Consider the following 228573-nt stretch of genomic DNA (forward strand, 5'->3'; position numbering starts at 1 on the left):
CCGGGCGAGGTCGAAGCCGCCCTGAAGGCGGTGCCGGGCGTGACCGACGCCGTGGTGCACGTGGACGGGACGGGCGCGGACGAGAAGCGGCTCGTGGCGTACTACACGGCGGCCGGCCCGGAGGGGCCCGAGGCGAAGGGGCCCGACCCGGACGGGCCCGAGGCGGAGCGGGTGCGCGTGGCGCTCCTGGAGCGGCTTCCGCGCCACTTGGTCCCGGCGTCCGTCGTCCGAGTCCCGGGCCTCCCGCTCACCGCCAGCGGCAAGACGGACCGCGCGGCGGTGCACCGGCTGTACGCACCCCCGGCGTCCCAGCCGCCCACCGCCCCGGCCACGCCCACCGGCCCCACCGCGTCCGCCGCCCCCACCGCCGCCCAGCCCTCGGACCGACTGGCCGCGATCTGGGCCGAGGTCCTGCGGACCGCGAGTCCCGACCCCGACCGGTCGTTCTTCTCACTCGGCGGCGACTCCCTGCTGGCCGTACGGCTCGCCGTCCGCCTCCGTACCGAACTGGGACTGGACGTCCGTCCCGCCGACGTCGTCGCGGCCCCCACCCTGGGCGCCCTGGCGGCGCTCGCCGGCTCACGCGGCCGGGCGGTCCCGGTCATCGGCCGCGAGACGCTCGCCGCGGACATCGTGCCCGCGCGGAAGGTGGTGCGCGTCGCCGGCGAGCCGCGCCACATCCTGCTGACGGGCGCCACCGGATTCCTGGGCGCGTTCCTGCTGCACGAGCTGCTGGAGCGGACCGGTGCTGTGGTGCACTGCCTCGTCCGCGTCGAGGAGACGGCCGCCGCGGGGAAACGGCTCCGCGCCGCGCTGGAGCGCTACCGGTTGTGGGACGACTCACGCGCGCACCGCGTCCGGGCAGTGCCCGGGGACCTGTCCCTCCCCCGGCTGGGGCTCGGGCAGGACCGGTTCGACGAGCTGGCGCGGACGGTCGACGTGGTGTTCCACTCCGGCGCCGAGGTGAACCTGGCGTACGGCTACGAGCGCCTGAAGGCGGCCAACGTCGACGGGACCGCGGAAGTGCTGCGCCTGGCTGCCGCCCACCGCACGGTCCCGCTGCACCACGTCTCCACCGTCGGGGTCTTCCCGCCGGCCGGTCCGCCGGCGGGACGGGTGCTGCCCGGTCACCCGCTGGGGGACGTCACGCTGCTGCGCAACGGCTACGCCGAGTCGAAGTGGGTGGCCGAGACGCTCGTCGCCCAGGCCCGGGAGCGCGGCCTGCCCGTCACGGTGTACCGCCCCACACGGATCGCCGGCGCGAGCGGGACGGGGGTGTGCCAGACGTCCGACTTCCTGTGGCTGCTGGTGAAGGGCTGCGTCGAGGCGGGCATCGCGCCGGGCGACTACGTCTCCGACTTCGATCTGGTGCCGGTGGACCACGTCAGCGGGGCGATCGCCGTCCTGGCCGCCGATCCGTCGGCCGCCGGGGAGACGTTCCACGTCTCGAGTGAGCGGCTGCGCACGTTCACCGGCATCGTGGACCGGCTGAGGTCCCTGGGGTACCGGCTGGACGACGTACCGCTGGAGCACTGGCACCGCCACCTGGAACGGCACCCGGAGAACCCGGCGTACCCGCTCCTCGGTCTCCTCCCGCCCACAGGCACGGGGACGCCGCGCCGAGCGGACTCCCCGGTGTTCGTCTCGTCCTCCACCCGCCGGGCGCTGCACGGCTCCGGCGTGGTGTCCCCGGAGGTCGACGACCGACTCTTCGACCGCTATGTCCGCTTTTTCGTGCGGGAAGGGTTCCTGCCGTCGCCGACCGCTGGAAAGGAGCTCGACCCCTGTCGAGAAGACGTCGATCACGAGATATCTTGATGTCGAGCAATGTTGCAGACGTGGAGCGGAGCACCCGGTGACTGACTCGACCATCATCTATACACACACTGACGAGGCCCCGGCCCTGGCCACGTACTCGTTCCTGCCCGTGGTCCAGGCGTACGCCTCGACGGCCGGGGTCAGCGTGGAGACCCGGGACATCTCGCTGGCGGGCCGGATCATCGCCGGCTTCCCCGAGTACCTCCAGGAGGGGCAGCGCATCGAGGACGCGCTCGCCGAGCTGGGCGAGCTGGCCAAGACGCCCGAGGCCAACATCATCAAGCTGCCGAACATCTCGGCGTCGATCCCGCAGCTCAAGGCCGCGGTCGCCGAGCTCCAGCAGCAGGGCTACGCGCTGCCGGACTACCCGGACGACCCGAAGACCGACGAGGAGCGGGACATCCGCGCCCGCTACGACAAGGTCAAGGGCAGCGCCGTCAACCCGGTGCTGCGCGAGGGCAACTCCGACCGCCGCGCCCCCGCGTCGGTCAAGAACTACGCCAAGACCCACCCGCACCGGATGGGCGCGTGGACCTCCGAGTCCAAGACCAACGTCGCCACCATGGGCCAGAACGACTTCCGCTCCACCGAGAAGTCCGTGGCGATCTCCGAGGCCGGCTCGCTCCGTATCGAGCTGGCGGGTGACGACGGCACCACCACGGTGCTGCGCGAGTCCGTTCCCGTCCTGGCGGGCGAGGTCGTCGACGCGTCCGTCATGCGCGTCGCCGCGCTGCGTGAGTTCCTCACCGCGCAGGTCGCCCGCGCCAAGGCGGAGGGCGTGCTGTTCTCCGTGCACCTCAAGGCCACGATGATGAAGGTCTCGGACCCGATCATCTTCGGTCACGTCGTACGCGCCTTCTTCCCGAAGACGTTCGCGAAGTACGGCGAGACGCTCGCCGCGGCCGGCCTTACCCCGAACGACGGTCTGGGCGGCATCTACAAGGGTCTGGAGTCCCTGCCCGAGGGCGCCGAGATCAAGGCGTCCTTCGACGCCGAGCTGGCCGAGGGCCCTGAGCTCGCCATGGTCGACTCCGACAAGGGCATCACCAACCTGCACGTCCCCTCCGACGTCATCGTCGACGCCTCCATGCCCGCCATGATCCGCACCTCGGGCCACATGTGGGGCCCGGACGGCCAGGAGCACGACACGCTCGCCGTCCTGCCGGACAGCAGCTACTCCGGCGTCTACCAGGTCGTCATCGACGACTGCCGGGCGAACGGCGCGTACGACCCGGCGACCATGGGCTCGGTGCCCAACGTCGGCCTGATGGCGCAGAAGGCCGAGGAGTACGGCAGCCACGACAAGACCTTCGAGATCCCCACCACGGGCACCGTCCGTCTCGTCGACGCGGCCGGCAACGTCGTTCTGGAGCAGGCCGTTTCGGCCGGCGACATCTTCCGCGCCTGCCAGACCAAGGACGCGCCGATCAAGGACTGGGTGAAGCTGGCCGTCACCCGCGCCCGCGCGACCGGCGACCCGGCGGTGTTCTGGCTGGACGAGACCCGCGCCCACGACGCGGTGCTCATCGAGAAGGTCAGGCAGTACCTCCCGGAGCACGACACCGAGGGCCTGGACATCCGCATCATGTCCCCGGTCGAGGCGACGAAGCTGTCCGTCGAGCGGATCCGCCGCGGCGAGAACACGATCTCGGTCACCGGCAACGTACTGCGTGACTACCTGACCGACCTGTTCCCGATCCTGGAGCTGGGCACCAGCGCCAAGATGCTCTCGGTCGTCCCGCTGATGAACGGCGGCGGCCTGTTCGAGACGGGTGCCGGCGGCTCCGCGCCCAAGCACGTCCAGCAGCTCGTCAAGGAGAACTACCTGCGCTGGGACAGCCTGGGCGAGTTCCTCGCCCTCGCGGTCAGCTTCGAGCACCTCGCGCAGACCACGGGCAACGCCCGCGCCCAGGTCCTGGCCGACACGCTGGACCGCGCGACCGCGACGTTCCTCAACGAGGACAAGTCGCCGAGCCGTCGCCTGGGTGGCATCGACAACCGCGGCAGCCACTTCTACCTGGCGATGTACTGGGCGCAGGAGCTGGCCAAGCAGACCGACGACGCCGACCTCGCGAAGGCGTTCGCGCCGATCGCGCAGACGCTCACCGACAACGAGCAGAAGATCGTCGACGAGCTGATCGCGGTACAGGGCAAGCCGGCCGACATCGGCGGCTACTACCACCCCGACCCGGCCAAGGCCTCTGCGGTCATGCGCCCGTCGGCCACCCTCAACCAGGCTCTCGCGACCCTGGGCTGACGCCTCGTCGGCACTCCCGCACCAAGCGACCGCCCCGGCCGGACACCACCGGCCGGGGCGGTCGTTTCGGCTGACCTAGCGGCCGGGCGGCTGGTAGTTCACGTCCCGCGCCTTGCGCAGGGCATCCATCGTCTCGTCCACGGTCAGGAGAACCGTCGTCTCGAACGACGCCAGCGCGCCGCCCCCGGTGATCGCCAGCGCGACCGCGGCCATGGACGTGTTGTCGGGGGCTTCCCAGAGGGTGTAGCCGTCATGCCGGCCGAAGGCGTACCAGAAGCCGTGGAGCTTGCCGCCGACCGACTCGATGTACGCCTGAGCCGCCCTGCGGCGGTCTTCCGGATTGTGGATCAGCCTGGCCCAGGTTTCCGGCGTGTAGCTGAATCGCGTCAGATAGAGCGGCATTGTCTCTTCCTCACGTGCCCCGCTTCCGCGCGCGGGCGTGCCGTAGAAGCAGAATCCGCACTCTAACCGGAGGAAATCCTTCCGGAGCGGGACCGCACCGCGCCCGCGTGTCACCGGAAATGAGCGAGGGGCCGTTTCAGATTTCTCTGAAACGGCCCCTCATCTGCGACTCTCACGAGTCGGGACGACAGGATTTGAACCTGCGACCCCTTGACCCCCAGTCAAGTGCGCTACCAAGCTGCGCCACGTCCCGATGCGCGTGTCCCGCGGTTTTCGCCGTGGTGAGCGCGCAAGAGAAGATTACCTCACTCCGGGGGCGGGTTCGTGTCGCGGGTCAGGAGGGCGTGGTCGGCGAGGGCGCGGGTGGCCAGGGTGTCGGCGCCGCAGGTGGTGGCCAGGGCGGCGGCGTGGGTGAGCTGGGCCGGGGAGCGGAGGGCCAAGGCGTACTCGTGGCGGGCCAGCGCGTGTTCGTAGGCCGACGGGGAGGCCTCCAGGTGGTGGACCGCCTGGGACAGGAGCTGGACGGCTTCGTCCGGGCGGGCGAACAGGGCCGCGCAGCGGAGGGCTTCGCCGATGGCGGTGTCGGTGCCGAAGCGTTCGGCCTGGACGCGGGCGCGGGTGGCGAGGCGGGCGGCGCGGGTGGGGTCCTCGGTGGCCAGGGCGCGGGCGAGGTCGCAGGCCCAGGGCGCCCAGAGGCCGTTGTGGCGGTCGCGGGCCTCGAAGGCGCGGCCGGCGGCTTCCAGTTCGGCGACGGCTTCCTGCGTACGGCCCTCGGCGAGGAGCAGGCGGCCGTGGACACAGGGGCCGTCCGGCATGAGCATGGCGCTCGGCCAGGGCGGGCCGAAGCGGTAGCGGGTGGCGACGCCGCGTGCCTCGGTGACCCGGCCGCGGGCGAGCAGGGTGTCGATGAGCAGGCAGGCGGCGTCCCACTGCACGGGCAGTCCGCTGCCGACGCGGTCGGCGAGGCGGAGGCCCTCGCGGAGGAAGCTCTCGGCCTCGACGAGCGCGCCGCGGCGGCGGTGGGCGAGGCCGACGAGGGTGTGCGCGAAGGCGAGGTGGGCGCCGCTCCAGCCGGAGATCTCGAAGGCGCGTACCGCCTCCTCGAAGAGGGCCAGGGCACGGTCGGGCCGGTCCGTGAAGGCGTAGGTGACGCCGACCATGGCGGGGGTCTCGAAACCCCACTCGGTGTCGGTCCAGCTCAGGCCGCGCGCCGGGCGGCCGTCGACGAGGGCGCGGTCGCACAGGTCCAGGACCAGTTCGGCGTCCTCACCGCGCAGCATGGCGTCGAAGGCCCGCAGGGACAGCAGGGCGCGCTCGGCGTTGTCGGCGCCGGGGAGGTGGTCGGCGAGGCCGGCGAGGCGGCGGGAGCGGCCGGGTCCGTCGTCCTCGGTGGCCCGGAACGCCTCGTACATGAAGTGGGCCGCCTGGAGCCGGGTGCGGGCGGCGCCGGCGGGGGTGCGGGCGGCCTCGGCGGCGACGGAGTGGGCGGCCTCGCGGAGCTGGTCGTTGTGGGCGAGGGCCTGGGCGAGGCGGCAGGTGGCGTCGGTGCGGAGGTCTCCGTCGAGGCCGGGCAGGGCGAGGGCGGAGCGCAGGTGGCGCACGGTGGCCGGGGGTGAGGTGAGGAGGGCGGCGCAGCCGAGCTCGTAGAGGACCTGGGCGTAGGCGTGCGGCGGCGGGGGTTCCTGGAGGGCGCGTTCCAGGCAGCGGCGGGCGGCGTCGGGGGCTCCGACGGCGAGGTGTTCGCGGGCGGCCCGGCGCAGTTGGTCGACGACTTCCTCGTCGTCGTCCGGGTGGATCTCCAGCAGGTGGCGGGCGGCGGCCGCGGCGCCGAGGCCGGCGCGGGCGACGGCCCAGGCGGCGCGGCCGTGCATGGCGGTGCGGGTGGCGGGCGGGATGGAGCGGTATATGGCGGTGGCGATGAGCGGGTGGGCGAACTCCAGGGGGTCGGAGCCGGTGACGATCCGGGCCTCCCGGAGCCGTTCGGTGCAGCCGACCGCCTCGGCGGGGGTCATCCCGGCCAGGGTGGCGGCGAGGCCCCGTGAGATGTCGGTGCCGAGCACGGCGGCGGCCCAGGCGAGCCGGGTGGGTCCGGTGCCGAGCCGTTCCAGCCGGGCGACGAGTCCGCTGCCGCGCGCGGAGGAGCCGAGGTCGCGCAGGTGGGGGACCGACCGCTCGACGGGGTCGAGCATCCGGTCCTGGACCTTGGCGAGGAGTTCCACCGTTTCGTAGGGATTGCCGCCGGTCACCGCCCACACCTCGCGGCAGAACGGGTCGTCCGCCCGGTCGCCGAGGGTGGCCCGGGCCAGTTCGGCGGTCGCGCCGGGGCTGAAGGGGTGCAGGGTGACGCGCAGCCGGGCGGCGGCCCCGAGCCGGTCGAGCAGGGCGGCCACGGGTCCGGGCGGCGGGTCGCCGCGGTGGGCGAGGACGACGAGCAGGGGCAGGCTCGGCAGGCTCACGGCCAGCGAGGCGAGCCAGGTCAGGGATTCGGTGTCCGCCCAGTGCGCGTCGTCGACGAGCAGGACGAGGGGCCGGGCGCGGTGGCGCTCGGCGAGCCGGGCGACGACCCAGTCGAGGCCGTCCCGTACGCCCTGGGGGTCGGCGGCCGGCCCGCTGGGGGCCGCGATGCCGAGGGCGGGGGCGGCGACGTCGTACCAGTCGCCGAACAGCGGCCCGACCCGGTCGTCGCCGATCACGGCGAGGGCCGGCCGCAGTAACTGACGCACGACGTGGAACGGCACGGAGGTGACGGTCTCGCCGCCTTGCGCACCGTGGACGGTGCACCGGTCCCGGGCGAGCCGGCGGACCTCGGCGAGCAGCGCCGTCTTGCCGATGCCGGCCTCGCCCCGGTAGATCAGCAGGCCGCCCGAGGCGGCGGGGCCGCACAGTGCCTCCACGGCGCGAGCGGCGGCGGCGAGCTCGGGCTCGCGCTCCAACAGCGGTACGGAAAGCCGGTGTTCCGGCCGGGACGGCAGCATCGCCTTCCCTCCCCCACGAGTACCCGACGAGTCCCCACACATCGTGGCAAGCCGAGCGTAGCCCCGTGCCCCGGGTGGCGGACATGGTTGGGACAGTGCCCGCCGGACGGGTGACAATTGGGGCGTGAACAGGACGCGACGGGACCGGGACGAAGAGGGGCGGGCACGCAACGCGCGCCCGAGGGACGGCCTGGGCCGCCCCCTGCCGTACGGCGAGGCGGGGGTGGAGCGGCAGCCCGAGGGGGTGGAGCGCACGCCGGCCGAGACCGTGCGGGAGGCGCAGCGGCTGCTGGACGCGGGGATGCCGTTCCACGCCCACGAGGTGTTCGAGGACGCCTGGAAGTCCGGTCCGGAGGAGGAACGGGAACTGTGGCGGGGGCTGGCGCAGCTCGCGGTGGGGCTCACCCATGCCGCCCGGGGCAACACGGCGGGCGGGGCGCGGCTGCTGCTGCGGGGCGCGGACCGGATCGGGGCGTTCACCGACCGTCCGTACGGGATCGACGTGGGCGGTCTGGTGGCGTGGGCGCGGGAGCTGGCGGGGCGGCTGGAGGGGGTCGTCGATCCGGTGGCGGAGGCGCCGAGGCTGCGGGGGTGATCACCGGACGCCCGGACCGGGTTCCCAGGTGAGGTGGAGTTCCTGGGGCGAGCGGTGGATCAGGGTGGGCCGCATCACGACGTCGTGGCCCTCGGCGAGGCGCAGCCCCGGCAGGCGGCGGGCGAACAGCTCGACGGTGAGCCTGAGTTGTGCGCGGGCGAGCTGGGAGCCGGGGCAGCCGTGCGCGCCGTGGCCGAAGGCGACGTGGCGGATGTGGGGGCGGGAGAGGGACCGGGTGATGTCGAAGGTGTCGGCGCGCTCGTAGCGGGTCTCGTCGCGGTTGGCCGAGCCGTACGCCACGAACACCGTGGCCCCGGCGGGCAGTCGCGTACCGGCCAGGGTGACGGGGCGGGTGGTGGTGCGGCGGAAGCCCTGCACGGCGGTGTCGTAGCGGGCCGCCTCCTCCACGGCGGCGGGGATCAGCTCGGGCTTGGCGCACAGCAGGCGCCACTGGTCGGGGTGGCCGAGGAGGTGGAGCAGGGTGGTTCCGATGAGCGCGGTGGTGGTCAGGTGGCCGGCGATGAGGAAGTTCTGGAGGGTGGCGACCAGTTCGTGCCGCTGGTCGAGGGTGAGTTCACCGGTGCCGGGGGCGAGGGCGGCGACGAGGGAGGAGCACAGGTCGTCGCGCGGGTGGGCGCGCCGGTCACGTATGTAGGTGTCGAGGAGGTGCTGGAGGGCGACGACGTCCTCGGCGGCCTCGACCTGTTCGGCCTCGGTCATGGGCCGGAACAGCAGTTGTTCGGCGCGGTGGCCGCCGTGGACGGCGGCCGGGACGTCGGCGGGGTCCAGGCCCAGCAGGCGCCCGACGACCGCGCCGGGGAGCCTGCCCGCGTACGAGGCCATCAGCTCGGTCCGGCCGTCGGCGGCGAAGCCGTCGACCAGTTCGTCGGCGACCTCGGCCGCGTACGGCAGGAGCGCGGCCACCCGGGCGGCGGACAGGCCGCTGTTCAGGGGTGCGCGGTGGCGCCGGTGGGCGGCGCCGTCGGTCGTGACGACGGTCGGCCGGTTGCCGAGGCCCCGGCCGAGGACGGCGAGCGCGGCGGGCGCGGGCATCACGTCGGGGCGCAGGGACTGGGCGGACGAGAACTCCTCCGGCCGCAGCAGCACTTCACGCACGTCCGCGTCGCGGGCCACCAGCCAGGCGTCCAGCTCGGGTACGTAGGTGAGCCCTTCGGCGCGCCGCGCGCGTGAATACACGGGATACGGATCGCGCTGGAGCGCGTCCAACGCCGCGCTGGGCCCGGCTGGGGCGGACGGGGCGGGGGGCGGGGCGGCGGAACCGGCGGGCGTCGCCTGGCCCGTGGGGCCATTGGCGCCGCTAGGGGCGATGGGGCCGCTGGAGGCGATGGAGGGCGCCGGGCCCGCGGGCATGGCGGGGCCGGCGGGCGCAGCAGTACCGGCCGGGGCGGTGGAAGACGCCGGGCCCGCGGGGTCGGCCGGGGCGGTGGGGTCGGTGGGGGCGGTGGGGTCCATGCGGCGGCGCCTCCTGGCGGAAGGGTGCGGGCACGGTGCGGTCCGGCCATGGTGCACGAGCGGCCGTGCGCCGGGAAGACGGCGGCCGCCGCGTCAGGCGTCGGCCGGGGCGAGGCCCAGCGCCGGGAGGATCACCGCGTCGACGTACGCGGGCAGGGCGTCGTCCCCGCCGAAGCGGTCCTCGAAGAGCCGCTCGATGCGCAGGACGCCCAGGAACCCGGGGGCGACGAAGGCGATGGCCGGGTTGTCGGCGGCGATCTCGCCGCGTTCGACACCGCGCCGCAGCATCGCGTCGAGAGCGGCGACCTCGGGGTTGATGACCGTTTCGCGCAGTGCCCGGCGCAGGTCGGGGTGCTGGAGGTAGGCCTGCCCGACGGCCTCCATCAGTTCGGTGTCCCGGCCCCGGCGCCCGGCGGCGGCGACCGCGGCCGCACGCAGGTCACCGGCCAGGGAGCCGGTGTCGATGCCGGTGAACAGGCTGCACCGGCTCTTGTCGAGCGCGGCCGTGACCAACTGGGACTTGGTCTTCCACTGGCGGTAGAGCGTGGCCTTGCCGCACTTGGTGCGGGCGGCGACGCCCTCCATGGTCACGGCGTCGTAGCCGCCCTCCCGCAGCAGGTCGAGCACCGCCCCGTACAGCTCCTGCTCGCGCTCCGGCGTGATCTTGCTGCGGCGCGCGGCGGCCGTGGCGGCCTGCGTGGACATCGGTTCCTCCACGGGTGCGGGCGGGGCGTCGTGCACGTACGGGAGCCGTGCACGTACGAGAGTAAGGGCCGCTCAATCGAGACGCAAACGTATCGAGACGTTTGCGTCTCGATAAAAACGGATCTACGCTTCCTCCGTTTTTGTTTCTGATGTGAACCTTCAGAGGGGCCGAGCATGGCTGCCGGGATACCGCCGGATACGACCACCGCCCCGCGGCCGCCCCTGGTACGCGAGGTGCTGCTGGTGACGGTGCTGTTCCTCGTCTACAAACTCGGCCGGCTCGTCGCCAACGGGCACGAGGGCCTCGCCTTCGGCAACGCGGACCGGGTGTGGCACCTGGAGCGGGCCGTCCACCTGCCGGGCGAGGGCGGGGTGCAGGACCTGCTGCTGGACAGCGGGACCGCCCTCGTCCATGCCGCCAACGCCTACTACGCGTGGGTCCACTTCCCCGCCACGGTCGCCTTCCTGGCCTGGCTGTACTGGCGCCGCCCCGCCCACTACCTGTGGGCGCGCCGCGTCCTGGCACTGCTGACCGCCGCCGCGCTCGCGCTGCACCTGCTCGCGCCGCTCGCCCCGCCGCGCATGCTGGCCGAGGCGGGGCTCGTCGACACCGCGCGGCTCTACGGGCCCTCCGTGTACGGCGCCACTCCCGCCACGGACACCATGGCGAACCAGTTCGCGGCGATGCCGTCGCTGCACTTCGGGTGGGCGCTGGTGGTGGCCCTCGGGCTGATCGCCGCCACGCGCGGGCGGTGGCGCGGGCTGTGGCTGCTCCACCCGTTGGTCACCCTGCTGGTGATCGTCGGGACGGCGAACCACTACTGGGTGGACGCGCTGGTGGCCACGGTGCTTCTGGGCGCCTGTCTGGCCCTCGTACGGGTGGCCCCGGTGCGCGCGGCGGCGCTGCGATGAGGACCACGCTGCTCGCCGTGCTGCTCTCCCTCGCGTCGGCCGCCGGGTACGCGCTGGCGGCGGTCGTCCAGTCGCGGCTGGCGGCGGTGCCCGGGCGTGCCCGAGCGCTGCTGTCCCGGCCGCTGTGGTGGTGGGCGGTCGGGCTGAACGGGGCCGGCGCGCTCACCCACGTCGCGGCGCTCCACTACGGGCCGCTCACCCTGGTGCAGCCGCTGGGCGCCCTGACGCTGGTCGCCGCGCTGCCCGTCGGGGCGTACTACGAGCGGCGACGCGTGACACGGGCGGAGTGGCGCGGCGCGCTGTGGACGCTGGGCGGGCTGGTCGGCCTGGTCGCGGTGGTGGGCCCGGCGGCGCCGGGCGAGGCGCTGTCGCTGCCGGAGGCGCTGGCGGTGGTGGCGGTGACGGCGGCGGGGATCGCGGCGCTGGTACGCCGAGGGGGCGGGGGTCTGGGTCTGGCGACGGCGTCGGGGATCTCATCGGGTGTGGCGTCCGCCCTCACCCAGACGGTCACCGCCTCACTCGCGCGGGAGCTGCCCGGCGGGCCGATGACCTGGTGGCAGACGGCGCTCCTGGCGGTGCTGGTGTCGGTGTTCGCCATGGGCGGGCTGCTGCTGTCGCAGGCGGCGTTCCGGGGCGGGCTTGCGGCGCCGCTCGCCGTGGTGAACCTCGCGAACCCGGCGGCGGCCGCCGCCATCGGCGTCGCCCTGCTCGGCGAGACGTTCCGGGCGGGCCCGGTCGGCTGGCTGGCCGCGGCGGCCGCCGGTGCGGTGGCGGCGCGCGGGGTGGTCCTCCTGACGGCCGGTCACCCGGCGCCCGTGCCCGCGCCCCGGGCACCGGAGCCGGATGCCCACCCGGTCACGCCTTGAGCAGCTCAAAGGGTCACCACCCTTGAGCACCTCAGCAGTCACCCCTTGAGCAGCTCCACGAGCACGGCCGCGTGGCTGCGCTCCGGGTCCTTGGAGGCGGTGAGGAGCGTGAGCGGCCCCTTGCGGGCGAGGTCGCGCAGCCGGTCGAGGGCCTCGGCGGCCTCCGGCTCGGCGAGCTCTGCCTCGTACCGCTGCCGGAACTCCTCGTAGGCGTCGCCCTCCGCCGCGTGGTACCAGCGCCTCAGCACGGTGGACGGGGTGAGGGACTTGGGCCACTCGTCGACGTGCGCGTCCGCCTTGGACAGGCCGCGCGGCCAGAGCCGGTCGACGAGGACCCGCACCCCGTCGCCGGGTTCGGCCGGATCGTAGATGCGGCGGATCTTCGGTCTCCTCGGGCGGGAAGCGGCTCGCGTCATGCTTCCCAGGCTAGGGTCAGGCCCTGGATCGCGGGCGCCGGCCGGGCCGCCCGGGCGAGGTCGCGGCGTGCCTTCATGAAGGGGCGGGGCCGGTCCACGGCGAGGGCGGCCGTGGGGGCGCCGTCGCGCTCGTACAGGGCCAGGAAGCCGCCTCCGTCCGTGGAGCCCTCGGCGATGCGGACGGTGTCGCCGCCCCTCCGCCGCCCCGCGAACTGGATGCGCGCGCCGTACTGGTCCGACCAGAAGTACGGCAGCGGGCGCACGGTGGCGGCGGTCCGCCCGGCGAGCAGGTTGCGTACCGCGACGGCGGGCTGCTCGGTGGCGCTGGTCCAGTGCTCGGCGCGTACGCCACCGACGCGGGCGACGTCGCCGACGGCCACGACCTGCGGCAGCGAGGTGACGCAGCCGTCGTCGCAGAGCACGCCGTCGCCGAGGGCGAGGGTGGAGCCCGCGAGCCAGGCGGTGTTGGGTACGGCTCCGATGCCGACGACGACCACGTCGGCGGGGAGCACTCGCCCGTCGGCCAGCTCGACGGCACGAACGCGCCGGTCACCGCGGAGCCCCGCCACGGAGGCGCCGGTGATGAGCTGGGTGCCCCCGCGCGCGTGCAGGGCGGCGCACACGGCGGCCATCTCGGGGCCGAGTTGGGGCACCAGCGGGAGCGGGGCGGCCTCGACGACGGTGACGTCGTGGCCCAGGGTGGCGCACGAGGAGGCCGTCTCGGCGCCGATGAAGCCGCCGCCGATGACCACGACCCGGCGCGGTCCGCCGGCCAGGTCCGCCCGCAGGGCGCGAGCGTCGTCGAGCGTGCGGAGCGTGTGGACGCCGGCCGTGCCCGTGGACCCGGGCAGTCGGCGGGCGGACGCCCCGGTGGCGATGACGACGCCGTCCGTGGAGACGGTGCGCCCGCCGTCCAGGAGCAGGGTGCGGCCGCGCGGGTCGAGGCCCCGGGCGCGGGTGCCGAGCAGCCACTCGGCGGCCAGGCCGGCCTCCTCCTCGGCGTCGGCGAGGGCGAGCCGCTCCTCACCGGCCTGGTCGCCGGCCTGGTCGCCGGCGTCTCCGGCGTATCCGGTGAGGAACTCCTTGGACAGGGGCGGCCGGTCGTAGGGGCGGTGCGGTTCCTCGCCGACGATCACCAGGCGGCCGTCGAACCCCTGGGCGCGCAGCTCGCGGGCCGCGTACAGGCCGGCCAGCGACGCGCCGACCACGGTCACGGTCTTCATGCCGCGGTGTCCTCCTGTACGGCCGGACGGACGTGGATGACGCCGTCGGTGACGATCACCTGGTGGGTGCGGACGGGGCGGCGGGCGGGCAGGCAGGTCGGCTGCCCGGTACGGAGATCGAATGAGGCGGCGTGGAGCGGGCATTCGACCAGACAGCCTTCCAGCCACCCCTCGGAGAGGGAGGCGTCCTGGTGGCTGCAGGTGTCGTCGATGGCGTACAGCTCACCGTCGGCGTTGAACACCGCGATGGGCGGCGTGGTGTCGACACGGACGGATTCGCCCGCGGGGAGGTCTTCGAGGCGGCAGACGGGAATCACGGGCCCCCCTCTTGGTCCAGGATTCTAGGACTCTTGGGTAACATGACGTTTCACATAACGTTTCGCATGGCGCATGAGGGCGCGCTATGCGCAACAGAATCCGGTCGGGGTGCCTGCCGCGTCAAGGGCTTCCCGAAGATGCGGCCCGAACCGGCCGCAAGGTGGTGAGAGTTGAACCATGACCCGCAATCAGACAGCGGCTGACCAGACCGACGACACGCGGGAGCGAGCGGCCAAGGGCGCGGCGGGTGCCATCCAGTCGGTGGACCGCGCGGTGAGCGTGCTGGAAATCCTCGCCCGGCACGGCGAGGCGGGCGTCACCGACATCGCCGACGAGCTCGACGTGCACAAGTCGACGGCCTTCCGGCTGCTCGGCGTGCTGGAGAACCGGGGCCTGGTCAGCCAGGCGCAGGACCGCGGCAAGTACTTCCTGGGTGCGGGCGTCCTGCGCCTGGCGGGGGCGGCGGCGGTGCGGCTGGACATCTCCCAGGAGGGCGCCCCGGTCTGCCGGGAGCTCGCCGACGAGCTGGGCGAGACGGTCAACATCGCGGTGCTGGACGACGACGCCGCCGTCAACATCATGCAGGCGCGCGGCCCGTCGTCCGTCACGGCGCAGAACTGGCTGGGCAGACGCACGCCGCTGCACTCCACCTCCAGCGGCAAGGTGCTGCTCGCCCATCTGCCGGTCACGTTGCGGGAGGGGCTGCTGGCGCGGGCGCTGCCGAGGTTCACGGAGCACACGGTGACCAGCGCCGGGATGCTGCGCGTCGAGCTGGAGTCGGTGGTCGCGCAGGGGTTCGCGCTGGCGGCGGAGGAGCTGGAGCTGGGGCTGAACGCGGTGGCGGCTCCGGTGCGGGCGCACGACGGCAAGGTCATCGGCGCGCTGAGCGTGTCGGGGCCGGCGTACCGGCTGGAGCGGGAGCGGCTGCCGGAGCTGGCGCGGCGCACGGTCACGGCGGCCGACGAGCTGTCGCGGCGGATGGGGTACGGCATCTGACGCACCGCCATCCGCGTGGACCACAGGAGCGGGGCCGGGGAAACCCGGCCCCGCTCCTTCGTGTGTCCGGCGCGTTTCGGCGGTGGCGTAAGGATTTCCCGGGCGTTGACACGCACCTCTTGACGGCAACTTGTCGGCGTTCCCAGTATGTTCCCCGTCGCGCAACCCATAGCGCAGTGCGCAACAGCAGAGGAGTCTGTCGTGCCACATGAGGTCCGTGCCGTCGTCGCCGTGAAGAAGGGCGCACCCGTCGAGGTGCAGACGATCGTGGTGCCCGATCCGGGCCCCGGCGAGGTGCTCGTCTCCGTCCAGGCCTGCGGGGTCTGCCATACGGATCTGCACTACCGGGAGGGCGCCATCAACGACGACTTCCCGTTCCTCCTCGGCCACGAGGCGGCCGGCACGATCGAGGCCGTGGGCGACGGCGTGACCACACTCGCCCCCGGCGACTACGTCGTCATCGCCTGGCGCGCCCCCTGCGGGGACTGCAGGTCCTGCCGCCGCGGCCGGCCCTGGTACTGCTTCGACTCCCGCAACGCCGCCCAGCCGATGACCCTGCTGGACGGCACGCCCCTCTCCCCCGCCCTCGGCATCGGCGCGTTCGCCGAGAAGACCCTGGTGGCCGCCGGGCAGGCGGTGAAGATCGACCCGGCGGCCCGCCCCGAGGCCGCGGGCCTCATCGGCTGCGGGGTGATGGCCGGGTACGGCGCCGCCGTGAACACCGGCAACGTCGGCAACGGAGACACGGTCGCCGTCATCGGCTGCGGCGGCGTCGGCAACGCCGCCATCGCGGGCGCCTGTCTGAACGGCGCCCGCAAGGTCATCGCCGTCGACATCGACGACCAGAAGCTGAACCTGGCCGAGAAGTTCGGGGCCACGCACACGGTCAACTCCCGGGGCACGGATCCCGTCGAAGCCGTGCGCGCGCTCACCGACGGGTTCGGGGTGGACATCGCCATCGACGCGGTCGGCCGCCCGGAAACGTACAAGCAGGCCTTCTACATGCGCGACCACGCCGGTGTGCTCGTCCAAGTGGGTGTCCCCGATCCCGAGATGACGATCGACCTCCCGCTGATCGACCTGTTCTCGCGCGGCGGCGCCCTGAAGTCCTCCTGGTACGGCGACTGCCTGCCGAGCCGCGACTTCCCGGTCCTCATCGACCAGTACCTCTACGGCCTGCTCGACCTCAACTCCTTCGTGACCGAGACGATCTCCCTGGAGCAGGTCGAGAGCGCGTTCGCGAAGATGCACCGGGGTGAGGTCCTGCGCTCGGTGGTCGTCCTGTGACCTGTCACGGGGACGTGCGCGCCGAACGGGTCGTCACCTCCGGCACGTTCAGCCTCGACGGCGAGACCTTCGACGTCGACAACAACGTGTGGCTCGTCGGGGACGACGACGAGGTGCTGGTCGTGGACGCCGCCCACGACGCGGCCGCGGTCCTGGCGGCCGTCGCGGGCCGCCGGGTCACCGCCGTCGTGTGCACCCACGGCCACGACGACCACATCCGCGCCGCGCCCGCCCTCGCCGAGGCCACCGGGGCGCCCGTCCTCCTCCACCCCGCGGACCGGGAACTGTGGGACACCGTCCACCCCGGCCGGGCCCCGGACGGCGACCTGCGGGACGGGCAGCGGCTGCTGGTGGCCGGGGTCCGGGCGCGGGTACTGCACACACCCGGCCACACCTGGGGGAGCTGCGTGCTCCACGTCCCTTTCCTGGACGCCGTGTTCACCGGCGACACGCTCTTCCACGGCGGCCCCGGCGCGACCGGCCGTTCCTTCTCCGACCGCCCGACGATCCTCGCGTCCATCCGCGAACGGCTGCTCACCCTGCCGGGCGGCACCGTCGTCCACACCGGCCACGGCGACGACACGACGATCGCCGCCGAACGCCCGCACGTCCCGGCCGCCGTCTGACACCCCCAACCAAGGAGGGGCATGTCCAGCACGTCCCACGCCAACCCCCGAGTCGTCGTCATCGGCGCCGGCATCGTCGGCTGCTCCCTCGCCGACGAGCTGACCGCCCGCGGCTGGACCGACGTCACCGTCCTCGAACAGGGCCCGCTCCCCGCGCCCGGCGGCTCCACCTCCCACGCGCCCGGGCTGGTCTTCCGGACCAACCCGTCCAAGACGCTCACCGAGTTCGCCGCGTACACCGTGGAGAAGTTCAGCGCCCTGGAGGCCGATGGCCTGTCCTGCTTCAACCCCGTCGGCGGGCTGGAGCTCGCCACCACCGAGGAACGCCTCGCCGAACTGCGCCGCCGGGCCGGGTACGCCGCCGCCTGGGGCGTACCGGGCGAGGTGGTCCCGCCGTCCCGCTGCAAGGAGCTGTGGCCGCTGCTCGACGAGACCAAGGTCCTCGGCGGCTTCCACACCCCCGGCGACGGGCTCGCCCGGGCCGTCCCGGCCTGCCGCGCCCAGATGGCCCGCGCCGAAGCACGCGGCGCCCGCTTCCTGGAGCGGCACACCGTCACCGGCATCGAGCGGGAGGGCGGCCGGGTCACCGGGGTCGTCACCGACCGGGGCGTCTTCCCGGCCGACCACGTCGTCTCGGCCGCCGGTTTCTGGGGCCCGGTCGTCGGCCGCATGGCCGGGGTGGACGTCCCGCTGCTCCCCCTCGCCCACCAGTACGCCAGGACCGGCCCGCTGCCGGAACTGGCCGGCGCGTCCGCCGAGGCGTCCCGGCCCATCCTCCGCTTCCAGGACCGCGACCTGTACTTCCGAGAGCACACCGACCGGATCGGCATCGGCAGCTACGCGCACCGGCCCCTGCCCGTCGACCCGTTCACCGTCCCGGCGTACGACGAGGCGCCCGACACGCCCAGCAGGATGCCGTCCTCGTACCCGTTCACCCCCGAGGACTTCGCCCCGAGCTGGAAGGACTGCGCCTGGCTGCTGCCCGCGCTCGCGAAGGCCGAGGTCCAGGAAGGCTTCAACGGGGTCTTCTCCTTCACGCCCGACGGGATGCCGGTCCTCGGCGAGTCCCGCACCCTGCGCGGCTTCTGGCTCGCCGAGGCGGTCTGGGTCACGCACTCGGCGGGCGTCGCCAAGGCGGTCGCCGAGTGGATGGTCGACGGGCGGCCGGCGACCGACGTGCACGAATGCGACCTCACGCGTTTCGAGGACGCGCAGCGCTCACCGGCGTACATCCGTGAACGCGGTTCACAGCAGTTCATCGAGGTGTACGACGTCATCCACCCGCTCCAGCCCATGGATCAGCCACGCCCGCTGCGGGTCAGCCCCTTCTACGAGCGGCAGAAGGAACTCGGCGCGTACTTCCTGGAGGGCGGCGGCTGGGAGCGGCCGCACTGGTACGAGGCGAACGCCCCACTCACCGAGAACATGCGGCTCCCGGAGCGGGACGCCTGGTCGGCCCGCCACTGGTCGCCGATCGCCGCCGCCGAGGCCAGGGCGACCCGGGAGAGGGTCGCGCTGTACGACATGACGCCGCTGCGCCGGCTGGAGGTCACCGGGACCGGCGCCCTCGCCTTCCTCCAGCGCATGACCACCAACAACCTGGCCAAGAAGCCGGGCGCGGTGACCTACACCCTGCTCCTGGACGAGACGGGCGGCATCCGCTCGGACCTCACCGTGGCCCGGCTCGCGGAGGACCGGTTCCAGGTCGGCGCCAACAGCCGGGCCGACGAGGACTGGCTGCTGCGGCACGCCCCCGACGACGTACACATCCGCGACATCACCTCCGGGACCTGCTGCATCGGCGTGTGGGGGCCGCTCGCCCGCGACCTCGTACAGCCGCTGACCCGCGACGACTTCTCGCACAAGGGCTTCGGCTACTTCCGCGCCAAGCAGACCTACCTCGGGCACGTGCCCGTGACGGCCATGCGGCTGAGTTACGTCGGCGAGCTCGGCTGGGAGCTGTACACCAGCGCCGACCTGGGGCTGCGGCTGTGGGACACCCTGTGGGAGGCGGGCCGGGAGCACGGCGTCATCGCCGCCGGGCGGTCCGCCTTCAACAGCCTGCGCCTGGAGAAGGGCTACCGGGCCTGGGGCCACGACATGACCGACGAGCACACCCCGTACGAGGCCGGTGTCGGTTTCGCCGTGCGCATGGACAAGGGCGACTTCGTCGGCCGCCAGGCTCTGGAAGGGGCGGGCGAGCCGGAGCACAGGCTCACCGCGCTGCTCCTCGACGACCCGTCCGACGTCGTGCTGGGCAAGGAACCGGTCCACGTGGCCGGCTCACCGGCCGGATACGTGACGAGCGCCGCGTACGGCTACACGCTGGGCCGCTGCGTCGCGTACGCCTGGCTGCCGCCGCTGGCCACGGGCACGGCCGTGCACGTGGAGTACTTCGGGCGGAAGGTGGCGGCGACGGTCGCCGACGAGCCGCTGTTCGACCCGGAGATGAGCCGTATCCGCCGCTGAGGAGGCCGAAGAAGCATGTCACCCACCTATGACGTGATCGTGGTCGGCCTGGGCGGTATGGGCAGTGCCGCCGCCCACCACCTGTCCGCGCGCGGCGCCCGCGTACTGGGGCTGGAGAGGTTCGGCCCGGTGCACAACCGGGGCTCCAGCCACGGCGGTTCGCGGATCACCCGCCAGTCGTACTTCGAGGACCCCGCGTACGTACCGCTGCTGCTGCGCGCGTACGAGCTGTACGAGCGGCTGGAGCGGGACACCGGACGCGACATCGCCACCCTGTGCGGCGGGCTGATGCTGGGCCGCCCCGAGTCCCGTACCGTCGCCGGTTCCCGGCTGTCGGCCGAGCGGTGGGGCCTGCCGCACGAGATGCTCGACGCCAAGGAGGTACGGCGCCGCTTCCCGACCCTGACGCCGGCCGACGACGAGGTGGCGCTGTACGAGGCGCGGGCCGGGCTGCTCCGGCCCGAGAACACCGTCGCCGCCCACCTCCAGCTCGCCACGCAAGCAGGGGCGGACCTGCACTTCGAGGAGCCGCTGCTGCGCTGGGAGCCGTACCGCGACGGCGTGCGCGTCCACACCGCCGAGAACACCTACACGGCCGGCCAGTTGGTGATCTGCCCCGGCGCGTGGGCGCCCGCGCTGCTCACCGACCTCGGGGTGCCGTTCACCATCGAACGGCAGGTCATGTACTGGTTCCAGCCGGAGGGCGGCACCACGCCGTTCCTTCCCGAGAACCACCCCATCTACATCTGGGAGGACGCGGACGACGTCCAGATCTACGGGTTCCCCGCCATCGACGGGCCGGAGCTGGGCGCGAAGGTGGCGTTCTTCCGCAAGGGCACCGTCTGCACCCCGGAGACCATCGAGCGGACCGTGCACGACCACGAGGTCGCGGCGATGGCGGAGCAGGCCGCCCGGCTGCTCCCGGCCCTGCCCGGCCGGTTCCTGAAGGCCGCGACCTGCATGTACTCCAACACGCCCGACGAGCACTTCGTGATCGCCCGCCACCCCCGGCACCCCGAGTCCGTGACGGTCGCCTGCGGGTTCTCCGGGCACGGGTTCAAGTTCGTGCCGGTCGTCGGCGAGATCGTGGCCGACCTGGCGCTGACCGGCACCACCGCGCACCCGATCGAGCTGTTCGACCCCAGCCGCCTCACCGCCGCGCCCGCCTAGGAGGCCGCAGTGACGACAACACCCCTGTCCCCGAGCCTCATCGCCACCCTCCCCGGCCACTACTACACCGACCCGGACGTCTTCCGGCAGGAGCAGGAGCGGCTCTTCGAAGCCATGTGGTTCTGCGCGGTGCGCGGCGCGGACCTCGAGCGGCCCGGGGCCTTCCGCACGGTCCAGGTCGGCCGGGAGAGCGTCATCGTGACCCGCAACCGGGCCGGTGAGCTGCGCGCGTTCCTCAACGTCTGCCGCCACCGGGGCGCCCGCCTCTGCCTGGAGGAGTCGGGTGAGGTGCGCCGCAACCTCCAGTGCCCGTACCACGCCTGGACCTACGACCTGGACGGCCAACTGGTCGCGGCGCCGAACCTGACGAAGATGCCGGACGTCGACCGCACCGCGTACGGCCTGGTCACGGTGCACCTGCGCGAGTGGCTCGGCTACGCGTGGGTGTGCCTGGCCGACGAGCCGCCGTCGTTCGAGGAGACGGTGATGGGCGCGGCGGTGGAGCGGCTCGGCGACGCGGCCTCCATCGAGCGCTACCGCACCGAGGAGCTGGCGCTCGGCCGGCGCATCACCTACGACGTGAAGGCGAACTGGAAGCTGATCGTCGAGAACTTCATGGAGTGCTACCACTGCGCCACCATCCACCCCGAACTGACCGATGTGCTCCCCGAGTTCGCCGAGGGCTACGCGGCGCAGTACTACGTCGGTCACGGCGCCGAGTTCGGTGACGGCGTCAAGGGCTTCACGGTCGACGGCAGCGAGGGCTTCGCGAAGCTGCCCGAGGTCACGCCCGACCAGGACCGCCGCTATTACGCGATCACGGTGAAGCCGACGGTCTTCATCAACCTGGTCCCCGACCATGTGATCCTGCACCGGATGTTCCCGCTCGCCGAGGACCGCACGGTCGTCGAGTGCGACTGGCTGTACGCGCCCGAGGTCGTCGCGTCCGGAGCGGACGTGTCCAAGTCGGTGGAGCTGTTCCACCGGGTCAACGTCCAGGACTTCGACGCGTGCGAGCGCACCCAGCCGGCGATGGCCTCCCGCGCCTACCGCTCCGGCGGCGTCCTGGTCCCGACCGAGCACCACATCGGGATCTTCCACTCCTGGCTGACCGAGCACCTGGGGGGCTCCGGTGCCTGACCTCTTCATCGGCGGGGCGTGGACGAGACCCCGTGACGAGCGCACCCGCGAGATCCGCTGCCCGGCCGACTCCACGCTCGTCGGGGAGGTGGACGAGGCGGGCGGCAAGGACACGGCGGACGCCATCGCCGCCGCGCGGCGCGCCTTCGACGAGGGCCCCTGGCCGCGTACGGCGGACGCCGAGCGGGGGGACCTGCTGCTGCGGGTCGCGGACCTCCTCGTACGGGACCGGGAGGCGGTGGCGCGCGCGGAGTCGCTGGACACCGGCAAGCGGCTGGTGGAGAGCCGGTACGACGTGGACGACGTGGTGGCGTGCTTCCGGTACTTCGGGCGGCTGGCCGCGACGGAGACCGGGCGGGTGATCGACACGGGGCCGGCGTCGGCGGACAGCCGGGTGGTGTACGAGCCGGTCGGGGTGTGCGGGCTGATCACGCCGTGGAACTATCCGCTGCTCCAGACGGCGTGGAAGGTCGCCCCGGCGCTCGCGGCCGGCAACACGTTCGTTCTGAAGCCGAGCGAGCTGACCCCGCACACCGCGATCCGGCTGATGCGGCTGCTGGCGGAGGCCGGGCTGCCGGACGGCGCCGCGAACCTGGTCCTGGGGGCAGGGCCGGAGGCGGGCGCTCCGCTCGCCGACCACCCGGACGTGGACCTGCTGTCGTTCACGGGCGGGCTCGCCACCGGGCGGCGGCTGATGGCCGCTGCGGCCGGGACGGTGAAGAAGGTCGCGCTGGAGCTGGGCGGCAAGAACCCGAACATCGTGTTCGCGGACGCCGACTTCGAAGCGGCGGTGGACATGGCACTGACGGCGGTGTTCCTGCACTCGGGCCAGGTGTGCTCGGCGGGGGCGCGGCTGCTGGTGGAGGACTCGCTCCACGACCGGTTCGTGGACGAGGTGGTACGCCGGGCCCGTCGCATCCGGCTGGGCGGGCCGTTCGACGAGCGGGCGCAGGCGGGGCCGCTGATCTCGGCCGCGCACCGCGCGAAGGTCGAGGCGTACGTGGCGGCCGGGCTGGCGGAGGGGGCGGTGCTGCGCTGCGGCGGGGCGCGGCCCGAAGGCCCGGCGTACGAGGCGGGGTTCTACTACCTGCCGACGGTGCTGGACGAGTGCCGTGCCGGGATGTCGGTGGTCCGGGAGGAGTCGTTCGGGCCGGTCCTGACGGTGGAACGTTTCCGTGACGGCGACGAGGACGAGGCCGTACGGCTCGCCAACGACACGGTCTACGGGCTGGCGGGCGCGGTGTGGACGGGCGACGAGGGGCGGGCGGCCCGGATGGCGTCCCGGCTGCGCCTGGGCACCGTGTGGATCAACGACTACCACCCCTATCTGCCGCAGGCGGAGTGGGGCGGGTTCAAGCAGTCCGGTACGGGGCGCGAGCTCGGTCCGGCGGGCCTTGCCGAGTACCGCGAGGCGAAGCACATCTGGCGCAACACGGCCCCCGCCCCCCAGGGTTGGTTCGCCTGACTCGACGACCTCTCCCCCACCAGGAGTTGCTCATGACGTCTGCACCACCAGGACACGCGAACAGCGACGACAACGCCGAGCTGGCCGAGTTCGGCTACCGCCCGGAGCTCAAGCGCACGCTCGGGAACTTCCACACCTTCGCCGCCGGCATCTCGTACATCTCCATCCTCACCGGCACCTTCCAGCTCTTCTACTTCGGTTACGCCAGCGGCGGCCCCGCCTACTGGTGGTCCTGGCCCATGGTGTTCGCCGGCCAGTTCATGGTCGCGCTGTGCTTCGCGGAGCTGGCGGCGCGCTATCCGGTCGCGGGGAGCATCTACAACTGGTCGAAGCGGCTGGGCAATCCGCACGTCGGGTGGCTGGCGGGCTGGATGATGCTCATCGCCTCGATCGTGTCGATCGCGGCCGTCGCCCTCGCCTACCAGCTCACGCTCCCCCAGATATCGTCCTCCTTCCAGTTCGTCGGGGACGGCACCGGCAAGTACGACGTGGCGACCAACGCGGTGGTGCTGGCGGCCGGCCTGATCCTGTTCACCACCCTCGTCAACGCCTTCGGCGTGAAGCTGATGGCCCGGATCAACACCGCCGGCGTCTTCATCGAACTGATCGCCACCGTCGTGCTGATCGCGCTGCTCGCGGTGAACGTCGTACGCGGCCCGCAGGTCGTCACGGACACGGCGGGCACCGGCTCGGGCCAGTCCTTCGGCTACCTGGGCGCGTTCCTGATCGCGTCGCTGGCCTCGGCGTACGTCATGTACGGCTTCGACACGGCGGCATCGCTCGGCGAGGAGTCCCTGGACCCCTCACGCAACGCACCGCGCGCCATCATCCGGGCGATCGTCGCCTCCTTCGTCCTGGGCGGGCTGATCCTGCTGCTGGCGCTGATGAGCGTGTCGAGCCTCCGGGGCGAACGGCTCTCGACGGAGGGGCTCCAGTACGTCGTGCTCGACGTCCTCGGGCCGACGGCCGGCAAGGCGATGCTGTGGTGCGTGCTCATCGCCGTGACGGTGTGCGCGCTGGCCGTCCACACCGCGGCGATCCGGCTGGCGTTCGCGATGGCCCGGGACAACAACCTCCCGGCGTCGTCGCGGCTGGCGAAGGTGAGCCCCCGCTTCAGTACTCCGGTCCTGCCGACCGTGATCATCGGGGTGCTGGCGCTGGCGATCCTGGTGGTCAACATCCGCCAGCCGCAGATCTTCACCGTGGTCACCAGCATCGGCATCATCATGATCTACCTGGCGTACCTGCTGGTCACCGTGCCGATGCTGGTGGCGCGGCTGCGCGGCGGGTGGCAGCCGGCCGAGGGGAAGTTCTCGCTGGGCCGCTGGGGCCTGCCCGTGAACGTGCTCGCCGTGCTGTGGGGCGCGGTGATGACCGTGAACCTCATCTGGCCGCGCGCCGCCGTCTACAACGCCGCCCCGCCGTACCACTGGTACCTGCGCTGGGGCGCCGTCCTGTTCGTGGGGGCGATCGCGGTGGGCGGCTTCGCCTACTACTGGTTCGTGCAGCGGCACCGTACGGGTGTGCTGGCCGAACACGCCGCGGCGTCGCCGGAGTCCGCGCCCCTGAAGGAGGCCACGCTCTCATGACCGAGGTGTTCGATTACGTCGTCGTGGGCGGCGGGACGGCCGGGAACGTCGTCGCCGCGCGGCTGAGCGAGGACCCGTCCGTCACGGTGTGCGTCCTGGAGGCGGGACCCAGCGATGTCGGGGACGACAACATCCTGCGGCTGGAGCGCTGGATGGGCCTGCTGGAGTCGGGCTACGACTGGGACTACCCGGTCGAGCCGCAGGCCCACGGCAACAGCTTCATGCGGCACGCCCGCGCCAAGGTGCTCGGCGGCTGCTCGTCGCACAACTCGTGCATCGCCTTCTGGGCACCGGCGGAGGACCTGGACGACTGGGCGGCGGCGGGCTGTACGGGCTGGAGCGCGGCCGATCTGTTCCCGCTGTACCGGCGGCTGGAGAACAACGACGCGCCGGGCGACCACCACGGCCGCACCGGCCCGGTGCAACTGCGCACCCTCAAGGGCGGCGACCCGTGCGGGGCGGCGCTGCTGGAGGCGTGCGCCCAGGCGGGCATCCCCACCACGCCGTTCAACACGGGCACGACGGTGATCCGGGGCGCGGGCTGGTTCCAGATCAACGCGGACGAGAACAACGTCCGCCAGTCGTCGTCCGTGGCGTACCTCCACCCGGTCATGGGCAAGCGGCCGAACCTGGAGATACGCACCGGCGTGCGGGCCAAGCGGCTGGTCTTCGACGGCCGCCGCTGCACGGGGGCCGAGTACCTGGACCCGGACCTGATCCACACCCGCGTCGTACGCGCCCGGCGCGAGGTGGTCGTGTCGTGCGGCTCCATCGACACGCCGAAGCTGCTGATGCTGTCGGGCATCGGTCCGGCGGAACACCTGCGCGAGGTGGGCGTGGACGTGCTCGTCGACTCCCGGGGGGTCGGCGAGAACCTCCAGGACCACCCCGAGGGCGTCATCATGTGGGAGGCGAAGCAGCCGATGCCCACCACGTCGAGCCAGTGGTGGGAGGCGGGGATCTTCTACGACACCGAACCCGGCCTGGACCGGCCGGACCTGATGTTCCACTACGGATCGGTGCCGTTCGACATGAACACCGCCCGGCACGGCTACCCGACGTCCGAGAACGCCTTCTGCCTCACGCCCAACGTCACCCGGGCCAGATCGCGCGGCACCGTGCGGCTGCGCACCCGTGACTACCGGGACAAGCCGATGGTCGACCCCCGGTACTTCACCCACGAGCACGACGTACGGGTGATGACGTACGGCCTGCGACTGGCGCGCCGGATCGCCGCCCAGCCCGCGCTCGCCGGGTGGGCCGGTGCCGAACTGGCCCCCGGCCCCGGCGTCCGGAGCGACGACGAGCTGCTGGACTACATCCGCAAGACGCACAACACCGTCTACCACCCGGCCTGCACGGTGCGCATGGGCGCCGACGACGACCCGCTGGCGCCGCTCGACGCGCGGCTGCGGGTCAAGGGCGTCGAGGGGCTGCGGGTCGCGGACGGTTCGGTCATGCCGGACCTGGTCACCGTCAACCCGTGCATCACGACGATGATGATCGGCGAGAAGTGCGCCGACCTGCTGGCGGAGGATCGCTGAGGGGGCGCTGAGACGCGCCGAGCGGCCCGTGCGCGGGGTCGGTGCGCCGAGGGGCCCGGGCCGGTGACCGGCCCGGGCCCCGGCACGCCGTGTGCCGGTCAGACCCGCTGCGTGCGGGTCAGACCCGCTGCCACAGGCCCGGGGCGCCCGGGGGCCGCCAGCCGGGCTGGGCCTGGTGCGCCTGGAGGCACCGGTAGGAGACCCCGTCGTACGTGACCTGGTCACCGACGCGGTAGACCTTGCCGGCGGCCCAGGTGCCGCCCGCCTTCCCGGAGTCGCCCGGGTCGGCGGCGTTGGTCTTCAGCGTCAGCCCGTACTCCTGGAGCACCGGGTTGAGCGGCTGGTGGAAGGTGGTGCCGCCGTCCTTGCAGTTGCCCGAACCGCCGGAGGTGACGCCCTGGGCCTGCGTCCCGGAGATGTACGGGCCGCCCGAGTCGCCCGGCTCGGCGCAGACCGTGGTGCGGGTCAGGCCCTTCACGGTGCCCTGGAGGTACGACACGCTCGTGTTGTGCTGCTCGATCGTGCCGCAGTGCCAGCCGGTGGTGGAGCCGGACCGGCAGATCGACGCGCCCACGAGGGCCTCGGTGGAGCCGGCGACCTCGACGTTCTGGTCGCCCTGCCCCTTGATGTACGCCGTCGCCGTCCAGTCGCCGTTGGCGGCCACCCAGGCCATGTCCTTGCCGGGGAAGGTGGAGGCCTTGAAGCTGCCCTGGGCCACCTTGTTGTGGCCGTTGGTCGTGGCGCCGGTCTGGCCGCAGTGCCCGGCCGTGGCGAAGCCCTGCTGGGTTCCGGAGGTGACGGCGAAGCCGACGGAGCAGCGGGCGTTGCCGATGTAGTAGGCGTCGCCGCCCCGGATGTCGTGCGCCAGCGGGCGCGGCCGCTCGGTCGTCGCCTTGACCTGGACGAGGGCGCGGTCGACGCCGGTGGCGGTGAGGAACACGTCGGCGGCGGACGCCTTGGCGGCCTCCAGCGTCACGGTGTTGTTGCGCAGGTCGACGTACCAGACGGGTGCGTCGGTGGTCTTCGTCCGGACGGAGCCCTGGTCCAGTTTGGCCTTGGCGCCCTCCAGCCGCTTGAGGTTGTGGCGGACCACCTTCGCCTCGGCGCCGCCCGCCTTGATGGCGGCCTTGTCGGCGGCGTCGGTGGTGGCGACGGTGAGCGTGGCGGAGACCGGTCCGCTCACCCACGCCCCGGCGAACCGGTCGCCGAGTGCGTTCTGGAGGCGGCCGGCCCGGGCCCCCGCCTCGGCCTCGTTCTTCAGCCGGGTCTCGGCCTGCTCGCGGGTCAGGCCCAGGTCGCGCTGCATGGCGTCGAGCAGCGCGGGCGACGGCTTGTCGGCGCCGGGGGTGCCGGCCGCCGACGGGATGGACGGCGGCGCGGGCGCCTCGGCGGCGACCACGCCGGGCGAGCCGGCCAGCACGAGCGCACCGACGGCGGTGAGGGTGGCGCACGCGGCGGTGGCGTGTCTGTGGAGCATCGGGTGTCACCTCTGTTCGGGGTCTGTTCGGGGGAAAGACGTGCCGAACCGTAGGTGTTTCCAACAGCGCGTCCGACAATGTCGGTTTGTCGGTTCTTCGGCTTTATGGGAGACATGGGCGCCCGCCATGCGGCGTAATGGCACGCGTGGGGTGGGACTCGACCCGGCGCCCCGGCCGTCAGCCGGCCGGGCCCACCCCGCTGCCCCGGCCGTCAGCCGGCCGCCACCCCGGCTGTCCCCTCCGCCCCCGCCGCCCCTGCGGTCCCCGCTGCCCCCGCCGCCACTTCGGCCACCAGGCGGCCGGCGACCGGCACCGGGACGGCGTGCCGGGCGGCGGCGCGCAGCAGGGCTCCGCCGATCGCGTCCAGTTCCAGCGGGCGTCCCGCCTCCGCGTCGCGCTGCATGGAGGACTTGGTGCCGTACGGCCAGGCGTCGTACCGCGCCAGGACCGCCGCCGGGTCGGCCGGCGCCCCGCAGGCGTGGCTCACCGCCGCCGCCTCCGCGACGAGCGCGACCAGTTCGTCACGGCGCCCGGTGCGCAGGTCGCCGATGGGGACCCCGTACCGCGTCGTGAGCAGGGCGAAAGGCGCGAGGAGGGCGAGCTTCGCCCAGAGCGTCGCCGCCTCCTCCTCGGCGACCCGGACGCGCACCCCCGCCGCCTCCAGCACACCGGCGAGGCCGTCGAGCCGCTCGGGGGGTCCGGCCAGGTCCACCTCGGTGAACGGGGTGCCGTGCTCGATGACACCCGGCGCCACCCGGGTCGACTCGGCCCGGATCACCCCGGGGACGACCCGGTGCTCGCCGTACCGCTCGCGCAGCGCGTCCGGGTGTTCGATGCCGTTGAGCAGCGGCACGACCAGGGCGGCGTCGCCGAGCACGCCGGACGGTACGCGCTCCAGCGCCGCGCCGAGCGCTGTGTGCTTGACGGCGACCAGGCACAGGTCGACCGGCTCGCGCAGTTCCGTGTCCGCCTCCACCGTGGCTGTGAAGTCGCCGAACTGCCCGCTGCGTACGCGGATGCCGTCCTGGCGCAGGGCGCGGGCCGTCTCCTGCCCCGCCACGCAGATGACCCGGTGCCCGGCGCGTGACAGCAGGGCGGCCAGCAGGCCACCGATCCCTCCGGGGCCGAGTACGGCGACGGTCCAGGGCTTGGGCATGCTGTGGCGTTCCTTCCGCGACGAGTGGTGGGTCGGCACCCGTCCATGCCCTTCGCCAGGGCCCGTTGGGGTGCGAAGGGGTGGACGGGTTGCCGCCCGAGGGCCCTGCAGTGATCTTCCGGCGCGCCAACCACCAAGTCAATCCTAGGATTTGCTCATCGGCTCCAAGGGGTACCTTGGGTCGGTGACTCTTGACGACCTCCGTGTCTTCGTCGCCGTCTGCCGCGCGGGCAGCCTCAGCGCGGTCGCCCGCGACCTCGGCTGTACGCAGTCGGCGGTGAGCCAGCATGTGAAGCGCCTGGAACGGGAGATGGGCGTCGCCCTCCTGGAACGCCATACGCGCGGTGTCGTCCCCACCCAGGCGGGCCGGGTGCTCCGGGCGGCCGCCGCCCACGGCATAGCCGGCCTCGACCTGGCCGTGCGGAGCATCCAGGAATCCGTACGCGGGGATGTCGGCTCGGTACGGGTGACCACGGGCGCCACGACCTTGCGGCACTTCATGTCCGAGGCCGTGGTCGCCTTCCACCGGCGCTACCCCCGGGCAAGCCTGGAGTTCCAGACGGAGAGCTCCAGTCGCAGATGCTTCGACGCGCTCGCCGCCGACGACCTCGACCTGGCCTGGGTCACCATCGGCGACCGCGTGCGCGGCATCGAGCAGCGCCCGGTCGTCGACCTGCCCTGGGTCCTGGCCGTCCGGGCCGACGACCCGCTCGCGGCGCGCCCCCGGATCGAGGTGGCCGACCTCGCGGAGATCCGGCACATCCGCCTTCCGGCGAGGTCCACGTCGCGGGCGCACCTGGACGCGGCCTTCGCCGAACTGGGCGTACCCCACAGGTCCGACACGAGCGTCGCCGACTGGGACACCGCGATCCTCCTGGCCGAGCTGGGCCTCGGCCACGCCGTCGTGCCCGCACTTCCCGGCCGCTTCACCGACGGCGGGGACGCGCTCCGGTTCGTCCCCATCCCCGCGCTGCCGCCCCTGTCGGTGGGGTGGGCCGTCCGGAGCTGGGACGCCCTCACCCCACTCGCCCGCGCCTTCGCCGACACCGTCCGCCGGACGTGCGAGCGCACCGGCGCGGAGGGCCAGGGGCCCTGATGCCTACCGGGCAGCCCGCTGCTCGTACCCCACCAGCCGCACGCACACGGCCAGTCCCTCGATCGCCTGCTCCAGCTCCCCGAGCCCCGGGTAGCTGGGCGCGATCCGGATGACCGCGTCACGCGGGTCGTCACCGTACGGGTGCGTGGCACCGGCCGGGGTCAGCACGATGCCCGCCTCGGCGGCACGGCGCACGACCTCCTTGGCGCAGCCGTCCGGCACCTGGAGGGTCACGAAGTAGCCGCCCTTGGGCGAGGTCCAGGTCGCGAGCCCGGTCCCGCCGAGCTCGGCCTCCAGGATTCGCGCCACCGCCTCGAACTTGGGCCGCAGCAGGGCGCGCTGGCGCTCCATGTGGGCCGCCACCCCGTCGGCGTCCCGCAGGAACAGGACGTGCCGGAGCTGGTTGACCTTGTCGGGGCCGATCGACCGCTTGGCGTTGTTGGCGAGCAGCCACCGCACGTTGGCGGGGGACGAGCCGAAGAAGGCGACGCCGGCGCCCGCCGCGGTGATCTTCGACGTGGAGCCGAACACGAACGCCCGGTCCGGGTTCCCGGCCTCCGCGCAAGCGGCGAGCAGATCGGCGATCTCGACGGGCTCATCGGTGAGGTGGTGTGCGGCGTAGGCGTTGTCCCAGAAGATCCGGAAGTCGGGCGCGGCGGTGCTCATCGCGGCGAGCCGCGCCACGGTCGCGTCGCTGTAGCAGACGCCGTCCGGGTTGCTGTACTTCGGTACGCACCAGATGCCCTTGACCGCCGGGTCGTCGGCCACCAGCCGCTCCACGGCGTCCATGTCGGGACCCTCGGCGGTCATCGGCACCGGGATCATCTCGATCCCGAACCGCTCACAGAGCGCGAAGTGCCGGTCGTAGCCGGGCACCGGGCACAGGAAGGCGATCCGCTCCTGGTCCACCCAGCGCCCGTCGGCTCCGGGCAGCACGCTCAGCAGGGCGTGCACCAGGCAGTCGTGCATCAGCTCCAGGCTGGAGTTCCCGGCGGCGAGCAACTGCGCGGCGGGCACCTGAAGCACCCCGGCGAAGATCTCGCGCAGCTCGGGCAGCCCCTGGAGCCCGCCGTAGTTGCGCACGTCCGTGCCGTCCGCCGAGGTGTACCGCCCGCCGGGCAGGCTCAGCAGCTCCTCGGAGAGGTCGAGCTGCTCCGGCGCGGGCTTGCCACGGGTGAGGTCGAGCGAGAGCCCGCGTCCCACGAGGTCCTGGTAGTCCTGACGGGCGCGTTCGAGGAGCCCGCTCAGGGCGTCGGGGCTCAGCTCGGTGGTCATGGTGTGTCCTCTCACAGGTACCACTCAGGTACCTACCGGATCGGTGGCGTCGCGCGTGCCGAGGATACAAACCCGCCACAGCCGGTCGCGAAGCGCCGCTTAACGGATATACCGCTGGGGCTACTTCTGAGTACCCACACGGTCATGTAGCGTCCGGAACCGCTTGATCCGTTTCACGCTCCGGCCCCCGCCACGAGGACTCATGATCGCCACACTCGACATCCCGGTCACCGCGCTCCGTGGGCAGCCCTATCGAATAGCGGACGAAAGAGCGCTGGTCCCTTGAGATTCCGGATCAATCGTTCAAACCGTGCGTCCGCGCATCCCTCTCCGGGGGACCCGGCGCCCACCCCGGCCGTGCACACCGCCGCACCCGAGGCGGTCGAGGCGCCCTTGTCGCCCCACGAGATCGGCCTCATCCGCGCCTCCGTCTCGGTGGTCGCACCGCTTGCCGCGGACATGACGGTCTACTTCTACGCGATCCTCTTCGCCCGCCACCCCGAGGTCCGTCAGCTCTTCCCGCCGGGGATGGACGCCCAGCGCGGCCGCCTGCTGCGCGCCCTGCTGCACATCGTGGACCTGGTCGACGAGCCGGAGAAGCTGGTGCGCTTCTGCGGGCACCTCGGCCGCGATCACCGCAAGTTCGGCACCCTCGCCGCGCACTTCCCGGCCGTGGGCGAGTGCCTCCTCGCCTCCCTGGCCCGCTACGCCGGCCCCGCCTGGACCGCGGACATCGCCGCCGCCTGGACGAAGGCGTACGGCGTGGTCGCCGACGTCATGATCAGTGCCGCCGAGGAGGACGAGGCGGTACGGCCCGCCGTGTGGCCCGCCACGGTGGTGCACCGCGTCGCGCGCGGGCACGGCATCGCCGAGATCACCGTACGTCCCCACACGCCCTACGCGTATGCCGCCGGTCAGTACGTCAGTGTCGAGACCCCCTGGTGGCCCCGGCAGTGGCGGTACTACTCCCCCGCCAACGCGCCCCGTGAGGACGGCACCCTCACCTTCCATGTGCGCGCGGTGCCCGGCGGCTCGGTCAGCACCGCGCTGGTGCACCGGGCCGCGGTGGGCGATGTGCTCAGGCTGGGCCCCCCGATGGGGGACATGGTGCTGGACGCCGCCGTCTTCGGAGACCTGCTGTGCGTGGCCGGCGGCACCGGCCTCGCTCCGATCAGGGCGCTCGTCGAGGAGGTGGCCCGTCGCGGCGGACGCCATCAGGTGAACCTCTTCATCGGGGCCCGCACCGGCGCCGAGTTGTACGGGGTCGACGACATGCTGCGGATGGCCCAGCGGCACCACTGGCTGACCATCAGGGGCGCGGTCTCCCACGAGTACACCCCCGGAATCCGGGGATCGCTGCCGGAGGTCCTGGCCGAGTACGGCCCGTGGTACCAGCACGATGTCTATCTCAGCGGTCCGGCCCCCATGGTCGTCTCCGCCCGACAGACTCTCACCGACAACGGCACGTCCCCCGAACGCATCCATCACGACCCGTTCGACACTCCCGTCCTGTCCATGCCCTGAGCCCCGCGCTTGGCCGTCCCACCAGGAGAACGCCCCGTGACCTTGCCTCCGCTGCCTTTCGGATCAGCGGGTGAGCGCCTGCTCCAGCACCACCTGGGCAGCACCGAGCGCGCCGCCCGGTTCTACGACCAGCAGGTGCGCAGCCGCCTCACACCCGAGATGCGGGACTTCATCGGCCGCCAGGCCATGGTCTTCCTGGCCACCGCCGACTCCCGCGGCGAGTGTGACGCCAGCTTCCGCGCCGGGCCGCCCGGATTCGTCCAGGTGCTGGACGACAGCACGCTCGCCTACCCCGAATTCCGCGGGAACGGCGTACTCGCCAGCGCCGGCAACATGACGGAGAACCCCCACCTCGGCATGCTGTTCGTGGACTTCACCCACCACCACGTGGGACTCCACGTCAACGGCGTGGCCCGGCTCTACGGCGACACCGAGCTGCGCTCGCTCCACCCTGCCCTGCCCACCGACATCGCACCCGGACGCAGTCCCGAGATGTGGGTCCATCTGAGCGTGGAAGAGGCCTACATCCACTGCTCCAAGTACATACCCCACCTGGAACCGGCCCCCCGCCCCACCGGCCACGACGCCACCCGCCCCAAGGACGCGCAGTACTTCACCGGCTCCGATCCGGCCCGGGCCAAACCCATGGGCAACGGAAGCACCCTGCAACGGTCCAGCTGACCCGACCGGGCCCGGCCGGCCGGTCCACCAGCACGGGCCCGCCGACGGCCGGACGGGCCCCCACAGCCGGGCCGGCGCCCCAGAAATGATCAAGGGGCCGTTTCAGATTCCTCTGAAACGGCCCCTGACCTGTGACTCTCGCGAGTCGGGACGACAGGATTTGAACCTGCGACCCCTTGACCCCCAGTCAAGTGCGCTACCAAGCTGCGCCACGTCCCGGTGCCCGTCTGACCTGGGGTTTCCCCCGGCCCGGCGTGCACGAGAACAATACCGCACTCCTGCCGGTGATCACGAACCGCTTTGCGCGCACCCGGCGCGCTTGACCTCAAGTGCGGTTCAAGTTGCACGGTGAGTGGCATGACGAACACGGCCCAGACATCCGTACCGCACGACGCCCGGGAAGACACCCGACGAGACATTCGCGAGCTGAACCGGCTCATGGCCCTGATGACCGGCGACGAGAAGCACGGACCCGCCGCCACCTCCACGCTCGACGCGCTGTGGGTGCTGTACGACCGGGTGCTGCGCGTGTCGCCCGGGAGCGCCGACGCGCCGGGGCGGGACAGGTTCCTGCTGTCGAAGGGGCACGGGCCGATGGCGTACTACGCCGTGCTCGCCGCCAAGGGGTTCTTCGCCGAGGAGCTCCTGCCGGGATTCGGGGCGTACGACTCGCCGCTCGGCCACCACCCGGACCGGGTGCTGGTGCCGGGCGCGGAGATCGGCAGCGGGTCGCTGGGGCACGGGCTGCCGCTGGCGGTGGGCACCGTGCTCGGGCTGCGGGCGCAGGGGCTCACCGACCCCCGGGTGTGGGTGCTGATCGGGGACGCCGAGCTGGACGAGGGCAGCAACCACGAGGCCATCGCGTACGCGGGACCGGCCCGCCTGGAGCAGTTGCACACGCTGGTGATCGACAACGCGTCGGCGACGTTCGGCCGGCCCGGCGGGATCACCGCCCGGTTCGAGGCGGCCGGCTGGTCGGCCGAGACCGTCGACGGGCGGGACCACGAGGCGCTGTACGCCGCCTTCACCCGCCCGCACCCGGGGCGGCCGCGTGCCGTGGTGGCCCGGGTCGAGCCCAAGAACGCGTAGAGACAGAGGGGGAGAACACTCATGGACACGATGCGTGACCGTTTCATCTCGACCACCAGCCGCCTGCTGGACGAGGACCCGCGCCTGGCGCTGGTGCTCGCCGAGATCAGCCGCGACGGCTTCCGGCAGGCGGAGGAGAGGCATCCGGACCGGGTGATCAACGTCGGGATCAGGGAGCAGTTGCTGATCGGGGTGGGTGGCGGGCTCGCGCTCACGGGGATGCGGCCGGTGATGCACACCTTCGCGAGCTTCCTGGTCGAGCGGCCGTTCGAGCAGGTCAAGCTGGACTTCGGCCACCAGGGCGTGGGTGGGGTGCTGGTGAGTGCCGGCGCGTCGTACGACTGGCCCGCCGGCGGCTTCACCCACATGTCGCCGGGGGACGTGGCCCTGATGGACACGCTCGACGGCTGGACGGTCCACGTGCCGGGGCACCCGGACGAGGCGGAGGCGCTGCTGCGGCACGCCGTCGCGGGGGACGACCGGGTGTACGTACGGCTGTCGCTCCAGTCGAACGGGGAGGCGCGGGCCGTCACCGGTGACGGCTTCCTCACGGTCCGCGAGGGGCGCGGGGGCGTGGTGGTGGCGGTCGGGCCGATGCTCGACAACGTGCTGGCCGCGACGGAGGGCCTCGACGTGACGGTGCTGTACGCCACGACGGTGCGCCCCTTCGACGACCAGGCGGTGCGGCGCGCGGTGGCCGGCGGCGCGGCGGACGTCGTGATCGTGGAGCCGTACCTCGCCGGTACGTCCACCGCCGCCGCCAACGACGCCCTCCCGGACCTTCCGCACCGCGTGCTTGGCCTGGGCGTCGCCAAGCGGGAACTGCGCCGCTACGGCCACATGGAGGAGCACCTGGCCGCCCATGGCCTCGACCCGCGGGGCCTGCGGGAGCGGATCACGCCGTTCCTGAACCCCCGGTAGGCGGCGCGCCGACGTCCGGGTGCGCCTCGCGCAGCCTGCGCGGGGCGGCCTGGCGCCAGGAGTCGACGAGGATGGCGTACAGCTCGTCCTCGTCGTCCAGCGCCGTCAGCCGGACCCGGAGCCAGGCGTAGTTGTCGTCGTGGCCCTCCCGTATGAAGAACTTCCCCGGCTCCGCCGCGATGAGCTCCTCCCGGTCCTCCTTGGGGCACTTGACGCCCATCGTCCGGTCGTCGTCGTCCAACGAGGCGAAGATCTTCCCGCCGGCCCCGCCCGCGCGGAACGTGGGCATGCCCCAGGAGAGCTTCTCCACGGCTCCCGGCAGGGAGAGGGCGATCCTGCGTACGTCGTCGGCTGTGGCCATGTGACGACCGTACGGCGCGCCACTGACAACGCCACTGGCAAGCCACTGAACCGCCCGGTCCGTGGGCCGCCCGGTGGGGGCGGCCCACGGGGGCGTCACCAGCCCGTCACGCCCGCCGGCTGCTTCACCGTGACGTTGATCCGGTTGAAGAAGTTCGTCGTGGCGACCCACAGGATGATCGAGGCGAGCTGCTTCTCGTCGAAGTGGTCGGCCGCCTCGTCCCAGACCACGTCCGGCACCGGGTCCGACCGGTCGGCGAGCCGGGTGGCCGCCTCGGCGAGGGCGAGCGCGGCGCGCTCGGCGTCGCTGAAGTACGGCGCCTCGCGCCAGGCGGCCACCGCGTGCAGCTTCTCGTCGCTGACGCCCGACTTCTTCGCCTGGCGGGCGCCGAAGTCCACGCAGAAGCCGCAGCCGTTGATCTGGCTCGCCCTGAGGTGCACCAGCTCGAGGATGGTCTCCGGCACACCGCCCGTCTTCGCCGCCTTGATCAGGTCCTGGATGGCGGGCATCGTCTCGGGGAGGACGGTGGCGGGGTTGGTCATCCGAGCCTGCATGGGTGTTCTCCTTCGCTCCGTATCTCGTCGGTCACCCATGCGACGGAACGGGGGTGCGCGGATGTGACACGCGATAGGGGCCGGGTCACCGATGTGACGCGCTTCACTTCCCGGCCTGCCCCCGCTCGAAGTACGCCACCAGCTCGCCGTCCAGCCCCGGCACCCGGCGCGGCGTGCCGCCGTCCCGGAGCGACGCGGTGGCCCCGCACCCCACGGCGACGGCCATCCGGGCGGCGACCGGCGAGGTGTCCGTCGGCCCGCCTTCCCGTACGAAGCGGACGAACTCGTCGATCAGCAGCGGATCCGCGCCGCCGTGCCCCCCGCCCCGGCCCGCCCGGCCCTCCTCCACCCCCGGGATCTCGTACGTCTCGTCGGCGTCCGGCCGATGGCCCGAGCGCCGGGTGTTCCACACCTTCACGCACGCGCCCGGCCCGTCACCGAAGTTCTCCAGCCGGCCCTCGTCACCGATGACGGTGTAGTTGCGCCAGTAGTCGGGCGTGAAGTGGCACTGCTGGTAGGCGGCGAGTACGCCGTTGTCGAGCCGCATGTTCAGCAGGGACACGTCCTCGACGTCGATGACGGGGTTGAGGGCGCGCTGGGTGTGCGGCGGCCAGTGGCCGTCCTTGGTGTACCAGTCGTCGGCCTTCGGCTCGCCGACGGCGCGGCGGTGCGGGTTGTCGCCGTACACGATCAGATCGCCCAGCGCCTGTACGTCACGCGTCCAGCCGCCCGCGAGCCAGTGCAGGACGTCGATGTCGTGGGCGGCCTTCTGGAGCAGCAGGCCGGTGGTGCGGCGGCGTTCGGCGTGCCAGTCCTTGAAGTACCAGTCGCCGCCGTAGCCGACGAAGTGCCTGATCCACACGGTCTTGACGCGGCCGACCGCGCCGCGTGCGACCAGGTCCCGCATGGTGCGTACGACCGGCATGTGGCGCATGTTGTGGCCGACGTAGAGCCGGGTCCCGGTCTCGTACGCGGTACGCAGGACGCGGTCGCAGCGCTCGACGGTGATGTCGAGCGGCTTCTCCACGAACACCGGCTTCCCGGCGCGCAGGAGGCGGCAGGCGAGGTCGGCATGGGTGTCGTCGGGGGTCAGGACGAGCACGGCGTCGATGTCGGGGGCGTCGATCACCTCCTGGTGGCCGGTGTGGAGGCGTACGCCGGGGAGGGCGGCGGCCGCCGCCGCCCGGGCCTTCGGGTCGGGGTCGGCGACGGCGGTGACACGACAGCCGGCGCCGGGCCGGTGCGCGGTGCGGGCCAGGCTGCCGCGCAGCCCGTAACCGAGGACACCGAGACGGAGGTCGGTTGTCGTCGTCATGTGCGGGACCTCGTTCCTGGTGGGGACGGTCCCCTGTCCCTCCCCAGGGCGGCGCCCGGTGACGCGCCGTCGGCAGCCCTTGTGGCGGGGCGGGCCAGTCGGCGGCGGGAGAGACCGCTGCCCCTGTGCGGCGCGCGCCTGGGCGGCCGGGGCGCCGAGCACGGCAGTGAGCTGCGCCAGGGACGCCGGGCAGGACGGGGGCCCGGTGCCGGACGAACGCCGGGCAGGAGAGGCGCCCGTGCCGCACGGGCGCCGGGCGAGAGGGGCGTCACGCGGGCGTGCGGCGCGGCCCCGCACGCCGTGCGGCGCCCGTGCGGGTGGCGCGGGCCGGAGTGTGCGCCGTGGGCACCACGATGCGCGGCTCGCTCCGGCCGGTGCTCCGACGCGCCGCACCGCCGGGGCGCCACCGCCGGGCTCCGGCGCGCCAGGGGCCTACAGGACAGCGCAGTTCCCGCTCACGTACGGAACTGTTTCGGTCGACATTCACGCTGAATCGATCCGGCAGACGTGTACCCGTGGGGCACCTGTGCATCCATGGGGTGAAGGCCCGTCCCCCGGCGCCATATGCCCACGAAACCTTTGCCCTTGGCATGTGGCAGAAAGAAGCGCTGGGGGAATGCCCTTCGGATAGGACCGGACAGGCCACTACCACGTGACACATACTTCTAATCAAACGTCAATGCCCCCTGATTCGGCCAGAGTTGGCGACCGCATTGAACCGTTCCGGAATGATCAACACCATGAGGTGGTCGGCCTGTTCGGGACGGGACCACTGCCGATGCACCATCTGCTCGAACAACCGCGCGAGCAGGCGTTTCGCAGAGGAGGGCTCGCATGGACGGGTACTTCGCCAGTCGACTGCATCACCAGCTACGGGGGCACGTTCGGCACTTCGCGGAGAGCGAGGTCCGGCCGCTGATACCGGCCATGGAGGCGGCCCGGTCGGTCCACCACGACCTGTCCCGGCGCATCGCCCGCCAGGGCTGGCTGGGCGCGACCATCAGCAGGGACTACGGCGGGATGGGCGTGGGCCATCTCGGAAAGACGATCATCATCGAGGAGCTGTCCCGGGTCAGCGGCGCCATGGGCGCCATGGTGCAGGCCTCACAGCTCGGCGCCGCCAAGATCGTCCACTTCGGCACCGACGAGCAGAAGAAGACCTGGCTGCCGGCCATCGCGGCGGGCGAGTGCCTGCCGACCATCGCGGTCACCGAACCCGAGTCGGGCGGCCATGTACTGGGCATGAGCGCCACCGCGGTGCGTGACGGGGACGACTACCTCCTGAACGGCCGAAAGGTGTACGTCGGCAACAGCCACGTCGGTGACCTGCACGGGGTCGTCGTACGGACGGGCCCCGGCTCCAAGGGGCTGACGGCCTTCCTCGTGGAGGCCGACCGGCCGGGTTTCCGGGTGGGTGACCAGAAACCCACCATGGGCCTGCACGGTTTCAGCTTCGGCGAGCTGTTCTTCGACAACTGCCGCGTCCCGGCGGCCAACCGGCTCGGCGACGAGGGCGACGGCCTGGCGGTCGCGTACTCCTCCAGCGTGCTCTACGGCCGGGCCAACCTCACCGCCGTCTCCCTCGGCCTGCACCGGGCCATCCTGGAGGAGACCACCAGGTTCTGCGAGGAGCGCCACCGGTACGGCAAGCCCCTGCACGAACTGCCCTCGGTGAAGCTCAAGCTGGGCCAGATCCAGTCGCGGCTGATGACCGCCCGGCTCGCGGCGTACCACGCGGTGCACCTGCTCGACGCGGGGCTGCCCTGCGACGCGGAGCTGATGAACGCCAAGCTGGTCAACGTCGAGTCGGCCCTGGACTCGGCGCGCAACGCCATGGAGATCCACGCGGCGGCCGGGCTCTTCACCGACCGGCCCATCGAGCGCTACCTGCGCGACGCGCACCACATCTTCGCCCCGGCCGGCACGTCCGACATCCAACTGCTGCGGCTCGCCGAGGTCGCCCTGGGCACGGCTAAGGGGCAGTGGTCCGAGCGGCTCGCCGACGTCGTCCGGATGGAACCCGCCCTGTAGTCCGGCACGGCCGGCGTGACGTCCCCGGGGAAGCGTGCACGACGCGCCCCGGCACCCCTCGCCCCCCTCGGGAACGTCACGCCCCGGCCCCCTCCCCCTCGGGACGTCACGCCCCTCGGGACGTCACAGGCGGCTGTCCTCCCGGCGGTGGATCTGCTCCACCAGCTCGGCGGCGAGCGACTTGATGGTCTCCAGCCCCGGCCGCCCCCACGGCCGGGGCTCGGTGTCGACCACGCAGATCGTGCCGAGGGCCGTGCCCGTACGGTCGATCAGGGGCGCGCCCAGGTAGGAGCGGATGCCGATCTCGTCGACCACCGGGTTCCCGGCGAACCGCGGATAGTCGCAGACGTCCTCCAGGACCAGCGCCTTGCGCCGTACGACCACGTGCGGGCAGTAGCCGTGGTCGCGGGCCATGTACCGGCTGACGCCGCCGCCGGCGGCCGCCGTGGCGCTGAGCTGCTCCGTCCTGTGCGTGCCGTTCGGCGTGTGCAGGCCCGCGAAGAACTGCTGGTTCTCGTCGATGAAGTTGACCATCGAGTAGGGCGCGCCGGTCACCTTCGCGAGCTTCTCCGCGAACGCGTCGAAGTCGGGGTCCGGCCGGTCCCCGATGCCGAGCTGGCGCAGCCGCTGGACGCGCAGCGGGGCCTCCCGGTCGACGGGGGTGAGCAGCAGGTGGCCGGTGGGGTCATACGTCATGTCGGTGCTCCGTAGCTCGGCGCCGGTGCCGGGGCCGGGTTGGTGTCCAGCAGGTGCTGGACGAGGGTGACCAGGGTCTGGATCCCGGAGCTGGCGATCCGGGCGTCGCACATGACGACCGGCACCTCCGGCTTGAGGTCGATCGCCGCCCGTACCTCCTCCGGTTCGTAGCGGTAGGAGCCGTCGAACTCGTTCACCGCGACCAGGAACCGGATGCCGCGCCGCTCGAAGAAGTCCACCGCCGAGAAGGACGCCTGGAGGCGCCGGGTGTCGGCGAGGACGACCGCTCCGAGGGCGCCCTCGGACAGCTCGTCCCACATGAACCAGAAGCGTTCCTGGCCGGGCGTGCCGAAGAGGTAGAGCACGTGCCGGTCGTCGATGCTGATGCGGCCGAAGTCCATGGCGACCGTGGTGGTCGTCTTGCGCTCCACGCCCTCCAGGCTGTCGGTCGCGGCGCTCACGGTGGTGAGCAGTTCCTCGGTACTCAGCGGTTCGATCTCACTGACCGCCCCCACGAACGTCGTCTTGCCCACCCCGAAGCCGCCCGCGACGAGGATCTTCAGGGCGGTGGGGAAGACGTCGTGGTGGTCGTCGCGGTCCTCTGGTCGCTCCTCAGAGCCGTCGTCGTAGGCCATCGAGCACTGCCTCCAGCAAGGAACGGTCGGTGGGGGTGTCGTGGAAGCGGGGCGCCCGCGCGGTCAGCGCCCCACAGTCCACGAGGTCCGAGAGCAGCACTTTGGTGACCACGGCGGGCAGCCGTAAGTGCGCGGCGATCTCGGCCACCGAGGTCGGCCCGTGGCACAGCCGGAGGGCCGTGGTGTGCTCGGGGCCGAGGTGCGCCTGGGGCGCGGTCCCGGTGGCCATCACCAGGGAGAGCAGGTCCAGCGCCGCCGTCGGCCGGGTGCGGCCGCCGCTCACCGTGTACGGGCGGATGAGCCGGCCGGCCGCGTCGTCGACCCAGGGGCCGTCCTGTCGCCGGGGCACGGTCAGCGTCCCGTGCCGCCCGGCGCCGCCGCCGCTTGTCTGGCCGGCGTGACCAGGTAGGGCCGCACGCTCTTCACCAGCATCGTCATCTCGTATCCGAGGACCGCCGCGTCCGTCTCCCGGCCGGCGAGCACCGCAAGGCAGGTGCCGGTTCCGGCGGTCGAGACGAACAGCAGGGTGGAGTCGAGTTCGACGACCACCTGGCGGACCTCGCCGTCGTCGCCGAAGCGCGTACCGGCGCTGCGGCCGAGGGAGTACAGACCGGAGGCCAGGGCCGCCATGTGGTCGGCGCTGTCGGCGTCGAGGCCGTGCACCGATTTCACCAGGCCGTCCGAGGAGAGCAGAACCGCGCTGCGGGTGTACGGCACCCGCTGGACCAGGCCGCTGAGCAGCCAGTCGAGATCCGAGGAATGGCCGGTCGGCACATCGCTCGCCATGGTGCATCTACTCCTTGTGCGCTTCGTCGTGTCGTTGCGGTTCCGGGTGTTCGGGGTGTCCCGCGTGTTCGAGGTGTCCCGGTCGTTCGGAGTTTCCCGGTCGTTCGGGGTGGTGCGCGTCCCGGGTGGCCGGGGGCATGGACTCGGCCAGGCCGATGCCGCGCCGGAAGGCCGCCATGAGGCCCGGGTCGTGCAGGGCGTCGTCGTCGGTCTTGCGCGGGGTGGGCTCGTCCCGGAGCTGCGGGACGAGGTGCTCCTGGGCGCGGCGCTTGGGCAGTTGGGGGCGGCCCGGGGTGCCGGGCGTCCCCGCCCCCGCCGCGGGGTTCGGCCGGTCCGGCCGTTCGCCGCGTACGGGAAGGGGCGCGTTGCCGCTCTGCTGGTGCGGGAGCATGGGCGGGGCGGTGGCCGCGTGGACGGGCTTGCGGTGCACGGGCTCGGGGGCCGTGACCTCGCCGGGGATGCGCGGCGGGGGGCCGGAGGCCAGGTGTCCGGCCTCCAGGGCGGGCTCGTGGCCCGGCTGGTGGGTGGGCTCGTGGCCGGGTTCGTGGCCCGTCTGGAGCCTGGCCTGGCGTTCGGCCGGCGAGAGCCCGTCGGGGTCGGCGCCGAGCAGGCCCTGGGGCAGCACCAGTACGGCCTGGACGCCGCCGTAGATGTTGGACTGGAGGCGTACGGCGATGCCGTGCCTGCGGGCGAGCGCCGAGACGACGAACAGCCCGATCCGGCCGTCCTGGAGCAGGTGGGCCACATTCACCTGGTCCGGGTCGGTGAGCAGGGCGTTCATCTTGTTCTGCTCGGTGACGGACATGCCCAGGCCCCGGTCCTCGACCTCGACGGCGAGCCCGGCCGTGACGTACTGCGCCCGCAGCAGCACCGGGGTGTGCGGCGCGGAGAACAGCGTGGCGTTCTCGACGAGTTCGGCGAGGAGGTGGATGACGTCGGCGACCGCGTGGCCGCGCAGGGTGCCGTCGATCGGCGGTACGAGCTTGACCCGCGGGTAGTGCTCGACCTCCGCGATGGAGGAACGCAGCACCTCCGTCATGCTGACCGGGTTGGACCACTGGCGGCGCGAGATGGCCCCGCCCAGTACGGCGAGGTTCTCGGCGTGCCGGCGGATGCGGGTGGCCAGGTGGTCGATGTGGAACAGGCCCTTGAGCAGCTCGGGGTCCTCGACCTCGTTCTCCAGCTCGTCGAGGAGCTGGATCTCGCGGTGGACGAGGGACTGGAGGCGCCGGGCGAGGTTGACGAAGACCTCGACCTTCTGCTCGTTGCCGACGCTGCTGGACAGCCGGGACGCCTGCACGACGGTCGTCACCGCCACCTCGTGGGCACGGCTCAGCTCCTCGGTCAGGAGCTCGAACTCGTCGCCGCCCACGGAAGGAAGCGGCGAGCCCTGACGGGCGGGCGGGCGCTCCCCGCGGCGGAGCTGCTCGACCAGGGCGCGCAGCTCGTTCTGGCCGCGCGCGCTGCGCCGCCGCAGGGCGTCGCACCGGTCCAGCACGGCCGTGGCCACGCGGTTGGCGCCCAGCACGGCCGCGGCGACGGCGGCGACGGCGAGCGCCGCGGAGGCGGCGAGCGCGGCCCACAGAGCGGGCGACGGGTGGGCACCGGTGGATCGGATCGTGAACAGTACGGCGGCCGCCCCGCCGAGTGCGACCACGACGGCGGGCAGTACGGCGGCGCGCAGGAGTTGGGGTCGTATGCGGACTTCAGGAGAGGGGGACGAGGAGCGCGACCTCCCGGTGTACGACAGGGAACGGGCGCCTGGCCGGCCGTGCCGCCCGCCTTCACGGCGGTCCGGCCGCGCGGCGGGTGCGCGAAGTTGAGACATCAGCGTCCTTGGTACGTGGGGCCCCAGGAACAGGATTCGGCGTACTAAACGGATGTTCGGCTTCGGTGCCAGAGCGGGCACGCCATGCGTCGCATGAGCCCGCCGTTGATCACCGGCCACACACGGTAGTCGTCAAACCGGCATGTGCGATGCGCAGTTGACAAACTTGCCCGCCAAGCGTCCCGCTCTGGTATGAGGCCTCGTACGGCCGCCCGAAATTCCCGCCTGGCCGACACGCCGTGCCCCGCACCCCGGCACAGTGCGCCGCGCCGGGGGTCACCATCGCGCTCCTCGCGGGCGCCGGGGCGGCCGCCCCGGCCTTCCTCACGTCTCCGGCGGCGCCGCCGGTCCCCTCGTCGCCGGGCCTCGGCGCTGTCCTGGACGCGGCCCTTGACAGCCGGCTTTCGTTACGAGTCGGGTTCGCGCCGCGCCACGTCCCGTGGGGCGGGGCGCGCCACGGCTTTCACGGACGTCACGGGCGGTAGACGCAGGCGGCCAGGGGCGCGTACGTCTGCCAGCCCAGCGTCTCGTAGAGGGCGCGGCCCTCGTCCGTCGCGCCCAGGACGCCGAGCGTCGCTCCGTCGGCCACGGCGAGGTCGACGAGGGAACGCATCACGAAGCCGCCCAGGCCCCGGCGGCGGTGGGCTTCATGGGTCACCACACGGTCGATGACCGTGGCGTCGCCGAGGAGGGCCATTTGCCCTTGGGCGGCATGGCCGCCCGACGCATCGCGCACCAGCATGTACGTGACACCGTCGCGCGTCTCCACGGAGGCGGCGTAACCCGATGGCGCCACAGGGTCCGTGGCGCGCAGGTCCACCGCCATCAGGTGGCCGGACTCCGCCCGGTCCGCCACCCAGCCGCGCGGGAGCCACTCCCCGGCCACCTGCGGATCCGTCGGGACCTTGAGCCAGGTGTGCGGCACGGTCACCGAGGAGGCGGCCCGGCGGACCGCCGACTCATGTGCGTACGGCAGGACATGACGGGCGACCTGGTTCGGGGCGCCCACCTCGAGGCAGAGGCCCCAGGGTTTCTCTACGGGCCGGGGAGTGCGCCGTGACACTGCCCAGCCGGATGCCCAGATCCTGACGAGCTCCGGGACCGTTAACTCACCCATGTAATAGCTGCTAGTCATTAGCGCACATTACAACACGGGTGCACTCGGGCCGGAGTCGGGCGACGTGTGTTCGAAGGGTCTGTCGACGTGACGCCGTTCGGGGGAAGGCGGTTGAACTGGGCATGAAGAAGCGCAGCATGCTCGCCGTCGCGTCCCTCGTCGTCGGAACGGCGATCGCCGCCCTCAGCCCCGCGCCACCGGCCGCCGAGGCGGCCACCCCTGACGGGCCGTCGAACAGCGCGGACGTCATGGGCTCCGTCGAGGCCCCGGAGGACGGGGACGATACGGCCGCGGCGCACGCGTAGGGCACGACGCGGTCGGACGACGGCGGCGTGGGGGGCGGTCCCGTCGCCGGCGCCGACGGGTCCCCTCGCCGGCCGGGGATTGTCAGTGGCGACTGGCAGCATTGCGGTCATGAGTCACAACATCGCGTACTCCACCGCCGACAAGGCCGACGTCCTGGCCTACCTGGGCAGCAAGGGCGACCTGACGGCGGAGCAGCGGCGTCGCCTCGACGGCATGCGTAAGGACGCCCAGGCCCAGCAGGACGACCTCGACCGCCAGGGCGTCGACTGGGGCCTGTCCATCCCCGAGGCGCTCGACCACCTCATAGCCGGGCGCACGGACTCGGAGGCGCCCTGTTCGGGCAACGCGTACCACGCCGCGCTTCAGCACATCATCGACCACAACGCCTCCGACCCGGCCCACCTGGGCACCTACTCCAAGCCCAGCACGTTCTTCAGCCTGGTCGACGAGGAGATGAGCCGCCTCGACGTGCCTGCCGACCTCCTGCCCCACGGCTATCTCTACGGCGGGCTCCCCGACGACTTCCCCTATGTCCCGTACTCGATGGACGGCTACCCGGCCATCGGCCACCTTCCGCTGGCCAGGACGAAGGCCGCCGCGGACGCGTACCGCGCCGTCCTGGATCGCATGGACCAGGGCTTCCGGTACGACATCCAGGAGCTCATCGACAAGCTCGACCAGGAACACGAGGCATGGGAGTACGCCACGAAGAACATCGACTGGTACACCCAGGACACACTCTTCTTCAAGCTGACCTGAAGATTTCGCGTCGGGATGGGTCCTCTGGGGGCCCGAGATGTGGTGTCCGCGCTCGTCGGCGCCTTCCGTGCGGGATCATGTGCTCCGTGTCGGCTTCGGTACTCCGGGCGGCCACGACCGGGCGGAGCCGGCTTCCTTGAGTGGGAGGACTGTTGAACGCCAGAGGGATGGGCCGGGCGGAGACCGGGACGACCACGGGTGCCACGGATGCGCTGTCGCGCCGCCGTTTCCTCGCGGGCGCCGGAACGGCGGCGGGAGCCGTGCTGGTGTCGCCGGCGGCGGCCGCGGCCGTGGCGGCTCGGGACCAGGTCGTCTCCCTGCGGTACACCGCCGCCACCAACGGGGCGGCCGACATCGCGCCTTCCGGCGACCGGCTGATCGCCGAAGTGCAGCACGTCCTCTGGTCGTTGCCCCGCACGGGCGGCACCGCCGTCGCGCTCACCCCAGCCGAGCTGGAACCCAACCGCCCCGTGTACTCCCCCGACGGCTCCCTGATCGCCTTCTGCGCGTACCAGGACGGGGCCTTCCACGTGTGGACCATGCGGCCCGACGGCTCGGACGTGCGCCGGCGCACCGACGGACCGTGGGACGACCGGGGCCCCGCCTGGTCCCCCGACGGGACGCGGATCGCCTTCGCCTCCGAACGCGGCGGCGACCCCGTCACCGGCGCCCCGTACCGCATCCGGGTACTGGACCTGCGCACCGGCGCGCTCACCGCCGTCAGCGGTCTGCCGGGGCAGGACGGTCCGCTTCAGGACGGCCGCTGGGAGGACTTCGACCCGTCCTGGTCGCCGGACGGCGAGCGGATCGTGTTCGTACGGGCAGCTTTGACGACCACCACCTCGGGGACGTCCCTGGAGGCCCGGACCGTGGTGTCCGTACCGGCGGACGGCAGCGGGCCGGTGAGTGCGGTGCACGCCGAGACCGCCGCCGCCCAGGTGATGACCCCCGCCCTGTCGCCGGACGGGCGGCGGCTGGCGTACCTGCGCGTCACCCCGGCGCCCCACGGCGCGTGCACGCTGGTCGTGGACGGCGAGCCGGTGGCCGTCGCCGGGGATATCGCGCCCGTGCCACCTCGGTGGACCGCCGGGGGTGAGCTTCTGCTCACGGTGGACGGCCGGTTCACCCTCGTACGTCCCGAGGCGCCCGGTGCCCTGGAGCCGATCCCCTTCGAGGGGACCCTGCCGGTCCGCCGGCCGCGCTACCGGCCCAAGAGGCACGACTTCGACGGCGGCCGGACGCGCCCGGTCCGGGGCATCCACCTGCCGGCGCTGGCGCCCGACGGACGCCGGATCGCCTTCGCCGCGCTGAACTCCCTCTGGCTGGCCGACACGACGGGCGGCCGTCCGCCGCGCCGGCTCGTGCGGGCGGAGGCGACGCGCTACCTCCTCGGGCCGGCATGGGCGCCCGACGGAGAGTCGCTGGTGTACGCGGACGACAGCGACGGCCTGCTCGGGGTGTACCGCCACGACCTCGCCACGGGTACGCGCACGGCGCTGGCGACCGGCGGGCGGGTCCATCCGGCCCTCTCCCCCGACGGCGGCCGGCTCGCGTGCCTCGACCTGACCGGCCGCCTCGTCGTGAAGGACCTGTCCACGGGCACCGAGCGAGTCCTGGCGGCCCCGCTGGGCGGCGGCGGTCTGCCCGGCCGGCCCAGTTGGTCCCCGGACGGCCGTTTCCTCGCACTGTGCGACCGCAACCGGCTGAACCAGCGGTTCCGCGAGGGCTACAACCTCGTCCGGGTCGTGGACGCCGCGAGCGGCGCGGCCCGGCTGCACGCCGTCGCGCCGCACACCTCGATCTCCGACCGGTACGGCTCCGGGCCCGTGTGGTCGCCCGACGGCCGCTGGATGGCGCTGATCGCGGAGTCCGCCCTGTGCCTGCTGCCGGTGACGGCGGACGGCCGCCCGGCGGGCCCCCTGCGTACGCTCTCCACCGAGCCGGCCGATCACCCCTCCTGGTCCGGCGACTCCCGCACGCTGCTGTACCTGTCCGGCACCCGGCTGCGGTTGACCGGCATCGACGGGCGCGGATCGCGCACCGTGCGCGTACCGCTGGACTACCGGCGGCCCGAGCCGGCCGGCACCGTCGTGCACGCGGGCCGGTTCTGGGACGGCGCGGGTGGCGACGCGTCGGTGCGGGAGGACGTCGACGTCGTCGTACGCGGCGGACGCGTCGCGGCGGTGGAACCGCACCGGCCGGGTCGCGCGAGGCCGGCGGCGCGGCGGGTGGATGCCTCGGACCGGACGGTGCTTCCCGGGCTGTGGGACGCGCACACCCACCCCTGGCAGTACACGTACGGCGGCCGGCAGACCGCCTGCCAACTGGCGTACGGCATCACGACCGCCGTGTCGCTCGGCGGGTTCGCCCACGAGCAGGCCCGCATCCGGGAGGCGGTCGACGCCGGGCAGTTGGCGGGCCCACGGCTGCTCACCTGCGGCGAACTGCTGGACGGCTCCCGGGTGGCGTACAGCATGGGCAGGGCACACCTCACGCGCGAGGGGCTGCGCCGGTCGCTGGAACGGGGCGCCGCGCTCGACTGGGACGTGGTCAAGACGTACGTCAGGGCCCCGGGCTGGGTGATGGAGGAGGCGGCACGGTTCGCCCATGAACGGCTCGGGGTGCGCGTGGGCAGCCACTTCTGCTCGCCCGGAATGCAGACGGGCCAGGACCTGACCACCCACCTGCAAGCCACCCAGCGCGGCGAGGCCGGCCACGCGGTGTCGGCCGCCGGCCGGGCGTACCAGGACGTGCGGGAGCTCTACACCGCCCCCGGCGGCGGTTTCACCCTGATCGCCACACCGTTCACGGCGTCGTGGCTGATGGGCTCCGATCCCGCTCTCGTACGGGACGAACGGGTCACGTCGATCATGCCGCCGTGGGACTCCGCGCTCGTGCGGCAGACGTCCGCCCAGCCGCCGAGCGACGCGCGACTGGAGACGCTGCGTACGGAGATCGAGGTGTACCGGCGCGTACTGGCGTCCGGCGGCCTGGTCGCGCTGGGCACGGACGCCCCGATCGTCCCGGTCGGCCTGTCCCTGCACCTGAACCTCCGGGCACTCCACCTGGGCGGCCTCTCCCCCGCCGAGGCCCTTGGAACGGCGACCCTGCTCCCCGCGCGGGCGTTCGCCCTGGACCGCGACCTGGGCACGCTGGAGGTGGGCAAGGTCGCGGACCTCACGGTGGTGGACGGCGATCCCTTCACGGACTTCAGCTCGCTGATCCGCACGGTCTCGGTGCTCAAGGCCGGGGTGCCCCACGAGACGGCCGCCCTCGTCCGGGCGTTCCAGCCGCCGGCCGACCGACGAGGCGCGCGGGACTGGCTGGACGTCGGCCGCGCCATGCGCCAGGACGGCTGCTGCTCGCCCGCGGAGGAAGGTGCCGCACAGTGACGCACGAACACCGCAGCCCGGGCTGAGGCGCCCGCGTCGGGTTCTTCCTCGAAGCCGTGCGTCGGCCCGCTCCATCGCCGGTCAAAAAAATTTCGGCCGACGATGTCGAGAACCTGTGCCTGGCTCCGTCCCCGCCATGAACGCGACCACAATGGGCCGCATCAGCACCGAGGAGATACACGATGGCCAAGTACTTGCTGCTCAAGCACTACCGCGGCGCTCCGGCTCCGGTCAACGACGTGCCCATGGACCAGTGGACGCCGGAGGAGATCTCGGCGCACATGCAGTACATGAACGACTTCGCGGCCCGGCTGGAGAAGACCGGCGAGTTCGTCGACGGTCAGGCGCTCGCCCCCGAGGGGGCGTGGGTGCGCTACGACGGTGAGGGGCGCCCGCCGGTCACCGACGGGCCGTTCGCCGAGACCAAGGACCTCATCGCCGGCTGGATGGTGATCGACGTCGACAGCTACGAGCGCGCCGTCGAGCTGGCCGGGGAGCTGTCGGCCGCCCCCGGGGCGGGCGGGAAGCCGATCCACGAGTGGCTGGAGCTGCGCCCGTTCTATGGCGTGTCGCCCACCATCACGGAGTGACCTCCTCGATGGACGAGGCCCTGCTCAGGAGCCTCACGCCAAGCGTGCTCGCCATCCTCGTCCGCCGCGGAGCCGACTTCGCGGCGGCCGAGGACGCCGTGCAGGACGCGCTGGTCGAGGCGGTCCGCGTCTGGCCCGCAGACCTGCCGCGGGACCCGAAGGGCTGGCTGGTCACCGTGGCCTGGCGCAAGTTCCTCGACCAGACCCGGGCGGACGCCGCCCGCCGCCGACGTGAGGACCTCGTCGACGAGCAGCCGGCGCCCGGGCCCGCGCCCGCGGTGGACGACACGCTCCAGCTCTACTTCCTGTGCGCCCACCCGTCGCTGACGCCGTCGTCGGCGATCGCGCTCACCCTGCGGGCGGTCGGCGGGCTCACCACCCGGCAGATCGCCCAGGCCTACCTGGTACCCGAGGCGACCATGGCGCAGCGCATCAGCCGTGCCAAGCGCACCGTCTCCGGCGTGCAGTTCGACCGGCCCGGCGACGTCGCCACCGTGCTGCGCGTCCTCTACCTGGTCTTCAACGAGGGCTACTCCGGCGACGTCGACCTCGCCGCCGAGGCCATCCGGCTCACCCGGCAGCTCGCGGCCCAGGTCGACCACCCCGAGGTGGCGGGGCTGCTCGCCCTCATGCTGCTCCACCACGCCCGGCGCGCCGCCCGGACCGCGCCCGACGGCAGCCTGGTGCCGCTCGCCGAGCAGGACCGCAGTCGGTGGGACACCGAGCTGATCGCCGAGGGCGTCGAGATCCTCCAGGCGGCACTCGCCCGCGACCGGCTGGGCGAGTTCCAGGCCCAGGCCGCCATCGCGGCACTCCACGCCGACGCGCCCACCGCCGGGGAGACCGACTGGGTGCAGATCGTCGAGTGGTACGACGAGCTCGTGCGCCTGACCGACAGCCCGGTCGTCCGGCTCAACCGCGCGGTGGCGGTCGGTGAGGCCGACGGACCGCGTGCCGGGCTGGCCGCGCTCGCGGCGCTGGACGCCTTGCTGCCCCGCCACGCCGCGGTGGCGGCGTATCTCCACGAGCGCGACGGCGACCTGGCGACGGCGGCACGGCTGTACGCCGAGGCGGCCCGAAAGGCACCCAACCTCGCGGAGCGCGACCACCTGACGCGCCAGGCCGCCCGGCTCAACGCCCTACGACGTCCCTGACGGGTCGCGCCCCGGAATTCCCCGCCGAGCGGGCATCGCCCGCTACGGTTCGGCGTCGCCCCACTCCTGGACGACCACCTCGTCGCCGACCGAGAGTTTGCCCGGCCGTATGACGGAGAACTTCGTACCGAACACCACGCCCCCGTGGGCCGATCGGCGGTAGGTGGCGAGGGTGCGCAGCGGCTCGGGGCCCTGCCGGGAGCCGGCTTCCTGCTGGACGAGGGTGACGGCGCAGCGGATCGCGAGTTTGGTGTAGCCCAGCTCGGTTTCGCCGATGGTGAGGCGGCGGGCGCGGTCCTCGGTGTGGGGTTCGGCGGCCCAGTCACCGCCGTGGCCGGGGCGGTTGTCGATGACGATGTTGGGGCGGAAGCGGTTCATGGGCAGGGGTGGGGCGCCGCGCTCGGCCATGCGCCGGTTGAGGAGGGTGAGGGAGGAGCGGGCCAGCAGGTGCACCGCGCTGCTGTCGGCGTAGGCGGAGGGGCCGGGGGTCAGGCCGTCGGCGATCCGGTCGTGTTCCGGGGGGACGCGGACCAGGCGGCTGGGGGTGCCGAGGACCTCCGAGATCCAGGTGGCGGCGTCGTCGCCCTGGTCGATGCCCTGGAAGGCGGCGCCGAACAGGTCGACGTCACGGCGCGGTGCGGACGTGGTCACGTCGAGGTGCACGGTGCCGTGGCGGGCTGTCGGGTCGGCCGAGTCGAGCGTGAGCCGGGTGCCGTCGGCGCTGACGGTGGGTCGGATGAGGGCGAGACGCGGGTGACGGCGCTGGGTGCGGTAGATCCCGTCCTCGCTGATGACCATGAAGGTGCGGTCGTGGGCGAGGCCCGCCGGGGTGAGGAGCGCATCGCTCATCGACGTGCCCGCGCACCCCTTGACGGGGTAGCAGATCAGATCCACGACGTCGGCCATGTGCCGCCTCCTTTGATCGACGACCAGGCTAGAACATCAGTCCGAGGTGAGCTGTTCGAGCCGGCGGGCCACGCTGCTGTGGTGGAGGTGGAGGAGGTCGGCGGCCCGGCGGAAGGAGCCGGTGGCGCAGTAGGCGTCCAGGGTCTCCAGGTCTTCCGGGCGATCGGGAGGGCAGTGCGGGCTTCCCGCCATGACCGGTCGGGGCTTTCGGCGGCGCCGATGCCCGCTGGACTCCTCGGGGACGGCGAGGTGCGGCGCGGGCTCAGGCACACGCACTGGCACTGGCACTGGTACTGGCTCAGGCTGGTCTCGAGCGACGGACGGACTCAAGACCAGCCTGCCGTGGCCAATGCGGCTACTACTTCCTGAATCCGTGGTCCAGGAGCTTGGCCGCGTCCGCGTTGCGGTTGGCCTCCGAAGAGGAGGCCAGGACCGTGCCGATCACCGTCTTGCCGTTTCGGGTGGCGGCGAAGACCAGGCAGTACTTGGCCTCAGGGCCGGAGCCGGTCTTGACCCCGACGGCTCCCCGATATGTGCCGAGCAGCTTGTTCGTGTTGCTCCATTTCATATCGCGGTAGCCGCCCTTCTTCGTCGTCACCCTCTGCTTGGTCGACTTCGTCTTCACGATGGCGCGGAATGTCGGGTTCTTCATCGCCTGGTTCGCAAGCCTGGTCAGATCACGCGGTGTTGAGTAGTTCTTGCCATTGCCGATGCCGTCGAAGGAGTCGAAGTGGGTGTTCTTCAGCCCCAGGTTGGTGGCCGCGGCGTTCATCTTCCCGACGAACGACTTGACGCGGGCCTGCCGGGTGGAGCCGGTGCCGTAGGTGTCGGCCAGGGCGTACGCGGCGTCGCACCCGGAGGGCAGCATCAGCCCGTACAGGAGCTGACGGACGGTCACTTTGTCACCCACGATGAGCCGTGCCGACGAGGCGGTCTTGGCCACGATGTAGTCGCTGTACGCCATCTGGACGGTGACCTTCGCATCCAGGTCGAGGTTCTTCTGCGCGAGGACCACATGGGCGGTCATGATCTTGGCCGTCGATCCGGTGGGAAGGCGGCGGTCGGCCGCCTTCCCGTACAGGGCGGTACCGGTGCCGGCGTTCATCACGAAGCCACCCTTGGCAGTGATCGACGGTCCCCGTACCGGGGCCGCGGCCGCCTGAGCCGGGGCGAGGGCCGCCCCGGCCGCCAGCGTGGCGCAGGTGATGACGTGTACCGCCCCCAAGCGGCTGAAGGTCCTGCTGTTCACAGTCAAAGCTCCCGTACATGCAGCCGCGGCGGCGCTGCTCGAATGAACCGCTACCGGCAAGACACACCGGCCGGCCCCAGGGATGCACACCGCCCGCCGGAAGCCCTCGAAAGAGTGACGACGGTTGGGCCCGGCAGAGCCGGGAGAAATCGTTTGGCGCGGTGACCGGCGAAGGCGGAGACTCGTCGCATGGCTGACATGGGGGCGTTCCGGGAAGCGGTCATCGCGTGGGCCGCCGGCGGTCCCGGTGACCGCGCGCGCGAGCTGGCCGCGCGACTGCCCGTCCGGGCGGCGGTCCTGCTGGAAGGGCCGAGCGACGTCGCGGCGGTCGACGCGCTGGCCGCGAGCCGCGGCCGGGACCTGGCGGCCGAAGGCGTCTGCGTCCTGTCGATCGGCGGTGCGATGAGCGTCGGGCGTTTCGCCGAGCTCCTCGGGCCGCCCGGCCTGGGCCTCCACCTCACGGGACTGTGCGACGAGAGGGAGCGCCGTTACTACGCCCGCGCCCTGGAGCGGGCCGGTGCCGCGCAGCAGGGGTTCTTCGTCTGCGCGGCGGATCTGGAGGACGAGCTCATCCGCGCGCTGGGCGTGACACGGGTGGAGGAGCTCATCCGGGCGGAGGGCGACGTGCGCCCTCTGCGGACGTTCCTGCGTCAGCCCGCACAGCAGGGCCGCACCTCACAGCAGCAGTTGCGGCGCTTCTTCGGCACGAAGAAGGGGCGCAAGATCCACTACGGCCGCGTCCTCGTCGAGGCCCTCGCCCCCGACCGCGTACCCGCACCACTCGACAGCCTGCTGACCAGCCTCCGACCGGCGGACGACGTCAGCCTCGGGTGACGCACTCCAGGACAGCCCGGCCGACGTCAGCGGCCACGTCAGCGGCCGACGTCAGCGGTCGCCCGCGAAGTCGAGATCGCCGCTCCGGGGCTCCACCGGGGTCCGCGGCGGCTCGGGGCGGCGCCACGGGCGCGTGATGGGGTGGGAAACCGCACGCCACCAGGGGTCCGTGGGGAGCTTGCCGGTGGGCTCGAAGGGCTCGCCGGGCCGTGGGCAGGCCACCGCCTGGCCGGCCTCTTCCGCCACGTCCCTGGTCCACTCCCCCGGCTCCGCCCACGCGTGCGGGGCGAGGTTGAAGGTGCCCCAGTGGATCGGCAGGAGCACGCCGTGCGGCTTGCCTCCCTGGAGGTCGAGGTGGGCCCGTACGCCCTCGTCCGGGGTCATGTGGATGTCCGGCCAGTACTCGCTGTACGCACCGATCTGGATCATCGTGGCGTCGAACGGGCCGTGTTCGGCGCCGATGTCCCGGAAGCCCTCGAAGTAGCCGGTGTCGCCGCTGTGGTAGACGCGGTGCTCGGGCCCGGCGACGGACCAGGACGCCCACAGGGTGTGCTGCTGGTTGCGCAGGCCGCGCCCGCAGAAGTGACGGGCCGGGGTGGCGGTCAGGCGGAGGCCGCCGACCTCTGTCGACTCGTTCCAGTCCAGTTCGCGCACCCGGGAGGCGGGCACGCCCCAGTGCTCCAGATGGGCACCGATGCCGAGGGGTACGGCGAAGAGCGTGTCCGTGGTGGCGAGGGCGCGGATGGAGGGGAGGTCGAGGTGGTCGTAGTGGTCGTGGGAGATGACGACGACGTCGACCGGTCCGAGCGCGGCGAGCGGCACCGGGGCGGGGTGCAGCCGCTTGGGTCCGGCGAAGGAGAAGGGCGAGCAGCGCTCCCCCCACACCGGGTCGAACAGGACCCGGTGGCCGTCGATCTCGGCGAGCACGCTGGAGTGGCCCATCCAGGTCAGCCGCAGCCCGGTGGCGGGAGGCGGGGCCAGGTCGGCGACGGTGGTGGCGTGCACGGGTATCGGTCCGGACGGGGCCCGGCGCGCCCGTGAGTCCTTCTCGAAGTAGATCTTCGCGAACTCCACGGTGGAGCCGGAGGGTCTGTGCCTGGTTCCCACCGGGTTGCGGAACACTCCGTCCACGAAGTTCGGCGAGCGGCGGATCCGCTCCATCCGCTCTCCGGTGGGGTCCGCGCCGAAGGCGGCGGGGCGCAGGGAACGCATTCGGGAAAGCAGCGGGTGCGGGGAGCCGGCGCCGGTCACGGAACCTCCAGGAGTGAGGGTCCCCCCATTATGGGCGGACGGTACGACAGCGCGGGATCACGCCCGGCTGGAGCGCGATGTCACACCGGGGACCCCGGCGTCCGTCATGACGGTGGAAGGCACGTTCACCACCTCAGGAGGCACACCATGGCCCGCGTCTCGCTCACCCCACCGCGCACGCTCCTCTTCCGCGCCGTCGAGTGGTACGCGAAGCGTACGTACGGGAAGGTCCTCGAACCGGTCCTCGCCATGGGGCACAACGGGCGCGTCCTGCGCGCGACCCTGCGGTTCGAGCTGGCCGTCGCGAGGTGGAACAAGCTCGACCCGCACCTCAAGGCGCTGGCCGAGCTCGCCTCGGCCGCCTCCATCGGGTGCAGTTGGTGCATGGACTTCGGGTACTGGGAGAGCACCCGGCGCGGCGTGGACGCACGCAAGCTGCGCGACCTGCCGGTGTGGCGCGACAGCGACGCGTACACCGCGCTGGAGCGCGATGTCCTGGAGTACGCCGAGGCGATGACCGCCAACCCGCCGACCGTCGGCGACGACCTCGCGGAGCGGCTGCGCAAGGCGCTCGGCGAGCCGGCGTTCGTGGAGCTGACCGCGATGGTGGCGCTGGAGAACATGCGCTCCCGCCTGAACTCCGCGCTGGGGCTGACCAGCCAGGGCTTCAAGGACCACTGCGAGCTCCAGCGCCGGTGACGGACACGCCCTAGTGTGGCGGCGTGGGCAGAGTGCGGTTGAGCGTGGCCGAGCGGCGGGAGGAGCTGCTGCGGGCCGCCGTCGAGCAGATCGAGGCGCGGGGTCCGGCCGCGGTGCGGATCGCCGATGTGGCGTCCGCGCTGGGGGTGAGCAACGCACTGGTGCTGTACCACTTCTCGACCAAGGAGAAGCTCGTGGCGGCCGCGTTCGCGTACGCCGCCGAGGGCGATCTCGCGCATCTGCGCCGGCTGCTGGGCCGCCGGACGACGGCGGCCCGCCGGCTGCGGGCGGCCGTGCACTGGTACGCGCCGACGGGCCGGGCCAAGGGGTGGCGCCTGTGGATCGAGGGCTGGGCGGCGGGCCTGCGCCAGCCCGCGCTGCGGGAGGTCGCCCAGGACCTCGACCGGCAGTGGAAGGCGGCGATCGCCGAGGTGATCGCCGAGGGCGCGGCGGCGGGCGAGTTCCGCTGCGAGGATCCCGCGGCGGCCGCCTGGCGGCTGACCGCGTTCCTGGACGGCCTCGCCGTGCAGATGACCGCGTACGCGGCGACGTACTCCCGCGCCGTCATGCTCGCCTGGGCGGACGAGGCCCTCGCCCGCGAACTCGGCCACCCGGACGGCATTCCCGGCGCTCCGGGCCCACGCGGTACGCCGGGTGGGCGCGGCCGGGTCGCCGAGGGCCACATGCCGCCCGGCGCTCGCGGGACGCCCGGCGTGCCCGGCGCCCCTGAGGCGACCGCCCTCCCCCAGAACCCCAGGGCCTCCAGCACCGTCAAGCCCCCGGGCACTCCGGCCACACCCGGGATCCCGTGCACCCCCGGCACACCCGGCACCCCCGACGCCTGATCGCCCGGCCCTCCCCCGACACCTCACCGCCCGGCCCCGCGACGCCTCATCGCCCGCCCTCGGGCGCGGTCCCGCCTGAAGGGCAGGCACGGGGGAGCACCCGCCGGGTGCGGCGGCCTACAGCGGTAGCAGGTCCGGGCGCTTGGCCGTGACGTGGTCGCCGGAGGACTCGCCGCGCAGGCGGCGGCCGATCCAGGGGACCAGGTACTCGCGGGCCCAGTGGATGTCGTCGCGGCGCAATTCGAGGGGCCCGCGCGGCGGCAGCGGCGGCCAGGGCTGGTCCGGGTCGGCGGGGACCTCCACGCCCAGGACCTGGCCGGCCCGGAGCGCCACGCGCGTGTGGCCCTCGGGCGACAGGTGCAGCCGGTCGTCGTCCCAAGCGCGCCTGTCCTGCACGGTCTTGAGGGACCACAGGTCCAGCACCGGGCAGCCGTACCGGTCCGCGACGGCGCGCACGTGCCCGTTGTACGTGGCGATCTTGCCGCGCAGGTGGCGCAGCACCGGCACGCCCCGGGTGTCGAACCCGGTGGTCACCAGGACCGTGCCGACTGCGGACGTCAGGTCGGCGACGGCCCGTTCGAAGCGCTCGGCGACGTCGTCCGGGTCGCTGCCCGGCCGGATGATGTCGTTGCCGCCGGCGCAGAAGGTCACCAGGTCCGGGGCCAGTTCCTTGGCCCGCGGGACCTGCTCCTCCACGATCTGGTCCAGGAGGCGCCCCCGTACGGCGAGGTTGGCGTACCGGAAGTCCTCGGGCTCCGGGAGCCGGTCGGCGAGCAGCACCGCGAGGCGGTCCGCCCAGCCGACGAACGTTCCGTCGGGCCCAGGGTCTCCGACGCCCTCGGTGAAGCTGTCACCGATCGCCGCGTACGACCCGAATACGTCACTGTCTCTGAATGTCGAATCGTCTGCCACGGGAGCACATCTTTCACCGGGAGATGTGACCTACGCGACCGTAAGGAGGGGTTGACGGGGGGTGATGTTTGCCACCGGTCAAGATTCACCCAAGCACGGAATACACACGCAATACGTCCGGGGATACGGCTCCGCCCGGCACCGGGAGGCGGTGCCGGGCGGAGCGCCGTTCGGAAGCGGAGGCGTCAGATGGCGACGCCGTGCTGGCGGAGGTACGCCAGCGGGTCGATGTCCGAGCCGTAGCTGGGGCTGGTCCGGACCTCCATGTGGAGGTGCGGGCCGGAGGAGTTGCCGGTGGAGCCGACCAGCCCGATCTCCTGGCCCCCGCTCACGGTCTGGCCGGAGGAGACGGAGAGGGAGGACATGTGGGCGTACTGCGAGTAGTTGCCGTCCGCGTGCTGGATGACGACCTCGTTGCCGTACGCGCCGCTCCAGCCGGCCGAGACGACGGTGCCGGCGCCGATGGCCTTGACGCTGGTGCCGGAGGGGGCCGCGAAGTCGACACCGGTGTGGTAACCGGAGGACCACATGGAGCCGGAGGCGCGGTACGGCGTGGAGACACCGGCGGAGACCGGGGCGGTGAAGCCCGAGACGGCCGGGGCCTCGGCCTTGGCGGCGGAGCGCGAGGCGCGGCTCTCGGTGCGGGTGTCGTCGGCCTTCGGCTTCGCCGGGGCGGCCTTCTTCGCCGGGGCGGCCGTCGACTTGGCGCCGAGCGTGAGCTTCATGCCCGGGAGGATCAGCGACGGGTCCTCGCCGATGACCTGGCGGTTGTCCTGGTACAGCTTCTGCCAGCCGCCCTTGACGTTCTTGTTGCGGGCGATCTTGGAGAGGTAGTCGCCGGCGACCACGGTGTACGTGCGCGGCGCGGCCTTCTTCGCCGGGGCGGCGGCCTCGGGGGCGGCCTGGGCGGCGGCGACGGCCTGCTGCGGGGCGGTGGCCGGGGCGGCGGCGTGCGCGCCGGTGGCGCCGAACAGCGGCAGGGCGATGGCGGCGCCACCCGTACCGGCGGCGACGAAACCACGCGTAATGGAGCTGGACTTGGGACGGCGGTGCTTACCCTTCGCGGGCATGGCGAATTCCTCTCCGGCGCCTGCGAGGTGAGCTGTCGGGTTCGGACTGGAGTTGTCCGGCCGCGCCATGGACGCGACTTCACCCCGAGCCGGTCCCGGAATTCCGGGGTCGGCGTACTACCTGGGTCCCCCGCTCCTGCCACGCGTGGGTGGGTGCGAATTCCGACCGGCGGCAGGATTCGGCGGTCCGGCCGGATTGCCGTGACCGTAAGCGAGCCGGGTCGGCGTGAACAAGCCGCCGCATTCTTATCGGCATTCTCCGCGGTGTGGCCGCCACGGAATTCCGGTCACCCTCCGTGGATTGCGGATCATGAATTCCCGTTGTGGGCACGGAGTTTATGAACGGCATCCCGCCACGGACGGTCACGGTTATGACGCTGCTCACGTGGGCGCGCCCATCCCCCTTGCTACCAGGGCACGTTATATCCAATGACCCAATACGGACAGAAGTGCCATTCCTTGGCGAGTGCGACGAGAGCCACCAATCCACCCGCCGGGCGAGCACCGTCCGGACGCGACACCCGAACGCAACCATAAAGGGGCAAAATGCCGTAATAAGGCATCCCGCTATGCCGGGTACCGAGCGTGACAAGGGGCAACGGATGTGCGACGTGCACGGACATTGATCGTCCGACGCACCGATGTCGTATCGTCGGACCGCGACATCGTCGGCGGCCGACGCCGACCGCAGACACGTCAGGAGCCCCCGTGACGCAGCCGCTGCCGCAGGTCCCGTCGATCGAGCCCGAGCTGACCGGGGTGCGCAACTTCCGCGACGTCGGCGGGCTCCCGACCGTGGACGGCCGGCGGGTGCGGCACGGCAGGCTCTACCGCAGCGGGCACCTCGCGCACGCGACGGGCGAGGACGCCGCCTTCCTCGCGGGCCTCGGCCTGCACACGATCTTCGACTTCCGCAACGCCGCCGACCAGAAGCTGGAAGGCCCGGACGTCGAGCTGCCCGGCGTGCGGAATGTGAACATCCCCCTGTCCGACCCGGCCGACGGCGCCGAGTTCTGGACCATGGTCCGTGACGGCGACCTCGACCAGCTCCGGTCGATACTGGCGGACGGCAAGGCGGCGGCCCGGATGACGGCCTCGTACCGCGTGATCATCAAGGAGCGCACCGCCGAGCACAGCCGTGTCCTGCACGCGCTCGCCGAGGACAGCGTCCCGGCCCTGATGCACTGCGCGGCCGGCAAGGACCGGGCGGGGCTGTCCATCGCGGTGTCCCTCCTGGCCGTCGGCGTCGAGCGGGAGGCCATCGAGGAGGACTACCTCAAGTCCAACGACCCGAGCCGCCGGTACAAGGTGCGCCGCAGCGACAACTCCCCGGCCGGCATGTCGCCCGAGGTGCTGGAGCTGCTCAGCCCGCTCTTCGAAGCCCGCCTCGAGTACCTGTCGGCGGCCTTCTCGACGATCGAGGAGACCTGGGGCTCGACCGAGCGCTACCTGACCGAGGGGCTGAAGCTCTCCCCGGAGACGCGCGAGCGGCTGCGCGAGCGCCTCCTCGACCAGGACTGAGCCCTCATTCCGCCCCCAGGGCGAACAGCAGGTAGAGGAACGCGGCGAAGAGGTGGCCCGCCACCAGGTAGGCGAAGAGCCGGACGACGAGTCCTACGGGGAACGTCCGTTCCTGAGACATGGCGGATCTCTCCGATCGAAGGTCAGCGGCGGTGGGCGTCCACGCCGAGGCACAGGTCGGCAGCGGCGCTCTGCATGAGGGTGTGGACGAACAGCAGCTCCGCCCCGCCGCGCGTGGCGGCGCCGATCCGGTGCGGGGTGAGCGAGTCGAAGTGCGCGCTGTCCCCGGGGTCGAGGACGTGCACGTCCTCCCCGAGGGCGAGCCGCACCCGGCCGCCGAGGACGTACAGCCACTCCTCCCCCGGGTGTACGCGCACGAGGTCGCCCTGGGTGGCGTACGGGACCTGGACGCGCAGCGCCTGCATGGCGCGCCCGGGGCCGCCGGCCTGGTGGTAGACCCAGCCGTCCGCCCCGGCGGGCTCGGCCCGGCCGCCCCGGACGATCGGGTCGCGCTCCGGCGGCACCTCGCCCAGCAGCTCGGAAACGGTCGTACCGTAGACGCGGGCGAGACCGAGCAGCATGGGCAGCGACGGCTGGCGGCGGCCGGTCTCCAGCCGTGACAGGTGGGCCGGCGAGAGCCCGGCGCGCTGCGCGGCGGCCTCCAGGGTCAGTCCCCGGCGCCGCCGCAGCGCCCGGAGCTGGGGCGCGACGTCCGGCAGCGCGCCGGGTGCCGCTGCGCCCGACGGCGCCTCGGAGGAAGTGCTCATGCCTCCATTGCGCCAGGGCCTTCCCTGTCAGGCAAATTTCTTGCCTCAGAGGCAAAACCCCGGGGGCTCAGCGGTTGGCGATCGCCTGCTTCACCAGCGTCCGGCCGAAGTCCCAGATCAGACCGCCACCGCTGTGCGCCTCGTCCATGACGGCGGTGAACGCCGCCACGAACCGGTCCACCTCCCGCTCCCCGATGATCAGCGGCGGGATCAGCTTGATCACCTCCAGCCGGTCGCCCGAGACCTGGGTGAGGATGCGGTGCCGTTGCAGCAGCGGGACCACGACCATCTGGGCGAACAGACCCTTGCGGGCCGCCTGGAGCATCGTCCAGCGGCTGCGCAGCCCGAGCGAGGACGGGCGGCCGAATTCGAGCCCGATCATCAGGCCCCGGCCGCGCACCTCGTGGAGCATCTCGTAGCGGTCGACGAGCGCGGTGAGCCGTGACTTCAGCAGCTCACCGGTCCGCCGGGCGTTCGCCACGATCTCCTCGTCGTCCAGGACGGACAGGACGGCGAGCCCCGCCGCCATGGCCTGGGCATTCGACCCGAAGCTGGCCGAGTGGACGAGCACCCGGTCCAGTGACGAGTAGACCTTCTTGAAGATCCAGTCGGTGCCGAGGGTGGCCCCGACCGGCACGTAGCCGCCGGAGAGCGCCTTGGCGACGCACACCAGGTCCGGCTCGACGCCGTCCTCGTGCTGGTAGCCGTAGAAGGTGCCGGTGCGGCCGAGGCCGGTCTGGACCTCGTCGGCGATCAGCAGCGCCTTGTGCCGGTGGAGCAGGTCCTGTGCGGCGCGCAGGAAACCGGGCGGGGTCTCGTGGACGCCCTTGCCCTGGATGGGTTCGACGATGAAGGCGGCCACGTCGCCCCGCTTCAGCTCCCGCTCCAGCGCGCTCAGGTCGCCGAGCTCGATGGCGGTGTCGGGCAGCAGCGGTTCGAAGCCGTCGCGGAAGCAGCTCTCCCCGTTGACCGAGAGGGAGCCGGCGGTCAGCCCGTGGAAGGCGTGCGCGCAGTACAGGACGCGGGGCCTGCCGGTGGCGTACCGGGCGAACTTCAGCGCGGTCTCCACCGCCTCCGTACCGCTGTTGGAGAAGAACACACGGTCCAGGTGCGGCGAGTACGTGAGCAGCTTCTCGGCGAGCAGACCGGGCAGGACGGGGCAGTCGAAGCGGGTGAGGTCGGCCAGCTCCGCGTCGAGGACGTCGTGGAGGGCCTTGCGGACGACGGGATGGTGCCGGCCCAGGCCCATGACGCCGAAGCCGGCGAGCATGTCGAGGTAGTCGTTGCCGTCGGCGTCCCAGAAGTAGGCGCCCTCGGCACGCTCGTAGACCTTGTCGAAGCCGATCGTGTGGAGCATGCGCGGCAACGTGGGGTTGAGGTGGCGGGCGTGCAGGTCGTAGCCCTCGCCGCGGCGGTCGGCGAGCAGCGCCGCCAGATCGAACTTCTTGCTCATGCTTCGTTCTCCTTGCCTGCCGACGTGCGTGCCAGCGCTGCGCTGATGCGTCCCGCGATCTCCACCGGGGTGAGACCGATGTCGGCCAGCACCTCACCGCGCTTGGCGTGTGCCAGGAACTGTTCCGGGACGCCGAAGGTCCGCAGCGGTACGTCGACCCCGGCGTCCCGCAGCGCCTGTCCGACCGCCCAGCCGACGCCGCCGCTGCGGCTGTTGTCCTCGACGACGGCGACCAGCCGGTGGCTGTCCGCCAGCGGGGCGAGCTGCTCGTCGACGGGCTTGACCCAGCGCGGGTCGACGACCGTGCAGCGGACGCCGCGCTCCGCGAGCAGCCCGGCCGCGCCGAGGCAGACGGGCGCCATGACGCCGACGGCCACGAGCAGCACGTCCGGGCCCGCGTCGTCCGGACCGGCGACCGGGCCCGTGACCGGACCGGTGTCCGGCCGGTGCAGGACGTCCATGCCGCCGATCCGGCCGACGGCGGGCACGGCGGCCCCCACCGGCTCCTTCGGGAAGCGCAGCACGGTCGGCGCGTCGTCCACGTCGACCGCCTCGCGGAGCTGGGCGCGCAGTTCGCCGGCGTCGCGCGGGGCGGCGATCCGGAGCCCGGGCACGGCCTGGAGCACCGACAGGTCCCACACCCCGTTGTGCGAGGGGCCGTCCACGCCGGTCACGCCCGCCCGGTCCAGGACGAAGGTGACGCCGCACCGGTGCAGGGCCACGTCCATCAGGAGCTGGTCGAAGGCCCGGTTGAGGAAGGTGGCGTAGACGGCGACGACCGGGTGCAGCCCGCCGGTCGCGAGCCCGGCCGCGCAGACGGCGGCGTGCTGCTCGGCGATGCCGACGTCCCACACCCGGTCGGGGAACCGTTCGGCGAACTTCGTCAGCCCGACCGGGTGCAGCATCGCGGCCGTGAGGGCGACGACGTCCGGCCGCTCGGCGCCGATCTCGGCGATGGCGTCGCCGAACACGGACGTCCAGGACGGCCCGGCGGCGGGCGCGAGCGGCTCGCAGGTGAGCGGGTCCATGGCGCCGACGGCGTGGAACCGGTCGGCCTCGTCCTCCAGGGCGGGCCCGTAGCCGTGGCCCTTCTGGGTCAGGCAGTGGACGAGGACGGGGCCGTGGAAGCGCTTGGCGCGGCGCAGTGCCGTTTCCACGGCCGCGACGTCGTGCCCGTCGATGGGGCCGACGTACTTCAGGCCGAGGTCCTCGAACATGCCCTGGGGCGCGATGAAGTCCTTGAAGCCCTTCTTGGCGCCGTGCAGCGACCCGTACAGCGGCGGTCCGATGACGGGGGTGTGACGGAGGACGTCCTTGCCCCAGGCGAGGAACCGTTCATAGCCGTCGGTGGTACGGAGGGTGGAGAGGTGCCCGGCGAGGCCGCCGATCGTCGGGGCGTAGGAGCGCTCGTTGTCGTTGACGACGACGATCAGCGGCCGGTCCTTGGCAGCGGCGATGTTGTTGAGCGCCTCCCACGCCATGCCGCCGGTGAGCGCCCCGTCGCCGATGACGGCGACGACGTGGTCGGTGCGGCCGCGCAGGTCGCGCGCCTTGGCCAGGCCGTCGGCCCAGCCCAGCACGGTGGAGGCGTGGGAGTTCTCGATGACGTCGTGCTCGGACTCCTCGCGGGAGGGGTAGCCGGACAGGCCGCCCTTGCCGCGCAGCTTGGAGAAGTCCTGCCGGCCGGTGAGCAGTTTGTGTACGTAGCTCTGGTGGCCGGTGTCCCAGAGAACGCGGTCGACGGGCGAGTCGAAGACCCGGTGCAGGGCGATGGTGAGCTCCACGACGCCCAGGTTGGGGCCGAGGTGGCCGCCGGTCCGTGCCACGGCGTGGATGAGGAACTCCCGGATTTCCTCCGCCAGTTCGTCGAGCTGTGCGCTGTCAAGCGCCTTGAGGTCGCGCGGCCCTCGAATGGTCTCGAGAATCGTCACGCTCGGGCCCCTCTCTGCTGCGGTCGGCTCGGCTCAGGTCGGCTTCTCGGCTCAGGTCGGCTCGGCTTTGCTCAGGTCGGCTTCTCGGGCGTGCTCTGCCGTCCGCCGGCGGTCACCGAGCCGGCCCGGATGCGCCGGGATGGCGCCGGGAGGCCCGGCGCACGGCGAGCGGCCGGGGCGGCAGGCCGGGCGGCCCGGCGCCCGGCGGCTGCGGCATCACCTCACCCCCGGCTTCCGGAGACGGTCTCGCGGGCGGCGCGCAGGGACTCCTTCAGCGAGCCCATGGTGGCCAGGACGGCGGTCGGTTCGTAGCCGCAGTGCGCCATGCAGTTGGCGCAGCGCTCGTCCTTGCCGCGGCCGTACTTGTCCCAGTCGGTCTCCTCGACGAGCTCGCGGTACGACGAGACGTAGCCGTCGGCCATCAGGTAGCAGGGCCGCTGCCAGCCGAAGAGCGAGTAGTTGGGGATCGCCCAGGCGGTGCACGGGAAGTCGGCCTTGCCCTCCAGGAAGTCCAGGAAGAGCGGCGAGTGGTTCAGCCGCCAGCGCCGCCGGTTGCCGCCCGCGAAGGCCTTGCGGAACAGCTCGCGGGTCTGTTCGACGCCCAGGAAGTGTTCCTGGTCGGGTGCCTTCTCGTAGGCGTACGCGGGCGAGATCATCATCTCGTCGACCTTCAGGTCGTCGTTGAGGAAGTTGAGGACCTCGATGACGGTCTGCGGGGTGTCGGTGTTGAAGAAGGTGGAGTTGGTGGTGACCCGGAAGCCACGCCGCTTGGCCTCCTTGATGGCCGCCACCGCCTCGTCGAACACGCCCTCCTTGGCCACCGACTCGTCATGCCGTTCGCGCAGGCCGTCGATGTGCACGGCGAAGGCGAAGTACGGCGACGGCGTGAAGTCCTGGATCTTCTTGCGCAGCAGCAGGGCGTTGGTGCAGAGGAAGACGTACTTCCGCTTGGCCACGAGCTGACGCACGATCTCGTCGATCTGCGGGTGCATCAGCGGCTCGCCGCCCGCGATGGACACCATCGGCGCGCCGGACTCCAGGACCGCCCCGACCGCCTGCGCGACCGGCATGCGCTGCTTCAGGACTCCCGCCGGGTGCTGGATCTTCCCGCAGCCCTCGCATTTGAGGTTGCACGCGTAGAGCGGCTCCAGTTCGACGATGAGCGGGAACTTCTTCCGCTTGCGCAGCTTCTGTTCGAAGAGATAGGTCCCTACCCGGATGGTCTGACGAAGCGGCATGGCCATCTGGCTCACCTCCTGGGGAGCAGCAAAGAACGGTGCCATTCAAAGAAAGCGGGCAGTACGGAACGGAGAACACGGAAGGCCGATATTCCCCCGCGCACCGTGCCGATCCGGACGAGCTCGTGCTCCGGAGCGTCCACGACCACTCGTACGGCCGCAACCGGGCGCGACTTCAGGCCCGTGCTCAGCGCGCTGCGCAGGGTGGCGGCGGACTCCATGTCGACCGCGATCGCCCCCGTGCCCCGGAGCTGGGCCCGCTCCTGGCCCCGTACGACGTGGTCGGAGCCGGTCAGCGGGCCGGTGTGGACGGTGCGTCCGGGCACCGCCCGCGCCAGCGCCTCGACCAGCAGCTCCGTGCCCGTGCACGGGGTCGAGCCGCCCGGGCCCCGGGTCTCGTCGGCGACCACCAGGTCGCCCGGGTGCATGCCCGGCTCCAGCCCGGCGCAGAACCCGGACGCGACGACCGCCGCGCCGCGCAGCTCCCCGCCCTCCAGCGCCCGGGTGACGGCACGCTGGGCGTTCGCCGGGCCCATGCCCGTACGCAGCACGGTCACCGGGCCGGGCGACGAGGCACCGTGCCGCCTGCGGCCGCTGCGCAGCGCGAGCTGCTCGATGCCGAGCGCGCAGGCGATCAGCATCGGCGCGGCGACCGGCACCGGCGACGGCACGGGCAGCGGCACGGGCGCCGGGGGGTAAGCGGAACCGGAAGGCTCCGGTTCTGCCGCCATCAGGCCCCCTTGCCGAGCCGGCCGACCACCGGTTCGCCGTTGACGTACCGGCCGAGCGCGGTCAGCGGGAAGACCTGCCGGTACAGGTGGTAGTTGATGGAGAAGTCCCAGGGGAAGCCGGTGCCGGTGAAGTACGGCTCGTCCCAGGAGCCGTCCTCCCGCTGGGTCCCGGCCAGCCACATCACGCCCCGCTCCACGGCCTTGGACTCCCGCTCCCCGGCCGCCAGCAGGGCCATCAGCGCCCACGCCGTCTGCGAGGCGGTGGAGGCGCCGTGGCCGATCCACTCCTGCTCCCGGTAGGAGCGCAGGTCCTCGCCCCAGCCCCCGTCGTCGTTCTGGACGGACTCCAGCCAGGCGACGGCGCGCCGGATCGCGGGGTGCGAGGTGGGCAGCCCGGCCGCGGTGAGGGCGGGCACCACCGATCCGGTGCCGTACACGTAGTTGACGCCCCAGCGCCCGAACCAGGCGCCGCTCGCCTCCTGTTCGGCCAGCAGCCAGGCGATTCCCCGGCGGGTGCGGGGGTGGTGGGCCTTGCCCTCGTGCGCCAGCATCTCCACCACGTGCGCGGTGACGTCGGCCGACGGCGGGTCGATGACCTCGCCGAAGTCGCAGAACGGCAGCCGGTTGGGGAAGGGGCTGGTGTTGTCGGCGTCGAAAGCGGCCCACGCCCCGTCGCGCGACTGCATTCCGGCCGTCCAGTTGGCGCCGCGCCGGACGGCCGCCTCGACCTGCTCCGGGTGCGGGTGCTTGACGCGGCGCAGCGCGAGGATGACCTCGGCGGTGTCGTCGATGTCGGGGTAGGTGTCGTTGTGGAACTCGAACGCCCAGCCGCCGGGGGTGAGTCCGGGCCGGCGGACGGCCCAGTCGCCGGGGCGGACGATCTCCTCGCCCAGCATCCAGTCGGCGGCCTTGACGAGCGCCGGGTGGTCGGGGCGCAGCCCGGCGTCGGCGAGCGCGATGGTGGCCAGGCAGGTGTCCCAGACGGGTGACTGGCAGGCCTCGATCATGCGGGCGCCGTCGTCGCGCCACACGGCGAACCGGTCGAGCGACTCCAGGCCGGCGCGCATCACCGGGTGCTCCAGGTCGTAGCCGAGCAGGTGGAGCGCGATGAGGGAGTAGACGGCGGGTGGCTGGATGCCGCCCCAGCAGCCGTCGTTCTCCTGCCGCTCGATGATCCAGCGGGCGGCGCTGTTCATGGCCGCCTTGCGCAGCGGGCGCGGGGCGACGCTGTGGTACATGCGCAGCGCCTTGTCCAGCCGCTGGAAGGCGCCCTCCCAACTCCCCACGGGTGCCAGGGGCTTGGGCGGGTTGGGGACGCGGGGGTCGGTGTGCAGCTCGTCGAGGGCGAAGGGCGCGGGGCGGACGGGCCGCTTGGCGGAGACGACGGTGAGGGGCACGATCGTCTGGCGGGCCCAGCAGCCGAAGTCGTAGATGTTGAGCGGGAACCACTTCGGCAGGAAGATCAGCTCGGGCGGCAGCTCGGGCAGGTCCTCCCACCTCCACCAGCCGAACAGCGCCAGCCAGATGCGGGTGAAGACGCGGGCGGCGGCGATGCCGCCCTGGTCGCGGATCCAGGCGGCGGCGCGGGCCATGTGCGGCTCGTCGGGCCGGTCGCCGGCCAGGCGGAGTGCGACGTACGCCTCGACGGTGGCGGACAGCTCGCCGGGGCCGCCGTAGAAGGTGGCCCAGGTGCCGTCCTCGCGTTGTTCGCCGCGGATGTGGAGGGCGGCGGCGCGGGTGGTCGCCTCGTCCTGGACGCCGAGGAACTGCCGTAGCAGGAGGTCCTCGGCGTCCATGGTGACGTTGGTCTCCAGGTCGCCCTTCCACCAGCCCTCGTCGTCCTGCCGGGCGAGGAGGTGGTCGATGGAGCGTTGGGCGGCCCGCCCGGCGACTTCCCGTACGTCGCTCGGGGCGGTCGTGGCCGTGGTGGTGGTCGTTCCGGTGGCCGAGGGGGCGCGGGGCTCCAGGGCCCCGGTGCTTCCGTCGGTCGTCGCTGTCATGGCTTCCCCTTCGTGCAGTTGGCGTTCTGCGGCTGCGGGTGGGCCGTCGGCCGGTGCGCGGTGCTGCACCGGCCGGCGACTAGCGATTCATATGGTGCGGGGCATGCTCCCGGTGGCGGTCATCGCTTGCGTACGACGACGAAGTCCGCGAGGGCGGTGAGCTGGGCGCGGACCTGTTCGGGCATGTCGACGCGGTGCAGCGCCTCGATGGCGACGGCGTGCTGCCGGCGGGCCTCCTCGGAGGTCCAGGCGCGGCCGCCCGCCTCCTCGATGAGGGCCGCGCGCATGGCGAACTCCTCCTCGGAGAAGCTGTCGAGGTCGGGGTTCTTGGCGTCGGCCGCGAGCAGTTCGCCGAGGCGCTCGGAGGCCGGTCCGCCGGCGGCGAGGGCGGCGACGACCGGGAGGGACTTCTTGCGCTGGCGCAGGTCGCTCCAGGTCTGCTTGCCCGTGGCCTCCGGGTCGCCCCAGATGCCGAGCAGGTCGTCGACGGCCTGGAAGGCGAGGCCGAGGTGGTAGCCGTACGCCTCCAGGGTGTCGGCGGTGCGGTCGTCGGCGCCGCCGAGGACGGCGCCGATGGAGCAGGCGCAGGCGAGCAGGGCGCCGGTCTTGTTGCCCTCCATCACCAGGCACTCCTCGACGGTGACCCGCTCGCGGTGCTCGTAGGAGATGTCCTGGGCCTGGCCGTCGATGAGCTTGCGGGTGGCGGTGGTGAGCCGGCGGGTGGCGCGGCCGGCCTCGACGGTGCCGAGCTCCAGCAGCAGCTCGTTGGCGAGGGCGAACAGCGCGTCGCCGACGAGGATGGCCTGCGCCGGGCCGTGGACCTTCCACACGGTGTCGCGGTGGCGGCGCTGCTCGTCGCCGTCCATCAGGTCGTCGTGGAGCAGGGAGAAGTTGTGCACGAGCTCCACGGCGACCGCGCCGGGGATGCCGACCTCGGGCGCCACGCCCGCCGCCTCGGCGGACAGCAGGGCGAGGGCGGGGCGTACGGCCTTGCCGCTGTCGCCGTCGGCGGGCAGCCCGTGGGCGTCGATCCAGCCGAAGTGGTAGGCGGCGACGGTGTCCATGGGCGGCGCGAGCCGCTTCACCGCCTCGCGCAGGACGGGGGTGGACATGGTCCGGCCCCGCTCCAGCAGTGCGGTGACGTCCGCGGTGTCGACGGCCGGGTTCACCGGGGGCACAGTCGGCACGGTCTCTCCTCTGGTTCCAGTACTCAGGCTCATGCCGCCTCCTCGAGCGGATGTACATGGGGGCGGCCGAGGGCCGTGAGGGCGGCGCCCGCGGCGGTGAAGCCGCTGCGTACGGCGCCCTCCATGGTCGCGGGCCAGCCGGTGGCGGTCCACGCGCCGGCCAGGTGGAGGCCGGGCGCGTTGGTGCGGGCGCCGGGCCGCAGCCGTCCGACGCCGGGGGCGGGGGCGAACGTCGCTGTCCGCTCCCGGGTGACGAAGAAGTCCCGTACCTTGGCGCCGCGCGCCGCGGGCAGCAGCCTCTCCAGTTCGGGCAGGTAGCGCTCGCGGAGTACGGAGACGGGCTCGTCGATCTCGTCCTCGGCGGCCGACTGGGACAGGGCCAGGTACTGGCCGTCGGTGTATCCGGAGGCGTCGGTGCGGTCGAAGACCCACTGGACCGGGGAGCCGAGCGCGGCGAAGAACGGGCGGCGCAGCACCTTGCGGTCGTACAGGACGTGGACGTTGAGGATGGGCGCGGTGCCGATGTCCAGCAGCCTGCCCGGGTCGTCCAGGGCTCCGTGCGGCAGCAGGTCGTGCGCCTCGCGCTGCGGTACGGCGAGGACGACGGTGTCGGCCTCCAGCCGTTCGCCGGGCACGTCGACGGACCAGCGGCCGTGCGCGCTGGGGAGGACGGCGGTGACCTTGGCGCGCAGTTCGGTGCGTACGCCGGCGGCGTCGAGCGCCTTGCGGGCGAGCGTGTCGTGCAGGTCGCCGAGGGGGACGTGCGCCCAGCCGATGTCGGCGGCACCGGGGTCGGTCAGGAGGGCGGTCTTGAAGACCATCGCGGCCAGGCCCATGGAGGAGTGCGGGGCGGTGGCGTTGAGGGTGGCGACGCCGATCAGGTCCCACAGGGCTTCGACGGTGCGGGAGGACTGGCCCTGGCGGGCGAGCCAGGTGGCGAAGTCGATGCCGTCGAGGGCGGGGTCGGCCGGGTCGAGCTTCCTCAGGGCGAGGGCGACGCGGCCGACGCTCGCCCGTTCGGTGAGCGAGAGGTGGGGGTAGCCGGCGAGGCTGGCGGCGAGGTGGAGCGGTACGGGCAGGTTGGTGCGGCGCAGCCGGCCGAGGCGGGGGCCGCGCGGGTGGGAGACGTCGAGGACGGGTACGTCGAGGCGGCGCTGGAGGGGCGCGAGGCGGGCGCCGCCGACGCGGTCGAGGAACCAGCGGTAGGCGGTGCAGCAGCGGAGGTAGACGTGCTGGCCGTTGTCGACGGCGAGGTCGCCGCGCTTGAAGGAGAAGGCGAGACCGCCGAGGCGGGGGCGGCCTTCGAGGAGCGTGACCCGCAGTCCGGACTCGGCCAGGCGCAGGGCGGCGGTGATGCCGGCGAGGCCGCCGCCGACGACCACGGCGTGCCTGGGCGTGGCGTGGCCCGGTGTCAGCTCGTCGCTCATGCGGTCTCCCGTCGGGTCGTCGCGGTCAGGGACGCGAGGCGGTGGCGGAGGGTTGCCGAGCGCCGATTGTGCCGGTTCGCCGGCCCGGTCGCGGGCATCGTGGCCATCTAGGCGCGCCTCCTGAGGTGCCGGCGGGAGACGGTGCGGGCGTCCAGGCCGGACAGGCCGCGCACGGCGACGTACGCCTTCTCGCGGCCGGGCAGGGTGACGCGGCCGCGCAGGACGGCCTCGGGGTCGCGCTCGATGCGGTCGAGGAGCCGGCGGTAGATGCCGGCCATGGCGGCGACGCAGGCGCCGCTGCGCCGGTCGAGCATGGGCAGCAGGCGGTAGCCCTCGGCGAACAGGGCGCGGGCGCGCCGGACTTCGTAGTGGACGAGGCCGGTGAAGTCGGCGCCGGGGGGCGGGGTGGCGGTGCGGAAGCCGTCGGAGCAGCCGAACTTGGCGAGGTCGTCGGCGGGGAGGTAGGTGCGTCCGGTACCGGCGTCCTCGCGAACGTCGCGGAGGATGTTGGTGAGTTGGAGGGCGAGGCCGAGCGTATCGGCGTACTCGGGGGCGCGGTCCGCGCCGCGTGCGCCGGGGGTCGTGCCGAAGATGGCGAGCGAGAGCCTGCCGATGGCTCCGGCGACGCAGCGGCAGTACACCTTGAGGTCGTCCCAGGTCTCGTACGTCTCGCCGCGCACGTCCATCAGGACGCCGTCGATGAGCTCGTCGAGGCCGCCGAGCGGGAGCGGGAAGCGTTGGGCGGTGTCGGCGAGCGCGACGGCCACCGGGTCGGTGTCGTCCTCGGCGACGGCGCCCTCGCGGATGCGGCCGAGCAGTTCGCGGGTGGCTTCGAGCCGGTCGGCCTTGGCCTCGGGGGCGAGGGTGCCGTCGCCGATGTCGTCGACCCGGCGGGAGAACGCGTACAGCGCCGACATGGCCTGCCGCTTCCCGGCCGGCAGGAGCCGGATGCCGTAGGCGAAGTTGCGGGCCTGCTGTCCGGTGACGGCCTCGCAGTAGCGGTAGGCGGCCGCGACCGGCGCGGGCATCTCGGTGTGTCCCTCCACGGCGGCGCTCACCCCTCTCCACGCGCTCTGCGCAGCACGGTGCCCACTTCGCGCAGCAGGCCGGCCCGGCCGGCCCTGGGCGGCCCGGGAAGTACGTCGTGTCCGGCGGCCGTGATCGCGTCGAGCGCGGCGTGCCCGCCGCCCACGAACCCGGCGAGGAGGAGCCGGAGCCTGCCCCGGACGCTGCCCACGAGGGGGGTGCCGTCGTTGAGGAGCCGGCGGGCGCGTTCGGCCTCGTGGGCGATCAGGGCGCGCACCGAGGCGCCCGCGGTGGGGCGGGCCAGGTCGGCCTCGGTGACGTGGAACCGCTTCATGTCCTCGGCCGGGAGGTAGATCCGGTCGTGGGCGAGGTCCTCGGCGACGTCCTGGAGGTGCTCGACGATCTGGAGGGCGGTGCAGATGGCGTCCGAGTGGCGTACGCGTTCGGGGCTGGTGGTGCCCGTGATGTCCAGGACGAGGCGGCCCACGGGGTTGGCGGAGAGCTCGCAGTAGGCGGCGAGCCCGTCGTACGTCTCGTAGCGCCGTACGACCTGGTCCTGGCGGTTGGCCTCGATCAGGCCGAGGAACGGCTCGGGGGTGAGCGCGTGGCGCCGCACGGTGGGCTTGAGGGCGCGCAGCAGCGGGTGGGACGGGGTGCCGTCGAAAACGCGCCGCAGGTCCGCCTCGAAGGCGTCGAGGAGGGCGAGCCGGTCCGTCTCGCCCTCGGCGCCCAGGTGGCGGGCGTCGGCGCCGCCGGGGGCCAGGTCGCCGTCGCCGATGTCGTCGACGAGCCGGGCGTAGCCGTAGACGGCCATCAGGTCGTCGCGCCAGGCGCGGGGCAGGAAGAACGGGGCCACGGGGAAGTTCTCGCGCGCGGCCTTGTCCAGTGTGGCGCGCGTGGCGGCGTCGGGGCGCACCTGTCGGGCACCTGTCACTTCGGACTGCCCGGCGCGGGGACGGCGGGACCCTTGCGGACGCGGGGCTGGGGATTCACCGTCATTGCCGTCACGTCTCCCGTTCTACACTGCCGACCCAATACATCCTATTTCGGACACGCCGCCGGTCCGGTGGAGTGGGGCACCGCCCCGGCACGGCGGGAGGGCCGGGGAATATCGCCCCACTTGCCGCGAATAAGACCGGTACAGCTTACGTTGTACAACGTCCGCGACCGCGTCGGGGTGTTACACGCACGGGAACAGACGTGCCCTTGACGTCAACCACCCCAAGGGGCATGGGACTTGACCGAAACATGGCATCCCGGTCGGTTGGTACGACAGGCGCACACCCACCGCGAGGGCCCCCGCCGCGCTCCGGCAGGGGCCCTTCCCGGCCTCGTCCGGCCCGGCCGGACTACCTGCCGGTCTCCTTCTCGTACGCCCTGAGGACCTCGGCCGTGGGGCCGTCCATCAGCAGCTCGCCCTTCTCCAGCCACAGGACGCGGTCACAGGTGTCCCTGATCGACTTGTTGCTGTGGCTGACCAGGAAGACCGTGCCGGCCTCCTTGCGCAGCTCCCGGATGCGCTCCTCGGAGCGGATCTGGAACTTCCGGTCACCCGTGGCCAGCGCCTCGTCGATCATCAGGACGTCGTGGTTCTTGGCGGCGGCGATGGCGAACCGGAGCCGGGCGCCCATGCCCGAGGAGTACGTCCGCATCGGCAGGGTGATGAAGTCGCCCTTCTCGTTGATGCCGGAGAAGTCGACGATGTCCTGGTAGCGCTCCTTGATCTCCTCGCGCGACATGCCCATCGCCAGGCCGCCGAGGATCACGTTGCGCTCACCGGTCAGGTCGCCCATCAGGGCCGCGTTCACGCCCAGCAGCGACGGCTGGCCGTCGGTGTAGACCCTGCCGCGCTCGCAGGGCAGCAGGCCCGCGATGGCCCGCAGCAGGGTCGACTTGCCGGAGCCGTTGGTGCCGATGAGGCCGATGGCCTCGCCCCGGTACGCGGTGAAGGACACCCCGCGCACGGCGTGCACCTTGCGCACGCCACGGGACTCTCCCTTGTCGCGGCGGATTATCCGGCTGAGCGCGGCGGTGGCGCTGCCCTTGCCCCCGCCGCCGCCGTTGACCCGGTACACGATGTGCACGTCGTCGGCGATGACGGTGGGGATCCGCGCGCCGTCGGCGGCGGTCGCGGTCACGTCGTCGGTGTGGTCAGCCACGGCCGTACCGCTCCTCTGCCTTCCAGAAGTACACGAACCCGGCGACTCCGACCAGCACCGCCCACAGCAGGGCCGCGAACCAGACGTGCGAGGGCAGGTTCTCGGAGCCGTACCCGTCGATCAGCGCGAACCGGATGAGATCCATGTAGATCGCCGCCGGGTTGTACATCAGGACCTCGGCGATCCAGGCCGGCTTGTCCTGGAGCATGATCGGGATCGAGAACATCACGCCCGAGCCGTACATCCAGGTGCGCATGACGAACGGCATGAGCTGCGCCAGGTCGGGGGTCTTGCTGCCGAGCCTGGCCATGATCAGCGACAGGCCGACGTTGAAGAGGAACTGCAGCGCCAGCGCCGGGACGATCAGCAGCCAGCTCATCGACGGGTAGCTGCCGAACGCCGCCGCGATCACGAACAGCACGATCATGGAGAACATGAGCTGCTGGAGCTGCTGGAGCGCGAACGAGATGGGCAGGGAGGCGCGCGGGAAGTGCAGCGCCCGCACCAGGCCCAGGTTGCCCGAGATCGCCCGCACACCGGACATCACGGACGTCTGCGTGAACATGAAGACGAAGACGCCCGTCACCAGGAACGGGATGTAGACCTCTTTCTCCATGCCCCGCCCGGCGTTCAGGATCAGGCCGAAGATGAGGAAGTAGACCGCCGCGTTCAGCAGCGGTGTCGCCACCTGCCAGAGCTGGCCGAGCTTGGCCTGGCTGTACTGGGCCGTGAGCTTCGCCTGGGAGAAGGCCAGGATGAAGTGACGGCGCCCCCAGAGCTGCCGGACGTACTCGGCCAGGCCGGGCCGGGCACCGCTGACCGACAGGCCGTACTTGGCGGCCAGCTCCGCCGGGGACAGGCCCTCGTCCGGCGATGGCGGGGCGGTCACGGCGATCGCTCCGTCATGGGTTGTCTCACTCACAGGTTGAAACTTTCGTGTTCACGATGCGCGGCAGATGGGGGCGGGCGGGTCAGGTGGCGGCCAGGCCCCGGGGTGCCCCGGACTTGTCGGTGACGAGCTTGTCAGATGACGGGCGGGCGGCCCAGTCTGGTGAGGCGCCACACCGTACGCCACTTCATGGGGCGGCGCGGCCCGCACGGAGTGGTCCAGCCCTCCTTGAACCCGCCGAACCAGGCCTTGAGCGCCGGCGGCGAGGGGCGCCGGGCCAGCGTGAGCAGCAGCCAGACGCCGAGGTAGAGCGGCACCAGGGGCGCGGGCAGGTTGCGGCGGGCCAGCCAGACGCGGTTGCGGGCGATCATGCGGTGGTAGACGGCGTGCCGGGACGGCGCGGTCGTCGGGTGGTGCAGGACCATGTCCGCGCGGTAGTCGATCATCCAGCCGGCGTCCAGCGCCCGCCAGGCGAGGTCGGTCTCCTCGTGCGCGTAGAAGAACTCGTCCGGCAGCCCGCCCACCTCGGCCAGCACCTTCGTGCGGACGGCGTTGGCGCCGCCCAGGAAGGTCGTCACCCGTGACGAACGCATCGGGTCGGAGGCGCGCAGCCGCGGGACGTGCCGGCGCTGGGTGACGCCGGTGTCCGGGTCGGCGATCCGGAAGCTGATGATGCCCAGCTCCGGGTCGTCGGCGAACGCCCGGCGCACCAGCTCGGCGGTGTCGGTGTTCGGCAGCAGCCCGTCGTCGTCCAGGAAGAGCAGGGCGTCCACGTCGGTGCCGCCGGGGCCGAAGGCCTCGATGCCGACGTTGCGGCCGCCGGGGATGCCCAGGTTCTCCGGGAGGTCGATGGTGCGCACGCCCTCGGGGACCCCGGTCACGGGCGCGCCGTTGCCGACCACGACGACCTCGACCGGGTCGCCGTCCTGCTTGCGGACGGACTCGATCAGGGCACGGAGGTCGTCGGGGCGGTTGCCCATGGTGATGATGACGGCGCCCAGCTTCATCGGCGTACTCACAGGCACCTCACTTCAGCCTGCTGGAGGCGAGGATCGACACCAGGTGCAGCACCGTCTGGAGCAGCGCGATACCGGCCAGGACGGCGACGCCGAGGCGGGAGAAGTACAGGTCTCCCCGGACCGTGTCCAGCACCGCCAGGACCACGATGAGCAGCGACGCCTCGATGCCGAGGACGAGCCGGTGGAACTTCAGCGCGGCGGCGGCCTTGCGGGCCAGCGCCATACCGGACGAGCGCGGCTCGGCGGCCGACTCCTTGACCGGTGGCAGGCCGCCCTGGTGCCGGGCGACGCCGACCAGGTCCGTCTCGGCCTTGATCAGGATGGCGCCGAGTGCGGCGAGGGTACCGAGGAAGGCCCACAGCCAGTCGATCCGCCCGCTGCCCCACAGGTCGGCGGCGCGCAGGCCGAAACCGACCAGCACGGCCGCGTCGCACAGATAGGCGCCCACGCGGTCCAGGTAGACCCCGCCCAGCGAGAACTGCTTCTTCCAGCGGGCCACCTCGCCGTCGACGCAGTCGAGCAGCAGGTAGAGCTGGACCATGAGCGCGCCGAGGAGCGCCCCGGGGATGCCCGGGATCAGCAGCGCCGGGGCGGCGAGGACGCCCGCGAGGGTCATCACGTACGTGAGCTGGTTCGGGGTGACCTTGGTGGCGACCAGGAGGCGCGTGATGCGCAGGGAGATCTCGCGCATGTAGAGGCGGCCGCCCCAGTGCTCACCGCTTCGACGGTCCTTCACTCCAGCCGGATGGACGACCGGACGGAGTTCAGCTACGGATGGTCTTGGCATAGTCGGCGTACGCGTCCCTGATCTGGTCGGTGGACAGGTCGAGGTGCTCAAGGATGGTGAAGCGTCCGGGGCGGGTCTGCGGTGCGTACTCCACGGCCGCGACGAACTCGTCCGCGGAGAACCCGATTTCTTCGGGCAGCACCGGAAGGCCATGCCGGCGCAGCACATCGGCGAAGAGCCCCGACTGCTCGTGGGCGCCGCGCAGGTGCATCGCGAAGGCGGCGCCGAGTCCGACCTGCTCGCCGTGGAGCGCGGAGCGCGCCGGGTGGAGCAGGTCGAAGGCGTGGGAGATCTCGTGGCAGGCGCCCGACGAGGGGCGGGAGTCACCGCTGATCGACATGGCGATGCCGCCGAGCACCAGGGCCTCGGCGAGCACGATGAGGAACTCGTCGTCGGCGATGCCACCGGGGTGGCGGAGCACGGACTCGCCCGCCGTTCGGGCCATGGCGGCCGCCAGGCCGTCGACGGGCTCGCCGGTGGTGCGGTGGGACAGCTCCCAGTCCGCGATCGCCGAGATGTTCGAGATCGCCTCGCCGATGCCGGAGCGGACGAACCGCGACGGCGCCTCACGGATCACGTCGAGGTCGATGACCATGGCGATCGGCGAGGGGACTCCGTAGGAGCCACGCCCGTTGTCGTTGTCGAGCGTCGAGATCGGCGAGCAGATGCCGTCGTGCGAGAGGTTCGTCGCCACGGAGACCATGGGCACGCCGACCCGCGCGGCGGCGTACTTGGCCACGTCGATGATCTTTCCGCCGCCGAGGCCGACGACCGCGTCGTACCGCTTGCCCTTTATGGCGTCGGCGAGGCGGACGGCGGAGTCGATGCTGCCGTCCGCCACGGCGTACCAGTCGGCGTCCGGCAGCAGCGGCGCGAGCTTCTCGCGCAGCGCCTGGCCCGAGCCGTTGCTGATCGCCATGGCGAGCTTGCCGGAGGCGGAGATCCGCTGGTCGACCAGGAGGCCGGCCAGGTCGTCCATCGCCCCGCAACTGATGTCGACGACGACGGGTGAGGGGATGAGCCGGGTCAGTACAGGCACGCGATCTCACGGCCCTTCGCGAGGTCGTCGTGGTTGTCGATCTCGACCCACTTGACGTCGCCGATGGGCGCCACGTCGATCTGGAAGCCGCGGTTGACCAGCTCCTGGTAGCCGTCCTCGTAGTAGAGGTCGGGGTCGCGCTCGAAGGTGGCCTTCAACGCGTCGGCGAGGTCGGCGGCGGCCTCGGGCTCGATGAGGGTGACGCCGATGTACTCGCCGGTGGCGGTGGCCGGGTCCATCAGCTTGGTGATCCGCTGCACGCCCTTGCCGTCGGCGGTGATGACCTTCATCTCCTCGTCGGCGAGGTTCTTCACCGTGTCGAGGGCGAGGATGATCTTCTGGCCGTTCCCGCGGGCGGCGAGGAGGGTGTGCTCGACGGAGACCGGGTGGACGGTGTCGCCGTTGGCGAGGATGACGCCCTCCTTCAGGACGTCACGGGCGCACCACAGGGAGTAGGCGTTGTTCCACTCCTCGGCCTTGTCGTTGTCGACGAGGGTGAGCTTCAGGCCGTACGTGGCCTCCAGCTCGGCCTTGCGCGCGTACACGGCCTCCTTGCGGTAGCCGACGACGATGGCGGCCTCGGTGAGACCGACGGCGGCGAAGTTGGCGAGGGTGAGGTCGAGGACCGTCTTCTCACCGTCCACGGGCACGAGGGCCTTCGGGAGCGTGTCGGTGTAGGGGCGCAGACGCCGTCCGGCACCGGCTGCCAGTACGAGGCCGATCATGCGGGTTCTCCTTCGTCATGTACTGCGGGTGCTCCGGAGGACACCCAGAAGCGGATGGACTCCACGAGCACGACCAGCGCGACGGCCACCGCGAGGGCGGTGAGCGCGAGGGTGAAGTGGTCGCCTGCCGTCAGGGTCGCGGCGAGGACCACCACGACGAGCGTGCGGACCTCGTGCCCGCCGATCGTCCGCACCAGCCACGCGGGCGGCGCGCCGGTGCCGCCGCGGATGCGGTACACCGTGTCGTAGTGATGGTAGGCGACGGCCGCTACCAGGCCGAATGCGGCGGGAAGCGCTCCCGGGGCCTCGGAACGGGCGGCCAGGACGAGGACCGTGCCGTACTCGGCGGCCCGGAAGACGGGCGGGACGAGCCAGTCGAGGGCGCCCTTGAGGGGCTGCGAGACGGCGAGGCCCGCGAGCAGGGCGTAGACGACGGCCGCGCCCACGACGCCCTCGGGGCTGCCCGAGGCGAGGGCGCTGCCCAGCACCACGGCGGCGAGCAGGGCCGCGACGACGGGCGTGTTCGGGTAGAGCCGGCCGGCGCGGCCGCGCCACTTCGCCGCCAGTTCGGCGATCGGCCCGGAGTCGGCGAGGTCGGCCAGCGCCTGGGCGGCACGGTCCGTGCGCGCGGCCTTGCGGGTCAAGGAGCGCAGGAGGCGGCCGGCGGTGGTGTAGCAGGCGGCGAAGGCGCAGCCGATGAGCAGGGCCCAGAAGACGATACGGGGGGTGGCGACCGCCGTCAGCACGGCGATCATGGCCCATCGTTCACCGATGGGCAGGACTATCATCCGGCGCACCCAGACCGTCCAGCCCCGGGCGTCGAGCTTGTCGGAGAGCGCGGCGGTGGGGCTCGTGTTGGCGGTGGCGTCGTGGTTGGCCTCGTTGAACGAGAAGTCCACGACGTGGCGGCAGGTCTGGAGGACCATCGCGCCGAGGGCCAGCACCCATACGTCGTCGCCGCCGCGCGCGGCACCGAGCGCGAGGCCGGCGTAGTAGGCGTACTCCTTGGCCCGGTCGAACGTCGCGTCCAGCCAGGCGCCCATCGTCGAGTACTGGAGCGAGTAGCGGGCGAGCTGCCCGTCGGTGCAGTCCAGGACGAAGGAGAAGAGGAGCAGCAGCCCGGCCGCGACGAACCCGCCGCGCGTGCCGGTCGCCGCGCACCCGGCCGCGACGAGCGCGGTGAGGAGGGAGGCGGTGGTGACCTGGTTGGGGGTGAGGCCCCGGCGGGCGCACCAGCGGGCGATGTAGCGCGAGTACGGGCTGATGAAGAAGGTGGTGAAGAATCCGTCGCGCGCCTTCACGGCGGAGCGGAGGCGTACGGCTTCGTCGTCGACGGCCTCGACGGCGTCCCGTGTCTCCTTGCGGCTCTGCGGATCGACGGGCACGGCCGCGACCAGCGACCCCAGCTCGGGCCGGTGCACCTGGACTCCGTCGGCCGCCAGCGCGTCGGCGAGGCGGTCGGGGAGGGTACGCGCCTCCTCGGCGGCCGGGCGGGCGGGCGCCGTGGTGGAGGCCGCGGGGGGCGCGGCGGAGTCAGGCGCGGCCGCCGCGGGGGCGGTCCCGGCGCCCGCCGGGGCGGCTGCGGGGGTCGCGCCGGTCGCGGAGGCTGCGGGCGGCGTCAGGGACGTGAGCGCGCGGGTCAGGGCCGCGCGGGCCTCGGGCTGGGCCGTGAGCGCGCCGGGGACCGTGGCGGCCGGGAAGCGGGGGTCCGTCAGGGCGAGGCGCAGTGCGTGGACGTGGCCCACGAAGCGGGGGTCGACGACCGCGACGCGCTCGGCGGCCGGGGCGGCGGCGAGCAGCGCGGCGGTCTCCCGCTCGTCGGCGGCGACCCGGACGTCGAAGCCCAGCGACCGCAGATCGCCCTCGAGCGGCGATCCGGGTACCGGAGGACCGGTGAGGATGGCGGTCGACAGACGAACTCACTCCTTGGAGCTGAACGGGGCTGGTGCACGGCGGCTCGGCCCGGTCGGGGGCGGCGGCACGTCGGCAGAGGCTATCGGATGAACGGAAGCCGAAGTTCACTGAGGTTTCCCGGCATCCGACGGCCGTCCGCCAGGACGCGATCATCATCGTCGATGGGCACCCGGCCCCACAAACCGCGGGTGGCCGACGCATAGGGTGGCCGTCATGACGTGGTTGATCACAGGCGGTACGGGATACATCGGCGCCCATGTGGCCAGGGCCATGGCGGAGGCGGGCGAGCGGGTCGTCGTCCTCGACGACGTCTCGACGGGCGTCCCCGAGCGGCTGCCCGCGGACATCCCGCTGGCGCGCGGCTCGCTGGGCGACCGGGAGCTGGTGGACCGGACGCTGGCCGGGCACGGGGTGACCGGTGTGGTGCATCTCGCGGCGAAGAAGCAGGTCGGGGAGTCGGTCGAGCAGCCGCTGCGCTACTACCGGGAGAACGTGCACGGGCTGACCGTGCTGCTGGACGCCGTGGTCGCCGCCGGGGTGGACCGTTTCCTGTTCTCCTCCTCGGCCGCCGTCTACGGCGTACCGGACGTGGAGCTGATCGACGAGGACACCCCGGCGGTGCCGATCAATCCGTACGGGGAGACCAAGCTGGCCGGCGAGTGGCTGGTCCGGGCGACCGGCCGTGCCCACGGCATGGCGACGGCCTGCCTCCGTTACTTCAACGTGGCCGGGGCCGTGCGGCCCGAGCTGGCGGACACCGGCGTGTTCAACATCATCCCGATGTTCTTCGACCGGATCACACGCGGTGAGGCCCCGCGCATCTTCGGTGACGACTACCCGACGCCGGACGGCACCTGCATCCGCGACTACATCCATGTCGCGGACATCGCCGACGCCCACCTCGCGGTCGCCCGCCGCCTCGACGGCCGGAAGGGCGACCTGACCCTGAACATCGGCCGTGGCGAGGGCGTGTCCGTGCGGGAGCTGGCCGACCTCGTGGCCGAGGTCACCGGCAGCGGCCACGAGCCGGTGGTCGAGGCGCGGCGGCCGGGCGACGCGGCGAAGGCGGTGGCGTCGGTGGACCGGATCACCGGGGAACTGGGCTGGACGGCCTCCCTCGGGGTGCGCGACATGGTCGAGTCGGCGTGGGAGGGCTGGTGCCTCCGCCACCCCGAGGCGCGGGCCAAGGCCCGTAGGCGCTGATCGCCGCACCGCCCTGACCAGCGGACATAACCGCAGGTCAGAGCATATGACAACGGTGTTCAGTGCCGGGTTGCAGATACCCCCCACCCGTAGTTCACTGGCCGGTGTCGTCGATCAGCGGGAGGCGTTTCATGGGGGCTGGGCACGATCACGGGCACGGGCACGCACACGGCGGCCCGCCGCCGACGGGGACCGCGGCCGCCGCGTACAAGGGGCGGCTGCGGATCGCGCTGGCGATCACGCTCGCGGTCATGGTGGCCGAGATCGTCGGCGGTGTCCTCGCCGACTCCCTCGCGCTGATCGCGGACGCCGCGCACATGGCCACCGACGCCGTCGGGCTCGCCATGGCGCTGCTGGCCATCCACTTCGCCGGCCGCCCGGCCGACCAGCGGCGTACGTTCGGGTTCGCGCGGGCCGAGATCCTGGCCGCGCTGGCGAACTGTCTGCTCCTGCTGGGTGTGGGCGGCTACCTGCTGTTCGAGGCGGTGCAGCGGTTCATCACGCCGGCCGAGACGAAGGGCGGGGTGGCGATCGCGTTCGCGCTGTTCGGCCTGCTCGCCAACATGGTCTCGCTGTCCATCCTCGTGCGGGGCCAGCGGGAGAGCCTGAACGTGCGCGGCGCGTACCTGGAGGTCCTCGCGGACGCGCTGGGTTCGGTGACGGTGCTGGTCTCGGCCGGGATCATCCTGGCGACCGGCTGGCAGGCGGCGGACCCGATCGCGTCCCTGGTGATCGGCCTGATGATCGTCCCGCGCACGCTGAAGCTGCTGCGCGAGACGCTCGACGTGCTGCTGGAGGCGGCCCCCAAGGGCGTGGACATGGCGGAGGTACGGGCGCACATACTGGCCCTGCCGGGTGTGCAGGACGTCCACGATCTGCACGCCTGGACCATCACGTCCGGCATGCCGGTGCTGTCGGCGCATGTGGTGGTGCATCAGGAAGCCCTCGATTCGGTGGGGCACGAGAAGCTGCTGCACGAGCTCCAGGGGTGCCTGGGCGACCACTTCGACGTCGAGCACTGCACGTTCCAACTGGAGCCGAGCGGTCACGCCGCGCACGAGGCGAAGCTCTGCCACTGATACCGTGGCCCTTCCGTGCCTGTGAGAGGAGCTGAGGTTGATGACTGTCGTGGTGAGCACCCACTCGACCCTGAACCTCAGCCTCCGGGTTCTCGGCTGACCTGATTTCACCGTCGGCCGGGGCCCGCTCACACAAAGGGTTTCCCACGTTGTCCGACAATGCTCCGCACGACGCCTTCTTCGCCCTGCACCACGGTCTGCCTCGGCAGGGCCCCGGTTCCGACGACACCACCCGTCACCTGCTGTCCCTCGCCGGTCCGCTTCCCGAGCGGCCCCGCGTGCTCGACCTGGGCTGCGGCCCCGGCCGGTCCGCGCTGCTGCTGGCCGCGGAGGCCGGTGCGCGCGGCGCGGAGGTGACGGCGGTCGACCTGCACGAGCCGTTCCTGGCCGAGCTGCGGCAGGCCGCCGACGCCCGCGGGCTCGCCGGTTCCGTCCGTACCGTCACGGCCGACATGGCCGAGTTGCCGTACCCCGACGGGTCGTTCGACCTCGTCTGGGCGGAGAGCTCGGCGTACTCGATCGGTTTCGACCGCGCGCTGAACTCCTGGCGCCGGCTCCTCTCCCCCGGCGGGACGCTGGTGGTCACCGAGTGCGAGTGGACGACCGACGAGCCGGGCCCGGAGGCACGGGCCTTCTGGGACCACCACTACGCGCTGCGCACCACCCACGCGAACACGGCGGCGGCCGTCGCGGCCGGCTACCACGTGATCGGGACGTACCACCAGCCGGAGAGCGACTGGGACGCCTACTACGGGCCGCTCGCCGCGCGGGCCGACGCGGCCGACCCCGCCGCACCCGGCATGGCGGAGGCGCTCGCCGCGACGCGCGCGGAGATCGCCATGCGCCGCGAACACGGCACGGAGTACGGGTACACCGGCTACGTACTGCGGCCGGCCGACCCCCGCTGGCGTACGCGGCCGGAGACGGACGCGGACGTCGCCGCCGTACGGGCGGTCAACGCCGCCGCGTTCGGGACGGACGCGGAGGCCCGGCTGGTGGACCGGCTCCGCGAGGACCCGTCGGCCTGGCTGCCGGGCCTGTCGTACGTCGCCGAGGGGCCCGACGGCACGGTCGCCGCGTACGCGCTGGTCACCCGGTGCCGGGTCGGTGGTTCCCCGGCCGCCGCGCTGGCGCCGGTCGCGGTGGCGCCCGCGTACCAGCGGCAGGGCGCCGGGCGGGCGGTGGTGCGCGCGGTGCTGGACGCGGCGCGGCTGCGCGGGGAGCGGTTGGTGCTGGTACTCGGTCATCCGGAGTACTACCCGGCATTCGGTTTCGTGCCTGCTTCGCGGTACGGGATCAGGCCGTCCTTCGACGTGCCGGACGAGGCCATGATGGCGCTCGACCTGGACGGTTGCGGGAACGTGCCGGTGGGCACGATCCACTATCCACCCGCCTTCGGCGTCTGATCCGACATAACGGATGCGGGCCGTCGTGTGCCGACAAGCGGCTTTTGTACGGCAGACTGAGGCGTGCCCCACAGGGCCGAGAACCGAAGCGAAGGATGGTTATGCCGACCACACCAGCCACCGCGGCGAACAGCTCGTCGAACGGAACCGCGCCGTCGATCATGCTCGAACTGGTCGACGAGAACGGCACCACCATCGGCACCGCGGAGAAGCTGGCCGCCCACCAGGCGCCCGGGCAACTGCACCGGGCGTTCTCGGTGTTCCTCTTCGACGAGGAGGGGCGGCTGCTGTTGCAGCGGCGGGCGCTGGGGAAGTACCACTCCCCTGGTGTCTGGTCGAACACGTGCTGCGGGCATCCGTACCCGGGTGAGGCGCCGTTCGCGGCGGCCGCCCGGCGCGTCCATGAGGAGCTGGGTGTGTCGCCCTCGCTGCTCGCCGAGGCGGGCACGGTCCGCTACAACCATCCCGACCCCGCGTCGGGGCTGGTCGAGCAGGAGTACAACCACCTCTTCGTGGGGATGGTGCAGGCTCCGCTGCGGCCGGATCCGGCGGAGGTGGAGGAGACGGCGTTCGTGACGGCGCGTGAGCTGACCGAGCGGCACGCCGCCGATCCGTTCTCCGCCTGGTTCATGACCGTGCTGGACGCGGCGCGCCCGGCGATCAAGGAGCTGACAGGGGAGACCGGGGGCTGGTGACGGCCGTCCCGTCCGGTCCCTCGGCCACCGGGGGACCGGACGGTACCGGCGGTGCGGCGGGCCCCGGTGCCGGTACCGGCAGGGGCCCGGCGGGCAAGGGACCAGCGGGCACAGGACCGGCGGGCACAGGACCGGCGGGCACGGGACCGAGGCCCGGGCCGGCGGGCACGGGTGGCGCCGATGGTGCCGGTGGCGCCGCGGGCACGGCGGGGGTGCCCGGTGACGGAGGTACCGGAGGTGCCTGCGGACCCGACGGTACCGACGTGCCCACCGGCGTCGGCGGCGTCGGCGCCCCGGGAGGCACCCCGGGTCTCAGCGGCAGGGCTGCCCAGATGATCTTGCCGCCGCTCGCGGTGTGCTCGACGTCGCACTCCCCGCCCGCCTCGCGCGTGACCTCCCGCACGAGCAGCAGTCCGCGCCCGCCCGTCCGGCCGTAGTCGGCCTCCAGCGCCTTGGGCCGGTACGGGTGGTTGTCCTCCACCGACACCCGGATCCACTCCGCGCCGATCGCGACCTCGACCGCGAGCTCGGGCGACAGCAGCGCCGCGTGCCGCACGGCATTGGTCACCAGCTCGGACACGATCAGCAGCAGCGCGTGGCCGATGTCGTCGTGGACCGGCGCGCCTTGACGTTTCAGCAGGTCCCGTACGGCACGCCTGGCCTGCGGTACGGAGACATCGACCGCGGGAGCGGTGAATCGCCAGACCCCTTCGTACGAGGGGGGCCGGGCCGGGACACTCCCGCGACTCTCCACGGTCCGGTTTGCACCCTCGTGCTCCATTGTCGCCACATCATCGAGTGTTGGTACCGGATGGCCCCGGTCCGGGCCACTGACCAGAAGTCAGCAGCTATCGACGCTTTCTGACCGTACGCGTACTGCGGCGTCACGTGTTCGACCGTTCCGGATTGTCTCCGGATAGCATCCGGCACATGGAGCAGCCGGAGCTGGAGCATTCCGTCACGGACGGTGTCGCCACCGTCGTCATCAGCAACCCCGCCAAGCGCAACGCCATGACGGCCGGCATGTGGCGCGCGCTGCCGGAGCTGCTCGCCTCGCTGGCGGCCGACCGGAGCGTCCGGGCACTGGTGCTGACCGGCGCGGGGGCCTCGTTCTGCGCCGGGGCCGACATCTCGGCCTTGCGCGAGCCGGACGACGAGCAGCAGTCGCTCGCCGTGCGGGCCGAGGAGGCGCTGGCCGGCTTCCCCAAGCCGACGCTCGCCGCCGTGCGCGGCCACTGCGTGGGCGGCGGCAGTCAGCTCGCGGCCGCGTGCGACCTGCGGTTCGCCGAGGAGGGCGCGCTGTTCGGCATCACGCCGGCGAAGCTGGGCATCGTCTACCCCTCGTCCTCCACCCGGCGGCTGGTGTCCCTGGTGGGGCCTTCGGCCGCCAAGTACCTCCTCTTCTCCGGCGAGTTGATCGACACGGAACGCGCGCTGCGCACCGGGCTGGTGGACGAGGTGCTGCCGGTGGGCGAACTGGACAAGCGGGTGGCGGAGTTCACGCGCGTCCTCGTCTCACGCTCGCGGCTGACGCAGGCGGCGGCGAAGGAGTTCGCGGCGGGCCGGACCGACCGGGACGCGTACTGGGCCGGACAGGCGCGCGGCAGCGGCGAGCGGGAGGAGGGCGTCGCAGCCTTCCTGGAGCGGCGGGCCCCCCGCTTCACGTACGAGGTGTAGCCCGCTCAGATGGCCTGGTCACGCCAGTGGGCGACGATCTCCGCGGGTGCCTTCTCCGGCGATCCCGCGTGGTACGGGGGCTGAGGGTCGTACTCGGTCAGGAGCTGGACGGTCTGGGCGACTTCGTCACCCGCGATCCGGCCGAGCAGGTGCAGCGCCATGTCGATACCGGAGGAGACGCCGGCGGCGGTGACGTACTTGCCGTCGAAGACGACGCGTTCGCCGGTGGGTTCGGCGCCCAGGGCCCGCAGTTCGTCCATGGCCAGCCAGTGGGTGGTGGCGCGCCGGCCCTTCAGGAGGCCCGCCGCCGCCAGGAGCAGGGAGCCGGTGCACACGGACGTGGTCCAGGTGCTGGTGGCGTCGGCGGCGCGGAGCCAGTCGAGCAGCTCCGGGTCGTTCACGGCCTCGCGGGTTTCGGGTCCGCCGGGGACGAGGAGGATGTCCGGGCTCGGCACCTCCGCGAGGGCGCGGTCGGCGACGAGGGCGAGGTTGCCCTGGTCGTTGCGGACCGGCCCGGCCTCCTTGGCGACGAAGACGGTCTCGGCTCCGGGCAGGTGGCTGATCAGCTCGAAGGGGCCGACCGCGTCGAGGGTGGTGAAGCCCGGGTAGAGGAGGATGGCGATCTGCATGGGTGCTGTCCTTTCAGCGGGTGGGTACGGGCGGCGGCGCGTGGAAGCGGCGCCGGTATTCGGCGGGCGGGGTGCCGAGCGCCTTGAGGAAGGCGCGGCGCATCGCCTCCGGCGTGCCGTAGCCGGACGCGCGGGCGACCTCGTGGACGCCCCGGGTGGTGTCCTCCAGGAGGCGGCGGGCGTGTTCGAGGCGGACGCGCTCGACGTACCGGCCGGGTGTCGTGCCGGTCTCGGCCTGGAAGGCGCGGGCGAAGTGGCGCGGTGAGAGGCGGGCGCGGGCGGCCAGGGCGTCGACCGAGAGGTCGGCGGACGGGTGCTCGGTGATGAACTGCTGGACCTCGCGCAGCGGCTCGCGCCGGGCGGTCTGGGCGGCGAGCTGGGCGCTGAACTGGGCCTGGTTGCCCGGGCGGCGGAGGAAGACCACCAGGTGGCGGGCGATGGTGAGCGCCGCGTCGCGGCCGTGGTCCTCCTCGACCAGGGCGAGGGCGAGGTCGATGCCCGCGGTGACCCCGGCGGAGGTGGCGAGGTTCCCGTCCCGTACGAAGATCGGGTCCGCGTCGACCTCCACCGCCGGGTGGGTGCGGGCGAGGTGGTCGCAGAACGCCCAGTGCGTGGTGACGCGCCGGCCGTCCAGCAGGCCCGCCTCGGCGAGGAGGACGGCGCCGGTGCACACCGAGACCAGGCGCTGGGCGCGCGGGGCGTGGACGCGGAGCCAGTCGACCAGGCGCGGGTCGGGTTCGCGGGTGCCGTCGCCGCCGGGGACCAGGAGGGTGTGCGGCGGCTCGGCGTCGGCGAGGGAGGTGTCGGCGGCGAGCCGCAGGCCGCTCTGGGTGCGTACGGGCGCTCCGTCGAGCGAGGCGGTGCGGATCGGGTAGGGGACGGGGGCGCCGCTGAGGTGGGCCGCCCCGGCGAACACCTCCACCGGTCCGGTGACGTCCAGGCTCTGCACGCCGTCGAAGAGGACGACGAGTACGGGTCGCTGCGTCATGCCCTTCATCCTTCGGGGCGGGCCCGGCGGCCGCAATGACGAAGAGCCCACCTTTCCTGCCATCCGCGACCCGGCCCCTGGTCACGTACCAACCAGTCGGTAACCTGTGCCCATGACGACTCTGCCGCCGCGCGCCGGACGCCGCTGCCACAACGCCATCAACCCGCTGCACTCGACGGTGTACTTCTCGCCGGACTTCGCCAAGGAGCTGGCGGCGCTCGGCGTCACGGACGCCGGCGCCGCGTACTTCGCCGGGCGCGCCGCCGCCATGGGCCCGGTCGGGCCGGGGGTCGTCTCGGCGTCCTTCTACAACTTCAACCACGAGCTCGTCGCCCGCCACCTGCCGGCCGTCTGGGACACCGCCGCGCCCGAGGCGGTGCTCGCCGCCCGGCTGCGGGCGGCCGACGCCACGCTGCGGCGCCTGCTCGGTGACGCGGTGGTCGCGTCGGAGGAGATGGCCGAGGCCGCCCGGCTCGCCCTGCGGGCCGCCGAGGCGTGCACCCGGCACGCCCGCCCGCTGTACGCCGCCCACGCCGACCTGCCGGTGCCCGAGGAGCCGCACCTGGCGTACTGGCACGCGGCGACGCTGCTGCGCGAGCACCGGGGCGACGGGCACCTGGTCGCGCTGCTGTCCGCCGGGCTGGACCCGCTGGAGGCGCTGGTCAGCCACACGGCGACCGGCAAGGGCATGGCGCCCCGCTGGATCCTCGCCACGCGCGGCTGGCGGCGCGCCGACTGGGACGCGGCGGCCGAGCGGCTGCGCGGGCGCGGACTGCTGGACGCGGCGGGCGAGTTGACCGAGGCGGGTGCTGCCCTGCGCGCCGACCTGGAGGACCACACGGACCGGCTGGACGCCGCCCCCTACGAGCACCTCGGCGCGGCCGGCGTCGAGCGGCTCACCGAACTGGGGCGGGGCTTCCTGGGCGCGGCGGTGGCGGCGGGCGCGTTCCCGCAGGACCTGGCCGGCAAGGGCTGAGGCCTCACCGGAACGTTTCGCCGCATACACGGCGGCAACCCGCAAGGGGCAACCGACAGCACATGGAGGTGCCCCTTGCGTACCATCGCCGACTTCTTCCGCATGATCGGCTCGGCCGTCGCCACCGTCGTCACGCTGCCGTTCCGGCTGCTGGCGCGGCTCTTCGGCGGGGCGTCGCGGGGCGGGGGGCGGGCGCGCCGCGCCTGACGACGGGGCAGGCGGACAGGTCGCACGGTGACCCGGCAGAATGCAACCTCAAGCTGGCAGGCACGAGAAGGCGAGTCGGGACACCGTGACGACGTCCATCGAAGGCAGGATCGCCGAGGAGCTCGGCGTACGGGAGCGGCAGGTGAAGGCGGCCGTCGAGCTGCTCGACGGCGGGTCGACCGTGCCGTTCATCGCGCGCTACCGCAAGGAAGCGACCGAGATGCTCGACGACGCGCAGCTCCGCACGCTCGAGGAGCGGCTGCGGTATCTGCGGGAGCTGGAGGACCGGCGGGCCGCCATCCTCGACTCCGTGCGCGAGCAGGGCAAGCTCACCGAGGAGCTGGAGGCGCGCATCCGGGCCGCCGACACCAAGGCGCGGCTGGAGGACATCTACCTGCCGTTCAAGCCCAAGCGGCGGACCAAGGCGCAGATCGCCCGCGAGGCCGGTCTGGAGCCGCTGGCGGACGGGCTGCTGGGCGACCCGTCGGTGGAGCCGCTCGCCGCGGCCGCCGCGTTCGTCGACGCCGACAAGGGCGTCGCGGACCCGGCCGCCGCGCTGGAGGGCGCCCGCGCCATCCTCACCGAGCGGTTCTCCGAGGACGCCGACCTGATCGGCGAGCTGCGCGAGCGGATGTGGACGCGCGGGCGGCTGGCCGCGAAGGTCCGCGAGGGCAAGGAGGAGGCGGGCGCGAAGTTCGCCGACTACTTCGACTTCGCCGAGCCGTTCACCGAGCTGCCCTCGCACCGGGTCCTCGCGATGCTGCGCGGCGAGAAGGAGGAGGTCCTGGACCTCGTCCTGGAGCCCGAGGAGCCGGTCGAGGGTCCTTCGTCGTACGAGGGCATCATCGCCTCCCGCTTCGGGATCTCCCAGCAGGGCCGCCCCGGCGACAAGTGGCTGGGCGAGACCGTCCGCTGGGCGTGGCGCACCCGCGTCCTCGTCCACCTGGGCATCGACCTGCGGCTGCGGCTGCGGACGGCGGCGGAGGACGAGGCGGTACGGGTCTTCGCCGCGAACCTGCGCGACCTGCTGCTCGCGGCGCCCGCCGGGACGCGGGCGACGCTGGGGCTCGACCCCGGTTTCCGTACGGGCGTGAAGGTCGCCGTCGTGGACGCGACCGGCAAGGTCGTCGCCACCGACACGATCTACCCGCACGTCCCGGCCAACAAGTGGGACCAGTCGCTGGCCACCCTGGCGCGGCTGGCGAAGGAGCACGCGGTCGAGCTGGTCGCCATCGGCAACGGCACCGCCTCGCGCGAGACCGACAAGCTCGCCGGTGAGCTGATCGCCAGGCACCCGGAGCTGAAGCTCACCAAGGTGATGGTGTCGGAGGCGGGCGCGTCGGTGTACTCGGCGTCCGCGTTCGCCTCGCAGGAACTGCCGGACCTCGACGTCTCGCTGCGCGGTGCCGTCTCGATCGCGCGCCGGCTCCAGGACCCGCTCGCCGAACTGGTCAAGATCGACCCGAAGTCGATCGGCGTCGGGCAGTACCAGCACGACCTGTCCGAGGTGAAGCTGTCGCGCTCGCTGGACGCGGTCGTCGAGGACTGTGTGAACGGTGTCGGGGTGGACGTCAACACCGCCTCCGCGCCGCTGCTGTCGCGCGTGTCCGGCATCGGCGCGGGCCTGGCGGAGAACATCGTGGCGCACCGGGACGCCAACGGCCCCTTCCGGTCGCGCAAGGCGCTCAAGGACGTGGCCCGGCTCGGCCCGAAGGCGTACGAGCAGTGCGCGGGCTTCCTGCGCATCCGGGGCGGCGACGACCCGCTGGACGCCTCCAGCGTGCACCCCGAGGCGTATCCGGTGGTGCGGCGGATGGTGAAGACGACGGGAGGCGAGGTCGCGTCGCTGATCGGCAACACCTCGGTGCTGCGGTCGCTGCGGCCGGACGACTTCGTGGACGACACCTTCGGTCTGCCGACCGTCACCGACATCCTCCGCGAGCTGGAGAAGCCGGGGCGCGACCCGCGGCCCGCGTTCAAGACGGCCACCTTCAAGGAGGGCGTCGAGAAGATCGGCGACCTGGAGTCCGGGATGGTGCTGGAGGGCGTCGTCACGAACGTGGCCGCCTTCGGCGCGTTCGTGGACGTCGGTGTGCACCAGGACGGGCTCGTCCACGTGTCGGCGATGTCCCGGAACTTCGTCAAGGACCCGCGCGAGGTGGTCAAGCCGGGTGACGTGGTGAAGGTGAAGGTGCTGGACGTCGACATCCCGCGCAAGCGGATCTCGCTGACCCTGCGGCTGGACGACGAGACGTCCGCCGCGGACGGGGCGTCGCCGAAGCGGGAACGGGGCGGCCGGCCGCCGCAGCAGCGGCAGGGCAGCGGTGGCGGTGGCGGTGGCCGTGGTGACCGGCGCGGTGGCGGCGGCGGTGGCGGCTCACGGGGCGGCGGGCGCCAGTCGCAGGCCCCCGCACCCGCCAACAGCGCCATGGCGGACGCCCTGCGCAAGGCGGGCCTGCTGGGCGGTGGCAGCGGCGGCGGGAAGGGCCGCCGCTGAGGCGTGACGCACGGGGGCAGGGGAACGCCTGCCCCCGCAACGCGCCTTCCCGGTGCGGTGGACTCCCGGCGCAAGGAGCGCAGGACCGAGGATGGCGGTGCCGCCGCCGAGGAACCGGGCCGCCAGGCCCGAGGGGGCTTTGCCGGACGAGAGGACGTAAACCCCAGGGCCTCAGAGCCTGTTCCGAACGGTGTCGGCGGTCTGCACGTCGTCACCGTCCCCGAACTCCGGCTCTTTAAGGCCCTTTTGATGCCCGAACGACGCCTCGCCACTGTTGTTCAGTATTCAAAATCCTCATCACAGGACACTCCAGGCCTGCCCTGTTACGCTGGACGCGTGATCATCTCCAGCATCAGGTCTGGCAGAGAGCAAGCAGGTAGCGCCTTGCTCTGAGGGAGTCCCCCATGAGGACAATGATCAGCTTTCTTGCAGCGCCGGCCCTCGCCATCGCCCTGTGTGGGACCACGAATGCACCATCGGCGGAACGCGCTCCCGGGGTGTCGAAGCAATCCGAGGCGGCTGTGGTTCAAGTGCTGGGGGATATCGGCTCCGGTAGTGGATTTTTCTATGACGCCACCCAGGGCCTCATTGCCACTACTGCGTCTACTGTCGCGGGGCAGAACAGCTTGTCCGTGGTGGTACCGGGCCAGCAACCCGTATCTGCCCAGATACTGGGCAGTGACCTTTGCCAAGATCTTGCCGTGCTCAAACTCCCATCCCCGCCGAGCGGATTGACCGGGCTGTCATTCGGAGACAGTGACGAGGTGTTTGCCGGGGATGCCCTCACATCTCTCGGCTACCCTGACGCAGGGAAAAGTGGAGCGAAGGTAGTGGCGATCCCCGGCGAAGCAGCGGATGAGCCACTCGGGGATTACACACCGGCTCCGTCGAGTCCGGACTACCCTTCCTTGGTCTACCATTCTGCGGCCGTAAAGGGCGGGGACATTGGCGGGCCAGTACTCAACAGCGATGGGGACGTGGTCGGCATCAATACGGGGGCCTGGGTGGAAGAAGAAGGCCAGTTGGCTCTGGCGATAAGCAGTAACCAGGCGAAGTCCGAGCTCCCTGACCTGGCTGCAGGGCAAGTGAAGAACGATCCCGGTTGGTGGCTCCTGGCCGTGTCGGATCCGGGTCTCCCTAACGATCCTTCCGTCAGCAGCATCAAGCAGCCCGTACAGAATGCGCAGAAGCGTCTTCAAGACGAAGGAATCGATGGCCTTTTCATCGGTGCGGTGCGTGCGGACTCACCGGCCGGCAAGGCGAACCTTCAACAGGGAGCCGTGATTACCACGGTCAACGGAGAAGGTGTGTCTTCGTTCTCCGAACTGTGTAATGTCCTCGATCCGGCATCACCTGGCGAAAAACTGAGCCTGGAAGGCGTTTATTCAGGAGTCGGCGCAGCCGGGCACGCGTTCGGTGATACATGGAGCGCCGAGCTGTCACTGGAAGGCACGCCCTAAGAGCCTGGTGCCGGACGGCTGTCCAGCGGCTTCGTCGCCGTAGCCGCCTTCATGATCTGCTTTCGTCGACTGGCGCTCCTCCAAGGCGTTCGCCTCACAGCTCGGTCACCTTGCCGTCGGCCACCTCGACGCGGCGCGTGGTGTGGACCGCGTCGAGCATGCGGCGGTCGTGGGTGACCAGGAGCAGGGTTCCCGTGTAGGTGTCGAGGGCCGATTCCAACTGCTCGATGGCCGGCAGGTCCAGGTGGTTGGTCGGCTCGTCCAGGACCAGCAGGTTCACGCCACGGCCTTGGAGCAGGGCGAGGGCGGCGCGGGTGCGTTCGCCCGGCGAGAGGGACGTCGCGGAGCGCGTCACGTGGTGGGCCTTGAGGCCGAACTTGGCGAGCAGGGTGCGTACGTCGGCCGGCTCGGTGTCGGGTACGGCCGCGCAGAAGGCGTCCAGCAGGGATTCCTGCCCGTGGAAGAGCCGGCGGGCCTGGTCTACCTCCCCGACGACGACGCCCGAACCGAGCGATGCGTGCCCGGCGTCCAGCGGGAGGCGGCCGAGGAGCGCGGCCAGCAAGGTCGACTTGCCCGCGCCGTTGGCGCCGGTGATGGCGACCCGGTCGGCCCAGTCGATCTGGAGCGAGGCGGGGCCGAAGCGGAAGTCGCCTCGGAGGGCCTCGGCGTCGCGCAGGGTCGCCACGACCGCGCCGGAGCGCGGGGCGGCGGCGATCTCCATCCGCAGCTCCCACTCCTTGCGGGGCTCGTCGACGACGTCGAGCCGCTCGATCATGCGCTGGGTCTGCCGGGCCTTGGCGGCCTGCTTCTCGCTCGCCTCGCTGCGGAACTTGCGGCCGATCTTGTCGTTGTCGTTGCCGGCCTTGCGGCGGGCGTTCTTGACGCCCTTGTCCATCCAGGAGCGCTGCATCTGGGCGCGGCCTTCGAGGGCGGCCTTCTTGTCGGCGAACTCCTCGTACTCCTCGCGGGCGTGCCGGCGGGCGGTCTCCCGCTCCTCCAGATACGCCTCGTAACCGCCTCCGTAGAGCCGGATCTGCTGCTGCGCCAGGTCCAGTTCGAGGACCTTCGTCACGGTACGGGCGAGGAACTCGCGGTCGTGGCTGATGACGACCGTCCCGGCGCGCAGCCCCTGGACGAAGCGTTCCAGGCGCTCCAGGCCGTCCAGGTCGAGGTCGTTCGTCGGCTCGTCGAGCAGGAACACGTCGTAGCGGGACAGCAGCAGGGAGGCGAGACCCGCGCGGGCGGCCTGGCCGCCGGACAGGGACGTCATCGGCCGGTCGAGCCCGACGGTCAGGCCGAGGGAACCGGCCACCTCCTCGGCGCGCTCGTCGAGGTCGGCGCCGCCCAGGTTCAGCCAGCGCTCCAGGGCGGTGGCGTACGCGTCGTCGGCGCCGGGCGTGCCGTCGACCAGGCCCTGCGTGGCCTCGTCCATCTCGACCTGGGCGGCGGCCACCCCGGTGCGGCGGGCGAGGAAGCCGCGCACGGTCTCGCCCTCGCGGCGCTCCGGCTCCTGCGGGAGGTGGCCGACGGTAGCGGTGGGCGGCGACAGGCGCAGCTCCCCGTGCTCGGGCGTGTCCAGCCCGGCGAGGAGCCGCAGCAGGGTGGACTTGCCGGCGCCGTTCACGCCGACGAGGCCGATCACGTCGCCGGGTGCGACGACGAGGTCGAGGCCGGAGAAGAGGGAACGTTCGCCGTGGCCGGCGGCGAGGTCCTTGGCGACGAGGGTGGCAGTCATCAGGGGGTCGATCCTAGGCGGTCACCGCCGCGACGATCACGCCGCCCATGGTGCGGGCCACCAGGTACGACCGTCCCCTGACCGTCCGGGCGTCCAGCGGTATCCGGTGCGCGCCCGGCTCCAATAAGCCGTCGAACAGCTCCTGGGTGCGGGTGCGGCGCAGGCGGTCCAGCCGGTACGCCACGACCTGGACGCGGCAGGTGGATCCGACCTCCACCGTCGCCTCGCCGCCGGTTACCGCCAGGCCGGTCAGACGTCGCCGGTCCGGCGGCGTGCGGTCCAGGGCCTGTTCGATCTGTGCGACGAGCAGGGGGATGATGGGCGCGAGCCCGTCGACGTACGCGACGTCCGCGTCCGCCCGGTCGAACGCCTCTCTCACCGCCGCGCGCCGCTCCTCCCCCACCGCCCGGCCGAACGCCACCGCTCCGTACGCCCGCAGCTCCTCGGGCGGTACGGCGACGGCGTCCTCGGCGATGTCGGCACCGATGCCGATGGTGCGCAGCGCGGCGGCGAGCCTGGCGAGGACGGCGACGCGGGCGCCGATCAGCAGGACGCGGCGGCGGGCGGGAGCGCTCGGGAGGAGGCGTTCCAGCTCGGTGCGGTACTGGTCGCCACGGAAGCGGAACGGGCCTATGCCGTGGTAGCCGTTCAGCTCCAGGTCGGCGGACTCGTCCGTCTGCCAGGCGAAGTCCCGCCAGACGACGTCGTCGCCGTCCCGCTCGATCACGGCCGTGACCGCGCCGCACCCGAGGCTCTCGCACTCGGGGCAGCCGTAGATCACGTACCTGCCGCCGGGAAGGGGTGCTTCGGCGTCCAGCATCATGCGGCGCACGTGGTCGGTGAAGATGGCGGGCGGTACGTCGGAGGCGAGCGGGGACACGGCGTCGAGGTCGGAGAGCTGGTGGAGGAGTGGACGGCCGTCGACGACGAAGTCGAGGAAGTCGCGGTGCGCCTGATACACGCCCTTGGTGAGGACGCCGCCGGCCCTGATCGCGGGCGCGAGGGCGAAGGACACGTACGCGTGACCGCGCGCCGCGTCGTGTGCTTGGGCGCTCTGTTGGGCGCGGTCCCGGGCGGGCTTGTGGGCGGGTTCCTGGGCGGGTCCCGGCGCGGGTCCCGGCGCGGGTCCCTGGGCGGGTCCCTGGGCGGGTCCCTGGGCGGGTGCCTGGGCGCGTGCGCGCTCGCGTTCTCGGTGGTGTACTCGGTCGCTTTCTCTGTCGTGCTCGTGCTCGGGAGGCATGCCGGGTGTATTCCCGCCCGGCGCCCCTCCGCTACCGTCCCGGCATGAGCGGTGACGTGATCGTGGTGGGTGGCGGGGTCATCGGGCTGACGACGGCCCTCACCCTGGCGGAGCGCGGCCTGCGCGTGCGCGTGTGGACGCGTGACGCGCCTGGTGACACCACCTCCGCGGTGGCGGGCGCGCTGTGGTGGCCGTACCGCATCGAGCCCGTGGAGCGGGTCGGCGCCTGGGCGCTGGCGTCACTGCGCGTGTACGAGCGGCTCGCCGGCGAACCGGAGGCGACCGGCGTACGCATGGTGGCGGGCGTCCACGCGGACACGGAGCTGAGCGCGCTCGGTACGTGGGCGGGCGAGGTGCCGGGGCTGCGGCAGCTCCCGTCGGGTGGTCTGGCCGCCCGACTGCCGCTGATCGACATGCCGGTCCACCTGGCGTGGCTGCGGGCGCGGCTGGAGGCGGCGGGCGGGGTCGTCGAGACGCGGGCGGTGTCGTCCTTCACGGAGGCGCCGGCCCCGGTGGTGGTCAACTGCGCGGGGCTGGGCGCGCGGGACCTCGTACCGGACCCGGGGGTGCGGCCGGTGCGCGGCCAGCTCGTCCTGGTGGAGAACCCGGGCGTGGCGGAGTGGTTCGTCGCGGCGGACGCCTCGGCGAGCACCGCGACGTACTTCTTCCCGCAGCCGGGCCGGCTGGTCCTTGGCGGTACGGCGGAGGAGGACGACTGGCGTACCGAACCGGACGCGGGGACGGCCGCCGCGATCGTGGCGCGGTGCGCGCGCGTCCGCCCCGAGATCGGCCGCGCCCGCGTGCTGGGGCACCGCGCGGGGCTCCGCCCGGTGCGCTCGGCGGGTGTCCGGCTCGGTGCGGAGCCCTTGGCGGCCGGCGGCGTGCTGGTCCACAACTACGGCCACGGCGGCGCGGGCGTGACCGTCGCGTGGGGCTGCGCGGAGGAGGCGGCACGGCTGGTCACCGGGTGATCCCGGCGACCCGGCTCACCCCTGGTACTCGGTGAGGTCGATGGCGTGGACGTGCAGCGGAACGCCGTGCACCGGGTGGGTCGTCTCGCGCTCCGGCACCATGCCGAGCTTGCGCATGACGTTCTCGGCGGCGTCGTTCCCCAGCCGGGCGATGCCCACGACCCGGTCCAGGCCACGGTCCTGGAGCGCGAACTCCAGCACGGCGTGGGCGGCCTCGGAGGCGTACCCCTGGCCCCAGAACGGACGGCCGAGACGGAAGACGAGCTCGACGGCCGGCAGCACCTCGGGCAGGTACTCGGGTACGGACAGGCCCGCGAAACCGATCAGCTCCCCCGAGGCGAGGAGCTCGACGGCGAAGAGCCCGAAGCCCTCCTCGTCCCACTCCTCCTCCCACCGCTCGATGTCCTCGGCCGTCCCCTCCAGGTCACGGACCGAACCGTCGCCGATCCAGCGCATGACCTCGGGATCCGCGTCGATGTCGGCCATGGGGACGAGGTCGTCGTCGTGCCAGCGGCGCAGGAGGAGTCGGGGAGTGAGGATCTCGGTCATGCCGCCATCCTCGCCGATGGAGGCCTCGCGACGTGAATCGGCCACACTCCCCGGGCCGGGTCCCCCGCTCCCCGTCAGGCGGGGGGTTCGCCGGTGTCGCGGTCCCGGTCCTTGTCCCGTTCCTCGTCCTTGGCCGGGCCGATGCGGATCTCGAACTCGCCCGCGTACTTCTCGTGGCCCGCGATCACGGCTTCCTCCACGGCCTCCTCGGCGAGTTCCCCACGGACGATCAGCGGGTCCTGGCGGAGGTCCCGCATGAGGGAGAGGCACATGCCGACCATCACCAGGACGAACGGGGCCGCGACGAGGATCGTCAGGTGTTGCAGGCCCGCGAGGGCGTCGCCCTTGCCCTCGCCGACGAGCAGCATCACGGCCGCCACGCCACCGGTCACCACGCCCCAGAAGATGACGACGAACCGGGCGGGTTCGAAGGTGCCCTTCTGGGAGAGGGTGCCCATCACGATGGAGGCGGCGTCGGCGCCGGAGATGAAGAAGATGCCGACCAGGATCATCACGAGCAGGCTCATGACGCCGGCGATCGGGAACTCCTGGAGTACGCCGAAGAGCTGGGCCTCCGGCGTGGTCGCGCCCCCGAGGTCGCCGCGCTCCCTCAGGTGCATGGACGTACCGCCGAAGATGGCGAACCAGATGAGGCTCACGGTGCTCGGCACGAGGATGACGCCGCCGACGAACTGTCGGATCGTCCGGCCCCGGCTGATGCGGGCGATGAACATGCCGACGAACGGCGTCCAGGAGATCCACCACGCCCAGTAGAAGACCGTCCAGCTACTCAGCCAGTCGGCGACGTCACCGCCGCCGGTGGCCGCCTCGGTGCGGCCGGCCAACTGCCACAGCTCGTCGAAGTAGGAGGCGAGGGAGGTGGGGATCAGGTCCAGGACGAGGATGGTGGGGCCGGCGACGAAGACGAACAGGGCGAGCACGACGGCCAGCACCATGTTGGTGTTGGAGAGCCACTGGATGCCCCGCTCGACACCCGAGACGGCGGAGAAGACGAAGCACACCGTCAGCACGCCGATGATGCTGACGAGCAGTCCGGTCCCGGCCCTGTCCAGCCACCCCACCTCGTGCATACCGCTGCCGATCTGGAGCGCGCCGAGGCCCAGGGAGGTGGCGGAGCCGAAGAGCGTGGCGAAGATCGCCAGGATGTCGATCACCCGGCCGGGTACGCCGTCGGCGCGCTTCTTGCCGATGAGCGGCTCGAAGACGGCGCTGATCGTCTGCCGCCTCCGGCGCCGGAAGGTGCTGTACGCGATGGCCAGGCCGACCACCGCGTAAATCGCCCAGGGGTGCAGGGTCCAGTGGAAGAGCGTGGTGGCGAGCGCCGTCTGCATGGCGTCCGCCGAGTCGGCGGGGTCGGTGCCCGGTGGTGGGGTGGTGTAGTGCGCGAGGGGTTCGCTGACGCCGTAGAACATCAGGCCGATGCCCATGCCGGCGCTGAACATCATGGCGACCCAGGAGACGGTGCGGAACTCCGGCTTCTCGTGCTCCTGGCCCAGTTGGATCCGTCCGTACCGGCTGATGGCGAGCCAGAGGGCGAAGACGACGAAGCCCGAGGCGGCCAGGACGAACGCCCAGCCGCCGTTGTGCATCAGGCCGTTCAGCATGGAGTCGGAGACGCTCTCCAGCGACTTGGTGGCGGAGGCGCCCCAGATCACGAAGGCCAGGGTGAGCACGGCCGTCACGCCGAACACCAGTCGGTCGGTGACGGGCGGCTTGTCCTCGTGCGGGTGGCGGCCGGGGAGGGCCGCCTTCACCGGCAGCCGCATCCGTTGCCCCGGTTTGCGTTGCTCCTGAGACACAGGCGGCACCTTTCGCGATCATGGCCTGATTCCGCTTTAACTACCCCCTACCACGCCAGGCACACCTGTTTCGGTATCAACAGGCGTCGACCGGTGCCCCATCTGTGAGGCGATAGGCCGCCCGTGTGTCGAGGAGCAGCGGCACGAGGGCGCGCTGCGACTGCCGCAGGGGTACGAGGGCGCCGTCGCCGTTCACCCGGGCGACCACGCCGTGCAGCGCCAGTTCGTCCTTGACGTTGCCGTACTGAGCGGGGGTCAGGCGGTAGCCGCAGGGCGGGTCCTGGAGGGTTTCGGCGGGCTCCGGCGGGTCGTTGTCGGCGCCGCCCAGGTGGACCGGGCCACGGTCGCGCAGGCCTTCGAGCCGGGCCGTGGTGGTGGCCGCCTCGATGGTGCCGCGCCGGTCGCCGACGTACCCGAACAGCCCGTCGAGGGCGGCGAGCTGGCTGTCGACGCGGCGCCGGTTGTTGAGGGCCGGGTCCTTCTTCTCCTCGTCCGTGAGGGCGTCGACGCGGGTCTCGACGAGGAGGCCCACGGAGTGCTTGACGCCCGCCGTGTTGCGGAGGATGCGTTCCTGGCCGTCGCCCGCGACCTGCTTGACGGGCTCCCCGGTGACGGGGTCGGTCCAGATGCCGTAGACGCCGCTGTCGAAACCGGCCCGTTCGGCGGCGGGGCGGACGTAGGACTCGGAGAGGGTGTGCGCCTCGTCGTGGACGTGCTCGTCGGTGTTGGGGTTGCGCGGCCAGAGGGAGAGGAGGTCCTTGTCGTAGTAGGGCGGGGTGGCGCCGTACTCGTGCAGGTCGTAGACGACGTCGGGCCGGTGGTCGCGGATCACGGCGGCCAGGGCGCGGCCCTCGGCGGTCTTGAGGGCGATGTGGTCGCGGTTGATGTCGACGCCGTCGGCGTTGCCCCGGGTGTCGGCGGCGCGGCCGTCGGGGTTGGCGGTGGGGACGACGAGGACGGTCGTCCGGGCCAGGAAGCGGAGGGTTTCGCGGTCGTCGGCGTACGCGAGGTCGCGGACGGTCGACAGGCAGGCCTCGCGGCCGGACGGTTCGTCGCCGTGCTGGCTGCAGATGAGGAGCACGGTGTTGGTGCTGGGGGCGGTGGAGACGCGGACGAGCTGGAGGGGCCTGCCCTGCCGGGTGGTGCCGATCCGGGTCGTCGACACGCGGTCGCTCGCCCGGTCGACGGCGGTGAGGAATCGTTGCTCCTCGGCCTGGCTCGTCCAGCGGGCGCCGTCGCTGGTCTCGAAGCCGGTGCGGGGCGGCGGGGCGGGCGAGGCCTGGGCGGGGGCGGTGATCAGCGGGAGGGCGAGGGCGGCGGCGGTGACGGTCACGGCGAGGGCGCGGACGCGTGCGGCGCGTGGGGTCATCGGGTGCTGCCTCCGGGGATCGGCGGGACGGGGCGCGGGGCGGTGACGCCGGCCTGCGGGGCGGTGCGCGGGGCAGCCGGGTGCACGGTACCGGTGGTGGCGCGGAGGAAGGCGGGGGCGCCGCCGACGAGCGGGAGCCTGGCGGAGGTGCGGGTGAGGTCGAGGGTGAGTGTGGGCCTGCTCGCCGGAGGGTCGATGAGGTACTGGTCGGTGCCGGCGACGATGAGGGCGAGGCGGTGGCCGGCCGGGACGACGTGGTCGGTGGCGGCGAGGTCCAGGGTGATGGTGTGGGCCTTGCCGGGTGTCAGGGGGCGGCCCTGGTGCGCGTCGGCCCAGTTGCCGAGGTCGGCCCAGCCCCGGCTGAAGACGGTGAAGCCGACGTCGGTGGTCTTGGCCTTCGTCTCCTTGAAGCAGGCACTGTCGCCGGTGGTGCTCGCGCCCCAGCAGGTCCGTTCGGTGAGGGTGGTGATGCCTTCGCCGGCGGCGCCGTAGTCGCGGATGGTGTCGGGGCCGAGGTCGACGAGGACCGCTGTCAGATGCGCGCTGGTGGTGTTCGGGGTGGCGGTGACGGTGACCGTGGAGGAGCCCGAGAGCCGCAGGTCCCGGGTCAGGGGACGGGAGATGAAGCCCGCCTTGGCAGGCGTGGAGGCGTCGACGTGCGCCGCCCAGTCCAGCTCGTCCAGGTTCGGGTCGTCGGTGAACGTCTCCGTCGCGCCGGGCCGGGCCGGGGCGAGGCCGAGGGTGCCCACGCCGGGCGCCGCGCCCGTGCCGGGGCGGAGCGTGGTGGTGGCCGTGGCGCGCGGCGGCCAGACGCGGTCGGTGGTCCACCGGTCGGGGGAGCGCTCGATGTCGGCCATCGGCTCGCGGTCGACGCCGTTGTCGTAGCCGAGCAGGTAGTGGTCGAACCAGCGGTGCAGGGTGCGTACCCAGTCGGCGCGGCGGAAGTCGAAGGGGTCGACGTGCCCGGTCTGGGAGAGCCAGATCTTGCGCTCCACGCCGTGCTCGGCGAGGGCGTCCCACCACTGGCCGAAGTGCTTGGCGCGGACGTTGAGGTCCTGCTGCCCGTGCACCACGAAGACGCTGGCCTTCACCTTGTGCGCGTCCTTGACGTAGTCGCGTTCGTCCCACAGCGGCGTCCAGTCCCCGGTGCGCGGCGCGTCGTCGACGAGGCGCTGCTGGACGTGGCCGCAGCGGGCGCGGGCGTCGGGGCTGTTGACGTAGTTCGAGAGCCAGTCGGGGCCGGAGTCGTACAGCGGGGCGCCCTTGGCGAAGTAGTAGTCGTACCAGGAGGAGATGGCGCCGATCGGGACGATGGTCTTCAGGCCCTCGACGCCGGTCGCGGCGACGCCGTTGGCGACGGTGCCGTCCCAGCTCTTGCCGATCATGCCGGTGTCGCCGGTGGACCAGCCGGTCGCTCGGGCGCGTTCGGTGCCGGTACGGGTGGTGTAGCCGCGGCCCCGGCCGTTCAGCCAGTCGACGACGGCCTTGGCGGACTGGATGTCGGAGCGGCCGCCGACGTCGTCGCAGCCGTCCGAGCGGCTGGTTCCGGCCAGATCGACGGCGACGAAGGCGTAGCCGCGCGGCACGAAGTAGTTGTCGTAGTACAGCGGGAACTGGACGGGGTTGCCGTCCGCGTCGTACGTCTTCTTCTGGCTCTCGTTGCCGCGCCCGCAGCAGGCGTAGTAGGGGCTGGCGTCCATGATCACGGGGACCTTGCGGCCGCGCTGTGCGGCCTCGCGCGGCCGGACGATGTCGACGGCGACCCGGTCGGTCCGGCCGTCGCGGTCGCCGTCGAGGCCGGTGTCGACCCAGACGGACTCGCGGACGGCGTTGTCGTACGAGTAGATCGGTCGGGACTCGCGGGCGGGAGCGCTGGTCGCGCTCGCCTGCGGCACCAGAGCGGCCATCAGGGCGGCTGTGGCCGCGCCCACGAGGGCTCTGCTCGACATGGGGGTTCTCCGCGCACGTATCGGCATGGCAGCGGAAGGTACACGGGTCAACTCCCGTACGACAGAGGGCAGTACGGGGAGGAATGCGGCAACAGGGCCGACGCGGACGATGGTCGTTCATGTCGGCCAAATGGCGATCGTGTGACAGGTGGGGCCATGGACATGACTGGGGCGCGAGGGGCTGAATAGCCTTCAAGGGATCTTCCGTCCATACGACTTGGAGAGCTTGACGTGCACCGCAGACTGATCGTCCCGAGCGCACTCGCGGCCTCGCTGCTGCTGGCGATCCCGGCATCGGCGGCCGACTACGTACCCGGCGCGCCGGGCATCGGCGACCCCTACTACCCGGCCAGCGGCAACGGCGGATACGACGTGTCGCACTACGACCTGCGCCTGAAGTACCAGCCGAAGACGGACCTGCTGGAGGGTACGGCGACGGTCATCGCCACCACCACGCAGAACCTGTCGCGGTTCAACCTGGACCTCGGCCTCAAGGTCAGCGAGGTGCGGGTGAACGGCAAGAAGGCGAAGTTCACCGCCACCGGCGATCACGAGCTGGAGGTCACCCCGGCCGCTCCGCTGGAGAAGAACCGGGCGATATCGGTTGTCGTACGGTACGCGGGCAAGCCGTCCGAGCTGAAGATCGGCGGCTGGACCGCCTGGCACCGCACCCCCGACGGCGGCGTCGCGGCGCAGGAGCCGGACTCGGCCGTGTGGTGGTTCCCGTCCAACGACCACCCGCTGGACAAGGCGACGTTCGACATATCGGTCTCCGTGCCGGACGGGACGCAGGCCATCAGCAACGGCGTGCTCCAGTCGCAGTCGTCGCGGCTGGGCTGGACGCGCTTCAACTGGCGTTCCAACAAGCCGCAGGCGACGTACCTCGCCACGCTCGCCGTCGGCAAGTTCGACATCACGACGGACAAGACCGACAAGGGCCTGCCCGTCCTCAACGCGTACAGCAAGGACCTCGGCGACAACGCGGGCGCGGCACGGGCCAGCATCGAGCGCACGGCCGAGGTCGCGGAGTGGCTGGAGGAGGTCTTCGGGCCGTACCCCTTCAACGCGCTCGGCGGTTACGTCCCCAATGTGACCAGCGGTTACGCGCTGGAGACGCAGACGCGGCCGTTCTACAGCCCGCGCCAGTTCGCGAACGGCTCGAACGTCTCGGTGGTCGTGCACGAGCTGGCGCACCAGTGGTACGGCGACAGCGTGTCGGTCGACGGCTGGAAGGACATCTGGATCAACGAGGGCTTCGCCCGCTACAGCCAGTGGCTGTGGTCGGAGAAGGAGGGCGAGGGCGCGGCACAGGAGCTGGCGGACTACGTGTACGCCACGCGGGCGGCCGACGACCCGTTCTGGACGGTCAAGCCGGGCGACCCGGGCCCGGACAAGCAGTTCGACATCGCCGTGTACGACCGGGGCGCGCTGGCCCTCCAGGCGCTGCGGAACGAGATCGGTGACGAGGACTTCTTCGCCATCCTGAAGGGCTGGCCGACCGAGCACGCGTACGGCAACGCCAAGGTGTCCGACTTCGTGAAGTACGCCGAGCGCGTCTCGGGCAAGCCGCTCGCGGGGCTCTTCGACACCTGGCTGTACCAGCCGTCGAAGCCGGCCGCCCCGGCGGCCGCCGAGTCGCGGATCGCGCGCTCGGAGGCGGCGCGCTCGCAGTCGGCGGCGAAGCCCGCCCAGCCGAAGTCGTGGAAGAAGATCGCCGCGACGAACACGATCCACGACCACGATCACTGATCGTTGTGCGGGAACGCCGCCGCCCCTCGCGTCCGGGGCGGCGGCGTTCCCGTAACGACTGAAGAGAGCGCTCTCAGAAGATCGGCCGACCGGCTACCCTGCTCCTGTACACAGGTTTCGCCGCGCCGCCGAGGAGCACCCTTGTCCCCCATGCCCGATCCGGCCCCCGGCTCCCGCCCCACCCTGGAGGCCGTCGCGGCCCGCGCCGGGGTCTCGCGGGCGACGGTCTCGCGCGTCGTGAACGGCGGCGCGGGGGTCCGCCGGCCACTGGTGGAGAAGGTGCGCCGGGCGGTCGAGGAGCTGGGTTACATCCCGAACCACGCGGCCCGCACCCTGGTGACCCGGCGCAACGGCGCGGTGGCCGTGATCATCGCGGAGCCGGAGTTCCGGGTGTTCTCCGACCCCTTCTTCGAGCAGCAGGTGCGGGGCATCAGCCGCGAGCTCACCGCGCACGACTCCCAGCTCGTGCTGCTGTGGGTGGAGGGGCCCGGCGAGTACGACCGGATCGCCCGGTACCTGGGCGGCGGCCATGTCGACGGCGCGCTCGCCTTCTCCGTGCACAACGACGACGAGCTGCCCTCCATCATCCGGCGGGCGCAGGTGCCGGCGGTGTTCGGCGGGCGGCCCGGCTGGCCGGGGGCGACGACCGGCCTCACGGTGCCGTACGTCGACTGCGACAACCGGGGCGGCGCCCGGGAGGCCGTACGGCACCTGCTGTCGCTGGGCCGTGAGCGCGTCGCGCACATCGCCGGGCCGCCCGACCAGACGTCCGCCATGGACCGGATCGACGGCTACCGGGACGTCCTGCTGGACGCCGGCCCCGGGCTGATCGCCCAGGGCGACTTCACGGAGGAGAGCGGGGCCCGCGCGATGGCGGAGCTGCTGGGCCGGCGGCCCGACCTGGACGCCGTGTTCGCCGCCAACGACCTGATGGCGTCCGGGGCGCTGCGCGTGCTGCGCGAGCGCGGCCTGCGGGTGCCCGAGGACGTGGCGCTGGTGGGCTTCGACGACATGACGTCCATCGCCGAGGCCACCGACCCGCCGCTGACCACGGTCCGCCAGGACATCGAGGGCATGGGCCGGCTGATGGTCCGGCTGCTGATGCGCGTCCTGAACGCGCAAGAGACCGAGCCCGGAGCGGGCAGCGCCCCGGGCTCGGTGATCACTCCTACGGAACTGGTGCGGCGCGCTTCGGCCTAGGCGTACGGGATGACCAGGACGGAACGGTCCGTGCCCGTCTGGAGCTTCCCCGTGCCGTTGCCGATCGCGTGCCACACCTCCAGGCGTACGGTGCCGCCCTTGAGGTCGCCCAGCGCACCGGTCGCCGACTTCAGCCCGCGCGCCTGGTTGTACTCCTCCCAGCCGGTCACCGGGTCGGTGGCGAAGTAGTGGTACGTCTCCGTCCGCTCGAACGTCCCGTCACCGGTCAGGTCGTAACTGACCCGGGCCTGCTGTCCGAGCCCGACCGTGGTCCCGGCGTCGACCTGGAGCCGGAAGGCGGTGGCGCCGCCCGCCTTCAGCGTGCCGCTGACGCCCCTGGCCTCGTACACCAGCGGCTGGTGCGGGGTGCCGTCGTGGTTGGCGCCGCCCGCCGAGGCGATGGTGTCGCTGCCCGCCGCCGCGCCGGTCGCCGTGGTCAGCGTGCCGCCGGTGCGGAGCTGGAAGGTGTCGCCGGTGGACGGTCCCGGGTCGCTCCCGGTGCCGCTGCCGGTCGCCGTCGAACGCGCCGGGACGGTGAGCTTCGCGCCGTCCGAGAAGGTCACGGTCCGGGCGGTGGAGCCGTGGTTGTGCGCCGCGTACGTCCGTACCGTGCCCTTGGTGAAGACGGCCGAGGTGGGGATGTCACCGGTGACGGTCGCGTCGGGCGCCCCGAGGGCGTCCAGTGTGCCGATCCAGTGGTAGGTGTGCGCCTTGGACTCGCCCGCCTCCGGGGTGTACGCGGCGTGGCCCGCGTCCCACTTCGCCTTGGCGGCGCCGGGGTCGGCCAGCGACTGGAACTCCCACAGGATGTCGCGCCATTCGACGGCCGGGCCGCCGTTCTCCCGCTCCATCTCGGCGATGTTGCGGCGGATGGCGGCCTTCTCGCCACCCAGGTGCAGCGAACCGCCGGTCACCGGAAGGACGTTGATGCCGTGGATCTCCTCCGGGTTGGCGGTCCACCAGGTGGCGTAGGCGGCGCCGCTCCCCCACACCATGCCGGCCGTGTCGTGCCCGAAGGAGGACGGGAAGACCTGCTGGTCGGCGTCGAACCAGTACTGCGCGATCGCCTCCGACTCGGTCGTCAGCAGGTATACGCCCAGGTCACGCAGCGCGGTGTCGCCCGTCGCGGACCCCCACAGCACGAGCCCCGCACTGAGGTTGGTCGACTCGGACGACGACTCCTGGTTGTTGCCGGCCGCGAAGCCCTGGTGGCCGGAGGCCCAGCTATGACCGGCGTACACGTCGAAGCCGCGCAGGAAGGGGAAGGCGGTGTCGGTGCGGCTGGGGTTGGCGGCGTCCCGGACGAGGGTCTTGACCATGCCGCCCCACGCGGAGTCGGCGGCCCAGGCCGGGTCGTACTGGGCGACGATCGCGGCCGCGTAGACGTAGTACGAGTAGTGGAAGTGGTGGTCGTTGAGCTCGGTGTCGCTGCCGTACGAGGCGGGATAGCCGGTCAGCGTCTTCCAGGCCCTGTCGTAGGAGAACTCGTTCGCGCCGCCTGCCGTGAACCAGTCCTGGAGCCGCCCCTTGAGCAGGCCGAGCAGCTTGTCACGGGTCGCGGTCTCGCCGATCTGGTCCGCCAGGGGCACGAGTTGCGCGAGGCGGCCGAGGGCCTTGCCGGTCCAGTACGTGTCGGTGGCGCCGGAGAACGGGTCGGGGGCGTTCGCGGCCTCGGCCAGGTAGCCGCGCAACCGGGCCGGGTCGACTCCGGAGGACTTCGGCAGCCCGGGCAGCACGGCGGCGGCCCGCTGGCTGGTGGTGAACGTGGCGGACTCGCGGACCTTCATGGTGCCGCGCGGTGAGACGTAGGTGTACGGGGTGAGCGCGTCCGTGGTGTTGAGCCACTGGTGCCGGTAGAGGGCCTGGAGGGTGCCGGTCTGGGTGCCCTCCTGGGGCTGGGTGGTGACGGTGTAGGTGGCCCTGACCGTTCCTCCGGTGGAGCTCCAGGCGACCTTGGAGCCGGTGACGAAGCTGTAGGCGTACTTCCGGTACGTGGTCAGCGCGTCCGGCGAGGGCAGGACGGCGAGCGAGAAGTAGTCCTTTCCGCCGAGCCCGGCCGTGAGGGTGGAGCCGGAGACGGTCCAGTCGGTGCCGGTGGGGGCGAAGAGGGCGTAGTGGTGGCCCGCGACGGTGATGCCGAGGACGTTGCCCTGGTCGGCGAAGACGGTGGGGGCGCTCGCCGTGGTGATCCGGGCGTCGCCGCCGCTGCCCTTGGCGTACACGAACGGTGAGCCGTGGCCGATGGTCGTGCGCAGCGTGCGGGCGCCGTCCGACCAGTAGGGGGTGACGGTCCAGTCCGACCAGGCGTCGGCCTTGGTGTCCGGCGAGTTGAGGCCGGTGAGCCCCAGGGTGAGGTCGCGCTTGTGGGCGTACTCGTACTGTCTGCCCTCGCCGACGATCGCGGGGGTGGTCGGGTAACCGATGTCGAGGCCGGCGGCGGTGGCCTGGTAGGTGAGCGGGTGGCCGTACATGGGGGTGGACCAGGGGTTGTCGCCGTACCGCTGGAAGGCGAGCGAGGACCACCAGTCGTTGGTGGGCACCGGCTTGCCCTGGGCGGCGGGGGTGAGCTTGGGCGTGACGGGGGTGCCGGTGTTGGTGGTGGGGCCCGAGGTTCCGGGGGGACGGGTGTCGGAGTAGCTGCCGGCTCCGACGGGGACGGTGGCGGCCACGGCGGGGGTGGTGGTGGTCGCGGTGAGGCCGAGCGCGGCCAGGGCGGTGGCGAGGAACAGGGCGGCTGGTCGGGTGCGGGGGGTTGGCATGTCGGCACCTCGAAGTGATGGCGGGAGAGCGCTGCGAGAGCGCTCTCAGGTGCCCAGGAACGTAAAACTCCTGAAACATGGCTGTCAATACGGGTGACACGCCTGGAAGTTACCGGGGCGGACGGCCGTTACGCGTTCGAGTCTTGACGGGGAGAGGGCGCTCGGGGCACGCTCCAGACGCATGTTCTGAGAGCGCTCTCAGATAGCTCTCGCCCCCTGCTCCCCCGCCGAAGCCAAGGAGGCTTCCCATGCCCATCGCCCGAGCCGCCAGAAGGGCCGCCGTCCGAGTCGGTGCGGTCGCGCTCACCGGGGCCCTGCTCGCCGCCTGCGGATCCGGCGCCTCGGACGAGGCGTCGGACGGCACGGTGACGCTCACCGTCGACCTCTTCGGCTCCTTCGGCTACAAGGAGGCCGGGCTCTACGCCGAGTACGAGAAGCTGCACCCCGGGGTCAAGATCAAGCAGACGGACACGGAGGACGAACAGGACTACTGGAAGTCCCTCCAGACCCGGCTCGCCGGCGGTGGCGGGCTCGCCGACGTCCAGGCGATCGAGGTGGGCCGCATCGCCTCGGTCACCCAGCAGCAGGCGGACAAGTTCGAGGACCTCACCAGGTACGGCGCCGACAAGCTGAAGAACGAGTTCGCCGAGGCCAAGTGGTCGGCGGCCACGACCAAGGACGGCCGGGTGCTGGGCCTCGGCACGGACGTCGGGCCCGAGGCCATGTGCTACCGCACCGACCTGTTCAAGCAGGCCGGGCTGCCCACCGACCGGGCCGAACTGGCGAAGAAGTGGGCCACCTGGGACGGCTACCTGGAGCTCGGCAAGCAGTACAAGGCCAAGGCCCCCGCCAAGAGCGCCTGGCTGGACAGCGTGGGCAGCCTCTTCACGATCATGATCGGGCAGGAGAAGGAGCGGTACTACGACGCCTCCGGCAAGCTCATCTACGAGTCGAACCCGGCCGTCAAGACCGCCTGGGACACCGCCACGCGGGCTGCGGAGGACGGCCTGAGCGCCAAGCTCGACCAGTGGTCCCCGCAGTGGAACCAGGCCTTCGCCGCCGGGTCGTTCGCCACGATCCCCTGCCCCGCGTGGATGCTCGGGTACATCAAGGGCCAGGCGGGTGAGGCCGGCAAGGGCAAGTGGGACATCGCCCGACTGCCGGGCGGCGCGGGCAACTGGGGCGGCTCGTACCTGAGCGTCCCGCGCGCGGCCAAGCACAAGAAGGAGGCGTACGAGCTGATCCAGTGGCTCACGGCACCGGAGCAGCAGGCCAGGCTCTTCGAGAAGCAGGGCAACTTCCCCTCCTCCACGGGCGCCATCGCCAAGGTCGCCGACGCCAAGGACCCGTACTTCTCGGGCGCCCCGATCGGCCAGATCTTCGGCGACGCCGCCAAGGCCGCCCCGGTCCAGGTGCTGGGCGTCCACGACAAGAACGTGGCCGACCAGATCACCAACGCCCTCAGCGAGGTCGAGCGGAAGGGCACGTCACCGGACAAGGCGTGGTCCAACGCCAAGAAGGGCGTCGAAAACGTCACGGGCTGACGCCCTCTCCGTGGTCGCCTGTGCGGGCGGCGGCGCCCTCGGGGTCGCCCGCCCGGTGGGAGCGACCACGGCGCCGCAGTCGGCGTACGGCCGGGGTGGGGCCGTGCAGGGTCGTCCCCGCAGAGGTTGGCGGCAACGGGCGGGCTCCCGACCCCGTAACCCAAGGCCGCCGGCCTCGAGGACACGAGCCCGGAGGGGCCACGCCTCCCACCCACCGGCCTCCGCCGCACCCAACGCGACCCCGCCACCGCACCACCGGCACAAGCCCAAGACCGCATGGCAAGAACAGCCCCCTCCATGTCCAACCGACCCCGAAGGGCCGCACAGTGACCCTCACCGCTCCGGAAGGAACGGCAGCCGCACGGCGGCCGAGCCCACCGGCGAGCCCCCCGCGCGGCGCGAGCCGGGCGCGCCGCGCGTGGCGGGCCTTCTCGCCGTACGCGTACCTCGCCCCGTTCTTCACGCTCTTCGCCGCCTTCGGCCTCTTCCCGCTGCTCTACACGGCGTTCGTGTCGCTCTACCGCGTCGAGCTCCAGACCCCCGGCGACATGGAGTGGCGGGGGCTCGGCAACTACGCCGCGCTCTTCACCGACGAGTTCTTCTGGATCTCGCTGCGCAACACGTTCACCATCGGGGTCATCTCCACGGTCCCGCAGCTCGTGATGGCGCTGGGCCTGGCCCATCTGCTCAACTACAAACTGCGCGGGCGGACGTTCTTCCGTACGGCGATGCTGCTCCCGTACGCCACCTCCGTCGCCGCTGCGACGCTGGTCTTCGCCCAGCTCTTCGGCCGTGACTTCGGGCTCGTCAACTACGTACTGGGGCTGGCCGGCATCGGCCCGGTGGACTGGCAGACGGACACGGTCGCCTCCCAGATCGCCGTGTCGACGATCGTGATCTGGCGCTGGACCGGCTACAACGCGCTGATCTACCTCGCGGGCATGCAGTCCATCCCGAGCGAGCTGTACGAGGCGGCGGAGATGGACGGTGCGTCCCGGTGGCGGCAGTTCTTCCACGTCACGCTGCCCGGCCTGCGTCCGACGATCGTGTTCACCGCCGTCGTGTCGACGATCGGCGCCACCCAGCTCTTCGGTGAGCCGCTGCTGTTCGAGGGGTCGGTGTCGGGCGGAATCTCTCACCAGTACCAGACGCTCGGGCTCTACATGTACGAGCAGGGCTGGGGCTTCTTCCACCTGGGCCGGGCCGCCGCCATCGCCTGGGTGATGTTCCTGTTGATCCTGGTGCTGGTCGGGGTCAACGCCCTGGTCGTGCGCCGCCGTTCCCGCAAGGAGGCCGGCCGATGAGCGCGCGCCGCGCCGGGCGCACCCTGCACGGCGGCAGGGTGGCGTACGCGATCCTCGTCCTCGCCGTCCTGGTGTCGGCCTTCCCGTTCTACTGGACGATCGTCGCCGCCAGCCGTTCCAACGCCGACCTGGCGAAGGTGCCGCCGTCCCTCCTCCCCGGCCCGAACCTGATGCGGAACTTCGAGGCGGTGATGGAGGAGGCGGACATCGGCACGGCGCTGCTCAACTCCCTGATCGTGTCGGGTTCCATCACCGTGGGCACGGTGCTGTGCTGCACCCTCGCCGGGTTCGCCTTCGCCAAGCTGCGCTTCCGTGGCCGGGGCGCGCTGCTCGCCGTCACGGTGGGGACGATGATGATCCCGCCGCAGCTCGGCGTGATCCCGCTGTTCATGCTGATCGCGGAGCTGGAGTGGGTGAACCAGCTCCAGTCGGTGATCCTGCCCGGTCTGGTGTCGGCGTTCGGCGTGTTCTTCATGCGGCAGTTCCTGGTGCAGGCGCTGCCGGACGAGCTGATCGAGGCGGCGCGGGTGGACGGCGCGTCGAGCGCGCGGATCTTCTGGTCGATCGTCGTGCCGATCGCCCGGCCCGGCATGGCGGTGCTGGGGCTGCTGACGTTCATGGCGGCCTGGAACGACTTCTTCTGGCCGATCGTCGCGCTGTCCTCGCAGAACCCGACCGTGCAGGTCGCGCTGCGCCAGCTCGGCGGCGGTTACGTCCACGACCAGTCCGTGATCATGGCGGGCACGCTGCTGGGCACGCTCCCCGTGCTGCTGGTCTTCGGTCTGCTGGGCCGGCAGATCGTCGGCGGCATCATGCAGGGCGCCGTCAAGGGCTGACGCCCCCTCTTCCCTCACCTTCCGTTGGGAGTCCTCTTCCTCATGAACGTCCTCATGAACGAGCCCATGAACGAGCCCATGAACGAGCTCATGAACGCGCTCACCTTTCCGGCCGCCTTCCGCTGGGGCACGGCCACGGCCGCGTACCAGATCGAGGGTGCCGCCGACGAGGACGGCCGGACGCCGTCCATCTGGGACACCTTCAGCCGCAGGCCGGGCGCGGTCCGCAACGGCGACACCGGTGACATCGCCGCGGACCACTACCACCGGATGGCCGAGGACGTCGCCCTGATGAAGGACCTGGGCGTGACGGACTACCGGTTCTCGGTCGCGTGGCCGCGCGTGCAGCCGACGGGGCGGGGACCGGCGGTCCAGAAGGGCCTGGACTTCTACCGCCGGCTCGTCGACGAGCTGCGGGCCGCCGACATCCGGCCGGTCGCCACCCTCTACCACTGGGACCTGCCGCAGGAGCTGGAAGACGCAGGTGGCTGGCCGCAGCGGGAGACGGCCGAGCGGTTCGCCGAGTACGCCGGGCTCGTCGCGGGCGCCCTGGGCGACCGGGTGGCGACGTGGACGACGCTGAACGAACCGTGGTGCGCGGCGTTCCTCGGGTACGCCTCGGGGGAGCACGCCCCGGGCCGTACCGACCCGGCCGCGTCGCTGCGGGCCGCGCACCACCTGAACCTGGCGCACGGGCTGGCCGTTGAGGTGCTGCGCGCCGCCCTCCCGCCGTCGGCGGAGGTCTCACTGACGCTGAACCTGCACGCGGTGCGCGCCCTTTCCGCCTCCACCGAGGACCGGGAGGCGGCGCGGCGCGTCGACGCGCTGGGCAACCGGATCTTCCTGGACCCGGTCTTCCACGGCCGTCTCCCGGAGGACCTGGTGGAGGACACGGCGGCGCTGATGGACTGGGCGTTCGTGCGGGACGGCGATCTGGAGGTGATCGCCTCGCCGGTCGACTCGCTGGGCATCAACTACTACTCCCCGACGGTCGTCGCGGCGGGTACGTCCCGGGCGCCGTCCCCGTGGCCGGGCGCCGAGCCGCACGTCCGTTTCGTACCGGCGCCGGGTCCGCGGACGGCGATGGACTGGCCGGTGGACGCGGACGGGCTGTACGAGCTGCTGACCCGGCTGCGGGACGAGCTGCCCGAGGTGCCGCTGATGGTGACGGAGAACGGCGCAGCGTACGACGACTACGCCGACCCGTCGGGCGAGGTCCACGACCCGGAGCGGGTCGCCTACCTGCACGCGCATCTCGCGGCGGTGCACCGGGCGCTCGCGGACGGGGTGGACGTGCGGGGCTACTTCCTGTGGTCGCTGCTGGACAACTTCGAGTGGGCGTACGGGTACGGCAAGCGGTTCGGCATCGTGCACGTGGACTTCGCGTCACAGCGGCGTACGCCGAAGGACAGCGCCCGCTGGTACGCGGACGTCATCGCACGGGGCGGGCTGCGCGTGCCCCACGGCCCTGGTGGTCCTGGGGGTCCTCGCGGTCCTCGCGGTCCTCGCGGGTGAGCCGGGACTGCTCCCGGTACCGCTTGCGCGCCTCGCGGGCGAGCGGGAGGTAGCGCAGCCGCTCGGGGAGTACGGGGACGACGGCCCGGACGACCCGCCCGAAGCGGCGCAGCGCCCGCTCCTGCTCGTCCGTCCATTCCAGGCCGAGCGCCTCGCGTGCGTCCGGCGGCATCAGCCCGATGGTGACGAAGCGGCGGAACCGGGCGAGCGGCGGGAGCAGCACCGGCCACAGGAGCCGGAGGAGGAGCCGCAGCGGCAGCGGGCCACGGTCGGGCGGGGGGACCGGGCTGTCGGTGGCGACGAGCTCGCGGACGACGACGGTGGCCTCGATCTCCTCGGCGACGACCTTGCGGTAGTAGGGCCAGAACTCCTCGATGGTCTGCGGCATGTCACGGTCGTTGATGCCGAGGACGCGGCCGACCTGGAGCCACTCGGCGTAGAGCTGCCGCTCCTGCGCCTCGGTCATGGGCCGGACCAGGTAGCGGTAGGCGTGGTGGAAGACGGGGAAGCCGGTGGCGTGGACCCAGGCGTAGTTGGCGGGGGTGAGCGCGTGGTACGGGCGGCCCCGGGTGTCGGTGCCCTGGATCGTGGCGTGGAGCTTGCGCAGCCGGCGCCCTTCCCGGGCGGCGTCGGCGCCGCCGTACACCCAGAGCTGGAGGGAGCGCAGGGAGCGCTCGCCGCGGCCCCAGGGATCGGTGCGGAAGACGGAGTGCTCGTCGACGCCGGCGCCGACGGCGGGGTGGGCGACCTGGAGGGTCAGGGCGGCGGGCAGCATGAGCAGGCCCCGGATGTCGCCCGCGAGGCTCCAGAGCACTCCGCCGGGCGGGGGCGGTGCGGGATCGTACGCGGCGGCTGAGGTGCTCATGATCCCAGTATCCGCCGTGGAGAAGTTGGTGTGGTGGTCCGGGGTCCGCAAGATTCCCGGCACACGATGGCTACCGGAAAGTAACCGGGGCTGATTTGATGTGCCGCGCGATGTCCAACCCCCCACTTCCATCTGGAGTTTCCGTGCCGCGATCCGCGAAGCGCACCGCTCTGTCCGCCGCCCTGTCCACCGTGCTCGCCACCGTCGCCGTGGCGGCGACGGCCCCGTCCGCCGCGGCGGCTCCCGAGGCGGCGGGGACGCCCGCGCTGAAGGTGCTCTCGTACAACGCGTTCCTCTTCAGCAAGACCCTCTACCCGAACTGGGGGCAGGACCACCGGGCGAAGGAGATACCGGCGGCGCCGTTCTTCCGGGGCCAGGACGTGGTGGTGCTCCAGGAGGCGTTCGACAACGGTGCCTCCGACACGCTCATGCGCAACGCCGCCTCCCAGTACCCGTACCAGACACCGGTCATGGGGCGTGGCAAGGACGGGTGGGACGCCACGAGCGGCGCGTACTCGGCGACGACGCCGGAGGACGGCGGTGTCACGGTGCTCAGCAAGTGGCCGATCGTCCGCAAGGAGCAGTACGTCTACAAGGACGCCTGCGGCGCCGACTGGTACTCCAACAAGGGCTTCGTCTACGCCGTGCTCGACGTGAACGGCTCCCGCGTCCACGTGGTGGGCACGCACGCCCAGTCGACCGACCCGGGCTGTGACAGCGGCGAGGCGGCCCAGATGCGCAGCCGCCAGTTCAAGGCGATGGACGCCTTCCTGGACGCCAAGAACATCCCGGCGTCGGAGCAGGTGCTGGTGGCGGGTGACTTCAACGTGGACTCGCACAGCGCCGAGTACGCCACGATGCTGGCCGACGCGGGGCTGGCCGGTGCGGACGCGCGCACGGGCCACCCGTACTCCTTCGACACCCGGGACAACTCCATCGCCGCCGAGCGCTACCCGAACGACCCGCGCGAGGACCTCGACTACGTCCTCCACCGGGCCGGTCATGTGAAGCCGGCGGGCTGGACGAACGAGGTGATCAAGGAGCAGAGCGCCCCGTGGACGGTTTCGAGCTGGGGCAAGCAGTACACGTACACGAACCTCTCCGATCACTACCCGGTCGTCGCCGCCGGCCGGTAGGCGCCCGCTTCCGGTGGCGGCCGCTCAGGGCTCGTAGACGTACGGGGTCGTCGTCGAGAGCCGGGTGAACCCGAGGCGCCGGAGGATCGGGCGGCTCCGGTCGGAGGCGTCGACCTGGACGTAGCGGTAGCCGCGCCCGGCCGCGAGGCGGGCGCGGTGCCCGACCAGGGCGCGGTAGATGCCCCTGCCTCGCCACTCCGGCACGGTGCCGCCACCCCACAGGCCGGCGAACGCGGTGCCGGGCGGCAGCTCCAGGCGCGCCGAGCTCACCGGCCGGCCGCCGGCCAGGGCGACAACGGCGGCCACCGTGTCCGGCCGCGCGGCGAGCTGGTCGAGCAGACGGCGCCGCAGGGGCGCGGCGTCCGTGCCGAAAGCCCGCTCGTGGACCTCCGTGACCAGGTCGACCCCGGCCCGGTCCGTGACCGCCCGGATCTCGACGCCCTCGGGCGGCTCGGTGCCGATGCCGTCGAGGCCGTCGAGGCCGGTCGTCTCGGCGACCATCAGGGCCTCCTCCGGCTCGGCCACGAAGCCGGCCGCCCGCAGCCGCTCGCCGAGGTCGGCGGGGCGGTCGTGCGCGTAGAGCTTCCACTCGAAGGCCCGGCCGAGCGAGGCGAAGTGGCGCACCTGCCCCGCGATCGCCTCGTCCGCCCGGGTGGCGTCGAGGTCTGACCACAGCACCCCGTTCCACCCGTGCGCCGGGCCGGTCTGCCGCACCACGTCGCCCACCCGTTCGACGGTGGAGCCCGGCCCGTCGGGCCCCGCGTCCCGCCGCATCTGCCGGTCGAACAGCGCCAGTACCGTCTGGTGATCCATGCGGGCAGCCCAGCAGGGCGGCGTCGGCGCGGCAACCGCTTTTCGGGGTCAGTCGCCGTGGTCGTACACCGTCACCGGTATCCCCCGGGGGAGGAGCCGTCCGGCTATCAGCGGCTCCACGCGGGACCACTTCCCGCCCGACAGCCCGCAGCCGATGCGCGGCATGTGGACGGAGGCGTCCAGCTCGGCGGCCTTGTCGGCGAGCGAGGCCAGGGCGGTGTCGATGGCCTCGTACCGCACCGGCACCCCCTTGCTGCCCGTCCGTATCCCCCGCTGGCCCACCATGTTGGCCACCCACAGATACGGCCCCACCTGGACGTACTGCACGGCGCCCAGCCCGAAGTCGTTCCCGGCGCGCTCGCGGTGCCAGCGGCGGTACGCGGCTTCCGGCTCCGGCCAGCGGCGGGAGAGGGCCAGCACGAAACCCTTGCCCCAGCCGCCCAGGTCGTTGCAGACATGCGCGATGATCTTGACGCCTTTGCCGGCCGGCGTGGTGGCGTCCCCCCGTACGTACACGATCCCCGTCATGCGAACTACCGTACGGGCGACCACTGACAATCACCCACGACTTTCACAGTGATGGTGAGACAGCAATACTGTTGTACTGAAACAGCGCACCAGCCGGAAGTGAGGCCCCACGCATGGCGACCGAGGCGACCGAGCCCCAGGAGCGGCAGCCGACGCTGACCGTCGACGAGCTGGCCGCCCGGGCTGGCGTCACCGTGCGGACCATCCGGTTCTACAGCACCCGTGGCCTGCTGCCGCCGCCGGTGATCGGGCCGCGCCGCGTCGGGCACTACGGGCCGGAGCACCTGTCCCGGCTGGCGCTCATCGAGGAGCTCCAGCACCAGGGCATGACGCTGGCCGCGATCGAACGGTACCTGGAGCAGTTGCCGCCCGACCTGAGCGCCGACGACCTGGCCATCCACCGGGCCCTGGTGGCGACGTGGGCGCCGGACACGCCGGAGGAGATGTCCCGCGCCGAGCTGGAGCGGCGCGCCGGGCGGGCGCTCGGCGAGGAGGACCTGGACCGGCTCGCCGCGATGGACGTACTGGCCCGCACCGGGCCGGACGACACCTTCCGGGTGGACCCGGGCCTGCTGCGGCTGGGCGTGCGGCTGCTGGACGTGCCCATCGCGCACGAGACCATCCTGGCGGCGCGCACGGTCCTGGTGGAGCACACCCGCTCGGCCGCGCACGAGCTGACGCGGCTGTTCCGGGACGAGGTGTGGGGGCCGTACCGGGAGCGCGAGTCGGACCCGGAGCACGTGGCGGCGATGAAGTCGCTCTCCGCCCACATGCAGCCGCTGGTGGTCCAGGCACTCGTCACGGCGTTCCAGCGGTCCCTGAAGGAGGAGCTGCGCGCCGCGTTCCGCGCGGAGTGAGCGGCTTCCGCGCGTGGTGCGCCGGCGGGTGGCACCATGCGGGCCATGGCCATCCTGCTGGAGCACCAGGGGCACGCGCCCACCGTCGACCCGACCGCCTATGTCGCGCCCAACGCCACGCTCTGTGGCGACGTGCGGGTCGGTCCCGGCTGCCGGGTCCTGTTCGGCGCGGTCCTGACGGCCGAGGGCGGGCCGGTGGAGCTGGGTGAGGGCTGCATCGTCATGGAGAACGCGGTGCTGCGCGGCACCCGCCAGGACCCGCTGCGGCTGGGCCGGCACGTACTGGTCGGGCCCGGCGCGTACCTGGTGGGCTGCGAGGCCGCCGACGACGTCTTCTTCGCCACCGGCACGCGCGTGTTCAACGGCGCACGGGTCGGGGCGCGCTGCGAGGTACGGATCAACGGCGTGGTCCATCTGCGCACGGTGCTGGCCGAGGAGACGACCGTGCCGATCGGCTGGGTCGCGGTGGGCGATCCGGGGCAGTTGTTCCCGCCGGACGACCACGGTGAGATCTGGGCCGTGCAGCGGGAACTCGACTTTCCCGGCTATGTGTTCGGCCTCGCCCGCCCGGCGACGGGCGAGTCGCTCATGCCGGAGGTCTCACGCCGCTACGGGCGTGCGCTGGGGCGGCACCGCGACGACCGTCCGGTGCAGGGCGACGGTCCGGTGCAGGACGACCGTCCGGTGCAGGACGACGGTCCGGTGGATCCGGGCGGCCGGCCCGGCGGCGTCTAGGACCGCGCTCGCTACACGCCCTTTGGGTGATGCGTGAGCCAATTCTCGGCAATGGTCCGCTCGGCCGGCTCGGTTCTGGGATTGGCGGCGAGGCGTTCGACGTAGGTTCGGATCATCTCCACCCGGTGCGGGTGGGGAACGGTGAGTACCCCGATCCGCTGCTCCCATGTCGTTCCGCGCAGGACGACCGTCTCATCGAGCGCCATCATGACGAACTCGGGGCAGAAGGCCCCCGAGCCGAGGAGACCGGATTCCACTCCCGCCCCCATCACATCCCAATCCTCCATCAGTTGCACTCTCACCCATCGGAGGATCGGGGACGATTCCGGCTCGGCGAAGTCGACGCCCAGCAGAAACTCTCGCTCCTCTCCCCCGAGGAGTCCGGATTCGGTCGCCAATTGAGACCAGGCGGAGTTGGCCTTGGCGAGCAACTGCGCATCATCCCTGGGAACCACCAGGTCACGTCGGCCGTCCTCACGACGGCAGCTCACACTGAGCCAGGCCGCCTTCACCGGCAATGTCCCGAGTGTCCGATCCACTCCACAGAATCGAAGTCCCGCTTGTGCGAGCAATTCCGCCAACTGTGTTTCGATCATTGCACACCCCCTTCTCGTCTCAGCGGAAGAGCTCCGATCGGACCGGCCGAAAAGGCCGGTCCGATCGGAGCTCACCGCATTTTTTCCTCCGGTCGAACAGGTTGCTAACGGGGGAAGTACGGCAGGATTCTGTCGTAGTTGTGGTTGACGACCCAGCCGATGTCACCGTAACGATTGATCAGGATACGGTAACTGTTCCCGCCGCCAGGAATGTCGTAGATCTTGGCACCGCCCCATTTCCTGGCGATGGCCCCGGGAGTGGTGGGGCGCACCGTGAAGAAGTCCGGGTTACCGTTCTCGTCGAGTCGCTGCGGACGCCCATTGTTGATGATGTCGTCGACGCCGTCATGGACGATGTTGGGTACGTCGCCAGGCCCGCAAATGGGCTTCTTCGCGTTGTGCACGAGGACCGACGTGATGCCGGCGCCCACGTAGTACGTGTGGAAGCCGTCGACCGTCAGGTTGTGCACCCGCATGGACTGGGTCCAGGCGCGAACGCCGAGGAGCTCCTGGAGCTCGCCGCGAGGTGAGCGCAGCCGGTCACCGGCCTTGAGGTCCTTGGCGTCCACCCAGGCGTGCCGGTCGGCGACCCAGAACGGGTGCCCGTCCGTGGCGGTGATGGTGCCAGTGGCGTCACCGGCGGCACCATCGGTGTCGATGGTGAGTGCCCGCAGGCTCTTGCGGCCCTCGCCGACGATCAGATGGGACACGGCGCGGCCCTCGGTCCGGCCGGTTTCGGGGTCGGTCGCCATGACCTGCTCTCCGACCCGGACGCCCTCGATCGGCTTGCGCGTGCCGTCGGCCATGAGGACCGGCGTGCCCGGGGCGAAGCTGTTCTTGGGGTTCTCCCCGACCTTGCACGCCTTGGCGATCTCCTCGAGGATCTCCTCACTCTTCGCGATCAGCTTCTTCGCCTCGGCGGAGTTGTCCAGGAAGTCGTCAAGGCCACCGACGATGCGGCTGAGGGCCTTGGCGATCGCCGGCGTCTCCTTGATGATCTTTAGCGCCTTGCCCCAGGGAAGGCTGCCGACGACGGCCCAGAAGCAGCTTTCGAAGTTGCCCTCGGTGAAGCACTTCTTGATGTCCTCGAAGAGGAGGTCGACGATGATCTGACCGCCGTTCTCGATGAGGAAGTCGGCGAGGTCCTTCTCCGCGAGCCGGCGGGCCTTCTCGTACTCCTCCGGCGAGATGCCTTCGAGCTCCAGCGCGTCGATCTCGTCCTGGGTCAGCTTCCGGGTCTCGCCCTTGCTCGCGGCCGCCTTGGCCGCCGCCTCGCGGGCCTTGCGCTCCTGCTCGCGCTGGTACTCCTCGGCCTTCTTCGCCGCCTCGTCCGCCTCGCGGGCGTACGTGTTGGCGTTCTTGGCCGCCGCTTCCGCCGCCTTGGCGTGGCCTTCGGCCGACTCGGCGAACTTGTTCGCATCGGCGGCGTCCTTCGCCGCCTGGGTGGCAGCGCCCTGGGCGACGCTCGCCTCGTGCTCCGCCAGGCTTGCGGCGCTGTTCGCGGCCACCGCGTGGCTGTCGGCCTCGGCGGCGGCACCCCGGGCACGGGCCGCCTCCGCCTCCGCCTGGTTGGCGGCGTTGCGGGCCGCGGTCGCGTCCCCGTAGGCCTGATTGGCGGCCTGGCGGGCCAGCTTCGCGTCGGCCTGAGCCTGCGCGTCGGCCTGGTTGGCGCGTGCCGCGGCCGCGCGGGCCTTGGCACCTTCCTCGGCGGCCTGCGCCGCCGACTTCATCGCCGCCGCGGCGGAGCGCGCGGCGTTCGCCGACGACCGCGCCGCGTCCGCGGCGGCCTTGAACGCCGGAGCGACCTGGGCGTTCGCCCGCTTGGCGGCGGCTTCCGCCGCCTCGGCGGCCTTCACGGCTTCCGCTGCCTTCGCCTCGGCCGAGGCGACCTGCTCCGCACCCATCTGCTCCGCGGCGGCGGCGACCACCGCGGCGAAGTCGGCGTCGACGTCCTTGCCGGCGAACGGCGCGGTCAGCGCGATGGCCATGTTGGCCGGCTCGGCGATCCCGGCGGCCGTGCCGCGGGCCGCGGCGGCCGCTGTGACGGCGATCGTGGACTGGACCCGCGCCATGGCCGCCTCGCGGACGGCGCCCTGCGCTTCCTCCTTGGTCCGGTTCGCGGCCTGGAGGGAGTTGTTCGCCTCCATGGCGGCGAGCCCGGCGAGACGGGCGGCCTCGTGCGCGGCGATGCCGGCGCGGGCCTCCTGAGCCGTGGCCTCCGCGGCCTTCTGGTTGGCGCGCTGGGCAGCCGCGTGCGTGAGGGCCGCCTGCGCCTCCGCTCGGTTCGCCGCGGCGTTGGCGGCGGCAGCCGCCGCCTCGGCCTTGTTCGCCGCCTCGTTCGCGCGAGCGGCGTGCGCGGTGGCCTGGGCGGCCGCGGCACGCGCCCGGGCGGCCGCACCCGCGGCCTCCGTCGCGGCGGAACGCGCCCGAACGGCCGCCCCGCTCGCGGTGTCGGCGGCGCTCCGGGCCTGACCGGCCGCCGCGCCCGCCGTGTTGGCGTCGGCGCGCGCGGCGTCGGCGGCGGCGCGGGCCACACCCGCGTCGATCGTGCCGCGGCCCGAGGCGGCGATCGCCTCGGTCGCCTTGGCACGGGCCTCCTGCGCCGCGTGCCGCTGCTCGGCCGCGAACGCGGCGTTGCGGGCGTTGCGGGCGTTGACCTCCTCGGCCTGCGCCTTGCGGTCCGCCTCGGCGGCGATACCGTCCTGGCGGGCGGCGTCCGCCCGCGCGGCCGCGGCCGTCGCGGCAGCCGCCTGCGCCTGCGCACGGGCGGCGGAGGCGGTACGGGCCTCGGCCTCGGCGCGCGCACGCGCCGCCGCGGCGATGTCCCGCTCGCGCTCGGCCCGGACCCGGGCCGCCGCGGCGAGGTCGCGCTCACGCTCCGCGATCACGCGCTGCTCGGCCGCCACCTTCGCCTGGCGCTCCGCCTCGATGCGGGCCTCACGGGTCTTGCGGGCGTGCTCCCACGCCTCGCGCTCGGCCTGCTCGGCGGCGAGCCGCGCCGTCTTGGCACGCGCCGCGGCGGTGGCGGCGATCTTCGCCTGCGTCTCGGCGGCCGCGGCCAGCCGGGCGGCGGCACGGGCGTGCTCCTCGGCGTTCGCCCGCCACTTCTTGGCCTGCTGCTCGTGCAGTTCGGCCTGGTTCTTGGCGTTCAGGCCGGCGGCGTCGGCGGCGGTGGCGTCCACCGCGTGCTGCGCCGTCCGGCTCGCCTTCGCGGCGGCATCCGCCGCCGCCGCGATGCCCGTGGCCACCTCGGACCACTGGGTGCCGTGCTCCAGACCCGTCTCCACCAGCACGTCGGCCTGCACCTTGGCCTGGGCGGCCGCGACCTGCGCCGCCTTGGCGGCGTCCTCGGCGTACCCGACCTGACGCGACACCTCGGTCTTGACCGGGTCGTAGTCCGACAGGCGCTTGCCGGCCCGGTCGGCCGCCAGCATCCGGTCCGCCTCGCGTGCGGCCGCCGCTGCCGACGACATGGCGTTGGAGGCGTTCTTCAGCGCCTTGACGGCGTCGCCGTGCGCGGCGATCAGCTTGGTGCGGGCCTCGGCGGCGACGGCGGCCTTGCGGGCCAGCTCGCGCAGCTTCTCCGCCGCCTCCAGGGCCTCCTTCTGCGCCTTCTCGTGCGCGGCGCGGTCGTCGGCATCCTGCTGCGCCGCGACCTGGTAGCCCTTCTCCAGGAACTGCGCGATCACCGCGTCGTCCTTGGAGTCCAGCGCGGCCTGCGCGGCGCGCTTCACCGCGGGACCGCCCACCGATGCCAGCATCGCGACGCGCTTGCGGTTCTCCTCCGCCCGCTTGGCGGCGTTCTGCTTGTCGGCCTCGTCACGCTGCTTGGCGATGTCCGCGCCGAAGGCCAGGAAGTCGGCGCGGTCCTGCGCCGTACCCTTCAGGACCCGCTCGACCTCGGAGTTGAAGAACGGGCCGCCGGTGCCGCGCAGTTGCTCGATCCGCCGCCGGTTCTCCACGTCGGCGCCGGCGCGCTTGTCCTTGGCGCGCTGGCGGGCCTCGGCCTCGCCGCGCTCCAGGAACTCCCGGATCGCATTCGGGTCGGTGCTCGCCAGCGCCTTCTTGGCGGCCTCGCGGACCTCTTCCTCCTCGTCGAACTCCGCGAAGTCCTCGACCAACTGCCGGTCCCGCTCGTCGCTGATCCGGTCGAGTTCGGACTGCGCGGCGGGCGCCGCGGCGCCGGTCTTCGGCTTCAGCTCCGCCGCCAGTTGGTCCAGCGACTGCAGCGTCCGCGTCAGCGACGCCTTCTCCTCACGTACGGAAGTCGCGGCAGCGGCCTCGCCCGTGACGGTGCCCAGCACTGCCACGACGACCGCTGCCGACACGGCTTTCCGCAGGCTCCCGGCCGCGCCCACGCGCAGCCCTCTCCCGGCCCTGGGCCGGAATCTTCCCCACACGGGAAATCCCCCTTGACGAATGGATCGATGAACCCCCGCCCCGGTCAGCGGGCGGGGTGACCGAATGCCGTTCGGCCGACCCCGGTCACGGGCCGGCAGAACCCTTTCGGCGTCAGCTCCGGGTGCGGCTCTCGCCGTCCTGGGCAAGGTCGAACATGGCCTTCCAGAACGCCGCCGCGTGCTCGGCGCCGGCCTGCTCCGCGGCCCAGGCGTTCTGGTGGCTCTCGGCGGTGCCGGAGATCGCCTTCCAGAGCTGCTCCGCCGACTCACGGGACAGCAGGGCGACGGCCCGCCAGTTCTCCGCCTGGTCGGCCGCGGCGGCCTGCTCGGCCAGCCACGCGCGCTGCGCCGCGCCGGCGTGTTCGGAAACCGCCTTCCAGGCCAGTTCCGCCTCGGCACGCGCCCTGGCGGCGTCCGCCGCCCCCTTCACGGCCGCCTCGGCCGCCGTGGCCTCCTGTATCAGGCCCGTCAGCATGTGGTGCCGTACCGCTTCCGCGTCGGCGATCCGCGTCCGGTACGCCTCCAGGTCCAGCACCGCGCCGGTGGCCCAGCCGTAGCCGAAGAACTCCTGCACGTCAGCGTCCGTGGCACCGGGTCGTTGCGCCCACTGCGCCGCGACCCGCACCTGCTCGCCCGGACCCCGCTCACCGACGCCGCGTACGAAGTCGCGGTCCTTGGCGGAGATCTCCAGCCGCTGCCGTTCCCCGGCTTCGCGCGCCGTACGGTCGCGCCCCTGGGCCTCGGCGTACCCCGTCTTCACGAACGCCGCCTGCTCGGCGGCGCCGCCTTTCAGCGCCCGCAGCGCGGCCGCCCGCACTTCGGGGGAGAACCCCTCCGTGTGCGTGGCGACCACACGTTCGCAGAAGGCCTTGTTCCGGGCTCGGGTGTCCCGCGCCCGCTGCTTGGCGTAGTCGAAGCCACCGCCGGGCGCCAGCCACTCGATGAGTGCCTCGTCGCCGCGGGAACTGCGCAGCGCGTTCCACGCCGAGGTCCGCACCTCGGCTGCCGGGTGCGTCTTCGCCAGCGAGGTCACCCTTCGGCGCGCCTCCTCGATGGCCGCGGCCAGCTCGGGCGAGTCCGGCCGGCCGGCCGGAACGACGGAGGCGGTCGCCGTCACCGTCACCGTCGCCGTCGCCGTCGCGGCAGGCGGTGCGGAACTCACGGCACGGGCATCCGCCCACGCCGGTACCTGACCCGTGACCATGACTCCGCCTGCCAGCACGCCGACCACCAAGGTCCTTGCCGACCACCACTGGTGATTAACCATCAGCCCCCCTTGAAAAACGAGTTCACAGCTTCGGAGGGGCAGAGCCGTACGGCCTGCCCGGCCCCTCCATGACGCTCACCGGACGTGAGCGCACGTCCCGTCGGGCAGGCTCACTTGGCCTGCTGGACCTGCCATAGCTGGGCGTCGCTGCGGTTGCACGTCCACAGTTGCGTGTTGATGCCGTTGTCCTTCTTGGCGCTGGGGACGTCCAGGCACATGTTGACCGTGTGCATCGGCTGCAGCTCGTACAGCTTGCGGACGGGGTCGACCAGCGTGAGCTGCCAGCGCTGGTGCGCCTCCTGCCCGCACGCCCACTGCTGGACGACCGCGCCGGGCGTGGTGCCCTTCTTCTCCACTTCGAGGCACTTGCCGCTGCGGACGGAGTGCAGCTCGAAGCTGCCGCCCACCGTGGCGAAGGCGGTCCACTTCTGGGCGTCGCTCCCGTTGCAGGTGTACTGCTGGACGTCGATGCCGTCCGTGGTCTTGGCACCTTCCACGTCCAGGCACTTGCCGCTGTGGGCGGCCGTGATCTGGACGACCGTCTGCGGCAGCTTGGTGCGGGAAAGCGCCTCCGACCGCACGGCCGCCGCGACGGTCATGGCCTCGCGCGCCGCCGCAGCCGCGTCCGCTGCGGGGTCCGCGGCGGCGGCCTGGCGCGCCTTCTCGGCGGCGCTGCGGGCCGCTTCGGCGGCTGTGCCGGCGTTGGTGCCCCCGTCTGCCTGCACGGCGGTCGCGGTGCCGGCCAGCACGGCGACGGTGGCTCCTACGGCCAGGGCGGCCCGGGTGATCCGAGACATGATGGGAACCGTTTCCTCTCGCGTGTTCAAGGTGCTCAGGCGGCCGTGACCGGCTGGATGCGCCACTTGTGGGCGGGCGAGCCGCTGCACGGCCAGAGCTGCGCGCCGGCGCCGTCGTCCTTGCTCGCGGACGTGATGGACAGGCAGCGGGTGGGGGTGCGCGGGGTGTGGGCGGGCTGAAGCTCGTACAGCTCGTTGGCGAGGTCGACCACCCTCAGGCGCCACTGCTGGTTCTGCCGTCCCCCGCACCACCACTGCTGGACGACCGAACCGGCGGTGATGCCGCTGGCCTGTACCTCGAGGCACTTGCCGGTGTGCTTGGCCCGCAGCTCGAAGGTGCCCGCACCGGTGGGCACCATGTCGAACTGCTGATTGTCGGCGTCGTCGGCGCACGCCGACTGGACGGCGTCGGCACCGTTGCGGAGGCTGCCCTTGGCGATGGTGAGGCACTGGCCGCTGTGCTGGGCCTTGAGCTGTACGGCCGGGGCGATCGCGGGCGCGGCGGCAGCGGGCGCGGTGGTGGGCTCGTCGGCGACGGCGACGGTCACGCCGGCGGCGAGCACGGCGACACCGGCCCCGACGGCCAGGACGGATCGGATGATCCGGGACATGGGGGGTTTCCGTTCTTCTCAGGTATGGAGGAGAGGACTGGGCGAGGTCAGCTCGCGAGCGGGGTGGTGATCTTCCAGGAGACGTCCTGGGCGAAGTTCCCCTCCGCGTCGAAACGGTTCTTCGCACTCTTGTCGGCCGCGTACAGGTCGCCCATGAAGTGCCTCAGGAAGCGGCCCGGCCGGCTCGCCGCCTCGAAGGACGTACCGGAGCCGCTCAGGCCCTTCTTGGCGCACCAGGTGGCGTCCTTGCGGAACTGGGCGCTGTTGTCACTCGCGGCCATCCGGACCCGGAGGTCCTTCTGGAGGAGGTAGTGGCCGGGCTTGCGGGCGGACTCGAAGGAGTAGCAGCCCGGCTGGCCGCCCAGCGCGGGCACGACGACCCAGGTGGCGTCCTCGCGGTCGGCCTGCTTGGAGCGCGCGGACAGCGGAGCCAGGAACGCCTCGCCGGCGTCCACACCGGACTGCCGGACGAAGAAGCCGGCCGGCTTGCCGCTCGCCGGCTGCAGCGACTGCCGCTTGGCCCGGTACTGGCTGTCCTCCTTGAGGAACCTCGCGACGTCCTCGTCGCTGCCGGCCAGCGCCTTCTTCGCCATGGTGACCAGGTGCGGGTTCATGCCGGTCTTCTCGGCGGCGGCCTGGATCTGCAGCGAGAGCCTCCGGTTGGCGTCGGCGATCTTCTTGCGGCGCTCCTCGTCGTCCTTCTTGTACGCCTCTTCGGCGCCCGTGTGGATGAACTGCTTCCACACGGCCGGGTCCGGGCTGAGGACCGCGCGCTGCGCCGCCGCGTACAGCTCACTGTCCTTGGCGTCCGCCGGTGCGGCGCGCAGCAGTTCGCGGATGAAGTTGTCGTCGCCGAGGGCGAGCATGGCCTCGGACGGCGTGATGCGGAACAGCGCGGCCGCGTTGACGCGGGCGGCGACCTCCTTGCGGCGCTCTGCCTCCGCCTTGTTCTTCTCGTCCAGTTCCTTGAGCTCGTTGGCCACGTCGCGCCGGCGGGCCTCGCGGGCTCCGTTGGTGATGAACTCCTGCCACGCGGCGGCGTCACCGGCCAGTGCCTGCGCGGCGGCGGCCCGTACCTCGGGACCGGCGGCCTCGTGCCGCATCACGGCGCGGATGAAGTTGTCGTCGCTGAGGTCGAGCAGATCGGTGCTGTTCGGGATGCCGACCGCGATCAGCGCCTGGGACTTCGCGAGCCGGGCCGCGCGCGCGGCGTCGGCCTTGTCCTTCTCACGCTGCTTGTCGACGGCGTACGCCTCGTGGATGCCGGTCACGATGAAGCGGACGTGGTCCTCGGCCGCCTCGCTCGTCATGGCCGACTCGGCGGCCACACGCACCGAATCGAAGCTCTCCCCGCCGTCCCGGGCCTTCTGCCAGAGGGCGAAGACGAAGTCGTGGTCGCTGAGCAGCAGGACGTCCGGGCTTGGTTCCAGGCGCACCACGGCGGCGGCGTCCACGCGCTGCTTGTCGGTGGTCCCGATCCCGGCGGCCGCGGCCACGGCACCCGAGGGAGCCTCAACGGCGGCGAGCGGCGCGACCATGCCGCTGACAGAGGCCAGCGCGGTTGCGGTCACGAGCCCGCGCGTGACGGCCCTCCGCATGCGAGCGGAGTTCGAGTGGCTCTTCGTCATTCTGCTTTCGGTTCCCCCTGCTAGGTCCCGCACCGTGTCCCGAAGGGTGCGGGGTGGTCGGAGGCGCAGTCTTGAAGATCACCACGAGGCGGTCAAAGTGGAATTGTCGGCTCCCACACATGAATTCGCTGATTGGCCGATTTTTAGGCGACTTGCCGCCAATTTCTTGACGGAAACTCACCTTGCGAAGGCTGACAAGGGCTCTGCCCCGGTGCCCCACCGGTCGATCGACCGTTGGCGCGCCATGGCGCCGAACGGCGGCCACTCGTGACGGAAATGTAAGGAAAGAATGTGGGCTAGTACACATCAAGTTGACGCATCGGATGATCGCATACAATGTCGACTGACGATGCGTCCACTTTAGCCGGATATAGGGGGCTTCTGCCGCCCCGGGGCGGGGTGCCTGCCCCTGCTGCGCCGGACACCGTCCAGCGGTGACGTGCGGGGTGGCCGGCGGTCGTACGATCCGCCGGCCACCCGCCGGGGCGCTCAGTCGCTGAACGTCTCGCCCCGTTCCGCCTTCTCCACCAGCAGCGCCGGCGGCTCGAACCGCTCCCCGTACCGCTCGGCCAGCTCCCGCGCCCGCGCGACGAAGCCCGGCAGGCCGCCCTCGTAGCCGTTGATGTACTGGAGCACACCGCCGGTCCACGCCGGGAAGCCGATGCCCATGATGGAACCGATGTTGGCGTCGGCGACCGACATCAGCACGCCCTCCTCCAGGCAGCGGACGGTGTCCAGCGCCTCGGAGAAGAGCATCCGCTCCTTCATGTCCTCGAAGGGGACGGCCGGGGCGCCGGCCTTCGCGAAGTGCTCGCGCAGACCCGGCCACAGGCCCTGCCGCTTGCCCTCCTCGTCGTAGTCGTAGAAGCCCGCCCCGCCACTGCGGCCGGTGCGGCCGAACTCGTCGACCATCCGGTCGATCACCGTGTCCGCGGGGTGCTCCGGCCAGGTGCCGCCCGCTTCCTCGATGGCCTTCCGCGTCTCGTTGCGGATCTTGCGGGGCAGGGTGAGGGTGAGCTCGTCCATCAGGGACAGCACCTTCGCCGGGTAGCCGGCCTGCGCCGCCGCCTGCTCGACGGACGCGGGCTCCACGCCCTCGCCGACCATCGCGACGCCCTCGTTGATGAACTGGCCGATGACGCGCGAGGTGAAGAACCCGCGCGAGTCGTTGACGACGATCGGCGTCTTGTTGATCTGCCGTACGAGGTCGAAGGCGCGCGCCAGCGCCTCGTCGCCGGTGCGCTCGCCCTTGATGATCTCGACGAGCGGCATCTTGTCGACCGGCGAGAAGAAGTGCAGGCCGATGAAGTCGGCCGGGCGCTCGACGCCCTCCGCGAGGAGCGTGATCGGCAGGGTGGAGGTGTTGGAGCACAGCAGCGCGTCCGGCGCGACGATCTCCTGGATCTCCTGGAACACCTTGTGCTTGAGCGCCGTGTCCTCGAAAACCGCCTCGATGACGGCGTCGCAGCCCGCCAGATCGGCCGGGTCGGCGGTCGGGGTGATGCGGGCCAGCAGCGCGTCACGCTTGGCCTCGGTCGTCCGGCCCCGGGACAGCGCCTTGTCGAGCAGTTGGACGGAGTACGCCTTGCCCTTCTCCGCCGCCTCGGCCGACACGTCCTTGAGGACGACGTCGATGCCTGCCTTGGCGCAGGAGTACGCGATGCCGGCGCCCATCATCCCGGCGCCGAGGACGGCGACCTTGCGGACCGGGCGGGGCTCGATGCCCTGGGGGCGGCTGCGGCCCGCGTTGACCGCCTGGAGGTCGAAGAAGAACGCCTGGATCATGTTCTTGGCGGTCCGGCCGGTGACCAGCTCGGTGAAGTAGCGGGACTCGATGGCCAGCGCGGTCTCGAAGTCGACCTGGGAACCCTCGACCGCGGCCGCGAGGATGTTGCGGGGAGCCGGGTAGGGGGCGCCGTTGAGCTGCTTCCTCAGGTTGGCCGGGAAGGCGGGCAGGTTGGCGGCGAACTTGGGGTGCGCCGGGGTGCCGCCGGGGATCTTGTAGCCGGGGACGTCCCAGGGCTGCTGCGACTCGGGGTGGGCGTCGATGAACACCCGGGCCTTGGCGAGCATCTCCTCCTCGGTGGCGGCCACTTCGTGGACCAGGCCGTTCTCCAGGGCCCGCTGCGGCGCGTACTGGGTGCCCTGGAGGAGCACCTTCAGCAGGGCGTCGGCGATGCCCATGAGGCGTACCGTCCGGGTGACGCCGCCGCCTCCGGGCAGCAGGCCGAGGGTGACCTCGGGCAGGCCGATCTTGGAGCCGGGCGCGTCGAGGGCGATGCGGTGGTGGGAGGCGAGGGCGATCTCGTAACCGCCGCCCAGGGCGGCGCCGTTGATGGCGGCGACGACCGGCTTGCCGAGGGTCTCGATGCGGCGCAGGGACCGCTTGATCCCGTTGGCGGCGTCGAAGACCTGCTCGGCGTCGGCGGGCCCGGCCTTCATCAAGTCCTTGAGGTCGCCGCCCGCGAAGAAGGTCTTCTTGGCGGAGGTGTAGATGATGCCCCTGATGGAGTCCTTCTCGGCCTCGGCGCGGTCGGCGATCGCCGCGATCGAGGTCCTGAAGGCCTGGTTCATGGTGTTGGCGGACTGGTCGGGGTCGTCGAGGACGAGGGTGACGACGCCGGTCTCGTCCTGTTCCCAGCGGATGGTGGTGGACTGGCTCATGGTGGTGGCTGCTCCGTAAGGCCGTACGGGAAGAGGACGGGGTCAGACGCGCTCGACGACGGTGGCGATGCCCATGCCGCCGCCGACGCACAGCGTGGCGAGGCCGTAGCGCTTGTCCTGGCGCTCCAGTTCGTCGACGAGGGTGCCGAGGATCATCGCGCCGGTCGCGCCGAGCGGGTGGCCCATGGCGATGGCGCCGCCGTTGACGTTGACCTTGTCCAGGGACAGGCCCATGTCCTTGACGAAGCGCAGCACGACCGCCGCGAACGCCTCGTTGATCTCGACCAGGTCGATGTCGTCGATGGTCAGCCCGGCCTTCGCGAGGGCCTTCTTGGAGGCGGGCGCGGGGCCGGTGAGCATGATGGTCGGCTCGGAGCCGGAGACGGCCACGGAGACGATCCGGGCGCGGGGCGTCAGCCCGTACCGCTCGCCGACCTCCTTGTTGCCGATGGCGACGAGGGCGGCGCCGTCGACGATGCCGGAGGAGTTGCCGGCGTGGTGGACGTGGTCGATCTTCTCGACCCAGTGGTACTTCTGGAGCGCCACGGCGTCGAAGCCGCCCATGTCGCCGATGGCCGCGAAGGAGGGCTTGAGCGAGGCGAGGGAGTCGGCGGTGGTGCCGGGCCGCATGTGCTCGTCGTGGTCGAGGACGACCAGGCCGGCGCGGTCCTTGACCGGGACGACGGACCGGTCGAAGCGGCCGTCCTTCCAGGCGGTGGCGGCCCGTTCCTGGGAGAGGGCGGCGTACTCGTCGACGTCTCGCCGCGAGTAGCCCTCGATGGTGGCGATCAGGTCGGCGCCGATGCCCTGCGGGACGAAGTTGGTGTCCCAGTTGGTCATCGGGTCGTTGAACCAGGCGCCACCGTCGGAGGCCATCGGGACGCGCGACATCGACTCGACGCCGCCCGCGAGGACGAGGTCCTCCCAGCCGGAGCGGACCTTCATCGCGGCCATGTTGACGGCTTCGAGGCCGGAGGCACAGAAGCGGTTCTCCTGTACGCCGGCGACGGTGTCGGGCAGTCCGGCGGCGATGGCGGCGATGCGGGCGATGTCGGAGCCCTGGTCGCCGACCGGGCCGACGACACCGAGGACGATGTCGTCGATCGCCGCGGGGTCGAGGCCGGGGAACCGGCCGCGCAGTTCGTGGATGAGGCCGACCACGAGGTCGATCGGCTTGGTGCCGTGCAGGGCGCCATTGGCCTTTCCGCGGCCGCGCGGGGTGCGGATCGCGTCGTACACGTACGCTTCGGTGCTCACTGGTCAAGCCTTTCGGGGAGGGGTCAGCCGAGCAGGGAACGGCCGATGATTTCCTTCATGATTTCGGTCGTACCGCCGTAAATGGTCTGGATCCGGCCATCGGTGAAGGCCCTGGCGACCGGGTATTCGGCCATGTAGCCGTAGCCGCCGTGCAACTGGAGGCAGCGGTCGGCGACCCGCTTCTGGAGCTCGGTGGCCCACCACTTGGCCATGGAGGCGTGGACGGCGTCCAGCTCCCCGTCCGAGTGGTCGACGATGCAGCGGTCGAGGAACGCGCGCGTGACGGCGCATTCGGTGGCCATCTCCGCGATCTCGAAGCGGATGTGCTGGAGCCTGGCGAGCGGCCGCCCGAACGCCTCGCGCTCCTTGACGTACGCCGTGGTGATCTCCAGGAGGTGCTCGGCGGCGGCGATGCCCGCGACGGCGATGTTGAGCCGCTCCTGCGCGAGGTTGGTCATCAGGTGGACGAACGCGCCGTTCAGCTCGCCGAGCAGGTTCTCCTTGGGGACGCGTACGTCGTGGAAGAACAGCTCGGCGGTGTCCTGGGCCTTCTGGCCGATCTTGTCGAGGTTGCGGCCCCGTTCGAGGCCCGCCATGCCGCGCTCGACGACCAGGAGGGACAGGCCGTGCGCGCCGCCCTCGGGGGTGGTCTTGGCGACGACGATCACCAGGTCGGCGAGGATGCCGTTGGAGATGAAGGTCTTGGAGCCGTTGAGCAGCCAGTGGTCACCCTTGTCCTCGGCCGTGGTGCGGATGCCCTGGAGGTCGGAGCCGGCGCCGGGCTCGGTCATGGCGATGGCGGTGATGATCTCGCCGGTGCAGAAGCCGGGCAGCCAGCGCCGCTTCTGCTCGTCGGTGGCGAGCGAGGTCAGGTAGGGGCCGATGATGTCGTTGTGGAGGCCGATGGCGAGTCCCGGGGCGCCGGCGCGGGTGAACTCCTCGGACAGGACGGCGCTGTAGCGGAAGTCGGGGTTGCCGCCGCCTCCGTACTCCTCGGGGACGGCGATGCCGAGCAGGCCCTGCCGGCCGGCCGCGAGCCAGGCGTCGCGCGAGACGATGCCGTCCTTCTCCCACTGCTCGTAGTGCGGGAGGACCTCCTTGGCGAGGAAGGTGCGGACGGTTTCGCGGAAGGCGTCGTGCTCGGCGCTGAAGATCTGGCGTTTCACCCGGTCCCCCTGGGGTCGTCGGTACGGATGCTCGGTACGCCCCAGTCGCGGGCGACCTCGTCGGTGTCGGCGCCCGGCTGGGCGGGCGGCCGGGTCACGGAGCCGGGCGTCGCCGAGAAGCGGGGCGCGGGGGCGGGCTGGGTGATCCCGCCGTGGTCGGTGAAGGTGGAGCGGGCGGTGAGGTGCGGGTGGTCGGGGGCCTCGCGCAGGGACAGCACGGGGGCGACACAGGCGTCCGAGCCCTCGAAGACGGCCGTCCATTCGGCGCGGGTCTTCTCCTTGAAGCGCCGGGCGACGGCGGCGCGCAGCTCGTCCCAGCGGGCGAAGTCCTTGCGGGCCGGGGCCGTGTCCTTGATGCCGAGCAGGTCGGTGAACTCATCGTAGAACTGCTGCTCCAGCGCGCCCACCGCCATGTACTGGCCGTCGGCCGTCTCATACGTGCCGTAGAAGGGGCAGCCGCCGTCCAGGAGGTTGGCGCCGCGCCGGTCCTGCCAGCCGCCGGCGGCCATCATGCCGTGGATCATCGTGGCCAGGTGGGCGGCCCCGTCGGTGATCGCGGCGTCGACGACCTGGCCGCTGCCGCCCTCCCCGCGCGCGTGGTGCAGGGCGGCGAGGACGCCGACGACCAGGTAGAGCGAACCGCCCGCGTAGTCGCCGACGAGGTTGGCGGGCACGGTCGGCGGCTCACCGGCCTTGCCGATCATGGAGAGGGTGCCGGTGATGGCGATGTACGCGATGTCGTGGCCGGCGCGTGGGGCGAGCGGGCCCTCCTGTCCCCAGCCGGTCATCCGCCCGTAGACGAGCTTGGGGTTGCGGGCCAGGCACGGCCCGGGCCCGACGCCGAGCCGTTCGGCGACGCCGGGGCGGTACCCCTCGATGAGGATGTCGGCGCGCTCGACGAGGTCCAGGACGCGCTCGGGGCCGCCGTCCGCCTTGAGGTCGACGAGCACCGAGCGTTTGTTGCGGTTGGTGAGGTCGTACGCCGGATCGATCGAGAGTCCGGCGCCGCCGGGCCGGTCGACCCGTACGACGTCGGCGCCCAGATCGCCCAGGAGCATGGCGGCGAACGGGCCGGGCCCGATGCCCGCCAGCTCGACCACGCGCACCCCGGCGAGCGGGCCGTTGCCTGTCGCTGCCATCAAACCCCCAGCACTGTGACACAACTGCTGTAACAGCAATGATGCTAAGAACGTGTTCCACTCCGCACAAGCCCTGTGGACAACCGCGTGGAACGAGGGACCCGGGCGATCACGCCTCCTGGCGCACGCTAGCCTCTGCCTCCGACAACGGCGCGGACGGCGGAGGGCTGGATGGACAAGCGGGACGGCACGGAGCGGGCGTATGACGTCGTGCTCTTCGGAGCGACCGGTTTCGTCGGGGAACTGACCGCCCGGTACCTCGCCGCGCACGCGCCCGCGACCTGCCGCTGGGCGCTCGCCGGGCGCAGCCGGGACAAGCTGGAGCGGTTGCGCGACCGGCTGGCCGCCGATCACCCGCACTGCGCCGGGCTGCCGCTGCTGACCGCCGACGCGGCCGACCCGGACTCGGTGCGCGCGCTGGCCGAGTCGGCCCGGGTCGTGGCGACCACCGTGGGGCCGTACGTCTGGTACGGGGAACCGCTGGTGGCCGCCTGCGCCGAGGCGGGGACGGACTACGTGGATCTGACCGGTGAGCCGGAGTTCGTGGACCTGATGTACGTACGCCATGACGCTCGGGCCCGGGAGACGGGGGCGCGGATCGTGCACGCCTGCGGCTTCGACTCGGTCCCGCACGACCTGGGCGTGTACTTCACCGTGTCGCGACTGCCCAAGGAGGTGCCGCTGACCGTGGACGGGTTCGTCCGTTCCAACGCCTTCTTCTCCGGCGGCACGTTCGCCTCGGCGATCACCGCCATGGGGCGGGGCCGGCAGATGCGGCGGGCGGCCCGGGAGCGGCGGCTGCACGAGCCGCGCCTGGTGGGGCGGCGGGCGCGGGCACCGCTCGGGGCGCCGCGCTTCAGCCGGGAGACCGGGGCGTGGGCGCTGCCGCTGCCGACCGTGGACGCCGCGATCGTGGCGCGTTCGGCGGCGGCCCTGCCCCAGTACGGGCCGGACTTCCGCTACCGCCACTACGCGGCGGTCAAGGCGCTGCCCATGGCCATCGGCGGGACGGCGGCCCTGGGGGCGTTGTTCGGGCTGGCCCAGGTGCCGCCCGCCCGCCGGTGGCTGATGGACCGTTACGAGGCGGGTCAGGGCCCGGACGAGGAGCGCCGCGCGCGTAGCTGGTTCACAGTGCGGTTCGTCGGCGAGGGCGGCGGGCGGCGGGTGTTCACCGAGGTGTCGGGCGGCGACCCGGGGTACGACGAGACGGCGAAGATGCTCGCCGAGTCGGCGCTGTGCCTGGCCTTCGACGCGCTGCCCTCGACCGCCGGCCAGGTGACCACGGCGGTCGCCATGGGGGACGCGCTGCTGGAGCGGCTGAGCCGCGCCGGCATCCGCTTCCGGGTGGCCGACGCACGCTGAACCGGCGCCCCAGCTTGTTCTTTATCTACCAGGATCTGCCAGGTCTGCCGATGGCCTTGAGGGTCTCGGGGCGTTTGACGGTCTTGCCGACGTCGTAGCGGGGCGCTCGGCGTTTGTTCTTGGCGCCGGGTGGACGTCCGGGCCCGGCACCTCGGGGTCTGGGCACACGGGTCGGGCAGACGAGGTGAACGCGGATGTTCCTGAACCCCCGGCGGACCCGGGCTGGGGTGAGCCGATCGGAGGCGGCGGGTTTCTCCCAGGGCCGACGGAGGTCCGCGGCGAGGGGCCGGGCGAGCCGGAGCTGGGTGTGAGCGACGATCAAAATCCAGGTCCAGCGGTCCGCCGCCTCAGGAGTGCGGAGTCTCGGGGTGGTCCAGGCGAGGGTCTGCTTCGCGAAGCGGAAGGTGTGCTCCAGATCGAATCTGCGGAGAAATGCCTGCCAGAAACGGTCCACGTCGTCCGGGGTGGTGCCAGTCTTCGAGGACCACAACCATACCGGCGGGGCATCCCGTTCCTTCGACAGATGCTCGACCTTCAACCGGATCAACGTTCCCTCGACCAAAGGCAGTTCCCCCTCGCGCTCGAGCCAGGAGGAGCGGTGGGTGAGCCGGGGGTGGACCCGGTCCCATGCCTGGGTCTCCGCCTTGCCGTACTTGGTGGTGTCAGTGACCGTGGTGATTGTGGGCTCGGGCCAGGTCTCCGGTTTGGTGAAGCGGAATTCCGGGCCGTGCTTGGGCGGCCGGCCATTGGTGCCGTGCATCCTCGGTGGTTTCGGCAGACGCATGACGCGGTCGGAGCGGACCCGGCCGATCAGCTCGACCGGCAGGTCACGCAGGACCCAGGCCAGGCGGGTGACGTCATATCCGGCATCACCGACGATCACGATGGCCGGGTCCCCGGCCCGCCACTGGCCCACGGTGATGAGCCGCTCGACGACAACCCGCAGATGGGCGGCGGTGACCGCGGTCGCGTCGTCCACCGGTCCGAGCCGGACCGCGTCCAGGATCGAGGTCCAGGACGTGGCGCCCGGCTCCAGCACGGCGACGAAGGAATACGGCCAACCCGGGATGAACTGGGACGCCGTCTTCGCCCGGCCGTAGACGTGGCAGAACAGCCGCTCTGCCGAGCACGGCGCGTCCGAACGAAGCCACGGCGACACATCGACCGCCAGCACCAGGCGCCCACCGTCGAAACGCGGCAACGGCGGCCCAGCCAGGGCCATCCGCAGCCGTTCAGCGTCGATCCGGCCCTGGTTCAAGCCGCCGTACATCGCTCCGTGCCCACGACGATGCTCGGGCAACAGCGTCAGATCGACCACGGACTTCACCGCACCGCCCGCACACAGCACTGCGTCCACCAACTCGAACAACTCATCGCGCCGCGCGGTCGGACACTCGTAGAACTCGCCCCGGAAGCGTGACGCCTCCGCGAACGCTTCCCTCCGGACAGCATCAGGCAGCAACTCACCGTCACGGTCTTCATCGTGGTCAGTGCACCTTGGCCGGAGCACATGATCAGACGAAGGCCGCCCCCACGTCCTGCAAATCCCCAGGTGAGCGACTCAGCTTAGTCACTGATTCCGCTTTCCTGACGTGAACGGGCCGGACACGGGGGCTACACACTTGTCGACGACGGTCTCCTCGCCAGCCGCCGAGCCCTCCAGGCAGAGCCGTCCGCCCTTGTCACGGAGGTCGAGGAAGAACCGTGTGGTCGCACCCGACTGCTTCAGGTCGTGAATGCGCTCGTCGACATAGCCGAGGTCGTTCAGGATCGTCCTGACCTTGGCGGGGGTGGGATCCACCAGATCCCAGAGCGCCTGGGCGATGCGCTCCTCATGGAGATTGCTCGCGCACCAGTCACGAGCATTCAACTCCACTTCCGGCCCTGCCGTGGGAGCGATGGGCTCGACGTCCGGCGGTGTCTCCACCGCACCGGGCGGCAGTGGCAGCGCCGGACCGCTCGGCGGCGGCTCCGGCGGGGCGCTCGGGGGACACGACTGCTCGACCCTGTCCAGTATCTCCGTGAGACCGGGCCGGGCCTCGGCGGTGTCAGCGGGCTCGCTTTGCAGTCCGCCGGCGCTTGTCTCCTCGGTGCCGCAGGCGGCGAGCGCCAGAGCGGCGAAGGCTGTCATCACGAGCGTGTGCCGTGGGCGGCGCGGGAAGCGGGTAACCGTGCTGGTCTGGGCAAGGGTTCGTCTCATGCGCCAAGTCTGTGATCAAGCCGCCCCCTGCACGTGAGTACTCGTACTCACGTGCGCAGGAGTACTCGCTCAAACTTCGATGAGACGTGACCAAACTTCAGTGAGACGAGACACCAGTAGATAGAGAACAGGCCCTAGTGGCGTACGAGGCAGAAGGGGTGCCCTGCCGGGTCGGCGTAGACGTGCCAGCCGCGGGCCGGGTCCCCGTCGTCGAGCGGCTCGGCGCCCAGGGCGAGGACGTCCTGCCGTGCCCGCGCGAGGTCGGGTACGCCCACGTCGAGGTGGAACTGCTGGGGGCGGTCCGGGTCCGGCCAGGCGGGCGGCCGGTAGGGGTCGGCCCGCTGGAAGGCCAGCACCTGCCCGTCGTCCAGGTGGAGGGTCGCCCAGTCCGCGTCGAGCGACCAGCGGGGGTCCGGGCGGTTCACGTCGCCGCCGAGCAGCCCCTGGTAGAAGCGGGCCAGGGCCAGGACGTCGGGACAGTCCAGGACCGTGCACTGGAGCCGGCCGATCACGCCACGGCCTCCTTCAGGGCCCGCCTGCACAGGGTGTCCGCGCGACGGGTGGTCTCCGGGATGCGGTAGCGGGGCGTCAGGTGCAGGGCGTGGGCGCAGGCGTTGCCGAGGGTGACGCGGTGGCCGACGGAGACGAAGACCGGCTTGACGCCCGCCTGGGTGCGCAGCGCCCGGCCGACCTCCTCGCCGTCCGCGACCAGGGGGGTGGACGCCCCGCGCTCGGGGGCGGGCTGCTCGTAGGAGAAGGTGAACGGGTTCTTGGCGACGCCGATCACGGGCAGGCCGGTGAGGACGCCGAGGTGGCTGGCGAGGCCGAAGCGGCGTGGGTGGGCCTGGCCGTAGCCGTCGCACACCACGAGCCCGGGGCCGCGGCGCAGCGCGTCGAGCGCGGCCAGGACGGTCGGTATCTCGCGGAAGGCGAGCAGTCCGGGGACGTACGGGAAGGAGACCCGGCCGACGGCGGTGGCCTCCTCGACGACGGTGAGCGTACCGGCGTCCAGGACGACGGCCGCGGCGGCGACGAGGTCGCGCTCGTCGTCGTAGGCCACGTCGACGCCGGTGACGAGTCCGGTGCCGGGCGGCGGGCCGGGCTCGTCCAGGACGACGCGGCCGCGCAGTTCGTCCTGGACGGCCAGGGCTCCGGCCTCGTCGGACGGCCAGCCGGCGGGCTTTTCGATGATCGTCATAGTGACGGCCACCTTACGTCCGGCGGCACTGTCGGTGCGGCCGGATAACCTCGCAGTCATGTTCGTACTGGAACTGACCTACACCGGGCCCATCGAGCGCGTGGACGAGCTGCTCGCGGACCATGTCGCCTGGCTCGACACCCACTACGCGTCAGGGGTGTTCATCGCCTCCGGCCGCAAGAATCCGCGCGACGGCGGAGTCATCCTGGCCGCCGGCGAGGACCGCGCGCTGATCGAGGAGATCACGGCGACCGACCCCTTCGTCACCGAGGGCGTGTGCGCGTACCGCGTCACCGAGTTCATGGCCACCAGGACCGCGCCCGCACTCGACGCGTACCGCCAGGAGCTTCCCACCTAGGGCCTACGGTTCCAGTCGGGCGACCCGACCCTTCTCGCCGGAGGCCCAGCAGCCGAAGTCGGGGGCGCAGTCGACCGTGTCGTACGAGCCGGTGTCGACGGTCCGCCAGGTGTGGCCGCCGTCCGTCGTCAGGTCCGTTCCGGTGGGCCCGACGGCGAGGGCGGCGGAGCGGCTGTGCGGCAGCCAGGTCACGCCCGAGCGGTAGGCGGGCGGCGGGGTGTGCGCCTGCCGCCAGGTGCGGCCGCCGTCCCGGCTGATGGCACCCGCCCGGGGCGACGCCTGGCCCGTGCGGTAGTCGCCGCCGACGGCGAGGCCGTGCGTACGGTCGCGGAAGGCGAGGGCGAAGACCCCGCGCGCCGGGTCGCCGGCCGGGATCGTGGACTCGGCGACGGTCCAGTTCAGGCCCCGGTCGGAGGAGTGGAGCACGCGTGCGGTGGCACCGCCTCCGGTGGCCAGCCACACGTCCCGGGGGCCGGAGCTGACCAGGCACTGGCCGCTCGCCGCGAAGGCCGCCTCCCCCGGCAGGGCGGCGGGCATGCCGGTGTCGGGCAGGACCTTCCAGGTGCGGCCGCCGTCACCGGTCGACAGGATGCGGTACTTGCCGTCGACGGGGTCGCTCATGGCGAGGCCGTGGCGGTGGTCGAAGAAGGTGACGCAGTCGTAGAAGGCCCTGGGGTCGGGGTTGCGGAACGACTCGGTCCAGCTCGCGCCGCCGTCGTCGGTGCGGAGAATCCGGGACGCCTCCCCCTCGCCGATGGCGAGCACCACCGCGCGGCGCCCGTCGAACGCCTCGATGTCGCGGAACTCCAGCTCCCCCGCGCCCGGCGGCGACACGTTCCGCCAACTGCGGCCGCCGTCCGAGGTGCGCAGCACCGTGCCCTTGGAGCCGGCCACCCAGGCGCCGGAGCGGCTGACGGCCGCCAGACCCCGGAAGCGCACCTCCGTGCCGGTGGGCTTCGGCTCCCAGACGGAACCCGCCGCGGCCGCCCGGACCTCAGCCGCCCGGTCGTCGGCCGCCTGGGCCGGGGCGGTCAACGCGGCCGCCAGCGCCGCCCCGCACAGCCCCACCGACACCGCTCGTCTCGTCTTCCCCATGGACGTCATGGCGCGGGAACGTAGCCCACCCCGCCCGACCCGTCCAGGGCGCCTGAGTGGCGCACGTCACACCCTCCGCGAGTGCACGCGGCGAGGGAATTCGTCGTCCTCTCTGGCGTAAGGAGTCGTACCACCGCAGCCGCGCGTGAGGGAGCAGGCCTTGTCCACCGTCATCGAGCAGGCCGTACAGGCCCGCCTGGTCGCGTCCGCGCCCCGCATGGAATCCGTCCCGGCGACCCTCCGCTACGACCGGGGCAACCCCTTCGCCGTGCAGATGGCCTTCCCCGCCCGGGCCACCCTGGAAGGCGTCGACGTGGCCTGGGAGTTCTCCCGGGAGCTGCTCGCGGCGGGCGTCGAGGAGCCGTCCGGGCTCGGCGACGTACGCGTACGGCCCTTCGGCTACGACCGTACGGTCGTGGAGTTCCACGCCCCCGAGGGCGTCGCGATGGTGCACATCCGCACCTCCGAGGTACGCCGCTTCCTCCGGCGCGCCCAGCACCTGGTGCCGGCGGGCTGCGAGCACGAGTTCCTCGACATCGACCAGCACCTGGCCGACCTGCTGCGCGACGCCTGCTGACGTCGCCGATAATTCCGTTGCCGCCCACGGCGGACCGGCGTAGCGTCGCTGACGGTCGTTGTCGCCGTCGAACGGAGTAGGACGTTGCTCGTCTGAGGTCTCGAGACACCGTGTCGCACAGCCGCGTTCGGCGCTGTGCGCGCTGATGTGTGCGACCTCGGCCTGCGAGCCGTCCCGGTGTCTCACCCGTTGCCCCCTTTCCTTACGCAACCGGGAGACCCGTATGTCTACCTTCCCCACCTCCATCACCTGCACCGACCTGTCCTTCTCGTGGCCCGACGGCACCGAAGTCCTGGACGGCTTCCAGCTCGCGGTCGGACCCGGCAGAACGGGCCTGATCGGCCTCAACGGCTCCGGCAAGTCGACCCTGCTGAAGCTCATCGCGGGTGAACTCACCCCCGCCGACGGCACCGTGCGCGTCGCGGGAGAGGTCGGTTACCTGCCGCAGAACGCCACGCTCGACACCGCGCTCCGGGTCGACCAGGCCCTGGGCATCGCCGCCACCCGCGCCGCGCTGCACGCCATCGAGGGCGGCGACGTGAGCGAGGAGCACTTCGAGGCGATCGGCGACGACTGGGACGTGGAGGAGCGGGCGCGCGCCACGCTCGACCAGCTCGGCCTCGGCCACATCGGCCTGGACCGCACGATCGGCGAGGTGTCGGGCGGCGAGTGCGTGCTGCTGCGGCTGGCCGCCCTGCTGCTGGCCCGGCCGGACGTGCTGCTGCTCGACGAGCCGACCAACAACCTGGACCTGCACGCCCGCCGCCGCCTGTACGGGGCCGTGGAGGCCTGGTCCGGCGTCCTGGTCGTGGTCAGCCACGACCGTGAACTGCTGGAACTGGTCGACCAGATCGCCGACCTCCACGACGGCGAGGTGTCCTGGTACGGCGGTGCCTACTCGGCGTACGAGGAGGCGCTGGCCGCCGAACAGGAGGCGGCCGAACGCATGGTGCGGGTCGCCGAGGCCGACGTACAGCGGCAGAAGCGCGAACTGGCGGACGCGCATGTGAAGTTGGCGCGGCGCAAGCGGTACGGACAGAAGATGTTCGACAGCAAGCGCGAGCCGAAGATCGTCATGAACGCGCGCAAGCGGGCGGCCCAGGAGTCGGCCGGCAAGCACCGCATCATGCACGCCCAGAAGCTCGCCGAGGCCAAGGAACGGCTCGACGAGGCGGTGGAGTTGGTACGGGACGACGACGAGATCCGTATCGAGCTGCCGTACACGACGGTCCCGCCGGGCCGGGGCGTGCTGCTGATGCGCGGCCTGGAGCTGCGGTACGGGGCGCGGGTCGGCGGCGAGTGGGAGCTGCGCGGCCCGGAGCGGATCGCGCTCGTCGGGCGCAACGGCTCCGGGAAGACGACGCTGCTGCGCACGATCGCCGGTGAACTGGCGCCGGTGGCGGGCGAGGTGGTGGCGCACGTCCCGCTGCGGTTCCTGCCGCAGCGGCTCGACGTCCTCGACGACGCCCTGAGCGTGGTGGAGAACGTGGCGCGGCTCGCCCCGGAGGCGACCAACAACAGGATCCGCGCCCGGCTGGCCCGCTTCCTGTTCCGGGGTGCGCGGGCCGACCAGCAGGCCGGGACGCTGTCGGGCGGCGAGCGGTTCCGGGCGGCGCTGGCCGCGCTGCTGCTGGCGGAGCCGGCACCGCAGTTGCTGATGCTGGACGAGCCGACGAACAACCTGGACATGGCGAGCGTACGGCAGTTGACGGCGGCGCTCGACGCGTACGAGGGGGCGCTGATCGTGGCGAGCCACGACGTGCCGTTCCTGGAGTCGATCGGCATCACGCGCTGGCTGCTGCTGGAGGACGGCGAGCTGCGTCCGACGACGGCGGAGGAGGTGCTGTCCGGCCTCTAGAGTGACGGCCGTATACCCGACAGAAGGTGTCGGGTATACGGCCTAGCTTCGTCCGCATGGCTTCGGACATCGTGATCTCGGGCGCCCGCGAGAACAACCTCCGGGACGTCTCCCTCTCCCTCCCCAAGAACCGCGTCACCGTCTTCACCGGCGTCTCCGGCTCCGGCAAGTCGTCCGTCGTCTTCGACACGATCGCCGTCGAGTCGCAGCGGCAGCTCAACGAGACCTTCACCTGGTTCATCAGGAACCGGCTGCCGAAGTACGAGCGGCCGCACGTCGACGCGATCGACGACCTCTCGGTGGCGATCATCGTCGACCAGAAGCCGATCGGCGGAAACGTCCGCTCGACGGTGGGCACGATGACGGACATCTTCTCGGTGATCCGGGTGCTGTTCTCCCGGTACGGCACGCCCAGTGCCGGGCCCGCGACGGCGTACTCCTTCAACGACCCGTCCGGCATGTGCCCGGTGTGCGACGGGGTGGGGCGCACGGTACGGCTCGACCTGGACAAGGCGGTCGACTGGACGAAGTCGCTGAACGGAGGCGCGCTGCTGCTGCCGGGCACGTCCGTGGGGAGCTGGCAGTGGCGGCTGTACGCCGACTCGGGTCTCTTCGACCCGGACAAGCCGCTGGCCGACTACACGGAGGCGGAGCGCCGGGCGCTGCTGTACGGGACGGGCGGGGGCCAGGACCTGAAGGTGCGGCTGGCGATGAAGTCGGGTGCGGCGGACGTGCGGTTCGAGGGGCTGGTGGACCGGTTCGACCGCCTGTACCTGAAGCGGGACACGGCGGGGCTCTCCGACTCGTACAAGGAGACCGTGCGGAGCGTCACCACGCAGGGGGTGTGCGAGGCGTGCGGCGGCGCGCGGCTGAACGAGGCGGCGCTCGCGACCCGTATCGACGGGCTGAACATCGCGGACTACGCGCGGATGGAGGTCGCCGACCTGGTCGAGGTGCTGGCGGCGATCGACGACCCGGTCGCCACGCCCATCGCGGCGGCCGCGCGGGAGCGGCTGGAACGCCTGGTGGGGATCGGGCTCGGCTATCTGAGCCTGGACCGGGAGACCACCACCCTGTCCGGTGGCGAGGGCCAGCGGCTCAAAATGGTGCGGCACCTGGGGAGTTCGCTGACCGGCCTGACGTTCATCTTCGACGAGCCCAGCGTCGGGCTGCACCCGCGCGATGTGGGGCGGCTGAACGATCTGCTGGTGCGGCTGCGCGACAAGGGCAACACGGTGCTGGTGGTGGAGCACGACCCGGACGTGATGGCGATCGCGGACCACATCGTCGACATGGGGCCGCACGCCGGTTCGGGCGGCGGCGAGGTGGTGTACGCGGGTCCGTTCGCCGGGCTGCGCGACGCGGACACGCTCACGGGGCGGTGCCTGCGCCGGCGTACGCCGTTGAAGGAGACGTTCCGCTCCCCCACCGGGGCGCTGCCGGTGACCGGGGCGGATCTGCACAACCTCAAGGGCATCGACGTCCGTTTCCCGGCCGGGGTGCTGACGGCCGTGACGGGGGTGGCCGGGTCGGGCAAGTCGACGCTGGTGTCGGAGGTGTTCACGGCCGCGTACCCGGAGGCGGTCGTCATCGACCAGGGCGCGATCACGGCGTCGGCGCGGTCGACCCCGGCGTCGTACCTGGGGATCATGGACTCCGTACGGAAGGTGTTCGCGCAGGCGAACGGAGTCCCGGCGCCGCTCTTCAGTTTCAACTCGGCGGGGGCGTGCGGGACGTGCGCGGGGCGTGGCGTCATCCACACCGACCTCGCCTTCATGGACCCGGTCACGACGACGTGCGGGGCGTGCGAGGGGCGCCGGTTCCAGGACGAGGTGCTGGCGCACCGGGTGCGGGGCAGGTCGATCGTGGACGTCCTGGAGATGACGGCGGCGGACGCGATCGGGTTCTTCGACGACCCGGCGCTGATCCGGAAGCTGCGGACGCTCAACGACGTGGGGCTGACCTATCTGACGCTCGGGCAGCCGCTCAGCTCGCTGTCGGGCGGTGAGCGGCAGCGCATCAAGCTGGCGACGCAGTTGCACCGTACGGGCAGCGTGTACGTGCTGGACGAACCGACGACCGGGCTGCACATGGCGGACGTCCAGACGCTGGTCGCGCTGCTGGACCGGCTGGTCGACGCGGGTAACACGGTGGTCTGCGTGGAACACAACCTGGATGTCGTGAAGCGGGCGGACTGGGTGATCGACCTCGGCCCGGACGGCGGAAAGCACGGCGGTGAACTGGTCTTCGAGGGGACTCCGGCGCAGTTGCTGGAGCACCGGAAGTCGTTCACGGCCGAGTATCTGCGCCGGGATCTGGGCGTCGGGTAAGTCGTCGCGTACGGGGGTAGGGGTGTGCGGTCACCGACTCGTGGAGGCTGTCATGCCCAGCAGGAAAGCCCTGGTCCGCCGCCCGAGCCCGCGCCTCGCCGAGGGCCTGGTCACCCATGTCGAACGCACGCCCGTGGACCCCGTACGGGCGCTGGAGCAGTGGGAGGGTTACGTCGGCGCCCTGCGCGCGCACGGCTGGGAGACCGTGGAGGTGGAACCGGCCGACGACTGCCCGGACGGGGTGTTCGTCGAGGACACGGTGGTGATGTTCCGCAACGTGGCGCTGATCTGCCGGTCCGGGGCGCAATCCCGGCGTCCGGAGGCGGCGGCGGTCGAGGAGGCGGTGGCGCGGCTGGGCTGCTCGGTGAACCGGGTGCGGGAGCCGGGCACGCTCGACGGGGGCGATGTGCTCAAGGCCGGCGACACCATGTACGTGGGGAGAGGCGGCCGCACGAACGCGGCGGGCGTCGCGCAGGTGCGGGCGGCCTTCGAGCCGCTGGGCGCGCGGGTCGTCGCCGTACCGATCAGCCGGGTGCTGCACCTGAAATCGGCGGTCACGGCCCTGCCGGACGGCACGGTGGTCGGGTACGAGCCCCTGGTGGAGGCCTCCTCGCTGTTCCCGCGCTTCCTGCCGGTGCCGGAGGAGGCGGGCGCGCACGTGGTGCTGCTGGGCGGCGGGAGGCTGCTGATGGCGGCGAGCGCGCCGAAGTCGGCGGATCTTTTCGCGGATCTCGGGTACGAGCCGGTCGTCGTCGACATCGGCGAGTTCGAAAAGCTCGAAGGGTGCGTGACATGCCTCTCTGTGCGGCTACGTGACCTCCGCCCATAACGGAACGTAAGCGTCCATCCCCGGACCCGGGCTTGGCTAGGGCTTACGGCCCCCTTAACCTACGGTCTCGTAACCTACGAGCCCGTAGGTAATTCTCCCGTCCCCAGGAGCAACCGCATGACCCTCACCTCTCCCCACCTCGGCAGTTCGGACGTGTGGACCGACGCCCGGCTGCTGTACGCCCTGGAGGAGGTGGTCGAGAAGGAGCTCAACCGCCACCTCAAGGTCGTCAAGGACTGGATGCCGCACGAGTACGTCCCGTGGTCGGACGCCCGTAATTTCCCCGGCTTCTTCGAGGACGGCGAGGCCTGGGAGCCGGAGCAGTCCAAGGTCACCGACATCGGCAAGATCGCGCTCGTGGTCAACCTGCTGACCGAGGACAACCTGCCGAGCTACCACCACGAGATCGCCACCCTCTTCGGCCGGGACGGCGCATGGGGCACCTGGGTGCATCGCTGGACCGCCGAGGAGGGCCGGCACGGCATCGTGATGCGCGACTACCTGCTCGCCTCGCGCGCCGTGGACCCGGACAAGCTGGAGCAGTTCCGGATGGCGCACATGAGCGAGGGCTTCGAGTCGGACAACCGCCACTCGATGCTGCACTCGGTCGCGTACGTCGCCTTCCAGGAGCTCGCGACCCGCATCTCGCACCGCAACACCGGCCACCAGTCGGGCGACCCGGTCTGCGACCGGATGCTGGCGCGCATCGCGACCGACGAGAACCTGCACATGGTCTTCTACCGGAACCTGCTGGGCGCGGCCTTCGAGATCGCCCCGGACCTGACCATGCAGGCCGTCCGCGACGTGGTCGTGAACTTCCGCATGCCCGGACACGGCATGCCGGGCTTCGAGCGGGCGGCCGCGCAGATGGCCATCGGCGAGATCTACAACCTGCGCATCCACCACGACGACGTCCTCCAGCCCGTGCTGCGCTTCCTGAAGGTGCTGGAGATCGACGGGCTCGGCCCGGAGGGCCTGAAGGCGCAGGAGGAGCTGGGCCTGTACATGGGCGGGCTCGACGCGGAGGCCAGCAAGTTCGACGAGAAGCTCGCGGCCCGCAAGGCCCGAATGGCGGCCCGCGGCCGCTGACCCCGGCGGGCACCGCGCTCTCCCGGCCCGGGCCCCACCCGCCGCGGTGGAGGCCCGGCTCCGGCTGGGCGGGGAGCGCGGCCCGGCGCACAGTGCCGCCCGCTCCGGATCACCAGGCGGCCGGGCGGTAGTCCTTCAGGAAGACCCCGGCGACCGGTGCGCCCGCCTCGCCCCGCACGATCGGGTCGTAGACGCGGGCGGCGCCGTCCACCACGTCCAGCGGGGTGCGGGTGCCGGCGGCGGCGATCCGCGCCTTGCGGGGTGCGGGGTTCTCGTCGGTGATCCAGCCGGTGTCGACGCTGCACATGTGGACGCCGTGCCCGGCGAGGTGCTCGCCGCTGGTGCGGGTGAGCATGTTGAGCGCGGCCTTGGCCATGTTGGTGTGCGGGTGGCCGGCCGTCTTGTTGCGTACGGCGAACCGTCCCTCCACCGCGCTGACGTTGACGATGTAACGGCGTGGGTGCGGGGATGCCAGCAGCAGCGGCAGCAGGCGGTCGCACAACAGCGCGGGCGCGAGGGCGTTGACGAGCTGGGTCTCCAGCAGCTCGGCGGGGTCGAGCTCGCCGAGGCGCGCGGACCAGGAGTTGTGCGGCGCCGGGTCGGGCAGGAGCCCTGCCTCGTCCATTTCGCCTTCGAGGCTGTCCAGGCCTACGAGGGCGAGAGCGCCGCCACCGGTGGCCGGGAGCGCGGGGGCGTACCCGGGGGCGGCGATGACGCCGGCCGGCAGCTCGCCCCGCTCCCCCGCCCGGAGCGCGGCGTACGACTCGGGCGGGCGGCGGATCGTCTGGGCCGCGTTGTTGACGAGTATGTCCAGGGGCCGGCCGTCGGCGAGCAGCCGCTCGCACAGGCCGAGGACCTGGCGCGGGTCGCGGAGGTCGATGGCGACGACGGTGAGCCGCTCCAGCCACCGCTCGCTGCCCTCGGCGGCGCGGAAGCGGCGCAGCGTGTCGTGGGGGAAGCGGCTGGTGACGAGGAGTTCGGCGCCGTCGCGGAGCATCATCAGCGCCAACTGGAACCCGATCTTCACACGGCCGCCGGTGAGCAGCGCGCGGCGCCCGGTGAGGTCGGTGGTCAGGGCGCGGCGGGCGGCGTTGTCGTCGGCGCAGGCGGGGCAGAGCCGGTGGTAGAACGCGTCGGCCCGTCGATAGGGCGCTTTGCAGACATAGCAGTGGCGGGGCTTGAGGAACTCCCCCACCGTGCCGCGCCGGGTGGCCAGGGGCGCGTCCTCCCGCCGGTCGAGCGCACCGGTGGCGGTGGCGGCGCTGAGCACGGCGTCGGCCTCGGAGCGCGCCCGGTGCCGGGCCTTGCGGCGCTTGTTGCGGCTCTCGCGGGCGAAGGAGGCGGCGAGCTCCTCGGCCCGCATGCGTATCGGGTCGTCCAGCGGCAGGGCGCGTAGCCGCCCCACCGTGCGGCCGAACGCGGCCAGCTCGTCGTCCGTCACTGCGCTGTGCTGCTGCTCCATGCGCATGTGATCTTAAGGGCGGGCGGCTCGCACGGGCATCCGGTTATCCCCCGGTTCTTCCTGGGCTCAGCGCCCCTGCCGCCTGAGCGCGTACCGCTCCTTCTCCGACAGGCCGCCCCAGACGCCGAAGCGCTCGTCGTGTGTGAGGGCGTATTCGAGGCAGGCCTCGCGGCCTTCACAGGCGGCGCAGAGGCGCTTGGCCTCGCGGGTGGAGGAGCCCGGGTCCGGGAAGAAGAATTCCGGGCCGGTCTGGGCGCACAGGGCGGCTTCCTGCCAGGAGAGTTCGTGGTCGTCGCGAGTGGTGCGGTTGATCGGCATGCCGGACACGCTGCCCCGCTCCGATAAACGGGACGTCAACGAACGATCAACGGCAGGACGGCCGGAACGGCGTTGGTTCGCTCCGTAAGCATGGGCCTCCGGGGCGTGATCGGCAAGGGGTTCGATTCGATCGGGGTGTCGGTGTCGCTTCGGTGTCGGTGTCGCGGTGGCTAGGGCGGCGGCGGGGTGCTGGTGATGACCGCGAAGCGGGCGCCGTAGGGGTCGGTCAGTTTGGCGTAGCGGCCCACGCCGCCCATCTCGCTCGGGGAGAGGCGGACGGTGCCGCCCAGTTCTTCGGCCTTGGCGACCGTCGCGTCGGTGTCGGGGACCTCGAAGTAGGGCGTCCAGTAAGGGCCCTCCGCCGACTCCAGGGGGTCCGATTCGAGGGGGACCACGCCGCCGAAGGAGTCGTCGTCACCGCCGTCGGCCGGGGTGAGCAGGATGTACGAGCCGGTGCCGTCGGGCCACGGTACGGCGGACGACTCGATGCCGAGCACCGATCCGTAGAAGGCCATGGCGGCGGCCGGGTCGCGGGTGTACAGCTCCGTCCAGCACAGGCTGTGCGGGTCGTTGACCACGTCCAGGCCCTTGTTCGCGCCGGGCTGCCAGACGGCGAAGCCGACGCCCGCCGGGTCGGCGAAGACCGCCATGCGGCCGAGGTCGAAGACGTCCATGGGCTCGGACAGCACGGTTCCGCCGCCTTCGCGCACGGCCGCCGCCGTGGCGTCGGCGTCGGATGTCCGGAAGTAGACGGTCCACCCGGGCGGTGCCTGGTCGGGCGGGACCGTCATGCCGCCGGCCACGGTCCTGCCGTCCAACTGGAACATGCCGTATCCGCCGGCCTCGGGACCGGCCGACCGGAAGCGCCAGCCGAACAGGGCGCCGTAGAAGGCTTCCGCTCCCTGGAGGTCGGGGGTGCCCAGGTCGACCCAGTTCGGGGAGCCGGTGAGGTAACGGGTGGTCAGCATGGTGCCGAGTCTGCTGCCGTGGCCGGAGCCCCGCATCAGGAGGGCGCCCGCACGTGTTCCTCAGCGGGAACGGGGAAGCCGCGGATCTGCTCACGTACTGCCGGCTGACGCCGACCGGGGCGGAGCCCGTGTCCCGGGCGCGGCTCCCCGGGGCGGACGGGAGCGCCGCCTTCCGGCTGCCGGCCGGTCTGCCGGGGACCTCGTATCCACGTGCGGCACGAGTCGGCCGTCGACTGGGAGGTGCTCGACATCGCGAGCTGACCGCACGACCGTGCGTTCAGTACGCTGGGCGGATGACGGACGGACGTGACGGACGGGTCGAGCGCGGCAACCAGACCAGGCGGCTGATCCTCGGGCGCACGGTGGACATCGCCTCGGTGGAGGGGCTGGAGGGCCTCTCCCTGGGGCGTATCGCCACGGAGCTGAAGCTCAGCAAGAGCGGGGTCTTCGCCCTGTTCGGCTCCAAGGAGGAGCTGCAACTGGCGACGGTACGGGCGGCGGTCGCCGTGTACGTCGAGCGGGTGATCACTCCGGTACGGGACCTGCCGCCCGGGCCCGGGCGGGTGTGGGCGCTGTGCGACAACTGGCTCGGGTACTCCCGGGAGCGGGTCTTCGCGGGCGGGTGCTTCTTCTACGGCGTGTCGGCGGAGTTCGACGCTCGCAGCGGGCCGGTGCACGAGGCCATCGCGAAGGCGCGCCACGACTGGGTGGCGTACGTGGAGCGGACCCTGGACGAGGCCCGCGCGGCGAGCGGTTTCGATCCCGGCATGGACGTGGGCCAGGTGGCGTTCGAGATCATCGCGCTGATGGAGGCGGCGAACGCCCAGTCGGTGCTGCACGACGACGACTCCGCCTACGACCGGGCCGCCAAGGGCATCCTGAGCCGGCTGCGCGCCGAGGTGACGGACCCGGGGGCGCTGCCTCAGCGGCCGTAGGCGCCGCCACGGGGTCACCCGTCAGAGCCGGGCGTCGGCCGTGACGACGAAGTCGACCGCCTGGGCGACCACTTCCGGGTCGGCGAGGATCCGCCGGTGGCCGAGGCCCTTGGTGACGACGAGGCGGGCACGGTCCCCGTGGGCGGCGGCGGCGAGGCGTGACTGGGCGACCGGGGTCATGTCGTCGTCCTCGTCGTGGAACAGCAGGACGGGCGCGGCCAGTCGGTCCGCCTCGTAGGCGGCGGTGAGGCGCTGCCATATGCCGGGCTCGCCGGGGAAGAGGCGGCGCTCGACGTGGCCGCGGATGTCGTGCTTCAGCCGCTCGTGCAGGCCGAGTCGCGCGCAGAACGCGTCGAGGAGGTGGTCGAACTCGGCGACGCCTCCGATGCCGACGAACCGGTGCGCCACGACGCCGTCGTGCAGCGCGACGAAGGACGCCAGCACTCCGAAGGAGTGCGCGAGGACGGCCTCGAAGTCACCGTGCTCGGCGTGCAGCCGCCCGATGATCTCGCGGTAGTCGCGGATGTTGCTCGCGCACCCCTCCGAGTCGCCGTGACCCGGCGCGTCGAAGGTGACGGGGCTGTAGCCCTTGTCGCACAGGGCGGCGATGAACGCGCTGAACCGGGAGCTCCGCGACGACCAGCCGTGGACCAGAAGCACAGGACGGGCGCCGTCGCCCCACGCGTACGTGACGACGTTCCTTCCATTCACCCGCAGGGTGCCGAGCCGGGCGCGGTCCAGCAGCGGGCGCTCGGCCGGCCGGACGCGGCTGCGCCCCAGGGGCTGGACGAAGGCGGCGAAGGCGAGCCTGCCGGAGAGGCGGGACGAGACGCGGGAGGTGGTGTTGAGGGCGGTGCGAAGGAGTGGAGCCATGGGGTGCATGCCGGGTTCTCCTCGGTCGGCCGGGGCGAGACCAAAAATGCTAGCACGACCGTTCGTATAGTTTTTGGGGTACGAAAAGCCCGCCCCGGCACTCCGGGGCGGGCCTACCGGAAGCCGGGACGCTCAGTGGGCGTGCGCGCCGCCTGCGGCCGTCGTGGGGTGGTGCGGTTCGTAGCCGGGGATCGTGCCGTCGGGCTTGGCCACCAGGAAGAGCCCGGCCATGCCCATGTCCGAGTGGCTCTGGACATGGCAGTGGTACATCCACGCCCCGGCGCCCACGTGTTCGCCCGCGATGATCTGGAAGCCGAAGGAGTCGGCGGGACCGGTGATCTTGTTGTCGATGACGGGGCTGGGGTCGTCCGGGCCGGTGAGCATGCCGGTGCGGTTGTCCGCCCACCGGTGACCGTGCATGTGGAAGGTGTGGTAGTACTCGCCGTGGGTGATCATGATGATCTCCACCCGGTCGCCCACCGTGGCTCGGAAGTTGGGGCTCTGGTGACCGGGCCTGTTGTTGATCGTCATGTCGTTGAAGACGATCGTGAACTGCTTGTCCGGCAGGATGTCGCCCTTGCGGCGCACGACGACGGGCCCGTACAGCCCCTTGCGGATGCCGCCCGTGCCGTGGTCGGTGCCCACGACGTGGTCGTGGTAGTGCCAGTAGCCCGCGCTGCCGGCGCGCCAGGTACCGTCCTTGCGGCGGCCGGGGGCATGCGTGCGCCAGGTGTAGGTGCGGGTGCCGCCGGGCTCCACATGGCTGCGGTTCATCTTCGTGCCGTCGTTCGCCACGTCGTAGTCCACACCGTGGACGTGCAGGCTGACCGGGACGTCCATGGTGTTCTCGAACTCGATGTGGAGCGTGTCCCCTTCGTTCAGCTCGATCAGCGGCCCGGGAATGGTGGCCTTGCCCTTCTCCAGCCCGTAGCCCATCTGACCGTCTGCCAGTTTTTCGGCGTACAGCTTGAGATGGCGCACCTGGCCGCCCGCCGGGGCGGTCGGCGGTGGCGTCTCGGCCGACACCGCGCCGGGCGCGGAGGCCGGGGACGCGGAAGCCGAGGACAACGATGTCACGCCGGTCGCGGCAACCGCTCCCCCGGCCAGCAGGCGCCGGTTGAAGCTCCGTCTGTCCATGCCGAACTCCCCAGTGCGGTGCGGAGGATGACGGGGCGGAGTGCCCCCGGGACGGGCACACCGTAGCCGGGCGGGGACGGGTTTATCCACAGCCAGGACAAAGTTCGCGGGATTGGTGTCAAGCTATTGGCGTGTCGCGGAAAGAGGTCTAGCTTCATCGTCGTTTGCTGTGACCACAGAGGGGTGGGTGAACACATGCACCGTGCACCACATCACCGGTCAAGATCCCGCCGCCGGGCGGGGGTTGCTCTCGCCACCGGCGCCATGGCGGCCTCCCTGCTCAGCGGGACGGCGGCCACCGCCGAGCCCAATCCCGGTGAGCCAGGCCCCGTTCGGACAACGTTGTCGATACAGTCGCCGCCCGGCGGGGCCAATGTGCGCGTGCTGGTCTTCCACGCCTCGGCGACCGCCGAGTCCCCGACCGTCGACGCCGGTATCGCGGCGATCGAGGCGATCGGTCAATCCGGCCCGGCCGCCCAGCAGTTCCGTACCGAGGCCACGGACGACGCCTCGGTGTTCACCAACGGCCGCAAGCTCGGCCGGTACAACGCGGTGGTGTTCCTGACCGGCGGCGGCGATGTGCTCGACCCCGAGCAGGAGGCCGGCCTGGAGGCGTACATGGAGGCCGGCGGCGGCTTCCTCGGCATCCACGACGCGGCGCGCACCGAGCCCTATTCGGACTGGTTCACCGGTCTGGTCGGCGCCCGGCCCGCCGCGAACGGCCCCACCGCCGTCCAGCGCGCGACCGTCGAGGTCGGGGACCGGCAGCACCCTGCCACCAAGCAGTTGCCGCTGAACTGGAAGCGCCCGGACAAGTGGCTCAACTGGACGGTCAACCCGTCGGGCAAGGTGCACACGGTGGCGCGGGTCAAGGAGAGCAGCTACCAGCCGGGCGCGAGCGCCAACGGCTGGGACCACCCGGTCTCCTGGTGCCGTGACTACGACGGCGGCCGGTCCTTCTACACGGGCATGGGCGGCACGGTCGACTCGTTCGCCGAGACCGACTTCCGCGACCACCTGCGCGGCGCGCTGCTGTGGACGACCCGGCTCTCCCGTGCCGACTGCAAGGCCACCGTCGACGCCAACTACACCGCCGAGCGGGTCACCCGGCCCAACCAGCCGGGGCAGAACGACCAGATCGGTGAGCCGCACGGCCTGGTCGCCGCCCCCGACGGGCGCATCCTCTACATCGGGCGCGGCGGCGCGGACTCCTCGAAGCCCGTGGTGACCGACTGGAACAACCCGGACATCGGCAAGGGCAAGGGCGAGATCCACGTCTACGACCCGAAGACGAAGAAGGTGCAGCTCGCGGGCGAGCTGACGGTCTTCGGCAACAAGGGTGGCGGCGACGAGCTGATCAAGAACGAGGAGGGTCTCCTCGGCATCGAGCTCGACCCGGACTTCCTCTCCAACGGCTGGGTGTACCTGCACTACACACCCCACTCGCGGATCAACCGCGACACGCACATGGCGGAGCGGTACGTCTCCCGCTTCACCCTCGACCTCGCCACCAACAGGCTGGACCTGGCGAGCGAGAAGGTGCTGCTGAAGTGGCCGGTGCAGATCCACAGTTGCTGCCACGCGGGCGGTGGCATGGCCTGGGACTCGAAGGAGAACCTGTACATCGCCACCGGTGACAACAACTCCAGCGGCTTCAGCTCGGGGTACTCGGGCAACAACCCCGAGCCCGACTTCAAGGGCGTCTCGTTCGCCGACGCCCGCCGCACCTCGGGCAACACCAACAACCTCAACGGCAAGATCCTGCGCATCCACCCGGAGGACGACGGCACGTACACGATTCCCGAGGGCAACCTCTTCACCGGCGAGGAGCCGGACGAGGGGGGCGGCAAGACGCGCGGCGAGATCTATGTGATGGGCGTGCGCAACCCGGCCCGGATCTTCGTCGACAAGCAGACCGACATCCTCTACGCGGGGTGGGTCGGCCCCGACGCCGGTGCGCCGTCCACGACGTGGGGCCCGGCGAAGTACGACACGTTCGCAGCGATCACCAAGGCGGGCAACCACGGCTGGCCGTACTGCATGGGCAACAACCAGCCCTACCGGGACCGCAACCTGCCCGACCCGGGCAAGCCGCTCGGCTGGTACGACTGCGCCAGGCCGAAGAACGAGTCGCCGAACAACGACGGTCTGGTGAACCTGCCGCCCGTCACACCGAACTCGATCTGGTACTCGCCACAGGGCGGCGGCGTGGACTACCCGCGCGACGCCAACGGGGTGCCCAGCTACCGGACGGAGGAGCAGAGGCTGCTGCTGCCGTGGCTCAAGGGCGGCGGCCAGGCGACCATGAACGGCCCGGTGTACCGGTACGACACGGCGTCCGACAGCACGGTCAAGTGGCCGGCGTACTGGGACGGCAAGTGGTTCGTCGGTGACTTCTACGACGGCGACCAGCCGCGGCACGCCGTCCTGATGGACCCGAGGACGGTCGGCAAGGGCGGGCTGCCGGTGCACGCGGAGTCCCTGAAGAAGATCATCCCGGTGGGATCCGGTGGCATCCGCAACCTGATGGACTGGAAGTTCGCGCCGGACGGTTCGCTGTACGTCCTGGACTACGGGCGCGGCTTCTTCACCTCCGACTCCCAGTCCGCGCTGTGGCGCGTGACGTACAAGGGCGGCGAGCCGACGCCCGCCGCCGACGGTCTCGCGAGGAAGGGGGCAGCGCAGTGAGTCCCAGCACGGTGAGACACCGCTCCCTACGGTTGTGGACGGCCCTGTTCGGGTCCTTGCTGATGGTCCTCGGCCTGACGTCGACCGCCGCGTACGGGCGGCCCGACAACGGACCGGCGGCCGCGGCGGAGCAGGTGCTGACCTGGACCGCCGGTGACCCCATCGACCGCTACCTGACCTTCCCGGCCACCGCGGTGGCGGGCCCGACGACGATCGTGTTCGAGAACAGCACGGCCACCGGGAACACCACCGGGATGCCGCACACGCTGACGTTCGACGTCTCGGACCCGGAGTACAACAACGACGTCCCGCTGAACATCCTGGCCAATCCCAACGACGACCAGGGCGGCAAGCACACCGCACAGGTCACCCTGACGCCCGGCCGGTACCGGTTCTACTGCACGATCCCCGGCCACGGCTCGATGCAGGGCATCCTCACCGTGACGGAGGGGGGCGGCGGCGAGGACACCACGGCGCCGGAGACCTCCGCGAAGGTCGAGGGTGAGCGGAACGCCGACGGCGCGTACATCGGCCACGCCAACGTCACGGTGTCGGCCACCGACACCGGCGGCTCGGGCGTGGACCGGATCGAGTACGCGGTCGGGGCGGACGGCGCCTGGCAGACCTACACCGCGCCCGTGATGGTCCACGAGGTGGGCGCCCACAGGATCCGGTACCGGGCCACCGACAAGGCGGGCAACACCTCCGCCGAGAAGGCGGTCGACTTCACCGTGGTCGCCCCGCCGACGGACGACAAGACCCCGCCGGAGACGTCGGCGACCGTCAGCGGCGAGAAGAACGACCAGGGCCAGTACCTGGACATGGCGACAGTCACCGTCACCGCGTCCGACACCGGCTCGGGCGTCAACACCATCGAGTACGCGATCGGGGCGGAGGGCGCCTGGCAGACCTACACCGCCCCGGTGATGGTGCACCAGGTGGGCACCCACACGGTCCGCTACCGGGCCACCGACCGGGCCGGGAACGTGGCGGCCGAGAAGTCGGTGCAGTTCACGGTCGTCGCCCCGCCCACCCAGGACACCACCCCGCCCGAGACGACGGCCACGGTGACCGGCAGCAAGAACTCGGACGGCGCGTTCATCACCAGCGCCACCGTGGCGGTCACGGCGACCGACACCGGCGGCTCGGGCGTGGACAAGGTCGAGTACTCGCTGGACGGCGGGCCGTACCTGGCGTACACGGCCCCGGTCGTCGTGGACCGGGTGGGCTACCACACGGTGCTGCACCGGGCCACCGACAAGGCCGGCAACACCTCGGCGGCCAAGCAGGTGAGCTTCAACGTCGCGGAGGGCGGCGGCGTACCGGCGCCCAACTGCCCCGAGTACGACGAGCGGCTCACCGTCATCGTCGGCACGGTCGACTCCGGCGTGCCCAACCGGATGACGCGCGGCCGGTGCACCATCAACGAGCTGATCGAGGACGAGAAGGACTGGTCGTCGCACGCGCTGTTCCTCAAGCACGTGGACGCGGTCCTCGACAAGCTCCTCGCGGAGGGGGTCATCGACGCCCGGGAGCACCGGACGATCCACCGCGCGGCCAAGGAGTCCGGCATCGGCAAGCCGGGCCAGACCAACGGCTACCGGACGCTGTTCGACGGATCGGCGGAGACCTTCGCGAAGTGGCAGCACGTGGGCGGCGGCAAGTTCGCCCTCAACGGCGACGGCTCGATGACCAGCAGCACCACGGTCCCGGGCATGGGCATGCTGTGGTTCCCGCAGCGGCAGTACGGGGACTTCTCGCTGAAGCTCCAGTGGCGCGACGACGCCCCGGGCTCGGGCAACGCCAACTCCGGTGTGTTCGTCCGCTTCCCGAACGTCCACAACCACCCCGAGGAGCCCCGGCCGGAGTGGGTCGCCATCAAGTTCGGGCACGAGGTCCAGGTCCTGGACCGGCCCGACGGCGACATGTACAAGACCGGCTCGATATACGGGTTCGACCGGGTGGGCCTGGGCGGCGCGGGCGTCACTCCGAAGGGCACCTGGAACGACTACGAGATCCGGGTGGAGGGCCAGCACTACTCGGTCTTCCGCAACGGTGTCCTGATCAACGAGTTCGACAACAACGGCGGCCAGGAGTTCTACCCGCCGCGCGACGGTGACCCGGGCACGGACGGCCGGCGGTACGCCACCGGCTACATAGGGCTCCAGGTCCACGGCACGACGGATGTGATCTCCTACCGCGACATCCGGATCAAGGAACTCTGAGCGGAGTCACTCGGTCTTCTTGGCGCGGCTCGGCTGTACCCGCTTGGGCTCACCCGGCATCTTCGGGTAGTCCGGCGGGTACGGCAGGTCCGCCAGGCCGTGGTCGCGCTCGTCCTTGGCGGCCAGCTCCAGCAGGCTGTCCAGCGAGAAGGCGTGGTCGTCCATGTCCGCGTGGACGTCGCCGTGGTCGGCGTACCGCACGGGCATGGTCGCCAGGTCGAAGTCCCGGGGGTCGACGTCGTCGAGCTCTTCCCAGCGGAGGGGGGCGGACACCGGGGCGTGCGGCTTGGGGCGGATCGAGTAGGCGGAGGCGATGGTCCGGTCCCGGGCCGTCTGGTTGTAGTCGACGAAGATCTTCTCGCCGCGCTCCTCCTTCCACCAGGCGGTGGTGACCCGGCCGGGCATGCGCCGTTCCAGCTCGCGGCCGACGGCGATGGCGGCGCGGCGGACGCGGGTGAAGTCCCAGCGCGGCTCGATCGGTACGTAAACGTGGATGCCGCGCCCGCCGGAGGTCTTCGGCCAGCCCCGCAGTCCGTAGTCGTCGAGCAGGGCGTGCAGCTCGTGCGCGGCGGCCACCGCGTCGGCGAAGCCGGTGCCGGGCTGGGGGTCCAGGTCGATGCGCAGCTCGTCGGGGTGGTCGGTTTGGTCGCCGCGGACGGGCCAGGGGTGGAAGGTGAGGGTGCCGAGGTTGGCGGCCCAGATGACGGCGGCGATCTCGGTGGGGCGGATCTCGTCGGCGAAGCGGCCGCTGGGGAAGGTGATGTGGGCGGTGGGGATCCAGTCGGGGAGGTTCTTGGGCGCGCGCTTCTGGAAGAAGGACTCGCCCTCCACGCCGTCGACGAAGCGCTCCAGGGTGGTCGGGCGGTCGCGCAGGGCGCGGGTGATGCCCTCGCGCACGGCGAGGAAGTAGCGCGCCACGTCCAGCTTCGTGAAGCCGCGCTCCGGGAAGTAGACCTTGTCCGGATTGGACAGGCGTACGGTCCGCCCGCCGGCCTCCAGCTCCACCGCGTTTCCCATGGGTGCCACAGTAGAACGCCCAGATAAGGTGCGCATATCGGGCATATCGCTCGCCTCTCGGGCAGAATCGAGCCATGGACCTGCCGGTGATGCCGCCCGTGAAACCGATGCTGGCCAAGTCCGTGAAGAAGATCCCGCCCGGTATGCAGTACGAGGCCAAGTGGGACGGCTTCCGCGCCATCGTCCACCGGGACGGGCCCGAACTGGTGATCGGCAGCCGCACCGGCAAGCCACTCACCCGGTACTTCCCCGAGCTGGTCACCGCCCTGCCGCCACGGCTCCCCGAGCGCTGTGTCGTGGACGGCGAGATCGTGATCGCCCACGAGGGGCGGCTGGACTTCGACCGGCTCACCGAGCGCATCCACCCCGCCGCCTCCCGCGTGAAGATGCTCTCCGAACGCACGCCCGCCCGTTTCATCGCCTTCGACCTGCTGGCCCTCGGCGACGAGTCGCTGATGGACACCCCGCTCGTCGAGCGCAGGGCGGCGCTGGAGGAAGCCCTGCACGGCGTCGACTCCCCCGTGCACCTGGCACCGTCCACCACCGACATCGAGGTGGCGCGGGGCTGGTTCGAACAGTACGAGGGTGCCGGGCTCGACGGCGTGATCGCCAAGCCCCTGGACCTCCCCTACCGGCCGGACGCCCGGCTGATGTACAAGATCAAGCACGAGCGGACCGCCGACGTCGTCGTGGCAGGCTACCGCTTCCACAAGACCGGCCCGGTCGTCGGCTCCCTGCTGCTCGGCCTGTACGACGACCAGGGCACCCTCCAGCACGTCGGGGTCTGCGCCGCGTTCACCGAGAAGCGCCGCGCGGAACTGGTCGACGAGCTGGAACCGCTGCGCATGGACCCGCCCGACGACCACCCGTGGGCGGCCTGGACGGACGAGGCCGCGCACGAGACCGCCCGGCTGCCCGGGGCGCCGAGCCGCTGGTCCGGCAAGAAGGACCTGTCCTGGGTGGCGCTGCGGCCCGAGCGGGTGTGCGAGGTCGGGTACGACCACATGGAGGGCACACGGTTCCGGCACACGGCCCAGTTCCGCCGGTGGCGGCCGGACCGTACACCGGAGAGCTGCGGATACGGGCAGTTGGAGGAGCCGGTCTCGTACGACCTCGACGAGGTGCTGTCAGGGGGCGGGGACGCGGGCTGAACAAGAGGCGGCGGGTCGCACCCGACGCCTCATGAGCCCGCGCCCAGGGTGTCGATCGCGGCGATGCGCCAGACGTCGCCCTTCCGTACCGCGTCCACCGCGAACATGGCGGCGCCGTACGTCGTGCCGTCCTTCTTGGCCGCCGTCCGGGTGTTGCTCTGGTCCGCGTAGATCAGCACCCGCGCCCGGTCGCCGTCGATCAGCTCCACGCCGCTGTGGGTGACGGTGGTGGTGAGGACGAGCTTCTGCCGCGCCGCCTGCTCCCGTACCGGGGCCAGCATCGCGCGGTGCTGCCCGACCGCCTCGCCGATGAGGTGGGCGCGCACGGCCTTGTCGGCGGCGCCGGTGGCCGCGTAGTCGTACGAGAAGAGTTCGTTCACCGCCTTGGTGACCTGCCCCTTGACCTCGCTGGTGCGGGCGACGTCGGTGAGGGCGGGGTTACGGGCGGCGGGCGTGTCGCGCAGCGCGGCCGCCTCGCCGGTTGCCCAGGCGGCGAACCCGCCCAGGAGGACGGTGAGGGCGCCCAGTGCGGCGGGTAGCCGGTGACTCCGGGGCCGGCGGGCATCGCGTGCGGCGCGGGGCGTGGGCGTCGGCCTGCGCCGGGGCGCGGCCGTGCGCGTGGCGTTGACGGTCGCCAGGCGGCGGTGCCGGTTGACGAGGTGACGGGTGGTCGACACTAAACGACTCCTCTCAGTCGGCGGCGGTCGCAGGACCGGGCGTGGTGCCGGGCGTGGTGCCGACCGGTGCCTGGCCGAGGGCGCTGAGCTTCCAGCCCTCGGGGGTGCGGGTGAGCTCGCCGAGCATCCGGGCCTCCTTGGCGGCGGGCTTGCCCTTGGGCGGGGTCACGGTGATCCGGAGGGCGACCATCACGCTCGCCCGCCCGGCCCGCGTGTCGAGCTCGGTCACCGCGCCGGACAGCACCTTGGCGCCGGTCACGGTCCTCGCCTGCCGGATCTGCCGCTCGAACTGCGCGCGGCTGTCCGTGAGCTGGGCCAGCAGGTCGCCGGTGGCGGAGGCCTGCCAGGTGTCCAGGCCGCGCCGCAGGTCACGGTGGTCGAGGGTGTTCATGTTCTGGACGGCCTGCTCCCCCGCGGCGAGCACCTCGTCGCGGGTCGTGGCGTACGCGGCGGACTCGTCGTGCGCGGCCGTGTACCAAGCCCAGCCGCCCCAGCCCGCGCCGCCGGCGGCGAGCAGGGCGAGTGCCGCCGCCGACGTGAGGAGCGGGTTGCCTCTCATGGTGCGGTCCATCGGTTCGGGTGCCCCCTATCGCGATCGGATGTCGACAATGCGCCAGCGGCCGCCGTGCTGTTCCGCGGTGACGGAGAGCTGCGCGGCGACCGTGGTGGCCGGTTTGCCGGCGCGCCGCGCGACCTGGTCGAGGAAGACCAGGAGGTGTGCGCCGTGGTCGTCGAGCCGGGTCACGCCGGCGCGTACGACATGGGTGGTGAGCGTCAGTTTCTGCCGCGCCGCCTGTTGCTCGACCTGGCCGAACAGGGCCTCGTACTGGCGGGCCGCCTTCCCCGCGAGGAGCCGGCGCGCTGCCTGCCGGGTCGTGGCGGTGCCGTCGGGGCCGTACGAGAAGACCCGGGTGAGCGCCCCGCCGACCTCCTCCACGACCCGGGGGGTGTCCTCGGTGCCGGCCGGCGCCCGGTTCCGCCGGGCGGGCGGAGGTCCGCCCACCGGTACGTCGGTGAGCGTGGTGACCGCCCAGCGCTCGCCGGTGCGGGCGAGGGTGGCCTCCAGGCGCCTGCGGTCCGGGGGCGTGGTCTCCACCCGTACGGTCGCGATGAGCCGTGCCGTACCGGCCCGGTCGTCCAGGGCGGTGAGCGCGGCGTCCGTGACGGTGGCGCGGACGGACGCGCCCGTGGCGTCCACGCCGCTGAGCCGGGCCACGTCCCGGCGCCCCGCCTCCAGGGCGTCGTCCCGTGCCTCGGCGTACGCATGGGTCCCGTCGCCGCCCGCCCGGGCGTACGACCAGCCGGCGAGGCCGCACAGCAGCGCCGCCACGGCGACGGCGGCCCACCATCCCAGCCGCCGTCGCGTCAGGAGCGTCATCGGTCCCCCTGGGGCGCGTTGGCGGAGCCGCGGACGTTTATGCCGCTCGACGGGGCGGAGGTGCAGCGGGCCTTGGTGTTGAATCCCGGGGCGGGCGAGAGGTCGAGGCCGTTGCGATAGGTGGTTCCTCCGTACCCCGCCGTGCAGGGCAGCGGCGCGAAGAAGGTGACCGACATGCCGAGGCTGACGCCCTGGGCGGTGACCGCGGTCGACCCGGCGGCGGCGAGGGCGGGCATCGTCACCAGGAACTCCGCCATGCCGCGCTGCCGGGTCACCGCCACTTCCGAGGTGGTCAGCAGGTTGGCCAGGACGACGCCGAAGGCGGGGTCGAGGTCCCGCAGCAGGGCCCTGACCTGGCCGGCGGCGTCCGGGGCGGCGGCGATCAGCGCCCGCAGGTCGGCGTCGGAGCCCTTGAGCCGCGCGGCGAGCTCCTTGGCGCCGGAGGCGAAGGAGGTGAGCGCCTCGCCCTCCTCGGCCTGGGTCCGCAGCACCGTCTCGGCGTCGGTGATCAGCCGGGTGGTGGCGGGCAGCGCCTTGTCGGCGGCGAGGACGAAGGCGTTGCCGCTGTCCATCAGCGCCTGGAGGTCGTCGCCGCGCCCGTTCAGCGCGGTGCCGAGTTCGTCGACGACCGTGCGCAGTGCCTCCGGGTCGATGGAGGAGGCCAGCGAGGCGACCCCGCTCAGTACGGTGGTGACGGGTGCGGGTGTCCGGGTGTCGGCGCGGGCGATGACGGCGCCGTCGCGCAGGTACGGTCCGCCGTCGGAGGCGGGGCGGAGGTCGATGTACTGCTCGCCGACGGCGGAGAGGTTCGCGACGACGGCTTCGAGGTCGGCCGGGATGGCGGGTGCCGAGTTCTTGATGCGCAGTTCGGCCTCGACTCCGTCGTCGGTGAGGTGGATGGGCCCGACGCGGCCGACCGGGACGCCGCGGTAGGTGACGTTGGAGTGGGTGAACAGGCCGCCGGTGGTGGCGAGCTGGACGCGGACCGTGTAGTGGTCGCGCAGGCCGACGAGGTGGCCGAGGTCCGCGTACCGCACGCCGACGAAGCCGAGGACGAGGGCGCCGATGACGAGGAAGGCGAGGTTCTTGAGCCGGGTGGCGGCGGTGGGCATCAGTTCCTCCCGGTCGGCGGCAGGGGCAGTGGCAGCCCGGGGCCGGACTCGGGGGACTCGTCCGGGGGTGTGAGCGCCGGGATGATCTGTGTCCCGGGGGCGGCGGTGACGTCCAGGTAGACGTTGAGGTAGTCACCTTTGACGCCGCGCAGCACCTCGTCCGTGAACGGGTAGGTGAGCAGCACCTGGAGCGAGTCGGGCAGGGCCTTGCCGGAGTCGGCGAGCGCCTGGAGGGTGGGGCCGAGGGCCTTGAGGTCGGCGATCAGGTCGGCCTTGCTCCGGTTGACGGTGTCGACGGCGACGCCGGAGAGGGTGTCGAGGGCGCCGAGCATCGTGAGGAGCGAGGCGCGCTGCTTTTCCAGGACCTTCAGGCCCGGGCTGAGGCCGGTGAGGACCGTGCCGATGTCCCGTTCGCGGCCGGCGAGGGTGGCCGTGAGCCGGTTGACGCCGTCGAGGGCGGCGGTGATGTCGCTCTTGTTGCCGTCGAGGGTGGCGACGAGGGTGTTGAGCCGTTTCAGCAGGGAGCGCACCTTGGTCTCATTGCCGCGCAGGGCCGTGCCGAGCTCGGTGGTGATGGTCCGGATCTGCTGGATGCCGCCGCCGTTGAGGAGCATGGACAGGGCGCCGAAGACCTCTTCGACCTCGGGGTTGCGGTTGGTGCGGCTCATGGGGATGCGGTCGCCGTCGACGAGCGTTCCGTGGCCTTCGGGACCTTCGGGGCTTTTGGGGCCTTTGGCGGGTGCGCTGAGCTGGACGTACTTCTCGCCGAGCAGGCTGGACTGTTCGAGGTGGGCGTACGCGTCGGCGGGGAGCGTCACGTCGCCGTTGACCCGCATGGTGACGGTGGCGGACCAGTCGGCGGGGTCGAGGGTGATGCGGGTGACGCGGCCGACGGCGACGTCGTTCACTTTGACCGCGGACTGCGGGACGAGGCTGAGGACGTCGGCGAACTCGGCGGTGATCTCGTACGGGTGGTCGCCGAGGTCGGCGCCTCCCGGGAGCGGTAACTGCTCGATGCCGGACAGCTCCGGGCCGGCCGGTGCGCCGCAGCTCGCGATGGTGGCGAGGAAGCCGGCGGCGAGGACCAGAACAGCGGCGGTGCTGGTGCGGCGGGAGAGGCGGGTCACCGTGAGGCCCCCTTCTCGGGCGTGCCGTAGACGGTGCCGACGGCTGGCAGCGGCAGTGCGGGCAGGTCGGCGCGCCGCGCGGGGCCGACGGGGACCAGGCCGTTCGGGAGGTCCGTGGCGCCGGTGCCGAAGCTGAGTTCGTTCAGGTCGGCGCGGCCGTTGAGGGTGCGGTGGACCGGGTCGTACGCCTTGAGGGCGTTGCCGGCGGCGAGCGGTGCGGTGTCGAGCGTCTCGGCGAGCGAGGCGCGCTGGGCGGCGAGGGTCCGGGTGAGCGGGACGAGGAGGTCGACGTTCTTCTTCAGGCTGCCGCGGTGGGTCTCGATGAAGGTCTTGACCTGGGCGAGGGCGGTGCCCAGCTCTTTGAGCGCGGCGCCCAGGTTCTCCTTGTCCTCGGCGAGGAAGCCGGTGACGGTGGCGAGCCGCTCCTGGGCCGTGCGGACCTGGGCGTCGTTGTTCTTCAGCATGGTGGTGAAGGACTGGAGGTGGGCGAGCGTGTCGAAGAGGTCGCCGCTGCTCGTGTCGAGGGTCTTGGCGGCCTTGCCGAACTGCTCGATGGAGTCGCCGATGGCCTTGCCGTTGCCCTTGAGGTTGGCGGCGCCGGTGTCGACCAGGTCCGCCAGGGCGCCGTCGGCGTTGGCGCCGTTCGGGCCGAGGGCCTCGCTGAGTTCGGTGAGCGACGCGTAGAGCTGGTCGACCTCCAGGGGCGTGGCGTTGCGGGCGGCGGGCAGGACCGCGCCGTCGCGGATCTCGGGGCCGCCCGTGTAGGCGGGGGCGAGCTGGACGTAGCGGTCGGCGACGACGCTGGGCGCGACGATGACGGCGTGGGCGTCGGCGGGGACGCGGACGCCTTCGTCGATCAGCAGGGTGACCTCGACTTCGTCGCCCCGGGGGCGTACGGGGCCGACGGTGCCGGCCTTCACGCCCAGGATGCGGAGGTCGGAGCCCTCGTACACGCCGGTGGCCCGGTCGAAGCGGGCGGTGACGCGGGTGGTGCGGGACTCGTCGAGGGCCATGACGCCGGACGCCCCGGCGACGGCCACGAGGGCGAGCCCGGCGGTGATGCCGATGGCGCGGCGGAGGTTCACCGGGCACCGCCTCCTGTCGGTTTGGGCGGCATGCAGCCGGTGGCCGGGGGCGTGCCGGGGGTCAGGTAGTTCCTGGGGACGAGACCGCAGACGTAGGTGTCGAACCAGCGCCCGTTGCCGAGGGTGTTGCCGACGAGCCGGTAGTACGGGCCGGCCAGGGCGAGCGTCCGGTCGAGGTTCGCGCGGTTCTTCACCAGGACGCCGGTGACCCGGCCGAGCGCGGTGAGGGTGGGCCCGAGCTGCCGGTTGTTGTCCTGGACGAGGCCGGTGAGCCGGCTGCCGAGGTCCCGGGCGCCGGTGAGCAGCAGGTGGATGGAGTCGCGGCGGGCCTGGAGTTCGCCGAGGAGCAGGCCGCCGTCCTCCAGCAGGAGTTCGAAGCTGTTCTTCTTGCCCGCCAGGGTCTGGGTCAGCCGCTTGCCGCCCTTGAGGAGTTCGGCGAGCTGGGCGTCGCGCGAGGAGACGGACCTGGAGAGCGCGGACAGGCCTGTGGCGGCGCTGCGTACGTCGGGCGGGGAGTGGGCGAAGGTGGCGGAGATGGCCTCGAAGCTCTTGGCGAGCTGCCGGGTGTCGATGGCGTTGATGGTGTCGCCGAGGCCGGTGAGGGCCTGGGTGACGTCGTAGGGCGAGGTGGTGCGGGAGGCGGGGATGCGTTCGCCGGGGTCCTGGGCGCGGGTGCCGAGGGGGTCGACGGCCAGGTACTTCTCGCCGAGCAGGGTCTTGATGGCGATGGCGGCGGTGCTGGAGTCGCCGATCCAGGTGGTGTCGTCGACCTCGAAGCCGACCTTGACCTTGGCGCCGTCGAGTGCGACGCCGGTGACCTCGCCGACCTTGACGCCGGCGATGCGTACCTCGTCGCCCTCGTCGAGTCCGGCGGCCTCGGTGAAGTCGGCGGTGTAGGTGGTGGTGCCGCCGGCCAGGGCGTCGATCTTGTACGCGCCGAGGGCGATGAGGGCGAGGAGGAGCAGGCCGGCGACGCCGAAGGTGACGGGGTTGCGTTCCCCTACGGGTATGAGGCGTTTCATCCGCGGCACCTCGGTTCCGTGATGGCGATGCCGGTGGGCGGCCGGGAGCCGTCGTCGGTGGTGACGCCGGTGACCGTGGCCTGGCACAGGTAGAGGTTGAGCCACGATCCGTACGAGGCGAGGCGTCCGACGGCCTGCATCTTGGCGGGGGTGGTGCGCAGGAAGTTCTCGATCCGGTCGGTGCTGTCGGCCAATTGCCCGGAGAGGCGGCCGAGTTGACGGATGTTCTCCTTGAGCGGGGCGCGGCCGTCCGCCAGGAGCCCGGCGGTGACGGTGGTCAGCGACCCCATGGCGGTGATGGCCTCGCCGAGTGGCTCGCGGTCCCCGGCGAAGCCGCTGACGAGCCGCTGGAGCGTGACGACGAGGTCGTTGAAGCCCGCCTCGCGGTCGTTGACCGTCTTCAGCACCGTATTGAGGTTCTTGATCACTTCGCCGATGACCTTGTCCTTGCCGGCGACGGTGGTGGTGAGCGACCCGATGTGTTCGAGGAGGGAGTCGACGGTGCCGCCGTCGCCCTGGAGGACCCGCACGATCGAGCCGGCCAGGCTGTTGACCTCGTCGGGCGACAGGCCCTGGAAGAGCGGGCGGAAGCCGTTGAAGAGCTGGGTGAGGTCGAGCGCGGGGGTGGTGCGTTCGAGCGGGATGACCGCGCCGGCGGGCAGGGCCCGGCCGACGGGGCCGGTGCCCCGGTCGAGGTCGACGTACCGCTGGCCGACCATGTTGAGGTACTTGACCGAGGCGGTGGCCGACGCGGGCAGCCTCCGGCCCTCCTGGACGGTGAAGGCGACTTCGGCGACCCGCCGGTCGGCGATCCCGACCGACTCGACCTGACCGACCTTCACCCCGGCGATGCGGACGCTGTCGCCCTCGACGAGGCCGGTGACGTCGGTGAAGCGGGCCTTGTACGTGACGGTGTCGCCGACGCTCTCGTTGGCGACGGAGAACGCCAGGACGGTGGTGGCGAGGACGGTCACCACGATGAAGGCGAGCGATTTGGTGAGCGGTCCGGCGAGGGAGCGGCGCTTCACTTGCGGGCCCTTCACTTGAGGGTCACCTCCGTTCCGCGGAAGAGGGGGCCGGTCAGGACGGTGCTCCAGTCGGGGAGGGACCGGGGGGCGGCCTTGAGGCCCGGGGCGATCAGTTCGTTGACGAGCTGGTTCTCCTGCGGTGAGTTCGGCAGGCCGAGGCGGCCGCGACCCCGGTCGGCGGGGGCGGGCTTCCCGGTGTAGGGGACGGTGTAGCAGTGGGGGCCGCCGGTCGCGTCGTACACGGGCCGGTCCTTGCCGGGCACGTACGCGCCGAGGGAGGGGACGGTCCGGACGTTGACGTGGAGGCCGGGTTCGCCGGTGCCCTTGCCGAGCGCCTTGTCCATGACGGGGACGAAGGCGGCGAGGGTGCGCAGCGTGCAGGGGAAGGAGGAGGAGTGGCGGGCGAGCAGCTCCAGGGTGGGGCGGGAAGTGGCGGAGAGCCGGATGAGGTTGGCGCGGTTGGTGCGGAGGAAGTCCGTGAGGTCCTGGGCGGACGCGGTGGTGGTGCCGTACAGGCGGGCGAGCCGGGCCTGTTCGTCGGCGAGGGTGCCGCTGGTGGTGGTGAAGTCGGTGAGCGCGTCGAGTACGTCGGGGGCGGCGTCGCCGTAGACGCGGCTGACCTGGACGAGGTGGGTGATGTCGCGGTTGAGGGCGGGCAGGTGGGGGTTGAGCCGCTTCAGGTGGGCTTCGAGGGTGACGAGGGTGCGGCCGAGCTGCTCGCCGCGCCCTTCGAGGGCCTGGGCGACGGCGGTGAGGGTGGCGGACAGTTGCTCCGGCTTGACGGCGGTGAGCAGGGGGAGCACCTGGTCGAGGACCTGCTCCAGTTCGATGGCGTTGGCGGAGCGGTCCTGCGGGATGGTGGCGCCTGCCGCGAGGGGGCGGGGGGACGGGCCGCGGGAGGACGGGTTCCGGGCGGGCGGTACGAGCGCGACGAACCGTTCGCCGAAGAGGGTGGTGGGCAGCATCTGCGCGGTGACATCGGCCGGGACGCGCGCGAGGTGGCGGGGGTCGATGGCGAGGGTGAGGCGGGCGCCGGTGCCGTCGGCCCGGATGTCGCGCACCTCGCCGATGACGACGCCGCGCAGTTTCACCTCCGCGCCTCGGTGCATCTCGTTGCCGGCGCTGGAGGTCAGCACGGTGACGGTGGCGTCGCGGCTGAACTCCTTGTCGTACACCGCCACCGACAGCCCGGCGAGGAGGACGGGTACGAGCAGGAAGACGACTCCGGCGAGACGTCTGCGTAGCGTGTGCACGGTCATCCGGCCACCTTCACGGTCGTGGTCGCGCCCCAGATGGCGAGGGACAGGAAGAAGTCGGTCACGCTGATCAGCACGATGGCGTTGCGCACCGACCGGCCGACGGCGACGCCGACGCCGGCCGGGCCGCCGGTGGCGCGGAAGCCGTAGTAGCAGTGGGCGAGGATCACCAGCACGCTGAAGATCAGGACCTTGAGGATGGAGAGCAGCACGTCGTCCGGGGAGAGGAAGAGCGTGAAGTAGTGGTCGTACGTGCCCGCCGACTGGCCGTTGAACAGGACGGTGACCGTGCGGGAGGCCACGTAGGAGGAGAGCAGCCCGATCGCGTAGAGCGGGATGATGGCGACGACGCCCGCGATGATGCGGGTGGGGACGAGGTACGGCATCGACCGCACCCCCATCGCTTCGAGGGCGTCGACCTCCTCGTTGATGCGCATGGCGCCGAGCTGGGCGGTGAACCCGGCGCCGACGGTGGCGGAGAGGGCGAGGCCCGCGACCAGCGGGGCGATCTCGCGGGTGTTGAAGTAGGCGGAGACGAAGCCGGTGAAGGCGGACGTGCCGATCTGGTTGAGCGCGGCGTATCCCTGGAGACCGACGACGGTGCCGGTGAACAGGGTCATCGCGATCATCACGCCGATGGTGCCGCCGATGACTCCGAGGCCACCGCTGCCGAAGGCGACCTCGGCGAGCAGGCGCTGAACTTCCCTGGAGTAGCGGCGCAGTGTGCGGGGGATCCACGCCAGTGCCCTGACGTAGAAGATGAGCTGATCGCCGGAGCGGTCGAGCCAGGCGAGCGGGGAAGCCATCGTCACGCCCCCTTCGCGGGGACGATCTGGAGGTAGATCGCCGTGAGGACCATGTTGACGAAGAAGAGGAGGAGGAAGGTGATGACGACGGACTGGTTGACGGCGTCGCCGACGCCCTTGGGGCCGCCGCGCGGGTTGAGGCCCCGGTGGGCGGCGACGATGCCGGCGAGGAAGCCGAAGATCAGCGCCTTGATCTCGCTGATCCAGAGGTCGGGCAACTGGGCGAGGGCGGAGAAACTGGCGAGGTAGGCGCCCGGGGTGCCGTCCTGCATGATCACGTTGAAGAAGTAACCGCCGAGGGTGCCGACGACGGAGACCATGCCGTTGAGGAGGACGGCGACCAGCATGGTGGCGAGGACGCGCGGCACGACGAGGCGCTGGATGGGCGAGACGCCCATGACCTCCATGGCGTCCAGCTCCTCGCGGATCTTCCGCGACCCGAGGTCGGCGCAGATGGCGGAGCCGCCCGCGCCGGAGATCAGCAGGGCCACGATCAGCGGGCTGGCCTGCTGGACGACGGCGAGGACGCTGGCCCCGCCGGTGAACGACTGGGCGCCGAGCTGCTGGGTGAGCGAGCCGACCTGGAGCGCGATGACCGCGCCGAACGGGATGGACACCAGCGCGGCGGGCAGGATGGTCACACTGGCCACGAACCAGAACTGCTCGACGAACTCGCGGAGTTGGAACGGCCGCCGGAACATGTCGCGGGCGACGGTGACGGCGAGCGCGAAGAGCCTGCCGGTTTCGCGCAGCGGCGCGAGGAGCTTGGCGGGCGGTCGGGGGGAGGACGGTTCGGTGCGGGTGTCCTCGGACGCGGCCCGGGCGGGTGCTTCCGGCCCGGTGCGGGGGTCCTCGGACGCGGCCCGGTCGACGCTCATGAGGCGGTACCGCCCCTCGGGGCGGCGGGGGCGTAGCCGCGGAGGATCGCGGTGCGGGCGGCCTCCGGCAGGCCGGGCAGCATGCCGAGGACCCGTTCGCGGCGGCGCAGCACGGCGGCGCGGGGCGGCAGGCCGGGGGACGGTTCCAGTTGGGGCGCCGGCACCCGGGGCGCGTACGCGGGGGCCGTGCGCTGTTCGCGGGCCAGCGTCGCGGCGTCCTTCTCCTCCGACATGCCGATGGGGCCCTCGCGCCGCCCGCTGAGGAATTGAGCCACGACCGGCTCGTCGCTGGTGAGCAGGACCTCGCGCGGTCCGAACGTCACGAGACGGCGCCGGAACAGCATTCCCATGTTGTCCGGAACCGTCGCCGCGATGTCGAGGTTGTGCGTGACGATCAGCATCGTGGCGTCGATCTGTGCATTCAGGTCGATCAGGAGTTGCGAAAGATAGGCGGTGCGGACGGGGTCGAGGCCGGAATCGGGCTCGTCGCAGAGGATGATCTGCGGATCGAGTACGAGCGCCCGCGCGAGTCCGGCCCGTTTGCGCATTCCGCCGGATATCTCGCCGGGCAGTTTTTCCTCGGCGCCGACGAGTCCCACCATGTCCATCCGCTCCATGACGATGCGGCGGATCTCCGACTCCTTCTTGCGGGTGTGTTCGCGCAGCGGAAAAGCGATGTTGTCGAACGGCGACATCGAGCCGAAGAGCGCGCCGTCCTGGAACATCAGCCCGAAAAGCTTGCGCGTCTCGTAGATCTCGCGCTCGGGGCTGTTCACCATGTCGACGCCGTTGATGAGGACGCGCCCGCGCTCCGGCTTGAGGAGCCCGATGACGGACTTGAGGAACACGGTCTTGCCGGTGCCCGACGGACCGAGCATCACGCTGACCTCGCCGGCGGGCAGGGTGAGGCTGACGTCCTGCCAGATGTTCTGCGCGCCGAAGGATTTGGTGAGGCCCTCGACGACCACTTCTGTTCCCACCGACGACTCCTCGGTTCACTTCTGGGGCTTGGGCCTGGGGGGATCGGGGCAGAACGTCGCGTCCTGCTCGGTGCACAGCGGGCCCTGCGTCATCCTGGTGAAGTTGTTCCGGCCGGAGACCGACGCGGTGAACAGCCGGTCCAGGTCCTCCTTCACCCCGCAGCCGCTGAACTCCGGGATGTCGGCGGTGCCGGTCAGCGGACCGCCCCGGTCGACGGTGTAGCCGAACGCCTGGTTGGCGAAGTCGTGGTAGCCGCGCCCGGTCAGGACGAGCCGCATGGGCCGGACCGTGCGGCAGGCGGGGCCGACGTCGAGCGGGGTGCCGTTGACCCTGACGTCGTAGAGCCGTATCCACAGCTCGGCCGTCGCGGTCGACACCTCCGGCAGCCTGCCCTGCTCCATGTCGATCGGGTACGCGTCCGTGGCGATCTCGATCGGGCCGTCCAGGGTCAGTTCGGCGGTCGCCGTCGTCGGCATGAAACCGAAGGTGAGGAACGTCGACCGGACGGGCGGGAAGCGCGGCTTGCCGCGATGGTCGAGCGTGGCGTCGCTGTACAGGGTGGCGAAGGGGCCGTTCGGCGAGGGGCAGCGGATCTGCACCATCTTGTTCATGTTCACGCGCAGCAGGCCGGGGTCCTTCAGGAACATCGCGCCACCGAGCTTGGCGACGTTCGCGTATCCGGCGAGGTATCCATGGCCTTTGACGGGTACGGACGGGACAGGCGGCGGCTCGACGCAGTCGTCCGCCGCCGTGCCCCCGCGTCCGGGGCCCGGCACCGGAACAGGCGCGGGGGCGGGAGCGGGAGTCGGGACCGGGGTCAGGACCGGGGGCGGGGACGGGACCGGGGACGGGGACGGGACCGGGGACGGGGCCGGGACCGGGGACGGGGCCGGGTCCGCCCCGGGCGCCGGGCGCACGGTGACGCGGGCGAACACCGGGTCGGCACCCGGCTCGGGCGTGCAGGCGAAGGAGAGGTTCGGCGGCGTGGTGGGAGCGTCGTCCGCCCGGCGCGGCAGCAGGTCCGCCCCGAGGGCCCCCGCCGAGAAGGTGAGGTCCCCTCCGGAGCCGGCGTTCACCGTCGGTACGGCTCCCCGCGCCTCGATCGTGTACGGCCCCACAGCGGGTACAACCGTGTCCGGGGCCGACAACTGCGACCAGGTCACCTCGGCCGTTTCGCCGCCCTTCCGGGCGACCGTCGTGGTGAGGCTCACCGCTCCGCCCGCCTTCGCCGCGCCGAGCGCCGTCAGGTCGGCCACCGCCTCGGGCGGCAGTTGGACCCGTACGGTCACCTCCTCCGCCCGGACGGGCCGCCCGGCCATGACCTGGCGCGGCAGCACCGCCGACACGCGGACCGTGGCCCTCCGTAACACCCGGTCGTCGTCCCCCACGGAACTCGCCACGGCGCACCGGTAGGCCAGCTCGGCGTCCACGGTCTGCTCGCCCTCGTCCACGGCGACGCCCGTTCCGGGGATCATCCCGGCCACCAGGACGGCGACGCCGACCGCCGCCGCACGTGTCCGTCTCATCGCACTGCCCTCCCGCATCGACCGCGCCCGGCCGCTCACGACCGGGCGCGGTTGGCGTCCCTTCCCTTACGGGCTGGTCACCGTGATGACCGGCGTGACCTTGTACTTGGCGGTGTACTTGGCCTTGTCGCCGTTGTTGAGCAGGCCGGCGCAGTTGCCCGTGACGCCGGAGATGGTGAGGGCCGGCGTCGCGTCGGCCTGGACGTCCAGGACGCCGGTGGAGTTGGTGTACGTACCGGTGTTGGCGGAGCCCGTCACCTTGGCCGTGCAGGAGCCCAGCACGCTGCTGCCGGTGAGGGTGATGTCGATGCCGGTGATGGTGCCCTTGGAGACGCCGGCGCTGTAGGAGGTTCCGTTCAGCGACATGGGGGCGTTGTTCTTCGCCGTCCACCTCGATCCGAGCGGGCCGGTGCACGGGGAGGCGGACGTGCCGAAGGTGGTGCTCTGGATGATGGCGAGGCCGGTGCCGCTCGCGCGGACGCCGTCCGCCGCCGTGCCCGAGGCGGCGTACGTGGTGCAGACGAGCTGCGCGCCGGTGTTGGCGTTGCTGAGCACGGCCGTCACGCCGGGGACGGGCGCGGCGGTGAACTTGTCGTCGGCGGCCGGGTTGGTGACGGTCCACTGGGCCTGGGGGGCGGCCGAGGCGTTCGTCGCGGTCACTCCGGCGGCGACGGCGAGTAATGCGGCGGCGGAAATGGCGGAGGTTCTGGTAATGCGTCGCACGGGCTGTTCCCTCCTGGGGGATCGGGCGTACCTGATGACCGCTCGTCCGCCGGCACGTATGCGGCTCGTACGCGTCGGGGAAAAGCGGTGGCGGCTCACTTCACGGAACGCGGGGCCTATTTCGGACGGCCACCAGGTCGAGCACCTTGCGCGATTGACGCTACGAGCGAGTAACCGGCCGCGCAATACTCGCCCGTGAGTTTTCCCGGACACTCTTACCGCCGGGTATTTTCTTGTCTCCCGGGCAACAGATCGCGGGGATTTCTTATCCGGAAGTGAGCAATCCCGCCGTTCCGATCGCTCATCGGCCACCGTCGGGCCGCGACAACGGTCGGGCTTCGGCCAGATCCGTGTGCAACGCCTGTGGCCGCTGTCCCAACCGGTGCGCGCGCAAGGGCTTCTGGTCTATGTTCAGCACCCACCACGTCCTCAGCACCCCACCAAGTGCTCACCACCCCCACGAACTGCTCAGCACCACCACGAAGTGCTCAACCCCGTCCGCACGTGGGAGCGCTTCCCCCCACGCGCTCCCCGCACCGCCGCCTCCCGAGGGGCCACCCGTCATGCCGAGATCCGCCACCCAGCCGTCGGACGCGGGCGAGCCACTGGGGCCGCTCCCCCAGGAGTTCGCCGCCATCATCCGGCCCGAACTGCCGAGCCTCATCCAGGAGATAGGCATAGAGGTCACCCGTGCCTACCCCGAGTACGCCCGCCTCCTCAACGGCCCCTACGGGCAGGCGATCAGGCTGGGCGTCGAGCAGAACATCTCCGCCTTCGTCGACCAGGTCGCCTCGCCCTCGGCGCCGACGACCCTGCGCGACGAGATGTGCCGGAGGTTCGGCAGGTTCGAGGCGTACGAGGGGCGCAGCCTGGAGACCCTGCAAGGGGCCTACCGCCTGGGCGCCCGGGTCGCGCTGCGGCGCGCCAAGAAGGTCGGCCGTCGCTACAACCTGTCCCCCACCCTGATGCTCAGCTTCGCCGACGCGCTGTTCGCCTACATCGACGAGCTGGAGGCCCTCACCCGCGAGGGCTACCTCCAGGTACGGGCGGAGGCCGTCGAGCAGACCGACGGGTTACGCAGGCGGCTGCTGCACCTGATCCTCGCAGCGCCGCCCGCACCGCGCACCGCCGTCGCCGAGCTGGCCGAGCAGACCGGCTGGCCGCTGCCCGCCCGGGTCACGCTCGTCGCCCTCCGCTCCCCCGCCCGGGCCCCCCGCTCCGGGATCGACAACGATGTCCTGCTCGACCTGGGCGATCCCCAGCCGCACCTGCTCCTCCCCGGCGAGGTGGACGACGCCCGAAGACGGATGCTGGCAGCCGCGTTCCCCACCGCCCGCGCCGCCGTCGGCCTCACCGTCCCCACCGCGTCCGCCGCCGACTCGCTGCGCTGGGCCCGGCGCGTCCTGGAGCTGATCGACGCCGACGTCATCGAGGACGCGCCGCTCACCTTCTGCGCCGATCACCTGCTGACCCTCTGGCTGCTCGCCGACCCGGGCCTCGTCGACCAACTGGCGGAGCGTCAGCTCGCCCCGCTCGCCGGGCTGACCCCGACCCGCCGGACCCGGCTCATCGAGACGCTGCGCACCTGGCTGGACACCCGTGGCACCGCCGCGCAGATGGGCGAGCTGCTCGATGTGCACCCCCAGACGGTGCGCTACCGGATGCGCACCCTGGAGGCCCGCTTCGGCGGCCGGCTCACCGCCCCGCAGACCCGGTTCGCCACGGAGGCGGTGCTGCGGGCGCTGCACCTGCGCGCGGAGGCAGGCCGGCGGTCCGGCGGGTGAACCGCTGCGGCAGCACCCGGCCTCACGCGTGCAGGCCTCACGCGTACAGGGCCTCGATCTCGTCCGCGTACGCCGCCACCACCGCATGGCGCTTGATCTTCAGGGACGGCGTGAGCAGCCCGTTGTCCTCGGTGAACTCCCCCGGTACGACGCGGAAGCGCCGTATCGACTCCGCCCGCGAGACGGCCTCGTTGGCGTGGTCGACCGCCCGCTGGACGTCGGCGAGGAGCTCGGGGTCCTCGCACAGTTCGGTGAGCGGAGTGGCGGCGGGGCGTTTGCGGACCGCCAGCCAGTGGGCGACGGCGTCGGGGTCGAGGGTCACGAGGGCGGCGACGTAGGGGCGGTTGTCGCCGACGACGATGCACTGGCCGACCGGCGGGCGGCTGCGCAGCCGGTCCTCCAGCACGGCGGGGGAAACGTTCTTGCCGCCGGAGGTGACCAGGATGTCCTTCTTCCGTCCGGTGATCGTGAGGTACCCGTCGTCGTCGAGCGCGCCCAGGTCGCCGGTGGCGAACCACTCCTCGCGCAACACCTGCTCCGTGGCGGCGGGGTTGTTCCAGTAGGCGCCGAAGACGATGCCGCCCTTGATCAGCACCTCGCCGTCCTCGGCGATGCGTATGGCGGTGCCGGGCACGGGCAGCCCGACCGTCCCGGGGCGCGGGGCGAGCGGCGGGATGAGGGTGGCCGCCGCGGTGGTCTCGGTCAGCCCGTAGCCCTCGTAGACGATGATCCCGGCCGCGTAGAAGAAAAGGTTGAGCCGCCGGTCCAGCGGGGAGCCGCCGCTGATCGCGTAGCGCAGCCGCCCGCCGAGCTCCTTGCGCACGCGCCGGTAGACCAGCAGGTCGTACAGCGCCCATGCCAGGTACAGCCCGGGGCCCGGGCCCTTTCCGGTGCCGAGGTACTTGGCGAGGTACGCCTCGCCGAACCGTACGGCGACGCGGTCGGCGCGCTCGAAGGACGCCCCGCGCCCGATCTTCTCGGCTGTGGCGCGTGCCGTGTCGTGGATCTTCTCGAAGAGGTAGGGCACGCCGACCACGAACGTCGGCCGGAACCGCCGCAGTTCGGGGCGGAGTTCGTCCGGCTTGATGCTGGGGCAGTGGCCCGTCTCGATCCGGGCGAGGAGGCAGGCTATGTGGAGCGTGCGGCCGAGTATGTGCGCGAGGGGCAGGAAGAGGAGGGTGGACGCGGTCTGTCCGGTCACCTCCGTGAAGACCGGGTGGAGCAGCTCGACGGTGTTGGCGGCTTCGGCGTGCAGGTTGGCGTGGGTGAGGACACACCCCTTGGGCGGCCCGGTGGTGCCGGAGGTGTAGCAGAGGGTGGCGATGGTGCCGGGGGTGAGGGCGGCGCGCCGCCGCTCGACCTCCTCGTCGGGTATGTCCCGCCCCAGCGCGGCGAGTTCGTCGAGGGCGCCGGCGTCGATGCGCCAGATGCGCGGAGAGGCGGGGAGTTCGAGGGCGGCGCGTTCGGCGGTCTCGGCTTGCTCGTCCGTCTCGGCGACGAGGAAGCGGGCGCCGGAGTCACGGAGGATCCAGGTGATCTGCGCGGCGGAGGAGGTGGCGTAGACGGGTACGGACTGTCCCCCGGCCGCCCAGACGGCGAAGTCGAGGACGGCCCATTCGTAGCGGGTGCGGGACATCAGCGCGACCCGGCCGCCCGGTTCCAGCCCGACGGCGATCAAGCCCTTGGCCACGGCGGTGACTTCGCGGGCGAAGGCGGCGGCGGTGACCGGCTGCCAGGAGTCCCCGGCCTTGCGGCGCAGCACGACGGCGTCGGGTGCCTCCCGGGCGTTGGCGTACGGGATGTCCGCGATGGTGCCCGGACCGGCGCCGGGGCCGGCGAGCGGGGCGGCGCGCACCTCGCGTACGGCGCCGTGCTCGTCCCGGACCAGTTCGATCTCCACGCGCCGGGCGAGATCGTCGCGCTTCCGGGCTCTCCTCAGGTCCTTGCGCACGCCCATGGCCGGCTCCCGTCCGAGACCTCAGACTTACGGAGCGCTCAACTTACTCCCGCGTAACAGAAAATCAACGGCCTCGGGGGCAAACGGTTGCAGCACAGATACAAACCTTTGGGGAAAACGCGAACCTGATGCTGTACCCATGGAGGGAGCACAGCAAACAGACGGCTGCCACAAGCAGCGCACAGCAGTGAAGGACTCCACGTGACCGCGTCGCCCCTCATCCCCGTCCCGATCCCCGATCGGGTCGCCGCCCTGATCGGGTCGTGCATGCCGATCGGCATCCTTCAGGCGGAGGTCGACGCCGAGTGCGCGGCGCGCGAGGTGTACCGGTTCCGCGCCCCGATGTGCGCGGACGACCAGGCGGACCGCGAGCACGCGCTGGCGGCGCTGGCCCGGGCGAACAAGGTGCTCGGCGCCTACAACCCGGGGCTGATCCTGCGGCCGCGCGCGGCCTGGCACTGACGGCCGGGGCCCCGGGGGGGCATGGCCCCCCCGGGGCGGCCCCGGAAGAGGCCGTGCGATCGTAACCCCATGATCAGTATCGACAGGCTGAAGCCGTCCGACCGGGACGCCTGGGAGTCGCTCTTCCGCGCGTACATCGACTTCTACGAGAGGGTCGAGCCACCCGAGATGTACGAGCGGTCCTGGAGCGAGTTCCAGGCGGACACCCGGATGCACGCGCTGGGGGCGTGGCTGGACGGCCGGCTCGTCGGGATCACCCACTTCTTCACGCACGCCAACACCTCCGGGCCCGATGTGTGCTACCTCCAGGACCTGTTCACCGCGCCCGACGTGCGCGGCCGGGGCGTCGCCCGGGAGCTGATCGCCGCCGTGACGGAGTGGGCGCGCGAGCGGGGCTGCATGCGTGTCTACTGGAACACCCACGAGTCCAACGCGACGGCACGGCGGCTCTACGACAAGGTGGCCGAGAACCGCGGCTTCATCCGGTACCAGATCGAGCTCTGACGCCTCCGGTCACCGGTCCGGACCGTGCCCGCATGCGGGGGTGGTCCGCCGGTGTGAGGGTGCAAGCGTGACGACGACCGCCGCCCCGCCCGCCGCGCCGCCGGTGCTCGATGCCCGGCAGCGGAACGTCGTCTTCGTGACGATCATGCTGGGCGTGCTGCTCGCGGCGCTGGACCAGACGATCGTCGGGACGGCGCTGCCGACGATCGTGGCGGACCTGGGCGGTGCCTCGCACATGTCGTGGGTGGTCACCGCGTACCTGCTCGCGGAGACGGTCGCCACCGTGCTGGTCGGCAGGTTCGGCGACCTCTTCGGCCGCAAGGTGGTCTTCCAGGTCTCGGCGGTCGTCTTCATCACCGGGTCGTTCCTGTGCGGGCTCGCGGCGAACATGCCCCTGCTGATCGTGTGGCGCGGGGTGCAGGGCATCGGCGCGGGCGGGCTGATGGTGACGGCCATGGCGCTGATCGCGGACGTCATCCCGCTGCGCGAGCGCGGGAAGTACCAGGGTGCGATCGGCGCGGTCTTCGGTGTCTCCACGGTGATCGGGCCGCTGCTGGGCGGGCTGTTCACCGACCACGCGTCCTGGCGCTGGGCGTTCTACGTCAACGTCCCCATCGCCGTCCTCGTGGTGATCGCCGCCGCCCGCACCATCCCTTCCGTCCGGTCGGCGGGCCGCCCGGTCATCGACTACCCGGGCATCGCGCTGGTCACCGTGGGCGCGAGCGCGCTGATCCTGGCGACGAGCTGGGGCGGCAACGAGTACGCGTGGGGCTCGCCGGTGATCCTCGGGCTGTTCGCGGGCGGGCTGGTGGCGCTCGCGATGTTCTGCGTGGCCGAGACGCGCGCGGCCGAGCCGATGCTGCCGATGCGGCTCTTCCGGAACCCCGTCTTCGGGATCTGCTCGGCCCTGAGCTTCATCGTGGGCTTCGCCATGCTGGGCGCGATGATCTTCCTGCCGTCGTACCTCCAGTACGTCGACGGGGACTCGGCGACCGTCTCCGGCGTCCGGACCCTGCCCATGGTGCTGGGCCTGCTGATCGCGTCGGTGTACAGCGGCAACGTCGTCAGCAGAACGGGCCGGTACCGGGTCTTTCCCATCGTCGGTTCGCTGGTGATGGGCGCCGGGCTGTTCCTGCTGTCCCTGATGGGCCCGGGGACGGGGACCTGGCCGGAGTCGCTGTACATGTTCGTGCTGGGTACCGGAATCGGGCTGTGCATGCAGGTGCTGACGATCGCCGTGCAGAACACGGTGGAGTACGCCGACCTCGGCACGGCCACGTCGGGCGTGACCTTCTTCCGCACGCTCGGCATGTCCTTCGGCACGGCGGTCTTCGGCACGATCTACGCCAACGCGCTGGGGCCCAACCTGGCGGAGGGCATCCGCGAGGCGGCCGCGGTCACAGGGGCGCCCGACCCGGCGGTCCTGGCGCGGGCGGCGCAGAGCCCGGCGGGGGTGCACGCGCTGCCGGCTGACCAGGCCGCGCCGGTGATCGAGGCGTACGGGGACACGCTGCACACCGTGTTCCTGTGGACGGTGCCGGTGGCGGCCGTCGGGTTCGTGGTGGCGCTGTTCCTCAAGCAGGTGCGGCTGCGCGACACGGCCCGGGCCACGGCGCCGGACATGGGCGAGGGGTTCTCGTCGCCGGTCGCGACCGCCGACTCGGCGCGGCTGCTGGAGCTGGCGGTGGGCAGGCTGCTGCGCCGGATGGACCCGAACACGGTACGGAAGGTGATCGAGGCGTCCGACACACGGCTGGACGTGGCGGGCGCGTGGGCGGTGATGCAGGTGGAACTGCTGACCCGGCTGGTGGGGCACGCGAGCCTGGGCCTGATCGCGGCGCGCCGGAGGCTGCCGCCGGAGGTGCTGGTGCCGGTGTTCGACCGGATGGTCGAGGAGGGGTACCTGACGCGGGACGGGCACCTGTTCTCGCACACCGGGGCGGGGGCGCGCGAGGCGCGGGTGATCAGCGACGAGTGGGGGCGGTGGCTGGCCGGGCAGGTCGAGCGGGAGAGCGGCCGCCCCAGCGGGCCCGAACTGCGGGCGGCGGTGGACGCCATCGCGAAACGGCTCCTGGCGGAGGACCTGGCGGCGTCCATGCCTGGTCGGTGAAGGGCCTACCGGTGCGGGGCCCAGCCGGTGAAGAGCCCTAGTCGGTGAAGGTGCCGTCCACGTACACCCAGGCGCCGTCGGCCTTCTCGAAGCGGCTTTGTTCGCGCAGCGCGCCCGGCTCGCCCTGGTGGGTGTAGTGGGCGACGAAGGTGACCGTGCCGGTGGTGTGGAAGAGGGTGCCGTCCGTGGTGTCGGTGATCTCCAGGCCGGTCCAGCGCATCGCGGGGTCGAAGTCGACGCCCCGCGGGCGGGTGGCCGGTGCCCAGGTGCGCAGCAGGTACTGCTCGTCCCGGACGACGAAGGCGCAGTAGCGGGAGCGCATAAGCAACCCGGCGGTCGGGGCGAGCGTCTCACCGGTGTGAAAACGGCCACAACAGGACCCGTAGGGGGCCGGCAGACCACAGGGGCACGGGGTGTCGGGACGGACCTCGGGCGCGGGCTGCGGGCGCCCGGCGGATCGGGCGTTACGGGAGGTCGGGCGGGGTGTGGTGCGGCGGCCGCCGGTGCGTCGGGACATACGTCCATTCTGCCGGTCGGGGGCGGCCGCACCCGACCCGTGTCCGTATTGCAGCGGAGAGTAATGAGATCACTACACATGTACCGCGTACCGTCACATGTACCGAAGTTGACGAAGTGATGGAGGGGATCATGCAGCCGTTCGCGTGCAGCTACGCGCGTCCGCAGAAGGCTTCGGAGGACGTCACCGCTCTCTACGCGTACGACCCGGCGCTCCAGCTCAACGTCCTGCCGGACGGGCGCCCGGCCATCAGTGACCGTGCGCTGCTCCTGGCCGCCGGCACGACGACGTCCACGGCCGGCTCCCAGACGCACTTCGACGACTGAGCGACCCGGCCCGCGCACCGATGACCGTACTGATCCTGACGAGCCCTCAGGACGTCACGGCGGACATGGTGGTGACCGAGCTGCACGAGCGGGGAGTTCCGCTGGTGCGCCTGGACCCCGCCGACCTGCCCGGGGGTGCCGACCTGTCGGCCGAGTACGTCCGCGGGGACTTCCACTGCTACTTGTCGGCCCAGGGGCGCATGGTCAGCTCCCGGGCCCTGCGTTCCGTGTGGGTGCGCAGGCCCGGCGAGCCGGCGGCGCACGCGCCGGAGGCCTCGGCGTGGCTGACCGCCGAGACCGCCCAGGCGCTGTACGGGATGCTGTACTCCACCACGGCACGCTGGATGAACCATCCCCGGCAGGCGGCCCAGGCCCGGTACAAGCCCTGGCAGTTGAGGGTCGCGCACCACAGCGGCTTCGCCGTGCCGCCCACCCTCGTCACGACCTTTCCCCGGGTGGCGGAGGAGTTCGCGGCGCGGCACGGACGGGTGGTGGTCAAGTCCCTGTCGGGTCCGCCGCGCACCGACCCGCCGGTCGCGCTGCCGACCACGCTGGTGGAGCCGGGCACGGACTTCGCCGGTGTCGCGGCCGGGCCGACGCTGCTCCAGGGGTACGTGGTCAAGCGGGCCGACATCCGGCTCACTTGTGTCGGCGGGCAGTTGTTCGCGGCGCGCAAGGTATCCGCCGAGGGGCAGGTCGACGGGCGCTACGGCGACACCGGGCACGGCTGGGAGCCGGTCGGGGTGCCCGACCGGATCGCCCGGCCGGTCGGCGACTTCATGGACCTGGCCGGCCTCGCGTACGCCGCGTTCGACTTCGCCGAGGACGCCGAGGGCCTGTGGTGGTTCCTGGAGTGCAACCAGGGCGGGCAGTTCGGCTTCGTGGAGCTGGAGACGGGCCAGCCGATCGCCGCGGCGGTCGCGGCCTGGCTGGCGGGCTCGCCTCACTCGTCAGGGCGAACCTGACCGGAGGCTCGGTGGTGGGCGGCGCCGTGGCTGGCAGGCTCTGGGAGCATGACCGACACCACTGACAAGGCCAGGCTGAACGCCGTCCAGGAGTTCCAGCGCATGGACGCGGACGGCGACGGGTCCGTCGACCGGGACGACTTCCTGCGGGCCCCGCGCAGGCTGCTGACCGAGGTGGGCATCCCGGAGGACGCGGCCAAGGGCCGCGCGCTGCTGGAGGCCAACGACGAGCAGTTCGACTTCCTGCTGTCGATCGGCGACACCGACGGCGACGGGAGTCTGACCGCCGAGGAGTACGTGGCCGTCCGCACCTCCCCCGCCTTCCGCTCCCCGGACCGCCCGGGCAAGGGCGAGGTGTCCAGGACGCTGTTCGAGGTGCTCGACACCGACGACGACGGCTCGATCGACCGGGACGAATTCCTGCGCGCGGGCGGCTTCCTGGGGATGTCCGCGGACGAGGCAGGGGAGTACTTCGGGCAGCTCGATGCCGACGGCAGCGGGCGGATCGACTCCAAGGAGTTCCTCAAGGCCGTCAGGCGCTTCTACGCGGGCTGAGCCGGTCCGCCCCCGGGTGGCGGAATCCGGCCATTGTGCCGGCCCCTGTGCGAAGGGGGACGCACGGTGGTTCCGGGTCCGGCGGGGCGGCCCTATGCTCCTGCGACCGACGTGACCGTTACCGCGGGTAAGGGGTGGGTGGGGCATGCACCGTACGGGTACGACGCGACGCACCTTCATGGCGGGCGCCACCGCCGTCACCGGCGCGGTCGGGGTGGGCGCCCTGCCGGCCCGGGCCGCCGCGGCCCCGGCGGCGGCACCGGCGGCCGCCCCCGCCGTCGCGGTGTTCGGCGGCGGGGTCGCCGGGCTCACCGCCGCGCACGAGCTGGCCGAGCGCGGCTTCCGGGTCACCGTCTACGAGCGGCGGGCGCTCGGCGGCAAGGCCCGCAGCATGGACGTGCCCGGCAGCGCCAGGGGCGGGCGCAGACCGCTGCCCGCCGAGCACGGCTTCCGTTTCATCCCGGGCATCTACCACAACCTCCCCGACACGATGCGCCGCATCCCCTTCCCCGGCAACGCCCGCGGGGTCTTCGACAACCTGGTCGCACCGCGCGAGATGATGTTCGCCCGCACGGGCCGCGAGGACCTGCGGATGCCCATCCCCTGGCCCGGCCACACCCCGGAGCGGCTCACCCTCGACGAGATCCGCCGCGCCCTGACCGCGCTCGTCGAAACGGCCACCGGACTGCCCCTCCACGAGGCCGCGTACTTCGTCAACCGGGCGCTCGTCTTCCTGACGAGCTGCGACGAGCGGCGCGACGAGGTGTGGGAGCGCACGCCCTGGTGGGACTTCACCCGCGCGGCGCGGATGTCGGAGACGTACCAGCGGATACTGGCCATCGGCATCACCCGCAACATCGTGGCCACCAAGGCGGAGGAGGCCAGTACCCGCACGGTCGGCACCCTCGGCGAGGCGTTCGTGTTCAACGCGCTCGGCCGGGGCGCGGACGGCCCGCCGGACCGCATCCTCAACGCGCCCACCAACGAGGCGTGGATCGACCCCTGGGAGGCGCACCTCAGGTCCCTGGGCGTCGAGTTCCGGATCGGCTGGACCCTGCGCGAGGTGCTGTACGGCGCCGGCAGGGTGACCGGCGCGCTGGTCGAGGACCCCGGCGGCGTACGCACCACGGTGACGGCCGACCACTACATCTGCGCGCTGCCGGTCGAGCACGCCCGGCGCACCTGGGGTGCGGCGCTGCGCGCGGCGGACCCGCGCCTCGCGCGGTGCGACAGGCTCCAGACGGACTGGATGACGGGCATCCAGTTCTATCTGACCGAGCGCCCGCCCATGGTCCACGGGCATGTCAACTGCATCGACTCACCCTGGTCGTTGACGGCGATCGCCCAGGCCGAGCACTGGCCGCACCGCGACTTCCCCGCCGACTACGGCGACGGCGTGGCCGTGGACTGCCTGTCGGTGGACATCTCCGAGTGGGACAAACCGGGGATCCTGTACGGGAAGACCGCCAAGCAGTGCACCCGCGAGCAGGTCGCCCGCGAGGTGTGGGCCCAGCTCAAGGCGGCCCTCAACGACACCGGCCGCGCCGTGCTCAAGGACGGCGCCCTGCACTCGTGGTTCCTGGACCCGGGCGTGGACGGTCTCGGCACACCGAACCCCACCAACGAGGACGAGCTGCTGATCCACCCGGTCGGCACCTTCCACCTCCGCCCGCCGGCGGACACGGCGGTGCCGAACTTCTTCCTGGCGGGTGACTACGTGTCGGTCGACATCGACCTGGCGACCATGGAGGGCGCCAACGCCGCCGCCCGCCAGGCGGTCAACGCCCTGCTGGACCGGATCGGTTCGGACGCGGCCCGGTGCACCGTGAAGCCCCTGTTCCGGGCCCCGGAGCTGGAGTCCCTGAAGCGGCACGACCGCACCCGCTACCGGCTGGGCCTGCGCAACGCGCTCGACCTGGGGTGATCCGGGTAGCGTGGCCGCCATGAGGCTGACGATTCTGGGCGGCGGCGGGTTCCGGGTGCCGCTGGTGTACCGGGCGCTGCTGGGCGACCACGCGGAGGGCCGGGTCACCGGGGTCACGCTGTACGACGTGGACGCGGACCGGCTCGGGGCGATCCGGGGGGTGCTGGCCGAGCAGGCGGCGGGCGTGCCGGACGCGCCCGTGGTGACGGCGACCACCGATCTCGACGAGGCGCTGCGGGGCGCGGACTTCGTGTTCTCCGCGATCCGTGTCGGGGGCCTGGCCGGGCGGGCGGCGGACGAGCGGGTCGCGCTCGCCGAGGGCGTGCTGGGGCAGGAGACGGTCGGCGCGGGCGGCATCGCGTACGGGCTGCGCACGGTCCCGGTGGCGGTGGCGATCGCGCGGCGGATCGCCGAGGTCGCCCCGGACGCCTGGGTCATCAACTTCACCAACCCGGCCGGGCTGGTGACGGAGGCCATGTCACGGGTCCTGGGCGACCGGGTGATCGGCATCTGCGACTCGCCCGTGGGCCTGGGGCGGCGCGTGGCGAGGCTGCTGGGCGCCGATCCGGACGAGGCGTGGTTCGACTACGTGGGGCTGAACCACCTCGGCTGGCTGCGCGGGGTGCGGGTGGCCGGGCGGGACGAGCTGCCACGGCTGCTGGCGGACCCCCAGGCGCTGGGCTCCTTCGAGGAGGGCAAGCTCTTCGGCGCCGAGTGGCTGCGCTCGCTGGGCGCGATCCCCAACGAGTACCTGCACTACTACTACTTCAACCGCGAGGCGGTCCGGGCCTACCGGGAGGCGGCGCGGACGCGCGGGGCGTACCTGCGCGAACAGCAGACCGCGTTCTACGGCTCCCCGTCCCTGGAAAGCTGGTACGCCACGCTCGCCGAGCGGGAGGCCACCTACATGGCGGCCAACCGGGAGGCGGCCGGCGTCGGTGAGCGGGCGGAGGAGGACCTGGAGTCCGGCGGCTACGAGAAGGTGGCCCTGGCGCTGATGCGGGCCATCGCCCGTGACGAGCGCACCACGCTGATCCTGAACGTCCGCAATCGCACGACCCTGTCGGTGCTCGACGTGGACGCGGTGATCGAGGTGCCCTGCTTCGTGGACGCGAACGGCGCCCACCCGGTGTCGGTGGCGCCGCTGCCGTACCACGCGGCGGGCCTGGTGACGGCGGTGAAGGCGGTGGAGCGCGAGGTGATGGAGGCGGCGGAGGGCGCCTCGCGGGAGGCGGCCGTGCGGGCGTTCGCGCTGCACCCGCTGGTCGACTCGGTGTCCGTGGCACGCCGGCTGCTGGACGCGTACGTGGCCGAGCACCCGGGGCTGGGCTATCTCGCGTAACGACGGCACCAGTGGCCAACACGGCTGTCTTTACGGCGCGTTGGGCGCACCGTACGCTCCGGCCCCATGGTTGCCACACGCCCTGGACGAGTCGCCGCGCTGATCGGCGCGGCCTCACTTCTCACCACCGCACTGGTGGGCGCCGGACCGGCCACCGCCGGGGAGCGCGTCCCTGTCACCGAGAACGCCACCGTCGTCCCCGTACAGACCACAGGCCCCGCCGACAAGCGGTTCAACCTGGTCCTGCTGGGGGACGGCTACACCGCCGAACAGCTCCCGGAGTTCCGGGCGGACGTCGACAAGCACCTCGGCGTCCTGTGGAGCATCGAGCCGTTCGCCTCCTACCGCTCGTACATCAACGTCTGGGCCGTCGAAGTGCCCTCCGCCGAGTCGGGTGTCGACTGCGATCCGGGCCTGGACGCGCCGCGCCGGGACACACCGCTCGGGATGGGGTTCTGGAACGGCTGCGACGCGAACAGCGTGCAGCGGCTGCTGACCGTGGACAGCGGTGCGGCGAACGCCCTCGCCGACCTCGTGCCCGGCTCGACGAGCGCCAACCGGCAGATCGTCGCCCTCGCCAACAGCGACACCTACGGCGGCGCGGGCGGCACCTACGCCACCGCGTCCGGCGGCAACGCGCTCTCCTCCCTCATCACCCCGCACGAGATCGGCCACTCGCTGGGCAAGCTCCAGGACGAGTACGACTACTACGGGCGCGGGGTGCCGGGCGGGACGTACGAGGGCGGCGAGCCGTCGTCCGCGCACCACACCGTGCTCACCGAGCAGCAGATGAAGGACCAGCGGGCCAAGTGGTGGCGCTGGCTGGGCGAGAAGAGCGAGTCGGGCGGCGTCATCGGGCGGTACGAGGGCGGCCTGTACAGCACCAAGGGGGTGTGGCGGCCGAGCAAGCACTCGATCATGAAGACGCTCGGGTACGCCTTCGACCAGGTGGGGCGGGAGGTGATGGTCCAGGCGATCTCGGCGAAGGTGAACCTGGTGCAGGGGCACACGCCGAGCGCCGCGCCGATCGGCGCCGACCGGACGGTGTGGGTCGACACCCTGCACCCGCTCGGCGGCGAACTGGACGTGGTGTGGCGGCTGGACGGGCGGCCGGTGCGGCCGGCGGCCGGGGCCGGGGCCCGCACGCTGGACCTGCGGCAGTTGGACGTGGCGCGCGGCAGGCACACGCTGACGGCGACGGTGACGGACCCGACGCCGTTCGTGCGGGACCCGGCGGTGCGCGGCTCGGCGGCGCTGACCCGTACCGTCACGTGGACGGTCGACACGTCGGTGGTGACCCATCCGGCCGCCGTGGCACCGGAGTTCACCGGGCACACGGCCACCGGCGCGCCCGTGGGGGCCCGGTCGGTGGTGTACGCCGACACCACGCACCCGGCCGACCGGACGCTCGCCGTCCAGTGGCGGCTGGACGGCCGCCCGGTCGCCAACCCGGGCAACGACCGTGACCTGGACCTGTCGGCGCTGCGGCTGCGCCCCGGCACCACGCACACGCTGACCGCCCGGATCGCGGGCACGGACCGCGAGCTGCGCTGGACGGTCGACGGGACGGCGGCCTCGGCCTCGTACGAGCTGTCGAAGCCACTGCGCACGGTGCACCGGCCCGGGCGGCCGGTGGAGTACGTCTACGACGGCCCGTTCACGATGCGGCTGACCGCCCGCGACGACCAGGAGGGTTACGTCGTCAGCCAGTTCCGGGTGGACGGTGACGGCTGGTACACGTACTACGGCTGGCCGACGGACGCGGACGCGCCGTTCCGGTTCACGCCGGGCGGCACGGAGATCGACGGCCTGGTGTACGGGAAGCTCGGCACCCCGCGCGTGGTGCCGTGGGACGACGCGACGCCCGAGTACGGCACGCACACCGTGGAGTACCGGACGATCGACTCGGCCGGGAACACCGGCCCGGCGAAGAGGTTCCTCGTCACGCTGGTGCCGCCCGGTACCTAGGCCTCGGTGAGCAGGAAGTCGGCCTTGCCCGACTTGGCCCCCTGGATGAACGCGGCGATCTCCTTGTGGCTGTAGATGAGCGCGGGCCCGTCGGGGTCGGCGGACTGGCGGACGGCGACGCGGCCGTCCGCCAGTTTCATGGCCTCGATGCAATTGCCGCCGTTGCCACCGCTCCACGGCTTGTGCCAGCCGTCGGCCCCGAGTTCGGCGGCGGGCATGCCGTTGTATATGCGCTTCGCGCTATCCATTCACAGCTCCTTGCGGAAATCCTTGAGGATTTCCTTCGTACGTTGCGCGGTGGCGGCCTGCGCCGCCATGCGGTCCATGACCTCGAGGTGCGAGGCCACCTCGGGGCGCGCGTCGAGGTAGACCGCGCCGGTCAGGTACTCGCTGTAGACCATGTCCTGGAGTTCGGGCATGGCGAAGCGGAAGAGGACGAAGGGGCCGTAGGTGCCGGGGTGGTGGCCCGTGGCGAACTCGGCGACCTGGAGGGTGACGTTCGGCAGCTCGGCGGCCTCCAGCAGCCTGTCGATCTGCGCCCGCATGATGGCGGGGCCGCCGCCCACGGGACGGCGCAGCACCGTCTCGTCCATGATCACCCAGAACTTCGGCGCGTCGGGGCGGGTCAGCAGGGACTGCCGTTCCATCCGGAGCGCCACGTGCCGTTCGATGTCGTCGTGCCTGACCTGTCCGACGGCGCCACCGCGCAGGATCGCCCGGGCGTACTCCTCGGTCTGGAGGAGGCCGGGCACGAACTGCGGTTCATAGGCCCGGATGACGCTCGCGGCGCCCTCCAGGCTGACGTACATGCTGAACCAGCCCGGCAGGACGTCGTGGAACCGCTGCCACCAGCCGGGTTTGTTGGCGTCCTCGGCGAGTTGGACGAAGCCGTCCGCCTCGTCGGCGGGCACCCCGTACGCCTGGAGCAGGAGCTGTACGTAAGGGATCTTCAGCGCGACTTCCGCGGTCTCCATCCTGCGGATCGTGGCCGGTGCCACCCGGAGCACCTTGGCGGCCTCCTCCCGCCTCAGGCCGGCCCGCTCCCGCAGATCCTGCAAACGCTTGCCGAGTACGACCTGTCCCACGGTGGGGGCGGACCGCGGCTCGCTCACTTAAGACCTCCCCACGCGCTGTTTGGATGAGTGTGCCATGCGGCGGGCACCGAGAACACCACACTCTGCAATTTTCAGAGTGCCACTTGCCAAGTGTCCGTGGCGGGAGGAAAGTATTCCGGTGAACCAGTTGGTGAACCAGTTCACGCGGCTGCCGCGCTCCGCCACGGGAGAGGCGACGTACGGGGCCGCTCCCCCACGTTAGGAATCGGTCGTGGCTCCTGGTAGTGCGCTCACCCCCCGGCTCATCGCCCCACGACCCCCGATCTCCGCCGACGTCCGCCGTTTCTCGTTCGAACTTCCCGCGCGCGCGGAATCGGTCGCCAGAGCCAGACACCTCGTCGAGGAACGGCTGGTGCTGTGGGAGGTGGACGGCACGGTGTGCGAGGCGGTGACGCTGGTGGTCTCCGAGCTCGTCACCAATGCCGTGGTGCACACGGCGAGCTGCCGGGTGATCTGCGAACTGCGGGACTGCGGCGAGCAGTTGCGGGTGTCCGTCCAGGACGAGGGCTCGCCCGCCACCGGGCCCCGGCTGCGGCGGGTCGCGCCGGAGGAGGGCGGCCGGGGGCTGCTGCTCGTGGACGCGGTCAGCAGCGCGTGGGGCGCGCACGACGCTCGGCACGGGGCGGGGCGCGTCGTCTGGGCGGAGCTGGCGTGCTGAGGACGATGGCCACGCTGCTGTCGGCGCGTGGCCAGCGGGGGGCGGGGGCGGCCCGGCACATCGAGCCCGACGGGGAGGTGCGGCTGACGCTGCCGCCGTCGCTGCCGGCGGCGCTGGGCTGCGACGCGGTGGGGGTACCGGCGCGGTACGGGTTCCGGCTGCTGTCCCGGCTGCCCGGCGACGGGTGCGTGTTCGCCGACACGGACTGGTGGTGGTGGATCGTCCCGGCCGGCTCGGACGCCGACCTGCGCTGGCCGCTGCCGTCCTGTTACGCGGTGGACGCCCGGGTCCCGGACCGGCGCCCCCGGCTGATCCACCGGCCCGGCACGACGTCCCCGTACACCCCGCCCATCCCGCTCTACCTCATGATCTGCCAACTCACCGGCGTGGCCCCCGCCTGGACGCTCCCGGGCGTCGGGACCCGCCTCTGACCCACCTGACCGCCTGTGGCCTCCCGGCCACGGCGGCCGGCTCGCGCGGCCCCGGCTGGGGGGCAGGGCCGCGCGAGCCGCGGGTGACTTCTTGTCGTCCGTCCCCCTGAGCGGGTGGGTGCCCACGGCACCCGGCGGTGCGGGGCGCGCCCTGGGCGGCCGGCGGTGCGGGCGGGCACGCCGTGCTGGGCCACCACCCTCGTGACGCCCGTCCCGGCTGGCGGTGCGCCACGAGGCGCGAACAGTGCCGGGCCGCTGCCGGCAGTACGGCCGGCTGACCGGGCACGCCACCGGCGCGACCGCCCGGACACGCCCCCTCCCCGGCCGGACGGCCCCCCGGGGCACGGCCGACAAGCGGCCGAAGGTCGCCGCCCCCGGATCGCGGCCCGCCGACGGGGCACACCCCTCCCCGGCCGCACAGCCCGCCAGGGCAGGGCCGCCCGGCGGCCGAAGGCGGCGCCCGGGCGCCCGGGTCCTTCGGGGCGCCCCCGACCGCGCCGGGACGGCCGGCCCGCGTTGGGCACGGCGCCGCGACCCGTCCGGGCCCGGGCCGGGTGCCGTCGTGGAGTGGTGAACGCGCCCCTCCCCCGGCCCCGCCCTCGACCCTCGCGGGGGTGACAAGGGTTTTCCCCGTATCGGGTTCATCGCGGGTTTCCCTACTGTCTGCCGCACCGGAGGTTCTCATCCACCTGGCTGTCAGGTGCATGTAATTCGCGAGTTCCGCCGGTGACGGCCCCGTCCCCAGGGGCCGTCGCGTCGGCGGCGGCGCAACGGGCGTACCCGGCCCGGGGATCACGGGGTGCCACCCCCACGGCACCTCCGCGGCCCCCACGCGCCCGCCGCCCGTCGCGCCCTGCACCGTCAGCCGCTCCGGGAGTCGCCGGAGCTGCCCTGAAAGGGAACACCTTGAACGGTTCCAGGCGGAGACTCATATCCGTCGTGGCGGCGAGCGCCACGATCCTCGGCGTGACCGCCACCTCCACGGTGGCCCTCGCCGCAGAGGCCACCCCCACCCCGAAGCCGGCTGCCCCGGCTTCGCAGGCCATGTCCCCGGCCGCGCTGCCGAGCGCGCCGGTGGACAAGGTCATCGTCACCTACAAGTCCCGTACCGCCGAGGCCACGTCGAACGCCGCCGCCAAGAGCGACGCCGCGGCGAAGGCCACCGAGACGGGCGAGCAGCTCAGCTTCGAGCGCCGCCTCGCGAGCGGCGCCGCGCTGGTCGACCTGGGCGCGGACGCCAGCAAGCAGGACGTCACCGAGGTCATGGACGCCTTCCGGGCCGACCCGCAGGTCGCCTCCGTCGAGGCCGACATCCGTGCCTACGCGATGGCCGTCACGCCCAACGACACCGAGTACGCCAAGCAGTGGGACCTCTTCGAGGCCACCGGCGGCATGAACGTGCCCGGCGCCTGGGACAAGACCACCGGCAGCGGCGTCACCGTCGCCGTCATCGACACCGGGTACGCCGCGCACAGCGACCTGAGCGGCAACACCGTCTCGGGCTACGACTTCATCTCCAGCTCCGCCGACGCCCGCGACGGCAACGGCCGCGACGCCGACCCGAAGGACGAGGGCGACTGGAACGCCACCGACGGTGAGTGCGGCACCGGCTCCCGGGCGAGCAACTCCTCCTGGCACGGCACCCACGTCGCGGGCACCATCGCGGCGACCACGCACAACGCCAAGGGCGTCGCGGGCATCGCGTACGGCGCCAAGGTGCAGCACGTGCGCGTGCTCGGCAAGTGCGGCGGCTCGTCCTCGGACATCGCCGACGCGATCACCTGGGCCTCCGGTGGCTCCGTCCCGGGCATCCCGGCGAACCCGAACCCGGCCAAGGTCATCAACATGAGCCTCGGCGGCGCCAGCTCGACCTGCCCGACCGTGTACAAGAACGCCATCGACGGGGCGGTCGCGCGGGGGGCGACCGTCGTCGTCGCGGCGGGCAACAGCAACGCCAACGCGTCCGGCTTCACGCCCGCCAACTGCGCGAACGTCATCAACGTGGCGTCCACCAGCCGTGAGGGCAACCGTTCTTACTACTCGAACTACGGCTCCATCATCGACGTCTCGGCCCCGGGCGGTGAGACCCGCCGCGCCACCGACACGCCCGGCACCGTCACCACCCCCGAGAACGGCATCCTCTCGACGCTGAACTCCGGCACCACGACCCAGTCGCTGGAGAACTACAAGCCCTACCAGGGCACTTCGATGGCCGCCCCGCACATCGCCGGGCTCGCCGCGCTGCTCAAGTCGGCCAAGTCGACCCTGACCCCGGCCGAGATCGAGTCCGCCATCAAGGCCAACGCCCGCCCGCTGCCCGGCACCTGCACCGGCGGCTGTGGCTCCGGCATCGCGGACGCGACGAAGACCGTGAACGCCGTGACCGGTACCACCACCCCCGGTACCGGAGCGGTGTTCACCAACGCCACTAACGTGACGATTTCGGACAACGCCACCGTGACGTCCCCGATCTCCGTCACCGGCCGCACCGGCAACGCCCCCGCCGCCCTCAAGGTCGACGTGGACATCAAGCACACCTGGCGCGGTGACCTCGTCATCGACCTGGTGGCCCCGGACGGCACCCTGTACCGGCTGAAGAACTCCAGCAGCAACGACTCGGCCGACAACGTCCTCGCCTCGTACACGGTCGACGCCTCCTCCGAGGTGGCGAACGGCACCTGGAAGCTCCAGGTCAGGGACGTGGCGTCGGGTGACACCGGCTACATCGACTCCTGGGGTCTGACCTTCTGATCCGCCCGAAGGACCCACATCTCCACAGGTCAGGGCGTGTTCGCGGCACTTCGCCGCGGGCACGCCCGCTTGTGTGTTCGTCCACATACCGGACAGGACACCTGGACTCCCGTGGCCGAGTTCGTATGCTGCGCTCGCGAGACAGATCACGGGCAGGGGGTCCGTGGGCAGGGGGTCCGCGCGCCGGAGGGTGGTGGTCGCAGGTGAGGTCGACGCCGTACCCCGCCACGCCGTGCGTCCCCGCGCCGTACGGAGCCGGTTCCGCGCCGTACGCCCCCGCGCAGACCGACCGGCCCGCGCCCGTCGGGCGCGACGAGCTGCTCGCCCGCCTCGAACGCGTCCTGCACGCCCGCGGGCGAGCCCTGCTCACCGGGCCGCCCGGGGTCGGCAAGACGGAGGTCGCCCAGGCCGCCGCCGGGCAGGCCTCCGCGCGCGGCGAGACCGTCGTGTGGCTGGCCCCGCAGCCCGCCGACCGGGAGATGGCCGGGGCCGCGGCGGCCGCGCTGGTCGCCTCCGTGCCCGCCTTCGCGCTCGACGGCCTGCCGGGGCCGCAGCGGGACGCCGTCGCCGTGCTGTGCCGCGAGTCCGTCGCCCTGGACAGCGGCTGGGACCCCATCGCGCTGCGGCTGGCCATCGCCGGCATCCTGCGCACCCTGGCCGAGCGGGCGCCCGTCCTCCTCGTCGTCGACGACGCCCAGCGCATCGACGCCGACAGCGCGGACCTGCTCCGCTTCGCCCTGCACCTCGCGCCGCCCGCGCTGCGGGTCGTCGCCGTCGAGACCCCGGCGCCGTACGCCGGTGGCGGGGCGGACAGCGGGGGCGCGCCCATGCCGCTGTGGGTGGCCTCCGAGGCGGACGTCCTGCTGGTGCCGCCGCTCCAGGCGGACGAGATGGCCGAGCTGCTGGTCCACCACCGGCTGCCGTCCCGCCTCGCCGGGCGCATCCACCGCGCCAGCGGCGGCAACCCGCGCCTCGCACTCGCCGTCGGCCGCTCCCTGGCCGACTCCCGGACCCCCGTGCACCACGCCGAGGCGCTGCCGCTGTCCGGGCGCGCCCGGGACGTGGCGCGCCGGATGCTGGCGCCCGCCTCCGCCTCCGTACGGGCGACGCTGCTGCTCGCCGCGCTGGCGCTGCGCCCGACGACCGCGCTGCTGCGCCGCGCCGGGCGGCCGACGGCGGAGGCGGAGCTGGCCGCCGCCGAGCGGGCCGGGCTGATATCGCTGACCGAGGACGGGACGGTCGCGTTCACCGCCGGGCTGCTGCCGTCCACGCTGGTCCACGACACGTGCTGGACCGAGCGGAGCCGGGGGCACGCCGCGCTCGCCGAGGTGGCGGACGACCCGGTGGAGGTGGTCCGGCACCGGGCGCTGGCCAACGACGTCCCGGACGAGGACCTGGCCGCCCAGGTCGCCGAGGCGGCCGACACGGCCCGCCGGCGCGGCAACAGCGCGCTCGCCGCCGAACTGGCCCTGCTCGCCGCCGAGACCACGCCCGTGAGCCTGGGCCGCCGCCGGCTGGAGCGGCTGGTGGACGCCGCCGAGGAGGCCGCGCGGGCCGCCCGCGCCGATCTCGCGATGCGCGCCGCCGCCGACCTGCTGGCGCGCGACGCGACGCCCGCCGACCGGGTCCGGGCGCGGCTGGCCGTGCTGGACACGGCGGGGCAGGGGCTGACCGACCTGGACGAGCTGTATGTGCACGCCATGGAGGACTCCAACGACGACCCTGGCCTGCGCGCCGCCGTGCTGCTGCGCCTCGGCGTCAAGCACGTACTCGCCGACGGTGATCCGGTGCGGTCCCGTGCGGCGGCGGTCGAGTCCGCCGCGCTCGCCACGTCGGTGGGCGACCGGCACACGGCCGCGAAGGCGCTGACGCAGCAGGCCCGGATGGACCGGGTGCTCGGCTCGCCGGACGCCGAGCGGACGCTGGCCGAGGCGCGTGCCCTGGAGATGACCGACCGGCCGCTGGGCGTCCACAACACCGCCCAGATCCTGACGATCCGTCATGCCCTGTTCGACGACCGGCTCACCGAGGCCCGTGACCAGTTGTACGCGCTGCTGCCGCTGGTCGAGCGGCGCGGCCCGGTCGAGGACTCCATCGAGCTGCTGCACACGCTCACCGAGGTCGAGGCCCGGCGCGGCCAGTGCGCGGCGGCCCTCGGGCACGCCGAGCGGTCGCTCGCCCTGACGCTGGAGGCGGGCCTGTCGCCCGGACCCGCCTGGTACTCGCTGGCGCTGGCCGAGACGGCGGGCGGCAGCTTCGCGCGGGCGGCCGGGTACGCGCGGCGCAGCGTCCGGGCGTCGGAGGAGGAGGGCGACCACGTCTTCCTCTCGCGCAGCCTGTACGCGCTCGGCCGGGTACAGCTCGTCACCGGGGACGTGACGGGCGCGCTGGAGACGCTGCGCCGGGTGCGGGACGGCGAGAACGCCCAGTGCACCGTCGACCCGTCCATGCTGCGCTGGCACGAGGAGCTGGCCGAGGCGCTGCTCGCGAGCGACGCCCCGGACGAGGCCCAGGCCCTGCTGGCCGACGTGGGGCCGGTCGCGGAGCGGCTGGGCCGCACCACGGTGCTGCTGGGCTGCGACCGGGTGTACGCGCTGTGCCTGGCGGCGGGCGGGAAGACCGACGAGGCGGTCGACCTGCTCGTCGGCACGGCCGACCGGTTCGCCGGGCACGGGCTGGTGCTGGAGCAGGGGCGCTGTCTGATCGCCCTGGCGCGCGTGGAGCGGCGGCGCCGCAGACGCTCGGCGGCGCAGGCGGCGATGCAGGCTGCGGCCGCCGTCTTCGAGCGGGCGGGCGCGGCGCCCTGGCTGGGGCTGACCGCCGAGAGCCCGTCGCCCGCCGATTCCGCCCCGGCGCCGGCCGCCGGAAGCGCGCTGTCCCGGCTGACCGAGGCCGAGCTGCGGCTCGCCCGGCTGGTCGGGGAGGGCGCGAGCAACCAGGAGGCGGCGGCGAAGCTGTACCTGAGCGTGAAGACGGTCGAGGCCCGGCTGACCCGTATTTACCAGAAGCTCGACGTCCGCTCCCGCGCCCAGCTCGCGACGGCCCTCAACGGACACGCCACGCCCGCACGGTGATCGCCCGCCGCGGTGATCGCCCGCCGCCCCCGCGCCGGGCGCCGATGTGCGGCATACGCTGAAAAGGGCGCAGTCGTTCCCATATGACTCCGTATGACTCCATATGGCGGGAGACATCATGACATTCGTCCAGATCATCGACTGCAAGACCGACAGAGTCGACGAGGTGAACCGGCTGCTGGACAACTGGGTCGAGGCGACCCAGGGCAAGCGGACGGCCACTCACGCGCTGATGGGGCGCGACCGTTCGGACTCCAGCCATGTGCTGGAGATCGTGGAATTCCCCTCGTACGAGGAGGCGATGGAGAACTCGAGGCTGCCCGAGACCGACCGGATCTTCCGGGAGATGGTGGCCCTCTGTGACGGTGAACCCACCTTCACGGACCTGGACGTCGTCCGGGATGAGCAGCTCAACAAGCTCATCGTCCAGAGGTTCGTGGACGAGGTGATCAACCAGGGGAACGTCGACGCCGCCGACGCCCTGTGTACCGGTGACTACCGGGAGCACGACCCGTCCCTGTCGACGTACGACGCGGACCTGGCGACCGCCAAGGCGGAGAACCGCGAGATCATGGAGGCGTTCCAGCCGACGTGCACCATCGAGTCGCTCGTGGCCGACGGCGACCTGGTGTGCATGCGGATGACGTTCAAGGGCCGCCACGTGGCCGCCTACAAGGACATCCAGGCCACCAACCGGGATGTCTCCGGCACCGGTCACGCGACCTTCCGCTGCAAGGGCGGCAAGATCGCGGAGAGCTGGTGGAACGTGGACGACCTGGGGCTGATGCGGCAGTTGGGTGTCGTGGAGGCCTAGTTACAGCCGTCGGCTTCTCCCCGGTAGCCTTCGCGGGTGATCGATGAAGTTACTCTCTGGTACCGCTTTGCCGCCCTGCTGCCCGAGCCCGGGGCCACCCGGGTCAGGGACTGCTGGAACACGGGCGAACAGGAGGCCGGGCTCGACGCGCTCGTGTCCGGTCTCCAGGCCCACGGGGTGGTGATCAGCGAGACCACGCTCGCCGAGATCGCGGTGCTGGTGCAGGCGTGGGGCATGGGCGACGAGCTCACGTCCAAGCTGTTGTGCTGCGCGGCGGTCGCCTCCGACGACGAGGACGCTCCGCTGCGGCTGATCGAGCACCCTTATGCCCGGCCGCTTCCCTCGCCGGGTTCGGACCACGTCCTCGTGCCGTGGATCGGGTGCGGCCGGTGCGGCGGGGTGCTGGCGCGGGCGCACACGGTGGAGCCCTGGGGCGACCTGTCCTTCCTGCCGGTCCACTACGCGGTGATCGGCCCGCGGCCCGCGCCGCCCCGCGTGTTCGCCCCGCGCAGCCCCTGGCCCGCGCTCGCGGCGCTCCGTGCCGAGTGCGCGCCGGCGCGGACGTACGCCCCGGGTGTCGTGCCGTAGACGCGGGCGAACCACCGGGTGAGGTGGGCCTGGTCGGTGAACCCCGCCTCGGTGGCGGCCACCGACGGCGCCGTCCCGGCCAGCAGCAGGGCGCGGGCGTGCCTCAGGCGCAGGTCCCGCTGGTACGCGCTGGGCGCGAAGCCGTACGCGGCCCGGAAGCCCCGGTACAGCGCGAAACGGCTGCACCCGGCGGCGTGGGCCAGTTCGTCGGCGCTCACGTCCTCGGTGAACCGGTCCCGCAGCAGTCGGCGGGCCCGCTCCAGGGCGGCCGTGTCGGCCGGGCCCCTGGTCCGTTCGGCCGGGCGCGGACGCCGCACGGCGGCCCGGCCGGTCATGGCGAGGACGGCGGTGGTGAGCCGCTCGTCGACGGCGAGGCGCGGGGCGTGGCCGACGACCGCGCGGTAGAGGCGGTCCAGGGCGCGGGCGAGGCACGCGTCGTCCACGACGGGCTCCCCGAAGAGCGGCAGCCCGGCCGTGCCGGGGGCGGCGTCGGCGATGACGCCGCGCAGCAGGTCCTCCCCCAGGTGCAGCATCCGGTAGCGGTAGCCGCTCTCGGCGGCGGCGCGTCCGTCGTGCGGGTCGTCGGGGTTGAACGCCATGACGAGCCCGGCGGCGCTGGTCCGCCGTTCGCCTCGGCACAGGAACGACTGTGCGCCGTGGTCGGTGACCCCGAAGGAGTACGTGTCGTGGGCGTGCATGGGGTAGGTGTGCCGCCGGAAGTCGGCGTGCATCGCTTCCAGCGCGAGCCCGGGGAGCCGCCAGTAGGCGGCGCGTTCACGGGCGGCGTCGGGCATGGGCCCATTGTCCCGTACCGGCCGGGGCGGAGGCTCCCGGCCGGACACGCGGACGTCAGCGGTGGGCCGGCCGGCCGAGCAGCCCCTGGGCGAGCAGTTCACCGCCGGGTCACGCGAGCGCTCCCGGGCCGTCGGCGACGGGGATGCCGAAGTCGGGGGTGCCGTCGGGCTTCCAGCCGAGCCGCTGGATGCGGGTGTGGCGGTTGGGGTCGTGCAGCGGGTCGCCGCTGATCTCCTTGTACTGACGGGCGTGGTAGACGAGGACGTCGGTGCGGCCGTCCTCGGCGACGGTGAACGAGTTGTGCCCGGGTCCGTACTGCCGGGTGGTGTCGTTGCTGGTGAACACCGGCCTCGGTGACTTGGTCCAGGACGCGGGGTCCATCAGGTCGCTGTCGGCGTCGGCGGTGAGCAGGCCCATGCAGTAGTTGCTGTCGGTGGCGCTGGCGGAGTACGTCATGAAGACGCGGCCGTTGCGCAGGATCACCGAGGCGCCCTCGTTCACCTTGAAGCCGGCGCACTCCCAGTCGTACTCGGGCGTGGTGAGCCGGATCTGCGGACCGGTCAGGGTCCAGGGGTCGGCCATCCGGGACAGGAAGATGCCGGTGTTGTGGTCGATGCCGGGCTCGTGCTGCGCCCAGGCGAGGTAGCGGGAGCCGGTTGGGGTCTCCCCTGCTCGAGCGGAGCCGAGAGCTTGGGGAAAGGTGAAGGTGGTGGCGTCGAGCGAGAAGGTGTCCCAGGCGGTGACGATCCGCCCCTTCTCGGTCCAGGTGCCCTTGAAGGGGTCGCGGCTGGGGTTCTCCAGGACCCACATGCGGATCTTCCACACGTCATCGGCGGGCGCTGCGGCGAAGTAGATGTACCACTTGCCGTCGATGTGGTGGATCTCCGGCGCCCAGATGTGCGCGCCCATGTCGCCGGTGGCGTGCTTGCGCCAGATGACCGCCTCCTTCGCCGTGGCGAGGCCGCCCAGCGTGCGGGAGCGGCGCAGGATGATCCGGTCGTATTCGGGGGCGGTGGCGGTGAAGTAGTAGTGCCGGTCGGTGTGGCGGTGGATGTGCGGATCGGCACGGTTGCGTACGAGGGGGTTGGCGTACGGGCGGTTCGGCGCGGCGGCGCTCGCCACCCCTGGTACGGCGCCGATGGCGCCCACGGCCAGGGCGCCCTGGAGGAGCAGTCTGCGGGTCGGGGCTGTCGGGTCGTGACTCATGCGGCGCACCCTTCCGTTCGTGATTTCGAACGCCATCTGCCATGTCGAACGGCGAAACGGTAAGGGTGTGGCGCGGGAAGGTCAACGGGTCGGGAGGGATCGGCAGTTCGGGCCACGGGGCGACAACCCGGCCCCGGGCACGAAGGGGCCGGGGCATGACTCGGGCCGCCCGCTGTCGTCGCGGGCGGCCCGGGTCCGGCGTGCGTCAGACGGTGAGCAGGGAGTCGTCCTCCGGGCGGGCGCCCGGCAGGTGGTGACGGGCGGCGACCAGGGCCACGTCCACGTCCCCGGTGCCCGTGGCGACGCACAGGGTGCGGGCGAGCTCGTCCATGCGTTCCCGGACCTCGGGCGCGCCCTCCTCGGCGTGCAGCAGCCTGAGGGTCTCGTACTGCTCGACCAGGTTGTTCAGGACGGCGGGGTGAGCCATCAGCACGGCGGTTCTCCTTCCTGACGACAGACACCGGTTGTCCGCGTGGGGACCCTGCTACCCGGCGACACGTTCCCCATGCCCGGGTGATGTGGACTAGCTTCGCCCCCATGACCAGCGCCGCAGCCCCCGCCTTCACCGAAGCGCTCACCACCTCACCCTCCCCCGTCATCCTCGACGGCGGGCTGTCCAACCAACTGGAGAACGCCGGGCACGACCTGAGCGATGAGCTGTGGTCGGCGCGGCTCCTGGCCGACCGGCCCGAGGCCCTCGTCGCGGCGCACCTCGCCTACTACGAGGCCGGTGCGAGCGTCGCGACGACGTCGAGCTACCAGGCCACCTTCGAGGGCTTCGCCCACCGCGGCATCGGCCACGACCGGGCCGCCGAACTCCTCGCGCTCAGCGTCGAACTGGGACGCGAGGCCGCCCGGCGCGCCGAGGCCAAGGCGCCCGGGCGGCCGCTGTGGGTGGCCGCGTCCGCCGGGCCGTACGGCGCGATGCTGGCCGACGGGTCGGAGTACCGGGGCCGGTACGGGCTGGGCGTCGCCGAACTGGAACGGTTCCACCGCCCGCGGCTGGAGGTGCTGGCCGCCGCCCGCCCGGACGTCCTGGCGCTGGAGACCGTGCCGGACGCGGACGAGGCACGGGCGCTGGTACGGGCGGTGCGCGGACTGGGCGTACCGGCCTGGCTGTCGTACAGCATCGCCGGGGACCGGACGCGCGCGGGTCAGCCCCTGGAGGAGGCGTTCGCGGTCGCGGCCGCCTCGGACGAGATCGTCGCCGTCGGGGTGAACTGCTGCGCCCCCGAGGACGCGGACCGCGCGGTCCCCGTCGCGGCGCGCGTCACGGGCAAGCCGGTGGTGGTGTACCCGAACAGTGGCGAGGAATGGGACGCCGGGGCCCGCGCCTGGCGCGGCCGTTCGACGTTCACGGCCGAGCGGGCGACGGCCTGGCGGCAGGCCGGCGCGCAACTGATCGGCGGCTGCTGCCGGGTCGGTCCGGACGCGATCGCCGAGCTGGCGGCCCGCACCTGGTGAGCGTTTGATCGTTTGACCAGGCGGGCGTCGCTCGATCACCATGCCGGTGTCGACGCCGTTTCGACGCCGCTGACCGTGGGCGAGGTCGCCCGCTGGGCCGGGGGCGAGGGCGTCGCCCATCCCGTACGACGCGAGAGGCCGGCGTACCTGGCATGAGCGAGCACCTTCATCTGCCGCCCGGGGACCGGGAGTCGAGCCCGTACACCGGCTTCACCCGCGCCCACTGGGAGGCGGCGGCCGACGGGCTGGTCCGGGCCGCGTGGCGCTGGGCCACGCCCGGTGGGGCGCTGCTGGACCTGCCGGGGCGGCCGTCGCGCTCCGGCGTGCGTTCCGACGGGCTGGAGGGGTACGCGCGGACGTTCCTGGCGGCGGCGTTCCGCGTCGCGGGCGCGGGCGGGGAGGACCCGTACGGGCTGCTCGGCCGGTACGCGGACGGGCTGGCGGCCGGGACGCGCACGCCCGGCCGGGAGGACGCCGAGTCGTGGCCGCTGATCCTCGACCACCATGTGCGGGGCCAGCCGATGGTGGAGTCCGCGTCCGTGGCGCTCGGGCTCCGGCTGACCCGGCCCTGGCTGTGGGACCGCCTCGACGGCGGCGTACAGGACCGGGCCGAGGAGTGGCTGCGCGGCGCGCTGCGGCACACGCCCGCCCCCAACAACTGGTACCTCTTCCCGCTGACGGTCGCCGGGTTCCTCCAGTCCGTGGGGCGCGGCGACACGGAGACGGCGCGGGCCGTCGAGCGGGGCCTGGAGCTGCTGGAGTCCTGGTACCGGGGCGACGGCTGGTACGCGGACGGCGACGGCCGGGCGTTCGACCACTACAACGGCTGGGCGCTGCACCTGTACCCACTGCTGCACGCCCATCTGGCGGGCGACAAGGCCATGCTGGACGTCTACGGGCCACGGCTGCGCGAGCACCTGGAGGGGCTGGCGCTGCTGTTCGGCGGCGACGGGGCGCCGGTGCACTTCGGGCGGTCGCTGACGTACCGGTTCGCGGCGGGCGCGGGCGTGGGGCTGGGCGCGCTGACCGGGCACACGCCGCTCGCGCCCGGCGTCTCGCGGCGGCTGCTGAGCGGTTGTCTGCGGTACTTCCTGGACCGGGGCGCGGTGGACGCGCGCGACGGGCTGCTGACGCCCGGCTGGCACGGTCCGCACGAGGCGACGCTCCAGTCGTACTCGGGCCCCGCGTCGCCCTACTGGGCGTCCAAGGCGTTCGTGGCGCTGCTCGTCCCGCCCGACGATCCGCTGTGGACGGTACGGGAGGAGGCGGCGCCCGCCGAGCGCGGCGACCGGGTGCTGGCGCTGCCCGCGCCGGGGCTGCTGGTCCAGACGACCGGCGGGGACGGCATCGCGCGGCTGCACAACCACGGCAGCGACGCCGTTCCGCCCTTCGCGGGCGACACCGCCGACGCGCACGACGTGCTGTACGGGCGGCTCGCCTACTCCACCCGCACGGGGCCGACCTCCGCCGCCAACGCGCCCGACAACCACCTGTCCGTCGAGGTCGGCGGGGTGTCGTCGGTCCGCTGCCGCATCCACCCCCTGGGCGCGGGGCACGGCGACGGCTGGGGCTGGGCCGCCTCCTGGCACCGGCCGGTGTTCCCGGCGGGTTCCCCCATGGTGCCGGGACTGCGAGCGGAGAGCGTGACGGTGGCGCGCGGCCGCTACGAACTGCGGCTGCACCGGCTCCTGGGCCTGCCGCACGGTTCCCGCATACGCCTCTCGGGCTGGGCGACAGGCCCCGACGAGCCGCTCGCCTCCCAGTTGCACGGCCTGCACGGGTGGCAGCCCGGCCCCGACCGACTGCGCGCCCCCCAGGGCACGGCGTTCACCCGCTGGGCGCTCCTCCCCCGCCTGACCGCCGCCCCCTCCCCAGCCGGCCCGACCGTCCTGGTGGCCCTCGCCTCCCTCACCGGCACGGCAGCCCCCACCCCCCTGGCGGCCACGGCAACGGTGGAACACACCGACGCGGACACGGTGGCCGTACGCTGGACGGCCGATGGAGCGCTCACCCGTGTGACGTTCGCTCCGGGGGTGTCGGTCACGCACACGCCGTAGCGCATGAGATCGCTCACCCCACCCTGAAAATCCTTCGAATCCGGCGGGGCGGCGCCTTACGATGATCGCTCGTGACCGACGACAGACGCCGCCTACTCGAACGCCGGCCCGACACGGCCGTACGGGCCATGGGCCGGAACGACATCCTCCGCCAGCCGCGTGTGATGGCCGCGCAGGCCGATCTGGACCACGGTCCCCTGCGGCGCCTGCACTTGCCCGACTTGGATGAGCTGCGGGACCGGGGCGTGCTGGACGCGCACGCCCTGACAGACTGAGGCGTGTGACGACGACGCGCCGCCCGCTGGGCACCGGTCCCCGACCCGAATCCGCGACGACGGACAGCCGTGCTCAGCGCGGACGCACCGTCGCGGAGCTCGCGGCCGAGCTTGCCGCCGCTCCTGCCGAGCAGGAGCCCAGGCAGCAGCCGGCCGCACGCCGGCACCTGGGGTCCGGGCCGCTGTCAGGGGCTCGCTGACGGGACTTCCCGCGCCGTTGGCGCCATCGCCTGGAAGGTGCGGCGGTAGGCCAGCGGGGAGACGCCGATCGCGGCGTGCAGGTGCTGCCGCAGGGACGTGGCGGTCGCGAAGCCGACCTCGCCCGCGATGCGGTCCACGGGCAGGTCGGTGGACTCCAGCAAGTGCCGGGCCCGCGCGACGCGTTGCTGGATGAGCCACCGGCCGGGGCTCATGCCGACCTCCTCGCCGAACCGGCGGGCGAAGGTGCGCGTGCTCATCCGGGCGTGGTTCGCGAGGTCGGCGAGCGTGAGCGGGAGGTGCGGGTTCTCCTGGGCCCAGTGGCGGGTGGCGCCGGTCCCGTTCTCCGAGGTCTCGGGCACCGGCTGCTCGATGTACTGGGCCTGACCGCACAGTTCGTCCTCCAGCACGCTTTGAATCGTTTCAGGAAAGCGCGTGCTGGGACAACGTGAGGACCCCTGCGGGGTACGTCAACGGTTCGGACCGGATCCGTCGGTACGCGGCCCGCGCCAGGCCGGGCCCCTGGGAGCCGTCAGGGGCGGCGCGGCGCCAGGGACGAGGCGCGGACGACCAGTTCGGGCCGGAGCACGATGCGCTGGTGCGCGTGGTGTGCGGCCTGATGGCCGGTCTCCTCGATGAGCAGCTCGGCGGCCATCCGCCCCATCCGGTGGGCGGGCTGGCGCACCGAGGTCAGCGGCACGGCCGCGGCGGCGGCGAACTCGATGTCGTCGTACCCGACCAGCGCGATGTCCGCGGGCACCGAGACCCCGGCGGCGAACAGGGTCTGGAGCACGCCCAGGGCCAGCAGGTCGTTGGCGCAGAAGACCGCGGTGGGCCGCGGCGACATGCCGAGCAGCCGGGCGCCCGCGTCGCGCCCGGCGGCCACGTCGAGGCGCTCGGTCCCGACGCGGGTCAGGGCCTCGGCCGGCAGCCCGGCCTCGGCGAGCGCGCCCAGCGCCCCCGCGCACCGGTCCTGCACCTGCGGCAGGTGCTCCGGCCCACCGACGTAGACGAGGCTCCGGTGCCCGCCCTCCAGCAGGTGCCGGACCGCGAGCGCCCCGCCCTCGACGTCGTCCACCGAGACCGAGCAGGTCTCCTCCCCGGCGGCGGTGCGGTCCACCAGCACGTACGGGATGCCGTGCCGGCCGAACGCCCTGAGCGTGTCCCCGCCGGGGTCGGCGGGCGTCACCAGCACGCCGCGCACCCGCTGCTCGGCGAAGAGCCCGAGGTACTCGGCCTCCTCGGCCGGGTCCTGGGCGCTGTTGCACAGCATCACCCCGAGCCCCGCCTGGCGGGCGGCCCGTTCGGCGCCGGTGGCGAGGTCGACGAAGAAGGGGTTGGCCATGTCGAGGACGAGCAGCGCGATGATCCGGCTGCGCCCGGCCCGCAGTTGGCGGGCCGACTCGCTGCGGACGTAGCCGAGCAGTTCGATGGCCGCGTGGACGCGCTCGCGCGTGGCCTCGGCGACGGTCTCGGGCCGGTTGATGACGTTGGAGACGGTGCCCACGGAGACGCCCGCGTGCTGCGCCACGTCCTTGATGCCCACCATGCGCGCCACGCCGCGCACCCCCTTCGGTCCTCAGCCGCCCGCTCCGCCGCCGGACCGGAGGCTTCATCGTAGGAGGTCGCGCGCACGCTGTCATGAATCGATTCACTACGTGGGTGGCCACGGCGGAGCGTGACACCTGCCGCGCTGAGGCGTTGTCCGGGGCATGAATCGGACGAACGGTGAGACAGGACAGGTTCCGACCGTGGGCGTGGTGATCGCCCGCACCGGCCGGCTGGCGCGGCTCGGGGATCCGCTGGCGTACGCCATGGACCTGCTGGCGCCGAAACTGCGGGGGCGGCTGCGCCTGGTGGGCCGCGACAGCCGCTCCGACGCCGGGGGCGCCCGGCGGGCGGTGCGGGAGCTGGTGGAGGTGGAGCGGGCCCGGCTGGTGCTCACGCTGGCGGGTACGGAGGTGCTGCCGGCGGTGGCCGACGCCTGCGAGGAGGCGGGGGTGCCGTGCCTGTCGAGCACCTTCCCGTGGCAGGTGTACCACCACGGGGGTGGGCGGCGGCGCTGGACGTACCACTTCTGCTGGGGCCTCGACGACATCGCGGAGACGTTCGCCGACCTGTGGGAGGCGGTGGGCGGTACGCGGCGCCGGGTCGGGTGCCTGTGGAACGACGGCCCGCAGGGCACCTGGTCCCGGCACGCCACGCACGGCTTCCTGCCCGGGGCACGCGCGCGTGGGCACCGTCTCGTGGACCCGGGCGGGTACCGGGAGCCCGCCGCCGCACTGGCGGGGCATGTGTCGGCGTTCCGGGAGGCGGGCGTGGACGTGGTCACGAGCGCCGCGACGGGGGCGGACCTGGGGCTGTTCCGCCGGGAGGCCGCCCGGCAGGGGCTGCGGCCCCGGCTCGTCACCTGCTCCCGGTGGCTGGCCTATCCGCCCGCCACCGTGACCCCGGCCGGCGAGGCGCCGCCGCCCCAGGCCAACGTGGCGACGCTCGTCTACTGGACCCCGTCCCACCCCTACCGCTCGTCCATCGACGGCATGACCGCCGCCGAGCTGGCCGAGGGCTACGAGCGGGCCACGGGCAACCAGTGGCTCCAGCCGCTGGGACTGGCGTACGCGCTCTTCGAGGTGGCCACGCACGCGCTCGCCACCGCCGACGACCCGGCGGCCCCCGCGTCGGTCGCGGCGGCGCTCGGCGCAACGCGGCTGCGGACGATGGCGGGTCCGCTCGACTGGACGTCCGGCCCCGTGCCCCGCATCGCCACGGTGCGGCTGGCGGGCGGGCAATGGCAGCGGGGCCGCCGGCATCCGTACGAGCTGGTGGTCGTCGACAACCGGCGGGTGGAGGGCCTGCCTGCCGGCGGCGAGCTGCTGCCCCTGAACGAGACCTAGGAGGCGACGGGCCACGGTCCGGGCGGTGAGGGCGAGCCGATGCGTACGCATGGGGTGCGTCCCTTCGGGTCAGGGTGAGTGGGGGTTGTCCGCTCCCGTCGCCGCCGACAGCCTGATCACGTTCCAGGACATCGGCTCCAGGACGGCACGCAGTGCCCCGTCCGTCAGGGTGGTCGTCGGCACGGTGTGCGGGGTGACGCGCTCGGGGTCGTCGAGGGTGTTGCGGGCGTCGGGGTCGGCGTCGGCGAGTGCGGAGTGCTCGATGACGTGCGTCAGGTCGAGCCCCCGCAGGTCGACGTGGAGCGGCAGGGGCGCGTTCCGGCCCCGGTTGACGGCGAAGACGGTGACGGTGCCGTCGTCGCCGCGTACCGCCGTGGCGTGCAGCAGCGGCACCTCGCCGTACTTCGCCGTGGGGTACGTGGGTGAGTCGGCCCGTACGTCGAGGACGCGGCCCCGCCCGTGGCGGGCGGCCTGGGCGAAGGGGAAGAACGTGGTCTGCCGCCAGGCGGGGCCGCCGGGCTCGGTCATGATCGGGGCGATGACGTTGACGAGCTGGGCGAGGCAGGCGACGGTGACGCGGTCGGCGTGGCGCAGCAGGGCGATCAGCAGGGAGCCGAGCACGACGGCGTCGGTGACGGAGTAGCCGTCCTCCAGCAGGCGCGGTGCCTCGGGCCAGCCGAGGGGCTCGGTGGCGGCCTGGGCCTGGTAGCGGCTGAGGTACCAGACGTTCCATTCGTCGAAGGAGAGGTTGATCCTCTTCGGCGACTTGAGCCGGGCGCCCATGTGGTCGCAGGTGGCGACGACCTCCTCGATGAGGGCCTCCATGTCGACGGCGGAGGCGAGGAAGGAGTCGCGGTCGCCGTCGAGTTCCTCGTAGTAGGCGCGGAGCGAGACGTAGCCGACGTCGTCGTACGCCTCGGCCAGGACCGTCGCCTCCCACGCGGCGAAGGTCTCCATGGAGCGGCCCGAACTGCCGCACGCCACCAGTTCGACGTCCCGGTCCATCTGACGCATGGCGCGCGCGGTCTCGGCGGCGAGCCGCCCGTACTCCCGGGCCGTCTTGTGGCCGAGCTGCCAGGGGCCGTCCATCTCGTTGCCGAGGCACCACAGCCGGATGCCGCAGGGGTCCTTGTCGCCGTGGGCGATGCGGCGCTCGGACAGCTCGGTGCCGCCGGGGTGGTTGGCGTACTCCTGGAGCTGGAGCGCTTCCGCGACGCCGCGCGTGCCGAGGTTGACGACCATCATGGGTTCGGCCTGTGGGCCGATCTTCTTGAGGAAGGCCATGTACTCGGCCGGCCCGAACCGGTTGGTCTCGGTGGAGCGCCAGGCGAGGTCCAGGCGGGGCGGCCGCTCCTCGACGGGGCCGGCGCCGTCCTCCCAGCGGTAGCCGGAGACGAAGTTGCCGCCGGGGTAGCGGATGGTGGTGACACGCAGCTCGCGGATGAGGGCGAGGACGTCGGTGCGCAGCCCATCCTCGTCGGCGGTGGGGTGGTCCGGCTCGTGGATGCCGGTGTAGACGCACCGGCCGAGGTGCTCGACGAACGAGCCGAAGAGGCGGGGACTGACCTCGCCGGCGGTGAAGGCGGGGTCGAGGGTGAAGCGGGCGGTCGTCGGGGTCCTTTCGCTGAACGGGGCGCTGCTGGCCGGCCAGGCCGGTGTGGGCGCCGCCCGGCCGCGCCCGCCGCGAGGACGCCGCCCGTCGCGGGCCGTCTGCCGCCGGGCGTTGGGAGCGCCCGAGGGGCGGCCGGGCGACGTGGCGCACCGCGAGGCGCCCTTCACCTCACATGCGTGTGTGTGCCACCCTTTTCGTCGGCCCGACGGCCCGACGGCACGACGGGAACGAGGAGAGGCTGGCGAACAGTGGGGGCTTCAGGGTGCGGACCCGGCGTGCTGGTCTGATCTACCTGTCACTTGCGCTGACCGGCCTGTCCGGCGCCCTTCTGCTCGCCCACGTGGGTGGGACGGGGGTCGCGGGCGCGGGAGTGTCCGTTCTGCCGACGTTCGCGGGGATGTACCTCGCATGGATGGCGTTCCGGTCAGACCGCCACGAGGCTGCCGCGGGCAGCGGGCTCGGGGAGATCGCCGACCGTCTGGCCGTGGCCGTGCGCCACCAGTGGGAGGCGGAGGCGCGGGTCCGGCGGCTCAACGATCCGTACCCGCTGCCGGTCTCCTGGGCTCCGGCGCACGCCGACCTGGTGGAGGAGTGGGCGCGACTCGTGTCGACCGCGACGAGCTGGCCCGGGGGTCCGGCGTCCGACCGGGCCGGCTGGTCCGCCGGCCCGGACGAACTCGCGGGGACCGACGGGCAGATCGCCGAGGTTCTGCTGCGGAAGGTACCCACCGGCCGGCTGGTGGTCCTCGGCGCACCGGGATCGGGCAAGACCATGCTGCTGGTGCGCATGCTGCTGACCCTCGTCGAACAGCGCTCACCCGGCGGCGCGGTCCCGGTGCTGTTCTCCCTCTCGTCGTGGAACCCCGCCGACCAGCAGTTGGACGACTGGCTGAGCGAGCAGCTCGTCCAGGACTACCCGGGGCTCCGCGAGCCGGCCCCGGCCTCATGGGGCAGGCTGAACTCCGCCCGGGCACTGCTGGCCGGCCGGCTGATCCTGCCCATTCTGGACGGCTTCGACGAGATCCCCGCGGCCGTGCGCACGGCGGCCCTGGACCGGATCAACGCCGCACTGCCCCTGGGGCAGAGGGTGGTGCTGTCCAGCAGAGGGCACGAATACCGTGAGGCGCTCTCCCCCTCGTCGTCCCTCCCCGCGAAATTGGCAGGGGCGGCAGGCGTGGAACTCCAGCCGCTGGAGCACGAGGTGGTCGCCGCCTACCTCAAGCGCGACTCGGGAGGGGAGGCGACTGCCGCGGCGGCGCGCTGGAACCCGGTTCTGGACCGTCTGAGCGATGACAGCACCGCGGTCGCCCGAGCACTGCGTACCCCGTTGACGCTCTTCCTGGCCCGCACCGTCTACAACCCCCGCCCCGGCGAGCACAGCGGTTCGCTGCCCGATCCGGCCGAACTCTGCGACACGGAACGCTTTCCCCGTGCCGAGGACATCGAGCGGCACCTCTTCGACGCCTTCATTCCCGCGGCGTACCGCCCCCACCCGGACCGCGGCAAACGCTCCCGGTGGCGAGCGGCGGAGGCGCACCGCTGGCTGGCGTTCCTCGCCGCGCACCTGGAACACGGCCTGCGCGGGACGACCGATCTGGCCTGGTGGCAGCTCCGGTACGCCGTTCCCCCGCCTTTCGTCGGCCTCGTCTTCGGGCTGGCGAGCGGGCTGGCCGGCGGGCTCGTGGCGGGATTCGGGGCGGGGATCGGCATCGGGTTCGGCGCGGGGCTGGGGACGGGGATCCTTCTCGGGTTCGGCGTCGGCCTGCCCGTCCGGCGGGTGGACGGGGCGCGCCACGGGCCCCTGAGCGGCCTCGCGGGAGGACTGGCGGGAGGACTCGCGGGCGGACTGTTGGCCGGGTTGGCGAGCGAGATCGGCATCGGACTGGCCGTCGGGCCGACCGGGGGAATCGCCGCCGGACTCGGGGTGGGCCTCGCGGTCGGTCCGGCGAGCGGTCCCAGAGGCGGTCTGTTCGGCGGGCTCACCGGCGGGACTGTGGCCGGCCTCATGTCGGGGCTCGGTACGGGACTGCCCTCGGGGATCGTCAACGGCATCGGGATCGGCCTGGCGGCCGGACTGACGGCCGTACTCGCGGGGCGAAGGGAACCGGCACAGAGACTGCACTGGTCCCCGGTCGGCATCGCGGGCGGCCTCGCCGTCGGGCTGGCGCTGGGGCTGGCCGCGACGCTCGTCGCGGGAATGGCCGCCGGAATCGCGGTCGGCCTGGTCACCGGCGGCGTCAGCGCCTTCATCGCCGGCCTCGCGGGGGCACCGACGAATCTGACCGCCTCGGGCGATCCTCACACCGTGCTCAAGCGGGATTTCCGCACCTTCGGCGTCATCGCGCTGGCCACGGCGCTGGCGATCGGGGTCGTCACCGAATTGGTGACCGGACTCGCGGTGACCACGGAGAGGCAACTGGCGGCGAATCCCATCGTGTTGCTCACCGCGGGGATCGTTCCCGGCATCTGGATGGGGCTCGTCTCAGGGCTCGCCCTGGGACTCGCGCAGGCGGCCTGGGGCTCCTTCGCCATGGTGCGCTGCTGGCTCGCTCTGCGCGGCCGGCTGCCCTGGCGGCTGATGGGCTTCCTCTCCGACGCCCATGAGAAGCGCGGCGTTCTGCGCCAGGTGGGAGCGGTCTATCAGTTCCGTCACGCCGAGCTCCAGCGCCGACTGGCCTCCGGGCCGTCCCGCGCCGGCGCCACGGCCGGAGGTGGAGGTCCCGGCGCGGCGTGACGGACACGTGGGGACGACGAACACCCAACTGTCAACGCGGGGTTGACGACCATAGGCTGTCAACCTACGGTTGACACATGACGAAACCAGTCGGCATGACGCATCCCGTTCGCCTCGACGACCTCATCGAGGCCATCAAGAAGGCACACGGCGACGCGCTCGACCAGCTCTCCGGCGCCGTGATCGCCGCCGACCACCTCGGGGAACTGGCGGACCATCTGATCGGCCACTTCGTCGACCAGGCCAGGCGCTCGGGCGCCTCCTGGACGGACATCGGCAAGAGCATGGGCGTCACCCGGCAGGCCGCCCAGAAGCGCTTCGTTCCGAAGGCGGGCGAGGCGTCGGACCTGGACCCCGCCCAGGGCTTCAGCCGCTTCACCGACCGCGCCCGCAACGTCGTGATGGCCTCGCAGAACGAGGCGCACGCCGCGGAGAACGACGAGATCCGCCCCGCGCACCTGGTCCTCGGGCTGCTGCACGAGCCCGAGGGGCTCGCCGCCAAGGCGATCGTCGCCCAGGGAGTGCTCCTGGACGCGGTCCGGCAGGAGGCGGCAGCGGCACTGCCGCCGAAGGCGGAGAGCGTGCCCGATCTCGTTCCCTTCGACGCCGGGGCGAAGAAGGTCCTGGAACTGACCTTCCGCGAGGCCCTGCTGCTGGGCCACAACTACGTCGGAACGGAACACATCCTGCTCGCCCTGCTGGAGTTCGAGGACGGACAGGGCATCCTCACCCGCCTGGGCGTCGACAAGGCTGCCGCCGCGGCACATGTGACCGCCGCGGCGGCCGCGGCCACGCAGGCCGCGCGGGAGGCGCTGGAGGACTAGGGCGCCAAGTGCTGACCTAGTCCTCGCCGGGTGCGCCGAAGTGGGCGCGCAGGGCGGCCAGGACGGCGGCCGGCTGCTCGGCGGGGGCCAGGTGGGAGGCGCCGGGGAGTTCGATGAGGGCCGCGCCCGGGATGCCGTCGGCGAGCTCGCGGGCGTGGGCGGGCGGGGTCGCCGGGTCCTGTCGGCCCGCCAGCACCAGGGTGGGCGCGGTGACCGACGGCAGGTCGGGGCGCAGGTCGTAGGTGGCGAGCGCGTCGCAGCACGCGGCGTACGCGGCCGGGTCGGCGCCGCGCAGGTCGTCGACCAGGCGCGGGTCGGTGAACCCGGGGGTGAACCAGCGGCCGGGTGCCGTCTCGGCCAGGGGCGCCGTGCCGTCGCGGCGTACCAGGGCGGCCCGTTCGTGCCAGGGGCCGGGGTCGCCGAAGTGGGCGGAGGAGCACACGACGGCGAGCCGGCGCAGCCGGTCGGGGTGGTGGACCGCGAGCCACAGGCCGACGGCGCCGCCCAGCGACACGCCCGCGTAGTGGAACCGGTCCAGCCCCAGCGCGTCGGCCAGGCGCAGCACGTGGGCGGCGAGGTCCGCGACGGTGGCCCCGGGGGCGATGAGACCGGCGGGGCCGGCGCCGTGGCCGGGCAGGTCCCACCGTACGCACCGCAGGGGCAGTCCGGGGGCGACGGCGTCCCACAGGGCGGTGGAGGTGCCGAGGGACGGGCCGAGCAGGACGGCGGGCGCGGTGGCGGGGCCCTCGATGACGTGGTGGAGCAGGTTCATCGGCGTTCCAGGGCGCGGTCGGTGAGCTGGGCCGCCGCACCGGTGTAGTGGGCGGGGTCGGTCAGTTCGGGCGGGACGCCCAGCACGTCGGCGAGGGACCTGCCGGTCGTACGGACCTCCTCGGCCGCCCGCGTCAGGCGGTCCTTCCGGAAGCGGGCGCGGAGCCGTTCGGAGACGATCAGCCCGTCGGTGAGGGCCAGGTTCGCGCGCATCCGTTCGGGGTGGACGCGCAGCCCCTCGGCGAGGCGTGCGGCGTGGTGGGCGGCGCCGCCGACGAGCCGCAGCAGGTCCCGCAGCGGCTCCCACTCGGCGTGCCAGGCGCCCGCGGGCCGCTCGTCCCCGGCGGCCACCGAGCCGTACAGGACCGCCGCGTGGGCGGGCGCGCGGCGGGCGGCGGCCGCGATGAGCGTGGCGCGCACGGGGTTGGCCTTGTGCGGCATGGCGGACGAGCCGCCTCCGCTGCCCTCGACCACCTCGCCCACCTCGGTGCGGGAGAGGCTCAGCACGTCGGCGGCGACCTTCCCGAGCGCCCCGGCGGTGAAGGCCAACGACCCGGCGAGGTCGGCCACCGGGGTGCGGAGCGTGTGCCAGGGCAGGGCGGGCTCGGCGAGGCCCACTTCGCGGGCGTACGCGGCGACGAGGGCGGGCGCATCGTCACACCCGTACGCCTCGAAGGCGGCCAGCGTGCCCGCCGCGCCGCCCAGTTGGGCGGGCAGCCGGTCGCGGACGGCGGCGACGCGGTCGCGCGCGTCCAGCACCAGGGCGCGCCAGCCCGCCGCCTTCAGCCCGAAGGTGGTCGGCACGGCGTGCTGGGTGAGGGTGCGGCCGGGCATCACCGTGTCGCGGTGCCCGGCGGCGAGCGCCCGCAGCGCCACGGCCGTGCGCTCCAGGTCGGCGAGGACCGGGGCCAGGGCGCGGGTGGCGACGAGCATGGCCGCCGTGTCGAGGATGTCCTGGCTGGTGGCGCCCCGGTGCACATACGGCCGGGCGTACTCCGGTACGGCGGCGGCGAGACCGTCGACCAGCGGGATCACCGGGTTCCCGCCGGCGCGGGCGCGCAGTGCCAGGTCCCGGACGCCGAACTCGCCCGCGCAGGCCGCCGTGATCGCCCCGGCCGCCTCCGGGGGCGCCTGCACGCGCGCGAGGGCGGCCTCCGCGTCGAGCATGGCCCGCAGGAAGGCGGCGTCGGAGGTGGCGGCCTCGGCGGGCGTGCCTGCGCTCCCCGGGGCCAGGAGGCCGTCGTCGTAGGTCATGTGAACTCCAGGAAGACGGTCTCCCCTTCGCCCTGCAACCGGATGTCGAACCGGTACGTGCCGCGCGGCTCGGCGTGCGCGACCAGCGTGGCTCCGCGCGCGGGCGTGAGGGAGGCGAGGAGCGGGTCGGCGGCGAGTGCGTCGGTGTGCTCCGGCAGGTAGACGCGGGTGAACAGGTGGTGGGTCAGGCCGCGGGCGAAGAGGCAGACGCTCAGGTACGGGGCGTTCTCGCCGCGCGCGCCGGGGCGGAGGGTGCGTACCGCCCAGTGCCCGTCGGCGTCGGTGGGTACGCGGCCGAAGCCGGTGAAGTCGATGCCGTTGCGGCCGAGGAACCCGCCGGTGACCGGGTCGCGGCGCATCGAGCCGCCGATGCGCGGGAGTTCGCCGTCGGGGCCGGGGCCCCAGACCTCGACCAGGGCGTCGGGGACGGGGGTGCCCTCACCGTCGAGGACCCGGCCGTGGACGGTGATGGTGCCGGGGTGGCCGGCCGGGGCGATGTCGCCGCCGCCGGGGAAGGGCAGGGCGTACCCGTAGAACGGGCCGACGGTGTGCGAGGGCGTGGGCTTGGGGGCGGTACTCATCGGCCTTCCTCGATCCAGGTGGCGGTGGGTCCGTCGAGGACGATGTCCCAGCGGTAGCCGAGGGACCGTTCCGGCTGGGACAGGCTGTGGTCGTACGTCGCGACGAGCCGCTGCCGCGCGGCGTCGTCGGTGACGGACTGGAGGATCGGGTCGTGGGGGAAGAGGGGGTCGCCGGGGAAGTACATCTGGGTGACGAGGCGTTGGGTGAACGCCGAGCCGAAGAGCGAGAAGTGGATGTGGGCGGGGCGCCAGGCGTTGGTGTGGTTGCGCCAGGGGTAGGCGCCGGGCTTGATGGTGGTGAAGGTGTAGCCGCCGTCGTCGCCGGTGAGGGTGCGGCCGGTGCCGGTGAAGTTCGGGTCGAGGGGCGCGGGGTGCTGGTCGCGCCGGTGGGCGTACCGCCCGGAGGCGTTGGCCTGCCACAGCTCGATGAGCTGGCCGCGTACGGGACGGCCGTCGCGGTCCAGGACGCGCCCGGTGACGGTGATGCGCTCGCCGAGCGGCTCACCGGCGTGCTGCCGGGTGAGGTCGTTGTCGAGTTCGGTGACGTCGGTCTCGCCGAAGGCGGGTGAGGCCAGTTCGACGGCCTCCGGGTCGCGGGCGGTGGCGACGGCGACGAGCGGCTGGTGCGGGTGGCGCAGCAGGCTGGAGCGGTACGGGGGGTAGTCGCGCGCCGGGTGGTCGGCGCGCCGGGCGCCGTCGGCGACGGACTTCTCGTACGCGTCGCGCTGCCGGACGATCTGGAGGTCTATGTCCGCTTGGGTGAGCGCCATGTCGGTGAACCTTCCCTGGTCAGCCGGCCGTTCGGAGGGGGGCGGCGGTCGTCTTCCGGATCTCGTCGACGGTCACGCCCGGGGCGGTCTCGACCAGGACCAGGCCGTCGTCGGTGACGTCCAGGACGCCGAGGTCGGTGATGATCCGGTGGACGCAGGCGCGGCCGGTGAGGGGCAGGGTGCACTCCTCGACGATCTTCGGGCTGCCGTCCTTGGCGGTGTGGGTCATGGTGACGATGACCCGGCGGGCGCCGTGCACCAGGTCCATGGCGCCGCCGATGCCGGTGACGAGCTTGCCGGGGACGGCCCAGTTGGCGAGGTCGCCGCCGGCCGAGACCTGCATGGCACCGAGGACGGCGACGTCGATGTGACCGCCGCGGATCATGCCGAAGGAGAGCGCCGAGTCGAAGTAGGAGGCGCCGGGCAGGACGGTGACCGTCTCCTTGCCCGCGTTGATGAGGTCGGGGTCGATCTCGTCCTCGTACGGGTAGGGGCCGGTGCCCAGGATGCCGTTCTCGGATTCGAGGACGACGTGGACGCCGTCGGGGAGGTGTCCGGGGATGAGGGTGGGCAGGCCGATGCCGAGGTTGACGTACTCACCGTCGTGCAGCTCGGCGGCCGCGCGGGCGGCCATCTCGTCGCGTGTCCAGGCCATCAGGCGCCCGCCTTCCGGGTCGGTCCGGTCGTACGGTTACGGGTCGTACGGTTCTCGATCTTCTTGTCGGCGGCCTGCTCGGGGGTGAGGGCCACGACGCGCTGGACGAAGATGCCGGGCAGGTGGACGTGGTCGGGGTCGATTCCGCCGGGCTCGACCAGTTCCTCGACCTCGGCGACGGTGATCCGTCCGGCCATGGCGGCGAGGGGGTTGAAGTTGCGGGCGGACTTGGCGAAGACCAGGTTGCCGTGGCGGTCGCCCTTGGCGGCGCGTACGAGGGCGAAGTCGGTGCGGATGCCGTGTTCGAGGACGTACGGCACGCCGTCGAACTCGCGGACCTCCTTGGGCGGGGAGGCGAGCGCCACGCCGCCGTTCCCGTCGTACCGCCAGGGCAGGCCTCCCTCGGCGACCTGGGTGCCGACGCCCGCCGGGGTGTAGAAGGCGGGGATGCCGGCGCCGCCCGCGCGCAGCCGCTCGGCGAGGGTGCCCTGCGGGATCAGCTCGACCTCCAGCTCGCCGGCGAGGTACTGGCGGGCGAACTCCTTGTTGGCGCCGATGTACGAGCCGGTGACGCGGGCGATGCGCCCGGCGGCGAGCAGGACCGCGAGGCCGGAGTCCAGGGCGCCGCAGTTGTTGGAGACCACGCCGATGCCGGTGATCCCCGTCTCGTGAACGGCCTGGATGAGCGTGGCCGGAACGCCGCTGAGGCCGAAGCCGCCGACCGCGAACGTCGCGCCGTCGTGCACATCGGCCACGGCCTCCCCGGCGGTGGCCACCACCTTGTCCATCGGTCCGCTTCCTTCCGTCCGGGACGAGAATGCTCAGTGCACTGACTATCTTCTCCTGGAGGTGCAGCCTGACACCGGAATCCGTGCCGGTCAAGATGGTCAGTGCCATGAGAGACTGACCGATGCAGGCAGGCATCACAGGACCGCCCGGGGAGAGGGGACGCACCGTGCCCGCGCTCGACCTCAGCAGCCATCCCGGCCATCTGGCCCGGCGCTTCCAGCAGGCGCACACCCTGCTGTGGAACACGATCGTCTCCGAGGAGGTCACCTCCCCCCAGTTCGCCGTCCTCAATACCCTGGTCGGCGAGGACGGCCTGGACCAGCGCACCGTCGGCGACCGCGTCGGCCTCGACCGCTCCACCATCGCCGAGGTGGTCCGCCGGCTGGCCGAGCGCGGCCTGGTCGACAAGGTCCGCGACCCGCGCGACGGCCGCCGCTCGGTGCTGCACGCCACCGACGAGGGCGTCCGCGTCCACAAGAAACTGGCGCTGCGCACGGCACGGATGAACCAGGTCTTCCTCGCCCCGCTGGAACCGGCGGAGCAGGCCCTCTTCCTCGACCTGCTGCGCCGGGTCTCGGACGCCGCGGAAGGCTTGCGCCACCCCGCCGCTCCCCCGCCGGCGGCGGCCGTCGGCGCGTGAGCCGCGCGTTCATCGCCGCGGGCGCCGACGCCGGCCCGTGCGGGGCAAGATCGCGTCCGTGGGCAAATCCCTGGGCATTGTCAGTGGCCCTCCCTACGATGGTCCTCAATTCCGAGTCCTCCTCGGTGACCTGCGCGTATGTCCGCGTACGGCGCCGAGGCCAGGGCCGGGCCCATCGCGATTCGTGAGGGGGGGACCCCGCGATCGCCCGACCCGCGCCCACGGCCGCCCGTCCGGAGCCGTGAGGTGGCCCCCTTGTGCCCATGAACCTTCACTCGCCCGATTCGCCCGACTCCCCCGAGCCCACGGGAGCCGTCCGGTCACCGGCCGAACCGTCGGTCAACACGTTCCAGGTCGACCTGCGTGGCCTGGTGGACCTGCTGTCCCACCACCTCTACTCCAGCCCGCGCGTCTACATCCGCGAGCTGCTGCAGAACGCGGTGGACGCCGTCACCGCCCGTCTCGCCCACGATCCCGCCGCCCCCGTGGCCATCCGCCTCGCGGCCACGGGTGACGCCGTCGTCATGGAGGACAGCGGCATCGGCCTCACCTCCGAGGAGGTGCACACCCTCCTCGCCACCATCGGGCGCAGCTCCAAGCGCGACGGCCTGGAGAGCGCCCGGCAGGAATTCCTCGGCCAGTTCGGCATCGGGCTGCTCGCCTGCTTCGTCGTCGCCCGGCAGATCCGCGTGGTGTCCCGTTCCGCCCGCAAGCCCGACGAGCCGCCCGTCGAGTGGGTGGCGAGCGACGACGGCTCGTACACGGTACGGACCCTGCCGCACGACGCGCGGCCCGAGCCCGGCACCACCGTCCGGCTGGAGCCGCGGCCCGGTGCCGAGGAGTGGGCCGACCCGCGCCGTGTCGCCGAACTCGCCCAGGACTTCGGGTCGCTGCTGCCCCACGAGATCACCTTCACCGGGCCGGACGGCACCGGCCGCCCGCTGACCGAGCGGCCGGCCGTGTGGGACCGGCCGTATCCGACGCCCACCGCACGGCGGGTCGCACTGGCCGGGCACTGCGCGCGGGTCTTCGGGTTCACCCCGCTCGACTCCATCGACCTGGACCTCCCGGTCGCCGGGGTACGCGGTGTCGCGTACGTCCTGCCCTCCGCCACGAGCCCCGCCAACCGGGCGGCCCACCGGGTCTACCTGAAGGGCATGCTGCTCACCGACCGGGCCGACAACCTGCTGCCGGACTGGGCGTTCTTCGTGCGCGTCGTCCTGGACACCGACACGCTGCGCCCGACCGCCTCGCGGGAGAACCTGTACGACGACGAGACCCTCGCCGCCGTGCGGGACGCGCTGGGCGTCCGCGTCCGTGAGTGGCTCGCCGAGCTCGCGGCCGGCGACCCCGACCGGCTGGCGGCGTTCCTCACGGTGCACCACCTGGGCGTGAAGTCCATGGCGCGGCACGACGCCGAGCTGTTCTCCCTGATGCTGCCCTGGTTGCCGTTCGAGACCAGCGACGGCCGGGTCACGCTCGACGAGTTCGTACGCACGCACCCGCGGGTCCACTTCACCCGGACGGTCGAGGAGTTCCGGCAGGTCTCCCCCATCGCGGCCGCGCACGGCCTGGGCATCGTCAACGGCGGGTACACCTACGACTCCGACCTGATCGCGCTGCTTCCACAGGTCCGGGACGGCGTCACCGTCAGCGAGCTGGACGCGGGCGCCGTCACGGCACACCTCGACCCGGTCGGACCGCAGGAGGAGCTGGCCCTCGCCTCCTTCCTCGCCACCGCCCGCACGCGCCTGGACCCGCTCGGCTGCGACGTGGCGCTGCGCGCCTTCCAGCCCGTGACCGTGCCCGCGCTGTACCTCGACGACCGGGAGGCCCGCCACGAGCGGGACCGCGCGTCGGCCGAGGAGGGTGCCGACAGCCTCTGGAGCGACATCCTCGGCGCCCTGCGCGGCTCGGCGCCGCGTGCCCGCCTCGTCCTCAACCACAACAACCCGCTGGTGCGCCGTGTCGCGGCGATCAGCGACACCGAACTGGCCGGCACCGCGGTCGAGTCGCTCTACGGACAGGCCCTGCTGATGGCGCAGCGCCCGCTGCGGCCCGCCGACACCTCCCTGCTCAACAGGGCGTTCCTCGGGCTCCTCGAATGGGCCACGCACCCGACCACCGCTCCTCAGGAGGGCGACAAGTGACCACCCCCGAGCACTCCCCCGAGGACATCCGCCGGGCCCTGTGGGAGAACGACTCCGCACCCAACGGGCTGCTGCGCAACGCCCGCGCCGAGGAGCTGGTCGCCGCCGCCGAGTCGGCGGGCGATCGCGATGTGCTCCGGCAGGCGCTGTTCGGTCTCATCCGGGCGTACGAGTTCAGCACCGAGCGCGGCAAGATGCTGGTGCCGTTCGCCCGGCTCATGCAGGAGTGGGACCAGGACCCGTCCGTCTTCGACAGCCACGACAGCCACCGGTTCCACTGGATGTTCAAGTGGGTCACGTCCGGGATGCTCACGCTGCCGGAGATCCCGCTCGCCACCATGGAGCAGTGGCTCGCCGAGATGGAGCGCCGCTACCGGCTGGCCGGGTACACCGAACGGGCCGTACGTCAGGGCGAGTTCCACATCGCTGACCAAACCGGTGACTCCGCACGGGCGGCGCGCGCGTTCCGCGCGTGGACGGCGGCGGACCGCGACCGGATGGCCAACTGCCACGCGTGCGAGCTCAACGCCCAGGGTTCGTACTGGGTGAGGCAGGGCCGGGACGACAAGGCGTTGCGCACCTGGCAGCCGGTCCTCGACGCCGGCTCCACCTGCATGGAGGAGCCGCACCGCGTACTCGCCAAGTCACTGCTGCCGCTGGTGCGGTCGGGCAGCCCGGACCAGGCACGCGCGAACCACTTGCGTGGATACCGCATGGCGCGCGGCGATGAGAGCCTGCTGCCGTCGGTCGCCCGGCACATCGAGTTCTGCGCCCTGACCGGGAACGAGGGCCGGGGGCTGGAGCTGCTCTCCGAGCACGCCGCGCACCTGGCGTCCGACGGCGACCCTGGGTCGCGGCTGGATTTCCTGGGCGGCACGCTGGTCCTGCTGCGCCGGCTGCTGGCCCTCGGTATCGGGGACCGGCCCGCGGTCGCCCACGGAGGACGGCAGCGTACGGTGCGGGAGCTGCACGACACGCTCGACGCGGAGGCATGGGCGATCGCGGCGCGCTTCGACGAGCGCAACGGCAACGACGTCGTGTCCGGCCGGCTGAGGCACAGACTGGACCGGGAACCGCTGATGGACGGTCTCCCGCTGGGCGTACGGGCGGTACGGCTCGGCGCCGGGACCGTCTCCCCGGCGGGCGCGCCCGCGGTCACCGCCGTCGAGGCGCGCAAGGCCCCGGATGCCGCCGCCCTGCCCGAGCTGGTCGCCGAAGCGCGGGACCTGCGCACCCAGGGGCACCCGCGCGCGTCCACCGTCTGGGACCGGGTCGCGGCCCTCGTCACGGAGACCGGCCAGGCCCCGGACGCGCTGCTCGCCGCCGACCTGCTGGATCACCGGGCCATACGTGCCGGGCGCGCCGGCGAGGAAGCCGCCCGGGGCCTGTTCGAGCAGGCCGTCGTCGCCTACCGGAACGCCGGCGAGCCGAGCCGGGCCGCCCTGGCCGAGCTGCGCGTGGTCTCCGCGGCGGCACAGTCGGGCGCGGAGGCGGACGAGATCCGGGACCTGCTCGGGACGGCCGCCGCCTCGGCGGAGGCCCTCGATCCGGCCGACCCGGCCAGAACGCGGCGGATCGCGACGGTCGCCCTGATGCGGGCCAAGTTCGAGGCGATCCTGCGGGAGAACGGCCAGGGCGGGCAGGGCGATGGCGGCACCCGGTTCGACGCCGATCTGACCGCGTTCGTCTCGGAGTTCTCGGAGTCGTCGGAGCTCTCGGCGGCGCCCGGCGGAGGTGCCGTCGAGGACCTGCTCGCCGAGGCGGAAGGGCTCCGGGCCGACCTCGCCTGGCGCACCGGTGCCGACGAGCGGGCGGAGGCGCTGCTGGGCTCGGCCGCGCGGCGGTGGATCGACGCCGGCCGCCCGTGGGGTGCGGCCGAACCCCACGCGCGGCGGGCGCGGCTGCTGATGGCGATGGGCCGCCACGAGGACGCCGAGGACGCGGCACGCTCGGCGCTCGCCCACAGCACCGAGATCGTGGCGGCGGACGAGCTCGGCCGGATACGGCTGACGCTGGCGGAGGTCCTCTACCAGCAGGACGGCAAGGAGGCGGAGGCGGCCGACCACGCCCTGGAGGCGGCGCACTGGTTCGACGCCGCCGGGGACTCGGCGGGCGCGGGGGCGTACGCCCGGCTGGTCCTGGCCCAGGCCCTCGGCGAGACGGGACGTGCCGCCGAGGCGGCCGAAGTGCTGGAGTCGGCGCTGCCGGACCTGCTGGAGCACGGTGAGGAGCAGGCGGTACGGGCCCGTGACGCCCTCGCCCGGAACCTGCGGGCGCTCGGCGACCACCGGGCGGCCGCCGAGCAGTATCTGCTCGCCGCCGAGGTGGCCAAGGGCTGGGACCACGCGGGATCACACGCCCACTTCGCGTCGCTCGGCGCCGAGTGCCTGTCGGCGTCGGGCATGCGGGACGAGGCCGTCGCCGCCTATCACCGGGCCGTCGAGCTCTGGCAGGGCGTCGACGAGCCGGTCTCGCTCGCGCGGGCGCTGCGCGCCCTGGCGTGGCTGGAGGCAGAGGGCGGGGACTCGGACGCGGCGAAGGAACTGATGTCCCGGGCCCTGGCGGCCGTCGACGGGGACGGTCCCGAGCTGCTGGTGGAACGCGCGCGTACCTGGGCCCAGACGGCCGAGTTGCTGCTCGACGAGCTGTACGAGGGGGACGAGGACGGCGAGGGGGACGAGGACGGCGACGGGAAGCAGGGCGACGGGGAGGCGGACGCGGCTGTCCGGCGCGAGGCGGTGGATCTGCTGGAACGGGCGGACGCGGCGTTCGCCGAGCTGGGCCCGGACGCCTTGGAGGAGCGGGTGCGGTGCGTCGTTCGCATGGCCTGGACGGAGCGGGCGCTGGACCGTACCGATGAGGCCGCCGCGCGGATCCGGGCGCTGACGACCGAAGTCGGCGCACTGGACACGGACCACGCGCGCTCCCTCCTCCCCCGCCTGGAGCGCATGCTCGACCAGCTCACCCAGGCCGGCTGACCCCTTCGGCCGTCCGGCGACCGGCCGTTGGGCAACCGGCCTCACCTCGACCCGTGCACTGCCCTTGAGGGGGCGGTGCACGGGTCGTGGCGTACCGGTGCACGGTGTCAGTCCAGGTGGAACACCTCGGTGAGCGGCCGCATCGCCTCGTCAGGGCCCCGGCCGTCCAGGTCTTCGAAGAAGCCCGCCATGGTCGCCTGCCAGCGGGCGTTGACGTCGGTGGCGGCCATCGCGGCGCGGGCGGCGGCGAAGTCGGGGGTCTCCAGGTAGCCGACGAGGAGGCCGTCGTCGCGGAGGAAGAGCGAGTAGTTGTGCCAGCCGGCCGCGCGGAGCGCGTCGAGCATCTCCGGCCACACGGCCGTGTGCCGGGCGCGGTACTCGGTGAGCCGGTCCGGGCGGACCTTCAGCAGGAAGCAGACGCGTTGCATGGCGTACCTGGTCCTCTCCGCCGACCGGTGGCGGAATGAAAGGTTTCAGACGAGCTGAGACCACACTGACGCCAAGCGTCAACCCCCTTTCTCCGCATGTGTTTACGAGCACCCACGCCCGTGAGAGCCCTTGACCCCGTACCGTCACACCCCCCATCTTTAATACGATTCAATCCTGCCGGGGCCCCAAGGACCACCCGAGGAGAGTCATGTCCCCGCACCGAGCCCGGGCCGCCGCCAAGGCCGTCCTGAAGGCCCAGGCGATCGAGACACCGTCCTGGGCGTACGGCAACTCCGGTACCCGCTTCAAGGTGTTCGCCCAGGCGGGCGTGCCGCGCACCCCGTGGGAGAAGCTGGACGACGCTGCCCGCGTGCACGAGTTCACCGGCGTCGCGCCCACCGTCGCCCTGCGCATCCCGTGGGACCGCGTCGACGACTACGGCGAGCTGGCCTCGTACGCGAAGGGGCGCGGCCTCACGCTCGGCGCCGTCAACTCCAACGTCTTCCAGGACGACGACTACAAGCTGGGCAGCGTGTGCCACCCGGACCCGGCCGTCCGCCGGAAGGCGCTGCGGCACCTGCTGGAGTGCGTCGACGTGCGTGGTGGTCGCCGACCTGAACGGCGAGAGCGCGGCGGCGGTCGCCGAGGAGCTGGGCGGCGCGGACCGGGCGGTCGCGGTGACCGTCGACGTGACGGACGAGGGGCGGATCGCGGAGGCGTTCCGGGCGGCGGTCCTGTCCTTCGGCGGGGTGGACCTGGTGGTCAACAACGCGGGGATCTCCATTTCGAAGCCGCTGTTGGAGACGACCGCCGAGGACTGGGACCTTCAGCACGACATCATGGCCCGTGGTTCGTTCCTGGTGTCGCGGGAGGCTGCCCGGGTGATGACCACGCAAGGCATGGGCGGCGACATCGTCTGCATCGCGTCGAAGAACGCCGTGTTCGCGGGGCCCGACAACATCGCGTACGCGGCGGCCAAGGCCGGCCAGGCGCACCAGGTGCGTTTGCTCGCCGCCGAGCTGGGCGAGCACGGCATCCGCGTCAACGGTGTCAACCCGGACGGGGCGGTGCGCGGCTCGGGGATCTTCGCGGGCGGGTGGGGGGCGCGGCGGGCGGCGGTGTACGGGGTGCCGGAGGAGAAGCTCGGCGAGTTCTACGCGCGGCGGACGCTGCTGAAGCGGGAGGTGCTGCCCGAGCACGTCGCCAACGCGCTCTTCGTGCTGACGGGCGGGGAGCTGTCGCACACGACGGGCCTGCACATCCCGGTGGACGCGGGCGTCGCGGCCGCGTTCCTGCGGTAGAGGGGCACCCCATGGCCGAGCGTTCGTTCGCCGCCGTGGACCTCGGCGCCACCAGCGGCCGGGTGATGCTCGGCCGGGTCGGGCCCGGGAGCCTCACGTTCACCGAAGCGCACCGGTTCGCCAACGATCCGGTTCCGCTGCCCGACGGGCTGCGCTGGGACGTCCTGGCCCTCTTCCAGGGCGTGCTGGACGGGCTGCGGGAGGTGGCCCGCGCGGCCGGTCCGCCGGCGAGCGTCGGCGTCGACAGCTGGGCGGTGGACTACGGGCTGCTCGACGCCGACGGGGCGCTGCTGGGGCACCCGTACCACTACCGGGACGCCCGCACCGACGGCGTACCGGAGCGGGTGTGGGAGAAGGTGGGGCCCGCCGAGCTGTACGGGATCACGGGGCTCCAGCACCTGCCGTTCAACACCGTGTACCAGCTCGCTTCGGCGGCGGGCACCGCCCAACTGGCCGCCGCTCGCACCCTGTTGCTGATGCCGGACCTGTTCGTGCACTGGCTGACCGGCTCGGTCGGGGCGGAGGAGACGAACGCCTCGACGACCGGGTTGTTCGACGCCCGTACCGGCACCTGGTCGCGGGAGCTGCTCGACCGGCTCGGCATCGACCCCGGCCTGCTGCCCCCGCTGCGTTCCCCCGGCGCCCCGGCCGGGACCCTGCTGCCGCACGTCGCCGCGTACACGGGCCTGCCGCCCGCCACCCCGGTGGTCACCGTCGCCTCGCACGACACGGCGTCGGCGGTCGCGGCGGTGCCAACCACCGAGCCCGGGTTCGGGTACGTGTCGTGCGGCACCTGGTCGCTGGCCGGTGTGGAACTGGACGCCCCGGTGCTCGGCGAGGCGTCCCGCGTGGCCGGGTTCACCAACGAGCGCGGGCTGGACGGCACAATCCGGTACCTGCGCAACATCATGGGCCTGTGGCTCCTGGAGGAGTGCCGCCGCGCCTGGGCCGCCCAGGGCCTGCGCACCGGCCTGGCGGGCCTGCTCGCCGACGCGGCCCGGGCCCGCCCGTTCGCCTCCCTCGTCGCCGCCGACGCCCCGGAGTTCCTGGCGCCCGGGGACATGCCGGCCCGGATACGCGACTTCTGCGTCCGTACGGGGCAGCCGGCGCCCGACAGTCCGGGCGCCTGCGTCCGCTGCGTCCTGGAGAGCCTGGCGCTCGCCCACCGCCAGGCCCTGCGCCGGGCGGCCGGGCTGTCCGGCCGCGACCTCACCCGGGTCCATCTGGTCGGCGGCGGGTCCCGCAGCGCCCTGCTGTGCCAACTGACCGCCGACGCGACCGGGCTGCCGGTGACGGCGGGCCCGGCCGAGGCCACCGCGCTGGGCAATATCCTCGTCCAGGCGAGGGCCGCCGGCCTGGCCGGCCCCGACCTCGCCGGCCTGCGCCGCCTGGTCGCGTCGACGCAGCCGCTGCGCCACTACGTGCCGCGTCACGAGGACGCCACGGCGTGGGACGCGGCGGCCGCCCGGCTCGGCCTCGGCCCGGGCCGGACGTGAACGAAGGAAGGAGCCGCGATGCGCGTCGCGCTGTTCGTCACCTGCGTCAACGACGCGGTGTATCCCGCGACCGGGATCGCCACGGTGAGACTCCTCGAACGCCTCGGCGTGGAGGTGGATTTCCCGGCGGCCCAGACGTGCTGCGGCCAGCCCCAGTTCAACACCGGGTACCGGCGCGAGGCCGAGACGCTGGTGCGCCGCACGGCACGGGCCTTCGAGGGGTACGAGTACGTCGTCACCCCGTCGGGTTCGTGCGCGGCGATGGTGCGGGACCACTACGCGGGGTTCGGCGAGCCGGGGCTCGGGCCCCGGACGTACGAGCTGACGGAGTTCCTGGTCGACGTGGTGGGCGTGACGGACGTGGGGGCGTACTACCCGCACCGGGTGACGTACCACCCGTCCTGTCACGGGCTGCGGCTGCTGGGGCTCGGCGACCGGCCGCGCCAACTGCTGGCGGCTGTCAAGGGGCTGGAGCTGGTGGAGCTGCCCGGCGCGGAGGAGTGCTGCGGTTTCGGCGGGACGTTCGCGGTGAAGAACCCGGCGGTGTCGGTGGCGATGGGACGGGACAAGGTCCGCAACGCGGCCGGGACGGGCGCCGACGTACTGTGCGGGGCGGACAACTCCTGCCTGATGCACATCGGCGGGATCCTGCGGCGGGAGGGTGAGCGGATGCGACCGGTGCACATCGCCGAGATCCTGGCCAGTACGGAAGAGGAGCCGCCGCGGTGAGTGGAACGTACCTGGGCATGCCGGCCTTCCCGGAGGCGGCGGCCGGCGCCGTACAGGACCAGACCCTGCGGGCCAATCTGCGGCACGCCACGCACACGATCCGCGACAAGCGCGCCCGGGCGGTCGCGGAGCTGGACGACTGGGCGCTGCTGCGGGAGGCGGGCAAGCGGATCAAGGACCGTACGCTGCGCCACCTGGACACCCACCTCGTGGAGTTGGAGGAGGCCGTCGCGGCGGCCGGGGGCACGGTCCACTGGGCGGCGGACGCGGCCGAGGCCAACCGGATCGTGACGGACCTGGTGAAGGCGACCGGTGAGCGGGAGGTGGTGAAGGTCAAGTCGATGGCGACGCAGGAGATCGGGCTGAACGAGGCCCTGGAGGCGGAGGGCATCGCCGCGTACGAAACAGATCTCGCCGAGCTGATCGTGCAGTTGGGCGAGGACCGGCCTTCCCACATCCTGGTTCCGGCGATCCACCGCAACCGCGGCGAGATCCGGGACATCTTCCGCGACCGGATGGCCGGCTGGGGCCGCCCGGCGCCCGAGGACCTGACCGACACACCGGCCGACCTGGCCGAGGCGGCCCGGCTGCATCTGCGGGAGAAGTTCCTGCGCGCGAAGGTGGGGATCTCGGGGGCGAACTTCATGGTCGCCGAGACGGGCACGCTGGTCGTGGTCGAGTCCGAGGGCAACGGGCGGATGTGCCTGACCCTGCCGGAGACCCTGATCTCGGTCGTCGGGATCGAGAAGGTGGTGCCGACGTGGCGGGATCTGGAGGTGTTCCTCCAGACGCTGCCGCGGTCGTCGACGGCCGAGCGGATGAACCCGTACACCAGCACGTGGACGGGGACGACGGACGCCGACGGCCCGAGCGCCTTCCACCTGGTCCTGCTGGACAACGGCCGTACCGCCACGCTCGCCGACGAGGTCGGCCGCCAGGCGCTGCGCTGCATCCGCTGCTCGGCGTGCCTCAACGTCTGCCCGGTGTACGAGCGGGCCGGCGGGCACGCGTACGGTTCGGTCTACCCGGGCCCGATCGGGGCGATCCTCACCCCGCAACTGCGCGGCACGGCCAGCGACATCGACGCCTCGCTGCCGTACGCGTCGTCGCTGTGCGGGGCGTGCTACGAGGTGTGCCCGGTCGCCATCGACATCCCCGAGGTCCTCGTCCACCTCCGTGGGAAGGTCGCCGAGCGGGGCGGGAGGGGCCACCGGCTGGAGCGGGCGGCGGTCAGGGCGGCCACCTGGCTGCTGGACCACCCCGCCGCCCTCGCGGCCGGTGAGCGCGTGGCGGCCGCCACCCGGAAGGCGCACCCGGCCAGGCCGCCGGGCGCCGGGGCGTGGACCGACGGCCGTGACCTGCCCGAGCTGCCGGAACGGTCGTTCCGCGACTGGTGGAGGAAGAACCGCCCATGAGCGAACCGCACATGAGCGAACCGCCCATGACCGAACCGCCCATGAGCGAACCGCACATGACCACGACACCAGCGCGGGGCTCCCGCGACCGGATCCTCGCCCGTATCCGCGCGGCGAACGCCGGCGCGCCGGACGCTCCCGGGCCGGCCCGTGACTACCGCCCGAGCCACTCCCCCGACGACCCGGCCGCCCTGCTGGACCTGCTGCACCACAACCTCGCCGACTACCGGGCCCACGTACACCGCGCGGCCGAGGGCGAACTGCCGTCGCTGATCGCCCGGTTGCTCGCCGAGCGCGGGGCGGCATCGGTCGCCGTGCCGCCCGGCCTGCCCGCGGCCTGGCTGGCCGGCACCGGCGCCGAACTGCGCCACGACACAACGGGGCGCCCGCTGACGGCGTACGAACTCGACGCCACCGATGCCGTCGTCACCACGTGCGCCCTGGCGATCGCCGAAACCGGCACGATCGTGCTGGACGCGACGGAGGGCCAGGGGCGCCGCGCCCTGACCCTCGTACCCGATCTGCACATCTGTGTCGTGCGCGCGCCGGACCAGGTCGTCGCCTCGCTGCCGCACGCGCTGCCACGGCTGGACCCGGCGCGTCCGCTGACCTGGATCTCGGGGCCGTCTGCCACCAGCGACATCGAACTGGACCGGGTGGAGGGGGTGCACGGTCCCCGCACGCTCGACGTGGTGCTGGTCACCGCGTAGCCGAGGGTGCGCCAGGCGGGCACCTCGCGGCCGTCCTCGCCGCAGGGCGGCCGCCGGGCGCCGTGGGCCGCCGGGGCGACTCCTCCGTGGCCGCCGTTTCCCTTTCCCGGCGGTCTGGACACCGGTCGCGGCGGCGGGGGCGCGGGCGACGCGGGGCGTGCGTCCGTATGCACCGCGACTGAACGTTTCACCGTTCACGTGTGGGTGACCGGGGACCGACCTGCGGCGGGGAACGTGTCACCGTGCGGTGCGGCGCGACACGCGCACGTGTACGCCAATCCCCCATCACTATGCGTTACGCATATTCACTACGCGTGATGGCGCCTGGAGCGGGGCCTCGTCCGTCC

General features: G+C 72.4%; 190 protein-coding genes, 2 tRNA genes, 6 pseudogenes and 1 riboswitch (1 of these 199 cut by a window edge). Of the genes and pseudogenes, 88 read left to right on the forward strand and 110 right to left on the reverse strand.

The features are described 5' to 3' along the window. Positions 1 to 1818 carry the end of an amino acid adenylation domain-containing protein gene (locus AB0J57_RS02835; RefSeq protein WP_366126113.1) on the forward strand. It extends 2640 nt beyond the left edge of the window, so only the last 1818 of its 4458 coding nucleotides appear in the window; its start codon lies off the left edge, out of view; the stop codon is at positions 1816 to 1818. A 37-nt stretch (positions 1819 to 1855) separates the two neighbouring features. Next, the gene (locus AB0J57_RS02840; protein WP_366126114.1) at positions 1856 to 4075 is read left to right on the forward strand and encodes an NADP-dependent isocitrate dehydrogenase; all 2220 of its coding nucleotides are present in this window, start codon (positions 1856 to 1858) and stop codon (positions 4073 to 4075) included. Positions 4076 to 4150: 75 nt separating this feature from the next. On the opposite strand, the gene AB0J57_RS02845 is transcribed toward AB0J57_RS02840, so the two are convergent. The 3 genes from AB0J57_RS02845 to AB0J57_RS02855 all read right to left on the reverse strand — a co-directional run bounded on the left by AB0J57_RS02845 (position 4151) and on the right by AB0J57_RS02855 (position 7452). Further along, positions 4151 to 4477 carry a GYD domain-containing protein gene (locus AB0J57_RS02845; protein WP_366126115.1) on the reverse strand — a complete coding sequence of 109 codons (327 nt, stop codon included), beginning with the start codon at positions 4475 to 4477 and terminating at the stop codon, positions 4151 to 4153. A gap of 179 nt (positions 4478 to 4656) precedes the next feature. Beyond that, positions 4657 to 4730, reverse strand: a tRNA-Pro gene (locus AB0J57_RS02850). Positions 4731 to 4782: 52 nt separating this feature from the next. Continuing rightward, on the reverse strand, positions 4783 to 7452 hold the full coding sequence (locus tag AB0J57_RS02855; protein ID WP_366126116.1) for an AAA family ATPase: 2670 nt from the start codon (positions 7450 to 7452) through the stop codon (positions 4783 to 4785). A gap of 124 nt (positions 7453 to 7576) precedes the next feature. Between AB0J57_RS02855 and AB0J57_RS02860 the strand changes: the two genes are divergently transcribed. Further along, positions 7577 to 8047, forward strand: coding sequence for a DUF309 domain-containing protein (locus AB0J57_RS02860; protein WP_366126117.1), 471 nt, complete (start codon positions 7577 to 7579; stop codon positions 8045 to 8047). On the opposite strand, the gene AB0J57_RS02865 is transcribed toward AB0J57_RS02860, so the two are convergent. Both AB0J57_RS02865 and AB0J57_RS02870 read right to left on the reverse strand, forming a co-directional pair. Then, positions 8048 to 9520: a cytochrome P450 gene (locus tag AB0J57_RS02865; RefSeq protein ID WP_366126118.1), complete on the reverse strand. Its 1473-nt coding sequence runs from the start codon at positions 9518 to 9520 to the stop codon at positions 8048 to 8050. 93 nt (positions 9521 to 9613) lie between these two features. Next, complete coding sequence (locus tag AB0J57_RS02870; protein WP_366126119.1) at positions 9614 to 10225, reverse strand: TetR/AcrR family transcriptional regulator; 612 nt, start codon at positions 10223 to 10225, stop codon at positions 9614 to 9616. A gap of 174 nt (positions 10226 to 10399) precedes the next feature. Between AB0J57_RS02870 and AB0J57_RS02875 the strand changes: the two genes are divergently transcribed. Both AB0J57_RS02875 and AB0J57_RS02880 read left to right on the forward strand, forming a co-directional pair. Beyond that, positions 10400 to 11137 (forward strand): phosphatase PAP2 family protein, encoded by a 738-nt coding sequence (locus AB0J57_RS02875; RefSeq protein WP_366126120.1) that lies wholly within the window; start codon positions 10400 to 10402, stop codon positions 11135 to 11137. Then, entirely contained in the window at positions 11134 to 12003 is an 870-nt protein-coding gene (locus AB0J57_RS02880) for a DMT family transporter (RefSeq protein ID WP_366126121.1), read from the forward strand. The genes AB0J57_RS02875 and AB0J57_RS02880 overlap by 4 nt, the downstream gene beginning before the upstream one ends. Before the next feature lie 38 nt (positions 12004 to 12041). Here the strand turns inward: AB0J57_RS02880 and AB0J57_RS02885 are convergent, their stop codons facing one another. The 3 genes from AB0J57_RS02885 to AB0J57_RS02895 are packed head-to-tail and all read right to left on the reverse strand — an operon-like array spanning position 12042 to position 13959. Beyond that, positions 12042 to 12419 (reverse strand): DUF488 family protein, encoded by a 378-nt coding sequence (locus tag AB0J57_RS02885; RefSeq protein WP_366126122.1) that lies wholly within the window; start codon positions 12417 to 12419, stop codon positions 12042 to 12044. Further along, a complete protein-coding gene (locus AB0J57_RS02890) occupies positions 12416 to 13642 on the reverse strand; it encodes an FAD-dependent oxidoreductase (protein WP_366126123.1) in 1227 nt (408 codons plus the stop codon). The genes AB0J57_RS02885 and AB0J57_RS02890 overlap by 4 nt, the downstream gene beginning before the upstream one ends. Further along, a complete protein-coding gene (locus tag AB0J57_RS02895; RefSeq protein ID WP_366126124.1) occupies positions 13639 to 13959 on the reverse strand; it encodes a bifunctional 3-phenylpropionate/cinnamic acid dioxygenase ferredoxin subunit in 321 nt (106 codons plus the stop codon). The genes AB0J57_RS02890 and AB0J57_RS02895 overlap by 4 nt, the downstream gene beginning before the upstream one ends. Before the next feature lie 178 nt (positions 13960 to 14137). On the opposite strand from AB0J57_RS02895, the gene AB0J57_RS02900 reads away from it, so the two are divergent. The 9 genes from AB0J57_RS02900 (at position 14138) to AB0J57_RS02940 (ending at position 26246) form a co-directional block, all read left to right on the forward strand. Further along, complete coding sequence (locus AB0J57_RS02900; protein WP_366126125.1) at positions 14138 to 14956, forward strand: IclR family transcriptional regulator; 819 nt, start codon at positions 14138 to 14140, stop codon at positions 14954 to 14956. A gap of 201 nt (positions 14957 to 15157) precedes the next feature. Next, positions 15158 to 16243 (forward strand): S-(hydroxymethyl)mycothiol dehydrogenase, encoded by a 1086-nt coding sequence (locus AB0J57_RS02905; RefSeq protein WP_366126126.1) that lies wholly within the window; start codon positions 15158 to 15160, stop codon positions 16241 to 16243. 14 nt (positions 16244 to 16257) lie between these two features. Beyond that, the gene (locus tag AB0J57_RS02910; RefSeq protein WP_366126127.1) at positions 16258 to 16869 is read left to right on the forward strand and encodes an MBL fold metallo-hydrolase; all 612 of its coding nucleotides are present in this window, start codon (positions 16258 to 16260) and stop codon (positions 16867 to 16869) included. Between the two features lie 21 nt (positions 16870 to 16890). Continuing rightward, positions 16891 to 19338, forward strand: coding sequence for an FAD-dependent oxidoreductase (locus tag AB0J57_RS02915; RefSeq protein WP_366126128.1), 2448 nt, complete (start codon positions 16891 to 16893; stop codon positions 19336 to 19338). A 15-nt stretch (positions 19339 to 19353) separates the two neighbouring features. Continuing rightward, positions 19354 to 20508: an N-methyl-L-tryptophan oxidase gene (gene solA, locus AB0J57_RS02920; RefSeq protein WP_366126129.1), complete on the forward strand. Its 1155-nt coding sequence runs from the start codon at positions 19354 to 19356 to the stop codon at positions 20506 to 20508. Positions 20509 to 20517: 9 nt separating this feature from the next. After that, complete coding sequence (locus AB0J57_RS02925; protein WP_366126130.1) at positions 20518 to 21648, forward strand: aromatic ring-hydroxylating dioxygenase subunit alpha; 1131 nt, start codon at positions 20518 to 20520, stop codon at positions 21646 to 21648. Further along, positions 21641 to 23113, forward strand: a complete 1473-nt coding sequence (locus AB0J57_RS02930; RefSeq protein ID WP_366126131.1) for an aldehyde dehydrogenase family protein — start codon at positions 21641 to 21643, stop codon at positions 23111 to 23113. Before AB0J57_RS02925 ends, AB0J57_RS02930 begins: the two co-directional genes overlap by 8 nt. A 32-nt stretch (positions 23114 to 23145) precedes the next feature. Continuing rightward, positions 23146 to 24702, forward strand: coding sequence for an amino acid permease (locus tag AB0J57_RS02935; protein ID WP_366126132.1), 1557 nt, complete (start codon positions 23146 to 23148; stop codon positions 24700 to 24702). After that, positions 24699 to 26246, forward strand: a complete 1548-nt coding sequence (locus AB0J57_RS02940) for a GMC family oxidoreductase N-terminal domain-containing protein (protein WP_366126133.1) — start codon at positions 24699 to 24701, stop codon at positions 26244 to 26246. The genes AB0J57_RS02935 and AB0J57_RS02940 overlap by 4 nt, the downstream gene beginning before the upstream one ends. 118 nt (positions 26247 to 26364) lie before the next feature. Here AB0J57_RS02940 and AB0J57_RS02945 read toward each other — a convergent pair whose 3' ends face one another. Together AB0J57_RS02945 and AB0J57_RS02950 are read right to left on the reverse strand one after the other, a co-directional pair. After that, positions 26365 to 27723: a carbohydrate-binding protein gene (locus AB0J57_RS02945; RefSeq protein WP_366126134.1), complete on the reverse strand. Its 1359-nt coding sequence runs from the start codon at positions 27721 to 27723 to the stop codon at positions 26365 to 26367. Between the two features lie 212 nt (positions 27724 to 27935). Next, positions 27936 to 28880: a 2-dehydropantoate 2-reductase gene (locus AB0J57_RS02950; RefSeq protein WP_366126135.1), complete on the reverse strand. Its 945-nt coding sequence runs from the start codon at positions 28878 to 28880 to the stop codon at positions 27936 to 27938. A 184-nt stretch (positions 28881 to 29064) separates the two neighbouring features. On the opposite strand from AB0J57_RS02950, the gene AB0J57_RS02955 reads away from it, so the two are divergent. After that, complete coding sequence (locus tag AB0J57_RS02955) at positions 29065 to 29976, forward strand: LysR family transcriptional regulator (RefSeq protein ID WP_366126136.1); 912 nt, start codon at positions 29065 to 29067, stop codon at positions 29974 to 29976. A 3-nt stretch (positions 29977 to 29979) separates the two neighbouring features. Here AB0J57_RS02955 and AB0J57_RS02960 read toward each other — a convergent pair whose 3' ends face one another. After that, positions 29980 to 31251, reverse strand: a complete 1272-nt coding sequence (locus tag AB0J57_RS02960) for an aminotransferase class I/II-fold pyridoxal phosphate-dependent enzyme (RefSeq protein WP_366126137.1) — start codon at positions 31249 to 31251, stop codon at positions 29980 to 29982. 357 nt (positions 31252 to 31608) lie between these two features. Between AB0J57_RS02960 and AB0J57_RS02965 the strand changes: the two genes are divergently transcribed. Continuing rightward, positions 31609 to 32775 (forward strand): globin domain-containing protein, encoded by a 1167-nt coding sequence (locus tag AB0J57_RS02965; protein WP_366126138.1) that lies wholly within the window; start codon positions 31609 to 31611, stop codon positions 32773 to 32775. 36 nt (positions 32776 to 32811) lie between these two features. Then, positions 32812 to 33456 (forward strand): pyridoxamine 5'-phosphate oxidase family protein, encoded by a 645-nt coding sequence (locus tag AB0J57_RS02970; protein ID WP_366126139.1) that lies wholly within the window; start codon positions 32812 to 32814, stop codon positions 33454 to 33456. Positions 33457 to 33601: 145 nt separating this feature from the next. On the opposite strand, the gene AB0J57_RS02975 is transcribed toward AB0J57_RS02970, so the two are convergent. Continuing rightward, positions 33602 to 33675: transfer RNA gene (locus AB0J57_RS02975), tRNA-Pro, on the reverse strand. A gap of 219 nt (positions 33676 to 33894) precedes the next feature. On the opposite strand from AB0J57_RS02975, the gene AB0J57_RS02980 reads away from it, so the two are divergent. Continuing rightward, complete coding sequence (locus AB0J57_RS02980) at positions 33895 to 34545, forward strand: transketolase (RefSeq protein WP_366126456.1); 651 nt, start codon at positions 33895 to 33897, stop codon at positions 34543 to 34545. A 21-nt stretch (positions 34546 to 34566) separates the two neighbouring features. After that, positions 34567 to 35466, forward strand: a complete 900-nt coding sequence (locus AB0J57_RS02985) for a transketolase C-terminal domain-containing protein (RefSeq protein ID WP_366126140.1) — start codon at positions 34567 to 34569, stop codon at positions 35464 to 35466. On the opposite strand, the gene AB0J57_RS02990 is transcribed toward AB0J57_RS02985, so the two are convergent. From AB0J57_RS02990 to AB0J57_RS03000, 3 genes are all read right to left on the reverse strand, one after another. Beyond that, entirely contained in the window at positions 35441 to 35827 is a 387-nt protein-coding gene (locus tag AB0J57_RS02990; protein ID WP_366126141.1) for an MmcQ/YjbR family DNA-binding protein, read from the reverse strand. The genes AB0J57_RS02985 and AB0J57_RS02990 overlap by 26 nt on opposite strands. Positions 35828 to 35922: 95 nt before the next feature. Then, positions 35923 to 36381: a carboxymuconolactone decarboxylase family protein gene (locus AB0J57_RS02995; RefSeq protein ID WP_366126142.1), complete on the reverse strand. Its 459-nt coding sequence runs from the start codon at positions 36379 to 36381 to the stop codon at positions 35923 to 35925. 103 nt (positions 36382 to 36484) lie between these two features. Then, the gene (locus AB0J57_RS03000) at positions 36485 to 37696 is read right to left on the reverse strand and encodes a Gfo/Idh/MocA family oxidoreductase (RefSeq protein ID WP_366126143.1); all 1212 of its coding nucleotides are present in this window, start codon (positions 37694 to 37696) and stop codon (positions 36485 to 36487) included. A gap of 834 nt (positions 37697 to 38530) precedes the next feature. On the opposite strand from AB0J57_RS03000, the gene AB0J57_RS03005 reads away from it, so the two are divergent. Beyond that, a complete protein-coding gene (locus AB0J57_RS03005; protein ID WP_366126144.1) occupies positions 38531 to 39727 on the forward strand; it encodes an acyl-CoA dehydrogenase family protein in 1197 nt (398 codons plus the stop codon). Between the two features lie 123 nt (positions 39728 to 39850). Here the strand turns inward: AB0J57_RS03005 and AB0J57_RS03010 are convergent, their stop codons facing one another. The 6 genes from AB0J57_RS03010 to AB0J57_RS03035 all read right to left on the reverse strand — a co-directional run bounded on the left by AB0J57_RS03010 (position 39851) and on the right by AB0J57_RS03035 (position 44681). Continuing rightward, on the reverse strand, positions 39851 to 40423 hold the full coding sequence (locus AB0J57_RS03010) for a GAF domain-containing protein (RefSeq protein WP_366126145.1): 573 nt from the start codon (positions 40421 to 40423) through the stop codon (positions 39851 to 39853). Next, positions 40420 to 41058: an ATP/GTP-binding protein gene (locus tag AB0J57_RS03015; RefSeq protein WP_366126146.1), complete on the reverse strand. Its 639-nt coding sequence runs from the start codon at positions 41056 to 41058 to the stop codon at positions 40420 to 40422. The genes AB0J57_RS03010 and AB0J57_RS03015 overlap by 4 nt, the downstream gene beginning before the upstream one ends. Next, positions 41036 to 41407, reverse strand: a complete 372-nt coding sequence (locus AB0J57_RS03020) for a DUF742 domain-containing protein (RefSeq protein WP_366126147.1) — start codon at positions 41405 to 41407, stop codon at positions 41036 to 41038. Before AB0J57_RS03020 ends, AB0J57_RS03015 begins: the two co-directional genes overlap by 23 nt. A 2-nt stretch (positions 41408 to 41409) precedes the next feature. Next, positions 41410 to 41844 carry a roadblock/LC7 domain-containing protein gene (locus AB0J57_RS03025; RefSeq protein ID WP_366126148.1) on the reverse strand — a complete coding sequence of 145 codons (435 nt, stop codon included), beginning with the start codon at positions 41842 to 41844 and terminating at the stop codon, positions 41410 to 41412. 7 nt (positions 41845 to 41851) lie between these two features. Further along, the gene (locus AB0J57_RS03030) at positions 41852 to 43672 is read right to left on the reverse strand and encodes an ATP-binding protein (RefSeq protein ID WP_366126149.1); all 1821 of its coding nucleotides are present in this window, start codon (positions 43670 to 43672) and stop codon (positions 41852 to 41854) included. 472 nt (positions 43673 to 44144) lie between these two features. Then, positions 44145 to 44681 carry a GNAT family N-acetyltransferase gene (locus tag AB0J57_RS03035; protein WP_366126150.1) on the reverse strand — a complete coding sequence of 179 codons (537 nt, stop codon included), beginning with the start codon at positions 44679 to 44681 and terminating at the stop codon, positions 44145 to 44147. 230 nt (positions 44682 to 44911) lie between these two features. On the opposite strand from AB0J57_RS03035, the gene AB0J57_RS03040 reads away from it, so the two are divergent. The 5 genes from AB0J57_RS03040 (at position 44912) to AB0J57_RS03060 (ending at position 50990) form a co-directional block, all read left to right on the forward strand. Continuing rightward, positions 44912 to 45094 (forward strand): hypothetical protein, encoded by a 183-nt coding sequence (locus tag AB0J57_RS03040; RefSeq protein ID WP_366126151.1) that lies wholly within the window; start codon positions 44912 to 44914, stop codon positions 45092 to 45094. A gap of 109 nt (positions 45095 to 45203) precedes the next feature. Further along, on the forward strand, positions 45204 to 45854 hold the full coding sequence (locus AB0J57_RS03045) for a hypothetical protein (protein ID WP_366126152.1): 651 nt from the start codon (positions 45204 to 45206) through the stop codon (positions 45852 to 45854). A 167-nt stretch (positions 45855 to 46021) separates the two neighbouring features. Next, a complete protein-coding gene (locus AB0J57_RS03050; RefSeq protein WP_366126457.1) occupies positions 46022 to 49246 on the forward strand; it encodes an amidohydrolase family protein in 3225 nt (1074 codons plus the stop codon). Positions 49247 to 49428: 182 nt separating this feature from the next. Beyond that, a complete protein-coding gene (locus AB0J57_RS03055; RefSeq protein WP_366126153.1) occupies positions 49429 to 49836 on the forward strand; it encodes a YciI family protein in 408 nt (135 codons plus the stop codon). Positions 49837 to 49844: 8 nt separating this feature from the next. Then, a complete protein-coding gene (locus AB0J57_RS03060; RefSeq protein WP_366126458.1) occupies positions 49845 to 50990 on the forward strand; it encodes a DUF6596 domain-containing protein in 1146 nt (381 codons plus the stop codon). 42 nt (positions 50991 to 51032) lie between these two features. Here the strand turns inward: AB0J57_RS03060 and AB0J57_RS03065 are convergent, their stop codons facing one another. The 3 genes and pseudogenes from AB0J57_RS03065 to AB0J57_RS03075 form a co-directional block, all read right to left on the reverse strand. Beyond that, on the reverse strand, positions 51033 to 51896 hold the full coding sequence (locus AB0J57_RS03065) for an MOSC N-terminal beta barrel domain-containing protein (RefSeq protein ID WP_366126154.1): 864 nt from the start codon (positions 51894 to 51896) through the stop codon (positions 51033 to 51035). Between the two features lie 48 nt (positions 51897 to 51944). Then, positions 51945 to 52123, reverse strand: a pseudogene (locus AB0J57_RS03070) (LysR family transcriptional regulator); the annotation flags it as partial. Positions 52124 to 52254: 131 nt separating this feature from the next. Further along, positions 52255 to 53103 carry a serine hydrolase gene (locus AB0J57_RS03075; protein ID WP_366126459.1) on the reverse strand — a complete coding sequence of 283 codons (849 nt, stop codon included), beginning with the start codon at positions 53101 to 53103 and terminating at the stop codon, positions 52255 to 52257. Between the two features lie 231 nt (positions 53104 to 53334). Between AB0J57_RS03075 and AB0J57_RS03080 the strand changes: the two genes are divergently transcribed. Continuing rightward, positions 53335 to 53979 carry a TOPRIM nucleotidyl transferase/hydrolase domain-containing protein gene (locus AB0J57_RS03080; protein WP_366126155.1) on the forward strand — a complete coding sequence of 215 codons (645 nt, stop codon included), beginning with the start codon at positions 53335 to 53337 and terminating at the stop codon, positions 53977 to 53979. A 51-nt stretch (positions 53980 to 54030) separates the two neighbouring features. On the opposite strand, the gene AB0J57_RS03085 is transcribed toward AB0J57_RS03080, so the two are convergent. Then, positions 54031 to 55191 (reverse strand): MBL fold metallo-hydrolase, encoded by a 1161-nt coding sequence (locus AB0J57_RS03085; protein WP_366126156.1) that lies wholly within the window; start codon positions 55189 to 55191, stop codon positions 54031 to 54033. A gap of 186 nt (positions 55192 to 55377) precedes the next feature. Between AB0J57_RS03085 and AB0J57_RS03090 the strand changes: the two genes are divergently transcribed. Both AB0J57_RS03090 and AB0J57_RS03095 read left to right on the forward strand, forming a co-directional pair. Continuing rightward, positions 55378 to 55929 (forward strand): carboxymuconolactone decarboxylase family protein, encoded by a 552-nt coding sequence (locus AB0J57_RS03090; protein ID WP_366126157.1) that lies wholly within the window; start codon positions 55378 to 55380, stop codon positions 55927 to 55929. A gap of 23 nt (positions 55930 to 55952) precedes the next feature. After that, positions 55953 to 56537 (forward strand): annotated as a pseudogene (locus AB0J57_RS03095) (TetR family transcriptional regulator C-terminal domain-containing protein); the annotation flags it as partial. 354 nt (positions 56538 to 56891) lie between these two features. Here AB0J57_RS03095 and AB0J57_RS03100 read toward each other — a convergent pair. Both AB0J57_RS03100 and AB0J57_RS03105 read right to left on the reverse strand, forming a co-directional pair. Continuing rightward, the gene (locus tag AB0J57_RS03100; RefSeq protein ID WP_366126158.1) at positions 56892 to 57686 is read right to left on the reverse strand and encodes an SGNH/GDSL hydrolase family protein; all 795 of its coding nucleotides are present in this window, start codon (positions 57684 to 57686) and stop codon (positions 56892 to 56894) included. Positions 57687 to 57871: 185 nt separating this feature from the next. After that, on the reverse strand, positions 57872 to 58756 hold the full coding sequence (locus AB0J57_RS03105) for a LysM peptidoglycan-binding domain-containing M23 family metallopeptidase (protein ID WP_366126159.1): 885 nt from the start codon (positions 58754 to 58756) through the stop codon (positions 57872 to 57874). 4 nt (positions 58757 to 58760) lie between these two features. Next, positions 58761 to 58918: riboswitch (cyclic di-AMP (ydaO/yuaA leader) on the reverse strand. 546 nt (positions 58919 to 59464) lie between these two features. Here AB0J57_RS03105 and AB0J57_RS03110 point away from each other — a divergent pair. Further along, positions 59465 to 60277, forward strand: a complete 813-nt coding sequence (locus AB0J57_RS03110; RefSeq protein ID WP_366126160.1) for a tyrosine-protein phosphatase — start codon at positions 59465 to 59467, stop codon at positions 60275 to 60277. A gap of 4 nt (positions 60278 to 60281) precedes the next feature. On the opposite strand, the gene AB0J57_RS03115 is transcribed toward AB0J57_RS03110, so the two are convergent. From AB0J57_RS03115 to AB0J57_RS03200, 18 genes are all read right to left on the reverse strand, one after another. Continuing rightward, positions 60282 to 60398 carry a DUF6126 family protein gene (locus AB0J57_RS03115; protein ID WP_366126161.1) on the reverse strand — a complete coding sequence of 39 codons (117 nt, stop codon included), beginning with the start codon at positions 60396 to 60398 and terminating at the stop codon, positions 60282 to 60284. A 22-nt stretch (positions 60399 to 60420) separates the two neighbouring features. Beyond that, on the reverse strand, positions 60421 to 61044 hold the full coding sequence (locus AB0J57_RS03120; protein WP_366126162.1) for an XRE family transcriptional regulator: 624 nt from the start codon (positions 61042 to 61044) through the stop codon (positions 60421 to 60423). A gap of 67 nt (positions 61045 to 61111) precedes the next feature. Then, a complete protein-coding gene (locus tag AB0J57_RS03125; protein WP_366126163.1) occupies positions 61112 to 62497 on the reverse strand; it encodes an aspartate aminotransferase family protein in 1386 nt (461 codons plus the stop codon). Continuing rightward, positions 62494 to 64428 carry a 1-deoxy-D-xylulose-5-phosphate synthase gene (gene dxs / locus AB0J57_RS03130; RefSeq protein WP_366126164.1) on the reverse strand — a complete coding sequence of 645 codons (1935 nt, stop codon included), beginning with the start codon at positions 64426 to 64428 and terminating at the stop codon, positions 62494 to 62496. The genes AB0J57_RS03125 and dxs overlap by 4 nt, the downstream gene beginning before the upstream one ends. Before the next feature lie 221 nt (positions 64429 to 64649). After that, positions 64650 to 65672 carry an adenosyl-hopene transferase HpnH gene (gene hpnH, locus AB0J57_RS03135; protein WP_366126165.1) on the reverse strand — a complete coding sequence of 341 codons (1023 nt, stop codon included), beginning with the start codon at positions 65670 to 65672 and terminating at the stop codon, positions 64650 to 64652. Positions 65673 to 65677: 5 nt separating this feature from the next. Continuing rightward, complete coding sequence (locus AB0J57_RS03140) at positions 65678 to 66307, reverse strand: 1-hydroxy-2-methyl-2-butenyl 4-diphosphate reductase (protein ID WP_366126461.1); 630 nt, start codon at positions 66305 to 66307, stop codon at positions 65678 to 65680. Positions 66308 to 66396: 89 nt separating this feature from the next. Continuing rightward, on the reverse strand, positions 66397 to 68397 hold the full coding sequence (gene shc, locus AB0J57_RS03145; RefSeq protein WP_366126166.1) for a squalene--hopene cyclase: 2001 nt from the start codon (positions 68395 to 68397) through the stop codon (positions 66397 to 66399). Positions 68398 to 68516: 119 nt separating this feature from the next. Next, complete coding sequence (locus tag AB0J57_RS03150) at positions 68517 to 69617, reverse strand: polyprenyl synthetase family protein (RefSeq protein WP_366126167.1); 1101 nt, start codon at positions 69615 to 69617, stop codon at positions 68517 to 68519. Then, positions 69614 to 71011 carry a hydroxysqualene dehydroxylase HpnE gene (hpnE, locus tag AB0J57_RS03155; RefSeq protein ID WP_366126168.1) on the reverse strand — a complete coding sequence of 466 codons (1398 nt, stop codon included), beginning with the start codon at positions 71009 to 71011 and terminating at the stop codon, positions 69614 to 69616. Before hpnE ends, AB0J57_RS03150 begins: the two co-directional genes overlap by 4 nt. 107 nt (positions 71012 to 71118) lie before the next feature. Continuing rightward, positions 71119 to 72057 carry a presqualene diphosphate synthase HpnD gene (gene hpnD / locus AB0J57_RS03160; RefSeq protein WP_366126169.1) on the reverse strand — a complete coding sequence of 313 codons (939 nt, stop codon included), beginning with the start codon at positions 72055 to 72057 and terminating at the stop codon, positions 71119 to 71121. Positions 72058 to 72065: 8 nt separating this feature from the next. Continuing rightward, positions 72066 to 72971, reverse strand: coding sequence for a squalene synthase HpnC (hpnC, locus tag AB0J57_RS03165; protein WP_366126170.1), 906 nt, complete (start codon positions 72969 to 72971; stop codon positions 72066 to 72068). Between the two features lie 415 nt (positions 72972 to 73386). After that, a complete protein-coding gene (locus AB0J57_RS03170; RefSeq protein ID WP_366126171.1) occupies positions 73387 to 74196 on the reverse strand; it encodes an ABC transporter ATP-binding protein in 810 nt (269 codons plus the stop codon). Beyond that, on the reverse strand, positions 74189 to 75118 hold the full coding sequence (locus AB0J57_RS03175; protein ID WP_366126172.1) for an ABC transporter permease: 930 nt from the start codon (positions 75116 to 75118) through the stop codon (positions 74189 to 74191). Before AB0J57_RS03175 ends, AB0J57_RS03170 begins: the two co-directional genes overlap by 8 nt. Before the next feature lie 101 nt (positions 75119 to 75219). Beyond that, positions 75220 to 76092 (reverse strand): glycosyltransferase, encoded by an 873-nt coding sequence (locus AB0J57_RS03180; RefSeq protein ID WP_366126462.1) that lies wholly within the window; start codon positions 76090 to 76092, stop codon positions 75220 to 75222. A 19-nt stretch (positions 76093 to 76111) separates the two neighbouring features. Continuing rightward, on the reverse strand, positions 76112 to 76891 hold the full coding sequence (locus AB0J57_RS03185) for a CDP-alcohol phosphatidyltransferase family protein (RefSeq protein ID WP_366126173.1): 780 nt from the start codon (positions 76889 to 76891) through the stop codon (positions 76112 to 76114). Then, positions 76869 to 77930: an iron-containing alcohol dehydrogenase family protein gene (locus AB0J57_RS03190; protein ID WP_366126174.1), complete on the reverse strand. Its 1062-nt coding sequence runs from the start codon at positions 77928 to 77930 to the stop codon at positions 76869 to 76871. Before AB0J57_RS03190 ends, AB0J57_RS03185 begins: the two co-directional genes overlap by 23 nt. Continuing rightward, entirely contained in the window at positions 77918 to 78655 is a 738-nt protein-coding gene (locus tag AB0J57_RS03195; RefSeq protein WP_366126175.1) for a phosphocholine cytidylyltransferase family protein, read from the reverse strand. The genes AB0J57_RS03190 and AB0J57_RS03195 overlap by 13 nt, the downstream gene beginning before the upstream one ends. Next, positions 78652 to 80568, reverse strand: coding sequence for a DUF5941 domain-containing protein (locus tag AB0J57_RS03200; RefSeq protein WP_366126463.1), 1917 nt, complete (start codon positions 80566 to 80568; stop codon positions 78652 to 78654). The genes AB0J57_RS03195 and AB0J57_RS03200 overlap by 4 nt, the downstream gene beginning before the upstream one ends. Positions 80569 to 80782: 214 nt before the next feature. On the opposite strand from AB0J57_RS03200, the gene galE reads away from it, so the two are divergent. The 4 genes from galE to idi all read left to right on the forward strand — a co-directional run bounded on the left by galE (position 80783) and on the right by idi (position 84952). Beyond that, positions 80783 to 81772, forward strand: coding sequence for a UDP-glucose 4-epimerase GalE (gene galE / locus AB0J57_RS03205; RefSeq protein WP_366126176.1), 990 nt, complete (start codon positions 80783 to 80785; stop codon positions 81770 to 81772). Positions 81773 to 81903: 131 nt separating this feature from the next. Continuing rightward, positions 81904 to 82851 carry a cation diffusion facilitator family transporter gene (locus tag AB0J57_RS03210; RefSeq protein WP_366126177.1) on the forward strand — a complete coding sequence of 316 codons (948 nt, stop codon included), beginning with the start codon at positions 81904 to 81906 and terminating at the stop codon, positions 82849 to 82851. Between the two features lie 149 nt (positions 82852 to 83000). After that, positions 83001 to 84257: a bifunctional class I SAM-dependent methyltransferase/N-acetyltransferase gene (locus AB0J57_RS03215; RefSeq protein WP_366126178.1), complete on the forward strand. Its 1257-nt coding sequence runs from the start codon at positions 83001 to 83003 to the stop codon at positions 84255 to 84257. A 101-nt stretch (positions 84258 to 84358) separates the two neighbouring features. Further along, entirely contained in the window at positions 84359 to 84952 is a 594-nt protein-coding gene (gene idi / locus AB0J57_RS03220; RefSeq protein WP_366126179.1) for an isopentenyl-diphosphate Delta-isomerase, read from the forward strand. A 313-nt stretch (positions 84953 to 85265) separates the two neighbouring features. Here the strand turns inward: idi and AB0J57_RS03225 are convergent. Beyond that, a pseudogene (locus AB0J57_RS03225) lies at positions 85266 to 85706 on the reverse strand (ATP-binding protein); the annotation flags it as partial. A 176-nt stretch (positions 85707 to 85882) separates the two neighbouring features. Here AB0J57_RS03225 and AB0J57_RS03230 point away from each other — a divergent pair. Beyond that, positions 85883 to 86629, forward strand: a complete 747-nt coding sequence (locus AB0J57_RS03230) for an enoyl-CoA hydratase/isomerase family protein (protein WP_366126180.1) — start codon at positions 85883 to 85885, stop codon at positions 86627 to 86629. A 5-nt stretch (positions 86630 to 86634) separates the two neighbouring features. On the opposite strand, the gene AB0J57_RS03235 is transcribed toward AB0J57_RS03230, so the two are convergent. After that, positions 86635 to 87258, reverse strand: coding sequence for a DJ-1/PfpI family protein (locus tag AB0J57_RS03235; protein ID WP_366126181.1), 624 nt, complete (start codon positions 87256 to 87258; stop codon positions 86635 to 86637). 13 nt (positions 87259 to 87271) lie between these two features. After that, complete coding sequence (locus tag AB0J57_RS03240) at positions 87272 to 88246, reverse strand: GlxA family transcriptional regulator (protein ID WP_366126182.1); 975 nt, start codon at positions 88244 to 88246, stop codon at positions 87272 to 87274. A 112-nt stretch (positions 88247 to 88358) separates the two neighbouring features. On the opposite strand from AB0J57_RS03240, the gene AB0J57_RS03245 reads away from it, so the two are divergent. The 4 genes from AB0J57_RS03245 (at position 88359) to AB0J57_RS03260 (ending at position 93386) form a co-directional block, all read left to right on the forward strand. Next, the gene (locus tag AB0J57_RS03245; protein WP_366126183.1) at positions 88359 to 89222 is read left to right on the forward strand and encodes a hypothetical protein; all 864 of its coding nucleotides are present in this window, start codon (positions 88359 to 88361) and stop codon (positions 89220 to 89222) included. 75 nt (positions 89223 to 89297) lie between these two features. Further along, positions 89298 to 89429: an LPFR motif small protein gene (locus tag AB0J57_RS03250; protein WP_260604312.1), complete on the forward strand. Its 132-nt coding sequence runs from the start codon at positions 89298 to 89300 to the stop codon at positions 89427 to 89429. Positions 89430 to 89514: 85 nt separating this feature from the next. Then, positions 89515 to 91926, forward strand: coding sequence for a Tex family protein (locus AB0J57_RS03255; RefSeq protein ID WP_366126184.1), 2412 nt, complete (start codon positions 89515 to 89517; stop codon positions 91924 to 91926). Positions 91927 to 92330: 404 nt separating this feature from the next. Continuing rightward, entirely contained in the window at positions 92331 to 93386 is a 1056-nt protein-coding gene (locus AB0J57_RS03260) for a S1C family serine protease (protein WP_366126185.1), read from the forward strand. A gap of 94 nt (positions 93387 to 93480) precedes the next feature. Here the strand turns inward: AB0J57_RS03260 and AB0J57_RS03265 are convergent, their stop codons facing one another. Together AB0J57_RS03265 and AB0J57_RS03270 are read right to left on the reverse strand one after the other, a co-directional pair. Further along, positions 93481 to 95121, reverse strand: coding sequence for an ABC-F family ATP-binding cassette domain-containing protein (locus tag AB0J57_RS03265; RefSeq protein WP_366126186.1), 1641 nt, complete (start codon positions 95119 to 95121; stop codon positions 93481 to 93483). Between the two features lie 13 nt (positions 95122 to 95134). Continuing rightward, positions 95135 to 96136, reverse strand: a complete 1002-nt coding sequence (locus tag AB0J57_RS03270; protein ID WP_366126187.1) for an oxidoreductase — start codon at positions 96134 to 96136, stop codon at positions 95135 to 95137. 269 nt (positions 96137 to 96405) lie between these two features. On the opposite strand from AB0J57_RS03270, the gene AB0J57_RS03275 reads away from it, so the two are divergent. After that, on the forward strand, positions 96406 to 97332 hold the full coding sequence (locus tag AB0J57_RS03275; RefSeq protein ID WP_366126188.1) for an FAD-dependent oxidoreductase: 927 nt from the start codon (positions 96406 to 96408) through the stop codon (positions 97330 to 97332). A 15-nt stretch (positions 97333 to 97347) separates the two neighbouring features. Here the strand turns inward: AB0J57_RS03275 and AB0J57_RS03280 are convergent, their stop codons facing one another. The 4 genes from AB0J57_RS03280 to AB0J57_RS03295 all read right to left on the reverse strand — a co-directional run bounded on the left by AB0J57_RS03280 (position 97348) and on the right by AB0J57_RS03295 (position 103046). Continuing rightward, positions 97348 to 97881 (reverse strand): GNAT family N-acetyltransferase, encoded by a 534-nt coding sequence (locus AB0J57_RS03280; protein ID WP_366126189.1) that lies wholly within the window; start codon positions 97879 to 97881, stop codon positions 97348 to 97350. A gap of 74 nt (positions 97882 to 97955) precedes the next feature. Beyond that, positions 97956 to 99668 carry a BCCT family transporter gene (locus AB0J57_RS03285; RefSeq protein WP_366126464.1) on the reverse strand — a complete coding sequence of 571 codons (1713 nt, stop codon included), beginning with the start codon at positions 99666 to 99668 and terminating at the stop codon, positions 97956 to 97958. 109 nt (positions 99669 to 99777) lie between these two features. Further along, on the reverse strand, positions 99778 to 101070 hold the full coding sequence (locus AB0J57_RS03290; protein ID WP_366126190.1) for a M14 family metallocarboxypeptidase: 1293 nt from the start codon (positions 101068 to 101070) through the stop codon (positions 99778 to 99780). Further along, on the reverse strand, positions 101067 to 103046 hold the full coding sequence (locus AB0J57_RS03295; protein ID WP_366126191.1) for a Xaa-Pro dipeptidyl-peptidase: 1980 nt from the start codon (positions 103044 to 103046) through the stop codon (positions 101067 to 101069). Before AB0J57_RS03295 ends, AB0J57_RS03290 begins: the two co-directional genes overlap by 4 nt. A gap of 204 nt (positions 103047 to 103250) precedes the next feature. Between AB0J57_RS03295 and AB0J57_RS03300 the strand changes: the two genes are divergently transcribed. Then, complete coding sequence (locus tag AB0J57_RS03300; protein ID WP_366126192.1) at positions 103251 to 104768, forward strand: M1 family metallopeptidase; 1518 nt, start codon at positions 103251 to 103253, stop codon at positions 104766 to 104768. A gap of 150 nt (positions 104769 to 104918) precedes the next feature. Beyond that, entirely contained in the window at positions 104919 to 105968 is a 1050-nt protein-coding gene (locus AB0J57_RS03305; RefSeq protein WP_366126193.1) for a LacI family DNA-binding transcriptional regulator, read from the forward strand. On the opposite strand, the gene AB0J57_RS03310 is transcribed toward AB0J57_RS03305, so the two are convergent. Further along, complete coding sequence (locus tag AB0J57_RS03310) at positions 105965 to 108727, reverse strand: glycosyl hydrolase (protein ID WP_366126194.1); 2763 nt, start codon at positions 108725 to 108727, stop codon at positions 105965 to 105967. The genes AB0J57_RS03305 and AB0J57_RS03310 overlap by 4 nt on opposite strands. A 248-nt stretch (positions 108728 to 108975) precedes the next feature. Here AB0J57_RS03310 and AB0J57_RS03315 point away from each other — a divergent pair, with 248 nt between their 5' ends. The 4 genes from AB0J57_RS03315 to AB0J57_RS03330 all read left to right on the forward strand — a co-directional run bounded on the left by AB0J57_RS03315 (position 108976) and on the right by AB0J57_RS03330 (position 113926). Next, on the forward strand, positions 108976 to 110271 hold the full coding sequence (locus tag AB0J57_RS03315) for an extracellular solute-binding protein (protein ID WP_366126195.1): 1296 nt from the start codon (positions 108976 to 108978) through the stop codon (positions 110269 to 110271). 326 nt (positions 110272 to 110597) lie between these two features. Then, entirely contained in the window at positions 110598 to 111575 is a 978-nt protein-coding gene (locus AB0J57_RS03320; RefSeq protein ID WP_366126196.1) for a sugar ABC transporter permease, read from the forward strand. Then, on the forward strand, positions 111572 to 112411 hold the full coding sequence (locus AB0J57_RS03325; protein WP_366126197.1) for a carbohydrate ABC transporter permease: 840 nt from the start codon (positions 111572 to 111574) through the stop codon (positions 112409 to 112411). Before AB0J57_RS03320 ends, AB0J57_RS03325 begins: the two co-directional genes overlap by 4 nt. 90 nt (positions 112412 to 112501) lie before the next feature. Then, on the forward strand, positions 112502 to 113926 hold the full coding sequence (locus tag AB0J57_RS03330; RefSeq protein WP_366126465.1) for a GH1 family beta-glucosidase: 1425 nt from the start codon (positions 112502 to 112504) through the stop codon (positions 113924 to 113926). Here AB0J57_RS03330 and AB0J57_RS03335 read toward each other — a convergent pair. Beyond that, complete coding sequence (locus AB0J57_RS03335; RefSeq protein WP_366126198.1) at positions 113844 to 114791, reverse strand: oxygenase MpaB family protein; 948 nt, start codon at positions 114789 to 114791, stop codon at positions 113844 to 113846. The genes AB0J57_RS03330 and AB0J57_RS03335 overlap by 83 nt on opposite strands. A gap of 110 nt (positions 114792 to 114901) precedes the next feature. Here AB0J57_RS03335 and sph point away from each other — a divergent pair, with 110 nt between their 5' ends. Then, complete coding sequence (gene sph / locus AB0J57_RS03340) at positions 114902 to 115927, forward strand: sphingomyelin phosphodiesterase (RefSeq protein ID WP_366126199.1); 1026 nt, start codon at positions 114902 to 114904, stop codon at positions 115925 to 115927. A gap of 24 nt (positions 115928 to 115951) precedes the next feature. Here sph and AB0J57_RS03345 read toward each other — a convergent pair whose 3' ends face one another. Then, positions 115952 to 116740 carry a GNAT family N-acetyltransferase gene (locus tag AB0J57_RS03345; protein ID WP_366126200.1) on the reverse strand — a complete coding sequence of 263 codons (789 nt, stop codon included), beginning with the start codon at positions 116738 to 116740 and terminating at the stop codon, positions 115952 to 115954. Between the two features lie 48 nt (positions 116741 to 116788). Further along, a complete protein-coding gene (locus AB0J57_RS03350; RefSeq protein WP_366126201.1) occupies positions 116789 to 117268 on the reverse strand; it encodes a macro domain-containing protein in 480 nt (159 codons plus the stop codon). A 113-nt stretch (positions 117269 to 117381) separates the two neighbouring features. On the opposite strand from AB0J57_RS03350, the gene AB0J57_RS03355 reads away from it, so the two are divergent. Both AB0J57_RS03355 and AB0J57_RS03360 read left to right on the forward strand, forming a co-directional pair. Continuing rightward, complete coding sequence (locus AB0J57_RS03355) at positions 117382 to 118125, forward strand: MerR family transcriptional regulator (RefSeq protein WP_366126202.1); 744 nt, start codon at positions 117382 to 117384, stop codon at positions 118123 to 118125. 45 nt (positions 118126 to 118170) lie between these two features. Then, on the forward strand, positions 118171 to 118860 hold the full coding sequence (locus tag AB0J57_RS03360) for a gamma carbonic anhydrase family protein (protein WP_366126203.1): 690 nt from the start codon (positions 118171 to 118173) through the stop codon (positions 118858 to 118860). A gap of 11 nt (positions 118861 to 118871) precedes the next feature. On the opposite strand, the gene AB0J57_RS03365 is transcribed toward AB0J57_RS03360, so the two are convergent. The 10 genes from AB0J57_RS03365 to AB0J57_RS03410 all read right to left on the reverse strand — a co-directional run bounded on the left by AB0J57_RS03365 (position 118872) and on the right by AB0J57_RS03410 (position 134385). Beyond that, positions 118872 to 119456 (reverse strand): hypothetical protein, encoded by a 585-nt coding sequence (locus AB0J57_RS03365; RefSeq protein ID WP_366126204.1) that lies wholly within the window; start codon positions 119454 to 119456, stop codon positions 118872 to 118874. 104 nt (positions 119457 to 119560) lie between these two features. Further along, positions 119561 to 123784, reverse strand: coding sequence for a polymorphic toxin-type HINT domain-containing protein (locus tag AB0J57_RS03370; protein WP_366126205.1), 4224 nt, complete (start codon positions 123782 to 123784; stop codon positions 119561 to 119563). Positions 123785 to 123968: 184 nt separating this feature from the next. Next, the gene (locus AB0J57_RS03375) at positions 123969 to 125018 is read right to left on the reverse strand and encodes a hypothetical protein (protein WP_366126206.1); all 1050 of its coding nucleotides are present in this window, start codon (positions 125016 to 125018) and stop codon (positions 123969 to 123971) included. A gap of 215 nt (positions 125019 to 125233) precedes the next feature. Beyond that, the gene (locus AB0J57_RS03380; protein ID WP_366126207.1) at positions 125234 to 125920 is read right to left on the reverse strand and encodes an RICIN domain-containing protein; all 687 of its coding nucleotides are present in this window, start codon (positions 125918 to 125920) and stop codon (positions 125234 to 125236) included. 35 nt (positions 125921 to 125955) lie between these two features. Further along, complete coding sequence (locus tag AB0J57_RS03385; RefSeq protein WP_366126208.1) at positions 125956 to 126531, reverse strand: RICIN domain-containing protein; 576 nt, start codon at positions 126529 to 126531, stop codon at positions 125956 to 125958. Positions 126532 to 126578: 47 nt separating this feature from the next. Next, the gene (locus tag AB0J57_RS03390; RefSeq protein ID WP_366126209.1) at positions 126579 to 128102 is read right to left on the reverse strand and encodes an AbfB domain-containing protein; all 1524 of its coding nucleotides are present in this window, start codon (positions 128100 to 128102) and stop codon (positions 126579 to 126581) included. Positions 128103 to 128648: 546 nt separating this feature from the next. Continuing rightward, positions 128649 to 130823 (reverse strand): 3-hydroxyacyl-CoA dehydrogenase NAD-binding domain-containing protein, encoded by a 2175-nt coding sequence (locus AB0J57_RS03395; RefSeq protein ID WP_366126210.1) that lies wholly within the window; start codon positions 130821 to 130823, stop codon positions 128649 to 128651. A gap of 42 nt (positions 130824 to 130865) precedes the next feature. After that, positions 130866 to 132080 (reverse strand): acetyl-CoA C-acetyltransferase, encoded by a 1215-nt coding sequence (locus AB0J57_RS03400; RefSeq protein ID WP_366126211.1) that lies wholly within the window; start codon positions 132078 to 132080, stop codon positions 130866 to 130868. Positions 132081 to 132103: 23 nt separating this feature from the next. Next, complete coding sequence (locus AB0J57_RS03405; protein WP_366126212.1) at positions 132104 to 133246, reverse strand: acyl-CoA dehydrogenase family protein; 1143 nt, start codon at positions 133244 to 133246, stop codon at positions 132104 to 132106. Next, positions 133243 to 134385: a CaiB/BaiF CoA-transferase family protein gene (locus tag AB0J57_RS03410; protein WP_366126213.1), complete on the reverse strand. Its 1143-nt coding sequence runs from the start codon at positions 134383 to 134385 to the stop codon at positions 133243 to 133245. The genes AB0J57_RS03405 and AB0J57_RS03410 overlap by 4 nt, the downstream gene beginning before the upstream one ends. A 171-nt stretch (positions 134386 to 134556) precedes the next feature. On the opposite strand from AB0J57_RS03410, the gene AB0J57_RS03415 reads away from it, so the two are divergent. Next, on the forward strand, positions 134557 to 135747 hold the full coding sequence (locus tag AB0J57_RS03415; protein WP_366126214.1) for a saccharopine dehydrogenase NADP-binding domain-containing protein: 1191 nt from the start codon (positions 134557 to 134559) through the stop codon (positions 135745 to 135747). Between the two features lie 25 nt (positions 135748 to 135772). Here the strand turns inward: AB0J57_RS03415 and AB0J57_RS03420 are convergent, their stop codons facing one another. The 4 genes from AB0J57_RS03420 to AB0J57_RS03435 form a co-directional block, all read right to left on the reverse strand. Then, a complete protein-coding gene (locus tag AB0J57_RS03420; protein WP_366126215.1) occupies positions 135773 to 137209 on the reverse strand; it encodes an NF041680 family putative transposase in 1437 nt (478 codons plus the stop codon). A 108-nt stretch (positions 137210 to 137317) separates the two neighbouring features. Then, on the reverse strand, positions 137318 to 137947 hold the full coding sequence (locus AB0J57_RS03425) for a hypothetical protein (RefSeq protein ID WP_366126216.1): 630 nt from the start codon (positions 137945 to 137947) through the stop codon (positions 137318 to 137320). Between the two features lie 134 nt (positions 137948 to 138081). Continuing rightward, the gene (locus AB0J57_RS03430) at positions 138082 to 138459 is read right to left on the reverse strand and encodes a VOC family protein (RefSeq protein ID WP_366126217.1); all 378 of its coding nucleotides are present in this window, start codon (positions 138457 to 138459) and stop codon (positions 138082 to 138084) included. Beyond that, a complete protein-coding gene (locus tag AB0J57_RS03435; protein ID WP_366126218.1) occupies positions 138456 to 139145 on the reverse strand; it encodes an endonuclease V in 690 nt (229 codons plus the stop codon). The genes AB0J57_RS03430 and AB0J57_RS03435 overlap by 4 nt, the downstream gene beginning before the upstream one ends. Positions 139146 to 139203: 58 nt before the next feature. Between AB0J57_RS03435 and AB0J57_RS03440 the strand changes: the two genes are divergently transcribed. Beyond that, entirely contained in the window at positions 139204 to 139503 is a 300-nt protein-coding gene (locus AB0J57_RS03440; protein ID WP_366126219.1) for a YciI family protein, read from the forward strand. A 3-nt stretch (positions 139504 to 139506) separates the two neighbouring features. Here the strand turns inward: AB0J57_RS03440 and AB0J57_RS03445 are convergent, their stop codons facing one another. Further along, positions 139507 to 140607 (reverse strand): oxidoreductase, encoded by a 1101-nt coding sequence (locus AB0J57_RS03445; protein WP_366126220.1) that lies wholly within the window; start codon positions 140605 to 140607, stop codon positions 139507 to 139509. Between the two features lie 151 nt (positions 140608 to 140758). Here AB0J57_RS03445 and AB0J57_RS03450 point away from each other — a divergent pair, with 151 nt between their 5' ends. The 5 genes from AB0J57_RS03450 to AB0J57_RS03470 all read left to right on the forward strand — a co-directional run bounded on the left by AB0J57_RS03450 (position 140759) and on the right by AB0J57_RS03470 (position 147281). Beyond that, entirely contained in the window at positions 140759 to 141175 is a 417-nt protein-coding gene (locus tag AB0J57_RS03450; RefSeq protein WP_366126221.1) for an SsgA family sporulation/cell division regulator, read from the forward strand. A gap of 223 nt (positions 141176 to 141398) precedes the next feature. Further along, positions 141399 to 143033 (forward strand): ATP-binding cassette domain-containing protein, encoded by a 1635-nt coding sequence (locus AB0J57_RS03455; RefSeq protein WP_366126222.1) that lies wholly within the window; start codon positions 141399 to 141401, stop codon positions 143031 to 143033. A 56-nt stretch (positions 143034 to 143089) separates the two neighbouring features. Next, the gene (locus AB0J57_RS03460; protein ID WP_366126223.1) at positions 143090 to 145363 is read left to right on the forward strand and encodes an excinuclease ABC subunit UvrA; all 2274 of its coding nucleotides are present in this window, start codon (positions 143090 to 143092) and stop codon (positions 145361 to 145363) included. A 52-nt stretch (positions 145364 to 145415) separates the two neighbouring features. Then, positions 145416 to 146192: a dimethylargininase gene (gene ddaH, locus AB0J57_RS03465; RefSeq protein WP_366126224.1), complete on the forward strand. Its 777-nt coding sequence runs from the start codon at positions 145416 to 145418 to the stop codon at positions 146190 to 146192. 117 nt (positions 146193 to 146309) lie between these two features. Beyond that, the gene (locus tag AB0J57_RS03470) at positions 146310 to 147281 is read left to right on the forward strand and encodes an acyl-ACP desaturase (RefSeq protein WP_366126225.1); all 972 of its coding nucleotides are present in this window, start codon (positions 146310 to 146312) and stop codon (positions 147279 to 147281) included. A gap of 109 nt (positions 147282 to 147390) precedes the next feature. On the opposite strand, the gene AB0J57_RS03475 is transcribed toward AB0J57_RS03470, so the two are convergent. The 3 genes from AB0J57_RS03475 to AB0J57_RS03485 all read right to left on the reverse strand — a co-directional run bounded on the left by AB0J57_RS03475 (position 147391) and on the right by AB0J57_RS03485 (position 150029). After that, positions 147391 to 148743: an SDR family oxidoreductase gene (locus AB0J57_RS03475; protein ID WP_366126226.1), complete on the reverse strand. Its 1353-nt coding sequence runs from the start codon at positions 148741 to 148743 to the stop codon at positions 147391 to 147393. A gap of 66 nt (positions 148744 to 148809) precedes the next feature. Then, positions 148810 to 149061 (reverse strand): WhiB family transcriptional regulator, encoded by a 252-nt coding sequence (locus AB0J57_RS03480; RefSeq protein WP_366126227.1) that lies wholly within the window; start codon positions 149059 to 149061, stop codon positions 148810 to 148812. Positions 149062 to 149231: 170 nt separating this feature from the next. Continuing rightward, positions 149232 to 150029 carry a VOC family protein gene (locus AB0J57_RS03485; protein WP_366126228.1) on the reverse strand — a complete coding sequence of 266 codons (798 nt, stop codon included), beginning with the start codon at positions 150027 to 150029 and terminating at the stop codon, positions 149232 to 149234. Positions 150030 to 150322: 293 nt separating this feature from the next. Here AB0J57_RS03485 and AB0J57_RS03490 point away from each other — a divergent pair, with 293 nt between their 5' ends. Next, a complete protein-coding gene (locus AB0J57_RS03490) occupies positions 150323 to 150964 on the forward strand; it encodes a TetR/AcrR family transcriptional regulator (protein ID WP_366126229.1) in 642 nt (213 codons plus the stop codon). 21 nt (positions 150965 to 150985) lie between these two features. Here AB0J57_RS03490 and AB0J57_RS03495 read toward each other — a convergent pair whose 3' ends face one another. Further along, complete coding sequence (locus tag AB0J57_RS03495) at positions 150986 to 151837, reverse strand: alpha/beta hydrolase (RefSeq protein ID WP_366126230.1); 852 nt, start codon at positions 151835 to 151837, stop codon at positions 150986 to 150988. Between the two features lie 132 nt (positions 151838 to 151969). Continuing rightward, a complete protein-coding gene (locus AB0J57_RS03500) occupies positions 151970 to 152974 on the reverse strand; it encodes a multicopper oxidase domain-containing protein (RefSeq protein WP_366126231.1) in 1005 nt (334 codons plus the stop codon). A gap of 195 nt (positions 152975 to 153169) precedes the next feature. Here AB0J57_RS03500 and AB0J57_RS03505 point away from each other — a divergent pair, with 195 nt between their 5' ends. After that, complete coding sequence (locus AB0J57_RS03505) at positions 153170 to 155662, forward strand: ThuA domain-containing protein (RefSeq protein ID WP_366126232.1); 2493 nt, start codon at positions 153170 to 153172, stop codon at positions 155660 to 155662. Between the two features lie 62 nt (positions 155663 to 155724). Further along, a complete protein-coding gene (locus AB0J57_RS03510; RefSeq protein WP_366126466.1) occupies positions 155725 to 157887 on the forward strand; it encodes a family 16 glycoside hydrolase in 2163 nt (720 codons plus the stop codon). Positions 157888 to 157893: 6 nt separating this feature from the next. Here AB0J57_RS03510 and ligD read toward each other — a convergent pair whose 3' ends face one another. Then, a complete protein-coding gene (gene ligD / locus AB0J57_RS03515) occupies positions 157894 to 158904 on the reverse strand; it encodes a non-homologous end-joining DNA ligase (RefSeq protein WP_366126233.1) in 1011 nt (336 codons plus the stop codon). 74 nt (positions 158905 to 158978) lie between these two features. Here ligD and AB0J57_RS03520 point away from each other — a divergent pair, with 74 nt between their 5' ends. Further along, on the forward strand, positions 158979 to 160055 hold the full coding sequence (locus AB0J57_RS03520) for an ATP-dependent DNA ligase (RefSeq protein ID WP_366126234.1): 1077 nt from the start codon (positions 158979 to 158981) through the stop codon (positions 160053 to 160055). Positions 160056 to 160084: 29 nt separating this feature from the next. Here the strand turns inward: AB0J57_RS03520 and AB0J57_RS03525 are convergent, their stop codons facing one another. The 14 genes from AB0J57_RS03525 to AB0J57_RS03590 all read right to left on the reverse strand — a co-directional run bounded on the left by AB0J57_RS03525 (position 160085) and on the right by AB0J57_RS03590 (position 173654). Beyond that, on the reverse strand, positions 160085 to 160732 hold the full coding sequence (locus AB0J57_RS03525; RefSeq protein WP_366126235.1) for a hypothetical protein: 648 nt from the start codon (positions 160730 to 160732) through the stop codon (positions 160085 to 160087). A 13-nt stretch (positions 160733 to 160745) separates the two neighbouring features. After that, positions 160746 to 161291, reverse strand: coding sequence for a hypothetical protein (locus AB0J57_RS03530; RefSeq protein WP_366126236.1), 546 nt, complete (start codon positions 161289 to 161291; stop codon positions 160746 to 160748). Positions 161292 to 161318: 27 nt separating this feature from the next. After that, a complete protein-coding gene (locus AB0J57_RS03535) occupies positions 161319 to 162110 on the reverse strand; it encodes a hypothetical protein (protein ID WP_366126237.1) in 792 nt (263 codons plus the stop codon). Next, positions 162107 to 163222, reverse strand: coding sequence for an MlaD family protein (locus AB0J57_RS03540; RefSeq protein ID WP_366126238.1), 1116 nt, complete (start codon positions 163220 to 163222; stop codon positions 162107 to 162109). Before AB0J57_RS03540 ends, AB0J57_RS03535 begins: the two co-directional genes overlap by 4 nt. Next, on the reverse strand, positions 163222 to 164349 hold the full coding sequence (locus AB0J57_RS03545) for an MCE family protein (RefSeq protein WP_366126239.1): 1128 nt from the start codon (positions 164347 to 164349) through the stop codon (positions 163222 to 163224). The genes AB0J57_RS03540 and AB0J57_RS03545 overlap by 1 nt, the downstream gene beginning before the upstream one ends. After that, the gene (locus tag AB0J57_RS03550; protein ID WP_366126240.1) at positions 164346 to 165434 is read right to left on the reverse strand and encodes an MCE family protein; all 1089 of its coding nucleotides are present in this window, start codon (positions 165432 to 165434) and stop codon (positions 164346 to 164348) included. Before AB0J57_RS03550 ends, AB0J57_RS03545 begins: the two co-directional genes overlap by 4 nt. Then, positions 165431 to 166456 carry an MCE family protein gene (locus AB0J57_RS03555; protein ID WP_366126241.1) on the reverse strand — a complete coding sequence of 342 codons (1026 nt, stop codon included), beginning with the start codon at positions 166454 to 166456 and terminating at the stop codon, positions 165431 to 165433. The genes AB0J57_RS03550 and AB0J57_RS03555 overlap by 4 nt, the downstream gene beginning before the upstream one ends. Continuing rightward, positions 166453 to 167484 (reverse strand): MCE family protein, encoded by a 1032-nt coding sequence (locus AB0J57_RS03560; protein ID WP_366126467.1) that lies wholly within the window; start codon positions 167482 to 167484, stop codon positions 166453 to 166455. Before AB0J57_RS03560 ends, AB0J57_RS03555 begins: the two co-directional genes overlap by 4 nt. Before the next feature lie 11 nt (positions 167485 to 167495). Further along, positions 167496 to 168743: an MCE family protein gene (locus AB0J57_RS03565; RefSeq protein WP_366126242.1), complete on the reverse strand. Its 1248-nt coding sequence runs from the start codon at positions 168741 to 168743 to the stop codon at positions 167496 to 167498. Then, complete coding sequence (locus AB0J57_RS03570; RefSeq protein WP_366126243.1) at positions 168740 to 169546, reverse strand: ABC transporter permease; 807 nt, start codon at positions 169544 to 169546, stop codon at positions 168740 to 168742. Before AB0J57_RS03570 ends, AB0J57_RS03565 begins: the two co-directional genes overlap by 4 nt. 2 nt (positions 169547 to 169548) lie before the next feature. Next, positions 169549 to 170424, reverse strand: a complete 876-nt coding sequence (locus AB0J57_RS03575; RefSeq protein ID WP_366126244.1) for an ABC transporter permease — start codon at positions 170422 to 170424, stop codon at positions 169549 to 169551. Next, the gene (locus AB0J57_RS03580; RefSeq protein WP_366126245.1) at positions 170421 to 171404 is read right to left on the reverse strand and encodes an ATP-binding cassette domain-containing protein; all 984 of its coding nucleotides are present in this window, start codon (positions 171402 to 171404) and stop codon (positions 170421 to 170423) included. The genes AB0J57_RS03575 and AB0J57_RS03580 overlap by 4 nt, the downstream gene beginning before the upstream one ends. Positions 171405 to 171419: 15 nt before the next feature. Then, positions 171420 to 172931, reverse strand: coding sequence for a DUF6801 domain-containing protein (locus tag AB0J57_RS03585; RefSeq protein WP_366126246.1), 1512 nt, complete (start codon positions 172929 to 172931; stop codon positions 171420 to 171422). Between the two features lie 66 nt (positions 172932 to 172997). After that, the gene (locus AB0J57_RS03590; RefSeq protein WP_366126247.1) at positions 172998 to 173654 is read right to left on the reverse strand and encodes a hypothetical protein; all 657 of its coding nucleotides are present in this window, start codon (positions 173652 to 173654) and stop codon (positions 172998 to 173000) included. Positions 173655 to 174217: 563 nt separating this feature from the next. Here AB0J57_RS03590 and AB0J57_RS03595 point away from each other — a divergent pair. Next, positions 174218 to 175438, forward strand: a complete 1221-nt coding sequence (locus tag AB0J57_RS03595) for a helix-turn-helix domain-containing protein (RefSeq protein ID WP_366126248.1) — start codon at positions 174218 to 174220, stop codon at positions 175436 to 175438. Positions 175439 to 175475: 37 nt separating this feature from the next. Here AB0J57_RS03595 and AB0J57_RS03600 read toward each other — a convergent pair whose 3' ends face one another. Beyond that, a complete protein-coding gene (locus AB0J57_RS03600; protein ID WP_366126249.1) occupies positions 175476 to 177395 on the reverse strand; it encodes an AMP-dependent synthetase/ligase in 1920 nt (639 codons plus the stop codon). Between the two features lie 201 nt (positions 177396 to 177596). Between AB0J57_RS03600 and AB0J57_RS03605 the strand changes: the two genes are divergently transcribed. The 3 genes from AB0J57_RS03605 (at position 177597) to AB0J57_RS03615 (ending at position 180471) form a co-directional block, all read left to right on the forward strand. After that, entirely contained in the window at positions 177597 to 177857 is a 261-nt protein-coding gene (locus tag AB0J57_RS03605) for a hypothetical protein (protein WP_366126250.1), read from the forward strand. A gap of 69 nt (positions 177858 to 177926) precedes the next feature. Next, positions 177927 to 178361, forward strand: a complete 435-nt coding sequence (locus AB0J57_RS03610; protein ID WP_366126251.1) for a GNAT family N-acetyltransferase — start codon at positions 177927 to 177929, stop codon at positions 178359 to 178361. Positions 178362 to 178428: 67 nt separating this feature from the next. Continuing rightward, positions 178429 to 180471, forward strand: a complete 2043-nt coding sequence (locus tag AB0J57_RS03615) for an MDR family MFS transporter (RefSeq protein ID WP_366126252.1) — start codon at positions 178429 to 178431, stop codon at positions 180469 to 180471. A 37-nt stretch (positions 180472 to 180508) separates the two neighbouring features. On the opposite strand, the gene AB0J57_RS03620 is transcribed toward AB0J57_RS03615, so the two are convergent. After that, complete coding sequence (locus AB0J57_RS03620; protein WP_366126253.1) at positions 180509 to 180988, reverse strand: YchJ family metal-binding protein; 480 nt, start codon at positions 180986 to 180988, stop codon at positions 180509 to 180511. Between the two features lie 131 nt (positions 180989 to 181119). Between AB0J57_RS03620 and tgmA the strand changes: the two genes are divergently transcribed. The 6 genes from tgmA to AB0J57_RS03650 all read left to right on the forward strand — a co-directional run bounded on the left by tgmA (position 181120) and on the right by AB0J57_RS03650 (position 188068). Further along, a complete protein-coding gene (gene tgmA / locus AB0J57_RS03625; protein ID WP_366126254.1) occupies positions 181120 to 181314 on the forward strand; it encodes a putative ATP-grasp-modified RiPP in 195 nt (64 codons plus the stop codon). A gap of 20 nt (positions 181315 to 181334) precedes the next feature. Continuing rightward, positions 181335 to 182279 (forward strand): ATP-grasp ribosomal peptide maturase, encoded by a 945-nt coding sequence (gene tgmB, locus AB0J57_RS03630; RefSeq protein WP_366126255.1) that lies wholly within the window; start codon positions 181335 to 181337, stop codon positions 182277 to 182279. 48 nt (positions 182280 to 182327) lie between these two features. Next, the gene (locus AB0J57_RS03635) at positions 182328 to 182834 is read left to right on the forward strand and encodes an EF-hand domain-containing protein (protein WP_366126256.1); all 507 of its coding nucleotides are present in this window, start codon (positions 182328 to 182330) and stop codon (positions 182832 to 182834) included. 145 nt (positions 182835 to 182979) lie between these two features. Beyond that, a complete protein-coding gene (locus AB0J57_RS03640) occupies positions 182980 to 184758 on the forward strand; it encodes an FAD-dependent oxidoreductase (protein ID WP_366126257.1) in 1779 nt (592 codons plus the stop codon). 19 nt (positions 184759 to 184777) lie between these two features. Further along, positions 184778 to 186100 carry a 6-phospho-beta-glucosidase gene (locus tag AB0J57_RS03645; RefSeq protein ID WP_366126258.1) on the forward strand — a complete coding sequence of 441 codons (1323 nt, stop codon included), beginning with the start codon at positions 184778 to 184780 and terminating at the stop codon, positions 186098 to 186100. A 66-nt stretch (positions 186101 to 186166) separates the two neighbouring features. Next, the gene (locus AB0J57_RS03650; RefSeq protein ID WP_366126259.1) at positions 186167 to 188068 is read left to right on the forward strand and encodes a M64 family metallopeptidase; all 1902 of its coding nucleotides are present in this window, start codon (positions 186167 to 186169) and stop codon (positions 188066 to 188068) included. On the opposite strand, the gene AB0J57_RS03655 is transcribed toward AB0J57_RS03650, so the two are convergent. Together AB0J57_RS03655 and AB0J57_RS03660 are read right to left on the reverse strand one after the other, a co-directional pair. Continuing rightward, positions 188065 to 188316, reverse strand: coding sequence for a DUF397 domain-containing protein (locus AB0J57_RS03655; protein ID WP_366126260.1), 252 nt, complete (start codon positions 188314 to 188316; stop codon positions 188065 to 188067). The two genes, AB0J57_RS03650 and AB0J57_RS03655, sit on opposite strands and share 4 nt — an antisense overlap. Further along, entirely contained in the window at positions 188317 to 189180 is an 864-nt protein-coding gene (locus AB0J57_RS03660) for a helix-turn-helix transcriptional regulator (protein WP_366126261.1), read from the reverse strand. It abuts the gene before it with no gap. 214 nt (positions 189181 to 189394) lie between these two features. Here AB0J57_RS03660 and AB0J57_RS03665 point away from each other — a divergent pair, with 214 nt between their 5' ends. The 5 genes from AB0J57_RS03665 to AB0J57_RS03685 all read left to right on the forward strand — a co-directional run bounded on the left by AB0J57_RS03665 (position 189395) and on the right by AB0J57_RS03685 (position 196911). Further along, positions 189395 to 189841 carry an ATP-binding protein gene (locus AB0J57_RS03665; protein WP_366126262.1) on the forward strand — a complete coding sequence of 149 codons (447 nt, stop codon included), beginning with the start codon at positions 189395 to 189397 and terminating at the stop codon, positions 189839 to 189841. Further along, positions 189835 to 190272 (forward strand): hypothetical protein, encoded by a 438-nt coding sequence (locus tag AB0J57_RS03670; protein ID WP_366126263.1) that lies wholly within the window; start codon positions 189835 to 189837, stop codon positions 190270 to 190272. The genes AB0J57_RS03665 and AB0J57_RS03670 overlap by 7 nt, the downstream gene beginning before the upstream one ends. 939 nt (positions 190273 to 191211) lie before the next feature. Continuing rightward, complete coding sequence (locus AB0J57_RS03675; RefSeq protein WP_366126264.1) at positions 191212 to 193023, forward strand: S8 family serine peptidase; 1812 nt, start codon at positions 191212 to 191214, stop codon at positions 193021 to 193023. Between the two features lie 203 nt (positions 193024 to 193226). Then, a complete protein-coding gene (locus AB0J57_RS03680) occupies positions 193227 to 196097 on the forward strand; it encodes a LuxR family transcriptional regulator (RefSeq protein ID WP_366126265.1) in 2871 nt (956 codons plus the stop codon). Between the two features lie 118 nt (positions 196098 to 196215). Beyond that, positions 196216 to 196911, forward strand: coding sequence for an ester cyclase (locus tag AB0J57_RS03685; RefSeq protein ID WP_366126266.1), 696 nt, complete (start codon positions 196216 to 196218; stop codon positions 196909 to 196911). A 458-nt stretch (positions 196912 to 197369) separates the two neighbouring features. On the opposite strand, the gene AB0J57_RS03690 is transcribed toward AB0J57_RS03685, so the two are convergent. The 3 genes from AB0J57_RS03690 to AB0J57_RS03700 form a co-directional block, all read right to left on the reverse strand. Further along, a complete protein-coding gene (locus AB0J57_RS03690; RefSeq protein WP_366126267.1) occupies positions 197370 to 198293 on the reverse strand; it encodes an AraC family transcriptional regulator in 924 nt (307 codons plus the stop codon). A 109-nt stretch (positions 198294 to 198402) separates the two neighbouring features. After that, positions 198403 to 199500: a glycoside hydrolase family 43 protein gene (locus tag AB0J57_RS03695; RefSeq protein WP_366126268.1), complete on the reverse strand. Its 1098-nt coding sequence runs from the start codon at positions 199498 to 199500 to the stop codon at positions 198403 to 198405. Between the two features lie 205 nt (positions 199501 to 199705). Continuing rightward, complete coding sequence (locus AB0J57_RS03700; protein ID WP_366126269.1) at positions 199706 to 199933, reverse strand: DUF5133 domain-containing protein; 228 nt, start codon at positions 199931 to 199933, stop codon at positions 199706 to 199708. 104 nt (positions 199934 to 200037) lie between these two features. Here AB0J57_RS03700 and mmuM point away from each other — a divergent pair, with 104 nt between their 5' ends. The 3 genes from mmuM (at position 200038) to AB0J57_RS03715 (ending at position 203296) form a co-directional block, all read left to right on the forward strand. Beyond that, positions 200038 to 200964: a homocysteine S-methyltransferase gene (gene mmuM, locus AB0J57_RS03705; protein WP_366126270.1), complete on the forward strand. Its 927-nt coding sequence runs from the start codon at positions 200038 to 200040 to the stop codon at positions 200962 to 200964. Positions 200965 to 201116: 152 nt separating this feature from the next. Beyond that, the gene (locus AB0J57_RS03710; RefSeq protein ID WP_366126271.1) at positions 201117 to 203021 is read left to right on the forward strand and encodes a DUF2264 domain-containing protein; all 1905 of its coding nucleotides are present in this window, start codon (positions 201117 to 201119) and stop codon (positions 203019 to 203021) included. A 71-nt stretch (positions 203022 to 203092) separates the two neighbouring features. After that, entirely contained in the window at positions 203093 to 203296 is a 204-nt protein-coding gene (locus AB0J57_RS03715) for a hypothetical protein (protein ID WP_366126272.1), read from the forward strand. Between the two features lie 185 nt (positions 203297 to 203481). On the opposite strand, the pseudogene AB0J57_RS03720 reads toward AB0J57_RS03715, so the two are convergent. Next, positions 203482 to 203883, reverse strand: a pseudogene (locus tag AB0J57_RS03720) (helix-turn-helix domain-containing protein); the annotation flags it as partial. Positions 203884 to 204026: 143 nt separating this feature from the next. After that, positions 204027 to 205043: a LacI family DNA-binding transcriptional regulator gene (locus tag AB0J57_RS03725; RefSeq protein ID WP_366126468.1), complete on the reverse strand. Its 1017-nt coding sequence runs from the start codon at positions 205041 to 205043 to the stop codon at positions 204027 to 204029. A 202-nt stretch (positions 205044 to 205245) separates the two neighbouring features. Between AB0J57_RS03725 and AB0J57_RS03730 the strand changes: the two genes are divergently transcribed. Beyond that, positions 205246 to 206388, forward strand: a complete 1143-nt coding sequence (locus tag AB0J57_RS03730; protein ID WP_366126273.1) for an ABC transporter substrate-binding protein — start codon at positions 205246 to 205248, stop codon at positions 206386 to 206388. A gap of 69 nt (positions 206389 to 206457) precedes the next feature. Here AB0J57_RS03730 and AB0J57_RS03735 read toward each other — a convergent pair whose 3' ends face one another. Continuing rightward, a complete protein-coding gene (locus tag AB0J57_RS03735; RefSeq protein WP_366126274.1) occupies positions 206458 to 208167 on the reverse strand; it encodes an alpha-N-arabinofuranosidase in 1710 nt (569 codons plus the stop codon). A gap of 245 nt (positions 208168 to 208412) precedes the next feature. Here AB0J57_RS03735 and AB0J57_RS03740 point away from each other — a divergent pair, with 245 nt between their 5' ends. Further along, positions 208413 to 210734, forward strand: coding sequence for an NACHT domain-containing protein (locus AB0J57_RS03740; protein WP_366126275.1), 2322 nt, complete (start codon positions 208413 to 208415; stop codon positions 210732 to 210734). 77 nt (positions 210735 to 210811) lie between these two features. Further along, on the forward strand, positions 210812 to 211558 hold the full coding sequence (locus tag AB0J57_RS03745; protein WP_366126276.1) for a Clp protease N-terminal domain-containing protein: 747 nt from the start codon (positions 210812 to 210814) through the stop codon (positions 211556 to 211558). Between the two features lie 37 nt (positions 211559 to 211595). Here AB0J57_RS03745 and AB0J57_RS03750 read toward each other — a convergent pair. The 6 genes and pseudogenes from AB0J57_RS03750 to AB0J57_RS03775 all read right to left on the reverse strand — a co-directional run. Next, a pseudogene (locus tag AB0J57_RS03750) lies at positions 211596 to 212330 on the reverse strand (alpha/beta fold hydrolase); the annotation flags it as partial. Beyond that, on the reverse strand, positions 212327 to 213583 hold the full coding sequence (gene pcaB / locus AB0J57_RS03755) for a 3-carboxy-cis,cis-muconate cycloisomerase (protein ID WP_366126277.1): 1257 nt from the start codon (positions 213581 to 213583) through the stop codon (positions 212327 to 212329). The pseudogene AB0J57_RS03750 and the gene pcaB, both read right to left, overlap by 4 nt. Further along, entirely contained in the window at positions 213580 to 214164 is a 585-nt protein-coding gene (gene pcaG, locus AB0J57_RS03760; RefSeq protein WP_366126278.1) for a protocatechuate 3,4-dioxygenase subunit alpha, read from the reverse strand. Before pcaG ends, pcaB begins: the two co-directional genes overlap by 4 nt. Continuing rightward, entirely contained in the window at positions 214161 to 214934 is a 774-nt protein-coding gene (gene pcaH / locus AB0J57_RS03765; RefSeq protein ID WP_366126279.1) for a protocatechuate 3,4-dioxygenase subunit beta, read from the reverse strand. The genes pcaG and pcaH overlap by 4 nt, the downstream gene beginning before the upstream one ends. A 19-nt stretch (positions 214935 to 214953) precedes the next feature. Continuing rightward, positions 214954 to 215589: a CoA transferase subunit B gene (locus tag AB0J57_RS03770; RefSeq protein ID WP_366126280.1), complete on the reverse strand. Its 636-nt coding sequence runs from the start codon at positions 215587 to 215589 to the stop codon at positions 214954 to 214956. Beyond that, the gene (locus AB0J57_RS03775; RefSeq protein ID WP_366126281.1) at positions 215589 to 216377 is read right to left on the reverse strand and encodes a CoA transferase subunit A; all 789 of its coding nucleotides are present in this window, start codon (positions 216375 to 216377) and stop codon (positions 215589 to 215591) included. The genes AB0J57_RS03770 and AB0J57_RS03775 overlap by 1 nt, the downstream gene beginning before the upstream one ends. Positions 216378 to 216544: 167 nt before the next feature. Here AB0J57_RS03775 and AB0J57_RS03780 point away from each other — a divergent pair, with 167 nt between their 5' ends. The 3 genes from AB0J57_RS03780 (at position 216545) to AB0J57_RS03790 (ending at position 222146) form a co-directional block, all read left to right on the forward strand. Next, on the forward strand, positions 216545 to 217018 hold the full coding sequence (locus AB0J57_RS03780; protein WP_366126282.1) for a MarR family transcriptional regulator: 474 nt from the start codon (positions 216545 to 216547) through the stop codon (positions 217016 to 217018). Between the two features lie 263 nt (positions 217019 to 217281). Beyond that, the gene (locus tag AB0J57_RS03785; protein WP_366126283.1) at positions 217282 to 219168 is read left to right on the forward strand and encodes an HSP90 family protein; all 1887 of its coding nucleotides are present in this window, start codon (positions 217282 to 217284) and stop codon (positions 219166 to 219168) included. Next, a complete protein-coding gene (locus tag AB0J57_RS03790) occupies positions 219165 to 222146 on the forward strand; it encodes a tetratricopeptide repeat protein (protein WP_366126284.1) in 2982 nt (993 codons plus the stop codon). The genes AB0J57_RS03785 and AB0J57_RS03790 overlap by 4 nt, the downstream gene beginning before the upstream one ends. 107 nt (positions 222147 to 222253) lie before the next feature. Here AB0J57_RS03790 and AB0J57_RS03795 read toward each other — a convergent pair whose 3' ends face one another. After that, entirely contained in the window at positions 222254 to 222574 is a 321-nt protein-coding gene (locus tag AB0J57_RS03795; RefSeq protein WP_366126285.1) for an L-rhamnose mutarotase, read from the reverse strand. Between the two features lie 597 nt (positions 222575 to 223171). Here AB0J57_RS03795 and AB0J57_RS03800 point away from each other — a divergent pair. The 5 genes and pseudogenes from AB0J57_RS03800 to AB0J57_RS03820 form a co-directional block, all read left to right on the forward strand. Continuing rightward, positions 223172 to 223876 (forward strand): annotated as a pseudogene (locus AB0J57_RS03800) (SDR family oxidoreductase); the annotation flags it as partial. An 11-nt stretch (positions 223877 to 223887) separates the two neighbouring features. Continuing rightward, a complete protein-coding gene (locus AB0J57_RS03805) occupies positions 223888 to 225372 on the forward strand; it encodes a rhamnulokinase family protein (protein WP_366126286.1) in 1485 nt (494 codons plus the stop codon). Between the two features lie 18 nt (positions 225373 to 225390). Further along, entirely contained in the window at positions 225391 to 226101 is a 711-nt protein-coding gene (locus tag AB0J57_RS03810; protein WP_366126287.1) for a (Fe-S)-binding protein, read from the forward strand. Continuing rightward, complete coding sequence (locus AB0J57_RS03815) at positions 226098 to 227516, forward strand: lactate utilization protein B (RefSeq protein WP_366126288.1); 1419 nt, start codon at positions 226098 to 226100, stop codon at positions 227514 to 227516. The genes AB0J57_RS03810 and AB0J57_RS03815 overlap by 4 nt, the downstream gene beginning before the upstream one ends. 56 nt (positions 227517 to 227572) lie before the next feature. Beyond that, positions 227573 to 228226, forward strand: a complete 654-nt coding sequence (locus AB0J57_RS03820) for an LUD domain-containing protein (RefSeq protein WP_366126470.1) — start codon at positions 227573 to 227575, stop codon at positions 228224 to 228226. The last annotated feature ends 347 nt before the right edge of the window (positions 228227 to 228573 follow it).

The sequence above is a fragment of the Streptomyces sp. NPDC049837 genome (genome assembly GCF_040674455.1).
Lineage (GTDB): Bacteria > Actinomycetota > Actinomycetes > Streptomycetales > Streptomycetaceae > Streptomyces.

What these genes read in the sequence shown, in the direction of transcription:
- AB0J57_RS02845 (WP_366126115.1), bottom strand. Translation starts at nt 4,477, where the DNA reads ATGCCGCTCTATCTGACGCGATTCAGCTACACGCCGGAAACCTGGGCC.
- AB0J57_RS02855 (WP_366126116.1), bottom strand. Translation starts at nt 7,452, where the DNA reads ATGCTGCCGTCCCGGCCGGAACACCGGCTTTCCGTACCGCTGTTGGAG.
- AB0J57_RS02865 (WP_366126118.1), bottom strand. Translation starts at nt 9,520, where the DNA reads ATGGACCCCACCGCCCCCACCGACCCCACCGCCCCGGCCGACCCCGCG.
- AB0J57_RS02870 (WP_366126119.1), bottom strand. Translation starts at nt 10,225, where the DNA reads ATGTCCACGCAGGCCGCCACGGCCGCCGCGCGCCGCAGCAAGATCACG.
- AB0J57_RS02875 (WP_366126120.1), top strand. Translation starts at nt 10,400, where the DNA reads ATGGCTGCCGGGATACCGCCGGATACGACCACCGCCCCGCGGCCGCCC.
- AB0J57_RS02880 (WP_366126121.1), top strand. Translation starts at nt 11,134, where the DNA reads ATGAGGACCACGCTGCTCGCCGTGCTGCTCTCCCTCGCGTCGGCCGCC.
- AB0J57_RS02885 (WP_366126122.1), bottom strand. Translation starts at nt 12,419, where the DNA reads ATGACGCGAGCCGCTTCCCGCCCGAGGAGACCGAAGATCCGCCGCATC.
- AB0J57_RS02890 (WP_366126123.1), bottom strand. Translation starts at nt 13,642, where the DNA reads ATGAAGACCGTGACCGTGGTCGGCGCGTCGCTGGCCGGCCTGTACGCG.
- AB0J57_RS02900 (WP_366126125.1), top strand. Translation starts at nt 14,138, where the DNA reads ATGACCCGCAATCAGACAGCGGCTGACCAGACCGACGACACGCGGGAG.
- AB0J57_RS02915 (WP_366126128.1), top strand. Translation starts at nt 16,891, where the DNA reads ATGTCCAGCACGTCCCACGCCAACCCCCGAGTCGTCGTCATCGGCGCC.
- solA (WP_366126129.1), top strand. Translation starts at nt 19,354, where the DNA reads ATGTCACCCACCTATGACGTGATCGTGGTCGGCCTGGGCGGTATGGGC.
- AB0J57_RS02935 (WP_366126132.1), top strand. Translation starts at nt 23,146, where the DNA reads ATGACGTCTGCACCACCAGGACACGCGAACAGCGACGACAACGCCGAG.
- AB0J57_RS02940 (WP_366126133.1), top strand. Translation starts at nt 24,699, where the DNA reads ATGACCGAGGTGTTCGATTACGTCGTCGTGGGCGGCGGGACGGCCGGG.
- AB0J57_RS02945 (WP_366126134.1), bottom strand. Translation starts at nt 27,723, where the DNA reads ATGCTCCACAGACACGCCACCGCCGCGTGCGCCACCCTCACCGCCGTC.
- AB0J57_RS02950 (WP_366126135.1), bottom strand. Translation starts at nt 28,880, where the DNA reads ATGCCCAAGCCCTGGACCGTCGCCGTACTCGGCCCCGGAGGGATCGGT.
- AB0J57_RS02960 (WP_366126137.1), bottom strand. Translation starts at nt 31,251, where the DNA reads ATGACCACCGAGCTGAGCCCCGACGCCCTGAGCGGGCTCCTCGAACGC.
- AB0J57_RS02980 (WP_366126456.1), top strand. Translation starts at nt 33,895, where the DNA reads ATGGCCCTGATGACCGGCGACGAGAAGCACGGACCCGCCGCCACCTCC.
- AB0J57_RS02985 (WP_366126140.1), top strand. Translation starts at nt 34,567, where the DNA reads ATGGACACGATGCGTGACCGTTTCATCTCGACCACCAGCCGCCTGCTG.
- AB0J57_RS02990 (WP_366126141.1), bottom strand. Translation starts at nt 35,827, where the DNA reads ATGGCCACAGCCGACGACGTACGCAGGATCGCCCTCTCCCTGCCGGGA.
- AB0J57_RS02995 (WP_366126142.1), bottom strand. Translation starts at nt 36,381, where the DNA reads ATGCAGGCTCGGATGACCAACCCCGCCACCGTCCTCCCCGAGACGATG.
- AB0J57_RS03000 (WP_366126143.1), bottom strand. Translation starts at nt 37,696, where the DNA reads ATGACGACGACAACCGACCTCCGTCTCGGTGTCCTCGGTTACGGGCTG.
- AB0J57_RS03005 (WP_366126144.1), top strand. Translation starts at nt 38,531, where the DNA reads ATGGACGGGTACTTCGCCAGTCGACTGCATCACCAGCTACGGGGGCAC.
- AB0J57_RS03010 (WP_366126145.1), bottom strand. Translation starts at nt 40,423, where the DNA reads ATGACGTATGACCCCACCGGCCACCTGCTGCTCACCCCCGTCGACCGG.
- AB0J57_RS03015 (WP_366126146.1), bottom strand. Translation starts at nt 41,058, where the DNA reads ATGGCCTACGACGACGGCTCTGAGGAGCGACCAGAGGACCGCGACGAC.
- AB0J57_RS03025 (WP_366126148.1), bottom strand. Translation starts at nt 41,844, where the DNA reads ATGGCGAGCGATGTGCCGACCGGCCATTCCTCGGATCTCGACTGGCTG.
- AB0J57_RS03030 (WP_366126149.1), bottom strand. Translation starts at nt 43,672, where the DNA reads ATGTCTCAACTTCGCGCACCCGCCGCGCGGCCGGACCGCCGTGAAGGC.
- AB0J57_RS03040 (WP_366126151.1), top strand. Translation starts at nt 44,912, where the DNA reads ATGAAGAAGCGCAGCATGCTCGCCGTCGCGTCCCTCGTCGTCGGAACG.
- AB0J57_RS03045 (WP_366126152.1), top strand. Translation starts at nt 45,204, where the DNA reads ATGAGTCACAACATCGCGTACTCCACCGCCGACAAGGCCGACGTCCTG.
- AB0J57_RS03050 (WP_366126457.1), top strand. Translation starts at nt 46,022, where the DNA reads ATGGGCCGGGCGGAGACCGGGACGACCACGGGTGCCACGGATGCGCTG.
- AB0J57_RS03055 (WP_366126153.1), top strand. Translation starts at nt 49,429, where the DNA reads ATGGCCAAGTACTTGCTGCTCAAGCACTACCGCGGCGCTCCGGCTCCG.
- AB0J57_RS03060 (WP_366126458.1), top strand. Translation starts at nt 49,845, where the DNA reads ATGGACGAGGCCCTGCTCAGGAGCCTCACGCCAAGCGTGCTCGCCATC.
- AB0J57_RS03065 (WP_366126154.1), bottom strand. Translation starts at nt 51,896, where the DNA reads ATGGCCGACGTCGTGGATCTGATCTGCTACCCCGTCAAGGGGTGCGCG.
- AB0J57_RS03080 (WP_366126155.1), top strand. Translation starts at nt 53,335, where the DNA reads ATGGCTGACATGGGGGCGTTCCGGGAAGCGGTCATCGCGTGGGCCGCC.
- AB0J57_RS03085 (WP_366126156.1), bottom strand. Translation starts at nt 55,191, where the DNA reads ATGCGTTCCCTGCGCCCCGCCGCCTTCGGCGCGGACCCCACCGGAGAG.
- AB0J57_RS03090 (WP_366126157.1), top strand. Translation starts at nt 55,378, where the DNA reads ATGGCCCGCGTCTCGCTCACCCCACCGCGCACGCTCCTCTTCCGCGCC.
- AB0J57_RS03105 (WP_366126159.1), bottom strand. Translation starts at nt 58,756, where the DNA reads ATGCCCGCGAAGGGTAAGCACCGCCGTCCCAAGTCCAGCTCCATTACG.
- AB0J57_RS03115 (WP_366126161.1), bottom strand. Translation starts at nt 60,398, where the DNA reads ATGTCTCAGGAACGGACGTTCCCCGTAGGACTCGTCGTCCGGCTCTTC.
- AB0J57_RS03120 (WP_366126162.1), bottom strand. Translation starts at nt 61,044, where the DNA reads ATGAGCACTTCCTCCGAGGCGCCGTCGGGCGCAGCGGCACCCGGCGCG.
- AB0J57_RS03125 (WP_366126163.1), bottom strand. Translation starts at nt 62,497, where the DNA reads ATGAGCAAGAAGTTCGATCTGGCGGCGCTGCTCGCCGACCGCCGCGGC.
- hpnH (WP_366126165.1), bottom strand. Translation starts at nt 65,672, where the DNA reads ATGGCCATGCCGCTTCGTCAGACCATCCGGGTAGGGACCTATCTCTTC.
- AB0J57_RS03140 (WP_366126461.1), bottom strand. Translation starts at nt 66,307, where the DNA reads ATGCTGATCGCCTGCGCGCTCGGCATCGAGCAGCTCGCGCTGCGCAGC.
- shc (WP_366126166.1), bottom strand. Translation starts at nt 68,397, where the DNA reads ATGACAGCGACGACCGACGGAAGCACCGGGGCCCTGGAGCCCCGCGCC.
- AB0J57_RS03150 (WP_366126167.1), bottom strand. Translation starts at nt 69,617, where the DNA reads ATGAGCCTGAGTACTGGAACCAGAGGAGAGACCGTGCCGACTGTGCCC.
- hpnE (WP_366126168.1), bottom strand. Translation starts at nt 71,011, where the DNA reads ATGAGCGACGAGCTGACACCGGGCCACGCCACGCCCAGGCACGCCGTG.
- AB0J57_RS03180 (WP_366126462.1), bottom strand. Translation starts at nt 76,092, where the DNA reads ATGAAGCTGGGCGCCGTCATCATCACCATGGGCAACCGCCCCGACGAC.
- AB0J57_RS03185 (WP_366126173.1), bottom strand. Translation starts at nt 76,891, where the DNA reads ATGCCAAGACCATCCGTAGCTGAACTCCGTCCGGTCGTCCATCCGGCT.
- AB0J57_RS03195 (WP_366126175.1), bottom strand. Translation starts at nt 78,655, where the DNA reads ATGATCGGCCTCGTACTGGCAGCCGGTGCCGGACGGCGTCTGCGCCCC.
- galE (WP_366126176.1), top strand. Translation starts at nt 80,783, where the DNA reads ATGACGTGGTTGATCACAGGCGGTACGGGATACATCGGCGCCCATGTG.
- AB0J57_RS03210 (WP_366126177.1), top strand. Translation starts at nt 81,904, where the DNA reads ATGGGGGCTGGGCACGATCACGGGCACGGGCACGCACACGGCGGCCCG.
- idi (WP_366126179.1), top strand. Translation starts at nt 84,359, where the DNA reads ATGCCGACCACACCAGCCACCGCGGCGAACAGCTCGTCGAACGGAACC.
- AB0J57_RS03230 (WP_366126180.1), top strand. Translation starts at nt 85,883, where the DNA reads ATGGAGCAGCCGGAGCTGGAGCATTCCGTCACGGACGGTGTCGCCACC.
- AB0J57_RS03235 (WP_366126181.1), bottom strand. Translation starts at nt 87,258, where the DNA reads ATGCAGATCGCCATCCTCCTCTACCCGGGCTTCACCACCCTCGACGCG.
- AB0J57_RS03240 (WP_366126182.1), bottom strand. Translation starts at nt 88,246, where the DNA reads ATGACGCAGCGACCCGTACTCGTCGTCCTCTTCGACGGCGTGCAGAGC.
- AB0J57_RS03245 (WP_366126183.1), top strand. Translation starts at nt 88,359, where the DNA reads ATGACGACTCTGCCGCCGCGCGCCGGACGCCGCTGCCACAACGCCATC.
- AB0J57_RS03260 (WP_366126185.1), top strand. Translation starts at nt 92,331, where the DNA reads ATGAGGACAATGATCAGCTTTCTTGCAGCGCCGGCCCTCGCCATCGCC.
- AB0J57_RS03265 (WP_366126186.1), bottom strand. Translation starts at nt 95,121, where the DNA reads ATGACTGCCACCCTCGTCGCCAAGGACCTCGCCGCCGGCCACGGCGAA.
- AB0J57_RS03275 (WP_366126188.1), top strand. Translation starts at nt 96,406, where the DNA reads ATGAGCGGTGACGTGATCGTGGTGGGTGGCGGGGTCATCGGGCTGACG.
- AB0J57_RS03280 (WP_366126189.1), bottom strand. Translation starts at nt 97,881, where the DNA reads ATGACCGAGATCCTCACTCCCCGACTCCTCCTGCGCCGCTGGCACGAC.
- AB0J57_RS03285 (WP_366126464.1), bottom strand. Translation starts at nt 99,668, where the DNA reads ATGCGGCTGCCGGTGAAGGCGGCCCTCCCCGGCCGCCACCCGCACGAG.
- AB0J57_RS03290 (WP_366126190.1), bottom strand. Translation starts at nt 101,070, where the DNA reads ATGACCCCACGCGCCGCACGCGTCCGCGCCCTCGCCGTGACCGTCACC.
- AB0J57_RS03295 (WP_366126191.1), bottom strand. Translation starts at nt 103,046, where the DNA reads ATGCCGATACGTGCGCGGAGAACCCCCATGTCGAGCAGAGCCCTCGTG.
- AB0J57_RS03305 (WP_366126193.1), top strand. Translation starts at nt 104,919, where the DNA reads ATGCCCGATCCGGCCCCCGGCTCCCGCCCCACCCTGGAGGCCGTCGCG.
- AB0J57_RS03310 (WP_366126194.1), bottom strand. Translation starts at nt 108,727, where the DNA reads ATGCCAACCCCCCGCACCCGACCAGCCGCCCTGTTCCTCGCCACCGCC.
- AB0J57_RS03315 (WP_366126195.1), top strand. Translation starts at nt 108,976, where the DNA reads ATGCCCATCGCCCGAGCCGCCAGAAGGGCCGCCGTCCGAGTCGGTGCG.
- AB0J57_RS03325 (WP_366126197.1), top strand. Translation starts at nt 111,572, where the DNA reads ATGAGCGCGCGCCGCGCCGGGCGCACCCTGCACGGCGGCAGGGTGGCG.
- AB0J57_RS03330 (WP_366126465.1), top strand. Translation starts at nt 112,502, where the DNA reads ATGAACGCGCTCACCTTTCCGGCCGCCTTCCGCTGGGGCACGGCCACG.
- AB0J57_RS03335 (WP_366126198.1), bottom strand. Translation starts at nt 114,791, where the DNA reads ATGAGCACCTCAGCCGCCGCGTACGATCCCGCACCGCCCCCGCCCGGC.
- sph (WP_366126199.1), top strand. Translation starts at nt 114,902, where the DNA reads ATGTCCAACCCCCCACTTCCATCTGGAGTTTCCGTGCCGCGATCCGCG.
- AB0J57_RS03345 (WP_366126200.1), bottom strand. Translation starts at nt 116,740, where the DNA reads ATGGATCACCAGACGGTACTGGCGCTGTTCGACCGGCAGATGCGGCGG.
- AB0J57_RS03350 (WP_366126201.1), bottom strand. Translation starts at nt 117,268, where the DNA reads ATGACGGGGATCGTGTACGTACGGGGGGACGCCACCACGCCGGCCGGC.
- AB0J57_RS03355 (WP_366126202.1), top strand. Translation starts at nt 117,382, where the DNA reads ATGGCGACCGAGGCGACCGAGCCCCAGGAGCGGCAGCCGACGCTGACC.
- AB0J57_RS03360 (WP_366126203.1), top strand. Translation starts at nt 118,171, where the DNA reads ATGGCCATCCTGCTGGAGCACCAGGGGCACGCGCCCACCGTCGACCCG.
- AB0J57_RS03365 (WP_366126204.1), bottom strand. Translation starts at nt 119,456, where the DNA reads ATGATCGAAACACAGTTGGCGGAATTGCTCGCACAAGCGGGACTTCGA.
- AB0J57_RS03380 (WP_366126207.1), bottom strand. Translation starts at nt 125,920, where the DNA reads ATGTCTCGGATCACCCGGGCCGCCCTGGCCGTAGGAGCCACCGTCGCC.
- AB0J57_RS03385 (WP_366126208.1), bottom strand. Translation starts at nt 126,531, where the DNA reads ATGTCCCGGATCATCCGATCCGTCCTGGCCGTCGGGGCCGGTGTCGCC.
- AB0J57_RS03395 (WP_366126210.1), bottom strand. Translation starts at nt 130,823, where the DNA reads ATGAGCCAGTCCACCACCATCCGCTGGGAACAGGACGAGACCGGCGTC.
- AB0J57_RS03410 (WP_366126213.1), bottom strand. Translation starts at nt 134,385, where the DNA reads ATGGCAGCGACAGGCAACGGCCCGCTCGCCGGGGTGCGCGTGGTCGAG.
- AB0J57_RS03415 (WP_366126214.1), top strand. Translation starts at nt 134,557, where the DNA reads ATGGACAAGCGGGACGGCACGGAGCGGGCGTATGACGTCGTGCTCTTC.
- AB0J57_RS03425 (WP_366126216.1), bottom strand. Translation starts at nt 137,947, where the DNA reads ATGAGACGAACCCTTGCCCAGACCAGCACGGTTACCCGCTTCCCGCGC.
- AB0J57_RS03435 (WP_366126218.1), bottom strand. Translation starts at nt 139,145, where the DNA reads ATGACGATCATCGAAAAGCCCGCCGGCTGGCCGTCCGACGAGGCCGGA.
- AB0J57_RS03440 (WP_366126219.1), top strand. Translation starts at nt 139,204, where the DNA reads ATGTTCGTACTGGAACTGACCTACACCGGGCCCATCGAGCGCGTGGAC.
- AB0J57_RS03445 (WP_366126220.1), bottom strand. Translation starts at nt 140,607, where the DNA reads ATGACGTCCATGGGGAAGACGAGACGAGCGGTGTCGGTGGGGCTGTGC.
- AB0J57_RS03455 (WP_366126222.1), top strand. Translation starts at nt 141,399, where the DNA reads ATGTCTACCTTCCCCACCTCCATCACCTGCACCGACCTGTCCTTCTCG.
- AB0J57_RS03460 (WP_366126223.1), top strand. Translation starts at nt 143,090, where the DNA reads ATGGCTTCGGACATCGTGATCTCGGGCGCCCGCGAGAACAACCTCCGG.
- ddaH (WP_366126224.1), top strand. Translation starts at nt 145,416, where the DNA reads ATGCCCAGCAGGAAAGCCCTGGTCCGCCGCCCGAGCCCGCGCCTCGCC.
- AB0J57_RS03470 (WP_366126225.1), top strand. Translation starts at nt 146,310, where the DNA reads ATGACCCTCACCTCTCCCCACCTCGGCAGTTCGGACGTGTGGACCGAC.
- AB0J57_RS03475 (WP_366126226.1), bottom strand. Translation starts at nt 148,743, where the DNA reads ATGGAGCAGCAGCACAGCGCAGTGACGGACGACGAGCTGGCCGCGTTC.
- AB0J57_RS03480 (WP_366126227.1), bottom strand. Translation starts at nt 149,061, where the DNA reads ATGCCGATCAACCGCACCACTCGCGACGACCACGAACTCTCCTGGCAG.
- AB0J57_RS03485 (WP_366126228.1), bottom strand. Translation starts at nt 150,029, where the DNA reads ATGCTGACCACCCGTTACCTCACCGGCTCCCCGAACTGGGTCGACCTG.
- AB0J57_RS03490 (WP_366126229.1), top strand. Translation starts at nt 150,323, where the DNA reads ATGACGGACGGACGTGACGGACGGGTCGAGCGCGGCAACCAGACCAGG.
- AB0J57_RS03495 (WP_366126230.1), bottom strand. Translation starts at nt 151,837, where the DNA reads ATGGCTCCACTCCTTCGCACCGCCCTCAACACCACCTCCCGCGTCTCG.
- AB0J57_RS03500 (WP_366126231.1), bottom strand. Translation starts at nt 152,974, where the DNA reads ATGGACAGACGGAGCTTCAACCGGCGCCTGCTGGCCGGGGGAGCGGTT.
- AB0J57_RS03505 (WP_366126232.1), top strand. Translation starts at nt 153,170, where the DNA reads ATGCACCGTGCACCACATCACCGGTCAAGATCCCGCCGCCGGGCGGGG.
- AB0J57_RS03510 (WP_366126466.1), top strand. Translation starts at nt 155,725, where the DNA reads ATGGTCCTCGGCCTGACGTCGACCGCCGCGTACGGGCGGCCCGACAAC.
- ligD (WP_366126233.1), bottom strand. Translation starts at nt 158,904, where the DNA reads ATGGGAAACGCGGTGGAGCTGGAGGCCGGCGGGCGGACCGTACGCCTG.
- AB0J57_RS03520 (WP_366126234.1), top strand. Translation starts at nt 158,979, where the DNA reads ATGGACCTGCCGGTGATGCCGCCCGTGAAACCGATGCTGGCCAAGTCC.
- AB0J57_RS03530 (WP_366126236.1), bottom strand. Translation starts at nt 161,291, where the DNA reads ATGAGAGGCAACCCGCTCCTCACGTCGGCGGCGGCACTCGCCCTGCTC.
- AB0J57_RS03535 (WP_366126237.1), bottom strand. Translation starts at nt 162,110, where the DNA reads ATGACGCTCCTGACGCGACGGCGGCTGGGATGGTGGGCCGCCGTCGCC.
- AB0J57_RS03540 (WP_366126238.1), bottom strand. Translation starts at nt 163,222, where the DNA reads ATGCCCACCGCCGCCACCCGGCTCAAGAACCTCGCCTTCCTCGTCATC.
- AB0J57_RS03555 (WP_366126241.1), bottom strand. Translation starts at nt 166,456, where the DNA reads ATGAAACGCCTCATACCCGTAGGGGAACGCAACCCCGTCACCTTCGGC.
- AB0J57_RS03565 (WP_366126242.1), bottom strand. Translation starts at nt 168,743, where the DNA reads ATGACCGTGCACACGCTACGCAGACGTCTCGCCGGAGTCGTCTTCCTG.
- AB0J57_RS03570 (WP_366126243.1), bottom strand. Translation starts at nt 169,546, where the DNA reads ATGGCTTCCCCGCTCGCCTGGCTCGACCGCTCCGGCGATCAGCTCATC.
- AB0J57_RS03575 (WP_366126244.1), bottom strand. Translation starts at nt 170,424, where the DNA reads ATGAGCGTCGACCGGGCCGCGTCCGAGGACCCCCGCACCGGGCCGGAA.
- AB0J57_RS03585 (WP_366126246.1), bottom strand. Translation starts at nt 172,931, where the DNA reads ATGAGACGGACACGTGCGGCGGCGGTCGGCGTCGCCGTCCTGGTGGCC.
- AB0J57_RS03595 (WP_366126248.1), top strand. Translation starts at nt 174,218, where the DNA reads ATGCCGAGATCCGCCACCCAGCCGTCGGACGCGGGCGAGCCACTGGGG.
- AB0J57_RS03600 (WP_366126249.1), bottom strand. Translation starts at nt 177,395, where the DNA reads ATGGGCGTGCGCAAGGACCTGAGGAGAGCCCGGAAGCGCGACGATCTC.
- AB0J57_RS03610 (WP_366126251.1), top strand. Translation starts at nt 177,927, where the DNA reads ATGATCAGTATCGACAGGCTGAAGCCGTCCGACCGGGACGCCTGGGAG.
- AB0J57_RS03620 (WP_366126253.1), bottom strand. Translation starts at nt 180,988, where the DNA reads ATGTCCCGACGCACCGGCGGCCGCCGCACCACACCCCGCCCGACCTCC.
- tgmA (WP_366126254.1), top strand. Translation starts at nt 181,120, where the DNA reads ATGCAGCCGTTCGCGTGCAGCTACGCGCGTCCGCAGAAGGCTTCGGAG.
- tgmB (WP_366126255.1), top strand. Translation starts at nt 181,335, where the DNA reads ATGACCGTACTGATCCTGACGAGCCCTCAGGACGTCACGGCGGACATG.
- AB0J57_RS03635 (WP_366126256.1), top strand. Translation starts at nt 182,328, where the DNA reads ATGACCGACACCACTGACAAGGCCAGGCTGAACGCCGTCCAGGAGTTC.
- AB0J57_RS03640 (WP_366126257.1), top strand. Translation starts at nt 182,980, where the DNA reads ATGCACCGTACGGGTACGACGCGACGCACCTTCATGGCGGGCGCCACC.
- AB0J57_RS03645 (WP_366126258.1), top strand. Translation starts at nt 184,778, where the DNA reads ATGAGGCTGACGATTCTGGGCGGCGGCGGGTTCCGGGTGCCGCTGGTG.
- AB0J57_RS03650 (WP_366126259.1), top strand. Translation starts at nt 186,167, where the DNA reads ATGGTTGCCACACGCCCTGGACGAGTCGCCGCGCTGATCGGCGCGGCC.
- AB0J57_RS03655 (WP_366126260.1), bottom strand. Translation starts at nt 188,316, where the DNA reads ATGGATAGCGCGAAGCGCATATACAACGGCATGCCCGCCGCCGAACTC.
- AB0J57_RS03685 (WP_366126266.1), top strand. Translation starts at nt 196,216, where the DNA reads ATGACATTCGTCCAGATCATCGACTGCAAGACCGACAGAGTCGACGAG.
- AB0J57_RS03690 (WP_366126267.1), bottom strand. Translation starts at nt 198,293, where the DNA reads ATGCCCGACGCCGCCCGTGAACGCGCCGCCTACTGGCGGCTCCCCGGG.
- AB0J57_RS03695 (WP_366126268.1), bottom strand. Translation starts at nt 199,500, where the DNA reads ATGAGTCACGACCCGACAGCCCCGACCCGCAGACTGCTCCTCCAGGGC.
- mmuM (WP_366126270.1), top strand. Translation starts at nt 200,038, where the DNA reads ATGACCAGCGCCGCAGCCCCCGCCTTCACCGAAGCGCTCACCACCTCA.
- AB0J57_RS03710 (WP_366126271.1), top strand. Translation starts at nt 201,117, where the DNA reads ATGAGCGAGCACCTTCATCTGCCGCCCGGGGACCGGGAGTCGAGCCCG.
- AB0J57_RS03725 (WP_366126468.1), bottom strand. Translation starts at nt 205,043, where the DNA reads ATGGTGGGCATCAAGGACGTGGCGCAGCACGCGGGCGTCTCCGTGGGC.
- AB0J57_RS03740 (WP_366126275.1), top strand. Translation starts at nt 208,413, where the DNA reads ATGGCGTTCCGGTCAGACCGCCACGAGGCTGCCGCGGGCAGCGGGCTC.
- AB0J57_RS03745 (WP_366126276.1), top strand. Translation starts at nt 210,812, where the DNA reads ATGACGAAACCAGTCGGCATGACGCATCCCGTTCGCCTCGACGACCTC.
- pcaB (WP_366126277.1), bottom strand. Translation starts at nt 213,583, where the DNA reads ATGACCTACGACGACGGCCTCCTGGCCCCGGGGAGCGCAGGCACGCCC.
- pcaG (WP_366126278.1), bottom strand. Translation starts at nt 214,164, where the DNA reads ATGAGTACCGCCCCCAAGCCCACGCCCTCGCACACCGTCGGCCCGTTC.
- pcaH (WP_366126279.1), bottom strand. Translation starts at nt 214,934, where the DNA reads ATGGCGCTCACCCAAGCGGACATAGACCTCCAGATCGTCCGGCAGCGC.
- AB0J57_RS03770 (WP_366126280.1), bottom strand. Translation starts at nt 215,589, where the DNA reads ATGGCCTGGACACGCGACGAGATGGCCGCCCGCGCGGCCGCCGAGCTG.
- AB0J57_RS03775 (WP_366126281.1), bottom strand. Translation starts at nt 216,377, where the DNA reads ATGGACAAGGTGGTGGCCACCGCCGGGGAGGCCGTGGCCGATGTGCAC.
- AB0J57_RS03785 (WP_366126283.1), top strand. Translation starts at nt 217,282, where the DNA reads ATGAACCTTCACTCGCCCGATTCGCCCGACTCCCCCGAGCCCACGGGA.
- AB0J57_RS03795 (WP_366126285.1), bottom strand. Translation starts at nt 222,574, where the DNA reads ATGCAACGCGTCTGCTTCCTGCTGAAGGTCCGCCCGGACCGGCTCACC.
- AB0J57_RS03805 (WP_366126286.1), top strand. Translation starts at nt 223,888, where the DNA reads ATGGCCGAGCGTTCGTTCGCCGCCGTGGACCTCGGCGCCACCAGCGGC.
- AB0J57_RS03810 (WP_366126287.1), top strand. Translation starts at nt 225,391, where the DNA reads ATGCGCGTCGCGCTGTTCGTCACCTGCGTCAACGACGCGGTGTATCCC.
- AB0J57_RS03820 (WP_366126470.1), top strand. Translation starts at nt 227,573, where the DNA reads ATGACCACGACACCAGCGCGGGGCTCCCGCGACCGGATCCTCGCCCGT.